General features: G+C 67.0%; 212 protein-coding genes, 3 tRNA genes, 2 pseudogenes and 1 riboswitch (2 of these 218 cut by a window edge). Of the genes and pseudogenes, 131 read left to right on the top strand and 86 right to left on the bottom strand.

The annotated features are described in order from the left end of the window. Together ACT9AS_RS02740 and ACT9AS_RS02745 are read left to right on the top strand one after the other, a co-directional pair. Positions 1-219: the final stretch of an SDH family Clp fold serine proteinase gene (locus ACT9AS_RS02740; protein WP_445098583.1), read on the top strand. 696 nt of this gene lie to the left of the window's left edge; only the last 219 of its 915 coding nucleotides appear in the window; its start codon lies off the left edge, out of view; the stop codon is at positions 217-219. A 2,092-nt stretch (positions 220-2,311) separates the two neighbouring features. Further along, positions 2,312-3,169, top strand: coding sequence for a hypothetical protein (locus ACT9AS_RS02745; RefSeq protein ID WP_445098584.1), 858 nt, complete (start codon positions 2,312-2,314; stop codon positions 3,167-3,169). Between the two features lie 61 nt (positions 3,170-3,230). On the opposite strand, the gene ACT9AS_RS02750 is transcribed toward ACT9AS_RS02745, so the two are convergent. Then, positions 3,231-4,133, bottom strand: coding sequence for an SOS response-associated peptidase family protein (locus ACT9AS_RS02750; RefSeq protein ID WP_445098585.1), 903 nt, complete (start codon positions 4,131-4,133; stop codon positions 3,231-3,233). Between the two features lie 30 nt (positions 4,134-4,163). After that, positions 4,164-4,415: a hypothetical protein gene (locus ACT9AS_RS02755; RefSeq protein WP_445098586.1), complete on the bottom strand. Its 252-nt coding sequence runs from the start codon at positions 4,413-4,415 to the stop codon at positions 4,164-4,166. Positions 4,416-4,503: 88 nt separating this feature from the next. Here ACT9AS_RS02755 and ACT9AS_RS02760 point away from each other — a divergent pair, with 88 nt between their 5' ends. The 3 genes from ACT9AS_RS02760 to ACT9AS_RS02770 all read left to right on the top strand — a co-directional run bounded on the left by ACT9AS_RS02760 (position 4,504) and on the right by ACT9AS_RS02770 (position 5,970). Beyond that, the gene (locus ACT9AS_RS02760) at positions 4,504-4,746 is read left to right on the top strand and encodes a hypothetical protein (RefSeq protein WP_445098587.1); all 243 of its coding nucleotides are present in this window, start codon (positions 4,504-4,506) and stop codon (positions 4,744-4,746) included. A gap of 176 nt (positions 4,747-4,922) precedes the next feature. Then, positions 4,923-5,153: a hypothetical protein gene (locus tag ACT9AS_RS02765; RefSeq protein ID WP_445098588.1), complete on the top strand. Its 231-nt coding sequence runs from the start codon at positions 4,923-4,925 to the stop codon at positions 5,151-5,153. A 43-nt stretch (positions 5,154-5,196) separates the two neighbouring features. Further along, entirely contained in the window at positions 5,197-5,970 is a 774-nt protein-coding gene (locus tag ACT9AS_RS02770) for a hypothetical protein (protein ID WP_445098589.1), read from the top strand. A gap of 113 nt (positions 5,971-6,083) precedes the next feature. Here ACT9AS_RS02770 and ACT9AS_RS02775 read toward each other — a convergent pair whose 3' ends face one another. The 6 genes from ACT9AS_RS02775 to ACT9AS_RS02800 all read right to left on the bottom strand — a co-directional run bounded on the left by ACT9AS_RS02775 (position 6,084) and on the right by ACT9AS_RS02800 (position 10,999). Then, positions 6,084-6,857 (bottom strand): abortive infection system antitoxin AbiGi family protein, encoded by a 774-nt coding sequence (locus ACT9AS_RS02775; RefSeq protein ID WP_445098590.1) that lies wholly within the window; start codon positions 6,855-6,857, stop codon positions 6,084-6,086. 5 nt (positions 6,858-6,862) lie between these two features. Next, positions 6,863-7,615 carry a hypothetical protein gene (locus ACT9AS_RS02780; RefSeq protein ID WP_445098591.1) on the bottom strand — a complete coding sequence of 251 codons (753 nt, stop codon included), beginning with the start codon at positions 7,613-7,615 and terminating at the stop codon, positions 6,863-6,865. A gap of 1,129 nt (positions 7,616-8,744) precedes the next feature. Further along, positions 8,745-9,284, bottom strand: a complete 540-nt coding sequence (locus ACT9AS_RS02785) for a beta-lactamase hydrolase domain-containing protein (RefSeq protein ID WP_445098592.1) — start codon at positions 9,282-9,284, stop codon at positions 8,745-8,747. A gap of 10 nt (positions 9,285-9,294) precedes the next feature. Next, a complete protein-coding gene (locus ACT9AS_RS02790; protein WP_036210671.1) occupies positions 9,295-9,711 on the bottom strand; it encodes a DUF6691 family protein in 417 nt (138 codons plus the stop codon). Between the two features lie 2 nt (positions 9,712-9,713). Beyond that, positions 9,714-10,130: a YeeE/YedE thiosulfate transporter family protein gene (locus ACT9AS_RS02795; protein WP_445098593.1), complete on the bottom strand. Its 417-nt coding sequence runs from the start codon at positions 10,128-10,130 to the stop codon at positions 9,714-9,716. Beyond that, on the bottom strand, positions 10,127-10,999 hold the full coding sequence (locus ACT9AS_RS02800; RefSeq protein ID WP_445098594.1) for an MBL fold metallo-hydrolase: 873 nt from the start codon (positions 10,997-10,999) through the stop codon (positions 10,127-10,129). The genes ACT9AS_RS02795 and ACT9AS_RS02800 overlap by 4 nt, the downstream gene beginning before the upstream one ends. Positions 11,000-11,116: 117 nt before the next feature. Here ACT9AS_RS02800 and ACT9AS_RS02805 point away from each other — a divergent pair, with 117 nt between their 5' ends. Genes ACT9AS_RS02805 through ACT9AS_RS02820 form a run of 4 tightly spaced genes read left to right on the top strand, consistent with a single transcriptional unit; the run spans position 11,117 to position 13,451 of the window. Beyond that, entirely contained in the window at positions 11,117-11,431 is a 315-nt protein-coding gene (locus ACT9AS_RS02805; RefSeq protein WP_445098595.1) for a metalloregulator ArsR/SmtB family transcription factor, read from the top strand. Next, positions 11,428-12,213, top strand: coding sequence for a TSUP family transporter (locus tag ACT9AS_RS02810; protein ID WP_445098596.1), 786 nt, complete (start codon positions 11,428-11,430; stop codon positions 12,211-12,213). The genes ACT9AS_RS02805 and ACT9AS_RS02810 overlap by 4 nt, the downstream gene beginning before the upstream one ends. A 36-nt stretch (positions 12,214-12,249) precedes the next feature. Then, positions 12,250-12,690, top strand: a complete 441-nt coding sequence (locus ACT9AS_RS02815; protein ID WP_445098597.1) for a fused DSP-PTPase phosphatase/NAD kinase-like protein — start codon at positions 12,250-12,252, stop codon at positions 12,688-12,690. Beyond that, complete coding sequence (locus ACT9AS_RS02820; protein ID WP_445098598.1) at positions 12,687-13,451, top strand: MBL fold metallo-hydrolase; 765 nt, start codon at positions 12,687-12,689, stop codon at positions 13,449-13,451. Before ACT9AS_RS02815 ends, ACT9AS_RS02820 begins: the two co-directional genes overlap by 4 nt. A gap of 39 nt (positions 13,452-13,490) precedes the next feature. Here ACT9AS_RS02820 and ACT9AS_RS02825 read toward each other — a convergent pair whose 3' ends face one another. Beyond that, positions 13,491-14,819, bottom strand: a complete 1,329-nt coding sequence (locus tag ACT9AS_RS02825; RefSeq protein WP_036210689.1) for an ATP-binding protein — start codon at positions 14,817-14,819, stop codon at positions 13,491-13,493. Further along, on the bottom strand, positions 14,816-15,481 hold the full coding sequence (locus ACT9AS_RS02830; protein ID WP_445098599.1) for a response regulator: 666 nt from the start codon (positions 15,479-15,481) through the stop codon (positions 14,816-14,818). Before ACT9AS_RS02830 ends, ACT9AS_RS02825 begins: the two co-directional genes overlap by 4 nt. A 155-nt stretch (positions 15,482-15,636) precedes the next feature. Here ACT9AS_RS02830 and dsbD point away from each other — a divergent pair, with 155 nt between their 5' ends. The 5 genes from dsbD (at position 15,637) to ACT9AS_RS02855 (ending at position 22,862) form a co-directional block, all read left to right on the top strand. Next, complete coding sequence (gene dsbD / locus ACT9AS_RS02835) at positions 15,637-17,589, top strand: protein-disulfide reductase DsbD (RefSeq protein ID WP_445098600.1); 1,953 nt, start codon at positions 15,637-15,639, stop codon at positions 17,587-17,589. After that, the gene (locus ACT9AS_RS02840; RefSeq protein WP_445098601.1) at positions 17,589-18,440 is read left to right on the top strand and encodes a prolipoprotein diacylglyceryl transferase family protein; all 852 of its coding nucleotides are present in this window, start codon (positions 17,589-17,591) and stop codon (positions 18,438-18,440) included. Before dsbD ends, ACT9AS_RS02840 begins: the two co-directional genes overlap by 1 nt. Further along, on the top strand, positions 18,440-19,270 hold the full coding sequence (gene dsbG / locus ACT9AS_RS02845; RefSeq protein ID WP_036210695.1) for a thiol:disulfide interchange protein DsbG: 831 nt from the start codon (positions 18,440-18,442) through the stop codon (positions 19,268-19,270). Before ACT9AS_RS02840 ends, dsbG begins: the two co-directional genes overlap by 1 nt. After that, on the top strand, positions 19,270-19,818 hold the full coding sequence (locus ACT9AS_RS02850; RefSeq protein WP_052101370.1) for a DsrE family protein: 549 nt from the start codon (positions 19,270-19,272) through the stop codon (positions 19,816-19,818). The genes dsbG and ACT9AS_RS02850 overlap by 1 nt, the downstream gene beginning before the upstream one ends. A 389-nt stretch (positions 19,819-20,207) precedes the next feature. Continuing rightward, positions 20,208-22,862 (top strand): TrlF family AAA-like ATPase, encoded by a 2,655-nt coding sequence (locus tag ACT9AS_RS02855; protein WP_445098602.1) that lies wholly within the window; start codon positions 20,208-20,210, stop codon positions 22,860-22,862. 372 nt (positions 22,863-23,234) lie between these two features. Here ACT9AS_RS02855 and istB read toward each other — a convergent pair whose 3' ends face one another. The 3 genes from istB to ACT9AS_RS02870 all read right to left on the bottom strand — a co-directional run bounded on the left by istB (position 23,235) and on the right by ACT9AS_RS02870 (position 25,972). Further along, entirely contained in the window at positions 23,235-23,984 is a 750-nt protein-coding gene (gene istB, locus ACT9AS_RS02860) for an IS21-like element helper ATPase IstB (RefSeq protein ID WP_445098603.1), read from the bottom strand. Positions 23,985-24,005: 21 nt separating this feature from the next. After that, positions 24,006-25,547 carry an IS21 family transposase gene (gene istA / locus ACT9AS_RS02865; RefSeq protein ID WP_445098604.1) on the bottom strand — a complete coding sequence of 514 codons (1,542 nt, stop codon included), beginning with the start codon at positions 25,545-25,547 and terminating at the stop codon, positions 24,006-24,008. A gap of 230 nt (positions 25,548-25,777) precedes the next feature. Then, positions 25,778-25,972, bottom strand: a complete 195-nt coding sequence (locus tag ACT9AS_RS02870; protein WP_445099017.1) for a helix-turn-helix domain-containing protein — start codon at positions 25,970-25,972, stop codon at positions 25,778-25,780. A gap of 99 nt (positions 25,973-26,071) precedes the next feature. Between ACT9AS_RS02870 and ACT9AS_RS02875 the strand changes: the two genes are divergently transcribed. Genes ACT9AS_RS02875 through ACT9AS_RS02905 form a run of 7 tightly spaced genes read left to right on the top strand, consistent with a single transcriptional unit; the run spans position 26,072 to position 34,238 of the window. After that, complete coding sequence (locus tag ACT9AS_RS02875; protein ID WP_445098605.1) at positions 26,072-27,103, top strand: hypothetical protein; 1,032 nt, start codon at positions 26,072-26,074, stop codon at positions 27,101-27,103. Continuing rightward, complete coding sequence (locus ACT9AS_RS02880; RefSeq protein WP_445098606.1) at positions 27,100-27,360, top strand: hypothetical protein; 261 nt, start codon at positions 27,100-27,102, stop codon at positions 27,358-27,360. Before ACT9AS_RS02875 ends, ACT9AS_RS02880 begins: the two co-directional genes overlap by 4 nt. A 45-nt stretch (positions 27,361-27,405) precedes the next feature. Next, entirely contained in the window at positions 27,406-27,798 is a 393-nt protein-coding gene (locus ACT9AS_RS02885) for a hypothetical protein (RefSeq protein WP_445098607.1), read from the top strand. 56 nt (positions 27,799-27,854) lie between these two features. Continuing rightward, positions 27,855-29,135 carry a TolC family protein gene (locus ACT9AS_RS02890; protein WP_445098608.1) on the top strand — a complete coding sequence of 427 codons (1,281 nt, stop codon included), beginning with the start codon at positions 27,855-27,857 and terminating at the stop codon, positions 29,133-29,135. A 5-nt stretch (positions 29,136-29,140) separates the two neighbouring features. Continuing rightward, positions 29,141-30,409 (top strand): efflux RND transporter periplasmic adaptor subunit, encoded by a 1,269-nt coding sequence (locus tag ACT9AS_RS02895; protein WP_445099018.1) that lies wholly within the window; start codon positions 29,141-29,143, stop codon positions 30,407-30,409. Between the two features lie 22 nt (positions 30,410-30,431). Beyond that, positions 30,432-33,614: a CusA/CzcA family heavy metal efflux RND transporter gene (locus ACT9AS_RS02900; RefSeq protein ID WP_445099019.1), complete on the top strand. Its 3,183-nt coding sequence runs from the start codon at positions 30,432-30,434 to the stop codon at positions 33,612-33,614. Positions 33,615-33,617: 3 nt separating this feature from the next. Next, positions 33,618-34,238: a cation transporter gene (locus ACT9AS_RS02905; RefSeq protein WP_445098609.1), complete on the top strand. Its 621-nt coding sequence runs from the start codon at positions 33,618-33,620 to the stop codon at positions 34,236-34,238. Between the two features lie 496 nt (positions 34,239-34,734). Here the strand turns inward: ACT9AS_RS02905 and ACT9AS_RS02910 are convergent, their stop codons facing one another. The 4 genes from ACT9AS_RS02910 to ACT9AS_RS02925 all read right to left on the bottom strand — a co-directional run bounded on the left by ACT9AS_RS02910 (position 34,735) and on the right by ACT9AS_RS02925 (position 37,477). Next, the gene (locus ACT9AS_RS02910) at positions 34,735-34,962 is read right to left on the bottom strand and encodes a hypothetical protein (RefSeq protein ID WP_445098610.1); all 228 of its coding nucleotides are present in this window, start codon (positions 34,960-34,962) and stop codon (positions 34,735-34,737) included. A gap of 145 nt (positions 34,963-35,107) precedes the next feature. Further along, the gene (locus tag ACT9AS_RS02915; protein WP_445098611.1) at positions 35,108-35,353 is read right to left on the bottom strand and encodes a hypothetical protein; all 246 of its coding nucleotides are present in this window, start codon (positions 35,351-35,353) and stop codon (positions 35,108-35,110) included. A gap of 332 nt (positions 35,354-35,685) precedes the next feature. Next, the gene (locus tag ACT9AS_RS02920) at positions 35,686-36,294 is read right to left on the bottom strand and encodes an HAD-IA family hydrolase (protein WP_445098612.1); all 609 of its coding nucleotides are present in this window, start codon (positions 36,292-36,294) and stop codon (positions 35,686-35,688) included. Positions 36,295-36,406: 112 nt separating this feature from the next. Then, positions 36,407-37,477 (bottom strand): tyrosine-type recombinase/integrase, encoded by a 1,071-nt coding sequence (locus tag ACT9AS_RS02925; RefSeq protein WP_445098613.1) that lies wholly within the window; start codon positions 37,475-37,477, stop codon positions 36,407-36,409. A gap of 93 nt (positions 37,478-37,570) precedes the next feature. On the opposite strand from ACT9AS_RS02925, the gene dusA reads away from it, so the two are divergent. The 4 genes from dusA (at position 37,571) to ACT9AS_RS02945 (ending at position 41,406) form a co-directional block, all read left to right on the top strand. Beyond that, positions 37,571-38,590 carry a tRNA dihydrouridine(20/20a) synthase DusA gene (gene dusA, locus ACT9AS_RS02930; RefSeq protein ID WP_445098614.1) on the top strand — a complete coding sequence of 340 codons (1,020 nt, stop codon included), beginning with the start codon at positions 37,571-37,573 and terminating at the stop codon, positions 38,588-38,590. 216 nt (positions 38,591-38,806) lie between these two features. Further along, complete coding sequence (locus tag ACT9AS_RS02935; RefSeq protein WP_445098615.1) at positions 38,807-39,205, top strand: PepSY domain-containing protein; 399 nt, start codon at positions 38,807-38,809, stop codon at positions 39,203-39,205. Positions 39,206-39,267: 62 nt separating this feature from the next. After that, complete coding sequence (locus ACT9AS_RS02940; protein WP_445098616.1) at positions 39,268-39,951, top strand: response regulator; 684 nt, start codon at positions 39,268-39,270, stop codon at positions 39,949-39,951. A 60-nt stretch (positions 39,952-40,011) separates the two neighbouring features. After that, positions 40,012-41,406 (top strand): ATP-binding protein, encoded by a 1,395-nt coding sequence (locus tag ACT9AS_RS02945; protein WP_445098617.1) that lies wholly within the window; start codon positions 40,012-40,014, stop codon positions 41,404-41,406. Between the two features lie 154 nt (positions 41,407-41,560). On the opposite strand, the gene ACT9AS_RS02950 is transcribed toward ACT9AS_RS02945, so the two are convergent. Both ACT9AS_RS02950 and ACT9AS_RS02955 read right to left on the bottom strand, forming a co-directional pair. Then, complete coding sequence (locus ACT9AS_RS02950) at positions 41,561-42,313, bottom strand: zinc-dependent peptidase (protein WP_445099020.1); 753 nt, start codon at positions 42,311-42,313, stop codon at positions 41,561-41,563. Positions 42,314-42,355: 42 nt separating this feature from the next. Beyond that, complete coding sequence (locus tag ACT9AS_RS02955; protein WP_445098618.1) at positions 42,356-42,613, bottom strand: hypothetical protein; 258 nt, start codon at positions 42,611-42,613, stop codon at positions 42,356-42,358. 204 nt (positions 42,614-42,817) lie between these two features. Between ACT9AS_RS02955 and birA the strand changes: the two genes are divergently transcribed. The 9 genes from birA (at position 42,818) to ACT9AS_RS03000 (ending at position 49,605) form a co-directional block, all read left to right on the top strand. Further along, positions 42,818-43,816, top strand: coding sequence for a bifunctional biotin--[acetyl-CoA-carboxylase] ligase/biotin operon repressor BirA (birA, locus tag ACT9AS_RS02960; protein ID WP_445098619.1), 999 nt, complete (start codon positions 42,818-42,820; stop codon positions 43,814-43,816). Then, positions 43,813-44,553, top strand: coding sequence for a type III pantothenate kinase (locus ACT9AS_RS02965; RefSeq protein ID WP_445098620.1), 741 nt, complete (start codon positions 43,813-43,815; stop codon positions 44,551-44,553). The genes birA and ACT9AS_RS02965 overlap by 4 nt, the downstream gene beginning before the upstream one ends. 29 nt (positions 44,554-44,582) lie before the next feature. After that, on the top strand, positions 44,583-45,263 hold the full coding sequence (locus ACT9AS_RS02970) for an SPOR domain-containing protein (protein ID WP_445098621.1): 681 nt from the start codon (positions 44,583-44,585) through the stop codon (positions 45,261-45,263). A 12-nt stretch (positions 45,264-45,275) separates the two neighbouring features. Beyond that, positions 45,276-45,351: transfer RNA gene (locus ACT9AS_RS02975), tRNA-Thr, on the top strand. 16 nt (positions 45,352-45,367) lie between these two features. After that, positions 45,368-46,291 (top strand): arginase, encoded by a 924-nt coding sequence (gene rocF / locus ACT9AS_RS02980; protein ID WP_445098622.1) that lies wholly within the window; start codon positions 45,368-45,370, stop codon positions 46,289-46,291. Between the two features lie 126 nt (positions 46,292-46,417). Then, on the top strand, positions 46,418-46,582 hold the full coding sequence (locus tag ACT9AS_RS02985) for an entericidin A/B family lipoprotein (protein WP_445098623.1): 165 nt from the start codon (positions 46,418-46,420) through the stop codon (positions 46,580-46,582). 186 nt (positions 46,583-46,768) lie between these two features. Continuing rightward, on the top strand, positions 46,769-46,969 hold the full coding sequence (locus tag ACT9AS_RS02990) for a CsbD family protein (RefSeq protein WP_445098624.1): 201 nt from the start codon (positions 46,769-46,771) through the stop codon (positions 46,967-46,969). Between the two features lie 136 nt (positions 46,970-47,105). After that, entirely contained in the window at positions 47,106-48,422 is a 1,317-nt protein-coding gene (locus ACT9AS_RS02995; protein WP_445098625.1) for a tryptophan--tRNA ligase, read from the top strand. Positions 48,423-48,498: 76 nt separating this feature from the next. Beyond that, positions 48,499-49,605, top strand: a complete 1,107-nt coding sequence (locus ACT9AS_RS03000; RefSeq protein ID WP_445098626.1) for a diguanylate cyclase — start codon at positions 48,499-48,501, stop codon at positions 49,603-49,605. Positions 49,606-49,615: 10 nt separating this feature from the next. Here the strand turns inward: ACT9AS_RS03000 and ACT9AS_RS03005 are convergent, their stop codons facing one another. From ACT9AS_RS03005 to pdhA, 4 genes are all read right to left on the bottom strand, one after another. Beyond that, positions 49,616-49,999: a VOC family protein gene (locus ACT9AS_RS03005; RefSeq protein ID WP_445098627.1), complete on the bottom strand. Its 384-nt coding sequence runs from the start codon at positions 49,997-49,999 to the stop codon at positions 49,616-49,618. A 120-nt stretch (positions 50,000-50,119) separates the two neighbouring features. After that, complete coding sequence (locus tag ACT9AS_RS03010; protein WP_445098628.1) at positions 50,120-51,523, bottom strand: 2-oxo acid dehydrogenase subunit E2; 1,404 nt, start codon at positions 51,521-51,523, stop codon at positions 50,120-50,122. 72 nt (positions 51,524-51,595) lie between these two features. Then, the gene (locus ACT9AS_RS03015) at positions 51,596-52,630 is read right to left on the bottom strand and encodes a transketolase C-terminal domain-containing protein (protein WP_445098629.1); all 1,035 of its coding nucleotides are present in this window, start codon (positions 52,628-52,630) and stop codon (positions 51,596-51,598) included. Beyond that, positions 52,627-53,700 carry a pyruvate dehydrogenase (acetyl-transferring) E1 component subunit alpha gene (gene pdhA, locus ACT9AS_RS03020; RefSeq protein WP_445098630.1) on the bottom strand — a complete coding sequence of 358 codons (1,074 nt, stop codon included), beginning with the start codon at positions 53,698-53,700 and terminating at the stop codon, positions 52,627-52,629. Before pdhA ends, ACT9AS_RS03015 begins: the two co-directional genes overlap by 4 nt. A 171-nt stretch (positions 53,701-53,871) precedes the next feature. On the opposite strand from pdhA, the gene ACT9AS_RS03025 reads away from it, so the two are divergent. Further along, complete coding sequence (locus tag ACT9AS_RS03025; protein WP_445098631.1) at positions 53,872-54,735, top strand: tryptophan 2,3-dioxygenase family protein; 864 nt, start codon at positions 53,872-53,874, stop codon at positions 54,733-54,735. A 194-nt stretch (positions 54,736-54,929) separates the two neighbouring features. Beyond that, positions 54,930-56,525, top strand: a complete 1,596-nt coding sequence (locus ACT9AS_RS03030; protein WP_445098632.1) for an oligopeptide:H+ symporter — start codon at positions 54,930-54,932, stop codon at positions 56,523-56,525. Between the two features lie 55 nt (positions 56,526-56,580). On the opposite strand, the gene ACT9AS_RS03035 is transcribed toward ACT9AS_RS03030, so the two are convergent. Beyond that, positions 56,581-57,081, bottom strand: a complete 501-nt coding sequence (locus tag ACT9AS_RS03035) for a MarR family transcriptional regulator (protein WP_445098633.1) — start codon at positions 57,079-57,081, stop codon at positions 56,581-56,583. Between the two features lie 111 nt (positions 57,082-57,192). Here ACT9AS_RS03035 and hppD point away from each other — a divergent pair, with 111 nt between their 5' ends. The 6 genes from hppD (at position 57,193) to ACT9AS_RS03065 (ending at position 63,553) form a co-directional block, all read left to right on the top strand. Next, a complete protein-coding gene (hppD, locus tag ACT9AS_RS03040; protein WP_445098634.1) occupies positions 57,193-58,287 on the top strand; it encodes a 4-hydroxyphenylpyruvate dioxygenase in 1,095 nt (364 codons plus the stop codon). 15 nt (positions 58,288-58,302) lie between these two features. Next, complete coding sequence (gene hmgA / locus ACT9AS_RS03045; RefSeq protein WP_445098635.1) at positions 58,303-59,601, top strand: homogentisate 1,2-dioxygenase; 1,299 nt, start codon at positions 58,303-58,305, stop codon at positions 59,599-59,601. Positions 59,602-59,694: 93 nt separating this feature from the next. Further along, entirely contained in the window at positions 59,695-60,342 is a 648-nt protein-coding gene (locus ACT9AS_RS03050) for a lectin (protein WP_445098636.1), read from the top strand. A gap of 56 nt (positions 60,343-60,398) precedes the next feature. Then, positions 60,399-61,376, top strand: coding sequence for a calcium/sodium antiporter (locus ACT9AS_RS03055; protein WP_445098637.1), 978 nt, complete (start codon positions 60,399-60,401; stop codon positions 61,374-61,376). Between the two features lie 61 nt (positions 61,377-61,437). Further along, complete coding sequence (gene nhaA / locus ACT9AS_RS03060) at positions 61,438-62,679, top strand: Na+/H+ antiporter NhaA (protein WP_445098638.1); 1,242 nt, start codon at positions 61,438-61,440, stop codon at positions 62,677-62,679. 1 nt (position 62,680) lies between these two features. Then, complete coding sequence (locus tag ACT9AS_RS03065) at positions 62,681-63,553, top strand: NAD-dependent epimerase/dehydratase family protein (RefSeq protein ID WP_445098639.1); 873 nt, start codon at positions 62,681-62,683, stop codon at positions 63,551-63,553. Here the strand turns inward: ACT9AS_RS03065 and ACT9AS_RS03070 are convergent. The 3 genes from ACT9AS_RS03070 to ACT9AS_RS03080 all read right to left on the bottom strand — a co-directional run bounded on the left by ACT9AS_RS03070 (position 63,550) and on the right by ACT9AS_RS03080 (position 65,957). Then, on the bottom strand, positions 63,550-64,437 hold the full coding sequence (locus tag ACT9AS_RS03070) for an EamA family transporter (RefSeq protein ID WP_445098640.1): 888 nt from the start codon (positions 64,435-64,437) through the stop codon (positions 63,550-63,552). The genes ACT9AS_RS03065 and ACT9AS_RS03070 overlap by 4 nt on opposite strands. Then, the gene (locus tag ACT9AS_RS03075) at positions 64,438-64,908 is read right to left on the bottom strand and encodes an Mpo1-like protein (protein WP_445098641.1); all 471 of its coding nucleotides are present in this window, start codon (positions 64,906-64,908) and stop codon (positions 64,438-64,440) included. 137 nt (positions 64,909-65,045) lie between these two features. After that, positions 65,046-65,957: a phosphoribosylaminoimidazolesuccinocarboxamide synthase gene (locus tag ACT9AS_RS03080; RefSeq protein ID WP_445098642.1), complete on the bottom strand. Its 912-nt coding sequence runs from the start codon at positions 65,955-65,957 to the stop codon at positions 65,046-65,048. A 176-nt stretch (positions 65,958-66,133) separates the two neighbouring features. Between ACT9AS_RS03080 and ACT9AS_RS03085 the strand changes: the two genes are divergently transcribed. The 8 genes from ACT9AS_RS03085 (at position 66,134) to ACT9AS_RS03120 (ending at position 73,321) form a co-directional block, all read left to right on the top strand. Continuing rightward, positions 66,134-66,505, top strand: coding sequence for a DnaJ domain-containing protein (locus ACT9AS_RS03085; protein ID WP_445098643.1), 372 nt, complete (start codon positions 66,134-66,136; stop codon positions 66,503-66,505). Positions 66,506-66,612: 107 nt separating this feature from the next. Continuing rightward, the gene (gene rpe, locus ACT9AS_RS03090) at positions 66,613-67,287 is read left to right on the top strand and encodes a ribulose-phosphate 3-epimerase (protein ID WP_445098644.1); all 675 of its coding nucleotides are present in this window, start codon (positions 66,613-66,615) and stop codon (positions 67,285-67,287) included. Positions 67,288-67,492: 205 nt separating this feature from the next. Next, positions 67,493-68,500 carry a lipid kinase YegS gene (gene yegS / locus ACT9AS_RS03095; protein WP_445099021.1) on the top strand — a complete coding sequence of 336 codons (1,008 nt, stop codon included), beginning with the start codon at positions 67,493-67,495 and terminating at the stop codon, positions 68,498-68,500. A 209-nt stretch (positions 68,501-68,709) separates the two neighbouring features. Continuing rightward, positions 68,710-70,131 (top strand): anthranilate synthase component I, encoded by a 1,422-nt coding sequence (gene trpE / locus ACT9AS_RS03100; RefSeq protein WP_445099022.1) that lies wholly within the window; start codon positions 68,710-68,712, stop codon positions 70,129-70,131. A gap of 1 nt (position 70,132) precedes the next feature. Continuing rightward, entirely contained in the window at positions 70,133-70,711 is a 579-nt protein-coding gene (locus ACT9AS_RS03105) for a glutamine amidotransferase-related protein (RefSeq protein ID WP_445098645.1), read from the top strand. Positions 70,712-70,716: 5 nt separating this feature from the next. Further along, positions 70,717-71,772 (top strand): anthranilate phosphoribosyltransferase, encoded by a 1,056-nt coding sequence (trpD, locus tag ACT9AS_RS03110; protein WP_445098646.1) that lies wholly within the window; start codon positions 70,717-70,719, stop codon positions 71,770-71,772. Beyond that, complete coding sequence (gene trpC / locus ACT9AS_RS03115) at positions 71,769-72,560, top strand: indole-3-glycerol phosphate synthase TrpC (protein ID WP_445098647.1); 792 nt, start codon at positions 71,769-71,771, stop codon at positions 72,558-72,560. The genes trpD and trpC overlap by 4 nt, the downstream gene beginning before the upstream one ends. Beyond that, positions 72,557-73,321 carry a haloacid dehalogenase-like hydrolase gene (locus ACT9AS_RS03120; RefSeq protein ID WP_445098648.1) on the top strand — a complete coding sequence of 255 codons (765 nt, stop codon included), beginning with the start codon at positions 72,557-72,559 and terminating at the stop codon, positions 73,319-73,321. The genes trpC and ACT9AS_RS03120 overlap by 4 nt, the downstream gene beginning before the upstream one ends. A gap of 60 nt (positions 73,322-73,381) precedes the next feature. Here ACT9AS_RS03120 and crp read toward each other — a convergent pair whose 3' ends face one another. Beyond that, positions 73,382-74,071, bottom strand: a complete 690-nt coding sequence (crp, locus tag ACT9AS_RS03125) for a cAMP-activated global transcriptional regulator CRP (RefSeq protein ID WP_445098649.1) — start codon at positions 74,069-74,071, stop codon at positions 73,382-73,384. Positions 74,072-74,262: 191 nt separating this feature from the next. On the opposite strand from crp, the gene speD reads away from it, so the two are divergent. Further along, positions 74,263-75,054 (top strand): adenosylmethionine decarboxylase, encoded by a 792-nt coding sequence (gene speD / locus ACT9AS_RS03130; RefSeq protein ID WP_445098650.1) that lies wholly within the window; start codon positions 74,263-74,265, stop codon positions 75,052-75,054. Positions 75,055-75,648: 594 nt separating this feature from the next. On the opposite strand, the gene coq7 is transcribed toward speD, so the two are convergent. Both coq7 and ACT9AS_RS03140 read right to left on the bottom strand, forming a co-directional pair. Beyond that, complete coding sequence (gene coq7, locus ACT9AS_RS03135; RefSeq protein WP_445098651.1) at positions 75,649-76,290, bottom strand: 2-polyprenyl-3-methyl-6-methoxy-1,4-benzoquinone monooxygenase; 642 nt, start codon at positions 76,288-76,290, stop codon at positions 75,649-75,651. Continuing rightward, positions 76,287-77,471 carry a heterodisulfide reductase-related iron-sulfur binding cluster gene (locus ACT9AS_RS03140; protein ID WP_445098652.1) on the bottom strand — a complete coding sequence of 395 codons (1,185 nt, stop codon included), beginning with the start codon at positions 77,469-77,471 and terminating at the stop codon, positions 76,287-76,289. Before ACT9AS_RS03140 ends, coq7 begins: the two co-directional genes overlap by 4 nt. 168 nt (positions 77,472-77,639) lie before the next feature. Here ACT9AS_RS03140 and rplM point away from each other — a divergent pair, with 168 nt between their 5' ends. The 5 genes from rplM to maiA all read left to right on the top strand — a co-directional run bounded on the left by rplM (position 77,640) and on the right by maiA (position 80,440). After that, positions 77,640-78,068 carry a 50S ribosomal protein L13 gene (gene rplM / locus ACT9AS_RS03145; RefSeq protein WP_445098653.1) on the top strand — a complete coding sequence of 143 codons (429 nt, stop codon included), beginning with the start codon at positions 77,640-77,642 and terminating at the stop codon, positions 78,066-78,068. A gap of 13 nt (positions 78,069-78,081) precedes the next feature. Further along, positions 78,082-78,474, top strand: coding sequence for a 30S ribosomal protein S9 (gene rpsI, locus ACT9AS_RS03150; protein ID WP_445098654.1), 393 nt, complete (start codon positions 78,082-78,084; stop codon positions 78,472-78,474). A gap of 27 nt (positions 78,475-78,501) precedes the next feature. Beyond that, a tRNA-Gln gene (locus ACT9AS_RS03155) sits at positions 78,502-78,576 on the top strand. 118 nt (positions 78,577-78,694) lie between these two features. Beyond that, positions 78,695-79,681: a fumarylacetoacetate hydrolase family protein gene (locus ACT9AS_RS03160; RefSeq protein ID WP_445098655.1), complete on the top strand. Its 987-nt coding sequence runs from the start codon at positions 78,695-78,697 to the stop codon at positions 79,679-79,681. Positions 79,682-79,777: 96 nt separating this feature from the next. Beyond that, positions 79,778-80,440, top strand: coding sequence for a maleylacetoacetate isomerase (maiA, locus tag ACT9AS_RS03165; RefSeq protein ID WP_445098656.1), 663 nt, complete (start codon positions 79,778-79,780; stop codon positions 80,438-80,440). A gap of 15 nt (positions 80,441-80,455) precedes the next feature. Here the strand turns inward: maiA and ACT9AS_RS03170 are convergent, their stop codons facing one another. Continuing rightward, positions 80,456-81,565, bottom strand: a complete 1,110-nt coding sequence (locus ACT9AS_RS03170) for a PilT/PilU family type 4a pilus ATPase (RefSeq protein WP_445098657.1) — start codon at positions 81,563-81,565, stop codon at positions 80,456-80,458. Positions 81,566-81,665: 100 nt separating this feature from the next. Here ACT9AS_RS03170 and ACT9AS_RS03175 point away from each other — a divergent pair, with 100 nt between their 5' ends. The 13 genes from ACT9AS_RS03175 to ACT9AS_RS03235 all read left to right on the top strand — a co-directional run bounded on the left by ACT9AS_RS03175 (position 81,666) and on the right by ACT9AS_RS03235 (position 102,236). Next, the gene (locus ACT9AS_RS03175; protein ID WP_445098658.1) at positions 81,666-82,046 is read left to right on the top strand and encodes a DUF4398 domain-containing protein; all 381 of its coding nucleotides are present in this window, start codon (positions 81,666-81,668) and stop codon (positions 82,044-82,046) included. Continuing rightward, positions 82,043-82,651 (top strand): hypothetical protein, encoded by a 609-nt coding sequence (locus tag ACT9AS_RS03180; protein ID WP_445098659.1) that lies wholly within the window; start codon positions 82,043-82,045, stop codon positions 82,649-82,651. Before ACT9AS_RS03175 ends, ACT9AS_RS03180 begins: the two co-directional genes overlap by 4 nt. Before the next feature lie 325 nt (positions 82,652-82,976). After that, the gene (locus ACT9AS_RS03185; RefSeq protein WP_445098660.1) at positions 82,977-83,195 is read left to right on the top strand and encodes a DUF465 domain-containing protein; all 219 of its coding nucleotides are present in this window, start codon (positions 82,977-82,979) and stop codon (positions 83,193-83,195) included. Positions 83,196-83,382: 187 nt separating this feature from the next. Beyond that, entirely contained in the window at positions 83,383-84,759 is a 1,377-nt protein-coding gene (locus ACT9AS_RS03190; RefSeq protein ID WP_445098661.1) for a pyridoxal-phosphate dependent enzyme, read from the top strand. A 109-nt stretch (positions 84,760-84,868) separates the two neighbouring features. Beyond that, on the top strand, positions 84,869-86,062 hold the full coding sequence (locus tag ACT9AS_RS03195; protein WP_445098662.1) for a cystathionine gamma-synthase: 1,194 nt from the start codon (positions 84,869-84,871) through the stop codon (positions 86,060-86,062). Between the two features lie 13 nt (positions 86,063-86,075). Then, the gene (locus ACT9AS_RS03200) at positions 86,076-86,864 is read left to right on the top strand and encodes an ABC transporter permease (protein ID WP_445098663.1); all 789 of its coding nucleotides are present in this window, start codon (positions 86,076-86,078) and stop codon (positions 86,862-86,864) included. 19 nt (positions 86,865-86,883) lie between these two features. Continuing rightward, positions 86,884-87,732 (top strand): ATP-binding cassette domain-containing protein, encoded by an 849-nt coding sequence (locus ACT9AS_RS03205; protein ID WP_445098664.1) that lies wholly within the window; start codon positions 86,884-86,886, stop codon positions 87,730-87,732. 64 nt (positions 87,733-87,796) lie between these two features. Then, a complete protein-coding gene (locus ACT9AS_RS03210; RefSeq protein WP_445098665.1) occupies positions 87,797-89,917 on the top strand; it encodes a hypothetical protein in 2,121 nt (706 codons plus the stop codon). Positions 89,918-89,944: 27 nt separating this feature from the next. Then, positions 89,945-91,522, top strand: coding sequence for a class I SAM-dependent methyltransferase (locus ACT9AS_RS03215; RefSeq protein ID WP_445098666.1), 1,578 nt, complete (start codon positions 89,945-89,947; stop codon positions 91,520-91,522). Next, complete coding sequence (locus ACT9AS_RS03220) at positions 91,519-96,582, top strand: glycosyltransferase (protein ID WP_445098667.1); 5,064 nt, start codon at positions 91,519-91,521, stop codon at positions 96,580-96,582. The genes ACT9AS_RS03215 and ACT9AS_RS03220 overlap by 4 nt, the downstream gene beginning before the upstream one ends. 14 nt (positions 96,583-96,596) lie before the next feature. Beyond that, a complete protein-coding gene (locus tag ACT9AS_RS03225; RefSeq protein ID WP_445098668.1) occupies positions 96,597-99,479 on the top strand; it encodes an SGNH hydrolase domain-containing protein in 2,883 nt (960 codons plus the stop codon). A gap of 17 nt (positions 99,480-99,496) precedes the next feature. Next, entirely contained in the window at positions 99,497-100,774 is a 1,278-nt protein-coding gene (locus tag ACT9AS_RS03230; protein WP_445098669.1) for a nucleotide sugar dehydrogenase, read from the top strand. 7 nt (positions 100,775-100,781) lie between these two features. Continuing rightward, positions 100,782-102,236 (top strand): hypothetical protein, encoded by a 1,455-nt coding sequence (locus tag ACT9AS_RS03235; RefSeq protein ID WP_445098670.1) that lies wholly within the window; start codon positions 100,782-100,784, stop codon positions 102,234-102,236. A 46-nt stretch (positions 102,237-102,282) separates the two neighbouring features. On the opposite strand, the gene ACT9AS_RS03240 is transcribed toward ACT9AS_RS03235, so the two are convergent. The 9 genes from ACT9AS_RS03240 to ACT9AS_RS03280 all read right to left on the bottom strand — a co-directional run bounded on the left by ACT9AS_RS03240 (position 102,283) and on the right by ACT9AS_RS03280 (position 111,452). Continuing rightward, positions 102,283-104,436 carry a hypothetical protein gene (locus ACT9AS_RS03240; RefSeq protein WP_445098671.1) on the bottom strand — a complete coding sequence of 718 codons (2,154 nt, stop codon included), beginning with the start codon at positions 104,434-104,436 and terminating at the stop codon, positions 102,283-102,285. A 66-nt stretch (positions 104,437-104,502) separates the two neighbouring features. Beyond that, positions 104,503-105,627, bottom strand: a complete 1,125-nt coding sequence (gene wecB / locus ACT9AS_RS03245; protein WP_445098672.1) for a non-hydrolyzing UDP-N-acetylglucosamine 2-epimerase — start codon at positions 105,625-105,627, stop codon at positions 104,503-104,505. 64 nt (positions 105,628-105,691) lie between these two features. Then, complete coding sequence (rffA, locus tag ACT9AS_RS03250) at positions 105,692-106,858, bottom strand: dTDP-4-amino-4,6-dideoxygalactose transaminase (protein ID WP_445098673.1); 1,167 nt, start codon at positions 106,856-106,858, stop codon at positions 105,692-105,694. Between the two features lie 50 nt (positions 106,859-106,908). Beyond that, positions 106,909-107,292: an EamA family transporter gene (locus ACT9AS_RS03255; protein ID WP_445098674.1), complete on the bottom strand. Its 384-nt coding sequence runs from the start codon at positions 107,290-107,292 to the stop codon at positions 106,909-106,911. Further along, the gene (locus tag ACT9AS_RS03260; protein ID WP_445098675.1) at positions 107,289-108,068 is read right to left on the bottom strand and encodes a GNAT family N-acetyltransferase; all 780 of its coding nucleotides are present in this window, start codon (positions 108,066-108,068) and stop codon (positions 107,289-107,291) included. Before ACT9AS_RS03260 ends, ACT9AS_RS03255 begins: the two co-directional genes overlap by 4 nt. Continuing rightward, the gene (locus tag ACT9AS_RS03265) at positions 108,065-109,009 is read right to left on the bottom strand and encodes a glycosyltransferase (RefSeq protein WP_445098676.1); all 945 of its coding nucleotides are present in this window, start codon (positions 109,007-109,009) and stop codon (positions 108,065-108,067) included. The genes ACT9AS_RS03260 and ACT9AS_RS03265 overlap by 4 nt, the downstream gene beginning before the upstream one ends. Positions 109,010-109,011: 2 nt before the next feature. Continuing rightward, positions 109,012-109,950: an FAD-binding protein gene (locus tag ACT9AS_RS03270; RefSeq protein ID WP_445098677.1), complete on the bottom strand. Its 939-nt coding sequence runs from the start codon at positions 109,948-109,950 to the stop codon at positions 109,012-109,014. Next, entirely contained in the window at positions 109,950-110,702 is a 753-nt protein-coding gene (locus tag ACT9AS_RS03275; protein ID WP_445098678.1) for an electron transfer flavoprotein subunit beta/FixA family protein, read from the bottom strand. Before ACT9AS_RS03275 ends, ACT9AS_RS03270 begins: the two co-directional genes overlap by 1 nt. A gap of 201 nt (positions 110,703-110,903) precedes the next feature. After that, positions 110,904-111,452: a hypothetical protein gene (locus ACT9AS_RS03280; RefSeq protein ID WP_445098679.1), complete on the bottom strand. Its 549-nt coding sequence runs from the start codon at positions 111,450-111,452 to the stop codon at positions 110,904-110,906. Between the two features lie 150 nt (positions 111,453-111,602). Between ACT9AS_RS03280 and ACT9AS_RS03285 the strand changes: the two genes are divergently transcribed. The 6 genes from ACT9AS_RS03285 to cysN all read left to right on the top strand — a co-directional run bounded on the left by ACT9AS_RS03285 (position 111,603) and on the right by cysN (position 118,781). Continuing rightward, positions 111,603-113,015, top strand: a complete 1,413-nt coding sequence (locus ACT9AS_RS03285) for a mannose-1-phosphate guanylyltransferase/mannose-6-phosphate isomerase (RefSeq protein WP_445098680.1) — start codon at positions 111,603-111,605, stop codon at positions 113,013-113,015. Between the two features lie 129 nt (positions 113,016-113,144). Further along, positions 113,145-113,885, top strand: coding sequence for a 3-oxoacid CoA-transferase subunit A (locus ACT9AS_RS03290; RefSeq protein ID WP_445098681.1), 741 nt, complete (start codon positions 113,145-113,147; stop codon positions 113,883-113,885). After that, the gene (locus ACT9AS_RS03295) at positions 113,885-114,511 is read left to right on the top strand and encodes a 3-oxoacid CoA-transferase subunit B (RefSeq protein WP_445098682.1); all 627 of its coding nucleotides are present in this window, start codon (positions 113,885-113,887) and stop codon (positions 114,509-114,511) included. Before ACT9AS_RS03290 ends, ACT9AS_RS03295 begins: the two co-directional genes overlap by 1 nt. Before the next feature lie 36 nt (positions 114,512-114,547). Further along, a complete protein-coding gene (locus ACT9AS_RS03300) occupies positions 114,548-115,909 on the top strand; it encodes a nucleotide sugar dehydrogenase (RefSeq protein WP_445098683.1) in 1,362 nt (453 codons plus the stop codon). Between the two features lie 65 nt (positions 115,910-115,974). Further along, positions 115,975-116,880, top strand: a complete 906-nt coding sequence (cysD, locus tag ACT9AS_RS03305) for a sulfate adenylyltransferase subunit CysD (protein ID WP_445098684.1) — start codon at positions 115,975-115,977, stop codon at positions 116,878-116,880. Continuing rightward, positions 116,880-118,781, top strand: coding sequence for a sulfate adenylyltransferase subunit CysN (gene cysN, locus ACT9AS_RS03310; RefSeq protein ID WP_445098685.1), 1,902 nt, complete (start codon positions 116,880-116,882; stop codon positions 118,779-118,781). Before cysD ends, cysN begins: the two co-directional genes overlap by 1 nt. A gap of 42 nt (positions 118,782-118,823) precedes the next feature. Here cysN and ACT9AS_RS03315 read toward each other — a convergent pair whose 3' ends face one another. Next, complete coding sequence (locus ACT9AS_RS03315; protein WP_445098686.1) at positions 118,824-119,096, bottom strand: hypothetical protein; 273 nt, start codon at positions 119,094-119,096, stop codon at positions 118,824-118,826. Next, positions 119,065-119,382: pseudogene (locus tag ACT9AS_RS03320) on the bottom strand (class I SAM-dependent methyltransferase); the annotation flags it as partial. The gene ACT9AS_RS03315 and the pseudogene ACT9AS_RS03320, both read right to left, overlap by 32 nt. Positions 119,383-119,411: 29 nt before the next feature. Here ACT9AS_RS03320 and ACT9AS_RS03325 point away from each other — a divergent pair. Then, entirely contained in the window at positions 119,412-119,672 is a 261-nt protein-coding gene (locus ACT9AS_RS03325) for a hypothetical protein (RefSeq protein WP_445098687.1), read from the top strand. 67 nt (positions 119,673-119,739) lie between these two features. Here ACT9AS_RS03325 and ACT9AS_RS03330 read toward each other — a convergent pair whose 3' ends face one another. Further along, positions 119,740-121,368 carry a 4Fe-4S dicluster domain-containing protein gene (locus tag ACT9AS_RS03330; RefSeq protein ID WP_445098688.1) on the bottom strand — a complete coding sequence of 543 codons (1,629 nt, stop codon included), beginning with the start codon at positions 121,366-121,368 and terminating at the stop codon, positions 119,740-119,742. A gap of 146 nt (positions 121,369-121,514) precedes the next feature. Between ACT9AS_RS03330 and ACT9AS_RS03335 the strand changes: the two genes are divergently transcribed. After that, positions 121,515-122,096, top strand: coding sequence for an alpha-ketoglutarate-dependent dioxygenase AlkB (locus ACT9AS_RS03335; RefSeq protein WP_445098689.1), 582 nt, complete (start codon positions 121,515-121,517; stop codon positions 122,094-122,096). A gap of 85 nt (positions 122,097-122,181) precedes the next feature. On the opposite strand, the gene ACT9AS_RS03340 is transcribed toward ACT9AS_RS03335, so the two are convergent. Genes ACT9AS_RS03340 through ACT9AS_RS03355 form a run of 4 tightly spaced genes read right to left on the bottom strand, consistent with a single transcriptional unit; the run spans position 122,182 to position 125,733 of the window. After that, on the bottom strand, positions 122,182-122,868 hold the full coding sequence (locus ACT9AS_RS03340; protein WP_445098690.1) for an ABC-type transport auxiliary lipoprotein family protein: 687 nt from the start codon (positions 122,866-122,868) through the stop codon (positions 122,182-122,184). Continuing rightward, a complete protein-coding gene (locus tag ACT9AS_RS03345) occupies positions 122,865-123,791 on the bottom strand; it encodes an MlaD family protein (protein ID WP_445098691.1) in 927 nt (308 codons plus the stop codon). The genes ACT9AS_RS03340 and ACT9AS_RS03345 overlap by 4 nt, the downstream gene beginning before the upstream one ends. Beyond that, complete coding sequence (locus ACT9AS_RS03350) at positions 123,791-124,615, bottom strand: ATP-binding cassette domain-containing protein (RefSeq protein ID WP_445098692.1); 825 nt, start codon at positions 124,613-124,615, stop codon at positions 123,791-123,793. The genes ACT9AS_RS03345 and ACT9AS_RS03350 overlap by 1 nt, the downstream gene beginning before the upstream one ends. After that, complete coding sequence (locus ACT9AS_RS03355; protein WP_445098693.1) at positions 124,615-125,733, bottom strand: MlaE family lipid ABC transporter permease subunit; 1,119 nt, start codon at positions 125,731-125,733, stop codon at positions 124,615-124,617. The genes ACT9AS_RS03350 and ACT9AS_RS03355 overlap by 1 nt, the downstream gene beginning before the upstream one ends. 91 nt (positions 125,734-125,824) lie before the next feature. On the opposite strand from ACT9AS_RS03355, the gene ACT9AS_RS03360 reads away from it, so the two are divergent. Further along, positions 125,825-127,081: a threonine/serine exporter family protein gene (locus ACT9AS_RS03360; protein ID WP_445099023.1), complete on the top strand. Its 1,257-nt coding sequence runs from the start codon at positions 125,825-125,827 to the stop codon at positions 127,079-127,081. Positions 127,082-127,178: 97 nt separating this feature from the next. Here ACT9AS_RS03360 and ACT9AS_RS03365 read toward each other — a convergent pair whose 3' ends face one another. The 8 genes from ACT9AS_RS03365 to ACT9AS_RS03400 all read right to left on the bottom strand — a co-directional run bounded on the left by ACT9AS_RS03365 (position 127,179) and on the right by ACT9AS_RS03400 (position 135,900). Beyond that, on the bottom strand, positions 127,179-127,544 hold the full coding sequence (locus ACT9AS_RS03365) for an H-NS family nucleoid-associated regulatory protein (protein WP_445098694.1): 366 nt from the start codon (positions 127,542-127,544) through the stop codon (positions 127,179-127,181). Positions 127,545-127,690: 146 nt separating this feature from the next. Further along, the gene (locus ACT9AS_RS03370; protein WP_445098695.1) at positions 127,691-129,388 is read right to left on the bottom strand and encodes a proline--tRNA ligase; all 1,698 of its coding nucleotides are present in this window, start codon (positions 129,386-129,388) and stop codon (positions 127,691-127,693) included. A gap of 55 nt (positions 129,389-129,443) precedes the next feature. Then, positions 129,444-130,688, bottom strand: coding sequence for a c-type cytochrome (locus tag ACT9AS_RS03375; protein WP_445098696.1), 1,245 nt, complete (start codon positions 130,686-130,688; stop codon positions 129,444-129,446). After that, the gene (locus ACT9AS_RS03380) at positions 130,681-131,382 is read right to left on the bottom strand and encodes a cytochrome c oxidase assembly protein (RefSeq protein ID WP_445098697.1); all 702 of its coding nucleotides are present in this window, start codon (positions 131,380-131,382) and stop codon (positions 130,681-130,683) included. The genes ACT9AS_RS03375 and ACT9AS_RS03380 overlap by 8 nt, the downstream gene beginning before the upstream one ends. Continuing rightward, positions 131,379-131,822: a hypothetical protein gene (locus ACT9AS_RS03385; protein WP_445098698.1), complete on the bottom strand. Its 444-nt coding sequence runs from the start codon at positions 131,820-131,822 to the stop codon at positions 131,379-131,381. The genes ACT9AS_RS03380 and ACT9AS_RS03385 overlap by 4 nt, the downstream gene beginning before the upstream one ends. Positions 131,823-131,830: 8 nt before the next feature. Then, positions 131,831-134,332 (bottom strand): cytochrome c oxidase subunit I, encoded by a 2,502-nt coding sequence (gene ctaD, locus ACT9AS_RS03390; protein WP_445098699.1) that lies wholly within the window; start codon positions 134,330-134,332, stop codon positions 131,831-131,833. Beyond that, complete coding sequence (gene coxB / locus ACT9AS_RS03395) at positions 134,329-135,342, bottom strand: cytochrome c oxidase subunit II (RefSeq protein WP_445098700.1); 1,014 nt, start codon at positions 135,340-135,342, stop codon at positions 134,329-134,331. Before coxB ends, ctaD begins: the two co-directional genes overlap by 4 nt. A 117-nt stretch (positions 135,343-135,459) precedes the next feature. Next, positions 135,460-135,900 carry a DUF4124 domain-containing protein gene (locus ACT9AS_RS03400; RefSeq protein WP_445098701.1) on the bottom strand — a complete coding sequence of 147 codons (441 nt, stop codon included), beginning with the start codon at positions 135,898-135,900 and terminating at the stop codon, positions 135,460-135,462. A 94-nt stretch (positions 135,901-135,994) separates the two neighbouring features. Here ACT9AS_RS03400 and pssA point away from each other — a divergent pair, with 94 nt between their 5' ends. Genes pssA through rimI form a run of 3 tightly spaced genes read left to right on the top strand, consistent with a single transcriptional unit; the run spans position 135,995 to position 137,762 of the window. Further along, the gene (gene pssA / locus ACT9AS_RS03405; RefSeq protein ID WP_445098702.1) at positions 135,995-136,780 is read left to right on the top strand and encodes a CDP-diacylglycerol--serine O-phosphatidyltransferase; all 786 of its coding nucleotides are present in this window, start codon (positions 135,995-135,997) and stop codon (positions 136,778-136,780) included. After that, the gene (locus ACT9AS_RS03410; protein ID WP_445098703.1) at positions 136,777-137,280 is read left to right on the top strand and encodes a hypothetical protein; all 504 of its coding nucleotides are present in this window, start codon (positions 136,777-136,779) and stop codon (positions 137,278-137,280) included. Before pssA ends, ACT9AS_RS03410 begins: the two co-directional genes overlap by 4 nt. After that, positions 137,277-137,762 (top strand): ribosomal protein S18-alanine N-acetyltransferase, encoded by a 486-nt coding sequence (rimI, locus tag ACT9AS_RS03415; RefSeq protein WP_445098704.1) that lies wholly within the window; start codon positions 137,277-137,279, stop codon positions 137,760-137,762. The genes ACT9AS_RS03410 and rimI overlap by 4 nt, the downstream gene beginning before the upstream one ends. Positions 137,763-138,064: 302 nt before the next feature. On the opposite strand, the gene ACT9AS_RS03420 is transcribed toward rimI, so the two are convergent. The 3 genes from ACT9AS_RS03420 to ACT9AS_RS03430 form a co-directional block, all read right to left on the bottom strand. After that, positions 138,065-140,947, bottom strand: a complete 2,883-nt coding sequence (locus ACT9AS_RS03420; protein WP_445098705.1) for a valine--tRNA ligase — start codon at positions 140,945-140,947, stop codon at positions 138,065-138,067. 152 nt (positions 140,948-141,099) lie between these two features. Next, positions 141,100-141,522 (bottom strand): DNA polymerase III subunit chi, encoded by a 423-nt coding sequence (locus ACT9AS_RS03425; protein WP_445098706.1) that lies wholly within the window; start codon positions 141,520-141,522, stop codon positions 141,100-141,102. A 10-nt stretch (positions 141,523-141,532) separates the two neighbouring features. Next, complete coding sequence (locus ACT9AS_RS03430) at positions 141,533-143,017, bottom strand: leucyl aminopeptidase (RefSeq protein WP_445098707.1); 1,485 nt, start codon at positions 143,015-143,017, stop codon at positions 141,533-141,535. A gap of 257 nt (positions 143,018-143,274) precedes the next feature. On the opposite strand from ACT9AS_RS03430, the gene lptF reads away from it, so the two are divergent. Then, positions 143,275-144,384 (top strand): LPS export ABC transporter permease LptF, encoded by a 1,110-nt coding sequence (gene lptF / locus ACT9AS_RS03435; RefSeq protein WP_445098708.1) that lies wholly within the window; start codon positions 143,275-143,277, stop codon positions 144,382-144,384. Beyond that, positions 144,381-145,481 carry an LPS export ABC transporter permease LptG gene (gene lptG, locus ACT9AS_RS03440; protein ID WP_445098709.1) on the top strand — a complete coding sequence of 367 codons (1,101 nt, stop codon included), beginning with the start codon at positions 144,381-144,383 and terminating at the stop codon, positions 145,479-145,481. Before lptF ends, lptG begins: the two co-directional genes overlap by 4 nt. A gap of 773 nt (positions 145,482-146,254) precedes the next feature. On the opposite strand, the gene ACT9AS_RS03445 is transcribed toward lptG, so the two are convergent. Further along, entirely contained in the window at positions 146,255-146,731 is a 477-nt protein-coding gene (locus ACT9AS_RS03445; protein WP_445098710.1) for an RDD family protein, read from the bottom strand. A 172-nt stretch (positions 146,732-146,903) separates the two neighbouring features. On the opposite strand from ACT9AS_RS03445, the gene xerD reads away from it, so the two are divergent. The 16 genes and pseudogenes from xerD to ACT9AS_RS03525 all read left to right on the top strand — a co-directional run bounded on the left by xerD (position 146,904) and on the right by ACT9AS_RS03525 (position 165,649). Further along, complete coding sequence (gene xerD / locus ACT9AS_RS03450) at positions 146,904-147,857, top strand: site-specific tyrosine recombinase XerD (protein ID WP_445098711.1); 954 nt, start codon at positions 146,904-146,906, stop codon at positions 147,855-147,857. Positions 147,858-147,956: 99 nt separating this feature from the next. Beyond that, positions 147,957-148,772 carry a thioredoxin fold domain-containing protein gene (locus ACT9AS_RS03455; RefSeq protein WP_445098712.1) on the top strand — a complete coding sequence of 272 codons (816 nt, stop codon included), beginning with the start codon at positions 147,957-147,959 and terminating at the stop codon, positions 148,770-148,772. Between the two features lie 44 nt (positions 148,773-148,816). Further along, a complete protein-coding gene (gene purL, locus ACT9AS_RS03460; RefSeq protein ID WP_445098713.1) occupies positions 148,817-152,980 on the top strand; it encodes a phosphoribosylformylglycinamidine synthase in 4,164 nt (1,387 codons plus the stop codon). A gap of 80 nt (positions 152,981-153,060) precedes the next feature. Beyond that, positions 153,061-154,794: a type II secretion system ATPase GspE gene (gene gspE, locus ACT9AS_RS03465; RefSeq protein WP_445099024.1), complete on the top strand. Its 1,734-nt coding sequence runs from the start codon at positions 153,061-153,063 to the stop codon at positions 154,792-154,794. Positions 154,795-154,798: 4 nt separating this feature from the next. After that, positions 154,799-156,016, top strand: a complete 1,218-nt coding sequence (gene xpsF, locus ACT9AS_RS03470; protein WP_445098714.1) for a type II secretion system protein XpsF — start codon at positions 154,799-154,801, stop codon at positions 156,014-156,016. Between the two features lie 39 nt (positions 156,017-156,055). Further along, positions 156,056-156,490, top strand: coding sequence for a type II secretion system major pseudopilin GspG (gene gspG, locus ACT9AS_RS03475; RefSeq protein WP_445098715.1), 435 nt, complete (start codon positions 156,056-156,058; stop codon positions 156,488-156,490). Beyond that, the gene (gene xpsH, locus ACT9AS_RS03480) at positions 156,468-156,956 is read left to right on the top strand and encodes a type II secretion system protein XpsH (protein ID WP_445098716.1); all 489 of its coding nucleotides are present in this window, start codon (positions 156,468-156,470) and stop codon (positions 156,954-156,956) included. Before gspG ends, xpsH begins: the two co-directional genes overlap by 23 nt. Then, entirely contained in the window at positions 156,953-157,393 is a 441-nt protein-coding gene (xpsI, locus tag ACT9AS_RS03485; RefSeq protein ID WP_445098717.1) for a type II secretion system protein XpsI, read from the top strand. Before xpsH ends, xpsI begins: the two co-directional genes overlap by 4 nt. Further along, the gene (locus tag ACT9AS_RS03490) at positions 157,393-158,040 is read left to right on the top strand and encodes a prepilin-type N-terminal cleavage/methylation domain-containing protein (RefSeq protein ID WP_445098718.1); all 648 of its coding nucleotides are present in this window, start codon (positions 157,393-157,395) and stop codon (positions 158,038-158,040) included. The genes xpsI and ACT9AS_RS03490 overlap by 1 nt, the downstream gene beginning before the upstream one ends. Beyond that, complete coding sequence (locus tag ACT9AS_RS03495) at positions 158,040-158,903, top strand: general secretion pathway protein GspK (protein WP_445098719.1); 864 nt, start codon at positions 158,040-158,042, stop codon at positions 158,901-158,903. Before ACT9AS_RS03490 ends, ACT9AS_RS03495 begins: the two co-directional genes overlap by 1 nt. After that, on the top strand, positions 158,900-160,084 hold the full coding sequence (locus tag ACT9AS_RS03500; RefSeq protein ID WP_445098720.1) for a PilN domain-containing protein: 1,185 nt from the start codon (positions 158,900-158,902) through the stop codon (positions 160,082-160,084). Before ACT9AS_RS03495 ends, ACT9AS_RS03500 begins: the two co-directional genes overlap by 4 nt. After that, positions 160,059-160,697 carry a type II secretion system protein GspM gene (gene gspM / locus ACT9AS_RS03505; RefSeq protein WP_445098721.1) on the top strand — a complete coding sequence of 213 codons (639 nt, stop codon included), beginning with the start codon at positions 160,059-160,061 and terminating at the stop codon, positions 160,695-160,697. The genes ACT9AS_RS03500 and gspM overlap by 26 nt, the downstream gene beginning before the upstream one ends. Next, a complete protein-coding gene (locus tag ACT9AS_RS03510) occupies positions 160,687-161,400 on the top strand; it encodes a type II secretion system protein XpsN (RefSeq protein ID WP_445098722.1) in 714 nt (237 codons plus the stop codon). The genes gspM and ACT9AS_RS03510 overlap by 11 nt, the downstream gene beginning before the upstream one ends. A gap of 10 nt (positions 161,401-161,410) precedes the next feature. Then, complete coding sequence (gene gspD, locus ACT9AS_RS03515; protein ID WP_445098723.1) at positions 161,411-163,711, top strand: type II secretion system secretin GspD; 2,301 nt, start codon at positions 161,411-161,413, stop codon at positions 163,709-163,711. 43 nt (positions 163,712-163,754) lie between these two features. Beyond that, positions 163,755-164,588: pseudogene (locus tag ACT9AS_RS03520) on the top strand (glycosyltransferase family 2 protein); the annotation flags it as partial. Between the two features lie 95 nt (positions 164,589-164,683). After that, complete coding sequence (locus ACT9AS_RS03525; protein ID WP_445098724.1) at positions 164,684-165,649, top strand: glycosyltransferase; 966 nt, start codon at positions 164,684-164,686, stop codon at positions 165,647-165,649. Between the two features lie 145 nt (positions 165,650-165,794). On the opposite strand, the gene pyrF is transcribed toward ACT9AS_RS03525, so the two are convergent. Next, on the bottom strand, positions 165,795-166,622 hold the full coding sequence (gene pyrF / locus ACT9AS_RS03530) for an orotidine-5'-phosphate decarboxylase (RefSeq protein ID WP_445098725.1): 828 nt from the start codon (positions 166,620-166,622) through the stop codon (positions 165,795-165,797). Between the two features lie 47 nt (positions 166,623-166,669). Further along, on the bottom strand, positions 166,670-167,044 hold the full coding sequence (locus ACT9AS_RS03535; protein WP_445098726.1) for a hypothetical protein: 375 nt from the start codon (positions 167,042-167,044) through the stop codon (positions 166,670-166,672). 335 nt (positions 167,045-167,379) lie between these two features. On the opposite strand from ACT9AS_RS03535, the gene ACT9AS_RS03540 reads away from it, so the two are divergent. The 4 genes from ACT9AS_RS03540 (at position 167,380) to ACT9AS_RS03555 (ending at position 172,376) form a co-directional block, all read left to right on the top strand. Continuing rightward, positions 167,380-167,919 carry a fimbrial protein gene (locus tag ACT9AS_RS03540; RefSeq protein WP_445098727.1) on the top strand — a complete coding sequence of 180 codons (540 nt, stop codon included), beginning with the start codon at positions 167,380-167,382 and terminating at the stop codon, positions 167,917-167,919. Between the two features lie 68 nt (positions 167,920-167,987). After that, positions 167,988-168,707 carry a fimbria/pilus periplasmic chaperone gene (locus ACT9AS_RS03545; protein WP_445098728.1) on the top strand — a complete coding sequence of 240 codons (720 nt, stop codon included), beginning with the start codon at positions 167,988-167,990 and terminating at the stop codon, positions 168,705-168,707. Positions 168,708-168,855: 148 nt separating this feature from the next. Continuing rightward, positions 168,856-171,333: a fimbria/pilus outer membrane usher protein gene (locus ACT9AS_RS03550; protein ID WP_445098729.1), complete on the top strand. Its 2,478-nt coding sequence runs from the start codon at positions 168,856-168,858 to the stop codon at positions 171,331-171,333. Further along, a complete protein-coding gene (locus tag ACT9AS_RS03555; protein ID WP_445098730.1) occupies positions 171,330-172,376 on the top strand; it encodes a fimbrial protein in 1,047 nt (348 codons plus the stop codon). The genes ACT9AS_RS03550 and ACT9AS_RS03555 overlap by 4 nt, the downstream gene beginning before the upstream one ends. A gap of 68 nt (positions 172,377-172,444) precedes the next feature. On the opposite strand, the gene ettA is transcribed toward ACT9AS_RS03555, so the two are convergent. Beyond that, positions 172,445-174,109: an energy-dependent translational throttle protein EttA gene (ettA, locus tag ACT9AS_RS03560; protein WP_445098731.1), complete on the bottom strand. Its 1,665-nt coding sequence runs from the start codon at positions 174,107-174,109 to the stop codon at positions 172,445-172,447. Between the two features lie 732 nt (positions 174,110-174,841). On the opposite strand from ettA, the gene glyA reads away from it, so the two are divergent. The 8 genes from glyA to thiL all read left to right on the top strand — a co-directional run bounded on the left by glyA (position 174,842) and on the right by thiL (position 182,469). Beyond that, positions 174,842-176,095, top strand: coding sequence for a serine hydroxymethyltransferase (gene glyA, locus ACT9AS_RS03565; RefSeq protein ID WP_445098732.1), 1,254 nt, complete (start codon positions 174,842-174,844; stop codon positions 176,093-176,095). A gap of 14 nt (positions 176,096-176,109) precedes the next feature. Beyond that, positions 176,110-176,631 carry a transcriptional regulator NrdR gene (nrdR, locus tag ACT9AS_RS03570; protein ID WP_445098733.1) on the top strand — a complete coding sequence of 174 codons (522 nt, stop codon included), beginning with the start codon at positions 176,110-176,112 and terminating at the stop codon, positions 176,629-176,631. Positions 176,632-176,726: 95 nt separating this feature from the next. Continuing rightward, entirely contained in the window at positions 176,727-177,827 is a 1,101-nt protein-coding gene (gene ribD / locus ACT9AS_RS03575) for a bifunctional diaminohydroxyphosphoribosylaminopyrimidine deaminase/5-amino-6-(5-phosphoribosylamino)uracil reductase RibD (RefSeq protein WP_445098734.1), read from the top strand. A 289-nt stretch (positions 177,828-178,116) separates the two neighbouring features. Beyond that, positions 178,117-178,277, top strand: a riboswitch (FMN riboswitch). 142 nt (positions 178,278-178,419) lie between these two features. Further along, positions 178,420-179,037 carry a riboflavin synthase gene (locus tag ACT9AS_RS03580; protein WP_445098735.1) on the top strand — a complete coding sequence of 206 codons (618 nt, stop codon included), beginning with the start codon at positions 178,420-178,422 and terminating at the stop codon, positions 179,035-179,037. Further along, positions 179,034-180,131, top strand: a complete 1,098-nt coding sequence (gene ribB / locus ACT9AS_RS03585; RefSeq protein WP_445098736.1) for a 3,4-dihydroxy-2-butanone-4-phosphate synthase — start codon at positions 179,034-179,036, stop codon at positions 180,129-180,131. Before ACT9AS_RS03580 ends, ribB begins: the two co-directional genes overlap by 4 nt. 173 nt (positions 180,132-180,304) lie before the next feature. Continuing rightward, positions 180,305-180,772 (top strand): 6,7-dimethyl-8-ribityllumazine synthase, encoded by a 468-nt coding sequence (gene ribH, locus ACT9AS_RS03590; RefSeq protein ID WP_445098737.1) that lies wholly within the window; start codon positions 180,305-180,307, stop codon positions 180,770-180,772. After that, positions 180,769-181,230 (top strand): transcription antitermination factor NusB, encoded by a 462-nt coding sequence (nusB, locus tag ACT9AS_RS03595; protein ID WP_445098738.1) that lies wholly within the window; start codon positions 180,769-180,771, stop codon positions 181,228-181,230. The genes ribH and nusB overlap by 4 nt, the downstream gene beginning before the upstream one ends. 216 nt (positions 181,231-181,446) lie before the next feature. Then, on the top strand, positions 181,447-182,469 hold the full coding sequence (thiL, locus tag ACT9AS_RS03600) for a thiamine-phosphate kinase (RefSeq protein ID WP_445098739.1): 1,023 nt from the start codon (positions 181,447-181,449) through the stop codon (positions 182,467-182,469). Positions 182,470-182,680: 211 nt separating this feature from the next. Here thiL and ACT9AS_RS03605 read toward each other — a convergent pair whose 3' ends face one another. The 4 genes from ACT9AS_RS03605 to ACT9AS_RS03620 form a co-directional block, all read right to left on the bottom strand. After that, the gene (locus ACT9AS_RS03605) at positions 182,681-183,271 is read right to left on the bottom strand and encodes a uracil-DNA glycosylase family protein (RefSeq protein WP_445098740.1); all 591 of its coding nucleotides are present in this window, start codon (positions 183,269-183,271) and stop codon (positions 182,681-182,683) included. A gap of 100 nt (positions 183,272-183,371) precedes the next feature. After that, on the bottom strand, positions 183,372-184,751 hold the full coding sequence (locus tag ACT9AS_RS03610) for an FAD-linked oxidase C-terminal domain-containing protein (protein ID WP_445098741.1): 1,380 nt from the start codon (positions 184,749-184,751) through the stop codon (positions 183,372-183,374). 28 nt (positions 184,752-184,779) lie between these two features. Continuing rightward, positions 184,780-185,175, bottom strand: coding sequence for a YraN family protein (locus ACT9AS_RS03615; protein ID WP_445098742.1), 396 nt, complete (start codon positions 185,173-185,175; stop codon positions 184,780-184,782). Next, complete coding sequence (locus tag ACT9AS_RS03620) at positions 185,159-186,547, bottom strand: penicillin-binding protein activator (protein WP_445098743.1); 1,389 nt, start codon at positions 186,545-186,547, stop codon at positions 185,159-185,161. The genes ACT9AS_RS03615 and ACT9AS_RS03620 overlap by 17 nt, the downstream gene beginning before the upstream one ends. 71 nt (positions 186,548-186,618) lie before the next feature. On the opposite strand from ACT9AS_RS03620, the gene rsmI reads away from it, so the two are divergent. After that, the gene (rsmI, locus tag ACT9AS_RS03625; RefSeq protein ID WP_445098744.1) at positions 186,619-187,446 is read left to right on the top strand and encodes a 16S rRNA (cytidine(1402)-2'-O)-methyltransferase; all 828 of its coding nucleotides are present in this window, start codon (positions 186,619-186,621) and stop codon (positions 187,444-187,446) included. Positions 187,447-188,084: 638 nt separating this feature from the next. On the opposite strand, the gene ACT9AS_RS03630 is transcribed toward rsmI, so the two are convergent. Further along, a complete protein-coding gene (locus ACT9AS_RS03630; RefSeq protein WP_445098745.1) occupies positions 188,085-189,536 on the bottom strand; it encodes an amino acid carrier protein in 1,452 nt (483 codons plus the stop codon). Positions 189,537-189,723: 187 nt separating this feature from the next. On the opposite strand from ACT9AS_RS03630, the gene purD reads away from it, so the two are divergent. Both purD and ACT9AS_RS03640 read left to right on the top strand, forming a co-directional pair. Next, positions 189,724-191,019, top strand: a complete 1,296-nt coding sequence (gene purD, locus ACT9AS_RS03635; RefSeq protein WP_445098746.1) for a phosphoribosylamine--glycine ligase — start codon at positions 189,724-189,726, stop codon at positions 191,017-191,019. Positions 191,020-191,061: 42 nt separating this feature from the next. Further along, positions 191,062-192,960 carry an MFS transporter gene (locus ACT9AS_RS03640; RefSeq protein WP_445098747.1) on the top strand — a complete coding sequence of 633 codons (1,899 nt, stop codon included), beginning with the start codon at positions 191,062-191,064 and terminating at the stop codon, positions 192,958-192,960. Between the two features lie 154 nt (positions 192,961-193,114). Here ACT9AS_RS03640 and ACT9AS_RS03645 read toward each other — a convergent pair whose 3' ends face one another. The 6 genes from ACT9AS_RS03645 to ACT9AS_RS03670 form a co-directional block, all read right to left on the bottom strand. After that, a complete protein-coding gene (locus ACT9AS_RS03645) occupies positions 193,115-194,071 on the bottom strand; it encodes a cobalamin biosynthesis protein (protein ID WP_445098748.1) in 957 nt (318 codons plus the stop codon). A gap of 48 nt (positions 194,072-194,119) precedes the next feature. Continuing rightward, positions 194,120-195,031: an NAD(+) diphosphatase gene (gene nudC, locus ACT9AS_RS03650; RefSeq protein ID WP_445099025.1), complete on the bottom strand. Its 912-nt coding sequence runs from the start codon at positions 195,029-195,031 to the stop codon at positions 194,120-194,122. A gap of 73 nt (positions 195,032-195,104) precedes the next feature. Further along, on the bottom strand, positions 195,105-195,494 hold the full coding sequence (gene erpA / locus ACT9AS_RS03655) for an iron-sulfur cluster insertion protein ErpA (RefSeq protein ID WP_445099026.1): 390 nt from the start codon (positions 195,492-195,494) through the stop codon (positions 195,105-195,107). Positions 195,495-195,522: 28 nt separating this feature from the next. Continuing rightward, positions 195,523-196,266 (bottom strand): DUF6776 family protein, encoded by a 744-nt coding sequence (locus tag ACT9AS_RS03660; RefSeq protein ID WP_445098749.1) that lies wholly within the window; start codon positions 196,264-196,266, stop codon positions 195,523-195,525. 54 nt (positions 196,267-196,320) lie between these two features. After that, the gene (locus ACT9AS_RS03665; RefSeq protein ID WP_445098750.1) at positions 196,321-196,788 is read right to left on the bottom strand and encodes a polymer-forming cytoskeletal protein; all 468 of its coding nucleotides are present in this window, start codon (positions 196,786-196,788) and stop codon (positions 196,321-196,323) included. Further along, the gene (locus tag ACT9AS_RS03670; protein WP_445098751.1) at positions 196,788-197,519 is read right to left on the bottom strand and encodes a DUF6776 family protein; all 732 of its coding nucleotides are present in this window, start codon (positions 197,517-197,519) and stop codon (positions 196,788-196,790) included. The genes ACT9AS_RS03665 and ACT9AS_RS03670 overlap by 1 nt, the downstream gene beginning before the upstream one ends. A 67-nt stretch (positions 197,520-197,586) precedes the next feature. Between ACT9AS_RS03670 and ACT9AS_RS03675 the strand changes: the two genes are divergently transcribed. Next, entirely contained in the window at positions 197,587-198,174 is a 588-nt protein-coding gene (locus ACT9AS_RS03675) for a DUF4126 family protein (RefSeq protein ID WP_445098752.1), read from the top strand. A 10-nt stretch (positions 198,175-198,184) separates the two neighbouring features. Here the strand turns inward: ACT9AS_RS03675 and bfr are convergent, their stop codons facing one another. The 3 genes from bfr to ACT9AS_RS03690 form a co-directional block, all read right to left on the bottom strand. Beyond that, positions 198,185-198,655 (bottom strand): bacterioferritin, encoded by a 471-nt coding sequence (bfr, locus tag ACT9AS_RS03680; RefSeq protein ID WP_445098753.1) that lies wholly within the window; start codon positions 198,653-198,655, stop codon positions 198,185-198,187. 133 nt (positions 198,656-198,788) lie between these two features. Next, on the bottom strand, positions 198,789-199,004 hold the full coding sequence (locus ACT9AS_RS03685) for a (2Fe-2S)-binding protein (protein ID WP_445099027.1): 216 nt from the start codon (positions 199,002-199,004) through the stop codon (positions 198,789-198,791). A 71-nt stretch (positions 199,005-199,075) separates the two neighbouring features. Further along, on the bottom strand, positions 199,076-199,675 hold the full coding sequence (locus ACT9AS_RS03690; RefSeq protein WP_445098754.1) for an RNA pyrophosphohydrolase: 600 nt from the start codon (positions 199,673-199,675) through the stop codon (positions 199,076-199,078). 156 nt (positions 199,676-199,831) lie between these two features. Between ACT9AS_RS03690 and ACT9AS_RS03695 the strand changes: the two genes are divergently transcribed. Then, positions 199,832-199,908, top strand: a tRNA-Met gene (locus ACT9AS_RS03695). Between the two features lie 78 nt (positions 199,909-199,986). Here the strand turns inward: ACT9AS_RS03695 and ACT9AS_RS03700 are convergent. Both ACT9AS_RS03700 and fdxA read right to left on the bottom strand, forming a co-directional pair. After that, positions 199,987-200,223: a hypothetical protein gene (locus ACT9AS_RS03700; protein WP_445098755.1), complete on the bottom strand. Its 237-nt coding sequence runs from the start codon at positions 200,221-200,223 to the stop codon at positions 199,987-199,989. Positions 200,224-200,233: 10 nt separating this feature from the next. Then, complete coding sequence (gene fdxA, locus ACT9AS_RS03705; RefSeq protein WP_445098756.1) at positions 200,234-200,587, bottom strand: ferredoxin FdxA; 354 nt, start codon at positions 200,585-200,587, stop codon at positions 200,234-200,236. A 141-nt stretch (positions 200,588-200,728) separates the two neighbouring features. Here fdxA and azu point away from each other — a divergent pair, with 141 nt between their 5' ends. The 12 genes from azu (at position 200,729) to ACT9AS_RS03765 (ending at position 215,866) form a co-directional block, all read left to right on the top strand. Then, positions 200,729-201,199 carry an azurin gene (gene azu, locus ACT9AS_RS03710; protein WP_445098757.1) on the top strand — a complete coding sequence of 157 codons (471 nt, stop codon included), beginning with the start codon at positions 200,729-200,731 and terminating at the stop codon, positions 201,197-201,199. A gap of 152 nt (positions 201,200-201,351) precedes the next feature. Continuing rightward, positions 201,352-202,764: an oxygen-independent coproporphyrinogen III oxidase gene (gene hemN, locus ACT9AS_RS03715; protein WP_445098758.1), complete on the top strand. Its 1,413-nt coding sequence runs from the start codon at positions 201,352-201,354 to the stop codon at positions 202,762-202,764. 19 nt (positions 202,765-202,783) lie between these two features. Next, the gene (locus ACT9AS_RS03720) at positions 202,784-203,536 is read left to right on the top strand and encodes a helix-turn-helix domain-containing protein (protein ID WP_445098759.1); all 753 of its coding nucleotides are present in this window, start codon (positions 202,784-202,786) and stop codon (positions 203,534-203,536) included. Positions 203,537-203,708: 172 nt separating this feature from the next. Then, on the top strand, positions 203,709-206,015 hold the full coding sequence (locus ACT9AS_RS03725) for a cbb3-type cytochrome c oxidase subunit I (protein WP_445098760.1): 2,307 nt from the start codon (positions 203,709-203,711) through the stop codon (positions 206,013-206,015). A 112-nt stretch (positions 206,016-206,127) separates the two neighbouring features. Continuing rightward, entirely contained in the window at positions 206,128-207,348 is a 1,221-nt protein-coding gene (locus ACT9AS_RS03730) for an NnrS family protein (protein WP_445098761.1), read from the top strand. A 91-nt stretch (positions 207,349-207,439) separates the two neighbouring features. After that, positions 207,440-207,841, top strand: coding sequence for a SirB2 family protein (locus ACT9AS_RS03735; protein WP_445098762.1), 402 nt, complete (start codon positions 207,440-207,442; stop codon positions 207,839-207,841). Continuing rightward, positions 207,825-209,798 carry a pyridoxal-dependent decarboxylase gene (locus ACT9AS_RS03740; protein ID WP_445098763.1) on the top strand — a complete coding sequence of 658 codons (1,974 nt, stop codon included), beginning with the start codon at positions 207,825-207,827 and terminating at the stop codon, positions 209,796-209,798. The genes ACT9AS_RS03735 and ACT9AS_RS03740 overlap by 17 nt, the downstream gene beginning before the upstream one ends. Further along, entirely contained in the window at positions 209,795-210,883 is a 1,089-nt protein-coding gene (locus ACT9AS_RS03745) for a pyridoxal-phosphate dependent enzyme (RefSeq protein WP_445098764.1), read from the top strand. Before ACT9AS_RS03740 ends, ACT9AS_RS03745 begins: the two co-directional genes overlap by 4 nt. A gap of 76 nt (positions 210,884-210,959) precedes the next feature. Next, positions 210,960-212,450, top strand: a complete 1,491-nt coding sequence (locus ACT9AS_RS03750; RefSeq protein ID WP_445098765.1) for a UbiD family decarboxylase — start codon at positions 210,960-210,962, stop codon at positions 212,448-212,450. 142 nt (positions 212,451-212,592) lie between these two features. Beyond that, complete coding sequence (locus ACT9AS_RS03755; protein ID WP_445098766.1) at positions 212,593-213,837, top strand: alginate export family protein; 1,245 nt, start codon at positions 212,593-212,595, stop codon at positions 213,835-213,837. A 120-nt stretch (positions 213,838-213,957) separates the two neighbouring features. Next, complete coding sequence (gene ubiU, locus ACT9AS_RS03760) at positions 213,958-214,956, top strand: ubiquinone anaerobic biosynthesis protein UbiU (RefSeq protein WP_445098767.1); 999 nt, start codon at positions 213,958-213,960, stop codon at positions 214,954-214,956. 10 nt (positions 214,957-214,966) lie between these two features. After that, the gene (locus ACT9AS_RS03765; RefSeq protein ID WP_445098768.1) at positions 214,967-215,866 is read left to right on the top strand and encodes a U32 family peptidase; all 900 of its coding nucleotides are present in this window, start codon (positions 214,967-214,969) and stop codon (positions 215,864-215,866) included. A 66-nt stretch (positions 215,867-215,932) separates the two neighbouring features. Here the strand turns inward: ACT9AS_RS03765 and ACT9AS_RS03770 are convergent, their stop codons facing one another. The 8 genes from ACT9AS_RS03770 to ACT9AS_RS03805 form a co-directional block, all read right to left on the bottom strand. Then, complete coding sequence (locus tag ACT9AS_RS03770) at positions 215,933-216,217, bottom strand: DUF2249 domain-containing protein (protein ID WP_445098769.1); 285 nt, start codon at positions 216,215-216,217, stop codon at positions 215,933-215,935. A gap of 93 nt (positions 216,218-216,310) precedes the next feature. Then, entirely contained in the window at positions 216,311-216,760 is a 450-nt protein-coding gene (locus tag ACT9AS_RS03775; protein ID WP_445098770.1) for a CopD family copper resistance protein, read from the bottom strand. Positions 216,761-216,823: 63 nt separating this feature from the next. Beyond that, the gene (gene fabB, locus ACT9AS_RS03780; protein WP_445098771.1) at positions 216,824-218,074 is read right to left on the bottom strand and encodes a beta-ketoacyl-ACP synthase I; all 1,251 of its coding nucleotides are present in this window, start codon (positions 218,072-218,074) and stop codon (positions 216,824-216,826) included. Positions 218,075-218,076: 2 nt separating this feature from the next. Continuing rightward, positions 218,077-218,592, bottom strand: a complete 516-nt coding sequence (gene fabA / locus ACT9AS_RS03785; RefSeq protein WP_445098772.1) for a 3-hydroxyacyl-[acyl-carrier-protein] dehydratase FabA — start codon at positions 218,590-218,592, stop codon at positions 218,077-218,079. Positions 218,593-218,701: 109 nt separating this feature from the next. After that, positions 218,702-220,165, bottom strand: a complete 1,464-nt coding sequence (locus ACT9AS_RS03790; RefSeq protein ID WP_445098773.1) for an FAD-binding protein — start codon at positions 220,163-220,165, stop codon at positions 218,702-218,704. Then, entirely contained in the window at positions 220,165-221,199 is a 1,035-nt protein-coding gene (gene nadA, locus ACT9AS_RS03795; RefSeq protein WP_445098774.1) for a quinolinate synthase NadA, read from the bottom strand. Before nadA ends, ACT9AS_RS03790 begins: the two co-directional genes overlap by 1 nt. A 34-nt stretch (positions 221,200-221,233) precedes the next feature. Next, a complete protein-coding gene (gene ubiT / locus ACT9AS_RS03800) occupies positions 221,234-222,127 on the bottom strand; it encodes a ubiquinone anaerobic biosynthesis accessory factor UbiT (RefSeq protein ID WP_445098775.1) in 894 nt (297 codons plus the stop codon). After that, on the bottom strand, positions 222,124-222,336 hold the full coding sequence (locus tag ACT9AS_RS03805) for a hypothetical protein (protein WP_445098776.1): 213 nt from the start codon (positions 222,334-222,336) through the stop codon (positions 222,124-222,126). The genes ubiT and ACT9AS_RS03805 overlap by 4 nt, the downstream gene beginning before the upstream one ends. A 241-nt stretch (positions 222,337-222,577) precedes the next feature. On the opposite strand from ACT9AS_RS03805, the gene nirK reads away from it, so the two are divergent. The 3 genes in view from nirK to ACT9AS_RS03820 are tightly spaced (at most 31 nt apart) and all read left to right on the top strand, a layout consistent with a single transcriptional unit that may run on beyond the window. Then, positions 222,578-224,101, top strand: coding sequence for a copper-containing nitrite reductase (gene nirK, locus ACT9AS_RS03810; protein WP_445098777.1), 1,524 nt, complete (start codon positions 222,578-222,580; stop codon positions 224,099-224,101). A gap of 31 nt (positions 224,102-224,132) precedes the next feature. Beyond that, on the top strand, positions 224,133-224,891 hold the full coding sequence (locus ACT9AS_RS03815) for an SUMF1/EgtB/PvdO family nonheme iron enzyme (protein WP_445098778.1): 759 nt from the start codon (positions 224,133-224,135) through the stop codon (positions 224,889-224,891). Next, positions 224,888-225,015, top strand: partial view of an SCO family protein gene (locus ACT9AS_RS03820; RefSeq protein WP_445098779.1) — the 5' portion only. Its footprint extends 439 nt past the window's final position; the window shows 128 of its 567 coding nt (coding positions 1-128); the start codon lies at positions 224,888-224,890; the stop codon falls past the right edge of the window. The genes ACT9AS_RS03815 and ACT9AS_RS03820 overlap by 4 nt, the downstream gene beginning before the upstream one ends.

The raw sequence follows: 225,015 nt of genomic DNA on the forward strand, positions 1-225,015 counted from the left end.
ACGTCTAAGAGTCACAATCGCCATATAAATCCTCAGCGCGCCCGCGAGCTCGGCCTCAACATCAGGAATCTTGAGGATGACCATCGTTTACAGGACCTGGTGCTGACTCTGCATCACGCCCTGATCTTGACCTTTTCGCAGACCGCGGCAGTGAAAATCATTGAAAACCACAAGGGGATCGCACACGTAACCGCTGCCCAAGCGGTGCAATCTGTGTAGCTTCCAATCCTTAGAGTAGAAATCAGCCAAATCTGGGAGACGGCAAGCGTGCTCCTAGGCTGCCTTGCCTGCCCGCAGTTCATCCCACCAATCTGCAACATCTCTGGTGTCGAACACCTCAGACGTTCGCGCTGGGAGTTGCCGCGCGGCCAGCTTGTTACGCATCGTTTTTATCGTTGTACTTGGGAAGAAGTCTTGTCGAACTTCGTCCAACGTCATGGTGGCCCCATGGCGACCAAACAACATCCAGAACGTGGATAGATCTTTTGCACTCATTGCACACACTCACATCAATTATGTGCAAAAGATATGTCCTGTCTCACGTCGTTTACGGCTCGATTCGGGACACTTTGGGCTTTAGCAGGCTGAGCCGGGACAACCAAGTGGGCGAGACCGTTGCTACGCGGAGTACGGGGCTAGGCGCACCATTGAGTTCGCTGGCGACTTCGATCGTGTGGAAAGCTCCTGATGGAGCGATCCGACGAACATTGCGGTGGGCCGGTCCGACTCGAGGCACTGTCACGCCTCGGCCGAATGCATCCACCGCCGGATGACAGATGGACATTTCCGCAACCGGAAGCTCAGCGAAGGGTGATGAAGGGTCGGGATTCGGGTCCGGCGCCGTAATCCACGCTTCGCCAGCGCCTGGGAAGAGGAAATCCAAAAAGGCGTCTTCGCAATGCGCAAACGCGAGACGCCACGCCCGCAACTCGGCGTCACTTGATGTCTCATACACCTCTTCGGTGCGGTCGAACCTAGTTCGAAGCAGGTAGCCGTCGGCTGATACTGCTATTTCACATAGACCGTCGTCCATCTGGAGTAGATCGCGGGGAATCGCTAGGGATCCGAACAGCCTTCCTAGTAGGTCTGTAGTTCGATCCTTAGTGTGTGCATAGCCAGCCCGAAGTCGCGGCAGCTCGATCCTTTTTAATGCGCGTGATGACATGACCACCGCGACGTACTGCTGCAGCCTTTCGGCGTGTGGACGGTATAGACCTGCACCTTTGAGCATGGCCCCGTACCAGTACAGGAAGGTCCTCGCGCGATCTCGGCTCCTAGCGCCCGATTTGGCCCAAGGATTTGAGCCTCCTCCCACGTGGGAACTGCAAAACTCGGCGCTCAGTCCGGCGCGAATCGAACTCCCTTGGCTCGGTGCGCTAGATCCGTGAGGACCGGCCACGCAGAGCAGGCCATCTCGGGTCCGGGTATGGATCCAGGAGTAAATCTCGGACGGCTGATGGCAGTAGGCGCAATAATCATTGCCAGTCATTGTGGTGCGGGTTCTGGCAACCTCCGATTCTGTCTTCTCGTTGTTCAGACCTCTTGCGGACCTTCTAACTTGAGGGACGCGCTTTAAGAAGAACAACAATGCCATCAGCACGTTGCATGCAGCGTCCAAAGCATTCGGAGCGTTGATGTCTTCGACAGCGAGATCGCGAGTCATCCGGACCTGCTTTCTCAGAGAGAATATTGCTTCACTCTCCAATGCTGCGCACCTGGAGATCAACGCAGGATCGGCGGCGCCGGCCAGCGTTTCAAGAAGACTCGGCGCCAGCAAAAGGGATGCCCGCAGTTTGATCGCATCACGGCGGACCCCATGGAGGTTCGCATGGACCCAGACCGTAAGTGAGTCAACCGCAATCCGGAGTGATGAAGGAATGTGCCCGCCGATCTGCAGCTCATGCTGGAGATCTCCCAACGCAATGCCTATTGCGCGAGTTCGCTTTGACTGTGTCCCGTTTTGAGCCATAGCTGATGCGGCGATCCACCTAACGTCGCTGACATGAAGGCAAACGAAGGTAGACATTCATGACACGAGTTGCAACGGCGGCTTCCCACCGTAGCGAGCTGACAGACGAGTGGAAAAGGGATCTCGAACAGCTCCCGGTGATCCTCACGTACAGCCACCTAAGCGACCTACTCGGGCGGTCGGTCGGCGCATTGCGACATGCGGTGTGCGCTCCAAAAACACCAGCCGACGAGTTACTTAGGCGCGCTCGCGTGCCGATGGGGCGACGTACCTACTTCAAACGCTCCATGGTGGCTCAGATGCTGGCCGAGGCTGAGGCCGCTGGTCGAGATGGAGCCTGAGATGACAACGGAGAACCATGACCCGTCAGAGATTGTGATCGAGCACAATGTCCCCGACATCGCCACGGTCAACCTGCAGTTGCTTCGCAGAAACGACGTATCGTATCGAGCCAAAGGCTTCATTGCGGTGCTGATGTCCCACTCGAGTGGGTACAAGATCAGTATGCGCAACTTAGTTCACCAGTCGAGCGATGGTCGGGATGCCACCTACGCCGCTCTGAAAGAAGCAAAACGTCTCGGCTATGTGGACGTGCGTCGGGTGCGCGACAACAAGGGACGGTTCACCCGGGTCGTGTGGACTGTCCATTGGCACCCTGTCGTAGCCGACCGTGCGTTGCAGTCGCGCTCGCAATCCGCTCCTTGCAATGGTGCGGCGCTCCAAGGGCAAGGGGATAGGGCCCACATCCTGAAATCCCGGAGTACGGTAGTGCCGGAGCGAATACAGCAAGCTGTAGAAGTTAAAGAAGTACTACAGGGTGGCACTCCGCTCGAGTGGGACAGCAGCATTCCTGTAGCCGCCAGAGAAGCCTTGGAGCCGCTCCTCCAACAACTTCCCGGCCCACAGGCTCAACAGGTCGCCGACGAAGTGGCAGGGCGTTTGCAGACACACGCCGTTCGTGGCTCTGTGACACGGTACGCACGCAGTATCGTCCAACGAGCACTCGCGGGGCAGTTCGTACCAAGCGCCGGCGTGGGTATCGCTGAACTTAGGGCGCGTCGGGTTCAAGAAGCCGCCGCAGCACGGGAGCGGCAACAATCAACGCAAGAGCACCGACGGCGCGTCGCCAAGCAGCGCGCCGATCCTGAAACGCAGCGGCGAGTTAGCGAAATGATCGAGAGCTTGAAGGTGACGATGTAGATGGGATCGAGCGTGCAGCCCCCGCCGGAAGCGGTCGGTCCTTTTGATCTCTGGGTTAGGATCAGGCGGCCTTGCGATGCTCGTAGTACGGGTGCTGCTTATCGTCGAAGATCGCGTACAGCGCTTCCAGCTCACCCGCCTTGGGGTTCAGCCAAGCGTCGACGTGCTCGGGCTTGATGTTGATGATGGTCCGGTCGTGCCCGGCCGCGGCCACCTCCGGTTCGGGGTCGTCGGTGATCGCAGCGAATGACAGCAGTTCGTCGTTACCGGCAGACCAACGCGACCAAAGGCAGGCGATCAGCATTGGTTCGCCAGATCGGGGAGCGAACTCCAGCACGGCATTGCCCTCCGGCGTCTCGACGTTCTCGTAGAAACGGTCCGCAATCATCACCGCGTGGGAGTGGCTGAAGAGCGGCTTCCAGAAGCCTTCGAGGCTATCGCGCCGAGCGTTGTAGGTGCCGGGGAACTTGCGGTCGTAGAACTCCGGCTTGCCCGCCGGCCGGCATTGGTAGCGCATGGGCTTGATCACGCGCCCGCCATCCTCCCAGACCATCACCGGGGCATACATGCCCGGGTAGATTCGCGAATCGCGCGGCTGGTCATCGGTACGCTTCAGGTTGGTCAGGCGTTCCTTGATCTGCTCGATCTTGTTGCCGGCGATGCGCTGGTCGTTCTCCGCCTTTTTCGTGACCTTGGTTTGAAGCGTGCGTTCGGCGTCGGCCAGTCGCTTCTTTTGTTTGAACAGTTCCTGCTCAAGGCCCGCGACCTCGGCGCCGTGGATCTCGCGCACGAGGTCCGCGATCTCGCCGGCCTTGAATGCCACGTCCATGGCCTTGGGGGTCTTGAGCTTGTCGCCCTGGCGTTTGCGCACGTAGAGGTCGTGGAAGGTACGGATGTCGATGTTGGCACCGTAGTGGCGAACGTACTTTTCGTAGTCCGCCCAGACCTGAGCCGAGTAACACATGGAAACCTCCTGCAGGCTGCTGGCCCGAGTCTACGTCTGGCGCTCCGAGGCATCCATGTAGCCCAGCTCGATCAGGATCTCGTCGATCGCCTGATGTGCGCCTTCGACCGCGTCGTCGCTGATCGCCGCAGCGGCATCGACGATGTCGTCCGCTTCGCCGCAGAACGCGGGCATGAAGTCGGCCGGATCCGGATTCGCGGTCCTCAGCTCCACGGCGTGGTGACGGAGCGTGTCGATCTGCTGGCGGACGCCAGCCCAACTGGTTGATGGGGTGTCGGTCATGGTGAGCGGCCGCGCGGTTTCTGAGGTAGGGAGCATGCTCCACCGCGGCGTTCTCAGCCCGTGAGATTCCCGGCGCTACCGTGTAGCCATGCTCCCCGAAGGCTTCGACTGGCGGCCCTACATCGACGGTCCTGCGCTCTATGCAGGCGACCGGATGTTGGCCGTACTGTCCCGCCTCACCGGCGGTTGGCGCATCGACTTCGTGCTTGACCGTCGCAGCGAGTTTTTCGCCAGCAAGGCTTCAGCGATTCGCTATGTCACCGCTTGGGCGTGCAAGTGGGAGACCCAGATTCGAAAGGAAGTCGCCGCACCGATAGTTCGGGGTTGGTAGGAAAACCCTGACCCTGCGGCGCGGCCTCGACCGACTGCTCCAACATGGCGCCGCCGGCAAGCTATGCCTGCCCCGGCGCTAGGCCACCACTAAAACTGCAGGTAACGCAGCGGAGTCCGGTCGAACGGAATCGAAAGACTGCGCCGGGGCGTCCCTCAAATCCGAAGGTCGCCGGCATGAAGTATCGCGTCGAGTTGCGAGAGAAGGACCAGTGCGGCGACCTGATCGCCAGTCCGGCCGTGAACACGCGCCACCCAACGCTCTACCGCGCTTGGACCGCCGCGATGGTGGACGCTAAGGACAGCTCAACCACGCTGGGCGTGTTGGTCTGCATCCGAGTCTTCGACCAGTTCGAACAGCTCGCCGTCACAGGACGAGCGGCACCGCGCCTAAGATCGTCTTCCTAGGAAGCACAACATCCGGCACCAATGCCCTGCTTTAGAGGTTCAGATGCCCATTCCAGACAACTTGATTCGCCTCGGCGATGGCGAACGCCAGCTTCAATCGAAGGCTTACGAGTGGGCGACCAACAACTCGGACCTGTCGGCCCACTTAGACATCACCGAGCGGGCTATGGACCTTTTGGATGTCCTGGCGCGAGGACAGGTGGAAGTAGACGACGATGGTCGCGCCATCCAACACATCGGCATCCGGGCGTTCAATGGGTTCGCGACTGCTTGGCAGCTGATGTCGACCGGCTACTTCCAGGTCGCCGCGATGGTGCAACGAGACCTAATTGAGACCATCTCGCTCGCGAACTATTTTCATCACTTCCCTGAGCAACTGAAGATCTGGCGAAGTGCGGACCGCAAGCAGCTAGTCCGGGACTTCGGCCCGGCGCAGGTGCGCAAAGCTCTGGACGCCCAGGCCGCCATCGGGAAGTCGCGGCGCGAGGCTATCTACTTCAAATTTTGTTCCCTCGCAGCCCACGCCTGCGTCGAAGGTTTCGCTATGCTCCGCCCAGCAGGAATGGACAGCCATGTCGGCCCGTTCATGGACCACCCTGCGTTGAGGGCGCTTCTGGAAGAGCAAGGTCAGCTCGCCGCCCAAGCCGGCTTAGCATTCGCTGGCTACCTTGACCAGTCAACGCCACTCGCAAATGGCGTCACCCATCGCTTCATGGCGGGGGTCATGAGCTACGGTAACCAATTCCTAGGCATGACCTACACCCCGGAAGATTTCGCGGACATTGACCGCATTTATGGCGCGCTGGTTAGCTCCTAGTCACTAGCTCAGCATCCCGTGCCCATGGGCTCCTGTTTGGTTGAACGGGGCTTTCCGGCGCAGGAGAATCTATTGAAGATCTCTCGCTGCTGTGAGCCAAAGCGGAGACTTCTTTAAGGTTGCACGGCCGCGGTGTGCTGCGCTTGTCGCTTGATGCTGGCGATTCGGACTTGGCCGAGTGAGTAGCGTCCCCCGTCCCGAACACCTTTGATGATTTCCACTAGTTCGTCGTGGTATTTCGGTGGCGCAACGATCTCTTCAAGGCATAGAGCAAGCTGCAGGTTTCCGAACTTGCGCCACTCTCGCTCCATATAGAAGTTCTCCGGATGCCCATCCGGAAGATCGACATTCCAGAACTTCAGGAAGGCTTGCAGGTCGCGTGCGATCAAATGAGCAGCTTCGTCCGCGGCGTCTTGCGCGTCCACCGCAGGGGAGCCCACCACTCGGGTCTTCGGCGACAAACTGCTGGGAAAGAAGCTATCCAGCCCGCTAAGCACTGTTTTCACGTTGTTTCCGAACCGTTTGCCCCAATTTCCATGGGCCCGGTCCGAGACCGGAATGTAGATCACCGGACGAGCGCCCCATTGGGCGACTACAGATCGACGTAAACCCAAGCCAAACTTGCCATAACGCCTGGCATGAAACCAAAGCTGATCGCGTGGAATGTCACAGAAGCAGACGACGGACTGCTCCGCTGGCTCGCCATCGATGATTGGCCGATCGGGGTCACGACTTATCCTTGCCCCACCTCTAGCGCCAGCTACCTCGCAGGTGCGCAGTTCCATCGATCTGAGGATTGCGCAGAGTGTCTCGAAGTTGTCATGGTCTGCTTCCGGTCGACCCCGCCCTACGAGATGGTAAAGGGTGTTGCTGACGAAGTTCTGCATTTGAATCAAGAGCCCGTGTGAGAGTGCGCAAGCCGCTTACGCTGCAACTCCACCACGGCAGAAGCCATTCCAAACACAGTCCAAACGGCGCGGGAGTAGGAAGCCACAACCCCGGCGAGTAGTAACGCCACCAAAGCGAACGCTACAGCCATTGTTACGCTTGGGGAGGGTGCCGAAAACGCGAGCTGGAACAAAAGGAGCGCAACGCCCCAACAGCTTGCTGGGAGAAACCACAGTACCGTAAGTCTCCGACCGCATATCTTCTCCGAAGAGGTCAGGATCCGATCGCAGGCATCAAGATCGCCAAGGCCGGCCGAAGCTAGCAGTTCGCACCTGTGGGCAACTGCGCGAACTGAGGCGGGCTTGATGTGTAGAAATGCCAGTCGGCTGGGGTGCGTCAGGGTAAACAGCCCTGTTAACGCGGTGAGTGTCAGGAAGTAGTGGCGCGACTGCTCCGCTCCGTCCGCGCTGCTGACTTCAAGGCCAAAGATAAATACCGCCACCACAACCGCGAGCACGATCCATATCACTGTCGCCTGCATTACTCCATCTGCACCGGCGGCCACGAAGAACGGGCGCCGCAGCCACTCGCCCAGCCCCGATGAGCCATCGGGGATCGGGATCCGGACGTAGTGCTTCTCGGCTACAGCTAGCAACTCTTGGGCAATCTCCGTGGGGAGGATCTCGTCGTAACCGTAAGGCGGTCCCTCAGTAGGCGCCCCGGCGACAGCATCTGCGGGTGGAATTGATCGGCTCATGGGGAGTGAGCATAGCCGTGATGCCTTCGGAACTCCCTCGGGTAGCTCCAGCTCGGAAGAAAAACACGACGTCCTTTAGCCGCCACTAGCTGACACTCCCCTATGCTTCCCGAAGGCAGAGCAGGCGGAACCCGCACTCAGCACGGTCTGAACGCTTGCCCTGATTAGCCTAGGGCTTGGGGGGAAGCGGGCACCGGCTAGCCAGCGGACTGATCAGTCGCGACCCAAACAGTGACGCACTGGCGTGGGCGCCTCACGCGGCCTCGGTTTCGCACTAATTCGCACGAATTCGCACGAATTCGCAGTGTAAGAAGACGCCAAGAAGCGAATTCGCGCGAATTCGCGCGGAATCGTGCGATCAGACAGGCTTGGAAGTGCGCTGAACGTCCGACCGGCAGCGAGTTGCATCTTTTCGCCCAAAGAGAGAGGGCAAGATGTGCATTGTAGGCCCACACGTTGTGTGCCCCCATTGCCAAGCCTTACTCGCACTTCGTGCTCAACTGATCTTGCTCTGCGAGGCTTACACCGCTCCGCTGGCCCAATCTTGACAGCGGTAGTCGAAGAGGGGCCAGCAGTAGCCGCTCGTTACGCAATATCTTGACTACGTCCGCTTTCGGCCATAAGCGGACCTCGCCGTCGCCAGGGGTGCGGAGCATCTGATACCTGCGCAACGAGTTCAGAACGCGCGCAGAATTCGTGGACGCAGCGGAAACAGGCACGTGATTGCCGCCAGCCTTCTGCGGCACCGTGGCGTCGTGCGCCGGCACGCCGATCAGGAGTGCGGGATGATCGACACGGCCTATCGCCTGGAAGCCGCTACATCCGCAGACGAATGATCGGATCGCCCAGCGAGCCCTGAGTCACGTTGCCGCTTGCGCGCAAGGTGAGCGCGCCGACGTCGACCGCCGCCTCGACTCACTCGACCGGGAGTGGGACGTCGAGCGTGTAATCGAACTGGAGGCGGCGATGACCATCGGTGGCGCCGCTTTCGGACCCGCCGTCAAATCGATGAAGAGCGTTTCGCACTGCAGGCGCTGCGTGGCGACTTCGATAGGCCTGCAGACAGCGCGATCGCTTACCGGATCATGGACGCAGTGCGGCACTGACCGGGCGCGGCACGCAGCGGTCGTTAGCCCGGGACTTTGCTCCTGTCCCGGGAAGCGCCCGCCTCGATCCTGCGGCGCACCTCTTCCTCAAGACCCTTGAGCCCCCAGGCCTTCCCGGTTGCGATAGCCTCATCGATCTTCTTCCCATCCACCCATGCGGCCCGAAGCGCCGCCATCGCGCCGACACGGTTGCCGCTTGCACAGTGCACGAGCACCGGTCGCTCCGCGTCGCGGACAAGGGCGTCGAACGACATCACGTTCTCACGGGTGAGATCCAATGCGCCGCGTAGCGGCAGGTTGGAGTACAGAAGGCCGGCCGCACGGACGGCTGCCGCCTCGTCGAAATCCGGCGTCTCCGCATCCGGAGTGAGGTCGATCACGTGGCGGATGCCGGCCTCGCGCACACGTGCGATGTCGTCGGCAGCCAGCCGACCCGCCGACACGATGCCCGGCGCCGGCGACACCGCATCCGCCACGGCCGGCAGTGCAGTCGGATGGGTGGCGAAGGCGCAACCGGGGCCTGCGAGCGCAACGACAAGGCAGAACAATGGAATGGACTTCATGGCGTAACCCTCAGGCGCGATTGACGAGACGGTGCAACAGGATGCCCGCCAACATGGCCGGGATGAACCACAGTGCTTCGATTGAGCCGATGCCGAGGCCGGCAAGCGCGGGGCCGGGGCAGTAGCCGGCAATGCCCCAGCCGATCCCGAACAATGCCGCACCGCCGAGCAGCCTGCGGTCGACGTGCTTCAGGTTCGACAGCTGGAACGTATCGGCGAGCACCGGGCTGCCGCGGCGCAGCACAAAGCGGAACAGCAGCGTGGTGGTGGCGACGGCGCCGCCGAGCACGAACATCAGCGTCGGGTCGAAATCGCCGAATACGTCGAGGAAGCCGAGCACGATGCGGGGGTCAGTCATGCCCGACATCGCCAATCCCAGACCAAACAGGGCCCCCGACAGCAGCGCGGCGAGTAAAAACTTCTTCATCATCAACTCCAGACGTGGCGCACAAGGAAGGTGGTGACGATGGCCGTGGCCATGAAGGTCAGGACGGCCGCAAGCGAGCGCATGGACAGTCGGCCGAGCCCACACACGCCGTGGCCGCTCGTGCAGCCGTTGCCCATGCGCGTGCCGAAGCCCACCAGCAGCCCAGCGACTACCAGCCCGACGCGCGAATAGTCCGTCCGCGGCAGTGGTGCACCGGGCACGAGTGCCATGTACAGGCCCGCGGCGACGATCAAGCCCAGGAAAAACATGGCGCGCCACGACACATCACCTGCCTTCGGGAACAGAACGCCGTTGAGGATGCCGCTGACGCCCGCGACCCGTCCGTTGAGCCACAGCAACAAGGTCGCGGACAGGCCGATCAACACTCCGCCTGCCAGGGCGATCATCCACGTGGTCATGCCTCACCTCCCAATTGGTTCAGGGGCAGCCGCAGGTAGCGGATGCCGTTCGCGTCCGTCGGCGGCAGCTCGCCCGCGCGAATGTTCACCTGCAACGCCGGCAGAATCAGCTTGGGCGCCGCCAGTCTGGCATCACGTTCGGTCCTCATCTGCACGAACGTCTCCTCATCCGCCCCGCCGCCAACGTGCACATTGCGCTGCTTCTGCTCGTCGAGCGAGCTCTGCGCATGCGCCTCGCGCCCGGCCGGCGGGTAGTCGTGGCACAGGAACAGGCGGGTGTCGGCTGGCAGATCGAACAAGGTGCGGATCGACCGGTAGAGTTTGCGCGCGTCGCCTCCTGGGAAGTCCACTCTCGCGGTTCCCGTTTCAGGGGCAAACACCGTATCTCCCACGAACGCGGCGTCACCAACGAGATAGGTAAGACTGTCGTCGGTGTGACCGGGTGTCGCGATCGCACGCGTTTTGAGCTCCCCGATGGCGAACATGTCTCCATCGGCGAACAGCTGATCGAACTGACGGCCGTCGGTGGCGAACTCCGGCTCCAGGCCGTACAGCGCCTTGAAGCGCTCCTGCACCTGGGTGATACCGCGACCAATCGCGACCTTCGCGCCGGTTTCGCGCTTGAGGTATGCCGCGGACGTCAGGTGATCGGCATGCGCATGGGTTTCAAGGATCCAGTCCACGATCAGCGCATGGTCGCGCACGAACGCGAGCACGCGGTCGGCCGCGGCCGTCGAGGTGCGGGCACTCGCGGGATCGTAGTCGAGCACCGGGTCGACGATGGCGGCATGGCCGCCGTCACGATCGTAGACCACGTAGGTGAAGGTGAACGTGGCCGGGTCGTAAAAGCTCTGGACCTGCGGATTCATCTTACAGCTCCTTGCTCTGTAATTTAGGTACTGCTAAATTAGATTCGTCACCTATCCTTGTCAAGAACTTACTAAACTACATCCGCCATGGCCCGTTCATCAAAGAAGATACGTCCGATGCCCTCGCCCGAGCAGATGGCGCAGCATGCCAATGAAGCGGCCGCACTGTTGAAGGCACTGGCCCATCCGGCACGCCTGCTCGTGCTGTGCCAGCTGGTCGAGGGCGAGGCTTCGGTAGGAGAGTTGCAGCCGATTACCGGGCTCAGCATGTCCGCCCTGTCGCAGCACCTGGCCGTACTGCGCGAGATGGAGCTCGTCACGACGCGTCGCGAGGCGCAGACCATCTACTACGCGCTAGCCGAGGGCCCTGCTGCAAGCGTGCTCGATACGCTATACGCCGCCTACTGTGGCAGCCAGGAGGCTGTCCAATGACCACGTTCCAGTTAGTGATGGGGGTCCTTTCCGGCGGCGTCGTCGGCTTCACGCTCGGGCTGGTCGGTGGCGGCGGCTCCATTCTCGCGGTGCCGCTCATGGTCTACCTCGTCGGGGTGCGCGACCCGCATGTGGCGATCGGCACCAGCGCGCTTGCGGTTGCGGCCAACGCACTTATCGGCCTGACCAACCATGCCCGCAAGCGCAACGTGAAGTGGCGTTGCGCCGCGGCGTTCGCTATCGCTGGCGTGCTGGGCGCGTGGTTCGGGGCGATGCTCGGCAAGACCATTGACGGGCAAAAGCTGCTCTCATTGTTCGCGCTGCTGATGCTCGTGGTCGCCGGCATGATGTTCCGCTCGCGCGGAAGCGAGGGGGATCCGGCGGTGGTGCTCAATCGCGGCAACGCGCCGAAGCTGCTGGGTTCGGGCGCGGTCACTGGGCTTCTGTCGGGTTTCTTCGGTATCGGCGGGGGCTTTCTGGTGGTACCGGGCCTGATCGCCTCGACCGGCATGCCGATCCTGTTCGCTGTCGGTTCATCTCTGCTCGCCGTTACCGCCTTCGGACTGACCACCGCATTGAGCTACGCGAGCTCCGGGCTGGTCGCCTGGTCGCTCGCGGTGGCGTTCGTCGGCGGCGGCGCGGTGGGTAGTCTGTTTGGCGCCCGCCTCGCCACACGCCTGGGCGACCGCAAGGGCGTGCTCAACACGGTGCTCGCCGGCCTGATCGTCATCGTCGCGGTGTACATGCTGTACCGCACCGCGAGTGAACTCGGCTGGATCTGAATTTCGTTCTTCCCCGCAAACGTTCCGGAGGCTCCCATGAACACATCCTGGCGCTTCGCTGAAGATCACTACGCCGGTGGGCAGCCCACGCCTGCGCATCTGGCCGAACTCGTGCGCGAGGGCGTGCGCACGGTTATCAACCTGCGGGCCCCGGACGAGCCCGCGGAATATGACGAAGCCGCCGAGGCCGCCCGGCTCGGCCTGAACTACGTGTCGCTGCCGATCGCCGGCGCCGCCGATCTCGACCGAGCCCGGGTGCGCGAGTTCGGCCAGACGCTGGACGATGCGCGCCGCGAAGGCGGGGTCCTGATCCATTGCGGGAGTTCCAACCGCGTGGGCGCGATGATCGCGCTTGACGCGACACTCAATCGCGGCTGCTCGCTGGAAGCGGCGCTCAAACGCGGCCGTGAGGCCGGTCTGGCGACGCTGGAGCCGGCCGTAGTGGCGCTCGCGGAAAAAGAAGGAGCCCGGTCATGATCGGTCCCGCCACCATCTTCCGCCAGCTATTCGAGCCGGTGTCTTCGACCTACACCTATCTGATCGCCTGCCCCGAAACGCGCGAAGCCGCCCTTGTGGATCCGGTGATGCCCGCTTGGCAGCGCGACCTGCAGGTAGTCAACGAGCTCGGTCTGAAGCTCGTCATGACGATTGACACGCACATTCATGCGGATCACATCACGTCGGCGTCGATGCTCCGGCGGGAGGTAGGCAGCCGCATCGCTAATCCCGCGCTCGATGCACTGTCCTGTACCGACGTGCCGATGGAAGACGGCGTCCCCCTGCAGGTCGGCGGCGTGCGCATAGACCCGATGCATACGCCCGGCCACACCGACAACCACTTCGCGTTGGTGATGAATGACCGCGTGTTCACCGGCGACGCGCTGCTGATCGACGGCTGCGGCCGTACGGACTTTCAGAGCGGCGACGCGCGTGCGCTGTACGAGAGCGTGCGCGGTCGGCTGTTCGGCCTGCCGGGCGAGACGCTCGTGTACCCGGCGCATGACTACCAGGGGCGGTGGGTATCGAGCATCGCGCAGGAGAAGCAGCGCAACCCGCGGGTCGGCGCCGAACGCACGCTCGAGGATTTCGTCGAGCTGATGGAAAACTTGAACCTGCCATACCCGAAGTTCATCGACTATGCCGTGCCGGGTAACAAGGCGTGCGGGCAGTGTCCTCCGGACCTGCCGGAGCACCTTCGCCAGTACTGTCAGGAAATGGCGGAAAGCCCCCAAGGTTAGCGAGGGTCGGGGGTTGGAGGCATTCCACGGCCGCCGAATCTAACCGTCCTGCCTCGGCAGGACGAGCTCCGCGACCGTCCCACCTCCGTCGCCGGGACGCAAGACCACGTACCCGCCATGACGCTCGGCGATTGCCTCGACGATCGTCAACCCCAACCCGCTGCCTCCTGCGCTGCCGGTCGCGCGTCCTCGCCAGAACCGTTGCGTCGCCTGCCGGTACTCGTCAGGTTCGAGACCAGCGCCACGATCGGTCAGACGGAACCGTACCGTGGTGGCATCGGCATCAGCAACAAGGTCTACGGCACTTCCCGGAGGCGAATAGCGCAACGCGTTGTCGACGAGGTTGCGCAACGCCGCCACGGACAGCGCGGGAGGCACCGCCGGCACCGCCTGACTACCGCTTCCAGCCACGACAACGACCCGGCCATTGGCCGCCGGACTGCTGGCCGCCACCGCCTGCTCCACCACCTGCGCGGCGGTGATCCACTGTCCGTCGTCGAACGGCAGCCGTCCTTCGACCCGCGCCAGCATCAGCAACTGGTCCAGCGTCGCACGCATACGCTGCACGCCTTCACCGGCATCGGCCAGCGCACGTCGTGAGTCCTCGCCACCAGTCAGCCGCGCAACCTGCAGGTGAGTGTCAATCGCAGTCAAGGGTGTGCGCAGTTCGTGCGCAGCATGGTTGGTGAAGCTGCGCTCGCGTGACACCGCGTCGGAAACGCGCTGCAGCAGGTGGTTGAGGGATTCGACCAACGGCCGGAGTTCGCCCGGCATTGGTTGCGCGTCGAGGGGCTCGTCGGCATCGGGTTGGCGCTGCGCTAGCGTGCGACGCAGCCGATCGAGCGGCGCGAGCGCACGGCCCGCGCCCAGCCACAACGCAAGCAAGCCACCCACCGCGGCAATCAGGAACGGCAGCCCGGCCGCCAGCGCGATCTGGCGGCTCAGTTCGGCACGCTCACCGAGACTGTCGGCAGTGGTAATGCTGTAACCATTCGCCTCCAGCGTGTAGGTACGCCACGCCGTACCCTCGATCTCACGCGTGCGATAGCCCGGCGCGTCGGTCGCCATCAGTGCGCTGGATGCGCCCTGGGTGGTGGCGATCACCTCCCCACGCAGCGAGCGTATCTGGCACGCCATCCCGCGACTGCCGGCAACGGTCACCGCATCAGCCGCCGCTACCGGCGAGGCGCCCACCAACGCGCCCTGCGCCAGCAGTCCGGACACCATGCGTGCCGACATCGCCAGCCGGTCGTCGAGGGTATGCTGCAGGTTGCGATCGAGGTCACGCAGCATCCACGCCGCCGCCACGCTCCACAGCACCGCCAAGGCGATGCCGATTGTCAGCACCAGGCGGAGTCGCAGGCTCATGGCTCGGCCCGGCCGAACCGATATCCGAGTCCGCGCACGGTTTGGATGACATCGGCACCGAGTTTCCGGCGCAGGTGATGGATGTGCACGTTGATCGCGTTGCTGCCGACCTCCTGTTCGAAACCGTACAGGCTGTCCTTGAGTTGTTCGCCGGACAGGCAACGCCCGCCCGCCTGCATCAGGCTGGCGAGCAGTGCGGTCTCGCGACGCGACAGATCGACGGGTTCGCCGTCGAGCCACGCTTGGCCACTGGCGGGATCCAGCGCCAGTGAACCGGCTTCGATCAGGTTCACGCTGCGGCCAGCGGCACGCCTCGACAAGGCGTGCAGCCGTGCCACTAGCTCGCCGAGATCGAACGGTTTGACCAGATAATCGTCGGCGCCGCCTTGCAGGCCGGCGATGCGATCTTCCACCGCATCGCGCGCGGTCAGCAGCAGTACCGGCAATTCATCACCGCTCTGGCGCATGCGCACCAGCAGCTGCATACCGTCCTCGTCGGGCAGCCCAAGGTCCAGCACCATCGCGTCGCAATGGGTCGTCTGTCGCGCGAGTTCGGCGTGCGCGACGCTCTCCACGCGATCGGCTGTGATGCCAAAAGCACGAAGACCGGAGACTATGCCCCGGGCGATCAATTCGTCGTCCTCAACGACCAGGATCCTCATTGATGCCAACCCCGGGAAACCAGATGCGCGCTGCACGCTAGCGCAGGGTACCCGGCGCCGCCACCGCCGGGTCATTGTTCAGCCTGGAGGGGGCCTTTAATCGTGACTTAATCGCGCACCTTCATCGTGACGGGCCTAGGTCTCCGGAGTACTGAATGATGCGGTTGCTGCGCCGGTTGTTGCTAAGCCTGTTGATGTTGCCGATGTTGGCCGTTCCCGTGGCCGCAATGGCGCAAGACTGGCTCGCGTCACCGAACGGGCAGCAGCCCGAGTTCCTCGAGGCCAGCGAGGTGTTCAGGGTCGAGGCAACGGCCGTGAAAGATGGCGCGACCCGGCTGAGAGGCACGATCGCGCCCGGCTATTACCTCTATCGACACCGCCTGAGCGTTGTTGTCGACGGCGGCAAGGCGTTGCCGCTGCAGTTGTCGAACGGCAAGGCGAAAACCGACGAGTTCTTCGGCCGCACCGAGGTCTATTACGACACCGTCGAAATCGTAGTCAATGGTGGCAACGCGCGCTCGGCGACGCTGCATTGGCAGGGCTGCGCCGATGCCGGCATCTGCTATCCGCCGCAGACCATGCGGGTCGATCTGCCATCGGTCGAGACGCCACCGGCAACCAAGGCCGCGCTGGACACCGCAGCGACGACACCGCCCTCGGAAAAGGTGACAGGCGACAGCGCCCCGCAGCCGCCCACCGCCCCCTCTGCGGCCTCCGTCGCACAAAACTCGGCCGACGTCGGCACATCATCCGTCACGGGCGCGATGGGGGAGGCCGTCCCCGCGCCTTCAGTTGCCGGCGAGGACCAGCGCTTCGCCAGCCGCCTCGCCGACGCCAGCCTGTTCGCGTCGGTCGCGGTGTTCTTCGGGATGGGGCTGCTGCTCGCGTTCACGCCGTGCACGCTACCTATGATCCCGATTGTGTCCAGCCTGATCGTTGGCGGACAGCCGACCACGCGGCGTGCGCTCGCCTTGTCGGTGGCCTACGTTCTGCCGATGGCGTTGACGTACGCCGCGCTCGGCGTGGCCGCCGGGATCGCCGGTGCCAACCTGCAGGCGGCCTTGCAGAACCCGTGGCTGTTGGGCGCGTTCGCGGCGGTGTTCGTGGTGCTTGCGCTGTCGATGTTCGGTGCATTCGAGCTGCAGTTGCCGGCGTGGCTCGGCAACCGCCTGGATCGCGCCGGTCGCCAGCAGCGCGGCGGCACGCTCGCTGGTGCCGCCGCGCTCGGGTTCCTGTCCGCGCTGCTGGTGGGACCGTGCATGACTGCGCCACTTGCCGGCGCGCTGCTCTACATCAGCCAGTCCGGCAGCGCGCTGACCGGCGGCTTGGCGCTGTTCGCGCTTGGGCTGGGCATGGGATTGCCCCTGCTCGCGATTGCGGTGTTCGGCGCACGCATCCTGCCGCGCCCCGGCGCGTGGATGAATCGCGTCAAGGCGGTCTTCGGCTACGTTCTGCTGGCGTTGGCGATATCGATGCTGGCGCGGGTGCTGGCATCGGCGACGGCGCTGGTGCTATGGGGCGCCTGGCTGCTCGGCGTGGCGGCGGGTTTCCTGGCCCTCGTCGCACCGCCCGGCAGCGGCCCGCTGCGCCTGTGGCTGCCGCGCTATTTTGCAGCCGCGTCGGCGGTCTGGGCACTGGCACTCATGATCGGCGGTGCCAGCGGCTCCGGCGACCCGTGGCGCCCCCTGGAACAACTCGGTGCCGGCGGTGCGAGTGCGCAGACAGCCGCGCCGACGGTCGCCTTCGTCGAAGCCAAGACGGCCGACGACCTGTCACGTCGCATCGCCGAAGCCGGTGCGCGAGGCCAATGGACGCTGGTCGATTTCTACGCCGACTGGTGCGTTTCCTGCCATGTCATCGAACGGGAAGTGTTCGGTGATCCGCAGGTGGCATCGATGCTCGCCGGCATGCAGGTCGTGAGGCCCGACGTCACCGCCAACGATGCAGCCGATCGGGCATTGATGAGGGCATGGCAGGTGGCCGGTCCGCCGACGTTGCTGCTCATCGGACCCGACGGCCAAGAACACCGCGCCGAGCGCACGGTGGGGGAAATCACCCCCGAAGCATTCCTGGCCCGCCTGCAGCGCGTCCAGCAAGGAGCGCAATGATGGTCAGTCTTGGCCCGTTTCCCATGTCCCTGGTGGTGCTGCTGGTCGCACTCGCGATTGCCGCACTGGTCGCCCGGCAGTTCGTTGTGCCCTTGCCCGGGCATCCCGCGATCAAGCCGCTTTCGACGTTCCTCGACATGCTGATGGTCGGCGTGCTCGCGGCGCGGCTAGCCTTCGTGCTCGCATGGTGGCCGCAGTACCTCGCGGATCCGTGGTCAATTGTCCGCATCGGCGACGGCGGCTTCTCGATCTGGGCGGGCGTGCTCGCGGGCCTCGCATTCGGCGCATGGCGAGCGCGAAACGCTCCCGCGCTGCGACGTCCGCTGCTGTTCGGTGCGATCGCAGGGCTGGCTTCCTGGGCCGTTCTCGGTGGCGCGCTGCTGTTGATGCAGCAGTCGGTGGTGAAACTGCCGGCGACCGAACTGAGCACGCTCGACGGCGGCAGCACGAAGCTTTCGGCGATGACCGGCGAGCCGATGGTCGTGAACCTGTGGGCGACGTGGTGCCCGCCGTGTCGCCGCGAAATGCCGGTCCTGGCCAAGGCGCAGGAAGAACGCGGCGACGTGACGTTCGTCTTCGTCAATCAGGGGGAATCCGAATCGGAGATCCGTGACTACCTGCGCGAGAGTCACCTGCAACTGAGCAATGTGCTGCTCGATCCCTTCTCTTCCGTAATGCAGGAGTCCGGCTCGCGCGGCCTGCCAACGACGCTGTTCTTCGATGCCGACGGCCGGCTTGTGGACACCCACATGGGCGAACTCTCGAATGCGAGCCTTGCCGTAAAGCTGCGGCGCTTCGGTGCTGCACCCTCATCGAGTCCCCCAACCCTTCCAACCAAGGAGGTGCCGTGATGGCACGAGTGAACCCCACTGCAATACTGCTTTCGTCTGCCCTGCTGCTCGCCACCGGTTGCAGTCAGGCCGCCGAGGAAAAGTCGGTTTCGACCGCACCGGCTGTCCCAACGAACGCCACCAGCAACCCGGCGGCTGAAAAGCCCGCGGTGATCGAAGCCATTGAAGCCCAGGGTTTCGAAGTGCTCGGCGAGTTCGACGCCCCATCGGGTCTTCGCGGCTTTGCAGGCGTCGCAGGCCATCAGCCCGTGGCGGTATACGCGACCAACGACGGCGAACATGCCGTCGTTGGCACGCTGATCAATGCACAAGGCGAGGACATCGGCGCCGAGGCGCTGCAGCGACTTGTCGCCGGTCCGATGTCGGCCCGCACCTGGGCACAGCTGGAGGCGAGCGAGTGGATCGCTGACGGCAAGGCCGATGCGCCCCGCGTGATCTACACGTTCAGCGATCCGAACTGCCCGTTCTGCAACAAGTTCTGGAGTGCGGCGCGGCCGTGGGTGGATTCGGGCAAGGTGCAACTGCGGCACATCATGGTCGGTGTGATCCGTCCCGACAGCGCCAACAAGGTTGCCACGATCATGACCGCCAGCTCGCCGTCGGAGGCGCTCCGTCGCAATGAAACCAGCTACAGCTCAGGCGGCATCAAGCCGGCGGCCTCCGTGCCCGCCAATGTGCGCGCCACCCTCGATGCGAACGAAAGACTGATGGTCCAGCTAGGGTTCCAAGGCACGCCGGGCATCCTGTTCCGCGACGACAACGGCACGGTCCAGCGCCGAGCTGGCATGCCGGCACCGGATGACCTGGCCACCGTGCTCGGACCGCGCTGATGCGGGGCGCATCGTTGCTGTTGGGCCTGGCGCTGGCGGGCATGACCCACTTCGCGCAGGCGGCGACGCCCGCGACGTCTCCCGCCCGCACCATCGCCATGCATGGCAAAGCGATCGTCCTGCCGGACGCCGCTCACCAACCGGACCCGAACATGCGCCAGCGGGCGGTGTTCAGCCTGACCGTGGCGCCGGCTTCACCCGCTGCGACGGATCCGGGCTTGGAGCGGGTCGCGCGCGCCGTCAACCTGCTCACGGCAAGCGGAGTGCCGAAGAAGCAGTTGGACTTCGTCGTGCTGCTCAGCGAAGGAGCAACGGATTCAGCGCTGACTGATCCCGCGTACCGCGCCCGCCACGGGGTCGCTAACCCGAACCTTGGGCTGATCGCGCAACTGTCGGCGGCCGGAGTGCAAATGTTCGTGTGCGGCCAGGCCTTGCACGCCCGGCAGCTGGACAGCAACTCGCTGGCACCTGGCATCGCGGTATCGCTTTCGGCGTTGACCAGCATCATCACGCTGCAACAGCAAGGTTTTGCGCTGGTTCCGCTGTGAGCCAGCAGCAGACACCGCTGGCTGCATCGGCTGTGCCCGGCGATGGTCTCCGGCCACCGATCGCGGTGCCGTCCGCAATAGGAGTTCGTCGGCAGTCACTCAGGGGGGCGTCGCCGGCTAGTTGCTCCAGGGTCGGCTCCTGGACCGCTTCTCGGAATGCGATCGGAGCGATGATCACGAGACCAGTCGGCCCCGAGGGAGACTTGAAGCTATCGATGTCCGCTTTGGGTCGATAGCTCTCGGCGCTGACCGGCCACAAGCGGGCGTTGCCGGTACCCAAGACCGCGCCAAATGCCGACCAAGAGGTCTCAGGCGCCTTATTCTATTCGCATGCACAATGTGAGGGCTGACAAAGCGCATAAAGCTGGGCGAGCGAGGGATACGAAGCAATGACCAATAACCTCACGTATGCGCGGTTCTGGCGCTGCGCTCTTCAGGTGAATCCTGTCGGCTACAACGGTACCTACAGAGGCGCCGATCACGGGCTGGATGAGGGCGGCTACAACCAAGCTCTGCTTCAAAAGTGCCTTGAGTTGGGTATCACGGTTGTCGGGTTGGCCGACCACGGCAGCGTGGCCAGCGTCGATGCCTTGCGTCAGGTGCTACAGCCGCACGGGATTGTGGTTTTTCCCGGCTTCGAGATCGCCTCGAATGACAAGACCCACTACGTCTGCCTGTTTTCCGAGGAAACGACCGGACAGCAACTCGAACGCTACCTGGGCAATCTAGACCTTCTTGACCCAACAGACGGTGTTCGTCCATCTCGATTGAGTTCCGAGCAGTTGATCGAGAAAGTCGATCAACTCGGAGGCTTCATCTACGCTGCGCACTGTACGTCGGACAGCGGCCTCCTGAAGAACCGGCTCAACCATGTGTGGAAGCTCCCCAAGCTGCGCGCGGCCCAAATACCGGGACCGATAGATGACTTGGCGGGGGTGGAAGGTGATTTCTACCGCAAGGCGCTGCTTAACAAGGATGACGCCTACCGGCGCGAGCGGCCCGTAGCAGTCATCAATGCCAAAGATGTTGCCAAACCGGAGGACCTGGAGCAGCCGGGGGCCACTTGTCTCATCAAGATGACACGGCCCAATTTCGCTGCATTCAAGGTCGCCTTCCTTGACCCAGGATCGCGCATCCGCCTGAACTCCCAGCAGGCCGAAAGTCCGATTGGCAAGGTGGTCCGCATGACTGTCACGGGCGGCTACCTTGATGGCGTCCGGGTCGATTTTTCCGACCATCTCAACACGGTGATCGGCGGCCGTGGAACGGGTAAGTCAACCTTGCTCGAATGCCTGCGCTTCGCCTTGGACTTGCCACCCAAAGGCAAACAGGCTCAGAAGCTCCACCAAGAGATCATCAAGGAGAACCTTGGTCGCTCGGCCGGTCGGGTTGAGCTGACAGTGGTGTCCTCTGACCAGAACGGCAAGCAGTACACCATCTCGCGCCGTCATGGCGAGCCGCCGATGGTGCGTGACATGGATGGCAATGTCTCCACCCTGCTTCCGCGCGACCTGCTGCCGGGCATCGACATTTATGGGCAGAACGAGATTTACGAGTTGGCCCAAGATGAAGCCAGCCGGGTGCAGTTGCTGGATCGCTTTCTTCCCCAAGACGGGGATTACGAGGCGAAGAGCGCCGACGTGCATAGGCGCTTGAACGACAACCAGCAGAAGCTCACGAAGTCCCTGACCGATCTTGATGAGCTGAATGCACAGGTTGAGCGCTTGCCTAAGCTGGAAGAGCAGCTTCGCGGTTTTGATGAGCTGGGGATCAAGGAGAAGCTGGCCAAGACCTCATTGCTTGCGCGCGAGCGAGAGATTGCCAAGACCGCGACCGAAGGCGTACAGAGTTTTCGCGACGCGCTTACAGACCTGCGTGACAGCTTTCCTGACCTTGATTTCATCAATGATGAGGCGCTTGAGGGCTTGCCTGACGCTGCCCAGTTGCTCGCCATGCGCACGACGCTGGATGGACTCAAGCAGGGGTTCTCCGGCCATCTGACCGCGATGCAGGTCTTGCTTGATGACAAGGCAGGACAGTTCACCACCCAGCATGATGCATGGCAGCAGGCGATTCAGGCGCACGATGTCGAGTTGGAGAAGGCGCTGCGCACGTTACCCGCCACTGCTGGAAAGAGCGGGCAGGAGGTCGGTGTTGCCTATCAGAAGTTGTTGGGGGAGATCGAGCGCATCAAGCCCATGAAGTCGCGGGCGACTACGCACGAGTCCCAGCGCGATACCTTGCGTCAGGAACGGCGCAACCTGTTGGCCGAGCTGTCTGATTTGCGTGCGCAACGCATACAGGCGTTGCAGAAGGCCGCGAAGAAGCTGAACAGACGACTTGAGGGCAAGCTCAAGGTGGAGATCGTGCCGGAGGCTGACCGCACGCCCTTGATGACCTTCCTGCTGGGTTGCAAGCTGGACGGTGTTGGCGAAAAGCGGCTTGCGTTCATTGAGGATGCTGAGACGATCAGTCCGCTGTCGCTGGCCCAGTCGATTCAGAAGGGGTCTGCCGACGTGCAACTCGATTGGGGCGTCACGCAGATGGTGGCCGACGCACTCACCAAGCTCCAGTCGTCTCAGCTCATGGAGTTGGAGGCCTTGGAGCTGGAGCATCGCGTGGACATCTTCTTGAATGTCGCGCACGGCCAAACCGATGCGGTATTCCGGCCGCTCAACAAGCTATCTACGGGTCAGCAGTGCACTGCAATCCTGCACATGCTGCTGCTTGAGAACGTTGATCCCCTTCTCATGGATCAGCCGGAGGACAACCTTGACAATGCCTTCATCGCAGATCGGATCGTCGCCGAGTTGAGGGAGGCAAAGACCAGTCGGCAGTTCTTGTTCGCCACACACAACGCGAACATTCCGGTGTTCGGTGATGCCGAGTGGATTGGCGTGTTCACGGCCGGTGAAAACCAAGGGCGTCTCGGGCTGGAAGCGCAAGGCTCGATTGACGTTCCCGTGATTCGGGATCAGGTGGCCAGCATTCTGGAAGGCGGGCGCGATGCCTTCATTCAGCGCAAAGAGAAGTACGAGTTTTGAGTGCTTGGCCCTGATCTCCCGTAATTTCGAGGCCACTGTGCAGCCCCATGCTGGCGGACCGTCTGCTTTGGGTCGGAAGCGGACGTCGACTGATGAGTGTCAGCGGACTCTTCACGGGCATCGCGGCCTACATTGCCCTGATTTCGCGTAACTTCGCAAAGATTCGCAGCACAACAGTGTGCTGTGAGGCAGCTATGTGCGAATTCGCGCAAATTCGCGCGAGATCCCTGTACTCAGCAGTACTGCCAAACGGCAATCACCTGATCACCCAGTGCCAAACTATCTGGTCACTGCCGCCGCACAAGCTGGACGGCGCCGCCACATCATCTGGTCAGCGGCGCCGAACAACTGGTCAGTAAGCCGAGCCAGTGATCAGCTAATTTGATCGTTAGTGCTTGTCTTGCGCTTTCGCATCGACTCGCCCTTGAGCACCAGCTTATGACTGCTGTGAATTAGCCGATCCAGGATTGCATCGGCTAACGCCGGATCGTTGATGAAGCCGTGCCAGTCCTTGACCGGCAGCTGACCCGCGACAAGAGTGGCGCCGGTTCCGACACGATCGTCCAGCACTTCGAGCAGATCGGCACGGCCGCGGTTGGTTAGCTGAGTCAGGCCGAAGTCGTCCAGGATCAGCAACTGCACCTTGGCCAGTTGGTTACGCAGCTTCATCAGCGAGCCGTCGACGTGGGCGATTTCCATTTCCTCGAGCAAACGTCCAACCCGCTTGTAGGCGACGGTAAGACCCATGCGCGCCGCCTGCACGCCCAGACTGCAGGCGAGCCAAGTCTTGCCGGTACCAGTGTGGCCCGTGACCAGTACGTTCTGTTGGCGCTCGATCCACCCGCAGGTCAGTAGATCGCCCATCACCGAGCGATCCAGGCCACGACCCGGGCGATAGTCGATAGCTTCGGGTTCGGCGTTGACCTTGAGGCGGGCATTCTTGAGCAGACGCCGCAGCCGTTTGCCGTCTCGGTGGCTGCTTTCGGCATCGACAAGGTGTCCCAGCCTCTGTTCGAATGCCAACTCGGTATAGGTCGTTTGGTTGAGTTGTTGTTCCAGCCCTTCCAGCATTCCGCTTAGGCGCAGGTCGCGCAGTCCGTCCATCGTGTTTTGCAGGGTCATGGCTAAGGTCCTCGTGGTGGATTAGGTGTAGTAAGGCGCGCCGCGGACGTTCTCGTGAGCGGGCATGGGGTCGTCATTGGCGGCGGGTACATCCACGAGCGGTGTGTGCTCTATGCCCCGCTGGAGCATCGACTTCACCGAGCTGATGCTGTTGGCATGGGCGCGCAGCGCTCGGTCGCAAGCGGCCTGCACCCGTTCGGGGCCGTAGTCACGAACCAGTTTCTGCAGACCGCGACAGGCCTGCAGGGATTGGGCCGGCCGTCGATGGAACTCGATGTGGTGCAGAACGAAACGGTGCACGGCGCCGCCCAGCTGCTCGGCCCACGCGATCAACGCGCCCGATTGGTCCTGCGAGTAAGCGCGGTGCGCCTTGGGCTGGTGCTCGGGGAAGGTGCTACAGCCACCTGGGTCCTCGTTCCGGCGCACATGGAGTGCTACGCGCCGCTCGCGGTGAAACACCATCACCGCGTCGCGGGTGACCTTGATATTGACCTTGGCGCCGACCAAGGAATACGGCACCGAGTAATAGCGCCCTACGCACGGGACGTGATAGTCCTGCCCAACTGTAACCTTGAGTTTCCAGTCGGCGAATTCGTACGGAGTCACAGGCAAGGGAGCCAAAGCGGGCGCATCGAGTTCGTCGAACAGCTGCTGGCGGCTCTTGCCGCCGCATGTGCGCATCGGACGGTTATTCAGCCGCTCGGTCAGCTCTGCAATTGCAGCATTCAACTCACCGAGCGAATAGAAAACGCGGTTGCGCAGGCGCGCCAGGATCCAGCGCTGGGCGATCTGTACCCCGACCTCGACAGCCGCCTTGTCCTTGGGCCTGCGTGGACGCGTGGGCAGAACCACAGTGTCGTAGTGCGCTGCGAACTCGGCGTAGGTCATGTTCAGCAATGCCCCTTCCTCGCGCGAGATGGACGTGACAGCCGCCTTGAGGTTGTCGGGCACTAGGAACGTCGGCACACCCCTGAGGAACGCCAGTGCTTTGGCGTTGCAGGCGATCCAATCCGGCAATCGCTGGGTGTGCACCGCGTAAACGAAGGTCTTGCGACTGGCGCCCATGACGGCCACGAACAACTCGACCGGCGTCTTCTTGCCGGTGGCGCGATCGGTCAGGGATGGCCGGACACCGGAGTAGTCCAGGAACAGTTTCTGGCCTGGCAAGTGGATCTGGCGCATCACTAAGCCACGCGCACGCGCATAGCGGCGGTAGCGGCGCCGAAACTCGGTCTCCGACATTGCGCCGGATTCGAGGCCCAGTGCGTACTCCTCGTGCAGCAGCACGAGGGTGACGCCGCGACGCTGCAGTTCCTTGTGCACATCAGCCCAGTTGGGCTCGACAAACAACTTTCTATGGCGGCTGCGGTTGGGGTTGAGCTTGCGGTCGAGTGCCAGCTCCTCCAGCGGGTCGATCTGCTCCCATGACACCAGTGCTTCTTCGGCCAGTCGCTGCCGATAGCGGCCCACAGTGGTGGGCGAACAAGTCAGCTTCTCGCCAATCTGTCGGTTCGACAGGTCGGTGCGCAGCAGTAGCCGGCACACCTCCTTCAATGAACTCATCGTGCATCCTCGCGGGCACGGCAGCCTGTGCCGATACGCCACATGCGACTGATCGCACGAGACAGGGCACAGATCGCCATCGCCGACCCGATTAGGCCGACGGTGCTTGACGTAAGAAGGGAAGATGCAGAGAATGCAGTCGTCAACTTGCTGCTGCATCCCGAGCCCCCGAGCGCGTCAACGCCGGGGGCTTTTGCATGTCCCGCGTATCCGATTGCGTGCGGGCTAGGTCATAGGGGTAGCTCCGAGGGGCGATCGGTCCCTGAAGCCGCTTGCCGGGCCAGCCACTGTTCGACCTCGGCAGTGAGGAACAGACGCCGACGGCCCACCCGAAACGAGGGCGGCATCGGAAAGCCGCGGCTCAATCGGTTGCGAGCTGTGTGCTCGGATATCTTGAGAATCCGGCTCACATCCAGAAGCGTCATGGTGTCCACGGCTTGGCTCCGAAGGCATCCGCAATATCGCGTGACCTCATCCTAGAGCCCTGTGGCAGACTCGATCTACTGCGAAATCTGGACACTTGATTGCCACTCCATGTCAGCGATGCGCAGATTGACGCCCGCTTCGGCTCCGACGTGGCCCGTGCGCTTCGCGCCATCAAAGGAGCGATGGAAGGGCGGGCCGTGACTCCGGCCGTCGCGATGGGATTGGTCAAGGCGCACCTGCTTCCCCTGGTGCCCGAGGCCCACCACGGAATCTTTCACAAGCGCAGAGCTGCCTCTTGGGATGGCCTCTTCTTCATCTACGCCGACCTAGGGTTCTGTTGCGGATCATCCGAGCATCCATTGGTCGATGTGATGGCCGCGGTCGGGCTGATTCACGGTCAAACAAAGGTGCCTCCACGCGAGTTCCAGTTTCCGACATCCGTCGAAGTGACCTACTTTTTTCATGTGTGCGGATATCTGAAAGTGCCCACGGAGCGCTGGCGACGCATTGCAGGGCATCCGTACATTGACCCGTTCCGGTTCTGCACCTTCTGCTGGCGACAGCCGCTGCCGAGGCGAAACTTGTGTGCCATCCATGCCAGTTCCGGGCAACTGGAAGTGTTGCCGGAGCATTCGATTGAAACCGTACACCGCTCCCCGGCCGCCCGATACCGAGCCGGCGCTCGGGAACGGATGCTGTTCGATACGATCGCTAACCGTCTTCTGACCCGCGAGGTCACCGAATTTCATCAAAGTGGGTTCGAGGCCCCCTTCCTGATCCCTGCCACGCAGGTGGGCGACTGGTTGGCCGAGCGGCGGCCAGCGGTATGGCAAGCGTTGTCCGACTGGCAGAGCACCCTCGCCGACGACACTGTCACGGCCACGTTGCTCAACTTGCTCCAGGATCCCCGTGTGTTTCCGCTACCCGTCCGGCGACACTATGAGATCGTGAACCGCCATTATTTGCAGCACCCAGCGATCATCTGGCCCATGCTTCTACGCGCCGAAGCTCTGTTGCGCGCCCGGGCCGAACGGAAACAGCGCTGGGGAGGCCAGCGTTCTGGCGCAGGACGTCGAGGTCGGGAGGCTGGAACAGGGGCCAATTCAATGGCGAAGGTGCATTCCGAATGAACGCTTTTTCTTGGATGTTCACCGTCTGCAATCGTCGGCACGTGCTGGATGCCGTGGTATCGCTGCTGGCCGCGATCACCCAGCTTCGCCAGTCCACCGCGACCGCCAACCAAGCACTCGATCAGGCGTTGACGCAGTTGGCTGGAGCTCGGGCGCAGCAAGCCGAACGCGATGCGCTCGCTTGCACGAGGGCGAGGGCCGAATTCGCTGATGGGCCTCAGGCATTCGCTGCGCTCCTGGGAACGACCTCGGCATAGAGTGAAATTGTGTAACCCCGCGTCCCACAGGTACCCTGCGCGACCATGACCCGTTTTCGTCCCCGCCGCTGGTTGCCGCTCCTGCGCGTTCTCGTGCTGGGGCTCTTTGCGCTGGGGTTGGTGCTGCAGCCGGTAATGGCGGCCGTCGGCGAGATGCACGAACTTGCACACGATCCCTCGGGCACGCACAGCCACGACCTGCACGCCGACGAGTTGGGTGCGGAACTGGCCGCGGCCGGCGAGCAGGACCAGGGCGGAGCCAAGACCCTGCACGTGCTGCTGCATTTTTCGCACTGCTGCGGTGCGACCGCGGCCCTGCTGCCCGTGTTGAAGCCGCTCCCGGTCATGCCGTTGAGCGGCCGCCTGGCGATCGCGAAGACGCCGATCCCGCTGCAGGCGCGCCTGACTTCACCGTTCAAGCCTCCGATTTTCGTGTGACCGCGCCGCCGGCATGACGCCGGCACCTGTCATCTCGAATAATCGGAGCAATCCCCATGCGTTTGCGACTCGCGGCCTTCGCCGCGCTCTTCGTCGTGTGTGCCGTGGCCTTTCCCACGCACGCCGCCGACCCTTTGACCCTAGACGACGCTTTTCAACGCGTCGCCAACACCCATCCCAACTTACGGCTGTTCGGCACCCGTCGTGACGTGCTGGAAGCCGAACTGGATCGGGCGTCGTTGCACCCGGCCTTGGTCGCCGGCGCCAGCGTCGAGAACGCGTTCGGCACCGGCGAGGCCAGTGGCCTGCAGGGCGCCGAGATCACCCTGAGCCTGGCGTCGGTGCTGGAGCGTGGTGGCAAGCTCGATGCGCGCCGAACCTTGGTGCAGAGTCGGATCGATGCGTTGGCCGTCGAGCGTGCGACCCAGCGGCTCGACCTGCTGGCCGAGGTGGCGCGTCGATATCTGGCGATCGTAGCCGCGCAGCAGCAAACCGCGATCGCGCGGTTTGATATCAAGCAGCGCGAGTGCACGGTCACCGAAGCCCGCAAGCGGCTGCAAGCCGGCGCCTCGCCCGAATCGGTGGTGCTCACCGCGCAGGCGGCATTAGCCCGGGCCGAACTCGATCGTGCGCGGGCGCAGCAACGCGAGACGGCCGCACGCCAACATCTGGCGGCGCTGTGGGGCGAACGTGCCCCCACGTTTGAGGTGGCCGGCGGTGATCCGCTGGCGCTGCCCGAGGTGGCCGACTTTGCGGTGCGCGCCGATTGGCTGGCGCGGACGCCGGAGCTGGCACAGTTCGTTGGCGAGGCGCGCATCCGTGAGGCGCGCCTGCAACTCGCCCGCAGCGAAGCGACGCCGAACCTGGACTGGCAGGTCGGCGTGCGCCGGCTGCAGGGCAGCGATGACTTCGGCCTGATTGGCAGCGTCTCGATCCCGCTGGGCAGCGCGAGCCGGGCCCAGCCTGGCATTCGCGCCGCGCGGGCCGAACTGGCCGGGCTGGAGATCGAGCGCGAAGCCAAGGGCCTGTCGCTGTACTCGACCTTGGCCGAGGCTCACGGCCGTTATCGCGTCGCCGAGGTCGAGGTCGAGCGCCTGCAGGACGATGTGCTGCCCCGGCTGGCCAAGGCCGAAGCCGCCACACGTGCGGCCTACCGCGCGGGCGCCACCAGCTATCTGGAATGGGCGACGTTGCAGGCCGAGCGCACCGCCGCGCGCAAGCAACAACTGGAGGCCGCGCTGGATGCCCAGCGTGCCTTGATCGAAATCCAGCGACTCACTGGCCAGGCGTTCGTTGCCGGCGCCGGGTCCAACACCGAACAAGGAGTTTCACCGTGAAGCCTATCCACCTGATCAGCGCGCTGGCGCTGGCACTGTCATTGGCCGCCTGCGGCGGAGAGTCCGGCGGCGATGACCACGCCAACGAGGCTGCTGGCGATCATGCCGCGGAAGAATCCGGCGAACACGCTAAAGCGGAGGCCGAAACTGGCGAGCACGGCGGTCGCTTGCTCGAACAAGACGGCTACACGGTCGAGCTGACGATGGCCGAGGACGGCAAGCCGCCGCGCTTCCAGGGCTGGCTGTACGAAGACGGCGAGCCGCTGCCGGCGACGGCTGGAAAGGTCGAGGTGCGGGTGACTCGCCTGGGCGGCCAGACCGCGAGCTACACCCTCACTCCGCAGGAGGACGGCAGCCTGGCCGCGGCCGACACCGTCGGGGAGCCCCATTCGTTCGAGGTCGAGGTGCGGGCCAGCATAGGCGATGAGATGCTGCGCTGGGAGTATCCAAGCTACGAGGGCCGCACGGTAATCGCCGCGGCAACCGCCGAAAAATCCGGCATCGAGGTGCAACCCGCCGGTCCCGGCGTGATTGCCGACGAACATGAGGTCCAAGGCCTGCTGACGCCAATCGAGGGTCGGGTCGCCGAGGCCACCGCGCGTTTTCCCGGCCCTATTCGCTCGCTGCGCGCCAATGTCGGCGATCGAGTGCGCGCCGGGCAGACCCTGGCGACGATCGAAAGCAACCTCAGCCTGAGCAACTACAGCGTCGCCGCGCCGATCTCCGGCGTGGTCACCGCGCGTAGCGCTTCGGTCGGCGGGCTGGCCGGCGAAGGGATGCCGCTGTTCGAGATCGCCGACCTGTCGCAACTGTGGGTCGACTTGCACATCTTCGGCGCCGACGCCCAGCACATCCAGCCGGGCGTGCCGGTGGCGGTCACGCGCATGAGTGACGGCAAGACGGTCGAGACCGTGCTTGAACGCGTGCTGCCGGGGATGGCGACCGCCAGCCAGAGCACCGTCGCCCGCGCCACGATCGACAACGCCGACGGCCTGTGGCGGCCCGGCTCGGCGGTCAAGGCGCGGATCACCGTCGAACAGCAGCCGGTCGAGCTGATGGTGCCGCTGTCGGCGCTGCAGACCATGAATGGCGAGGAGGTGGTTTTCGTGCGCGTCGGCGACGCCTATCAGGCGCAGCCAGTCGAGGTTGGCCAACGCGACGGCCGACGGGTGGAAATCCTGTCGGGCCTCAGCAAGGGCGATCAGGTCGTAGTCGAGGAGAGCTACCTGATCAAGGCCGACATCGAAAAGGAAGGGGCTTCGCATGAGCACTGAGCCCCGTTCTAGCGAGGGCGGTCTGCTGGAAAAAATCGTCCGATTCTCCATTCACCACCGCTGGATGATGCTGGTGTTGACCTTGGGGTTGATCGGCGTGGGCATCTGGAGCTTCACCAAGCTGCCGATCGACGCCACCCCCGACATCACCAACGTCCAGGTGCAGATCAACACCGAGGCGCCGGGCTACTCGCCGCTGGAGTCCGAGCAGCGCGTCACCTATCCGATCGAGACCGCGCTGGCCGGCCTGCCACGACTGGACTACACCCGATCTCTGTCGCGCTATGGGTTGTCGCAGGTAACCGTGGTATTCGAGGACGGCACCGACCTGTACTTCGCCCGGCAGCAGGTGGCCCAACGGCTGCAGCAGGTCCAGTCGCAGATCCCGGAAGGGCTGGAGCCGCAGATGGGGCCGATCTCGACCGGCTTGGGCGAGATCTTCATGTACACCGTCGACGCCGCGCCGGAGGCGCGCAAGCCCGACGGCACGCGATGGACTGCGACGGACCTCCGCACGCTGCAGGACTGGGTGATCCGGCCGCAGATGCGCAACACGCCCGGCGTCACCGAGGTCAACACCATCGGCGGCTACGAGCGCCAGATCCATATCACCCCGGACCCGTCCAAGCTGGTCGCGCTCGGTTTCACGCTGCAGGACATCGTCGATGCAGTGGCCGCCAACAACCAAAACATGGGCGCGGGTTATATCGAGCGCAACGGCCAGCAGTACCTGGTGCGCGTGCCCGGCCAGGTCGGCGGGCTGGATGAGATCCGCAACATCGTGCTCGACCGGCGCGAAGGCCTGTCGATCCGGGTGAGCGACGTGGCCCAGGTCGGCGAAGGCCCGGAGCTGCGCACCGGTGCGGCCACCCAGAACGGCGAGGAAGTGGTGCTCGGCACGGTCGCCATGCTGGTGGGCGCCAACAGCCGCGAGGTCGCCCAAGCCGCGGCGGCCAAGCTGGAAGACGCCAACGCCAGCCTGCCGGCCGGGGTCCAGGCGACTGCCGTGTACGACCGCACCGAGCTGGTCGACCGCACCATGGAGACCATCTCCAAGAATCTGGTCGAGGGCGCGCTACTGGTGATCGTGGTGCTGTTCCTGCTGCTCGGCAACTTCCGCGCGGCGCTGATCACGGCCGCAGTGATCCCGTTGGCGATGCTGTTCACCATCTTCGGCATGGTCAAGGGCGGCGTGTCGGGCAACCTGATGAGCCTGGGCGCGCTCGACTTCGGTCTGATCGTCGATGGCGCGGTGATCATCATCGAGAACTGCCTTCGCCGCTTCGGCGAGATGCAGCAACGGCTCGGCCGAGTCATGACCGACGAGGAGCGCACGGACCTGACCGCCACGGCGACCGTCGAGGTGATCCGGCCGAGCCTGTTCGGGCTCTTCATCATCGCAGCGGTGTACCTGCCGATTTTCGCGTTGACCGGGATCGAAGGGAAGATGTTCCACCCGATGGCGATCACCGTGGTGCTGGCGCTGACCGGTGCGATGGTGCTGTCGCTGACCTTCGTGCCGGCGTCGGTCGCGATCTTCCTGAGTGGCCGAGTCGAGGAGAAGGAGAACCGGGTGATGCAGTGGACCAAGCGCCGCTACGCGCCACTCCTGGCTTGGTCCTTGCGCCGCCGCAGCTGGGTGCTCGGCGGCGCGTTGGCGCTGGTTGTGGTCTCCGGCCTGCTGGCAACGAGACTGGGCAGCGAGTTCATCCCAAACTTGGATGAGGGCGACATCACCATGCATGCGATTCGCGTCCCCGGCACGGGAATCGAGCAGGCGGTGAAGATGCAGATCGCGGTCGAGGAAGGGGTTATGGAAATCCCCGAGGTCGAACGGGTGTTCAGCAAAATCGGCACCGCCGAAGTTGCCACCGATCCGATGCCGCCGAACGTGGCCGACACCTTCCTGATGATGAAACCGCGTGACGCGTGGCCCGATCCGCGCAAGCCCAAGGAGGTCCTGGTCGCGGAGATCGAGGAAGCAGTGTCGGAAATCCCCGGCAACAACTACGAGTTCACCCAGCCAATCGAAATGCGTTTCAACGAGCTGATCTCGGGCGTTCGCGCGGATGTCGCGATCAAGGTGTTCGGTGATGACCTGGATACGCTGGTCGAGGTGGCCGAGCAGATCGAGGCGATGACCAAACAGGTCAGCGGTGCCGCCGATGTCAAGACAGAACAGGCCACCGGCCTGCCGCTGCTGACGGTGGTGCCGGATCGGGAGGCGCTGGCGCGCTACGGCCTGAACCCGAGCGTGGTGCAGCAGACCGTCGCCACCGCCGTGGGTGGCCAGGTCGCCAGCGAGTTGTACGACGGCGATCGGCGCTTTGACATCGTGGTGCGATTGCCCGAACAGATGCGGGCGGATCCGACGGCGCTGGAAGACCTGCCCATTCCCCTGGGCGGGAACATCAACGCCGACGAGTCCAGCCGTGATCCCGCGTGGTCGGACGACACCCCGCAGACCATCCCGCTGCGCGAGGTGGCGACGATCGAGAAGATTCTCGGACCGAACCAGATCAACCGCGAGAACGGCAAGCGCCGCGTGGTGGTCACCGCCAACGTGCGCGACCGCGACCTGGGCAGCTTTGTGGCCGAGCTGCAGCAACGCGTCGAGCAGCAGGTCGACATTCCGGAAGGCTACTGGGTCGACTATGGCGGCACGTTCGAGCAGTTGATCTCGGCCAGCCGGCGACTCGCGGTTGTGGTGCCGGTGACGCTGGTGCTCATCTTCGGCCTGCTGTTTATGGCCTTCGGCTCGGCCAAGGACGCGGCGATCGTGTTCAGTGGCGTGCCGCTGGCGCTGACCGGCGGCGTGTTCGCGCTGGCGCTGCGAGGGATCCCGTTGTCGATCACCGCCGGCGTCGGCTTCATCGCACTCTCGGGTGTGGCGGTGCTCAACGGCCTGGTCATGATCGCCTTCATCCGCAAGCTGCGCGAACAGGGCGACCCGCTGGAGAACGCGATCGTCGATGGCGCGCTCGGACGCCTTCGCCCGGTGTTGATGACGGCGCTCGTGGCCTCGCTGGGCTTCCTGCCGATGGCCTTCAACGTCGGCACCGGATCGGAGGTGCAGCGACCGCTCGCGACGGTGGTGATCGGCGGCATCGTGTCCTCGACCCTGCTCACGCTGCTGGTTCTGCCGGCGCTCTACCGTTGGCTGCACCGCGACACCGAGTCCCGTCAGAAAGTCCTGGAGGGCTGACCCATGGGTGATTCATGCTGCAGCGGCACCGTCGATATCCGCGCCATGGAGGCGCGGCAGCGGAGGGTGCTGATGATCGTGCTGGCGATCAACATCGCAACGTTCGTAATGATGCTCTCGGCGGCCATCTACAGCGGATCGTCGTCGCTGCTATCGGGCAGCCTCGACAACCTGGGCGATGCGCTCACCTACCTGCTGAGCATCGCTGTGATCGGCGCCAGCACACGGGCCAAGGCCAAGGTTGCGCTGCTCAAGGGATTGCTGATCCTGGGGGCCGCAATGGCGGTGGCGGTCCAAGTCGGCTGGCGCCTCGCGCACCCCGAAGTGCCGATCTTCGAAGCCATCGGCATCGCGGCGCTGCTTAACCTGGCCTTCAATGGCATCTGCCTATGGCTGCTGACGCCCTACCGCCATGGCGACGTGAACATGGCCTCGGCATGGGAGTGCTCGCGCAACGACGTGTTCGAAGGCTTCGCGGTTCTGTTCGCAGCCGTGGGCGTCTGGCTGTTCGATGCTGGCTGGCCCGATCTGCTCATCGCCGCGGCGTTGCTGGTGATGTTCCTGCGCTCGGCGTGGCGGGTGCTTGGTTCCGCGTGGCGTAGCTATCGTACCGAGTCGGAATAGCGAGTTGCGGTCCTTTGCTAACCCTGCTCTAAGGACCGCCAGAAGAAGAAATGCCCCGCTTGCGACGGGGCATTTCGTTCGCTGGCTTGCTGATCAGCAACAACCCAGCGGGCATCCTGCCGCGGCCCAAGCCGCGAACGTGGTGGCGAACAGTGCGATACCCACCAAAATTTTCGTCTTCATCGAAAGATCCTCCAGTTGAAGCCCATTGGCACTAGTTAGGATGGACCTGGCCGTGAGGTCAGTCAAACGCGGCAAATTTGGATTGCTATGCTGCCCCTGAAGCTAGGAGTGAGCGATGCGCGACCGCTATACCCCCCTGCTGAGTGCGAGCGATGGCTTCGCACCGATGTCGCTGCCGCTTATGACAGGTTCAAACCCGACCCATCGCGTGCCTTGACCATCAACGAGGTGCGGTCTCATCTCGCCAAAGCCCGCGATGAGCGTGAAGTGGCAGCGCCGTCGCACGAAGGCTAGCCCTCGAGGCGCGTTGGCCTCAGCGTTTGCCGAGCGAGGACCGGATCTCTTTCAGGATGGTCTGGAAGTCGTCGACGGCAATTCGTACATCGTCAGATCTGACACTTACCTGCGGACCGTGATATCCGCCCCTTTTCGCGTCTTCCTCATGGACATCTGCCCCGTACATGGCTGTAACGAGACGATCGAGCCGTTCTTGAAGCGCGTTGTGGAGCTTCTCGGCCTTCGCTTTTGAGTGGTAGGGCATAGGTTCAACCTTCAGTTTGATGATGCGTAGCGCGTTGATTGGCCAGCAGCTCTATCGCGCGAACTTCGACATGCTCGTACACGCTGTCTTTGATGCCGTCGGCCGAAGCGTTTTTGCCACTGTCTCAATAACCCGGCAGTCGCCGTTATTCCAATGCGTCGTCGTCATTCCAGCGCGGCCGGCCCCACGCGATCGCATGGAACCATTGGGCAGCTCTGCCTCGGTCTAGGCTCGTTCCGCTTTCGACAGTCGGCGCCAAATCGGCCATGAACGCCTGCAGGACCTCGGTCGGCGAGACACCGTGGCCTTCGCAGTACTCGGCGAAGTCAGGGGGCACGGAGATGGTGAGAGGCGGGTAGCGGTCGCGCTCCATATCGCGGTCCTTGAACATAGGCCTGGATTGAGCATATCAGCGGCTACGATTTCGACCGAAGCCCGATGTGGTCAGCCGCTTGGCGCCGCTGACCAGGTCATGTGGCGGCGCCGTCCAGTTTTCGCGGTGGCGGTGTCCAGTTCGTTTGGCGGCAGTGTCCAGAAGTCAGGCGGTATGTAAGTACAACGCATCTTTCCGCACGAGGAGAGAGGGCAAGATGTGTGTTGTACCGGTACACGGCTTCCCCAAGTACCGTTCCATCACCGGCTTTACTAGCACCTCGTGCTCGACTCGATCTTGCTCTGCGAGGCTCACCACCGCTCCGCGGCCATCCTGGGCCCATCAGAATCTCAGGGCAGAGGGGGCAGGCGAGGCAGTAGCTCAGAAAGGCTCGTGAGATCTCCGCGGCTCCGACGGCGGCGGTCGAGATGTAGTGCTTTGCACCCAGCCCGTCGCGCCCCTGCCACGTCCGCTCGATAGCTGTCGCCGACCATCAACATGGTGGTCGGGTCAACCTCCAAAGCTTCGGCAGCAAGCTCGTAAATCCGCGGCGACGGCTTCATGACGCAGACTTCGCAGCTCCAAATGGCGCTATCAACCGCCGAGCCGATCAATCGAATGGCGGGGCCGATGTATGGAATTGCGAGGTTTGAGCAGAGCCCAATTCGGTAGCCGCGGATGCGCAAGGTCGTGAGAACACTTAGCACTTCAGGGTAGAGACGGGCGCTGGCTATCTCCTCGCGTAGGTGCTGCTCTAGTGTCGTGAGCTCCGATTGCGACATTTGCACGTTGAAAAGTTCAGCAGCTTCAGCAAGGTCGATTGGGCTACACATAACTTCGCGTGCGAACGCCGCCGGACTGACGCTGCCCCTACGGATCAAGTCTTTGTACGCACCCGTCTGCCGCTGCAGTTCTATGAGCGTTCCGTAGACATCGAAGAGCACCGCACGCGTTTTCACTTTCGAATTGTGCTCCGAAGGTAATCATCCATCGCAGATTCTCCCTGCGGGCTATTCTTCCCGCGGCGACGATCACCGCACACCTAAGCCTCAAGCTGAGCGATTAGGTGTCTCAGTCGGGACGGGCAATGAAGCCGTCGCGGTGTAGAGATTCTGGGCGAAGTTGGGTGTAGCGCTTCAGTTCCTGCCAGCTTTCATGGAGCGTCACCGTCGCAACCTGCTCAATGCTGTAGCCCTGTTCGAAGAGGCGCGATGTCGCTTCGTGTCGAAGATCGTGGAAGCGCAGGTCGTGAATGCCCAAGGCGACACAACCTCGTCGAAAGGCGGTACCGATCGAATCCGGTTCGTAGGGAAAGATGCGCTCGCCGTCCCGCGGCTGACGCTGCACCAGGTCCCACATCCCCGCTAGGAGAGGGAAGCGCCGGTGGTTCCCCTCTTTCGAACGCGGGTGCTTCGCATCGCGCAGCAGTGCCGTACGCGTCTCTGCGTCTAGATCGGCCCAGAGAAGGCGGGTGATTTCACCTTCCCGCTTCGCGGACCCAACCGCGAAGTCGATGATGTCCTCCATGGGAACCTTCATGCGCCAGCGGCTCTCAGCGAAGTGCGCCTTTAGTCGGTTGAGCTCGTCTTGTGTGGGGCGCCGCGTTCGTTTCGCGGGACGAGACACAAGCTTCATGAGGCGAAGCGTGGGGCGGGCCTCAGCTACGGGATCATGGGCGAGCCGCAACTGCCCCACTGCCTTAGAGACCTTGAGCATTTCGGAGAGGTAGCCGAGCTCCACATTCATCGTTGCGCCGCCACAAGGCGGCACCCGGTGGCCCGCGCCGTTGACATGTTCGCCCTGCCGGCGTCGGCGAACATGTTCAATGATGTCCCCAGGGGTCAGCCGTCTCGCCACGATGGAGCCGAGGCCCTCCTTGACCCTGGTGAGGTTGCCCTTCTGGGTGAGGCTGATGCCCTTCATCCGGCGTACATACCCGGAGTACCAATCGACGAGCTCGCCGATGGTGGGGTCTTCGTTTTCGCTGTGCCCCCGGGCCTCCTGGTCGGCCAGCTCACGCTCGATGCGTTCCGCCCAGATGCGTGCAGCGGTCTTGGTCGGGAACGTGCGTGATTTGGCCTTGAACCCCTTTCGACGGACAATGGCCCGCCAGCGGTCTCCCCGCGCCTGATAGGTTGCCATGTGTACCACCTCTTTCTGGTACACCAATGGTACACATGACTCGGGAATTCGCGGGAAAAGCCGGGAATGAGCGGGACACCGGAGCGCCGCTAAATGATTGAACAATCGAACAGTACGTTGAATAAGAAGGTCATCAGGTTGTCCGTTGCACCCATGATGGACTGGACCGATTCGCACTGCCGCGTGTTCCACCGCTTGCTCGCGCCGCACGCGCGGCTCTACACCGAGATGGTCCATGCCAATGCGGTGATCCATGGTGATCGCGCGCGCTTGCTGGCGATGGATCCGGTCGAGCATCCGGTTGCCTTGCAACTGGGCGGCAGCGAGCCGGAGTTGCTGGCACAGGCCGCACGGATCGGCGCCGACACCGGCTTCGACGAGATCAACCTCAATTGCGGCTGCCCGTCCGACCGGGTCCAGGCCGGTCGCTTCGGCGCCTGCCTGATGCGCGAGCCGGCGCTGGTCGCCGCATCGGTCGCGGCGATGGTCGAGGCCTGCGACGTGCCGGTCACGGTCAAGTGCCGGCTGGGAGTGGACAACGACCACGACTACGACCGTTTCCGCGACTTCATCGACGAGGTCGCCGATGCCGGTTGCGCGATGTTCGTGGTCCATGCGCGCAACGCGTGGCTGCAGGGACTGTCGCCGAAGGAGAACCGCGAGGTGCCGCCGCTGCGCTACGAATGGGCGTACCGGCTCAAGCGCGAGCGGCCGGACCTGCAGGTGATCGTCAACGGTGGCATCCGCGACGAGGCCGAAGCGGGCGCGCACCTGGACCACGTCGACGGCGCGATGCTCGGGCGCGCGGCGTACCACGACCCCTACCTGCTGCACCGGCTCGATATCGAATGGTTCGGCGGCGTCCAGCGCACGCGCTCCGATCTGCTGCGCGCGTTGCGTCCGTATGTCGAAGCGCAGCTGGAGCGTGGCGTGTTCCTCAAGCACATCACCCGGCACCTGCTTGGCCTGTTCGCCAACCAGCGCGGTGGCCGCGCGTTCCGCCAGGTGCTCAGCGAGGGCGCGCACCTGCCCGGCGCCGACTGGAGCCTGGTCGAACGCGCGCTGGTGGTCACCGAATCGTTCCAGGCCGACGTCGCCACCGCGACGCCCTGAACCTCCATCCCGCTCGTACCCGCGACGACGGTCCGGACGGATCGACGCCTTCCCGCGAGCGGGGGCTTGCCAAGGCGACGCGATCCCGGCTGAATGGAGGCCATGATGTGAAGAAAAAGTTCAGATCGGATTCACCGCCTCGTTCCGACAATGCAGCATCGCCGCTGCGGACGCGTTCCAGCACCGCGTGGCGACTTCTTTCGTCTTGTGAGCGTCATGCAGACCCGTCCAGCCGCCGTCGCCATTTCGCTTGTGCTGTTCTCCACCGTTACGGTGGTGGCCGGCGATGCGATGGCGCAGCGCACCCGGGCCGCGTCGCGTGAGTCCGATCGCAGCCTGGTCGAGCGCCGCACCGACCGCGGCCACGCCGGTCACCGCGACGAACGCAGCGACGATCACAGCGCGCTGTCCGCCGCGGTCCGCCGCATCGAGCGTCGCACCGGTGGACAGGTGCTGAGCGCCGAGCGCGTGCCGTACGATGGCCGCGACATCAACCGGGTCAAGGTGGTCGATGCCAGCGGCCGCGTCCGCGTGTACGTTGAAGACCCGCGCAGCCGTGCCGTGCGCAATGCGACACCTTCGCGTCCGAGCCGTACACGCGACGACGACAACTGAACCGCCACTCTTCACTCGAAAGTCCCCTGTTCAGGGCCGATCGGGCCGCACAAGGAGTACCCATGCGAATCCTGCTGGTGGAAGACGAAGCGCCCTTGCGCGAAACCCTTGCTGCGCGCCTGAAGCGTGAAGGCTTCGCCGTCGATGCCGCGCAGGACGGCGAGGAGGGCCTGTACATGGGCCGCGAGGTGCCGTTCGACCTCGGCATCATCGACCTCGGCCTGCCGAAGATGTCCGGCATGGAGCTGATCAAGGCACTGCGCGAGGAAGGCAAGAAATTCCCGGTGCTGATCCTGACCGCGCGCTCGAGCTGGCAGGACAAGGTCGAGGGCCTCAAGCAGGGCGCCGACGATTACCTGGTCAAGCCTTTCCACGTCGAGGAACTGCTGGCCCGGCTCAACGCGCTGGTCCGCCGCGCCGCCGGCTGGAGCAAGCCGACCCTGGAATGCGGCCCGGTGATGCTCGACCTCGCCGCGCAGACGGTCAGCGTCAACGGCAGCAACGTCGACCTGACCAGCTACGAGTACAAGGTGCTCGAGTACCTGATGATGCATGCCGGCGAACTGGTCTCGAAGGCCGACCTGACCGAGCACATCTACCAGCAGGACTTCGATCGCGACTCCAACGTGCTGGAGGTCTTCATCGGCCGCCTGCGCAAGAAGCTCGATCCCGAAGGCATGCTCAAGCCGATCGAGACCGTGCGTGGCCGAGGCTACCGGTTTGCCATCCCGCGCAGCGGGGACTGAGCACGGCTGCCGCGGCGCCCGGACCACTGACGGTGGCGGCGCCCCGGCCGGTCGCGGCGCATGAGCTGGGGTCAGCCGCGTTCGTTGCAGGCGCGCCAGTTGCTGGCCGCCAGCATCGGCCTGGTCGCGTTCCTGGCGTTGGCCGGCTACGCGCTTGACCGCGCCTTCCTCGAAACCGCCGAGAGCAACCTCTACCAGCGCATGAGCAGCTATGCGGCGGCCTATGCCGACAGCGAGTTCGCCCGCGACGGCACCTTCGTGCCGCCCTACATGCCGCCGGACCCGCGTTTCGACCGGCCCGGCAGCGGGCTCTATGCTGAAATCGTGTTGCCCAACGGGCACTGGGATTCCACCTCGTCGATCGGCCCGGTCCTGCCCGACGGGAAACTGCTCGAAGCCCCGATGGAAACCTTCGAGGGGCCGCTGGAGATCACCGAGATCAACGGCCAGGTCGGCCAGGCCTACCGCTACGGCCGCGGCCTGATCTATGTCGGCGGCGACGATCCGGATTCGGAGTTCCCGTACACGATCTACATCCTCGAAGACACCACCGCGCTGAGCCGGCAGGTCGAAGTGTTCCGCGAGGCGTTGTGGCGCTACCTCGGCGGCGCCGGCCTGATCCTGCTGCTGCTGCAGGGCCTGATCCTGCGCTGGAGCCTGCGCCCGCTGCGCCGGGTGATCGAGGAGCTCAAGCGTGTCCAGCGCGGCGTCACCTCGCGCATGAGCGAGCGCCACCCGCGCGAGCTGGAACCGCTGGCCGAGAGCATCAACGCCTTCATCGAGATCGAGCGCGAAAACCTCGACCAGCAACGCAACACCCTGGCCGACCTCGCGCACAGCCTGAAGACGCCGCTGGCGGTGCTGCGCGCGCGGCTCGACGACAACGTGCCGGAGGCCGAACTGCGCGAGGACGTGGACCTGCAACTGCGCCGCATGAACGACCTGGTGTCGTACCAGCTGGCGCGAGCCGCCTCCAGCGGCCACGCGTTGTTCTCGGCGCCGATCGACATCGAACCGCACGCCGAACAGCTGGTTCGCAGTCTCGAGAAGGTCTACGCCGGCAAGGGCGTGCTGTGCGAATTCGACATCACCGAGGGAGTGCAATTCCTCGGTGAGCCCGGCGACCTGCAGGAGTTGCTCGGCAACCTGCTGGAGAACGCCTTCAAGTGGGCGAACTCGCGCGTGTTGCTGACCGCCCGTCCCGGCGAGACCGCACCGAACCGGCGCCCGGGGCTGCTGATCGCGGTCGACGACGACGGCCCCGGGATTCCGCCGGAAAAGGTCGCGCTGGTGCTGCAACGCGGCGTGCGCGGCGACGAGCGCGTGCAGGGCCACGGCATCGGCCTGTCGATCGTGCAGGACCTGGTCCGCGCCTACCGCGGCGTGCTGGACGTGCGCGCGTCGGAAGAACTGGGCGGCGCGCGCTTCGAAGTGCAGCTTCCCCCGCGGCTCTAGCCCCGCCGTTTTTTGTAGGAGCGACGTAAGTCGCGAACGCCACCGAAATCGGTTGTCGAAGCTGGCGGGCTGGTTCGGAATCCCGAGCTCGCACCGGGGCGCCGCGCGCAGCACGACGACCGGTGCATCGGTGAAATCGCGACTTACGTCGCTCCTACAAAGGCGTATCCGCGAAGGGCGACGGTCCGTAGAAGCGCACCAGCTGCGCCGCGACCGCCGGCATCGCGGCCCGCAGCGTCGCGGGGTCGCTGAAGTGGTACTCGGTCACCACCGCAAAGAACTCCTCCGGCGCCTCCGCCGCATACGGGTCGATCGCGGTCGGCTCGCCGCGATCGACCTGTGCCACCAGCGCGTCGAACGCCTGCTGGAAATCACGTACCCACTCGCGCTGCCATGCCCGCGGCAGCGGCGGGGTGCCGTCGAGCACGCCATCGAGTACGTCGAGCTTGTGCGCGATTTCGTGCGCGGCCACGCAGAATCCCTCGCGCGGATTGGCGCAATCGGATTGCACGTCCGCCCACGACAGGATCACCGGGCCTGCGTCCCAAGCCTCGCCAATCAGTTCGTCGTCCCATTCGTGCAGCACGCCGGCAGCATCGACGTGGCTGCGCTGGACCCGGAACGCGTCGGGATAGACGATCAGTTGCGACCAGCCGTGCAGACCCTGTTCGCCGAATTCCAGCAACGGCAGGCAGCACGCCGCTGCCAGCAGGGTGCGCTGGTGCGGATCGAGTTGCAGGCCGCCGACCGGGGTGATGGCCTTGCGTTGCAGGAACAGCGCGGTGAGCGTGCGCAGCCGCGCGTCGCGTCCGGGGTCAAGCGATGCCAGCCAGGGCAGCGCACGCCGGGTATCGGTCCAGAGATCCTGGTCGATCGCGTCGGGAGCGGGTCGCCGGCGGCGAAACAGGCCGAACAAGACGGGTCGGTGGGTGCGCCGGCCGATGCCGGGTCAGCGGAACATGCCTGGCAGGAAGCTGTGCCAGCGCGGTGAACTCAGGCGGCTCGGCGCATCGCTGTGGACGCTCGGCTTGACCTCGGTCGCACGCGAAGGGGTCGCGGCGGGAGTGCGCTCGATCGCGTCGCTCTTGGCCGTGGCGGGCTTTGCGTCGGGACATGCGCCGCTGTTGGGCGAGCTCAGCTTGACCTCGCGCGCAACCGCGGTCGCGCTCGATACGGCGATCAGCAGGCACAGGCAGAGTCGCAGCATGGGAGTTCTCGCCTGCCGGGACGGCGCCCCGGCCAGCTCTTGACTATAGCGCAAACCCGGGCGGTGGGGATGGACAAGGGATGTTGCAGTGCGGTAAGGGCCGGCCAGGCGTGCGTTCACGCATAATCGGGCCATGCCAGATCCTCGCTGCACACCGGCCGCCCGCGGCCAGTCAAACCCCGGGCAATCCCCGAGCGCCCGCTGATGGACGATCGCGCGCTGCTGATGCGCTTGGCCCGTGGGCCGGCAACCGGAGAGGCCCTGGCCGAGGCCGCCGGCCAGTCCCGCGCGGCCATCTGGAAACGGATCGAGGCCTTGCGCGAAGCCGGCGTCGTGATCGAGGCCAAGCCCGGCCGAGGCTATGCGCTGGCGCAACCGGTGGAACTGCTCGACAGCGATGCGATCGCGGCCGCGCTGCCGCCGCCCGTGCGTGCGCGTACCGCCACGGTGGAAGTCGCCTGGACCGTGGATTCGACCAACAGCGAACTGCTGCGCCGGCCCAGTGCGGCCGACGGTGCCGCGACCATCCTGCTGGCCGAGCGCCAGACCGGTGGTCGTGGGCGACGCGGGCGCGAATGGGCCTCGCCGCTGGCGGCGCATGTGTACCTCTCGGTGTCGCGCAGCTTCGACGGCGGGCTCGCGCGGCTTGGCGGGCTCAGCCTGGTCGCGGGCATCGCCAGCGTCGAGGCTCTGCACGCGGCGGGCTTCACTTCGGTGCGGCTGAAGTGGCCCAACGACCTGGTCGTGCCGGGCGCGGACGGTGGCCTGCGCAAGCTTGGCGGGCTGCTGGTCGAGGGCGGCGGCGAGCACGCCGGACCGGTGCGCGCGGTGATCGGGCTCGGTCTCAACGTAGGGATGCCGGCGGCGTTCGCGGCGCGGATCGACCAGCCTTGGTGCGATCTTGCCGGCCTCGCCGATGCGCCGCCGTCGCGCAACGCAGTGGTCGCGACCCTGCTGTCGCGCTGGCTGCCGGCACTCGACGAGTTCGATGCGGACGGGCTGGCGCCGTTCCTGCCGCGCTACGCCACGCTCGATGCGCTTGCCGGGCAGGCGGTCGTCCTCCGCGGCGACCATGAGGTGCTGGCCGGCACCGCGCTTGGGCTGGCTCCGGACGGTGCGCTGCAGGTGCGCCTGGACGGAGGCGGGGAGCGCAGCTTCCATTCCGGTGAAGCCAGCGTGCGGCGCGCCGGTGCAACGGCATGAACCGCTGGGTATTCGACCTCGGCAACACCCGGCTCAAGGCCGCACCGCTGGATGCCCGCGGCCGGGTCGGCGAGGTCGTGGCGATCGCCCACGGTGCCGCCGGTTTCGAGGCGGATCTCGCGCGTTGGCTGCCGCGGTCGTTCGACGTCGCCTACCTCGCCAGCGTGGCGGCGGAGGAGGTCCGGGTGGCCGTCCTGCAGGCGCTTTCGACCCGCTGCCGGCGCATCGCCATCGCACGCACGACCCGGCGCTGGAACGGGCTGCGGATCGCCTATGCGGAGCCATCGCGCCTCGGTGTCGACCGCTTCCTCGCGATGCTCGCCATCCACAACGCGAATACCGGCCCGGCGTTGGTGTGCGGGGTCGGCACCGCGCTGACGATCGACCTGCTCGACGCCGACGGCCAACACCGCGGTGGCCGCATCGCACCATCGCCTGCGCTGATGCGCGAGGCCCTGCACCGGCGCGCGGCGCATCTGTCGATCGACGGGGGCCGCTACAGCGAGTTCGCCGACGACACCATCGATGCGCTGGCATCAGGCTGCGACGGCGCGGCGCTCGCACTGATCGAGCGCAGCCTGGCCGAGGCCGCGCGCGAACCGGGCCGGGCGCCGACACTGGTCCTGCATGGCGGCGGTGCGCCGGGCCTGGTCGATCGCGTGCCGTCGGCGCGTCTGCTGCCGACGCTGGTGCTCGATGGCCTTGCCGACTGGGCTGCCCTCGACGGGCATGGGTGATCGCGGCACGCTGCCCTACAATCGCCGCCATGCTGATCCGCGCCCTCATCGTGTTGCTGCTGGTGATCAACCTCGGCGTGGCCCTGTGGTGGGGGCTGCGACCGGTCCCACCGGCGCCGTCATTGCCCGCGCCGCCCCCCGGCGTCGCGACCCTGCAACTCGTGACGGAAAGCAAATCCGCGCCCGGCAACATCGCGGCACCGATGGTCCCGGCCAAGCCGGAGATCAGCCAGTGCGCCAGCTTCGGCCCCTTCAGTACCGCTCCGTCCCTCGAACAGGCGCGGGTCGCCCTGGAACCGCTGGTACTGCAGTCGCGGGCGCGGCGCGAGTACAGCGGCACGCCGCGTAACTGGAAGGTGTTCCTGCCGCCGTTCGACAGCATGGAGCAGACGGAGGCCGCCGCCGAACGGGTGGCCGCGGCCGGGTTCAAGGACTATTTCGTGGTCCGGGATGGTGATGACGCCCGTTCACTGGCGCTGGGCCTGTACGGCAACGAGGCGTCCGCCAACGAGCGGTTGGCGGCGCTGTCGGCGGCCGGATTCGAGGCGGAAGTGGCGCCCGTGGGGGCCGGCCCGGCCACGCACTGGCTCGATGTCGGGGCGGCCGCGGGGTTCGATATCGACGCCGCCCGCGATCGCGCCGGTACCGAGCGCGCCGAAACCATCGACTGCGATCGCCTCGCGCCGGCCGCCACCGCCGACGCACGTTAGAATGGGCGTTTCGCCGGCTTAGCTCAGTTGGTAGAGCAACCGCCTTGTAAGCGGTAGGTCGTCAGTTCGACTCTGACAGCCGGCACCACGTCAAGGAGACGCCCATGAGCCGCACGTACCCACCTGTCTCGATCATCGGCGCACCGACCGACATCGGTGCCGGGGACCGCGGGGCGCGGCTCGGGCCGGAAGCGCTGCGCATCGCCGGACTCGGCGAAGCCCTTGCCGCCCGCGGCGTCGACGTACTCGACCGCGGCAACCTCGACGGCCCGCGCAATCCCTGGCAAGGCCCGGTCGACGGCTTCCGCCACCTGCCCGAGGTCACCGAGTGGAACCGCGTGGTGATGGAGGCAATGCACGCCGAACTCAGCGGCGGCCGCATGCCGATCCTGCTCGGCGGCGACCATTGCCTCGGGCTGGGCTCGATCACCGGCGTCGCCCGCTACTGCCGCGAGGCCGGCAAGTCCCTGCGCGTGCTGTGGCTCGACGCCCACGCCGACTTCAACACCAGCGACGTGACCCCGTCGGGCAACATCCACGGCATGCCGGTGGCCTGCCTGTGCGGCCTCGGCCCGCGCGAGCTGACCCACCTCGGCGGCGACGCCCCGGCGATCAGGCCCGAGGTGGTCCGCCAGATCGGCATCCGCTCGGTCGACGAGGGCGAGAAGCGGCTGGTCAAGCAGCATGGCCTCGACGTCTACGACATGCGCTACATCGACGAGGTCGGAATGAAGCGGGTAATGGAGGAGGCGTTGGAGGGCATGGACGACAACACCCATCTGCACGTCAGCTTCGACGTCGACTTCCTCGACCCATCCGTCGCCCCGGGCGTCGGCACCACCGTGCCGGGCGGCCCGAACTACCGCGAAGCGCAGCTGTGCATGGAGATGATCGCCGACAGCGGCCGCATGGCCTCGCTCGACATCATGGAGCTCAACCCGATCCTCGACCGCGACAACGCCACCGCGCTGGTCGCGATCGACCTGGTCGAGAGCCTGTTCGGCAAGTCGACCCTGATGCGCGACTGAGCCGGACGCTGAACGGGTCTGCGGTGGATGCACATCGGCTTCACGCCGCTTCACGCGATGATGCAGCCACGGTCATGCAACCGCTGCACGGCCAGTATCCGCAAGCCCATGTTCGAGGAGAAACCCATGAAGCGTCTGGTCTTTTTGATGTTGCTGTCCCTGTTTTCCGCGAGCACCCTGACCGCCTGCAACACCATGGCCGGTGTCGGTGAAGACGTCGAAGCCGCTGGCGACAAGATTGAATCCGAGGCCGAAGGCCACCTGGATTGCGATACCTCGGACGAGTGCTGATCCACGCCAGCAGTCGCTGAAGAAAAGGGCCGGAGCAATCCGGCCTTTTTTGTTGCCGGACGCCGGTATTGCAACGGCCTCGTTTGCGGCTAACGCAATCGTGACCCGCTTTGAATGTCGTGCCTGCGAAGCTGGACGCGTGATGCAGCTGCATCGCGACTCCCCCGCAACGAAGAGGACACGCAAATGAACAACGACATCATTGCCGGCAAGTGGAGCCAGCTGAAGGGCAAGGCGCAGGCCAAGTGGGGCGACCTGACGGACGACGACTTCGACATCGCCGAAGGCAATACCGAGTACCTCTCCGGCAAGCTCCAGGAACGTTACGGCTGGAACCGCGAACGGGCCGACCAGGAAGTGCGTGACTTCAGCCAGACCCTGACCTGACGCCCCGTCCGCAGCGCCTTCCCCGGCGCACGGTATCCAGCGGGCCGGCCATGCCGGCCCGTTTTTCATGCCCGGCGGTGTGGGAGGTCGCAACGCGAGAGGTAGACTGGCCGGCCTATCCGCAAGAATCCGCGTCATGCAATCCACCCGTATCCTCACCGGCATCACCACGTCGGGCACGCCGCACCTGGGCAACTATGTCGGTGCGATCCGTCCGGCCGTGGCGGCCAGTCGCGCCGATGGCGTCGAGAGCTTCTACTTCCTCGCCGACTACCACGCCCTGATCAAGGTGCAGGATCCGGCGCGGGTGCAGCGTTCGACCCTGGAGATCGCCGCGACCTGGCTGGCCTGCGGGCTGGAGCCCGACAAGGTGCGGTTCTACCGCCAGTCCGACATCCCGGAAACCACCGAGTTGACCTGGCTGCTGACCTGCGTGGCCGGCAAGGGCATCCTCAACCGAGCGCATGCCTACAAGGCGGCGGTCGACAGGAACCGCGAAGCGGGCGAGGACGACGATGCCGGCATCACCGCCGGCCTGTTCATGTATCCGGTGCTGATGGCGGCCGACATCCTGCTGTTCAACGCCCACAAGGTGCCGGTGGGGCGCGACCAGATCCAGCACATCGAGATGGCGCGCGACTTCGGCCAGCGCTTCAACCATCTCTATGGCGAGCACTTCACGTTGCCCGAGGCGGTGATCGAGCAGAGCGTGGCGACGCTGCCCGGACTCGACGGCCGCAAGATGAGCAAGAGCTACGACAACACCATCCCGCTGTTCGCACCGCGCGGGCAGCTGAAGAAGCTGATCTATTCGATCGTCACCGACTCGCGTGCGCCGGGTGAGCCGAAGGATGCCGACGCCTCCCACGTGTTCCAGCTGTACCAGGCATTCGCCTCGGATGAGGAGGCCGGCGCGATGCGCGAAGCCTTCCAGGAGGGCATCGCCTGGGGCGACGCCAAGCAGGCGTTGTTCGAGCGCATCGATTCCGAGGTCGCGCCGCTGCGCGAGCGATACGAGGCGCTGATGGCCGATCCGGCGGCGATCGAGGCGATCCTGCGCGATGGCGCCGCCCGGTTGCGGCAGGAGCACGCGGTTCCGGCGTTGCGTGCATTGCGCGACGCGGTCGGCCTGCGCGACCTGTCGGCAGTGGCGACCGGCACGCGCGGCGACATGGCGGCGCGGCCCGGCCTGCCGGTGTTCAAGCAGTATCGCGAGGCCGACGGCCGCTTCCATTTCAAGCTGGTCGAAGGTGACCGCGTGCTCCTGCAGGGCGGTGGCTTCGATTCGCCGAAGGACGCCGGGCAGCGCATCGGCGCGCTCAAGCGCGACGGGTTCGACGGGGTCGGCCCGGGACTGGCGCTCGGGGACGGCGTGGCTGCGGCCGATGTGCAGACCGCCCTCGATCGGCTGGCGGCGGCCGAGCGCGAGAAGGTCGCGGCCAGGGGCGGGTGAATGCGGTGGGAGCGGCGTGACGGCCGCATTCAGCGACGCCCGATAGGCTTGGCGGGTGACTGCCGATCCCGCCCCCATGCCGCGATCCACGACCCCGCCTCCTGTCGACGAATCCCGGCGCCAGTCCGCGCTGGACGCCTACGCGATCCTCGACACCGGGCCGGAACAGGCGTTCGACGACATCGTGCGCCTGGCGGCGATGATCTGCGATGTGCCGGCGGCGACCATCTCGCTGATCGACCGTGACCGCCAATGGTTCAAGGCCCGGGTCGGCGACCTGCCGCCGCAGACGCCGCGTCGCGAGGCGATCTGCGATTACGCGATCGCCAACCAGGGCCAACTGCTGCTGATCGAGGACATCGAGGCCGATCCCAGGTTCGCGGGTCATCCTGCGCGGATCGACGGGCGCCCGCTGCGGTTCTACGCGGGCGCGCCGATGCTCAGCCCCGACGGCCATGCGATCGGTACCGTGTGCGTGCTCGACGTGGTCCCGCGCACGCTCGACGCGCGCCAACGCGACGGCCTGGAAGTGCTGGCGCGGCAGACCCAGAGCCTGCTGGAACTGCGCCGCTACGCGCTGGAGCAGCGGTGCCTGCTGGCCGAGCGCGAGGCGTTTGCGCAACAACTTGAAGCCGCCCGGCTCGACCTGCAGCGACGCCACGACCGGCTCGCACACACCGCCATCCACGACCCGCTGACCGGCCTGCTCAACCGCGCGGGACTGTCGCAGCTGCGCGCCAGCGAGGCCGACATGGCGCGGCTGGACGCCGGCCCCTATGCGCTGATGCTGCTGGACATCGACCACTTCAAGCAGGTCAACGACCGCCATGGCCACCTGCTGGGTGACCGCGCGCTGCGGGCCGTGGCCGATGCGGTGGCCGCGTCGGTGCGGACCGGCGATGTCGCCGTGCGCTACGGCGGCGAGGAGTTCCTGGTGGTGCTGCCGGCGGCGCGGCTGGACGGCGCCGCCGAGGTCGCCGGGCGCATCCGCCAGGCCGTCGAGGAGGCGAGCCGGATCTCGTTGCCGTTCAGGCTGACGGTCTCGGTCGGCATCGCTTCGGGCGATCCGGCGCGCGACCGCCCGGAACAGGTGTTCGACCGCGCCGACCAGGCGCTGTACCGGGCCAAGGCCGGCGGGCGCGACCGCGTGGTGGCCGACGATACGTTGCGGTTCGGGGACTAGGCCGGGTCGGTCAGTCCCAGCGGTTCGGGGTGGCGCGATGGTTGTCCTCGCGCATCCTCACCACGCAGAAACGTTGTCCGTCGGGCGCCTGCATCACCCACCAGCGCTTGACGAAGGCGACCCGGGTCGCGCCGAGCGCCTCCAGCCGGGCGACCTCGGCGTCGATGTCGTCGGTCTCGATGTCGAGGTGCACGCGCGACGGATGCTCGACCTTCTGCACCTCGACATGCAGGTCGCCGGGCGCACCGCCGAACTCGGCGTACTGGCCGGTGCCGCCGGAGTCGGGATCGACGACCTCGATGCCGAGCGCGGCGCTCCAGAAGCGGGCGGAAGTGTCGAGATCATCGGTGCGGCTGTCGATGATGAAACCGGCGAGTCGGCTGCGATGGGCCATGGGGGGTTCTCCGGTGCAAGGTGGGCCCAACTCTAGCGCGGTGCGGATACGACAGGTGCGGATACGACAAGGGCGGCACGCGGCCGCCCTTGTCGTTGCTTTCGATGTCGCCATGCTTCTCTACTGCGGCGCCGACAGGTCGTCCAGCAGCGCCTTGAGGAAGCGCGCCGCCTCGCCGCCGGTGCAGGCGCGGTGGTCGAAGGTCAGCGAGATCGGCATGCGCCGGTGCACCTCGATGCCACCCATCACCGCCACGACGTCGTGGCTCAGCTTGCCGGCGCCGATGATCGCGACGGTCGGCGGCACCACCACCGGGGTCGCGTAGCGGCCGGCGAACATGCCGAAGTTGGACAGGCTGATGGTGTAACCCGACAGCTCGCTGGCCGGGATCGAACGGTCGCCGACCTGCGCGCGCAGGCGCTGGATCGCGGTGCGGGTGCCGGCGGCGTCGAGCATGTCGGCGTTGCGCAGGGCCGGCACGAACAGGCCGTCGTCGGTGTCGACCGCGATGCCGATGTCGACGTGCGGGTGCATCGTGCGGACCAGCTTGTCGCCGTCGAACCAGGCGTTGAGCGCGGGGACTTCCTTGCAGGCCGCGCAGATCGCGCGGATCAGGCGCGCGGTGATGTCCTGCTTGCCGATCCAGCCGTGCAGGTCGGCGTCGTCGACGAGCGTGGTCGGCACCACCTTGGCGTGTGCATCGGCCATGACCCGCGCCATGTTGCGACGCACGCCCTTGAGCTGTTCCGGCTGGCCGCTGGCAACCACGCCCGGCGGCTGCGTGCGCATCGGCTTGCCGCCCTGCGACAACGTACTGCGCGCCGGCTCCTCCCTTCTCCCGCTCGCGGGAGAAGGTGCCCGAAGGGCGGATGAGGGCGCTTTTGGCGTCGCACCAGCCTGCGCCGACCCGTCCGCCGCCGCCTTCTTCACATCAGCCATAGTCACCACGCCATCGGCACCCGTGGCATTGACCCGCGTCAGATCAACCTTGAGCTTGCGCGCCAGCGCACGCACCGCCGGCATCGCCTTGACCCCGCCGACGCTGCTGGCCTGCTCGCTGCGCACGGTGTCGGACGACTGCATCGCCCCGACCACGGTGCCGCTGTCCTTGCGCGGCGCGCCCTTGGCGGCCTCGCCGTCTTCCTCGATCGCGCCGCCGTCGTCGGAGGCGACCACGCGGTCATCCGGCGCCGGATCCTCGCTGCCCACGCCCTTCGCCGGCTGGCCGCCACCGTGGTGGTGGCCGGTGTCCTGGCCCTCGGCGCGCTGCGGCATCGACGGGTCGACCTCGAACTCGGCCAGCATCGCGCCGGTGGTGATCACGTCGCCGGCCGCGCCGGCCAGCTTCAGCACCTTGCCGGAGACCGGCGAGGGCACCTCGACCACCGCCTTGGCGGTCTCCATCGAGACCAGCGCGTCGTCGAGCTTGATGGTGTCGCCGACCTTTACGTTCCACTCGACGATGGTGGCGTCGGGCAGGCCTTCGCCGAGGTCGGGCAGGAAGAAACTCTTGTTGTTGCTCATGGCAGTCCTTCGTTTGCGGGGGCGCCAAGGCGCCCGGGCAGTGCTTCGGATGTCGCGGTCGTGGCGGCGGGCTCAGCCGGCCGCCATCGCGCGCTTGGCCGCGGCGACCACGCGGTCGACGCTCGGCAGGTACTTCATCTCCAGCCGGAACAGCGGGATGTGGGTGTCGTAGCCGGTGACGCGCTCGACCGGGGCGAGCAGGTCGTACATCGACTCCTCGGCCAGCCGCGCGGCGATCTCGGCGCCGAAACCGGCGGTCTTGGGCGCCTCGTGGACGATCACGCAACGGCCGGTCTTCGACACCGATTCGGCGATGGTCGCAAAGTCCAGCGGACGCAACGTCGCCACGTCGATGACCTCGGCGCTGATGCCTTCCTCGGCCAGCTTGTCGGCGGCTTCCAGCGCCTCCTTCACCTGCGCGCCCCAGGTCACCAGGGTCACGTCGTCGCCGTCGCGCAGCACGTAGCAGACATCCAGCGGCAACGCCTCGCCGTCGTCGGGCACCAGCTCCTTGTACTGCCGGTAGATGCGCTTGGGTTCGAAGAAGATCACCGGGTCCGGCTCGCGGATCGCCGCCAGCAGCATGCCGTAGGCGCGTTGTGGCGAGGACGGCATGACCACGCGCAGGCCGGGCACGTTGGTGAAGATCGCCTCGTTGGCCTCGCTGTGGTGCTCGGGCGCGCGGATGCCGCCGCCCCACGGCACGCGCAGCACCATCGGGCAATGCAGGCGGCCGCGGGTGCGGTAGCGCATGCGCGCGGCGTGGCAGACGATGAAATCGACCATCGGGTACATGAAACCGTCGAACTGCGCCTCGGCGACCGGCTTCATGCCCTGCGAGGCCATGCCGACGGTGAGGCCGGCGATGGTGGTCTCGTCGAGCGGGGTGTCGATCACGCGGTCCGAGCCGAACTGCGCGTGCAGGCCGGCGGTGGCGCGGAACACGCCGCCGTTGACGCCGACGTCCTCGCCGAGCACGACCACGCTGTCGTCGACGCGCATCTCGTGCGCCATCGCCTGGGTGATCGCTTCGATCAGGGTGATCGCCGCAGGCGCCTTGGCCTCGTTGGCGGCGGCGGTCTGCTGCTTGCTGGCGGCCTTGTTCATGCGCGGCCCTCCCGTTCGATCGCCTGTTGGCGCTGGGCCTGCAGGTCGGCGGGCATGTCGGCATACAGGTGGTCGAACATCGCTTCCACGGGCTGCACCGGGGTCTCCAGGTAGGCGTTGATCTCGACGTCGACGCGTTTGCCGCACTCCTCGATCCAGGCGGTCTCCTCGTCCTCGCTCCAGACGCCGGCGTCGGTCAGGTAGGTGCGCAGGCGGGTCATCGGCTCGCGGGTCCAGGCGTCCTTGACCTCGGCGTCGTCGCGGTAACGGGTCGCGTCGTCGGCGGTGGTGTGGTCGTGCAGGCGGTAGGTCATGAACTCGATCACGCTGCCGCCTTCGCCGTTGCGTGCGCGCTCGGTGGCGCGGCGCATCGCCTCGAGCACCGCGACCAGATCATTGCCGTCGACCTGCAGGCAATGCAGGCCACCGGCGAGGCCCTTCTGCGCCAGCGTCTTGGCGCCGGTCTGCGAGTTGCGCGGCACCGAGATCGCCCAGCCGTTGTTGATCACGCACAGCACCAGCGGCGAGGTGAACGCGCCGGCCGAGTTGAGCGCGGCGTAGAAGTCGGTTTTCGACGAACCGCCGTCGCCGCAGCAGGCCACCGCGATGCGCGGCTGCTTGCGCAGCTTGAACGACAGCGCCGCGCCGGCGGCCATCAGGCACTGGGTCGAGATCGGCACGCACCACGGGTAATCGTTCTTCGCGTCGGCGAAGTCGTTGCCGCGCTCGTCGCCGCCCCAGTACAGCAGCACCTCGCGCGGCTTCACCCCGCGCATGAACTGCGCGCCGTACTCGCGGTAGCTCGGTGCGAACACGTCGTCGGGCTGCATCGAGGCGCCGATGCCGACGTGCGCGGCCTCGTGGCCGAGGCTGGCGGCGTAGGTGCCCAGCTTGCCGGTGCGCTGCAGCTTGATCGCCTTGCTGTCGAAGGTGCGCACGAACAGCATCTGCTTGAACAGCGGCAGCAGCGCCTTGGGATCACGGAAGGCCTTGGGCAGCTCGCCGACAGGCTTGCCGTCGGGGCCGAGGTACTGGAGATATTCGATTTCGAACGATGCGGCGACCGTCATTGCACGCGTTCCTCGGTCATGCGGGGGACCCCCGATCATACCGGGGGTCCCGCAAAAAGCCGTTGCGCGATGCGGCATGAGGCGGTGCCGGCCCGGCCACGATCGGGGGGAGCGCCAAGCCGGGCGGGCGTGCCGATGCGCTACCCTTTGCGCCCCTGCATGGAGCAAGTGATGAGCGTCGACAACAACGAGCGCAAGCTGGAAACCGGCATCCATACCGACCTGTCCGGACGCATGAGCTACGCCGGCTACCTGCACCTGGACCGGCTGCTCGACGCCCAGCATCCGCTGTCGAACCCGGCCGAGCACGACGAACTGCTGTTCATCGTCCAGCACCAGGTGTCCGAGTTGTGGATGAAGCTGATGATCCACGAACTCCGGGCCGCCATCGTCCATCTGCGCGAAGACCAGCTCGGCAGCTGCCAGAAGAGCTTCGCGCGCTGCAAGCAGGTGCTGCGCCAGCTGACCGAGATGTGGTCGGTGCTGGAGACGTTGACGCCGTCGGACTACATGCGCTTCCGCGACATCCTCGGGCCGTCGTCGGGCTTCCAGTCGCTGCAGTACCGCACCATCGAGTTCCTGCTGGGCAACAAGAACGCCTCGATGCTCAAGGTGTTCGCGCACGATCCGGCCGCCGAGGCCTCGCTGCGCGAGGTGCTGGAATCACCCAGCCTGTACGACGAGGCGCTGCGCTACCTGGCCCGCCACGGCCACGCGGTGCCGGCGCACCTGGTCGAGCGCGACTGGTCGAAGGCGCGCGGCTCGGACCCGGCATTGTTGCCGGTGTTCGGACGCATCTACGAGGACACCGAGGCGCACTGGCAGGCCTACCACCTGCTGGAGGACCTGGTGGACCTCGAAAGCCAGTTCCAGCTGTGGCGCTTCCGCCACATGCGCACGGTGATGCGGATCATCGGCTTCAAGCGCGGCACCGGCGGCTCGTCGGGGGTCGGCTTCCTCAAGCAGGCGCTGGAGCTGACGTTCTTCCCGGAACTGTTCGAGGTGCGGACCTCGGTCGGTCTGGAGACGCGTTGACGGCCGGCACAGTCATGGTGCGACGCACCATCGCCCTGTTCATTTGACGCACGCGTTACGCACCAGTTAAACCTACTGCGTTTTCGTCCAGCCCACGGGTTGACGATTCGCCGTACGGCGTGACTGCGCCAGTCCGATATCCAACCAGGCGGCCCCAGGGGGCAGTCGATCACCGTTTGGGAGTAGCGAAACCAGTGGCCACCAATCCAGCCAACGTCGTCGAAGGCAAGACCTTCCTCGGCCATCCGCGCGGCCTGTTCGTGCTGTTCTTCGCCGAGATGTGGGAGCGCTTCTCCTACTACGGCATGCGCGCGATCCTGATCTTCTACCTGCTGCAGCACTGGCTGTTCGCGGAGGAGAAGGCCTACGTCATCTATGGTGCGTACACCGCGCTGGTCTACATCACCCCGGTGGTGGGCGGCCTGCTTGCGGACCGCTACCTCGGGCAGCGCAAGGCGGTGCTGTTCGGCGCGATCCTGCTGGTGATCGGCCACGGCCTGATGGCGTTCGAGGGCACCGGCGGGCAGGACTCGCCGATGCTCAACGTGTTCTGGCTGGCGCTGGCGTTCATCATCATGGGCGTCGGCTTCCTCAAGGCCAACATCTCGGTGATCGTCGGCCAGCTGTACGGCCAGGGCGATGCGCGCCGCGACCCGGCGTTCACGATCTTCTACATGGGCATCAACCTGGGCGCGTTCCTGGGGTCGCTGATCGTCGGCTACCTCGGGCAGACCTGGGGCTGGGGCTGGGGCTTCGGCGCCGCCGGCGTCGGCATGCTGCTGGGCCTGATCGTGTTCGTCTGGGGCAAGCCGCTGTTGCTGGGCCGCGGCGAGGCGCCGGACCCGGCCGCGCTCAAGCGCCCGGTGATGGGCGTGCCGCTGGAATGGATGATCTACCTGGCCGCGCTGGTCGGGGTGGGCGTGGTCTGGTGGCTGGTGCAGTACCAGTCGATCGTCGGCGGCCTGCTGGGCCTGACCGGCGCGGCGGTGGTCGCGTATTTCCTGTACACGGCGGTGTTCCGGCTGGACCGCGTCGACCGTGACCGCATCCTCGCGGCGCTGTTCCTGATCGCGCTGCAGCCGCTGTTCTGGGCGCTGTTCGAGCAGGCCGGTTCGTCGCTCAACGTCTATACCGACGAGCAGGTCAACCGCAACATCTTCGGCTGGGAAGTCCCGGCGTCGATGTTCCAGTCGCTCAACGCGGCCTACATCATCCTGCTGGCGCCGGTGTTCGCGTGGTTGTGGTTGTGGCTGGCCAAGCGCGGCTGGGAACCGTCGACCCCGGCCAAGTTCGGCCTCGGCCTGATCCAGCTCGGCGCGGGCTTCCTGGTGCTGGTGGCGGGCGTGCTGGCGACCGGCACCGAGAACCTCACGCCGGTCATCTTCATCTTCCTGATCTACCTGCTGCACACCATGGGCGAGCTGTGCCTGTCGCCGGTCGGCCTGTCGGCGATGACCAAGCTGGCGCCGGCCAAGCTGATGAGCCTGATGATGGGCACCTGGTTCCTGTCGACCGCGGCGGGCAATTTCATCGGCGGGCTGATCGCCAGCGCGACCGGTGGCCATGGTGCCGAAATGGCCGAGGGCGCTGCGCCGGTCATGGACGTCTACAGCAAGATCGGCTGGATCGCGGTCGGCGTCGGTGCCGCGGTGATCCTGGTGTCGCCGTTCATCAAAAAGCTGATGCACGAGGACGTCGACAACGCGCACCACGACCGCGCGCTGGCCGGCCAGGGCGAGATCGGCGAGCCGGGCGCGGCGGGGACTCGCACGGACCAGGAACTGCGGTGACCTGAGGGTTGCTGCAGGACGACGGCAGAACGGCGACCCACGGGTCGCCGTTCTGCTATCCGGCCTGCGTATCCCGCGCCGGTTCCGCCTCGGCGCGGATCTCCAGTTCGTCGAGGCGGTCGAGCAGGCGGAACAGCAATTCGCGCTCGGCCGCATCCATGCCGTCGAGCAGGCGGCGTTCGAAGCCGAGCGCGAGCGGCGCGACCTCGTCGTAGATCAGCTGGCCGGCCTCGCTCAGGCGCAACACCGAGCGCCGGCGATCGTCGTCGTGCATCTCGCGGTCCAGCCGGCCGGCCTCTATCAGCCGCGCGACCGCCCGGCTGACCGCGACCTTGTCCATCGCGGTGCGCTGGGCCACTTCGTTGGCCGAGAGGTCGGGATAGCGCCCGAGAACCGCCATCACCCGCCATTCGGTCACGCCGAGGGCGAAACGTTCGACATAGACCCGCGCGATCGCGCTGCTGACCCGGTTCGACAACACCGAGAGCCGGTAGGGCAGGAAGTGTTCGAGGTCCAGTTGCGCGTGCGCCGCGGGCGCTGGCCTGGATGCATTCATGCTGCGCCGTGCCTTGTGTATGGTTTCATGTGAAACTATAACCCCTGTAGCGAGCGGCCCCTCGGCTGCCCGCCCGTTATCCAGCCAGTCCAGTCCAGTCCGGAGTCTCCCATGAGCGCCCAGCCCAATCTCGGCATGCAGGTCACCACTTTCGAAAACCCGCTCGGCATCGACGGTTTCGAGTTCGTCGAATTCGCCGCGCCGCAGGGCCAGGGCGAGATGCTGCACGACTACTTCCGCAAGATGGGCTTCAGCGCCGTGCTGCAGCACAAGACCCGGCCGATCACGGTCTATCGCCAGGGCGGCGTCAACTTCCTGGTCAACGAGGATCCGGACAGCTTCGCCGCCGACTTCGCCAAGGCCCACGGCCCGTGCGCGACCGGCTTCGCGATCCGCTTCAAGGAGCCGGCCGACAAGGTCTGCCAGACCGTGCTCGGCAACGGTGGCGAGGCCATCGACCACAAGGCCGACACCAAGGCGGTCGACGCGCCGGTGGTCAAGGGCATCGGCGACTGCATGCTGTACCTGGTCGACCGCTACGGCGACAAGGGCAGCGTCTACGGCGACGACTTCCTGCCGGTGCAGGGTGCCGACCAGGACCCGAAGGGGTTCGGCCTGACCTTCATCGACCACCTGACCCACAACCTCTACTTCGGCAACATGGCCAAGTGGTCGGAGTACTACGAGAAGCTGTTCAACTTCCGCGAGATCAAGTACTTCGACATCAAGGGCGCCAAGACCGGGCTGGTGTCGAAGGCGATGACCGCACCGGACGGCATCGTGCGCATCCCGCTCAACGAGTCGAACGATCCGAAGTCGCAGATCAACGAATACCTCGACGCCTACAAGGGCGAGGGCATCCAGCACATCGCCTGCTTCACCGACGACATCTACAGCACGGTCGAGGCGATGCGCGAGGCCGGCATCGAGTTCCTCGACACGCCCGACACCTATTTCGAGGTGATCGACCAGCGCGTGCCGAACCACGGCGAGGACGTGCCGCGCCTGCAGAAGAACAAGATCCTGCTCGACGCCGACATGGAGACCAAGAAGCGCCTGCTGCTGCAGATCTTCACCCAGAACGCGATCGGCCCGATCTTCTTCGAGATCATCCAGCGCAAGGGCAACGAGGGCTTCGGCGAGGGCAACTTCCAGGCGCTGTTCGAGAGCATCGAGCGCGACCAGATCAAGCGCGGCGTGCTGTAAGCGGGAGCGCCGGCGATGGAATCGAACGGCTACCAGTCGGGTTTCGGCAACGAGTTCGCCAGCGAGGCGATCGCCGGCACGCTGCCGGTGGGGCGCAACTCGCCGCAGCGGGTCGCGCACGGGTTGTACGCGGAGCAGCTGACCGGCTCCGCGTTCACCGCGCCGCGCGGCGCCAACCGCCGCAGCTGGCTGTACCGGATCCGTCCGGCGGCGATGCACGGGGCGTTCCAGCCCTACGCGCAGCCGCGGTTGCACAACGATTTCGACGCCGGTCCGGTCAGCCCGGACCAGATGCGCTGGGACCCGCTGCCGATGCCGGGCGTCGACACGCCGACCGATTTCGTCGACGGCCTGTTCACCATGGCCGGCAACGGCGGCCCGGCGGCCATGACCGGGGTCGGCGTGCACCTGTACGCCGCCAACGCGTCGATGCGGGGCCGGTTCTTCTACGACGCCGATGCCGAGTTGCTGGTCGTGCCGCAGCAGGGCCGGCTGCACATCGCCACCGAACTGGGCGTGCTCGATGTCGAGCCGCAGGAGATCGCGGTGATCCCGCGCGGCGTGCGCTTCCGGGTCGAGTTGCCCGACGGTGCGGCGCGCGGTTATGTCTGCGAGAATTTCGGTGCGCTGCTGCGGCTGCCCGACCTCGGCCCGATCGGCAGCAACGGGCTGGCCAATCCGCGCGATTTCCTGACCCCGCAGGCGGCGTTCGAGGACGTTGAAGGCGACTTCGAACTGGTCGCCAAGTTCCAGGGCCACCTGTGGCGCGCCGACATCGGCCACAGCCCGCTCGACGTGGCCGGCTGGCACGGCAACTACGCGCCGTACAAGTACGACCTGCGCCGCTTCAACGCGATCGGCTCGATCAGCTTCGACCACCCGGACCCGTCGATCTTCCTGGTGCTGCATTCGCCCAGCGACACCGTGGGCACCAGCAACATGGATTTCGCGATCTTCCCGCCGCGCTGGCTGGTGGCGCAGGACACGTTCCGGCCGCCGTGGTTCCACCGCAACATCGCCAGCGAGTTCATGGGCCTGATCCACGGCGCCTACGACGCCAAGGCCGAGGGCTTCGTGCCGGGCGGCGCGAGCCTGCACAACTGCATGACCGGCCACGGCCCGGACGCGGCGACGTTCGACAAGGCCAGCGCGGCCGACCTGTCGAAGCCCGACGTGGTGCGCGACACCATGGCCTTCATGTTCGAGACCCGCGCGGTGATCCGCCCGACCGCGCAGGCGGTCGATGCCGCGCACCGGCAGCGCGATTACCAGGCCTGCTGGGCCGGGCTGCGCAAGCACTTCGATACCCCGTGACGGGGCCGGGGTGACGGTGGCCGGGCGCCGTTTCGCGTCGCATTCACGCCATCCCGGTAGCCTGCCGGCGTCTATCCGCAGCAGGAAGTCCCGATGAAGCTTGCGTTGCCCGCACTGACCCTCCTGGTCCTGGCCATGGCCGCCTGTGCCGACCGCGGTGCCGGCGATGCCGCCACGGCCGCCTCCGCCCCGCCGGCGGTCGACCAGCCGAGCGAGGATGTTCCGCCGGCCACCGCGCCCCCGGGCACCCGGATGCCGGGCGACGTGGCCGGGTCGGACGCGAGCGACAGCAACGCCGGCGAAGCCCGCTTCGACGGCTACGGCCCGGCCCGTTTCGGCATGAGCGCCGACGAGGTCATCGCGGCCTGGGACGGCGAACTCAACGGCGAGCCCGCCGCGGACGGGTCGTCCTGTTTCCACCTCAACCCCGTTGGCCAGCCGGACATCGCGTACTTCGCGCTGATGTTCGAGGGCGGAAAGTTCGTGCGCTACAGCGTGTCCAACGAAACCATGAGCGCGCCCGGCGGCGGCCAGGTCGGCATGGATTCCGCGCAGATCGAAGCGTTGTACCCCGGTATCGAGCAGCAGAACCACAAGTACGTCGAGGGTGGCCATTACCTGCGTGCCGGCGGCGATGGCGGCGAAGGCGTCGTGGTGTTCGAGACCGGTGCCGACGACGTGGTCACCGAATGGCGGGTGGGACTGCCGCCGCAGGTGGACTACGTCGAAGGCTGCAGCTGATCGGCATAGGCTGATCGGCATAGAATCCGCACGATCAACCACGGGGAGCCAGGATCATGTTCGAAGCCGTCGGCCTGTTCGTGCTGGGACTGGTGTTGCTGGGGCTGGGTGGCGATTCGATCGTCAAGGGGTCGGCCGGGCTGGCCCAGCGTTTCGGCGCCTCGCCGTTCGTGGCCGGGCTGGTGCTGGTCGCGTTCGGCACCTCGCTGCCGGAGATCGCGGTCAACGTGCATGCGATCGCGCTCGGCCAACCGGACCTCGCCCTCGGCAATGCCGTGGGCAGCAACGTGGCCAACTTCGGACTGACGTTGGGCGCGGCGGCGCTGGCGGCGCCGCTGCTGGTGCGCTGGCGCAGCCTCGGGCCGTTGCTGCTGGTACTGGTGGTGGGCACGCTGGCGGTCATCGTGCTCGGCCTCGATGGCCGGCTCGGACGGATCGAGGGTTTCGGCCTGCTGCTCGCGTTCGTGGCGGTGGTCGCCTTCGCGTCCGCGCGCAGCCGTCGCGAGGCACCGGAACTGCAGGCCGAGATGGCCGCGTTCGCACGCACAAGCAACGACCTCGGGCTCAACCTCATCCGCTTCGCGATCGCCGCGGCGCTGCTGTACTTCGGCTCGCGGCTGGTGGTCACCCATGCGCTGTCGCTTGGCGACGGACTCGGGCTGTCGCCGTTGCTGACCGGCCTGATCCCGGTGGCGATTGGCACTGCATTGCCGGAAGTCGCCGCCGCGGTGGTCGCCGCGCGCCGCGGACAGGGCGACCTGGTGGTCGGCCACGTGGTCGGTTCCAGCGTGTTCAACCTGCTGGTGATCCTGGGCGCGATGGCGGCGTGGCAACCGCTGGTGCTGCCCGGCCTGCTGGTGCGCTACGCGTTGCCTGCGGCGCTCGCGTTTGCGCTGGTGATCTATCCGATGCTGCGCGGCGACCTGCAGGTGAGCCGGCGCGAAGGCGCGATCCTGCTGGTGGGCTTCGTCGCCTGGCTGGCGTTCGAACTGGTGCTGGTCGGCAGCGCGGGCAGCGTGGCGGCGCAGGGTTGAACGGACAATGTCGGCACGGCGAAGCATCGGGTTGCTGAGCCGTGGTTGATACACTGGGTCGATGACTGAAAATATCCCGGAAACGCCCTCCCGCCGCCCATTGTCGCTGCGCGCGCTGCACGCGATGGCCGAGTTCCTGCGGCTGGAAGCCGCTGGCGGCATTCTGCTGATCGGCGCCGCGGTATTGGCGATGATCGCCGCCAACTCCCCGCTTGAAGAGTTCTACGACAGCTTCCTGGAAATGCCGGTGCAGGTCCGGGTCGGTGACCTCGACATCGCCAAGCCCGCATTGCTGTGGATCAACGACGGCTTGATGGCGATCTTCTTCCTGCTGGTCGCGCTGGAGATCAAGCGCGAAGCGCTCACCGGACAGCTGGCAGGTCGCTCGCGCCTGATCCTGCCGCTGATCTGCGCCGGCGCGGGCGTGGTGGTTCCGGCGCTGATTTTCTACTCGCTCAACCATGCCGATGCCGAGGCGATGCGTGGCTGGGCGGTGCCGACGGCGACCGATATCGCGTTCGCGCTCGGGGTGCTGGCATTGCTCGGCTCGCGCGTGCCGGTCGGGATGAAGCTGCTGCTGTCGACGATTGCCGTTGTCGACGACCTCATCGCGATCGTGATCATCGCGTTGTTCTATTCGCACGGCATGTCGGTGACCGCGCTGGCCTGGGCGGGCGCGGCACTGGCGTTGATGTGGTTGCTGAACCGTCGCGGAGTCACCGCGTTGACGCCGTATCTCCTGCTCGGCGTGTTCCTGTGGGTGTGCGTGCTGAAGTCGGGCGTGCACGCGACCCTCGCCGGCGTTGCCACCGGCCTCATGATCCCGCACGTCGACAAGGGCAACAAGATCAATGACGAGGTCGAGCATTCGCCGCTGGAACACCTCGAGCACGCGCTGCATCCGTGGGTGGCCTACGCGATCCTGCCGGTGTTCGCGTTCGCCAACGCAGGTCTCGCACTGGGCGACCTGAGCCCGTCTTCCGCGCTGGCCGCGGTACCGCTGGGTATCGCACTGGGCTTGGTGGTCGGTAAGCCGATCGGCATCGTCGGTGCGGCCGTCGGCATGCGCGCGCTGGGCTGGGCGCGGTTCCCGGAAGGCATGGACTTGCGCTCGATGATCGGCCTGGGTCTGCTGTGTGGCATCGGCTTCACCATGAGCCTGTTCATCGCTTCGCTGGGCTACCGCGACCCGGTCAACTACGACGGTGCGGTGCTCGGCGTGCTGTGTGCGTCGGTGATCGCCGCGACGCTGGGCTACGGCTGGCTGCGCATGGTGCTGCCGGCGCGCGACCGGGTCGGCTGACATGCGCGAGGCGCTGGTGTTCGGCGGGTCGGGCCAGGTCGGCCGCCCCGTGATCGGGCGCCTGCGCGCGGCCGGCTGGCAGGTCACGGCGCTGTCGCGGCGTGATCAGCCCGGCGCCGACGGACTGCGCTGGCGGGTTGGCGATTTCGATGCGATGCCAACCTTGCCGAAGGCGTTCGAAGCGATCATCAGTTGCGGGCCACTGGACCGGTTCGGACGCTGGTACGCGGGGGCGGACGTTGTCGCACCGCGGGTGGTCGCGTTCGGTTCGACCAGCATCGAGACCAAGCAGGTGTCGGCCGACGCGTCCGAGCGGGACCTGGTGCGGCGCCTGGGCGAAGGCGAGCGCAACGTGTTCGAGACCGCACGCTCGCGCGACGCCGCCGCCACCCTGCTGCGACCGACCCTGGTCTACGGCAGCGGCCGCGATGCCAGCCTGACCCGGATCGCGCAACTGGCCCACCGCTGGCATCGCTTCCCGTTGCCGCGCGGTGCCACCGGCCTGCGCCAGCCGGTGCATGTCGACGACCTCGCCGATGCGGCGATGCGCTGCCTCGACCAGCCTGCCAGCTTCGGCCACGCCTACGCGGTGCCTGGCGGCGAGACGTTGCCGTATCGCGAGATGGTCGCGCGCGTACTGGCTGCGCTGCAGCCGCCGGCGCAGTTGATCGAGTTGCCGCCGGCATTGTTCGGACTGGTCCTGCGCGTCGCCCAGGCCACGGGTCGCGCGCGCGGACTCGGCGGCGCCGCGGTGGCGCGCATGCAGGACGACCTGGTGTTCGATGCCACGCCCGCGCGCGATGATTTCGGCTACGCGCCGCGGCGGTTCCAGCCCACTGCGGAGATGTTCGATCCCGCCCGCGCCGGCGCCTAGATTTCCTTCGCCAGCGGCATCGTCCGCGATTTCTTCAACGCCCGCAGGGCCACGCCGAGCACGCCGCCGAGCACCATCGCGCCACCGATATACAGGCGCGGGCCGGGCCGGTCGCCCCAGAACGCGATGCCCAGTCCGACCGCCATCACCGGTACCAGCAGCAGCCACGGCGTGACCTGCGCGACCGGATGCTTCTGCACCAGCACGTAGTACAGCCCGTGCCCGAGCAGCGAGGAAATGAATGCCGCATAGGCCACGCCGACCCAGGCCACCCAACTGGCCGAGGCCAGCGCGGGGATCGCCCCCGGCTCCAACGCGATGCTGATCGCCAGCAGCGGTAGCACCGCGATCAGTGCCGTCCAGCCCTGCATGCTGTAGGCGTCCAGTCCGCGCAGGCCCTTCATGAGCACCGTGCCGATCGCCAGGAACAGCGCCGACACCAGCATCAGCCCCAATGCCAGCGGATCATCCAGCACCAGCGGGTCGAACCCCAGCACCATCACCCCGCCGAAGCTGATCGCGATCGCGAGCCCGGTGCGCCATGCGAACTTCTCGCCGAGCACCACCCACGCCAGCAACGTGGTCATCGGGATGTAACTCTGGATCACGATCGCCGGGGAGGACAGGTCGCCGGCCATCTTCAGCGCGACGAAGCTCAGGCCGAAATGCAGCACGCCGACGCACAGGCACACCGACAGCAGCCGCGGCCACTGGCCCGGCGCCGGCCGCTTGATCCAGAACACGAGTGGCAAGCCGAGCGCGATGAAGCGCAGCGCGGTGAACAGGAACGGCGGCACCTCGCGCAGCGCGTAGGCCGAGGTCAGGAAGTTGCCGGCCCAGGCGACGCAGACCAGCAGGACCAGGGCGATGTCGCGCGATGACATCTACCAGGTCCAGCCGAGCTTGCGGTAGAGCTTCGCCAGCACCCAGGCCGGCCCGATCAGCAGGTAGGTCAGGTCGGTCAGGAAGCTCGGCTTGCGGCCTTCGATCTTGTGGCCGACGAACTGTCCGATCCACGCCACCACGAACACCGCGACCGCCAGCCACAGCAGGTTCGTCGTGCCCACGCCGTCATGCAGCCAGCGCGTCAGCCAGCCGAGCGCGACGAACACCACGAGCATGCCGACGCCGAGTTTGCGCGAGGCGCGGTAATAGAACATCCACGCCGCGAACATCGCGATCCCGGCCCAGAACCCGGCGCGGAACCACGTCCCGGGCGACGGTATGCACCATAGCAGCGCGATCACGCTCCACAGGATCGCGGGCACGCAGAGCACGTGGATCCACTGGTTGGTCGCGTTGCGGTGGTCGCCGGAGTAGCTGGCGAACCAGCGGTCGATCGGGCGTTGGGCCATGGCCATGATCCGTGGATCCCGTGTAAGGAGCGACGTGGGTCGCGACCTGTACATCGTATCGCGGCTTCGGCGGGTCGCGACTTGCGTCGCTCCTGCAAAAGCCGGTGTCCGGCGCGTCGCACGGGCGCCGGCATCGTTCAGTCGATATCTATTCCCGCCAGCCGCTGCAGCGCCTCGGCGTAGCGCGCGCGGGTCCGTTCGATCACGTCTTCCGGCAGCTTCGGTCCGGGCGCGGTCTTGTTCCAGTCCAGCGTTTCCAGGTAGTCGCGGACGATCTGCTTGTCATAGCTCGGCGGGCTGCTGCCGACCTGGTATTCGTCGGCGGGCCAGTAGCGCGAGGAATCCGGCGTCAGCATCTCGTCCATCACGTACAGCCGGCCATCGGCGTCGGTGCCGAACTCGAACTTGGTGTCGGCCAGCAGGATCCCGCGCTCGGCGGCGTAGTCGGCGGCGAAGCGATACAGCCTGAGCGTCGCGTCGCGTACCGCCTCGGCCAGCTCGGCGCCGCACAGGCGCACGGCGGTGTCGAAGTCGATGTTCTCGTCGTGGTCGCCGACCGCGGCCTTGGTCGACGGGGTGAAGATCGGTTCGGCCAGCTTTTCGGCCTGGCGCAGGCCGTCGGGCAGGGCGATGCCGCTGATGCGGCCGGTGCGCTGGTAGTCCTTCCAGCCGCTGCCGATCACGTAGCCGCGGGCGATGCACTCGATCGGCACCGGCTTGAGCCTCCGGGCCACCACCGAGCGCTTCTCGTACGACGCGGGATCGACGCCCGCGGGCAGCACGTCGGCGACGTCGATCCCGGTCAGGTGGTTGGCGACGATGTGGCCGGTCTTGCCGAACCAGAAATTGCTGATCTGGCACAGCATCTCGCCCTTGCCCGGGATCGGGTCGGGCAGCACCACGTCGAACGCGCTGAGGCGGTCGGTCGCAACCATGAGCAGGTTGTCGCCGGGCAGGTCGAACACGTCGCGGACCTTGCCGCGGTGGCGCAACGGCAGGCCGGGCAGGTCGGATTCGGAAAGCGCGGGTCGCAGCAGGGTGTTGGACAACGTCGGATCCCTTGGTGGCACGTGGTCCCCGCCTGCGCCGGGGCGGCTGTCGGGCCGCCGGTTCCACGCGCGCGTGCGCGACGGGGCCGGGCAGTGTACGACGGTCCGCGCCCGGCTGCAGGTAAACTGCCGGCCTTGGCACCGGGCGAACCGGGGAGCGCGATGGTGCGGCACCGATGACCCGCTGGTACGGCAAGTTGCTCGGGGTGGTGCTCGGCATGGCGCTGCTGCGGTTCAACCCGCTGTTCGGGGCGCTGGCCGGGCTGCTGGTCGGCCACGCCTTCGACAGTGGCTGGTTCCGGCGGGAGGGCTCGAAGGGCCGTTCCGCCCCGGGACCGTCCGGCGACGACCCGTATGCCGTGCTCGGTGTCAGCGAACAGGCCAGCGACGCCGAGATCGAGCGCGCCTATCGCCGGCTGATATCGCGCCACCACCCGGACCGGGTGGGCGGCGACGCCGGTGAGCCGCACCGCCAGGCCGTCGCCCGCGCGGGTGAGATCAACCGCGCCTACAAGCGGATAAAGACCATGAGGAAACCGCCTGGATGATCAGGCCCACAACACCCATGTAGGAGCGACGTAAGTCGCGATCCCCGAACTCCGACCGCCTGCGCGGTCGCGACTTACGTCGCTCCTACAAGAACCGAGGCCCGCCCATGCAACCGACCGTCATCGCCCCGTCCATCCTTTCCGCCGACTTCGCCCGCCTTGGCGAGGAGGTCGACAACGTCATCAAGGCCGGCGCCGACTGGGTCCACTTCGATGTCATGGACAACCACTACGTGCCCAACCTGACCATCGGCCCGCTGGTCTGCGAGGCGCTGCGCAAGCATGGCGTGACCGCACCGATCGACGTGCACCTGATGGTCGAGCCGGTCGACCGCATCGTCCCGGACTTCGCCAAGGCCGGCGCCTCGCTGATCAGCTTCCACCCCGAGGCCAGCCGCCACGTCCACCGCACCGTGCAGCTGATCAAGTCGCATGGCTGCCAGGCCGGGCTGGTGCTCAACCCCGGCACCCCGGTGGAGGTGCTCGACTACGTACTCGACGAACTCGACATGGTGCTGCTGATGTCGGTCAACCCCGGCTTCGGCGGGCAGGCGTTCATCCCGTCCACGCTCGACAAGCTGCGCCGCGTGCGCGAGCGGATCGACAACAGCGGCCGTGCGATCCGACTGGAGATCGACGGCGGGGTCAAGGTCGACAACATCGCCGAAATCGCGGCCGCCGGCGCCGACACCTTCGTCGCCGGTTCGGCGATCTTCAACGCTCCCGACTACGCCGACGTGGTCGGCCGGATGAAGGCGGCGGTGGCCGGCGTGCGCGGCTGAGGCCGGCGCAAAAAGAAGACCGATGTCCGGGGCGGCCATCGGTCTCCAGCAATGATTGGAGGCAATCCCGCCTCCGCCAGTCGTCCCTGTTATGGCCTTCCATGCTCCGGGCATTGCATTACGTGGCGATGACAGCGGAGGCAGGTCGCCGCCGCTTTCACGACGGTATTGCTAGCCTGCCGCGATGACCGAATCCCGTATCGCCCTGGCTTCGCCGCGCTGGCGCCTGATCCTCAACGGCAAGTCCGCCGGCGACGAGCCGCTGCGCGCGGCGGTCGCGGCGATGCGCGAACAGGGCATCGCATTGAGCGTGCGGGTGACCTGGGAGGAGGGCGACGCCGAGCGCTACGTCGCCGAAGCGATCGCCGACGGCGTCGACACCGTGGTCGCGGCCGGCGGCGACGGCACCCTGAGCGAAGTGGCGACCACCCTCGCGCACCGCGATAAGGACGCCGACGCATTGCCGAGCTTGGCGCTGGTGCCGATGGGCACGGCCAACGACTTCGCCAGCGCCGCGGAAATCCCGCTGGAGCCGGAGGCGGCGCTGGAACTGGTGCGCAGCACGACCGCGCAGCCGATCGACCTGCTGCGCATCGACAGCAACGACCGCGTCCACTGGTGCGCCAACCTCGCCAGCGGTGGCTTCGGCACCCAGGTCACGGTCGAGACCGACGAGGGCCTGAAGAAGATGCTCGGCGGGCTGGCCTACATGATCACCGGCATCGCCAAACTCGGCCGGATCGACCCGGTCCAGGCCCGGATCAGCGCGACCACGACCGCCGGCGAGGCGTTCGAATGGCAGGGCGGTTTCATCGCCCTTGGCATCGGCAACGGCCGCCAGGCCGGCGGTGGCCAGGCGCTGTGTCCGGATGCGGTGATCGATGACGACCTGCTCGACCTGACCATCGTCCCCGAACTCGAAGGCGAGGTCGCGGCCACCCTCGGCGCGCTGATGGCGGAGGGCAAGGACGCCGCGCTCGAACGCCTGGCGGTGCGCCGGCAACTGCCGTGGGTCGAGATCGAGGCCGACGCGCCGCTCACCCTCAACCTCGACGGCGAGCCGGTCGAGTCGACCCGCTTCCATGTCGACTGCGTGGCCCGGCGCGTGCGCATGCACTTGCCGCCGGGTTGCCCGTTGCTGCGTCCGCCCGGCAATCCGCTGCCGGCCACGGACGAATCGCCGGACTCCCCGCCGGGGCTTGTCATGGCGTAGACTGCGCCGAATGAATTTCCGGGCGAACCAGTTTCTCTGCGATACCGGCTCCTGCAATGCCGGTACGGGTTGGCGATGGTGGCTTGCCGCCGTCGTCCCCGATCCGTCGCATCCAGAGGAAATGCCGAGTGTCCACGCCCGACAGCCAGTTCGAACGCTTCAACCAGCAGGCCGCTGACGGCCATACCCGCATCCCGGTGGTGCGCGAGGTGTTTTCCGACCTCGACACGCCACTGTCGGTCTACCTGAAACTCGCCGACGGTCCGCACACCTACCTGTTCGAATCGGTCGAGGGCGGCGAGCGCTTCGGCCGCTACTCGATCATCGGCCTGCCTGCGCGTCGGGTGTACGCGTTCGCCGGCCACACCCTGTACGTCACCGAGCACGGCGAGCTGGTCGAGGCGCGCGAAGTCGCCGACCCGTTCGCCGAGGTCGAGCGCCTGCGCACGCAGTTCTCGGTGCCGCGGATCGACGGCCTGCCGGGCTTTACCGGCGGCCTGGTCGGCTGGTTCGGCTTCGAGTGCATCCAGTACATCGAGTCGCGGCTGGCCGGTGGCGACAAGCCCGACGAACTCGGCACCCCCGACATCCTGCTGATGCTCAGCGAGGAGGTCGCGGTGTTCGACAACCTCAAGGGCCGGTTGTACCTGGTCGTGCACGCCGACCCGGCCGAGCCGCAGGCGTACGCGCGCGCCAACCGCCGGCTCGACCAGCTGGTGCACCGCCTGCGCAACAGTGGCGCGAGCTACCCCGAGACGCTCGATCCCAATGGCCTGGACGAAGCCGATTTCGTCTCCGGGTTCACCCGCGAAGCCTTCATCGAGGCGGTCGAGCAGTCGAAGGAATACATCCGCGCCGGCGATATCTTCCAGGTCGTGCTGAGCCAGCGCCTGAGCGTGCCGTTCAGGGCGCGTCCGGTCGACGTCTACCGCGCCTTGCGCGCGCTGAACCCGTCGCCGTACATGTACTTCCTCGACGTCGGCGAGATGCAGGTGGTCGGCTCATCGCCGGAGATCCTGGTCCGGCTCGAGCACGACGAGGCCGGGCGCGGCACCGTCACCGTGCGGCCGATCGCCGGCACCCGCCCGCGCGGCGCGACCCCGGCCGAAGATTCCGCACTCGAAGCCGAACTGCTCGCCGACCCGAAGGAACGCGCCGAGCACCTGATGCTGATCGACCTCGGCCGCAACGACGTCGGCCGGGTCAGCGAGGCGGGCACGGTCGAGGTCGGCGAGCAGTTCGTGATCGAACGCTACAGCCACGTCATGCACATCGTCAGCGAGGTCACCGGCACGCTGAAGCCGGGCCTGGGCTATGCCGACGTGCTGCGCGCGACGTTCCCGGCCGGCACCGTCAGCGGCGCGCCGAAGATCCGCGCGCTGGAGGTGATCCGCGAACTCGAGCCGATCAAGCGCAACGTCTACGCCGGCAGCATCGGCTACCTCGGCTGGCACGGCGACGCCGACACCGCGATCGCGATCCGCACCGCGGTGATCCAGGACGGCCGCCTGCACGTGCAGGCCGGCGCCGGCATCGTGTACGACTCCGACCCGGAAAAGGAATGGGACGAGACCATGAACAAGGGACGCGCGCTGTTCCGCGCGGTTGCCGAAGCGGCGCGGGGGCTCTGACGTGCTGCTGATGATCGACAACTACGACAGCTTCACCTGGAACCTCGTGCAGTACCTGCAGGTACTCGGGGCCGAGGTGAAGGTGGTGCGCAACGACGAGCTGGACATCGCGCGGATCGAGGCGCTGGCGCCGGAGCGCATCGTGATCTCGCCGGGGCCGTGCACGCCGAACGAGGCGGGCGTATCGCTGCAGCTGATCGAACGGCTCGGCGCGCGCGTGCCGATCCTCGGCGTCTGCCTGGGCCACCAGGCGATCGGGCAGGTCTACGGCGGCGAGGTGGTGCGGGCCAAACGGATCATGCATGGCAAGACCTCGCCAATCCGGCACCAGGGCCGCGGCGTGTTCGCCGGCCTGCCGGACGGTTACGAGGCGACGCGCTACCACTCGCTGGTGGTCGCCCGCGACAGCGTGCCCGACTGCCTGGAAATCACCGCGTGGACCGAGGACGAGGCGGGCGGGTTCGATGAAGTCATGGGCCTGCGTCATCGCGAACATCCGGTCGAGGGCGTGCAGTTCCATCCCGAGTCGATCCTGACCGAGCACGGCCACGCGATGCTGAAGAACTTCCTGGAGCGTTGAACGAGATGCCGATCACCCCGCAAGAAGCCCTGCAGCGCACCATCGAGCACCGCGAGATCTTCTTTGATGAGATGGTCGAGCTGATGCGCATGATCATGCGCGGCGAGGTCTCGCCGTTGATGACCGCGGCGATCATCACCGGCCTGCGGGTCAAGAAGGAAACGGTCGGCGAGATCGCCGGTGCGGCGCGGGTGATGCGCGAGTTCGCGCGGCCGGTCGAGGTCGCCGACCGCACCCACCTGGTCGACATCGTCGGCACCGGTGGCGATGGCGCGCACACCTTCAACATCTCCACCGCGAGCAGCATCGTGATCGCGGCGGCCGGCGGCCGGGTGGCCAAGCACGGCGGCCGCAGCGTGTCGTCGAAGTCCGGCAGCGCCGATGCGTTCGAGGCGCTGGGCGCGGCGATCGAGCTGCAGCCCGAACAGGTCGCGCGCTGCATCGAGCGCACCGGCATCGGCTTCATGTACGCGCCGCTGCACCACCCGGCGATGAAGATGGTGGCACCGGTGCGCAAGGAGATGGGCGTGCGCACGCTGTTCAACATCCTCGGTCCGCTGACCAACCCGGCCAACGCGCCGAGCATCCTGATGGGCGTGTTCCATCCCGACCTGGTCGGCATCCAGGTCCGCGTGCTGCAGGAGATGGGCGCGCAGCGCGCGCTGGTGGTGTGGGGGCGCGACGGCATGGACGAGCTGTCGCTCGGCGCCGGCTCACTGGTCGGCGAGCTGCGCGACGGCGAAGTGCGCGAGTACGAGGTGCACCCGGAGGACTACGGCATTGCGATGGCGGCCAGCCGTAACCTACAGGTCGCCAACCCCGACGAGTCGATCGCGATGCTGCGCGAGGCGCTGGACGGTGTCGACGGGCTGCCGCGCGAGATCGTGGTGTTCAATGCCGGCGCGGCGCTGTACGTGGCCGGGGTGGCCGAAGACATCGGTGACGGCATCGATCGCGCACGCAAGGCGATCGCATCGGGCGCGGCGCGCGCCAAGCTCGACGAGTTCGTGGCGGTGACCCGGGAACTGGCGGGGCATGGCGTGGCGGGCGCGGGACAATGAGCAACATCCTCGACACCATCCTCGCGCGCAAGCATGAGGAAGTGCGCCAGCGCAGCCAGATCCGCACGCTCGACAGCGTCCGCGCACGCGCCGCCAACCAGCCGCCGCCACGCGGTTTCGTCGAAGCGATCCGGCGCAAGCACGCGGCCGGCGAGGCCGCGGTGATCGCCGAGGTCAAGAAAGCCAGCCCGTCGAAGGGCCTGATCCGCAAGGACTTCGACCCCGCCGCGATTGCCCGCAGCTACGAGGCCGGCGGCGCGGCGTGCCTGTCCGTCCTCACTGATGTCGACTTCTTCCAGGGCAGCAACCGCTACCTCGGCGAGGCGCGCGACGCCTGCCGCCTGCCGGTGCTGCGCAAGGATTTCATCGTCGACCCCTACCAGGTTTTTGAAGCGCGCATGATCGGCGCCGACTGCATCTTGCTTATCGTCGCCGCGCTGGAGGACGGGCCGCTGGTGGAGATGGCCAACCTCGCGCACGAGCTCGGCATGGACGTGCTGGTCGAGGTGCACGACATCGACGAACTGGAGCGCGCGCTGCAGGCCGACTGCGAGCTCATCGGCGTCAACAACCGCGACCTGCGCAGCTTCGAAGTGTCGCTCGACACGTCGCTGGATCTCAAGGGCGCGGTGCCGCCGGACCGCACGATGGTCACCGAGAGCGGCATTGTCAGCCGCGACGACGTCGCCCGGTTGCGCGGCGCCGGCATCCACACGTTCCTGATCGGTGAATCGTTCATGCGCGAGTCCGACCCGGGGGTGGCGCTGCAGCGGATGTTCGCGCCATGAGCACCGCCGGCGCGGAGCCCCGCAAGGACTATCCGGCCTCGCGCGATGGCGCGCCACTGGTGGTGTTCGATTTCGACCACACCCTGTACGACGGCGACTCCGGTGGCCACCTGTTCCGCTGGCTGATCCTGCGCGATTGGCGACGGATCGTCCTGGCGCTGCTGATCGCGCCGCTGTTCGGACCGATGGTGGCGTTCCTGCCGACCCGCCGCGTCGGCATCTCCGGCTTCGTCTGGGCCGGGACGATCGGCTTCCATCGGCGTCGCGACCTCGACACGCTGATCGACCGGTATGTCGCGCGGCACACCGATGAACTCCGGCCCCGCCTGTTGCCGGTCGCGCTGGACGTGCTTCACCGGCATCGCCAGGCCGGCGATCGGGTGGTGGTCGCGACGGGGGCCCCGCCGGAACTGGCGCGCGCGATCCTGGCCTTCGTCGCCCACGAAGACCTGCCGGTGGTCGGCACCGAGGTCGGCCCGCGGTTCGGCGCGGTGGTCGCAACCCGCCACTGCCACAACGAAATGAAGATGACGATGCTGCGCGAAGCCGGCTACACGGCGCCGGTGGCGGTCGCCTATTCCGACAGCAGCGCCGACCTGCCGCTGCTGCTGGCGGCCGACAGGCCCGTGGTGGTGAACCCGAAGGCGAACCGGGTGGAGTGGTTCCGCGAGGCTCTTCCGCCCGCCACACCGATCCTCAACTGGGGCTGCCCGGGGCGGGCTGGCGAGCCGGTGCCCGCCGCCGTGCCGTCCTCGTCGTAGGAACGACGCAAACGAAACGGGCGACCCGAAGGCCGCCCGTTCGAGTCAAGCATTGCCGACTCAGCGGGTGCCGTACAGCACCACGGTCTTGCCGCGGGCATGCAGCTTGCCGTCGGCCTGCAGCTTCTTGAGCACGCGGCCGGCCATCTCTCGCGAGCAGCCGACCAGGCGCGACAGCTCCTGGCGGGACACGCGCAACTGGGTGCCGTCGGGATGGCTCATCGCCTCCGGCTCCTTGGCCAGGTCGTGCAGGGCGCGGACGATGCGGTCGGTGACGTCGAGGAATGCCAGGCGGCCGGCTTTCCTGCTGGTATCGAGCAACCGGCGGGAGATCTGCGCGCCGATCGAATACAGCAGCTTCGGCGCATCGGTGGCCAGCCGCGACAGCAGCAGGTCGTAGAAGCGCTCGTGGCCGATCTCGGCCAGTTCGCATGGCGTGCGGGTGCGCAGGATCACTTCGCGCTGGTCGTTCTCGATGAACAGGCCCAGCTCGCCGACGAACTCGCCGGGACCGAAGTAGCCCAGGACCAGCTCGCGGCCGTCGTCCTCCTCGGTGATGATGCTGACCGAGCCGGACACCACGTAGTACAGGGTGCTGGCCGGGTCGCCCGGGCGGAACACGTCGGTGCGCGACGGGTACCGCCGACGGTGGCAGTGGGCAAGGAATCGTTCGATGACCGCGCCGTCGGGCATCAGCGGGCTGTTGGTTCTACGCAGAGCAGTCAATGGGGCTACCAGGTTGGCGGACATAGGCTAAGTGCTCGAGGCATCCGGCGAGCTTAGGTCGAACTGGCGGCGCGTGGCAAATCCCGCCGCTGAGCGGCAGCCGGACCGGGGCGCGGTCGCGCGAGGCCGCGCACGCGGGGTCGCGGCCGCGCATTTTCCCCGCGCCGGCAATTGCCCCATAATCCCCGCCCTGTCCGACGTACCGGGAAACCACCGTGGTCAAGCCGTTGCCGCGCCTGAGGTTGCAGGGTTTCAACAACCTCACCAAGGCACTCTCGTTCAACATCTACGATGTCAGCTTCGCCGCCTCCGAAGAGGAGCGGCAGCGCTATATCGAGTACATCGACGAGGCCTACAACGCCGACCGGCTGACCCAGATCCTGACGGACGTGGCGGACATCATCGGCGCCAACATCCTCAACATCGCGCGCCAGGACTACGACCCGCAGGGCGCGTCGGTCACCATCCTCATCTCCGAGGAGCCGGTGATCGACAAGAAGGATGCCAAGGGCGTGATTTCCGATGCCGTGGTCGCGCACATGGACAAGTCGCACATCACGGTGCACACGTATCCGGAGACCCATCCGGACAACGGCATCGCGACGTTCCGTGCCGACATCGACGTGGCGACCTGCGGGGTGATCTCGCCGCTGAAGGCGCTGAACTACCTGATCGAGTCGCTGGAGTCCGACATCGTGATCATGGACTACCGGGTCCGTGGCTTCACCCGCGACGTCAAGGGCAAGAAGCATTACATCGACCACAAGATCAATTCGATCCAGGACTACCTGCACAAGAACATCCGTTCGCGCTACGAGATGCTCGACGTCAATGTCTACCAGGAAAACATCTTCCACACGAAGATGCACCTGAAGGATTTCGACCTCGACCAGTACCTGTTCGAGGAGAAGGCGCGCAATCTGTCGTTCAAGGAGCGGATGAAGATCGAGGCGCGGCTGAAGCGCGAGATCGAGGAGCTGTACCACGGGCGCAACCTGGTCGATTGACCGGCGGCGTGGTGGGATGCGGAAGGCCGGCGTTGGTGCCGGCTTTTCTGTTTCCGGGTATCGGTGTCGGTGTCGAGGTTGAGGTCAACATCGGCAGTCGGGGGTGCTCAAAATCAACAGCAGGGCGGCTCGGCTTCGGCGAGGGGCGCCGCCCTGCCGGGGTATTGTCTCCGCCCCTCCGTCGGGCCGTCCATCGCCCGAGTCGGGGACGCGCGCCCGCTCCGCGGTCCGGCCCGGCGCAGCGCGCCGGGCGTTCGCCCAGACCGCGCGGCATGCCGCGCAAACGGTCTGGACTCACCCATGGCGCGCTCTCCGCAATACCCCGACAGGACGCCGCTTCGCGGCTTGGGGCTGTGGCGCTGGTTGGTTGAAGGAATGTTTCGTCGACGGCGCGGAACGAGCCGGCTGGCGTCGCCTGCGCCAAAGCGACTCCCTCCGCTGTAGGAGCGACGTAAGTCGCGACGCTCTGACCCCCCGAGGCGGCAAGGCATTCGCGACTTACGCCGCTCCTACAAAAGGCGCCCTGCTCTTCCCCCTCCGGCCGCCTCCTGCGCGTACAGCCGAAGACGCCATGTCCCTGACTTTACAGACCCTTCAGACCCGATACGCCACGGTCTTCATCAGCTTCGACGCAGCCGCCATCAAGGTCGGAACCGGCGGCGGCAAGACCCGCGCGCCGGCCGCTTCGGCGTTGGCGGCATGGCGGGCCTCGTCGGCCTTCATCACCCCGAGGATCGCCCGGCTGCGTGCGTCGGCCGGCGGCAACGATTCCAGGTGCTCGTCGATGTGCGCCTCGACCTGACGCTCGGTCTCGACCACGAAGCCGAGATTCCAGCCGTCGCCGCGCAGGCCGGCGAGGGCACCGATGGCGTAGCTGCCGGCGTACCACAACGGGTTGAGCAGGCTGGGGCGGCTGTCGAGTTCGCGCAGGCGCTGGTGGCACCAGGCCAGGTGGTCGGTCTCCTCCTGCGCGGCGTCGAGCAGGTGGGCGCGGGTCGCCTCGTCGCGGGCCACCGCGGCCTGGCCGCAATACAGGGCCTGGGCGCAGACCTCGCCGACATGGTTGATCCGCATCAGGCCGGCCGAGTGGCGGCGCTCGTCATCCTCCAGCACGATCTCGGCCTGGTCGGCGGCGGGATTCGGGCGCAGTGCGGGCGGCGCGCCGAGCACGGTTTCGAGGGCGCGCTGGGCATCGCCGAGCAGGCGGTCGAGCGGAGACAGGGTGCGAACGTTCATGGCGTCGATTCTACGGCCGGGCGGTGAGAGGGCGGTGCAGGAGCGAGCGCGTCGGCGAGGAACTCCAGCGGGTGTCGCACCGGCAGGTCGGTGCCGCCGGCCAGATGCAGGCGGCAGCCGATATTGGCGCTGAGCAGGGCGGTCGCGCCGCTGGCGGCGAACTGGTCGAGCAGGGGCTGGCGATAGTCGGTGGCGCGGCCGGGGTCGGTCAGCATCTGCAGGCCGGCCGCGCCGCAGCAGCCGAAGCCGGCATCGAGTTCGACCACGGTCAGCCCGGGTACCTGCGCCAGCAGCCGGCGCAGCGCGGGAGCCGAGCGCACCACGTTGCGCTGGGTGCAGGGCAGGTGCAGGGCGACGCGCTCGCGGCGTTCGGCGAAGTGCAGCTGCGCGCGGCGACTGTCAAGGAACGCCAGTGCGTCGATGGCCGCCGGCCCGAGCGCGGTGGCGACGGCCTCGTGGCAGCCACTGGCCAGCGTCAGCACGCGCTCCTGGCCGGCGAATGCGACGCGGTTCGCCGCTGCCAGCCGCTCGGCGGCGGCGGTGTCGCCGGCATGTGCGTGCAGGCTGCCGCAGCAGGTCTGCGCCGCCGGCATCCGCAGCTCGATCGACAGCGCCGCGCACAGCCGCGCCAGCGCGTCGCGGGTGGCGGATTCATAGGGCTGGGCGATGCAGCCGATGAACAGCGCGGCCGATTCCGTCGCCACGGGGCTGGCGATGACCGGTTCCACGGGCTGCGCGGGGGCGGGGGGCGGTGGCAGCAGGCGCCATCGCCGTGGCAACAGGGGGTGGCCGAGGCGGTACAACGCCAGCAGCCGGGCGAGCAGCCGCGGGCGGGCGACGAGCGCGGTGGCGAGGTGTCGCCGCAGCCCCGGCCGGCGCCGGCTGCGCTGCCGGCGCCGGGTCTCGACCAGCAATGCGCCATACTCCACGCCGGCCGGGCACACGGCTTCGCAACTGCGACAGCCCAGGCAGTGGTCGAGGTGGCTGTCGCCAATGGCGGTCGGCTCGATGGTGTCCAGTGCCCAGGCCCGTGCCAGCGCGATCCGGCCGCGCGGCGACTCGGCCTCGAGCTGGTCGTGCCGGTAGGTCGGGCAGGCCGGAAGGCACAGCCCGCATTGCACGCAGCGGTCGGCCAGCGCCACCAGCGGGTCGGCGGGTGGCGGGCGCGTGGCAAAGGGCATGCGGCGATGCTAGCATGGGCGGCTCGGTGGACTTGCGGCGCGTCGTCTGGCCCGCTATCATTCCGCCTCTTTCGTTTCCCGAATACCTAAAACGCGTGGCGAAATTCCGGCGTGGCCCAGCGGCCCGCTACGGAATCAGCCCGGCCAGGTACCCAAAGAAGAGCAGTCATGAAGACATTCACCGCCAAGAACGAGACCGTCCAGCGTGACTGGTACCTGGTCGACGCCTCCGGCAAGACCTTGGGCCGCCTGGCCGCCGAGCTTGCCCACCGCCTGCGTGGCAAGCACAAGCCGGTGTTCACCCCGCACGTCGATACCGGCGATTACCTGGTGGTGATCAACGCCGAGAAGATCGTGGTCACCGGCAACAAGCTGGCCGACAAGAAGTACCACCGGTTCACCGGCTACGTCGGCAACCTGAAGACCGAGACCCTGGCCCAGGCGCTTGAGCGCCACCCCGAGCGCGTCATCGAGACCGCCGTCAAGGGCATGTTGCCGAAGAACCCGCTCGGCCGCGCGATGTACCGCAAGCTCAAGGTCTACGCCGGCGCCGAGCATCCGCACGCCGCCCAGCAGCCGCAGCCGCTCGATATCTAAGGTCACTACGCATATGGCAATCCAGCAGAACTACGGCACCGGCCGCCGCAAGTCCTCCACCGCTCGCGTGTACCTGCGCAAGGGCGAGGGCAACATCACCATCAACAAGCGCTCGATCGAGGAGTTCTTCGGCCGCGAGACCGCGCGCATGATCGTGCGCCAGCCGCTCGAGCTGACCAAGAACACCGACAAGTTCGACGTCAACGTCACCGTCGCCGGCGGCGGCACCACCGGCCAGGCCGGTGCGATCCGCCTGGGCATCGCCCGCGCGCTGGTCGAGTACGACGAGTCGCTGAAGGGCGAACTGCGCAAGGCCGGCTTCGTCACCCGCGACGCCCGCGAGGTCGAGCGCAAGAAGGTCGGCCTGCACAAGGCGCGTCGTGCAACCCAGTTCTCGAAGCGCTAAAATACGCTCCGACGACACCAGTTCCACAGCCCCGTCGCCAAGCGGTAAGGCACCTGACTCTGACTCAGGCATTCGGTGGTTCGAATCCATCCGGGGCTGCCAGTTCCAAACGAAGAAGCCCGCCTCACGGCGGGCTTTTTCGTGTCCGCTGGTCGCGGATCGGGGCTAACCGTTACAATTGAAACCATCGCGTCTCGATGTCGCAACCCGGAGATTTTCAATGAAGCTTGGTTCCCTCAAGGAAGGCGGCCGCGACGGCACGCTGATCGTGGTGTCGCGCGACCTCGCCCGCGCGGTTCGCGCGACCGGCATCGCCAACACCCTGCAGCGCGCCCTGGAGGACTGGTCCAACATCGCGCCGCGGCTCAACGCGCTGTCCGGCGCCCTCAACGAAGGCAAGGCCGACGGCGCGTTCGACCTAGACGTGGCCGCGCTGGCGGCGCCGTTGCCGCGCGCCTACGAGTTCGTCGACGGCAGCGCCTACCTGCCGCATGTCGAGCGCGTGCGCCGCGCCCGCGGCGCGCAGGTGCCGGAAAGCTTCTACACCGATCCGTTGATGTACCAGGCGGTCAGCGCCGGCTTCCTCGGCCCGCGCGACCCGGTGCGGGTGCCGAGCGAGGAGTACGGCATCGACCTGGAGGCCGAGCTGGTGGTCATCACCGACGACGTGCCGATGGCGATCACCCCGGAGCAGGCCGCCCGCCACATCCAGCTGATCGGACTGGTCAACGACGTGTCGCTGCGCAACCTGATCCCGGGCGAGCTGGCCAAGGGCTTCGGCTTCGTCCAGTCCAAGCCGCGCTCCGGCCTGAGCCCGGTGTTCGTCACGCCCGACGAGCTCGGCGATGTCTGGCGCGACAGCAAGGTCCACCTGCCGCTGCTGACCCATGTCAACGGCAAGTGGTTCGGCGCACCGGAGGCCGGGGTCGACATGCAGTTCAACTTCGCCCAGCTGGTCGCGCACGTGACCCGGACCCGGCCGCTGTCGGCCGGCACCATCGTCGGTTCCGGCACCATCGCCAACGAGGACACCAGCCTCGGCGCCTCGTGCTTCGCCGAGCAGCGCACGGTCGAGACCCTGCGCGACGGCAAGCCGTCGACGCCGTTCATGAGCTATGGCGACGTGGTCCGCATCGAGATGCTCGACAAGGCCGGCAACAGCATCTTCGGCGCGATCGAGCAGCGCATCGAGCGCCACGACGCCTGACCGGCGGCGGCACGCGCCGGCGGATGGTCGTCCGCCGGCGCCCGCATCGGATACCGTGCTCAGGGGGGAGCGCAGATGACAGAAGGAAGGTCGCGGGTGGACCAATTGCAGCTGTATTCGTACTGGCGATCGAGCGCCGCGTACCGCGTGCGGATCGGGCTGAACCTCAAGGGCCTGGGCTACGAGACGATCCCGGTGCACCTGGTCCGCGACGGTGGCGAGCAGCATGCCGAAAGCTACCGCGGGATCAACCCGCAGGAGCTGGTGCCGGTGCTCAAGCACGGCGACCGGATCCTGCGCCAGTCGGTCGCGATCCTCGAATACCTGGACGAGACCTGGCCCGAGCCGGCGCTGCTGCCGGTGACCAGCCGCGACCGCCAGCGCGCGCGCGCGATCGCCCAGGCGGTGGCCTGCGACATCCACCCGCTCAACAACCTGCGGGTGCTGCAGTACTTCGACAACACCTGGAACGTGCCGCAGCCCGAGCGCGACGAATGGGTGCGGCACTGGATCGTCGGCGGGTTCGCCGCGGTCGAGGCCATGCTCAACGACCATCCTTCGACCGGCGAGTTCTGCGAAGGCAACATCCCGGGCCTGGCGGACTGCTGCCTCATCCCGCAGGTCTACAACGCGCGGCGGTTCGGGGTCGACCTCGCCGCGTTCCCGACGATCGAGCGGATCGACAGGGCCTGCCTCGCGTTGCCGGCGTTCGATGCGGCGCGGCCGGAAAACCAGCCCGACGCGCCCCAGCCCAACTGAGGCGCGCGTTGCCGGTTACGTGTCCGCGTTGAACACGTCCGCGTAGGGGTCGTGCTCGGCGTCGGAGCCTTCCGACAACCGGAACTTCAACGCCAGGCCGTCGCGCGAGTCGGCCGCCTGCAGCGCCTCCTCCATGCCGATCCGGCCTTCCTTCTGCAGCCGGAACAGGCACTGGTCGAAGGTCTCCATGCCTTCCTCCAGCGTCTCCTCCATCGCGTGCTTGATCTCGTGGACCTGGCCGCGGCGCATCAGGTCGCGGATGTGCGGGGTGTTGATCAGCACCTCGGCGGCCGGCAGGCGGCGACCGTCGGTGCCGATCACCAGCCGTTGCGAGATCACCGCCTTCAGGTTCAACGCCAGGTTCATCAGCACGTTCTTGTGCGCGGCCTCGGGGAAGAAGTTGAGGATGCGCTCCAGGGTCTGGTCGGCGTTGTTGGAGTGCAGCGTGGCCAGGCAGAGGTGGCCGGTCTCGGCGAACGCGATCGCCGCCTCCATCGTGGTCTGGTCGAGGATCTCGCCGATCAGGATCACGTCCGGCGCTTCGCGCATCGCGTTCTTCAGCGCGTTGTGGAAGGTGTGGGTGTCGAGCCCGACCTCGCGCTGGTTGACGATCGAGCGCTTGTGCCGGTGCAGGTATTCGATCGGGTCCTCGATGGTGAGGATGTGGCCGGCGATGTGGCTGTTGCGGTGGTCGATCATCGACGCCAGCGTGGTCGACTTGCCCGAGCCGGTGGAACCGACGATCAGCACCAGCCCGCGCGGCGCCATGATGATGTTCTTGAGTACCGGCGGAAGTTGCAGTTCCTCGATCGACGGGATCACGCTGCGGATCGCGCGGATCACCATGCCGATCTCGCCGCGCTGCTTGAACACGTTGATGCGGAAACGCCCGGCGTCGGGCAGCGCATAGGCTATGTTCAGTTCCAGGTCGCGCTCGAACTGCGGCACCTGGCCCTCGTCCATCAGCGAGTAGGCGATCTTCTTGACCATGCCCGGCGGCAAGCCGGTGTTGCCCAGCGGATGCAGCCGGCCCTCGATCTTGATGTAGACCGGCGCGCCAGTGGACAGGAACATGTCCGACGCGTTCTTCTCCGTCATCAGCTTCAGGAAATAGCCGATGTCCATGCACACACCCCTAAATGAATCCGGCGTACGGTTGCCATTGCAAGCGCGGCGCCAGCTTGATCACAATGGCCGCGCGAAAAACTTCCGACACGGCTCCCCTATGCATCGCAGCTTCGCACAATTTCGTTACCTGCTACTGGGCGCAGTTCTCGCTTGCACGATCAGTGCCTGCGCGACCCTGCCGCCGCCGACCGCCGAGCTCAACAGCGCCCAGCAGGCGGTGGTACGCGCCACCGGTGCCGACGCCGACCAGTATGCGCCCGACCCGCTGGCAACCGCCCGCACCGGCCTGACCCGGGCCCAGGCGGCGATGGCCGAGGGTCGCAACGACGATGCCCGCAAACTCGCGCTGGCGGCGTGGTCGGATGCCGACCTGGCCTACGCATTGAGCCGGGAGGCGCTGGCCACCTCCGAACTGGCCCAGCGCCGGTCCGAGGTCGAACAGCTGCAGCAACGCCTGCAAGGGGAGGGTGGCCGATGAAGATCCAGACGACCGTGCTGGCGATCGCGCTGGCCACGTCATTGCTCGCGGCAGTGCCTGCGTACGCGGCCGAAGACGCCGCCGCCATCGAGCTGTCGCAACAGCTGAACGCGCTCGACGCCGACAGCGAAACCGCGAATCTGGCGGCCTACGAGCGACTGCAGGCCCGGCAGGCTGTCGCGGCCATGGCCACCGCCCGCAGCAGCCAGTACGACGCCGCCTATTACGTGGCCCAGCGGCGGGTGCGGATCGCCGAGGTCGCCGCCCGTACCGAGGCGATGCAGCGCCAGGTCGACCGTCTGGAACGCGAGCGCAGCGAGCTGATCCTCGAGGCCAGCCGCCGCGACGCCGCCCAGGCGCGCGCCGAGGCCGAACGCCTGCGGATCCAGACCCGGATCCAGGCCGAAGAGGCCGCCCGCCTGCGCGCGCAGGCCACCAGCAGCACCGAGGCGATGCAGGACATCGAGTCGGCCCTGCAGAACGTCGCCGGCGATCAGGCCGCCAAGCTCAGGGCCGCCCGTGAGCGCGAGGCCGAACTGGCCCGCCAGGAAGCGGAATTGCTGCGCGAAGTGGAAGCCGGGTCCGACGCTTCCGACGACGATTGATAGATAAAAAAATCGTTATTCATCAACCGTTTGCAAGTCCCGGCCATGCCTGCCGGGGCTTGCCGGGCCATTCCGGGGCGGCGCTCCCACGAACCGCCGGCCGGGTCCCTTGCCGCCCCCCATCGGCAGGAGTAGGGTCGGATATCCAGGCGACCCGTTTTTTCGCTTGGCGAAGACCCAGGCCGACCATGCAGACCGACGCGTCAGTGGACATCCCGGAGCAGTATCCCGCCGTCGTGCAACTGGTGGCGGCCGGCCTTTACACCACCCCCGCAACGCCTCGACCGCCGGTCGGGGCGTTTTTGCATTCGTGAAGGAGGCTTTCATGTTCGACGAACAATCGCAGCCGGAAATCGACGCGCTGATCAAGGCCAACCCCGAGTTCAAGCAGCTCTACCAGCACCACAAGAAGCTCGACAAGAAGGTGATGGACGCGGAACTCGGTGTGTTGCCGATCGACGACACCACCCTGGCCCAGATGAAGCGCGAAAAGCTGGCTGCGAAGGATCGCCTGACCCGGATGTACGACGCACAGCCCCAGTAGGATCGATGGTCTGAAGAAAAAGTCCGCCGCGGGCGGTGGTGGTTATCCTCGTCGGTCCGCCATCGCCCGCTCCGCGGCACCGGTCGCGGCCGGACCCAACGGTCCCGCCACGCCTTCCCCCCGCATCATCCCTTAGACTTGCACGGGTCCGCCGCACCCCGCCGGCGCCAGGATCCCGCGCAATCGCATGGCCATTTCCCAGTCCGTACTCGACCTGATCGGCAACACCCCGATCGTCAAGGCCCAGCACCTCGACACCGGTGTCTGCGAGCTGTATTTCAAGCTCGAATCGCAGAACCCGGGCGGCTCGATCAAGGACCGCATCGGCCTGAAGATGATCGAAGCGGCCGAGGCCCGCGGGGACATCAAGCCCGGCGACACCCTGGTCGAGGGCACCGCCGGCAACACCGGCCTCGGCCTGGCCCTGGTCGCCCAGCAGAAGGGCTACAAGCTGGTGCTGGTGGTCCCGGACAAGATGAGCCGGGAGAAGATCTTCAACCTCAAGGCGATGGGCGCGCAGGTCGTGCTGACCCGCTCCGACGTCGCCAAGGGCCACCCGGACTACTACCAGGACCTCGCCGAGCGGCTCGCCCGCGAGACCCCGGGCGCCTACTTCATCAACCAGTTCGGCAACCCCGACAACCCGGCCGCGCACGAGCACGGCACCGGCCCGGAGATCCTCGCGCAGATGGCCGAGGTCGGCGGGCTGGACGCGATCGTGTTCGGTTGCGGCAGTTCCGGCACCATGACCGGCCTGTCGCGCTGCTTCGCCAAGCAGTCCCCGCACACCGAGCTGATCCTGGCCGACCCGGTCGGCTCGATCCTCACCGAGTACATCAACGAAGGCACCCTCAGCGACAAGTCGGCCAGCTGGATGGTCGAGGGCATCGGCGAGGACTTCCTGCCGGGGATCTCCGACTTCACCCGGGTGAAAAAGGCCTATGCCATCCCCGACAAGGAAAGCTTCCTGACCGCGCGCATGCTGCTGGAGAAGGAGGGCATCCTCGGTGGCTCGTCCACCGGCACCCTGCTGGCGGCCGCGCTGCGCTATTGCCGCGAGCAGACCACGCCGAAGAAGGTGCTGGTATTCGTCTGCGACACCGGCAACAAGTACCTGTCGAAGATGTACAACGACTACTGGATGGTCGACAACGGCTTCCTCGAGCGCGAGCAGGCCGGCAACCTCGGCGACCTGATCCTGCGCCCGTTCTCGCTGCGCGACACCGTCGTGGTCGGCCAGGGCGACCTGCTGGTGACCGCCTACCAGCGCATGAAGCTGTACGACGTCAGCCAGTTGCCGGTGATGCAGGACGACGAACTGGTCGGCATCGTCGACGAATCCGACATCCTGATGCACGTCTACGGCGACGAGGGCCGCTTCCGGGACCCGGTGGCGACGGCGATGGTCAGCAAGCTGGACAAGATCGATGTCAGCGCCCCGATCGAGGCGTTGCTGCCGGTGTTCGACCGTGGGCACGTCGCGATCATTGTTGATGGGGACAAATTCCTCGGGCTGATCACGCGGATCGACCTGCTGAACTATCTGCGTCGGCGGGTTGAGTGACGCGGTCGCGGGCGTGGGCTCCCGTTGCCGGTTCAGATATTGATCCGTTGTCCACACCCGCAACTGTTAAACTTCGCGGTTCGCCTTACCGTGGTAATGGAAAGCCAATATGAGCAGTAACCCCCGCGGCGACGCCGGCGCCAGGCCCGGCCTCGGCACCCTCGCCATCCACGCCGGCCAGTCCCCCGACCCCAGCACCGGCGCGGTGATGACGCCGATCTACCAGACCTCGACCTACGTCCAGTCGAGCCCGGGCGTGCACCAGGGGTTCGAGTACACCCGCAGCCACAACCCGACCCGGTTCGCCTACGAGCGCTGCGTCGCCGCGCTGGAAGGCGGTAGCCGGGGGTTCGCGTTCGCCTCGGGCATGGCCGCCACCTCGACGATCCTGGAACTGCTGGACTCCGGCAGCCACGTGATCGCGATGGACGACGTCTACGGCGGCACCTACCGCCTCTTCGAGCGCGTCCGCCGCCGCACCGCCGGCCTGGATTTCAGCTGGGTCGACCTCAGCGATGCCGCCGCCTTCGAGGCCGCGATCCGGCCCGAAACCAGGATGGTCTGGATCGAGACCCCGACCAACCCGCTGCTGAAGCTGGTCGACATCGCGCAGATCGCCGCGATCGCCCGCAAACGCGGCCTGATCGTGGTGGTCGATAACACGTTCAGCTCGCCGATCCTGCAGCGCCCGGTCGAACACGGCGCGCACATCGTCATGCACTCGGCGACCAAATACCTCAACGGCCATTCCGACATGGTCGGCGGCATGGCGGTGGTCGGTGATGACGCCGAACTGGCCGAGCAGATGGCGTTCCTGCAGAACTCGATTGGCGGGGTGCAGGGGCCGTTCGACAGCTTCCTGGCGTTGCGCGGGCTGAAAACATTGCATTTGCGGATGAAGGCGCACTGCGAGAACGCGCAGGCGCTGGCGGAATGGCTGGAAGCGCATCCCGCGATCGAGAAAGTGCTGTATCCGGGTCTGAAGTCGCACCCGCAGCATGAGCTGGCCAAGCGGCAGATGGATGGCTTCGGCGGAATGGTGTCGATCTACCTCAAGGGCGGAGTCGAGGCGGCGAAGCGGTTCTGCGAGCGGACCGAACTGTTCGCGCTGGCCGAGTCGCTGGGTGGCGTCGAAAGCCTAGTGAACCATCCGGCGATCATGACGCATGCGAGTGTGCCGGTGGAGCGTCGGGCGGAATTGGGAGTGGACGACAACCTGGTTCGACTGAGCGTGGGAGTGGAAAACGTATCCGATCTCCGAAATGATCTCGAGCGCTCGATCGAATCGAGCATCGGTACTTGAGGTCGGAACCTTGATGCCATCCTTCCTTGCCCATCTCAGGGACAGCGCCCGCTACCCCGAATTCTGGTCTTATTCCAGCTGGCTCGATATCGCAACCAAGTACCGACGCACGCGGCTGGGCCTGGCTTGGGTGTTCCTGCCCGTGGCCATCTTTGTCGGTGCGATTGGAAGCATTTATTCGCGATTGATGGGGCACGACCCTGCCTTTTTCATCGCCTACCTCGCCACGGGCTACGTGGTCTGGCGCTTCATGGTCCAGTGCACCAATGATGCCGCCTCGATCTTGCGTGGCCACAAGTCATTCATAATGGATGGACGGACGCGCCTGACCGATTTCGTGCTGCGCTCGCTTTCAAAGGCATTCTTCTATTTTGCCTGCTCCTCTCTGGTGCTGTTGGGCGTGCTGATATGGTCGCCGAACATGCATTGGACAAATATATTCACCATGGCTCTCACCTTTCCGTTGGTGATCGCCAATATGGTGTGGTGGTCAACCTGCATGTCGTTGATAGGTGCCCGCCATCCCGATGCTGGAGAGGCTGCAAACACCATGCTGCGCTTCGGGATGCTCCTTACTCCGATTCTCTGGGTGGGGGAGCGCTTCCCTCCAGGGCATATTGGCTGGTGGGCCGTACACCTCAATCCTGCGTATCACCTGATAACCGTAGTCCGCGCCCCAGTGCTGGGCGAAGCGATTCCATCTTCCAGCTTGATGTTTGTTGGAGCCCTAACGGTCGCGGGTTGGGGTCTCGCCAGTTTCCTGTACCGGCGATATGCGAGATTCGTCCCGTTGTGGATATGAGTGTGAGGATTTTGAATCAATGAGCACTTATATCCGTGCAGATGGCATCGGTCTCGATGTCCCATATTACGTGCAGCCGAAGCAAGACGATGCGTCGTGGTTCAAGACCTTACTTGGCGCTGCGACCTCGCTGCCCAAGCGCCATTTCGCGACACTGTTGGACAACGTTTCGTTCAATATCGAGGAAGGTGATCGAGTCGCCCTGATCGGTAGCAACGGAGCTGGAAAGACCACGTTGTTGCGAGTTTTGACAGGGGCTTTTCAGCCTACCCGTGGCCGCCTGCTGATGCAGGGCTCACGCCAAGCCTTGTTGAATCTGAGTCTGGGGTTCAACCAGGAAGGGACGTTGGTCGAGAACATTTTCCTGCGGGCGACGGCCATGGGAATGCGTGCCAACCAGGTGCGTGGCATGGTCGACTCGATCCTGGAGTTTTCCGAGTTGGCCGACCTGGCCAATCGTCGGCTGCTCACGCTCTCGTCGGGGCAGCGCATGCGATTGGGCTTCGCGATCTCCACGGCGATGCAACACGACATCATGCTACTGGACGAGTGGTTCGGTGCCGGCGACGCCCAGTTCGTCAAGAAAGCGAGGGGGCGTCTGATGGATCGCGTGGAGGGCAGCAAGATCGTCGTTGTCGCGAGTCACAACACGGACCTTGCAAAGAAGCTGTGCAACAAGGGTATGTTGATCCAGAAGGGCAGGGTCGCCTACTTCGGGGAAATTGACGAGGCCCTTGCCCGCTACCGGAAAGCAGTCCAGCGTGCGAAGGCCGAACGTGAAGCTGCCGCTGCCGGAGCTGCCGCCGCAACTCAAGCGCCACCCCCTATCAATCACCCAAGCAAAGCGAATTCGGCTGGCTCGCAATGAGTATCTGTAGCGAATGCGGCGTCATCGGCACGTACGGATGGTTCCGAAGTGAGAGGCCGACCGCATGAAGGATGGGCTGAAAAGCGGAACGCAGGGTGTGGAGGGCAGCAAGGGCCATGCCGCCGTCGAGAATGGTGTGGATCGCTGCGCGGCGCTCGAGCGTGAAGTGCAGGACCTCCGCATCGCACTGGGCAGGGAAGAGTCGAGACGTCTGGAACTGTTGTCCAGCACTTCTTGGAGGATTACCGCGCCGTTGCGAGCGGTGAAAACCAAAGGCTGGAAAAATGCGTTGCGCGGATTCGTCTCCCGGCCGTTGGATCTGGTGCGCCAACCAGTCGCTTCCCGGCCTGTTATCCCGCCGCCGTTGCGTGCGCTCCAAGAGCGGGACACGGAGAACAGCAACGAAACCTACCGGTTGGTTGATGCAACGGCCGCGCTGTCTCGAGTGATGGATGCCGCCGCGTCTGGGCGGGAGAAAGACGACTCGCTCCGCGTCTTCTTTCTGGGCAGCGATGAGCTGGCGCATGAACTATCGTTCGATGCTGCGGTTACCCGGGCGGAGGAAGCCGACTGGTCATCCCAGCTCGACAGTGGCCGGTTCGACTTCCTCCTTGTGGAGGCCGTCTGGCACGCAGGTAGCCGGGACTGGCGCCACAGCCTCGTTGCCGAGGCCGGGCAACGCGGGAAGGTCGAGGCCCTCATGAAAAGGTGCCACGAGATATCACTGCCAGTGGTGCTCTGGTTCCGGGAAGACCTGCGCAACTATGACCGCTTCTCCTGGCTGGCCCGACATGTCGATTTTCTGTATGCGGTCGATGATGCCATCCGTGGCAGGCTTGCATCCGATTACCCGGACAAGCACGTCCAGATACTGCCTGTAGCCATACAGCCCGCACTCCACAATCCGGTGCAGTCCTACGCCTTGAGGGAATCCCGGGACGCATTCAACGATCAGGTGTTGTTCGATGGTTGGTGGGAATTGTCCGCGGGCGCATCCGAGGATGTGCTGATCCAGGAGCTGCACGGTGCCGGACTGCGCATCTGCGAAAGCGAGTGGGAGTTCAGTGGCGTTCGGCTTGCTGATTGCGATGAATTCTCAGCGGAAGTCGTCGGTTGCGTTGATCCGGTTGCGAAGGCGGCATTGAACAAGATGGTTCCGCTGGAGCTTTTTCGCCATGAAGCTTTCCGGGTGTCTTGGCGGCAACATCAGGCAATGCTCCGGGCAGCTGCTTGTGGCAGCCTGGTCGTTCATTCCGAATTGCTGGACCGCGGAGTGCTGCTCCCGGGCATCGAGGTTCGCACTGACATCGGCTCCGCTTCGGATTTCATTTCCCGCGCCCGCAAGGATCGGCTCTGGCGCGACTCTCTCTCGCACAGGGTTTGGCGCGAGATCATGAGAGAACACTGCGTCGCCGACCGTTTGAACAAGATCGCCGGTGATCTGGGTATCGAGCAGCCTCCCGAAAGCCCGCCCAGGGTCGCCATGATTCTGGTCACGATGCGGCCCCATCTGCTGGCCGGTTGCCTCGACCGGTTCAGGGCTGATGTATACCCGCACAAGGAACTCGTCGTCGTACTGCACGGGCCGCAGGACGTAAGTGCCGCGATGAACCTTGTCCAGCCCGACGAGCCCATTCGGATCGTGTGCCTGGGACGCGAACGCAGCCTTGGTGCGTGCCTCAACTACGCCATCGGCCTCACGGATGCCGAGTACTGGAGCAAGGTCGACGACGACGACCTCTACGGGCCGAATTACCTCTCGGACTTGATGCTATGGAGACGAGTTGTCGACTTCGACGTCGCCGGCAAGCCTCCCACGTTTGCGTTGCTGGAAGAACAGGACGCCCTGTACTGGGATCCGGTCTGGGCAAACCACGCGCATCTGCTCCACGACAGCAGGGACGCACGGAGCGCATTGATTGCAGGCGGCACCATCACGGCCCGGCGCGAGATCATTGACGAAGTGCCATTTTCCGAGACACGGCGCGGGGGGTCGGATTCCGATTTCATCCGGCGCTGTTATGAATCGGGCCATGATGTACTGGCGGTCGACGGCTTTAATTTCGCCAGATATCGCAGTGGTCAGGCGGGTTTTCACACCTGGAAGCACGACAACAGCGACCTTCTGGAACGCGCGGAACGGATAGGTACTGCTGCTGATGTTGTCGGCCGGGTTTTTCTGTAGATATCCAGTCCATGCAAGAGCGCTCCAATGCAGTATTTTCGGGCGCTGCTCGATTTCAAGCCATTCAATGAATTTAGTATCGAGGCCGCTATGCCTGTTCTGACACCAAAGCGAGTTGCCTTCATCTTCGGCTTCGCGGTTGCCGCCACGATTGTTATCGTTGGTTGTATCCAGCGCGACATATTTGTTGCCCTTGTGGGGATGTGCGTCGGCGCTGCAGGTCTGGGACTGTTGGGGATCGGGATCTACCGGCGTGCAGGGTATCTGATAGTTCTTGCGAATCAGGGGAGCGCGCACGCGGGAGTGAAGTTCGACTCGATGTTGAAGAATCTAGGCGCGCTGGACAAGCAAGTACGTAGTGCGGAGGCGGGAGAGCTGCGCTCTCTCGTCTTGAATTCGTTCAGGGAAACGGCGAGCCGGTGCGACGAGATCGTCGAAAAGTCCTCCCACATCCTTGAGCAGCAACGCCATGCCATGAATGGTCACGAGTACCTGAAGAACGCCATCAACGTGCTTGGTAATCGATTGGATCGCGAACTGGATGTCCTGAAGAAGAGCATTGGTGACACCGCGCAGGAAACGTCCGGCCAACTGGAAACTTTGCGATCTGAATTGTCGAAGGCGGGGGAGCATGCATCTGGCGAGTTGGAAGCCCTGAAGAAGGACTTTGAGAGGGCTCGGTACGAGACCCGCAATGAAATCGACACCGCAGGGCAGGAGGCGCGCCGCGAATTGGAAGGCTTGCGGTTGCAAATGGCAACCGGTGGGAAACTGGCATCTCGGGAAATGGCCCGGGTCAAGCAAGCCATGGTCTCGGTCCGCGATGTAATGGAGCAGGCGTCGATCCGCGTGTCGGATAACGCGGTCATCTCCGAGGAGCTGAAATCCATCATTGCGGCAGAGAGGGGGTCGCTGATCAAGGAGCTTGCACGCCCCTTCGATCGCGTCGAAAAAGACATCGCGAACCTCCGGTATTCCGTGGTCAATGATAGTTCTTCTCTGTCGGCATTGTTGCAGCGCTGCCCTCCGCGTGCCATTGCGCCTGAGTTTTCGGGCTGGGCATTGGAGCCGACATCGATCGCGAAACTGGTCGATCTCGTCCTGCAGCGTCAGCCGCGACTGGTAGTCGAGTGTGGAAGTGGCGTGTCCACGGTCTGGCTTGCCTACGCGCTGGAAAAGACCGGTGGGAAGTTGATTGCGCTTGAGCATCTTGAAAAGTTCGCCGAAGTGACCCGGGCCGAACTCGAGCAACACGGCCTGACGCACGTCGCGGAAGTTCGGTCCGCCGAACTGGAAGATTTCGATATCGCTGGAGACACGTACAAGTGGTACGCCAGTGACGGATGGGCGGGCCTGAAGGATGTCGATCTTCTATTGGTGGATGGCCCGCCCAAGGCAACGGGGTCGTTCGCTCGCTATCCAGCGGTTCCGCTGCTTCGGTCCAGCTTTGCCGCGAAAATGCTGGTCGTACTCGATGACGTGCATCGCGAAGAGGAAAGGGAGATTCTGACGCGCTGGCAGGAGGAGTTTCCGTTGTCGCACACGGAGCAGTCGATCGGGCCCCGCACGGTGGCAATAGAGTGGCAAGCGACGGATCCGCAGTGAGTACCGATACTCAGATGACTTCTTTGCGGCAGGAACCGAAAGCGCTGAAGCGTCGTCGGGGCATCTATGCCGACGCGCTCAAGACATACCTGCGGGTTGTCAGGCGGCTACCTGACGATCGGGTCCTGGATCGGCTCATCCTGCGGACAGACTCCAGGCGAGCTCTTGACCTGCTTGCGTTGCATGCGAGCGGCGGACGCATGCGCTCCTCTGACATCATCGAGCATGTCCTGGAGGCTGACAGCACCTTGGATTCTTTGGCTGTCTTGGCCGGCGTTCCGGTGGATCCGGTTCTTGTAGTGCGGCTCGCGCGGATACTCGCGTTACAGGATCACCAGGAGCGCGACAAGCCTGACGCCCTTCATGCAATGAAATGGATTTACGGCCAGAACGGGTGCGTGCCATTCCGGTCCGACCATGCCCGGCTCTTCCAGAATCTGGCGTTTGAGTCCGGAGATTTCGATCTTGCGGCAACGCTCGCCGCCCAGATTCGGGTCTCGCGCCTGGACAGGTTGATCATGGAGGCGGATCTCGCCAATCCGCAAGGCCCGTCTCCGTTCGCCGGTGGGGATGAGTGGGCGCAAAAGTTTGCCCGTCTCTTTGCGCGCGATGGTATCGAGGCGCCTTCGCTTCTTCAGGTGGAGTCGAGCGAACCCTTCGACCGCCTGGCATGTGTCTCTGACGTCGAGGTCACGGATGGACCTCTGGTGTCCGTCATTGTTACGTCCTGGCGGCCAGGGCCAGGGTTGGGGACAGCCGTTCGATCGCTGTTGAACCAGAGCTGGCGGAATCTCGAGATCCTGTTGATCGACGACGCTTCTCCGGAAAGCTACGTGCCGCTGCTGCAACAGGTTGCTGCCCTGGATCCCCGCATTCGGCTGGTCCGGCTCGACCAGAACGGTGGTACTTATGAGGCCAGGAATGTCGGCCTCCGGCTGGCGCGTGGAGAGTTGGTTACCGGGCAGGATTCGGACGACTGGAGTCACCCGCGCCGCATCGAGAAGCAGGCCAAGGCGATTCTCAGGAACAAGCAGTGTGTTTCGACTACGAGCCACGCGTTCCGCTGTGACCCGACGCTGGTGTTCAACGCGCCTGGCACCCAGGCGCGACGGGAAAACGCGTCATCCTTGATGTTCCGTCGAACGGAAGTTCTTGATCGCGTCGGCTTTTACGACAGTACGAGAAAGGGCGGTGACACCGAGTACATGCTGCGCATCCGGGAGGCGTTTGGCGACCGGAGCCACCGCGCTCTTGATCAGAACCTGGCAATGATCCGGCAATCGCGGGGCTCGCTGTCCACGGCGGAGTTTCGACCCGGTTGGCGGCACCCGAGCCGCTCGGCGTACAGGCGTAGTTACGAATTCTGGCACGCTACCTGCCGCTCGAGCGCCATTCGACTCGAGCCCGATAGCGAGCGATCTGGGCGATTCCCCCTTCCGGATCGGTTCAGGGTCAAGGCCCGGCCGGAGTTGGAGCTGGACCTGGTCTTCGCGGATGACTTGCGTGGGGTGAGAGATCCGCTGCACCTTCGGACTGTTCTGGACGAGATCAACATCGCTCTACGCGCCGGCCTCAAGGTGGGCGTAATGCACCTTCGCTCGCTGCGCGACATGAGCGTGGAGCGTATCGACACGTTCTGGGCTCCGGTCTCGCGCCTGCTGCAAGAGGGCAAGGTGAGGGAAGTCCTCACGACCGATGCGGGGGCTCCGGGGGCACTGGTGATACGGCGGCCCGAAGTGGCCATGTTTCTGTCGACGTCTCGCGTTGCCTTGCGGCCCCGCCGCCTCCTCGTGGCCGCGTGCGAGCCATTTGTCGGCGTTGCGGGTGAGGTCTGGTACGACCCGACTGCATGCGACAAGAATCTCCGCGAGGCTTTTGGATGTCGGCCCGTCTGGCAGGCCGAAGCGGGCCTTGCTGAAACGCTTCGGGGAATCCTCCACCCGGATGCTCTTATCGGTCCGGCGTATCCGGTCGCCGTCGACCTCGGCAACTGGCGGACGCCACGTCGTGACTTCAGCGGACGTCGACCGGTAATCGGATGCATTGCCCGGGATGCAGTCGAAAACTTTCCCGGTCAGCGGGAGACGCTACTGACCGCCTATCCGCCGAGTGGCAAAGCGCCTTCCAGGTTCCTCGGAGGCGAGTCGGAGCTGCTGGGAATTCTCGGCGACCGGACCGTTCCCGCGAGCTGGAGGATTTTTGCCGAAGGCACGATCGAGGTGGACGTCTTCCTGGCCGGATGCGATTTTTTCGTCTACTTCGGGCGTGGATCCGGCAGGGGAGCGCGCGCCCGCCTCTTTGCCCAGGCGATGGCAAGCGGATGCGTGGTGATTACCTCGGACAAGCACGCCGCATCCTTTGACGGTGCGGTTGTTTCCGCTACGCCCGACCAGGTGTTTTCAATCGTTGCTTCAATGTCGGACAGCCCCGGGGCGTTCGCTGATCAGGTCCTCCTGGGCAGGAAGTATCTGGAGAGGTTCGATAGAACTTCATTTGCGCCGGCTTTGGGTTTTCCGAACTCCTTGCCCGAGAGGACGCCGGTTGCTGGGCGAGAGGTCGATCCCGGCCTGACCCCGGACACTCCCGAAGTAATCCGTGATTACGTCAGGATCGCGGGGAGGACCAACGACTCGTTACGGCTTGATGCGACGATTCTCCGGACGGGTTCCGAAAACGCCCGTGAGCTTCTCGCTCATATGGCATCCGGCGGGCGGCATTCTTTCCTCGATATCATTCGACATACGGAGGCTGCCCGGGCGCCCGGGCGGCGCCCGGGCGCACTGCGGGCCCTCTCCGAGCTGGATCCGGCCCTGGCCGTTCGTTTGGCGAGGATCCTGGTGCTGCAGGGATTGCAACGGGATGACCGGTTGAATGGTTTGACGCTCTGCGAGGCGATGGTGGCTTCCCACGGGTCGGACGCGGTTCCAAGGAACTGGTCGGTCATCTTCATTGACGCGGCGCTCCGCCTCGGTTTCCACACGACTGCCCTTGCGCTGGGAAAGGTGCTCAAGCTCAACAAGCGGGACCGTCAGTTGGTGGAGATCGATCTCCACCACCCGATGTGGTCAAACCAGGATGCCGCGTGGCTCCACATGTTCAATTCGATCTTCCGCACATGGGGGCTGAACGAACTGCGGCTCCTCGATTCGAAAAGCGGGCTTTCGTTGTTCGACCGTATCGATTTTGACGTAGCCCGGGAAGAACTGATCGATAGCGACGTAAAGGTCACCGTGATCATTACGGCCTGGCGCCCCACGGTGGCGCTGCTATCGTCGCTGCGGTCGGTACTGGCGCAAACCTGGAGGAATCTGGAAGTACTTGTTGTCGACGATTGCTCACCCGCCGAGTATGGCTCGCTCTTCGAAGCCTGCACGGCGATGGATCCAAGAGTCCAGGTGCTCAGACAAACGGTCAACCAAGGGACCTACATGGCACGCAACCGGGGCCTGTCGGTTGCAACGGGGGAGTTCGTCACATTTCAGGATGCGGACGACTACAGTCATCCCAAACGTATTGAACTCCAGCTTCGTCCACTGATTGAAGATGCCGAGGTGATGGCGTGCAGAAGTGCGAGCGTGCGTGTCGATCGGAATCTTCTGTTGGCGAATCCAGGCAGCCCGCCTGTACAGAGTAATGCATCGTCCCTGATGATTCGCCGGGTCGAGGTACTGGAACGCATTGGCTATTTTGATGGGGTGCGGAAAAGTGCCGATACTGAGTACGCGCTTCGCATTGCTGCAGCCTTCAATAGCGCTCCGGTCGAATTGGACCATAAAATGCCACTGTCGCTCGTCCGGCTGGAGCCAAACTCCCTGTCGCGAGCCGAATTCAAACCAGGCTGGCGGCATCCCGCGCGTTCCGCTTATCGTGAGGCGTATGACCTCTGGCACCAGCGGATCAGATCGGGAGAGGCTTCGCCCTTCCTTGAACCGGAGGCCAAGGTACGGAGTTTCCCCGCTCCACAGCGTTTCCAGATAGATCGCGACAACCCTTCGGCCGAATATGATGTGGTTTTCATTGGCGACTGGCGGCAGTTCGGTGGGCCGCAGAAGTCGATGATCGAGGAGATTCGAGCCCTCCACAAGGACGGACTCCGGCTGGCGATTTGCCAGATGGAAGCGTTCCGCTTCATGACAAAAGAAAGAAAGCCTCTCTGCGCCGCGGTACGCCTACTGGTCCACGATGGCATAGTCGACCAGATCACCACGTCAGACACTGTCTCCGTCCGGTTGGCCGTGCTGCGTTATCCGCCTATCCTCCAGTATCTGCAAGCCGATACCATCGCCTGGCACCTTTCTTCCGCCATCATCGTTGCCAATCAGGCGCCCAGCGAACATGACGGCAGTGACGTTCGTTACTGCGTCTCCGATTGCATCCGCAATGCACGCACCCTGTTCGGGCTTGACCCGGTCTGGGCCCCACAAGGGCCGTTGGTGCGTGACGCACTTCTGCCACTGATTCCACACGAACTTCTGGATCCGGAGGACATGCCGGGCATACTCGACGTGTCGGAATGGCACCTGGACGAGAGGCCGGCCGACGCACGCGTTCCAGTAATCGGGCGATATTCGCGCGACAACCCCTTGAAGTTCCCCGCCACCGCGGATGAGTTGATCCAGGCTTACCCTGTTTGTGACGATATCAACGTGCGGATCATGGGTGGTGCCCGAACCTGCAGCACGCTGTTGGGAGATGCAGGGCTTCCATCGAACTGGGAGGTCATCCCTTACGGCCAGATGGACGTCAGGGACTTTCTGGCGGAGATCGACTATTTCGTGTACTTCGACAATGCCCAGATCGTCGAGGCGTTTGGGCGCTCCATCCTCGAAGCGATTGCCAGCGGACGTATCGTCATACTTCCCGAAAAGTTCCGGCCGGTGTTCGGCGAAGCCGCGCTGTATTGCGAACCTAGCGAGGTGCCGGGACTGGTCCGAAGCCTCCATCTGGATCCTGCGGCCAGAGCCGCGGTTGGTGCGCGGGTGGACACGGAACTGCGGCGGCGCTTCAGCCATGAAGCCTATGCCAAGCGCATTGCCGGAATTTTCTCGGAATTGAAATGACCAGAGCAACTTCAATGAGCAATCCTCCTCCTGCTTCCGCTGGTGTGTCCGGTTTTGCCGGAGGCGGATTCCGGTTTGAAATCCAGGCGCTTCGTGCCATTGCGGTGTTGGCGGTGCTCGTATTTCACATCTGGCCGGGGGCTCTTTCGGGTGGTTATGTAGGCGTCGATGTCTTTTTCGTCATCTCCGGCTATCTGATTACCGGCATTCTTTTCAGGCAGTTCAGCAGCACAGGCCGCATCTCGGTCCGAGAGTTCTATGTGCGGCGAATTCGGAGGCTTTTGCCAGCAGCGGCCGTCGTGCTCGTCGCGGTTGCGTTTCTGCTTCCGCTACTGCCTCGTACCCAATGGGATGACACGGTAACCGGCATAGGGACCAGCGCCCTGTATGTCCAGAACTGGTGGTTGGCCGGACAGGCGGTCGATTACCTGGCAGCGGAGTCGGCGCCCAGCGCGGTCATGCACTTCTGGTCGCTGTCTGTAGAGGAGCAGTACTACATCGCATGGCCGCTGCTGTTGATGCTGGTCGGCCTGGCGCCGATCGGTTGGCGGAAGGAGCCGGGGCGGGTGTTCGCCGGCCTCGTGGCACTGGTGGTCGTTTTGTCATTGGCCTACTCGGTCTGGCTGACCAGCACCAATCCCTCGCTTGCATACTTCTCCACGCTCACCCGCGCGTGGGAGCTGGGCATCGGCGGGCTGCTTGCAGTGACCTCCCGGTGGCGCAAGCTCCCGCTAGGTGTGCGCGAATCCGCGACCTGGCTTGGTCTGGCGATGATCGCGGTTGCCGTGGTCACGTTCGACAAGGCGACGGCATTTCCGGGCTATGCGGCAGCTCTCCCGGTGTTTGGTACTGCACTGGTGCTACTGGGCGGGGAGTCGCCCCGGTGGTTCAGTGCCTACAACATCCTGCGTCGTAAACCCTTTCAGTATTTTGGCGGCATTTCCTACTCCCTGTACCTGTGGCATTGGCCGGTCATTATTTTTTACGCCGCGGTGGTGGGACGAGCGCCGCAGTTCATTGATGGCGTCGCTGTTTTCGTCATTTCGTGCGCGTTGGCGCATCAGTCAAAGGTTTTTGTCGAAGACCGTTTCCGGCATGGACCAACTGATCGTCAAGGCCACGTACGTGCATTCGCCCTTGCCGTTGGGTGTATCGCCGTCAGCCTGGCTGCCGCGTGGGCTGCGCCGCGGCCGTGGTTGCAGAATCAGGCCGGCGGTGGTGTAACCTCCGCTCCCGGTACCGAGGCCCCGCCGAACCCGAACCCGGGCGCGGCGGCGTTGACGAGCGATGCGGTGGTTCCCGCGGGGTCTATCTTGCCGAGCCCGTCCGCTGCGCGCAGAGACGTGCCGGCTCCGTACCGCGACAAGTGCATGTCCCGGGGGAACAGCACCTCGGTGAAGACCTGCCGTTACGGAAATCGAGAAGGCGACTACCGTGTCGTGCTCATCGGGGACACTTACGCAGCCCAATGGCAACCAGCGCTTGCGGAGGTCGCACGGCTCAACGGCTGGGCGCTCGACGTGGTGGTCAAAACCGGATGCGCTCTCGGAGATGTCCCGCCGCGCGACAATGACGACACGCTGTTCACGGCGTGCGAGAATTGGAGGGACAAGTTGCCTGCACAGATCAGGAAGCTGTCTCCCGACATGCTGGTTATTGCGCAGTCGCCCTCTGCCCGGGTTATGGGCGCGGACGGTGGAACCAAGCGGGCCCAACTTCTGACCGAGGGTCTTGTTGAAGCAGCCACCGAATTCAAAAGCCTGGCCGATCAGGTGGTTTTCGTGCGTAGCACTCCTTCCATGGGAAGCGACTGCCGAAAACCCGAGGCGCTGGAAACCTGTGGACGCCCTCGCAAAAAGGCCGTACGAACCTTGGACCCGGTGGTCGCCGCCGCCCAGAAGGTCGAGAACGCGCGGCTTGTGGACCTGACGGATGCGATCTGCGCAGAAAGCACATGTGACGCAGTGGTCGGCAACGTTGCTGTGTACAGAGGGGCGGCTCACCTGACTGCCACGTATTCCCGATCCCTCGCGCCGGCGTTCGCGAACGCGCTCGCGAACGTTGCAGGTCAGGGGGTCAAGGTGCCGGAGCTTGAGGCCCTGCCGATACCTAGCGATCTGCCCCAACGAGCAGTGGCAGCCAAACGCGACAACCCCGACCTCTATGCGGATGGTTGCCATGCAAACCACGCGTCAACTGAACCTTCCTACTGTGTCTACGGTGATCGGAATTCAAGCACGCGCATAGTCTTGACGGGCGATTCCCACGCCGCCCAGTGGCTTCCTCCTCTACAGGAGTTGGCCGACAAGAATGGCTGGGCGCTTTACTCCTTTACCAAATCGGCTTGCGCGTTCTCGGACGCAGCGGTCGAAAGCGGCGGGAAGAAGTATGAGGCGTGCACTGTGTGGAACTCGAAGCTGATGAGGAAGCTCGAGACACTGGACCCGACACTCGTAATAATGAGCCAGTCCCGTGGTCACCGTGCTCTGGGGAAGGACAATGACGATGAAAGTGAGAAGGTGTTGGCGAAGGGGTTGCTCACTCGCTGGGGCGAGCTGAGGTCACGTGGCGTGCCGGTGCTGGTGATTGCCGATACGCCATGGATGTCCAAGGATATTCCGGATTGTCTAAGTGCTCCGCGCTTTGTTCCGGGTGCCTGCGATACGCCAATAGCGAGGGCGTTGAGGCACTCTGACTCCATTCTCCTCGCGATGGAGTCGAACCCGGACGTCGCCTTCATAAATTTCAACGACCAGATCTGTGAGGACGGCAACTGCCCAGCAATCCGGGATGATGTGATTCTCTGGCGTGACCGTCATCATCTGACGGCGACCTATGCGAGGTCCCTTGCACCACTTCTTGAGCCAGTGATAAAGAAGTCATTGGCGGATAATTGAGTTTATAGGAATAAAACATGAATATTGCCGACACCCGCTTGGCTATTGTAGGACTTGGTTACGTTGGACTGCCTTTGGCGGTTGCTTTTGGCCGGCGCTTTCCGGTCATTGGCTTCGATATCAGCGCGCCCCGAGTCCTCGAGTTGAGGGACGGTATCGACCGCACCCTTGAGATGTCTTCCGAGGACCTCACCAGTGCCGGGCAGTTGACATACACCGATCAACTGGCGGGACTCCGCGATTGCAACGTCTTTGTGATCACCGTGCCCACTCCGGTTGACGCGGCGCGCCAGCCGGATTTTGATCCTCTGCTCAAGTCCAGTGCGGCGATTGGCAGCATCCTTAAAAAGGGTGACGTGGTTATTTACGAATCCACTGTCTACCCGGGTGTGACTGAGGAGGTCTGCGTTCCTGTTCTGGAGCAGGCGTCCGGCCTGAAGTTCAACCAGGACTTCTTCTGCGGTTACAGTCCGGAACGAATCAACCCCGGGGACAAGGAACGTACCGTCACAAAAATCACCAAGGTCACTTCGGGTTCGACTCCGGAAATCGCCGATTTCGTTGATGATCTGTATGCATCGATCATCGAGGCAGGTACCCACAAGGCCAGTTCGATCCGTGTCGCGGAGGCATCCAAGGTTATTGAAAATACCCAGCGCGACGTGAACATCGCCCTGATGAACGAACTGGCAGGCATCTTCAACCGAGTGGGTATCGACACCCACGAGGTGCTTGCGGCAGCAAGGACGAAATGGAACTTCATGCCATTCTCGCCTGGTCTGGTAGGGGGGCACTGCATTGGTGTCGATCCTTATTATCTTGCGCATAAGGCGGCCATGCTCGGCTACAACCCCGAGCTGATCCTTTCCGCGCGGCGGATCAACGACGAGATGGGCCCGTACGTGGCCGGCCGCGTGATCCGTCTGATGGCGGAGTCCCGGATCAACGTAGTAGGCTCGCGCATTCTGGTGCTGGGTGTCGCGTTCAAGGAAAACTGTCCGGATGTCCGAAACACCAAAGTGGTCGATGTCATTTCGGAACTCTCCGGCATCCACGCCGAAGTTGACATCCATGATCCCTGGGTCAACGCCGACGAGGTCAAGCACGAGTATGGAATCGATCTGACCGCAGACCTCTTGAAAGAGAGCTATGACGCGGTCGTGCTCGCGGTGGCGCACTCGGAATTCGTAGCTGACGATGCCGAGATCAAGGTCGATCGGCTGCTCAAGCCTGGCGGAATCATCTTCGATGTAAAAGGAGTCCTGCCCCGGGCCGAGAACGTCTTCCGCCTGTGAGGATTCGATGATCCGCGAGGTCGCTGCGTGGAAGACAGCAGGACATTTTATGCACCCAAGTGGGCTTGCCTATCGTTTCGGGTTTCTGGCCTATCACGGTTCGGATTCGGTTGACACTGCCGCCGTAGCCGGCTGGATTGTAATCCAGCTGGGCGGGTTTACGGTTCACATCCATCCGGAAGCTTCATTCCGGACGGTTGCGACCGGCGCCATGACCGCACTTCTCATCGGGGACGTATTTGTTGCCAGTGGAAAGTCGACGGTCGATGCAACGTTGACGCGGATGGCAGTGTCAGGCAACTGGGAAGCATTCGATGACATTTCCGGCCGTTTTGCCCTTCTTCTGATCGAGAACGACGCGTGTCGGGTCGTTAACGACCCGTTCGGATCACGTTCCGTCTACTACCGTAGCCAGGGCGGGTTCGGAGTCGCCTCACACGCTTCGTTGTTGGCCGGCGCATTCTCCGAGGATATCAGCAAGGCAGCATCGGAGTTCACGCAAATGCCGGAATACAAGGCGCGTGGTACCAGCTACCTTCCCGGCGACCTGACGATGTACGAGTCGATCAAGGCGCTGATACCTAATAATTACTACGACTCGGTGCAGGGGCGGTGCTTCAGGTATTGGCCCCGCCGGTCGATACCTGGAACGTCGATTGGCGAATTTCTGGCCGAGTGTCGTGGTTATTTTTCCAGGTTTTCAGCGCACCTTGCGGGACGCTATCGGCCCGTGCTGGGCGTAACGGGGGGGGTAGACACCCGTGCGGTGATCGCCGGTCTCGTCGGGAACGGACTGGATGTCCAGCTCGTTACGTGGACGGCGGGACGGCTGCCCGAGGAGGAGGTGGGCGTTGTCGCGAAAATGGTAGAGCACCTTCGGCAGCCCCATGTCTACATGGATCCGAGGACCAGGCCGGATAGCGAGAAATTTCGTGAAATCAAGGCCGCGACTAAACCTGCTACCGGCTTTACTCGTTCCGAGTCCTCGTTGTCCGCGAATATGGGTGAGCTGACGCGTAGAGGAGATGTTTTTGTCCGCGGATACGGCGGAGAGATCATCCGTGGTTTCTATAACCGTCACAGGAAGGCGCTTTCCGGCAACATGGCAGCCGACTTCTTCGACATGTACAAGACAGGACGGATAGCGAAGCCCCCCGCGGGGTTCCAGAAATTCTCAATGGAGGCCATAGAAGGCTTCATTGAGCGAGCCAACTACGATGCGGAACTCTTCAATCTTGATCTGCGAGACCTCTATTACTGGGAACAGAGAATGGGAACCTGGGGTGCGAACATGCACAACGAGATGGATCCTGCGGTCTATTCGATAACGGGCCTGAACAGCAGGCCGCTGTACGCTGCGGCTTTTGGGCTTGCGCCGAACGGACGCCTGGGCGAGGAAATCATGCTCGAAATCACCGCGATGTACGACCGTAGATTCGCGGAAATGTCAGTGCGATCGTAATGTTCCATGCGGATATCTTGCGCGAGCCATGGAACCACTGTCGCGTCTAGTGGATCAGTCGCGGCAGCCAGATCTCGACGAATGGAACCTCCCGATTTCCAGTGGCAGTTGCCCTGAGGCGGAATGCGACTTTGTGGCAGGAGTTGTCAGCCAGCCCCTTCGTGACCACGAAGCGCCGGAAATCTTTCCCCTGTAACGGGATATCGATGTCCTCGGATACTCGGTTGTCTACCAGTACCTGTAACTGGAAGTCCTGGTCATCAGTGTTGCCGCTGATGCTCGGGGAGTAGAGAAAGAATTCCAGCTGGTTTCTTCCCGTCGCGGCGATGCATGCCTCGGTCTCCAGCGAGATGGTGGAATTACCAGTTGGCGGGGCGGGAAATTCTAGCCGCGCGTAGTTCTGGGGTGCGTACTTCTGGATTCGCGCCCCGTCCTCCGGCGCATTCCGTAGGTAGAGTTCTTTCATTCCCGCATTCTCGAGGGGCGTTCGATCAAAAGCTTCTGGTCGGGCCGACAACATTCTATTGAGCCACCCATCCGGGACGTCGATATTCTTGCTCCGCAGTGTCCAGTCCGACAGCAATCGCCCATTGGACTCTTCGAATATAGCGCGGATGGCCAGCGGCGCGAGAAGCACGATGAGAGCTATGAATATCGATCCCCCTATTGCCGGGTTTCGCCACCACTGGGATGTGTTGGCTTGGACGACGGGCCTGAGTTGACTGGCTGTCAATAACGCTCCAACCAGCCAGATGGGAAAAACATTGTAGGGCTTGTTCTCAAATATCAGCACGAGTGGCAAGGCCACGGCCACTACGAATATTATCGATGCTGTCACAGTGGGGTGCGGGAGGCGCCACGTAGCAGCTGTTTTCAGGATAGAGATCAGCAAGGCAAGGCCGAACAGGAACCCGTAGACGTCGGCATAGAACAACATCGCCTCGCGAGCACCCTTGGACAGTCCAGCGGGCTTTCGTAGCAACCAGTCCCAGTCACGGGTATACGTCAGCGAAAACAGCCGTTCCGAGTACTTCGCCACCCGGGCACCGCTGTCGCGGGGAGCCAGGGCCCAACTGGAAAGGGCAAGTGAGTGGAAAAGATCCTCGGCACGTTCCGGAGTGCCGTGCCCGCTGGAGAATCGTTTACTGAAACGGGCGGCCCAATCGCTTTTTCCGTTGCCCATGCCAGAGGCATTTGCGGCGAACTTGATATTCATCAGCTTCGGGCGGTCGTCGGACCGCAGCTTGATGTGTTCGTCCGCGATGCTGGAGGCACAGTAAACGAGCGCAAACAGGGCGGCCATTGCGAGGTGGCGACTTCGCACTGTGCGCCACCATGGTGCCTGCTCCATACGCGACCCGGCGAATGCCAGCGCAGCGGTCAGGAGCAGTGCCGCGCAGAGCAACAGGCCGGTGCCCCTCTGGACCTGCGCCAAATATGTCAGCGCGCCGGTGGCTACGGCCGCCAGTATAGCGACAGTCAATCCGGCGGGCCCCGTTCGCTTCGCCGCATCGTAGGAAAAGGTGGCCGTCCATAGCGCTGCGGAAACGAACAACAATCCCCAGAGGTCATGACTGGGAATCATCATTGTGAATGCGGGGATGGGAGCCGCGAGGAACAACAGTGAACCGGCCTGCGCGACCTGATGACCACGAATCCTCCTCATAAGGTCGTACCCGGCGAGTTGGATGCAGGCCATCACGCCAACGTTAGCCAGCTTGAGCATGAAGATGGCGTCGGGGCCGAATATCCGCACGATGGGATATGGGACAAACAGGCTGCGTGAATAGTACGGTCGCGTCAGGCCCCCGTACTCCCCCTGCTCAACCAGGCGTTGAGCGTATTCCCAGTAAAGTCGATAGTCGCTACCCCATACCGGCTTGACGATCGCCACAAGTATCACGTGTGCGATGGCACCGCCCGCGATCAAAGCCACCAGGAACCATTTTGGATCGAGCGGGCGAGGGCGGCGGGCGAGATGTACCACCGTTCCGAACAATGCCAAGCTGAAGGCGACGATGAACCAGGCAGCGACTATCCCCTCAAGCCCATGATCCCGCACCAGTACAAATTCCCGGGCAGAGCTATAGGTGCCCAGAATGCCCAGCGCCACCCCACCGCCCAGGAGGAGGAATGCCGCTGCAATCGAAGAGCGTGAAGTCCATCGGACAAACGGGGCGATCAGGGCTGTTGGATGCATTCTAGGCACCATGGAGGCTTGAATCCACGCTGGTAAGCGCCGCAAGCAGCGAAAACGCATGTATCGTTATGGCAGGTAACGCTCAGCAAGTGACTGCACGATGCGAGCTGCGGAGCGTCCGTCGCCATAGGGATTTTCAGCACGGGACATCGATTCGTGGGCGATTGGCGAGTCGAGCAGGTCGGCGACCGCTTCGACAATCACGCTGGTGTTGGTGCCTACCAGGCGCGCGGCACCTGCCGCGATTACCTCGGGTCGTTCGGTGGTATCGCGCATTACCAGGACCGGCGTATCGAGCGACGGTGCTTCTTCCTGGAGGCCACCGGAATCAGTGAGAATCAAATGCGCGCGCTGCATCAGGTATACAAAAGGCAGGTAATCCTGCGGCGGGACAAGAACGACATTGGCGAGGTCTCCGAGAGCCTCTCGCGCAGGATCCGATACATTGGGATTGGGGTGGACGGGATACACGATCTGCACGTCGTCGCGGCCCGCAATGGACCGAAGGGCACGGAGGATTGCCTCGAACCGAGGACCGAAATTTTCCCGACGGTGAGCTGTTACCAGCAACAACCGCTTGGTCGTCTGCAGCTGTGGAAACCGTTGCCCCATGGACATCTGCAGCGATGGATCGTGCCGCAGCATACCATCCGCCATTAAAAGAGCATCAACAGCAGTGTTCCCGGTGACTTCGATGGCTGAGTCCGGAACCCCGTCGGCGAGTAGATTCTCGCGGGCCCGTTCAGTGGGGGCGAAATGCAATGCCGAAAGTGTAGTGCAAACGCGACGGTTCATCTCCTCCGGCCAGGGTTCCTGGAGGTTCCCGCTTCTAAGGCCAGCTTCGATGTGGGCAACCGGCACCTTTGAGTAAAAACCCGCCAATGCCGCTGCAAGCGTCGTGGTTGTATCTCCATGCACAAGGAGAAGCGCAGGCTTGTGCTGGCGAATCGCATCATCCATTGCGGCGACGGCCGACGACGTTAAAGACGAGAGATGTTGATCCGGACGCATCAGGTCGAGGTCGAGGTCCGGAACAATATCGAATACACGTAAAGCCTGCCGCAGCATTTCGCGATGTTGACCGGTGACCACCACGGTGGTTATGAAGCCGGGGTGCGACTGCAATGCTTTCACTACGGGTGCCATCTTGATGGCTTCGGGGCGCGTTCCGAAAGCGACCATCACCCGCATACCCGCAGCCCCCGATTGTGGGTCACCCGTACCGGGCGCGTAGCCCAATGGCTTCTCGATGAAGTCAAGTTGCCGAACTCCAATGCATGCGGCTCGCTGCTTCCGCGTGTTCCAGCGCGGTTTCGCACGCCGCTAGCACCCGGTCCATATGAGGCTCGATTCCAATCCACATCGGGAGCCGTACGAGTCGTTCGCTGCAGGAATCTGTGACGTCCATCTGGCCGGATACCCGTCCGGAACGTCGCCCCTGGGGGGTGGAATGCAGAGGTACGTAGTGGAAGACCGCGCCGACCTCCTGTGATTTGAGTGATGCGATGAAATGTTCCCTGTGGGCCAGCGACGGCAAGAGCAAATAGTACATGTGCGCGTTATGCTGGCATTCCGCGGGCACCACTGGGCGACGCAGCCGATCATCAACCTCGAGGCGCTCGGCCCAGCAGTGATACGTATCCCAGATTTTCAGTCGCTGCTGGGTAATCGATTCGGCCTCTTCAAGTTGGGCGAAAAGGAAAGCGGCAACTACTTCACCCGGTAAATAAGAGGACCCGACGTCGATCCAAGTATACTTGTCCACTTGCCCACGAAAGAATCTACTACGATCAGTCCCTTTTTCACGGATGATCTCCGCGCGCTCGATATACCGGGCGTCGTTTATGAGCAAGGCGCCACCTTCGCCCGAAATCACGTTTTTTGTCTCGTGGAAACTGAACGCGCCGAGCTGTCCAATGGCTCCCAAGGGCCTGCCTTTGTAGGAAGACATGACTCCTTGCGCCGCGTCCTCCACCACCGGCAGGCCATGCCGACGCGCGATCGTCATTATCTCGTCCATCTCGCACGCCACGCCCGCATAGTGCACTACGCAGATCGCCTTTGTTCTGGGGCCTATGGCCGCCTCGAGCAATCGTTCGTCAATATTGAGCGTGTCTGCGCGGATGTCCACGAAAACCGGGACGGCACCGCGCAAAACGAAGGCATTCGCGGTCGAGACGAAGGTGAAAGACGGCATGATCACCTCGTCGCCAGGACGCAGATCAAGCAACAGGGCGGCTATCTCGAGCGCCGCCGTGCAACTGTGGGTGAGCAGGCTTTTGGCGGAACCGGTGTGGGATTCCAGCCAGGAGTGGCAACGCTTCGTAAACATCCCATCCCCGGAGAGATGGCCCTGCGCGTAAGCTTCTTTGATCAGGTCGAGTTCGCGGCCCGACATATAGGGCTTATTAAAGGGGAGCATGGCGAGGCCCTAGATGGAGCGCAAAGCAGCAAATCGGGGAGTAGAGCCAATCATCCTCTACTGAGGACCACTAAGCCAGTCACCACCAGCAGTAGCCCGACCAGCTTGGGACGGGTAAGCGCTTCGCCGAAAAAAGGAACCGCCAGCAGGCCGACCAGCACGAAGTTCAATGCCATGAATGGATAGGCCCGGCTGAGCTCAAGGCGCGACATGGCCATCATCCAGCAGACCGCAGCGAGGAAGGCGGCCAATAGCGCAGATATCACCCAGGGTCGCAGCAGCATCAGCATAATGGGTGGCCAATGCTCCATTGCTTTGAACGGGATTGGGGCTGGGGTAGTCACCTGCCATTTCAGGACAATTTGACCGTAGGTGGTGAGAAGAATGGTGGCAGCGACCATCAGCCAGGGAAAAGAGGTCGAAAGTATTTTCATGTATTGCCCCGACACAGGTGCCGTGAGTTCACGTGGTAGGTGTCAAAGGCATGGGACATGAGCAGGCCACATCGCATCCAGACCCGCTGCACTTTGTAATTCCATACCTGTGTGGAGATGGCGAGGGTATCGAACCCGCTGCATGCATAGTGGTTGAGCAGCGAGTGCAACAGCAGTGAGTAGAGGCCTTTCCCGTTATGGGTCGGGTCCACGGCATTCAGCACTATCTCGACTTCCCGCTGGCCACTGTATTCCCCGCACGTCGCGAAACCGACGACGCCGCGCTCGGTTTCAACCACCCATGTGCATTTTCCGGTCTGTGGACGAGTATAGGACCGAGCCCATTCAATATATCCTTCGATAATATCCTGCTCTCTGAGCAGGGGGTTTGCGTGGTAGTGATTTCGGTACCCATCGAACCCACTGCGCACGATGCCGGCGATTGCCACACCATCGTCCAGTGTTGCGCGTCGCACGCTGGCTGGAACGTCTGGTGCCGGACCGCGGAGCCCGGTATCGAGACGGGCCGGCAGATCGCATCGGTAATACACCAGGGTGTCGGCATGGATGGGCGGGAGGCCTGACTCGACGAGGCTGCGTACCTGACGCAGACATCCGGCGGGACATCGAAAGATGGCGATGTCCGCCCGCAGCTTTTCAATGTCGGCCAGCACCTCCTCGCCTGCGACTGTTTCATCGACCTGTCCGCGCACAATCCTGTAACCAAAGCGCGTCGAATCGGGTACAGACAAATGAAGGTGGCCGCCGTCGATCATGTGCCGGACCGCTCGGCAATGATGAAGTGCGGTCGAAGTTTCGTCTGGTTGTACAGGCGGCCCACGTAAAGCCCGACTACCCCGACGCTGGATAGAATGACGCTTCCGATGAGCCAGATTGACGCCACAATGCTGGTAAACCCTGCAACTTCAACGTCGCCGGCCAAGTATCGGTAGACGCTGTAGAGCACTATCAATGCTGCCAGGCCGGCAACGAACAGGCCCATTTTCACTACAAGTCGCAATGGCTTGTCGGAGAAAGACAAGGCCACGTTCGTGGCCAGGCGTATCAACTGGCGGAGGGTATAACCGCTGCGCCCATGCTCGCGGCGGCCATGGGTCACCGTTACGAGCACGGCTCGAAAGCCGGTCCATCTGACGAGAAGGGGGAAGAAACGGTCGGATTCGGGCATGCTCAAAACAGTATCGATGACTTTTCGCGAATAAGCGCCGAAGTTCGCCGTTGTCGAATCGTATTCACTGTCGGTCAACCAGCCGAGCAGTCGGTAGAAGGCGCGGGACGCTGACTTCTTGAAGAGTGTGTCCTGCCGGTCAACTCGACTGGCGAGGGCGATCTGCACATCATCATTCAGGACTTCGAGAAGCCGCGGAATTTCTTCAGGTCTGTCCTGAAGATCGCAATCCATGACCACGATCTTCTGGCCTCTGGCAGCGAACAGGCCGGCGTTGATCGCTGCGTGCTGTCCGAAGTTTCGAGAGAGCCGGATGCCGCGTACGTGTGCGTGGATTCTGGAGAGCTCCGCGATACGCGACCACGCCTCATCGGGACTGGCATCATCCACGAGTACGATTTCATGGATGCAGCCAAGCGGCCGAATCGCCTGATCAATCCGGTCCACCAAGTCCTCGATGCACTCCCGGCATCCGTAAACGGGGGAGACTACCGAGACCTGCGGCGAGGGAGGCGTGGACAAGGGCAAGACTACAGCGCCGCTTCCAGCTCCGGCAGCACCGTGAACAGGTCGCCCACGAGCCCGATATCCGCAATCTCGAAAATCGCCGCATCCGCATCCTTGTTGATCGCCACGATCGTCCCGGCGTCCTTGATGCCGGTCAGGTGCTGAATCGCGCCGCTGATGCCGATGGCGACATACAGCTCCGGCGCGATGATCTTGCCGGTCTGGCCCACCTGCATTTCGTTGGGGCAATAACCGGCGTCGACCGCCGCGCGCGAGGCGCCGACCGCCGCGCCGAGCTTGTCGGCGAAGTCGTAGATGATCTTGAAATTCTCTTCCGAGCCCACGCCGCGGCCACCCGAGACGACACGCTTGGCGCTTTGCAGGTCTGGCCGGTCGGACTCGCCGGCGGCCAGACCCACGTAGCGGGTGTGGGTGGGCAACTCCGCATCGACGCTGACGGCCTCGACGGCGGCATTGCCGCCCTTTGCCGCTTCCGACCACGACGCCGTGCGCACGGTGGCGACCACGGTCTGCTCCGCCGGTGCCTCGACCGTGATGATCGCGTTGCCCGCATAGATCGGGCGCTTGAACACGTGGCTGGATTCGACCGCCATCACGTCCGACACCTGCGCCACGCCGAGCAGGGCGGCGACGCACGGCATCAGGTCCTTGCCGAACGTGGTCGACGGGCCGAACACATGGCTGTAACCCTCGGCCAGCTTGGCAACCTGCGGCGCCAGCACCTGCGCAATCGCCTGCGCGTTGGCGGCATTGGCGACGCTCAACACCTTGGCGACACCGTCGATCTGCGCGGCTTCGGCGGCGACCACGGACGGATCGGCGGCGAACACGGCAACGTCGATGGAGTCCGGCGACAGCGCCTGCGCGGCGGTCACGCACTTGGAGGTGGAGGCGTTGAGCTTGCCGTCGAGGTGCTCGGCGATGATCAGTACCTTGCCCATTAGAGGAGCCCCTTCTGCTTGAGTGCGGCGACCAGTTCGGCCGCGTCCTTGACCATCACGCCCTTGCTGCGCTTCGGCGGCGGCGCGTAGCCGGTGGTCTTCAGGCCGTCGCCGGCTTCCACGCCGAGGTCGGCGAACGGAATCGACTCCATTGGCTTGCTCTTGGCCTTCATGATGTCGGGCAGCTTGATGAAGCGCGGCTCGTTGAGGCGCAGGTCGGTGGTCACCACGGCCGGCAGGTCGACTTCCAGCGTCTCCAGGCCGGCGTCGACCTCGCGGGTCACGGTGGCCTTGCCGCCGGCCACTTCCAGCTTGGAGGCGAACGTCGCCTGCGGCCGGCCCCAGATCGTCGCCAGCATCTGGCCGGTCTGGTTGGCGTCGTCGTCGATTGCCTGCTTGCCGAGGATCACCAGGTCCGGCTGCTCCTTCTCGACCAGCTTCAGGAAGGTGCGCGCGGCGGTCAGCGGCTGCACGTCCTGGCCGGCGTCGGTGACGACGTGGATGGCGCGGTTGGCACCCATCGCCAGGCCGTTGCGCAGGTGCGCCTGGGCGTCGGCCGGGGCGATCGTGGCGACCACGACCTCGGTGGCGATGCCCTTGTCGCGCAGGCGCAGGGCTTCTTCGAGGGCGATTTCATCGAACGGGTTGGCCGACAGCTTGACGCCGTCGGTGACCACGCCGGAGCCGTCCGGCTTGACCTGGATGCGGACATTGAAGTCCACCACGCGCTTGTAGCCGACGAGGATCTTCATCGTTTGCGGGGTCCTTTGGGTAGGTGCGCGGCCGTGGGGCCGATGACCGGCCATTCTAGCGGAGCCGAGGCCCGGCCGCCGCTGTCAGTGGGAGTGGGCTGCCGCCTCATGGAGCGCGAGCAACTCAGATCAGGGAGGCGGTCAACTGTGGCATCGCCGCGAGCTAGAGCGCCCCACCACTAGTGTCGCAGAGCGGGGAGTTCATGCGCTGCGATTGTATTGCTTTGTCCACTCGGCCATTGACTGTTCAAGGTTGCCCCTGGCCGAAATGCGATCGATAAATTCGGGGAATTTTGATTGATAGTCAGCGATATCAAAATGCAGTACTTGGGTTTTGTCACGAAGAAACGCTGATATATTTGATTCGACCGTGTCGATATAGTCGTAACAGGCGGCCAGAGGGTCTTTTACTGAAGCCGAAAGAATGTGGTCGCAATAACCGCGAACAATGGAACCCCGCATGTGCCATCGGCGGTTAAAGCTGTTTGCCACCTCATCCCGGTTGCGCGTCAGGTGAACATACAGCGCCGAGTCGCCGTAGCGAGCCTCAAGCATTCCGAGAAACCACGTCAGTCTGTTGTCTATCTCGATGTGAGCCTGCGGATACTGAGTTCGTGCGGCTCCGCCAATCTTTGACCGGCTTTCGTGACCCACCGTGAAATTCGAGAAATGTCCGCACGCCTTGGAAAAGGTGACGGAACCACATCGGCCGGTGCATAGGACGAAAACGTTGTTGACGGGTTTGCTCATGGGTCTGGCTCTTCTGGATTCGAGCGAGTGCTCGATTTGAGGGATGGGGCATCACTTCCGTCGATGGCGTTCACATCCTAGCGGGGAGGCGCACTCCGGAGTGTTCAGGGTCGGCTATCCTTTGCGCCAAACGTGTTGCGAGGATGGGTCATGTTGCATCCGGTAGTGCTTAGCGGTGGGAGCGGAACACGCTTATGGCCGTTGTCCCGCCAGAACCAGCCGAAGCAGTTCCTGGCGCTGGTCGGCGAGCGGTCGCTGTACCAGGAAACCATCCTCCGGGCCAACGCGCTGCCGGGCGTGCAGCCGCCTGTGACGGTCTGCAGCGACGACCACCGGTTCATGGTCGGCGAGCAGTTGCAGGCGATCGACGTGGGCAGCGGCGGCATCGTGCTCGAGCCGATGGCGCGCAACACCGCACCGGCGATCGCGCTGGCGGCGCTGCACGTGCTGGAGTCCGACCCCGAGGCGACGATGCTGGTGATGCCGGCCGATCACCTGATCGAGGACGAGGCGGCATTTCAGGCGGCGGTGGCGACCGCCCGCGGCCTCGGAAGCGAAGATTGGCTGGTGGCCTTCGGGATCAAACCCGATTACGCGGAGACCGGCTACGGCTACATCCTGCGTGGCGAGGCGCTGGGTGAGGGCGGCTACCGTATCGGGCGTTTCGTCGAGAAGCCCGACCTCGCCACCGCCGAAAAATACCTGGCCGAGGGCAACTATGCCTGGAACTCGGGCATGTTCCTGTTCGGCGCACGGAAATACCTGGAGGAACTGGGTCGCCACGCCCCGGAAATCCTGGCGGCTACGCGCGCGGCGCATGCAGCGGCTTCGTCGGACCTCGACTTCATCCGGGTCGATGCCGATGCCTTCGCGGCCAACCCCAGTGATTCCATCGATTACGCGGTGATGGAGAAGACCGACCGCGCGGCGGTGGTGCCGGTCAGCTGCGGTTGGAGCGACATCGGTTCGTGGAGCTCGCTGTGGGCGGTCGCCGAACACGACGCCGATGGCAACCGCAACGAAGGCGACGTGATTTCGATCGATACCCGTGACAGCCTGATCAAGGCCTCCGAGCGGCGCATGATCGCCACCATCGGTGTTGACGACCTGGTCATCATCGACACCCCGGACGCGACCCTGGTGGCGCGCAAGGACCGGGTACAGGACGTCAAGGCGGTGGTGGATGCGCTGAAGGCTGCTGGCCGCAACGAACATCTGTTCCATCGCAAGGTCTACCGGCCATGGGGCAGCTACGACTCCATCGGCGTCGGCGAGCGTTTCCAGGTCAAGCGCATCGTGGTCAAGCCCGGCGCGGCCCTGAGCCTGCAGAAGCATGCGCACCGCGCCGAACACTGGGTGGTGGTGTCGGGTGTGGCCGAAGTCACCTGCGATGACAGGGTCTTCAACCTGCACGAGAACGAGAGCACCTTCATCCCGCTGGGCAGCGTCCATCGCCTGCGCAACCATGGCACCGAGCCGGTGGAACTGATCGAGGTGCAATCGGGCAGCTATCTGGGCGAGGACGACATCGTGCGCCTCGAAGACGTCTACGGCCGCTCCTGAACTGCCCCCTCTCCCGCTTGCGGGAGAGGGCCGGGGTGAGGGCCCACGCACCGCCCATTGCCCGAACGTACGGTTCGGCTCCATACATCACCGCGATACACTGGCCGCATCCCGCAAAGGAGTTGTCCCATGGCCCAGGCCAGTGCCGCCGCGCCCCGTGCCGGCGAAGCGAAAAGCAAGCTCTATCCCGACGCGAAGACGGCGCTTGAGGGCGTCGTTGCCGACAACCAGACCCTCGCGGTCGGTGGCTTCGGCCTCTGCGGCATCCCCGAGGCGCTGATCGCCGCGCTGCGCGATTCCGGGGTCAAGGGCCTGACCGCGATTTCCAACAACGCCGGCGTCGACGGCTTCGGCCTTGGCCAGCTGCTCGGCACCCGCCAGATCCGCAAGATGATTTCGTCCTACGTCGGCGAGAACAAGGAGTTCGAACGCCAGTTCCTGGCCGGTGAGCTGGAGCTGGAGTTCAACCCGCAGGGCACCCTGGCCGAGCGCCTGCGCGCCGGTGGCGCCGGCATCCCGGCGTTCTTCACCGCGACCGGTTACGGCACCGTGGTCGCCGAAGGCAAGGAAACCCGCGAGATCGACGGTCGCCACTACGTGCTGGAAACCGCGCTGGTCGCCGACGTCTCGCTGGTCAAGGCGTGGAAGGCCGACAAGGCCGGCAACCTGCTGTTCCGCAAGACAGCGCGCAACTTCAATCCGGCATGTGCGATGGCCGGCAAAGTCTGCATCGTAGAGGTCGAGGAGATTGTCGAGGTTGGCGCGATCGACCCCGACCACGTGCACCTGCCCGGCATCTACGTCGACCGCATCGTCCACAACCCGACCCCCGAGAAGCGCATCGAGCAGCGCACCGTGAGGAGCAAGTAATGGCCTGGACCCGCGAGCAGATGGCGCAGCGCGCCGCGCAGGAACTCACCGACGGTGCCTACGTCAACCTCGGCATCGGCCTGCCGACGCTGGTGGCCAACTACATTCCCGATGGCGTCGACGTATGGCTGCAGTCCGAGAACGGCCTGCTCGGCATCGGCCCGTTCCCGACCGAGGACGAGATCGACGCCGACCTGATCAACGCCGGCAAGCAGACCGTCACCGCGCGCGAGGGCGCCAGCTACTTCGGCAGCCACGATTCCTTCGCGATGATCCGCGGCGGTCACATCGACCTGGCGATCCTCGGCGGCATGGAGGTTACCGACAAGGGTGACCTCGCCAACTGGATGGTGCCGGGCAAGATGGTCAAGGGCATGGGCGGCGCGATGGACCTGGTCGCCGGCGTAAAGCGGGTGGTGGTGCTGATGGAGCACACCACCAAGCATGGCGAGCCGAAGATCCTGCCGGAGTGCACGTTGCCGTTGACGGGTGTTGGGGTTGTCAGCCGGATCATTACCGACCTTGCGGTAATGGATGTGACACCCGAGGGCCTGAAACTGATCGATCTGGCGCCGGGTGTCGGGAAGCAGGAACTCCAAGAGAAAACCGGCTGCCCGATCGTTTAAGCCGTCAGTAGTCTCAAACATCCCTGAAGGATCCCAATGAAGGTAACGATTTTTGGTACGGGTTATGTCGGTCTGGTAACCGGCACTTGCCTGGCTGAAGTCGGTCACGGCGTGACTTGTGTCGATGTCGACGCCGGCAAGATTGCGGGTCTACAGCAGGGCCGGATACCCATCTACGAGCCCGGTCTGGAGCCGTTGGTTCTGGCCAACCATGGGGCCGGCCGTCTGCATTTCACCGTCGACGCAGCCAATGCCAGCGCGACCGCCGAGATCATCTTCATTGCGGTGGGTACTCCACCCGACGAGGACGGCAGCGCCGATCTGAAGTACGTGGTGGAGGTGGCGCGAACCATCGGCCGACACCTTGTGTCGCCCGCGGTGATCGTCAATAAATCCACGGTCCCGGTGGGAACCGCCGTCAAGGTCCGGGAAGCGATTGCGAAGGAACTGATGGTCCGCGGGATCGAAATCGATTTCCACGTGGCATCCAATCCCGAATTCCTGAAAGAAGGCGACGCGGTCAACGATTGCATGCGTCCCGATCGGATCGTCATCGGTGCAGATGGCGCCGAACCGGTGGAAAAATTGCGCCAGCTCTATGCGCCCTTCGTGCGCAACCACGACCGGTTCGTGGTGATGGACGTGGCGTCGGCCGAACTGACCAAGTACGCGGCAAATGCCATGCTGGCTACCAAGATCAGTTTCATGAACGAGATTGCCAACATCGCTGAGAAGGTGGGCGCCGACGTGGAGATGGTGCGCCAGGGAATCGGTTCCGATCCCAGGATTGGCTGGCACTTCATCTATCCTGGAGCGGGTTACGGCGGGTCGTGTTTTCCCAAGGACGTGCGAGCCCTGGCAAGGACAGCAGGCAGTCACGGATACCACCCGGAGTTGCTGAACGCGGTCGAGTCCGTCAACGAGCGCCAGAAGGAGCATCTCTTCGAGCTGATGCGGAAGCACTATCAGGGCGAGCAATTGACCGGCAAGACGTTCGCCGTATGGGGGCTGGCTTTCAAGCCCAACACCGACGACATGCGGGCCGCATCGAGTCGGCGATTGCTGGAACAGCTGTGGGGCGCCGGTGCACGCGTCCGTGCCTACGATCCCGAAGCCAACCATGAAGCACAACGGATTTTTGGCGATCGCGACGACCTGGTGCTTTGCGGATCGGCCGATGACGCTATCGACGGCGCCGACGGGTTGGTCGTGGTCACCGAATGGAGGGAGTTTCGAAGTCCCGAATTTTCGACACTGGCCACTTCTCTGCGGGACGCCGTACTCTTCGACGGGCGCAACCTGTACGACCCTGCGGTGGTTGAAAGGGCAGGTATCGCCTACTTTGGTGTTGGCCGGGGACGCTCGATCCTACGCGACATGGGCGAGGTGGTTAGCTGACCCGACGGATTGCCGCAGAGCTGTCGTGCGGTCTACACAGGCGTCTTGAGAGGCCGGTTTCAGCCATGACATCTTCTCTCTCACATCTCGACCGGCTCGAAGCGGAAAGCATCCACATCCTGCGCGAGGTGGCCGCGGAATTCCGCAACCCGGTGTTGCTGTATTCGGTCGGCAAGGACAGCTCGGTCCTCCTGCATCTGCTGGGCAAGGCGTTCCACCCGGGCAAGCCGCCCATGCCGTTGTTGCATGTGGACACCGGCTGGAAGTTTCGCGAAATGATCGCGTTCCGCGACCGGCGCGCGGCCGAGACCGGGATGGAGCTGCGCACTCACACCAATCCCGATGGACTTGTGCGCGGCATCGGTCCGATCACCCACGGTGCGACCGTCCATACCGACGTGATGAAGACCCAGGCGCTGAAGCAGGCCTTGGACAAGTGGGGCTTCGATGCGGCTATCGGTGGCGCACGGCGGGACGAGGAAGCCTCTCGCGCCAAGGAGCGGGTTTTCTCGTTCCGCACCGCCCAGCATCGCTGGGACCCGAAGCAGCAACGCCCGGAACTCTGGAACCTATACAACACCTGCATCCACAAGGGTGAATCCGTTCGCGTGTTCCCGCTCTCCAACTGGACCGAGCTGGACGTCTGGCTGTACATCTTCCGCGAGAACATCCGGGTGCCGTCGCTGTACTTCGCCCGTGAGCGGCCGGTTGTCGAGCGCGATGGCGCGCTGGTGCTCGTGGATGACGGCAGGCTGCCCCTGAATCCGGGCGAGACCCCGATGCTGAAGACAGTCCGGTTCCGCACACTCGGCTGCTATCCGCTGACGGGTGCGATCGAATCCAGTGCGGAAACCGTGGAGGAGGTCATTGCCGAGATGCTGGTATCCACTACGTCGGAGCGCCAAGGCCGGGCAATCGACCGGGATCCGGCCGCATCCATGGAAAGGAAGAAGCAGGAGGGTTACTTCTGATGGCGGTCCCAGGCGGTGCGCGAGCGGATGCCGCGGCTGCGGTGGCCGCCTATCTGAGGCAGCATGAGAGCAAAGACCTGCTTCGATTCATCACCTGCGGCAGCGTCGACGACGGCAAGAGCACGCTTATTGGCCGTCTGTTGCACGACACCCAACGGTTGCTCGACGATCAACTGGCCGCGCTCGAGCTCGACAGCCAACGCCATGGCACCCAGGGCGACACCATCGATTACGCCCTGCTGCTGGACGGCCTCGCCGCCGAACGCGAACAGGGCATCACGATCGATGTCGCCTACCGCTTTTTCGACACCGACAAGCGCAAGTTCATCGTGGCTGACTGTCCGGGCCACGAACAGTACACCCGCAACATGGCTACCGGGGCATCCACCGCCGACCTCGCGGTCGTGCTGGTCGATGCCCGCAAGGGGCTTCTGACCCAGACCCGTCGGCACACCTACATCGTGTCGCTGCTGGGCATTCGCCACGTGGTGCTGGCGGTCAACAAAATGGACCTGGTCGAGTACAACGCTGACACCTTTGAAAGTATCGCCTCGGAGTACCGGCATTTAGCGCTTCGCCTGGGTATCCCCGAGGTGGCTTGCATACCGCTGTCGGCGCTGAAGGGCGACAACGTGTTGCAGCGCTCGGCCGCGACTCCTTGGTACCGGGGGCGAACTCTGCTGGAGCGTCTGGAAACCGTCGGCACCTCCCGGGAAGTACCCGGGCGTGGCTTTCGCCTGCCAGTACAGTGGGTGTGCCGACAGGATCAGGAGTTCCGCGGTTTCGCCGGACCGGTGATCTCAGACCCGGTTTCAACGGGCGACGAAGTTGTCGTGCTACCGTCCGGGCGTCGTTCGAAAGTAGCTCGCATCGTCACGGCCGACGGCGATCTTGAGTCTGCCCTGCCGGGCCAGGCCGTGACCGTGGCGCTGGTCGACGAGATAGACGTCAGTCGTGGTGACGTGATTGCCGCGGCGTCCCATCCACCCGAAGTGGCTGATCAGTTTGCAGCCCATCTGCTGTGGCTGGGGGAATCCCCGCTGCTGCCGGGGCGGCCCTTCCGGCTCAAGATCGGGCCGCGCACGGTGGGCGCCACGATCACCGACATCAAGCACAAGGTCGACGTAAATACGCAAGAGCAGTTGGCGGCCAAACGCCTTGAGCTGAATGAGGTCGCCTATTGCAACATTCATCTGGACCAGCCCGTTGCGTTCGAGCCCTATGCAGATAACCGGGACATGGGCGCCTTCATACTGATCGACCGTCAGACCAACGCCACCGTTGCGGCCGGCACCCTCGCTTTCGCGTTGCGCCGCGCCGCCAACATCCACTGGCAGCACGTGGATGTCGATAAAGACGCACGCGCCCGCATCAAGCACCAGCAACCCAGGTGTTTATGGTTCACGGGGCTGTCTGGCTCGGGAAAGTCCACCATTGCCAACCTGGTCGAGAAGCGCCTGTTGGCGAATGGCTATCACACCTACATTCTTGACGGTGACAATGTTCGCCATGGTCTCAACAAGGATCTGGGCTTCACGGACGAAGACCGCGTGGAGAACATCCGTCGTGTGGCGGAGACCGCGAGGCTTATGGTGGACGCGGGCCTGATAGTCCTGGTGAGCTTCATCTCGCCGTTCCGGGCGGAAAGACGAATGGCACGCGAGATGTTCGCGAAGGGGGAGTTCATAGAGGCCTACGTCAACACCTCGCTGGAGGCGGCGGAGCAAAGAGACGTCAAGGGGTTGTACGCAAAGGCGCGCGCTGGCCACCTGCGCAACTTCACGGGCATCGACTCGCCTTACGAGATACCGGCGCAGCCTGACATTGTGTTGGATACCTCAGCAAACACGCTCGAAGAACTGGTCGAGGAGCTGGTCGAAATCCTGTCGCCGCCGGGCTAGCCGCGCAATCTTTTTCGACCATTCGTGAGAATGGCCGACGGATTACAACCGGTGGGCGGCCACTATGCAGCTGGAACCCCATCCAAGTGACTCTCCGTCGGCAATGACTTTCGCCTCGCTTTCAAGCAGCCTGGAAATCGCGCGCACTACCACGCCGTTATCGGAGCCGTGCTCGGCCTCCGCCGACAGGAGATTTTTGTTGCGCCCTATGCCCAATCGATAGGGTAGGGCGCGAAACAGGAATTGCGGGGCGATCAGCGGGCGAAAAAAGTGGCTCAGATAGTCAATTTCGAAGAACCCATCGAGCAACGCCATCAATGAGCGGGTTGTGTGTCGGCGGAAATGACCGGCATGGACGTCGGCCTGGGACCACAGCCATTGATGGCCACAGCCATTGATGGCAAGGCACTGTGAGATAGAGTCGCCCGCCGGGTGCGAGCAATGGGGCGATCGACGCCAGAAAATTCCGATCGTCGTCGATGTGCTCTATCACGTCGAACATGCCGATCGCCCCGAAGCTGCCTGGCTGGAATCCGGCGTCCTCGACCGTGGCGCATGCCACGTGCTCCAGTCCCCGGTTGACCCGGGCATTGTGCGCACCGGTGGGCCGGGTTCGAGCAGCACAACGTCGTGCCCCTCGTTGCTCAGTCGCTGCGCGACGTAACCGTTGCCGCCCCCGATATCAAGCATGGCGCCTCGGAACGGCTGATTAGCAACCATGTTGGCGATGCAGTTGTTGCGATGCCGGAACCAGAACGAGGCATCCTCGACCTGGAAACAGCCGGCATGCCCTTCGGCTGCGTAGGACACAGGGCTGGAACCTGGCCCAACGTAGACTCCTTCGTCATTGCGAATGAGCTGTTGAGTAAAGTCCTCGATCCGCATATGTGACGCCTGTCCAAATTGGGCCCTGTATAGCAAAGACCTGCGGTTTCGCCATGGCGGGGTCGGCTGCGGACTAAAGATTCTGGTAATTCGGCCCCGACCCACCCTCCGGCGTCACCCAGTTGATGATCTCGTACGGGTCCTTGATGTCGCAGGTCTTGCAGTGCACGCAGTTGGCGGCGTTGATCTGCAGGCGCCGACCGGCGGCTTCGTCCTCGACGATCTCGTAGACCCCGGCCGGGCAGAAGCGGGTGCAGGGGTTGTCGTATTCGACGGTGCAGCGGTCGATGCAGATGCTGGTGTCGGCGACCTGCAGGTGCACCGGCTGGTCTTCGTCGTGCTGGGTGGCGGCGAAGTAGACGCCGGCGAGGCGGTCGCGCGGGGCGAGGGTGCGGTCGACGTAGTCGCGCCTGGGTTCCTCGAACTCGCCGACCTTGTGCAGCGACGACCAGTCGGCCTTGTTCTTCAGCGTCCACGGCGAGCGGCCACCGGTGACGGTTTCCCAGGCGGCGTTGAGCATCCCCCACCACAGTCCGCGCTTGAAGCCGGGCTTGATGTTGCGGACCTGCTTCAATTCGACCATCGCGGCCGAATCGCGCAGCGCGGCATCGAAGCCTTCCGGCGCCAATGCATTGGCGGCCAGGTGCTCGGCGGCGAGCATGCCGGAGCGGATCGCCTGGTGGGTGCCCTTGACCTTCGGCACGTTGAGCAGGCCGGCGGTGTCGCCGATCAGCAGTGCGCCGGGCATCTCGACCTTCGGCAGTGACTGGTAGCCGCCGGTCACGATCGCGCGGGCGCCGGCGGAGATGATCTCGCCGCCTTCCAGCAACGGCTTGACCATCGGATGGTGCTTGAACTGCTGGAACGCTTCCCACGGCTTGTACTGCGGATCGCTGTAGTCCAGCCCGCTGACGTAACCGATCGCGATCCGGCCCTTGTCGAGGTGGTAGATGAAGCTGCCGCCGTAGGTCGAGGTGTCGGCGGGCCAGCCGAAGCTGTGGACGATCTTGCCGGGTGTTACGCGCTCCTCGGGAACCTGCCACAGCTCTTTGATGCCGATCGAGTAGCCTTGCGGGTCGCTGCCGGCATCGAGCTGGAAGCGTTTGACCAGCCGCTTGGTCAGGTGGCCGCGGGCGCCCTCCGCCAATACGGTGACCTTCGCGCGGATGTCGATGCCCTGGGTGTAGCCGGGCTTGTGCGAGCCGTCCTTCGCCACCCCCATGTCGCCGATACGGACGCCGATGACCTTGCCGGCCTCGTCATGCAGGGTCTCGTCGGCGGCGAAGCCGGGGTAGATCTCGACCCCCAGCGCCTCGGCCTGCGGCGCCAGCCACGCGCACATCGCGCCGAGGCTGACGATCACGTTGCCCTTGTTGTGCATGCCCGGCGGCACCGGCAGCTTGCGCCCGCCGTCCTTGTTCAGCAGCCAGAACTCGTCTTCGGTCGCCGCCACGCAGATCGGCGGCGGGTTGTCGCGCCAGTCCGGCAGCAGGGCGTCGAGCGGGCCGGTCTCGATCACCGCGCCGGACAGGATGTGGGCGCCGATGGTCGAGGATTTCTCGATCACGCAGACCGTGGTTTCGGCATTGAGCTGCTTGAGCCGGATGGCGGCCGACAGCCCGGCCGGGCCGGCGCCGACGATGACGACGTCGTACTCCATCACGTCGCGTTCGGCTTCGGGGGCGGTGGTCGGGTCGGTCATGGCGGGCTCCTGCTTGCTAGGCCTGAATTGTCGCGGGTTTGGGACGCGTCGCCAAATGCGGTGGCTCGGGGCCGCCCGGCCGGCGACGGTCGCCGGTGCGACCATGACAAACTCGACGTGCAGCTTCCGTCCCGGTCATCCCCCCGATGCAATCACTGGCACTGCCACAGGCCGAACTGGCGCTCGACCCCCACTGGCTGGCGGCGGACGAGGCCGACCGGTTGTTCGCCTGCCTGCGTGGCGACGTCGCGTGGGAGGTGCATCGCATCCGCCTGTTCGGCCGCGAGGTCGACAGCCCGCGCCTGAGTTGCTGGATTGGCGACCCGGACGTGGCTTATCGCTACTCGGGCACGCGGTTCGAACCGCATCCGTGGCCGCCGGCGCTGCGCCCGGTCCGCGACCGGTTGACCGGTGAGCTGGGCACGGACTTCAACAGCGTGCTTGCCAACCTGTACCGCGACGGCCGCGACGCGATGGGGTGGCACAGCGACGACGAACCGGAGCTGGGGCCGGCGCCGGTGATCGCCTCGATCAGCCTCGGGGCGACCCGGCGGTTCGTGTTGAAGCACCGGCGCGAGCCGGAGCGCAAACTGGCGCTGCAACTCGGCCACGGCGGCCTGCTGGTGATGTCGGGCGAGACCCAGCGCAACTACCGGCATGCCTTGCCGAGGACGGCCAGGCCGGTCGGTGAACGGATCAACCTGACATTCCGGGGGGTTTTTTTGTAGGAGCGACGTAAGTCGCGATTGGAGGATCGGTCGCCAAGCGGGTTCCCGATCGCGACTTACGTCGCTCCTACAGGGGCTTCGCGGGTCAATCGTGCGCGGTTTGCTCGTGCGCATCGCCGCTGGCCAGCACCCAGCCGGCCAGTTCGCCGGTCAGGGTCTCCAGGCTCTGTTCGAACGCAGCGACCACGTCGGGTACGGCGGTGCTGGCCGCGGCGGGTGCCTGCAGGAACGTGCGCGCGGCGATGACGGCCTGGTCGGGGACGTGCAGCAGCTTGGCGTTGACCTCGATCGTCGCGGTCGGGGTGCTGCCGCCGGTGACGTAGTCGGCCTCGAAACGGCGCAGGTCGAGCACCAGCTTGTAGTCGGCGCTGATGCCGGCACCCTGGCGCGCGACGGCCGGGATCCGGTTGGAATCCTCCAGCGCGCGCAGCAGGGCGTCCTCGACCATGCTGGTCGGCGTCTTGGCCCAGCTGGCGCCCTTGTAGACCTGCAACTCGTTCGGCGACGGCCGCACGGTGATGCGCAGGCTGTCGGTCATCGACCCCGCGGTCGCGCGCGACAGCGACATCTGCCAGTCCACCGTCGGCCATGCCGGATCGACCTGGACCCGCGGGTCGGGCGCATAGATGGTGCCGGGCTCGGGCCTGGGGCCGAGGATCGAGCAGCCGGCCACGAGCAGGAATACGGCGGCCGCGACGGCCACACGCAGCGGGCGTTGCGAGCGCGGGGCGCGGCCGGGGCGGGACGCGAGGGTCAAGGACTGGAGGCTCATTCGGGCTCGAACTCCTTCGGGGCGTCGCGGCCGAGCAGGTAGCCGGTCGGATTGTTGTCGAGGCGGTCGCTGATCCGGCGCAGGTCGCGCACCAGTGCGCGCAGCTCGCCGAGGGTCGGGCCGAGCTGGGCGAGGCCGTCGTTGGCGAAGCTGCCGATCGCGGCGCGGTTGTCGTTGATGATGCCGCTGGCGCCGGCCGCGGCCGAGTCCAGGTCGGTCAGGGTGCTGTCGAGCTTGGCGACCAGGCCCGGCAGCTTCTGCACCAGCTCGCGGTCGAAGTCGGTCATCGCCCGGTTGGTGGTGGCCAGGGTCTGTTCCAGTTGTTCGCTGGATTCGCGCGCGTTGACGATCAGCGCGCGCAGGTCCTCGCGCTGGTCGGCGATCGAACCGGTCAGCGTCTCGATGTTTTCCAGCGTGCTGGCGACGCGTTCGACGTTCTCCTCGCTGAGCAGCTGGTCCATCCGCGCCACCAGCCGGTTGGCGGTGTCGGCGATGTTCTGCAGCGCCGAGGGCTCGGTCTGGATCAGCGGGATCTCGCGCTGGTCGACATCGGCCAGCCTCGGGCTGCCCGGGCTGCCACCGGTCAGCTGGATGATCGGCGAGCCGGTGATGCCGGTCATCGACATCTTGGCGCGGGTGTCGGTCTTGACCGGCGCCTTGGCCTGGATGCGCAGCAGCGCGCGGACCCGGCGTGGGTCGTCCGGGGCCAGGCTCAGGCGTTCCACCGTGCCGACCGAGATGCCGTTGTACTGCACGCTGCTGCCTTCGCTGAGCCCGGTGACCGGCTCGTTGAAGATCACCAGGTATTCCTGCCAGCTTTTCTCCGACGAGTACTTGGCCGCCCACAGCGCGAAAAGCAGCAGGAACAGCGAGATGATGATCGTGAACGCACCGATCAACACGTAATTGGCCTTGGTTTCCATCAGTCGGCTGCCTTCATGTCGCGGGCCCGGGTGTTGTCGTCGCGCGCGGTCTGCGCCGCCCGGGCGCGGGGGCCGTGGAAGTATTCCTGCACCCACGGGTGGTCCAGTTGCTCGACCTCGGCGATCGGCGCGCAGGCGATGACTTTTTTATCCGCCAGCACCGCGATCCGGTCACAGATAGCGTAAAGGGTGTCGAGGTCGTGTGTGATCAGGAACACGGTCAGGCCCAGCGCCTGTTGCAGCGTCCGGATCAGGTTGTCGAACGCGGCCGCGCCGATCGGGTCGAGCCCGGCGGTCGGTTCGTCGAGGAACAGCAGCGGCGGGTCCAGCGCCAGCGCCCGCGCCACGCCGGCGCGCTTGCGCATGCCGCCGGAGAGTTGCGACGGCAGCTTGTCGAGCGCGTCGGCCGGCAAGCCGGCGAGTTTGATCTTGAGCAGCGCCAGCTCGTAGCGCAGCGAGTCGGGCAGGTCGCGGTGGTATTCCTTCAGCGGCACCTGCACGTTCTCGCCGACGGTCAGCGACGAGAACAGCGCGCCGTCCTGGAACAGCACGCCGGTGCGGCGCTCGATCCGCCGGCGCACCTCGTCGTCCTCGCTGCGCGCATCGATGCCGAGCACTTCGATCTCGCCTTCGTCGGGGCGGCGCAGGCCGAGGATCGAACGCATCAGCACCGACTTGCCGCTGCCCGAGCCGCCGACCACGCCGATGATCTCGCCCGGCATCACGTCGAGGTCGACGCCATCGTGCACGACCTGCTCGCCGAAGCGGTTGACCAGCCCGCGCACGCGGATGATCGGTTGCGGAGTGTCGGTGGCGGCCGCCATCAGATGCCCACCTCCATGAACCAGATCGCCGCGAACGCATCCAGGATGATCACCAGCGAGATCGCCTGGACCACGCTGGAGGTGGTGCGCTCGCCGACCGACTGCGCCGTGCCCTTGACCTGCAGGCCTTCCAGGCAGCCGATCAGGGAAATCACCAGGGCGAACAGCGGCGCCTTGACCAGCCCAGCCCAGAAATGGCGCAGTTCGATGGTGTCCTGCATCCGCGCCAGGTACTGCTGCGGCGGGATGTCCAGGCTGTAGGCGCCGACGGTGAGGCCGCCGAGCAGGCCGAAGATGTCGGCGATGAAGGTCAGCAGCGGCAGCATCAGCAGCAGCGCCAGCACCCGCGGGATCACCAGCAGGTCGACCGGGTCGAGCCCGAGGGTGCGCATCGCGTCGACCTCCTCGCGGCTGACCATCGCACCGATCTGCGCGGTGAACGCGCTCGCGGTCCGGCCGGCAAGGATGATCGCGGTCAGCAGCACGCCGAACTCGCGCAGGAAGGCGATGCTGACCAGCTCGACCACGAAGATGGTCGCGCCGAAGTCGCGCAGCACGTTGGCGCCGAGGAACGCGACCACCGCGCCGACCAGGAAGCACAGCAGCGCGACCAGCGGCACCGCGTCCAGCCCGACCTGCTCCATGTGGAAGACGGTGGCGGTGGGGCGGAACCGCGACGGCTGGCGCACCAGCCGCAGCAGCTTGACCAGCACCTCGCCGAGGAAACCGACCAGCGCGAGGGTTTCCTTCCAGTTGTCGGTGACCGCGAAACCGAGCCGGGCCAGCGCCGCGTAGACACCGAACTCGCGCTTGCCGCGCGGACGCTCGTCGGAGACGTCGTGGATCGCCCCGACCAGTGCCCGGTGGTCCTCGCGGAAGCTGAAATCCTCGATCGTGAGCTTGCGCCGCTGGGCGAAGCGCTTCAGTTCCAGCACGCCCAGCGAGTCGAGCCGGTCGACGTCGCCGGCATCGATCGAGGTGATGCCATCGGGCACCTGCGCCAGGCACTTGCCCACTTCGGTCGCGTGTTCCAGCGTCCACTGGCCGGCCAGCCGCAGGCGCGCGGGGTCGCGGTCGTCGGTCTGGATCCGTGGCGGTGGCGCGGCGGGTGCGGTCATGGGTTCTCGTCGTCGCAGGATACAGACTGCATCCGTGCATGGCATTGCATCGACTTTTGCATGCGATGCTACGCGGATGAACAGCCCGGCACTGACGATGTCCAGCCCGATCCCGTTGAGCAATGCCAGCTATGCCGACCGTATCCGCTTCATGGTCGAGCTGGCCGAACGGCTGCACCTGTACGGCACCACCGCGCAGCGGCTGGAGGCGGCGCTGCTGCTCGTCGCCGAGCGCCTGCGGCTGGAGTGCGAACCGTGGTCGAGCCCGACCGCGCTGATCCTGACCTTCAGCGACCCGCAGCACCTGCCCGGCGCCAGCGACACCACCCGCGTGATCCGCCTGCCGCCCGGTGACAACGACCTGTACAAGCTGGCCGAGACCGACCGCATCGCCGAGGCGCTGATCGCCGGCGAGATGGACCTGGCGACGGCGTTCGAGGCGATGGACGCGCTCGACAGGCCGACCCCCCGGACCGCGCAGGCGTTGCGGGTGCTCGGCTACGGGCTGGTCGCGGCCGCGGTCGGTGGGCTGCTGCGGCTGCCCTGGCTGGATATCGCGGTGGCGGCCTTCAACGGCCTGACGATCGGCGTGTTCATGCAACTGGCCGAAACCCGGCCGCGCACGCGCGAGGCGGTCGACGCACTGGTGGCGATGTTCGCCACGGCGGTGACGATCCTGGTCGCCAGTTTCGTCGCACCGTTGAACCAGAACACCGTGATCATCGCCTCGCTGATCGTGCTGCTGCCGGGCCTGTCACTGACCAATGCGATGAACGAGCTGGCCAGCGACCACCTGGTATCGGGAACGGCGCGTTTTGCCGGGGCGATCACCACGGTGATGAAACTCGCGGTGGGCGTGATCATTTCGCTGTACATTGCCAACCTCGCCGGGTTGCAGCCGGCGGTGCGCGCGCTGCGTCCGCAACCGGAATGGGTGGAGTGGGGCGCGCTGGTCGCGGCGTCGCTGGCGTTCGCGGTGCTGTTCCGCTGCGAGCGCCGCGATTATCCGGCGGTGATGCTGGCCGCGGCGTCGGGGTATCTGATTTCGCGGCTGGCCGGACTGGCCTGGGGCAGCGGCGCGGGAATTTTCCTCGCTGCGCTGGTCATGACCGCGTCCGGCAACGCCTACGCGCGCTGGCGCCAGCGGCCGGGCGCGATCGTGCGGGTGCCGGGGATCATCCTGCTGGTGCCCGGCAGCGCCAGCCTGCGCGGGCTGCTCGACCTGATCCAGCAGCAGGACGTCAATGCCGGCCAGGTCGCCGCGCTGGGCGTGGTCAATATCCTGCTGGCGCTGATCGCCGGTTTGCTGTTCGGAAACCTGCTGCTGCCGTCGCGGCGGAATCTGTAGGCGCGGCTTCGGGCGGCCTGCAACGACGCTCGATACCGCACCAACAAAAACGCCGGCATCGAGCCGGCGTTTCTGCTTGGGTCGTCGTCGTCCCGATTTACTTGATCAGGAACTCGTCCACGTTGCGGCCGTTGCCGGTATACGCGGCCAGCCAGCGCGGCTGCTTGCCCCGGCCGGTCCAGGTGTTGTCCGGGTTGGACGGGTCGCGATACTTCGGTGCGACCTTGCCGAGCGGCTTGCGGGCCTTCTTCGCGGCGCCGCGCGGCGCGCGGGCGGCGGGTGCGGCGCCACCAGTGCCGAACAGCTCGGCGATGGTGTAGCCCTCGTTCTTGGCCAGCTGGTTGATTTTCTTGCGCACCTGGGTAATCGGCTTGCGCTTGTTCAGCGTGGTCTTGCGCTTCTTCGCCTTGCTGATGAGCGATTCGAGCTCTTTCGCGGACAGCGTGTTGATGTCGATCGACATGGGGGGTCTCCGGGGTGGTGAGTGAAAACCCGGGTCGGAACCCGGCCTGCCGCCGGATGATAATCAAGCCGATGTTCGGAGTAAATGAAGAAATATGCACTTCCGGCCATTCGTAATGGCCGGTTCAGGCGGCCGGAAACTCCGGCTCAGGCGTGCAGCCGCGCCAGCAAGGCCGTGCGGTCGAGGTTTTCCGCGGCATCGGCCTGGCGCGCCCGGTATTCGAACGTCCCGGCCGCCAGCCCGCGCTCCGATACAACCACCCGATGCGGTATGCCGATCAACTCGATATCGGCAAACATCGCGCCCGGGCGCAGGCCGCGGTCATCCAGCACGGTGTCGATGCCGGCGTCGGAAAGTTCGCGATACAGCGCGTCGGCCGCCTCGACCACCGCGGGGTCCTTTTTCGGGTTGATCACGCACACCGCCACGCGCCAGGGCGCCATCGCCTCCGGCCAGACGATGCCGTTGGCGTCGTGGTTCTGCTCGATCGCGGCGGCGACGATCCGCGATACCCCGATGCCATAACAGCCCATGGTCGGCGTGGCGGCCTTGCCGCCATCGTCCAGCACGGTGCATCCCATTGCCTGTGCGTAGTTGCGGCCGAGCTGGAATATATGGCCGACCTCGATGCCGCGGGCGATGCCGAGATTGCCCTGGCCGTCGGGCGAGGGGTCGCCGGCCACCACGTTGCGGATATCGGCAACGATCGCGGGTTCGGGCAGGTCACGGCCCCAGTTCACCCCGGCCAGGTGGAAACCCGCTTCATTGGCGCCGGTCACGAAGTCGGCCATCGCCGCGACGCTGCGGTCGGCGATTACCCGGATATCGCGTCGTGCCCCGATCGGGCCGAGGAAACCGGGCTCGCTGCCGAGGTGGTCGAGGATCTCGGCCTCGGTCGCCATCCGGTATCCGTCCAGACCGTCGACCTTGGCCAGCTTGATTTCATTGACCGCATGGTCGCCACGCACCAGGGCAAGGGTGAAACCCTTCCGGTCGACGATCGCGATCGACTTGACCGTGCGCTCCAGCGGAATCCCGAGCAGGGCGGCGACGTCCTCGCAGGTTTTCTGGGTCGGGGTCTCGACCTTGTGCAGGGTTTCGCCGGCCGCGGCCCGTTCGCCGGGCGCCATCGCTTCGGCCAGTTCGGTATTGGCGGCGTAATCGGAGCCGTCGGAGAACGCGATCGCGTCCTCGCCGGAATCGGCCAGCACGTGGAATTCGTGCGAGGCGCTGCCGCCGATCGCGCCGGTATCGGCGAATACCGCGCGGAACCCCAGCCCAAGCCGGGTGAAAATACGGCTGTAGGCGTCGTACATGACGCGGTACTGGCGATCGAGGTCGGCGTCGTCGAGATGGAAGGAGTAGGCGTCCTTCATCAGGAACTCGCGCGCGCGCATGACGCCGAAACGCGGGCGGATCTCGTCGCGGAACTTGTTCTGCACCTGGTAGAAACACACCGGCAGCTGCTTGTAACTGGCCAGCTCGTTGCGCGCGAAGTCGGTGATGACCTCCTCGTGGGTGGGGCCGTAGCAATACCAGGCCTGCTTGCGGTCCTGCATCTTGAGCAGCTGGCCGCCGAACTTCTCCCAGCGGCCGGTTTCCTCCCACAGTTCCTTCGGCTGCACAGCCGGCATCAGCAGTTCGATCGCGCCGGCGGCGTCCATCTCCTCGCGCACCGTGCGCTCGACCTTGCGCAGCACGCGCAGGCCCAGCGGGGTCCAGGTGTAGAGGCCGGAGGCCAGCTTGCGGATCATCCCGGCCTTGAGCATCAGCTTGTGGCTGACGATTTCGGCATCGGCGGGGACTTCCTTGCTGGTGTGGAGATGGAATTGCGACAGGCGCATCGGTCTGGCTTCACGCGGAGGAGCGCGCATTCTGGCATGCGCCGTCCGGCGAAGCTCAGCGTTCCGGCGTTTTCGGGGCCGTCGGCCGGGAGGCGAAGAACGCCGAGAGGTCGCGGATGTCCCCGGGCTCCAGCGATCCGGCGACGGTGTGCATGATCGGGGCATAGGCGCTGCCGCCGCGGGTGCCGCTGTTGAACAGGGTGAGCTGCAGCCGCAGGTAGTCGGGGTGCTGGCCGGCGAGCAGCGGGTAATGCGGGTTGCGATCGGCCGTGCCGGGGCCGGTTCCGGTGTCGTGGCAGGCGACGCAGGCGGGTACGCGGCCGGCGGCGTCGCCACGGGTGGCGAGCCGCGCGCCGCGCTCGATGGCGGCGGCATCGGGGTGCGCGTCGACTGGCGCGGCCGGGCGGATGTCCAGGCCGGCGTAGTGGCGGGCCAGCGCGGCCATTGCGGCATCGTCCAGCGCCGCTGCCACCGGCTGCATGATCCCGCTGTGGCGGTCGCCGCGTGCATACGCCCGCAGGCTTTCGAGCAGGTAGGCCTCGCGCTGGCCGGCCAGTCGCGGCACCGCGCCGCCGCGGCCCTCGCCATCGACGCCATGGCACCGGGCGCAGTCGGCCAGGGTCGATGGCGCGGGGGTGGCCCGGGTCGACGGGATGGCGCCGGCCACGCGCGATCCATCGACGCCAGGGGTGGCCCCGCCGTAGGCCAGCTGCCGGAACCGCGCAGGCGTCATTCCAGGTAGCCGCCGCAGGAACGCGACCATCGCCCGGACCTCGTCGTCGCGCTGCTGTGTCGGCCAGGCCGGCATCGCGGTGTACTTGATGCCGTGCCTGACGATCCAGAACAGCTCGCGGTCGTTCCATTCGGCGATCTTCGGCGGCAGGTACGGCGGCTGCGGCACGCTGTGCAGCATCACTTCGGCGCGTGGATGGCCGGGCGCGCCGTGGCAGGCAAGACACCCCCCGGCGTAGTGGCCGGCGCCCTTGAGCACCATCGCCTCCGTATCCAGCAACTGGTCTTCGGCGGGCGGCGGCTTCACCGCCAACGCGTGGGTCCGCACCGAGCGGCGCATCGCGAAATGCAGCAGCACGCGGGTGATCGGCCAATGACCCTGGCTCGCGGCCACCGGGACCAGCCCGGCCGAGACGAACAGCAGCGCCCCCAGTCCGAATACCGCGGCCGCCAGCAGCAGCCGGCCCAGCGCCAGCTTCCACGAGCCCCCGGCGAGGCATGACCACAGCCAGCGCGGCAGTTTCGCGATCGCGCCGGACCATCCGCCAGTGCGCTGCCGGTCAGCCATCGGCCACCGTCGCGTGCCGCTCGCGCAGCAACCCGGCCAACAGCACGAGTGCGCCGGCCATGTAGGCGACGCCGCCGAACAGCAGCATCAGCACGCCGCCAAGATGCTGGTCCTGCAGCGCGGTCAGGCCGGACCCGACCGTGGCGCCGTGGCCGTACAGCGGCCGCGTCGCCAGCGCCAGCAGCACGCCGAGCAGGGTCATGTGCATCGAGGTCAGCAGCAGCCCGAAGATGCCGGTTGCGGCGCGCAGGTGCCGTTGCGCCGCGCTGCCGCCGAACGCGGCCAGCCACACCAGCAGCCCGACCGCGAGAAAGCTGCCCTGCTCGAGCACCAGCAATCCCGTCGAATGGCGCGCGGCGTGGTGCAGCGCCGGCGCATGCCAGGCCCAGACAATGACGAACTCGATGACCGAGGCGACCACCGGCGACAGCAGCACCGCCGGCACCAGCAGCCCCATCGAACCGCCGCGGCCCGGCGATGCGCGCGTCGCCAGCCAGCGCACCGGATCGAGACGACCACCGGCCACGCCGGCCGCGAGCAGCGGCGCGGCGATCGCGACCACCGACATGTGCATCGCCATATGCGCGGCGAACGAGTGACGCGACCACTCCGGCAGCGGCCCGATCCACACCCCGGCCAGCACCGCCAGCCCGCAGGCCAGCGGCCATGTCCCGTGGCGGCCGGTGAAGCTCATCGGCATGTCCCGATCAGGCCGATCGCGAGCGCGGAATAGACCACCGCGACGAAGCCCAGCCCGCACAGCAGCAACGTCGCGAAGCCGAGGAAGCGGTGGCGGTCTCCGGCGCTGGCGGCATCGTGCGGCAACTCCGCGTCACCCCACTGGTGCTGGCGCCAACTGCGCCATCCCACTACGACGATCACCGCCAGCGCGGCCACCGTGTACACGACCAGCGCGACCCGCGCCGTGCCCAGCGGAGCCGCCACCGTCGCCGCCCTGGCGCACCAGATCGCCGCGGTGACGTACGACAGCAGGAAGTGCACCGCCCAGGTCGCCGGCCCGGCGGTCAGCAGCCACAGGCTGGCGCGGCTTTCCGGCAACACCGTGTCCTCGACCGAGCGCCGCGGCGGCGCCGGGTTCGGTGGGCGTGCATGTTGTCCGGGGCGCGTCGTCATCGTCGACCTCAGGTCGCCAGCGGGAAACCGGCGATCGTCGCCACCGTCACCAGCACGGTGATCGCGACGAAGTGCCAGTACAGGGTGACGTTGTGGATGTCGATGTCGTGTTCGGCGGTCATCCGGCCGGCTGCGCGGCGGGCGATACAGTACAGCTGCATGACCACGCCGGCCGCGATATGCACCGTGGTCCAGCCGACCAGCAGCCACACCGTGGCCTGGTACGCGTGCGCGGTCGGGTCCATGCCGGTCAGCCACGGCCCGGCCAGCAGCGCCGCGCCCGCCGCGAGCGCCAACACGACCGCGCCCGCGGCGGCGAGGTGGAAGCCGACACCCGAAACGCGGCGGTTGAGTCCGCGCGCCAGCACCGTCGCGACCCATGCGGCAATCGCCAGTACCAGCGCCAATACCGGCCACAGCAGCCCCGGCCCGGCACTCGGATCCGCCGGGAAGTCCTCGTGCACGGTCCAGAAGAAGAAGTAACCGAACACGAGGCTGGCGAACGCGGTCATGTCGCCGATCATGGTGATGAACATCGCCCACCAGCCGACCGACGCCTGGCCCGACGCATACAGCGGCAGGCGCAGATCGAGGCCGACGTCCTTGGCCGGCTTCTCTGGCACCTCCGCGGTGCCGGTCCACAGCCACACCAGGATCGTGACCAGGGCCAGCACTGCGCTGATGCCGGCCGCGACGTATTGGCTGAACACCGGGAAGATGAAGGCGCCGCCAGTGAACACCGCCGCCCAGAACGTCACGAAGGTCGGGCCCGGTACGCGCAGGCATTGCTCCGGCATTGCGTCGACCGGCGAGGTGATCAGCGTTTCACGCCGGCCCTCCGGTGCGTCGGCGAGGTAGAAGCGCCCTTCGTCGACATCGCGCATCAGCCCGGGCTGGTCCCACAGCGGGTAGCGGCTGTGCACCACCGGGATCGAGCGCAGCCCCCACGGTCGCGACGGCATGTGCGACAGCCATTCAAGTGTTCCCGCGCGCCACGGGTCACGGTTGGAGTGGGCGCCGCGGAACGCGGTCCGCAACGCGTCGAAAAGCAGCACCGCGAACCCCGCGGCCAGCACGAACGCACCCACCGTCGAGATCATGTTGAGCAGGTCGAAGCCCTGCCCGCCGCGATAGGTGAACACCCGCCGCGGCATCCCGCCCAGGCCGCTGACATGCATCGGCAGGAACGCGACGTTGAAGCCCGCGAACATCAGCCAGAACGCCACCCGGCCGAGCCGTTCCGACAGCTGCTTGCCGACCACCAGCGGGTAGAAGTAGTAGGTGCCGGCGACCACCGGGAACACCATCCCGCCGATCAGCACGTAATGCAGGTGGGCGACGATGAAGTAGGTGTCGTGGGCCTGGAAGTCGAACGGCGCCAGCGCGATCATCACCCCGGTCAGCCCGCCGAGGACGAAGATCACCAGCGCGCCGAGCACGAACAGCATCGGCACCGAACGCACCACGCGGCCGGCCAGCACCGTCGCCAGCAGCGCGAAGATCTGCACCCCGGTCGGCAGCGCGACCGCCTGCGACGCCGCCGAGAAGAACGCCAGCGAGATGTTCGGCAGCCCGGTGGTGAACATGTGGTGGACCCAAAGCCCGAAACTCAGGAAGCCGGTGCCGACCGCGGCCAGCACGATCCAGCTGTAGCCGACGATCGGACGTCGCGCGAAGGTCGGCACGATCATCGCGACCAGCGCGATCGCCGGCAGGAAGATGATGTAGACCTCCGGGTGGCCGAAGATCCAGAACAGGTGCTGCCACAGCAACGGGTCGCCGCCGCGCGCGGGGTCGAAGAACGGCCAGTCGAGCAAGCGCTGCGCCTCGAACATCAGGTCGCCGGCGATCAGCGGCGGGAACGCGAACAGGATCATCGCGCCGACCACCAGGATGTACCAGGCGTAGAGCGGCATCAGGTTGATCCGCATGCCCGGCGGCCGGGTCTTGAGTACGCCGACGATCAGTTCGACCGCGGCCGCTATGGACGCGATCTCGATGAAGCTCAAGCCGAGCAGCCAGATGTCGGCGCCGAGGCCGTCCTGGTACTCGGTGGTCAGCGGCGGATACATGAACCAGCCGCCCTGCGGCGCGGCGTCGAAGAAGATCGAGCCGCACACGAACACGCCGCCGATCAGGAAGCACCAGAAGCCGAAGGCGGACAGCCGCGGGAACGGCAGGTCGCGCGCACCCAGCAGCGACGGCAGCACCAGGATCGAGAACGCCTCGAAGATCGGCACCGCGAACAGGAACATCATCACCGAGCCGTGCAGCGAGAACATCTGGTTGTAGGTGGTGGCGCTGACGAAGTCGTTGTCGGGCAGCGCCAGTTGCACCCGCATCAGCAGCGCCAGCACCCCGGCGAACAGGAAGAAGGTGATGGCGGTGGCCGTGTACCACGCGCCGACCTGGCTGTTGTTGACCGACGACCAGTAGCGCCAGCCGGTCGGGGTCTTCCATGTCGCCCGCAGCCGTTCGGCCTGGTCGTTGTTGTCGTCGACGGCGTTCATTGCAGTCCTTCCAGATAGACCGCCATGGACTGCACGTCCGCCCCGGGCAGCATGCCGAACGGCGGCATCAGCGCCTCGGGCTTGATCGCGTGGGTATCGGTGATCCAGCGCCGGAACGCCTCGGCATCATTCGGCAGGGTGCCTGCGGCCAGGCTCAGGCGGCTGCCGACGTGGGTCAGGTCCGGTCCGGCCACGCCGGTCGCCGCGGTGCCGCGGACGGCGTGGCAGGCGCTGCAGCCGTTGCTGTGGAACGCTTGCTCGCCCTGGCGCGCCAGCGCGGAGGCCGGAGTGGGGGCCGGTCGGGCCTGCTGCCGCAGCCAGGCGTCGAATGCTTCGGGTTCCATCACCACCACGGGCAACTGCATGAACGCATGCGAGGTGCCGCAGTACTCCGCGCAGGCCCCTCGGAACACGCCGGTCCGCGTCGGCTGCAGTACCAGCGTGGTGGTCCGGCCGGGGATCATGTCGACCTTGCCGCCAAGCGACGGGATCCAGAACGAGTGGATCACGTCCGGGCTGGTCAGTACGAACTCCACCCGCTTGCCGACCGGCAACCGGATCTCGTTGGCGAGGACGATGCCATTGGTGCCGGTGTCCGCCTCCGCCCCGGGCAGGTAGCGCACCCGCCACCACCACTGTTCGCCCGACACCGCGATGCGCAGCCCGTCGTGCGCCACCGGCCGGCGCAGCTGCGGCATCAAAACCAGCCCGTAGACCAGCAGTGCGCCGAGCACGACCGTCGGTATCGCGACCCCGCCCCCGAAGATCAGCCAGCGGCTGGTGGCGCGGCCATGTGGCCGTGGGCGCAGTAGCCCGGCGTACAGGGCGATGCCGACCACGGCGGCCCACACCACGAGGGCGCCGATCGCCATGATCCAGAACAGTTGAGCGATCGTCGCCGCCTCGACCCCGGCCGGATGAAGACTGGACTGCGCGCCACTGCAACTGCACCCCGCGAGTGCGGCGGCGCACAGGGCCAAGCGGGCCGGAACGGCATAGGTGGATCCCAAGGAGCACTCCCGGTCACGTCGCGTGGAACGCAGCGCGGCAGGGCGCTACGTCAGACGCGCGAACAACGAGACTGGCGGCTTGGCTCTAAAAGATTCGTGAAGGCGCGAACGCCGGGCTCAGTTGGCCCCGGTCGGCTCGGCGGGTGCGCTGCAATGCACCTTGATCGCGGCCTCGGCGAACTGGGTCTGGGCCGCGCGCTCCTCGGCGCTGAACTCGGTGTCGGGCTTGCCGTCCTTGTCGGCATCGGTGCCGACCGGACCTTCGCCCTGCAACAGCTCCAGGTTGGCGCGCGCGGTGGTACATTGCGCGTTTTCGGCCGGTGCCTCGGTGGTGTCGGCCTTGATCGACGCGGTGCCGCTGTTGCGGATGGTGCGGTTCTGGTAGTCGGCGCCGGCCGGCGGCGGCGCGTCGGAATAATGGGTGACGCCATTGGCGTCCTTCCACTGGTACAGCTCGCCGGCCGATGCGACCGACAGGGTCGCCACGGCGAGGCCCAGGCCCACGGCACCCAGCCACGGCAACCGTCGGGTGACGGACGAAGGATTCGGACTGGACATGTGGACTCCCCGGTGACGCATGGCGTTGAAAAGTGACCCCTGATGCGCGATTGCAGCATCCCGCCGCCCCGCGGGCAAGCGCTAAACTGCCGAAATGGAACCGACGCACCCAAGCACGCCCCCCGATCGACCCCGCGGGCGCGGCATTTACCTGCTGCCCAACCTGTTCACCACGGGCGGACTGTTCGCCGGGTATTTCGCGATCATCGCCGCCACCCAGGGCCGGTTCGACGACGCCTGCATCGCGATCTTCGTGGCCGCGATCCTCGATGGCATCGACGGCCGGGTCGCGCGGCTGACCAATACCCAGAGCGAGTTCGGGGTGCAGTACGACTCGCTGGCCGACCTGATCAGCTTCGGCCTGGCGCCGTCGCTGGTGCTCTACCACTGGGCGCTGGCGTCGATGCGGCTGGACGGGGCCACGGCGGGCAAGGTCGGCTGGGTGGTCGCGTTCCTTTACGCGGCCTGCGCGGCGTTGCGGCTGGCGCGCTTCAATTCGCAGGTGAACCAGGTCGACAAGCGCTGGTTCATCGGCCTGGCGAGCCCGGCGGCGGCCGGCTTGCTGGCCAGTTTCGTCTGGGTCTGCTTCGCGCTGGGTTACGAAGGGTCGCAGTTGCGCTACCTGGCGCTGGCGATGACTGCCGCGGCGGCGTTGCTGATGGTCAGCCGGGTGCGCTATTTCAGCTTCAAGGGCAGCGGACCGCGCCACGACAAGCTGCCGTTCCTGTCGGTGGTGGTGGTGCTGGCGGTGCTGGCGGCGATCGCGATCAATCCGCCGATGGTGCTGCTGGCGATCCTCGGCCTGTATGCGCTGAGCGGCCCGTTGCACGCAGGTTACCGCCGGCTGCGGCGGCTGCCGGCGGCGGAGCCGGCACCGTGAGCCTGTGGGATCCGCAACAACGCGAGTGGTTGCAGGCGCTTGGCCATCCGCTGTGGGGGCTGGCCGGCGACGACGTTGAAGTCGACGCCGCTGCGCCTGCGGCAGCACCTTCCACGGACACGCGCGAGACCGGGGCGGTCGTGCTGGATCCGAATACGGCGATCCGGTCGCCCGGGCCGCCTGCGGCCCGTCCGCGTCCTCCGGCCCCGCCGGCCCCGGAAACCATGGCTGCGGACGCCGTGGCCCGGCGCGTGCCGGACCGGCCCCGCACCGATCTGGCAACCAAGATGGCCGCGCTCGAGGCTGCACGCGCGGGCGCGACGCGCGAAGTCGATGGCCCCCTGCGCGAGGCCCTGCTGCGCGCCACCGGGCAGTTGCCGGCGGTGGCCGCGCGGACCCTGCGCGAGCTCGGCGTGGACCCGGATGCGTTGCGCGGCGACCCGGCTGCAAAGCGCGCGCTGTGGCGTCGCCTGCGGCCGTTGCGGAAAACGGGCAGATGAGCGCGGTCGCCTGCGACCCGGCCCCGGTCACCGCGCTGCGCCCGATGCGCGACGACGACCTGGTCGCGGTGCATGCGCTCGAGGTCCGCGCCTACGAGTTCCCGTGGACGATGGGGATCTTCCGCGACTGCCTGCGCGCGGACTATCCGGCGTGGGTGTTGCAGATGGACGATCGCATTGCCGGCTATTGCCTGATGAGCATCGCCGCCGGCGAGGCGCACGTGCTCAACGTCTGCATCGCCCCCGAACTGCACGGCCGCGGGCTTGGCCGGCAACTGCTGCACGCGCTGCTCCGGCTCGCGCGCGCGCGCCGCGTCGAAAGGGTGTTCCTCGAAGTACGGCCGAGCAACGCCGCCGCCATCCGCCTGTACGACAGCGAAGGCTTCAACGAGATCGGCCGCCGCCCGCGCTATTACCCCGCCCGCGGCGGCCGCGAGGACGCGCTGGTAATGGCGCTGGAACTGCTCCCGCCGCAAATGTAGGAGCGACGTAAGTCGCGAATGCACGACGCACCGCGCAAGCGTGATCGGACGCCAGGCGGGGCATCACCGGTCGAGGTTTTGAAACCGCTTGGCAAACGGATGCAAACGCCCCGGCCGGGCTGTGGACTTCGCGACTCACGTCGCTCCTACATATCCGGTTGTAGGAGCGACGTAAGTCGCGAACGCACGATGCGCCGCGCAAACGTGACCGGGCGCCAGGCGCAGCATCACGGGTCGAGGTTTTGAAGCCGTGCGTCCAGAGCGGGGACGCTTTGGACACACGGCGCAAACGCGACTCCGGCTCAGCCCAGTTTCGCGCGCTGCGTCGCCAATGCCTCGCGCTGCACGTTCCAGTCGACCAGGCGCGTACGCTCCTGCTCGACCACCGCCGGCGGGGCGTTGTTGACGAAGGTCTCGCTGGCGAGCTTGCCGTTGCACTTGGCGATCTCGGTTTCGACCCGTTTGATTTCCTTGTCGAGGCGGGCGCGCTCGGCACCCAGGTCGACCAGGCCCTCCAGCGGCACCAGCAGCTTCAGCTCCCCGACCACGGCGGTGGCCGCGGCGGGCGCGCTGGCTGCGTCGTCGATGAATTCGATCCGGTCCAGCCGCACCAGGAAACGCAGCGAGCTGTCGAAGCGCGACGTGCGCGTGCGATCGTTGTCGTCGCTCCCGGCCAACAGCAGGGTGACCTGCTTGGATGGCGCGACGTTGAGTTCGCTGCGCACCCGGCGCAGTGCCGACACCATCGACTTGAGCCATTCGACATCAGCCTCGGCCCCGGCGTAGCCGTCGACCGCGAAGTCGGCGGCGCGCGGGTAGGGCTGCAGCATGATGGTGTCGCCCTCGATGCCCAGGCGCGGCGCGACCTGCTGCCACAGCTCCTCGGTCACGAACGGCACCAGCGGGTGCAGCAGGCTCAGCAGGCGTTCGAGTACGTACAGCAGGGTGTGGCGGGTGCTGTCGACGGCCGTGGTGTCATCGCCGTTGAGCGCAGGCTTGGCCAGTTCGACGAACCAGTCGCAGAAGTCGTTCCAGGCGAACTCGTAGAGCGACTGCGCTAGCAGGTCGAAGCGGTAGGCGGCGAATTGCCGCTCGGCTTCGGCGGCGGTCTTCGCGAGTTGCGCGAGGATCCAGCGCTCGGCGTCGGTGTTCGGCTGCGGGGCGCCCTCGAAATGCGCGCCCTCGGTGTTCATCAGCACGAAGCGGGTCGCGTTCCACAGCTTGTTGCAGAAATTCTTGTAGCCCTCGGCGCGGCCGAGGTCGAACTTGATGTCGCGGCCGGGGCCGGCCAGCGCGGCCATGGTGAAGCGCAGCGCGTCGGCGCCAAACGCCGGGATGCCTTCCGGGAACTCCTTGCGCGTGGCCTTCTCGATCTTCGGCGCGGTCTTCGGGTTCATCAGCCCGGTGGTGCGCTTGGCGACCAGCGCGTCGGCGCTGATGCCGTCGATCAGGTCCAGTGGGTCGAGCACGTTGCCCTTGGACTTGGACATCTTCTGGCCGTGCGAGTCGCGCACCAGCCCGGTCATGTAGACGTCCTTGAACGGCACCTGCCCGGTGAAGTGGTCGGTCATCATGATCATCCGGGCGACCCAGAAGAAGATGATGTCGAAGCCGGTCACCAGCACCGACGAGGGCACGAAGCGGTCGAAGCCGCGCTCGCCCATCCGCTGCTTGTCCGGCCAGCCCATCGTGCTGAACGGCCACAGCGCGGAGGAGAACCAGGTCTCCAGCACGTCACTGTCCTGCGACAGCGCGATGTCGTCGCCGAGCGAATGCTTCGCGCGGACCTCGGCCTCGTCGCGGCCGACGTAGATGGTGCCGGCGTCGTCGTACCACGCCGGGATGCGGTGGCCCCACCACAGCTGGCGGCTGATGCACCAGTCCTGGATGTTCTCCATCCAGTGGCGGTAAGTGTTGATCCAGTTCGGCGGGACGAACTTCACGTCACCGCTCTCGACCAGCTCCATGCCGCGGCTCGCCAGCCCGTCCATCTTCACGAACCACTGGTCGGTCAGGTACGGCTCGATCGCCTGGCCGCTGCGGTCGCCGCGCGGGACCTGCAGCTTGTGCGGCTTGGTCTCGACCAGCAAGCCGGCGGCTTCGAGGTCGGCGAGCACCGCCTTGCGCGCCTCGTAGCGATCGAGGCCTTGGTATTTCTGCGGGATGCATTCGATGGTGGGGCTGGTGGCTAACGCCGCATCAGCTGGCTGCGTTCCGGGCGCAGTAGCCGCCCTGTGGCCCCTGAAGCTGAAGTCGTCCAACTCTGAAGACTTAATTCTGGCTTCCGGCGTGAAGATGTTTATCAGCGGCAGCGAATGCCGCTGGCCCACCTGGTAGTCATTGAAGTCATGCGCCGGGGTCACCTTGACCACGCCGGTGCCGAACTCGCGGTCGACGTACGCATCGGCGATCACCGGAATCTCGCGGCCGGTCAGCGGCAGGGTCACCGTTTTGCCGACCAGCGCGCTGTAACGCTCGTCATCCGGGTGCACCATCACCGCGCTGTCGCCGAGCATGGTTTCCGGGCGGGTGGTGGCGACCACCAGCGAACCGCTGCCGTCGGACAACGGGTAGGAGATCGACCACAGGAAGCCGTCCTCCTCCTCGTTGACCACTTCGAGGTCGGAGATCGCAGTCTTCAGCACCGGGTCCCAGTTGACCAGACGTTGGCCGCGATAGATCAGCCCCTGCTCGTGCAGCCGCACGAACGCCTCGACCACCGCCTCGGCCGCCATCGGGTCCATCGTGAACACGCTGCGCGACCAGTCGCCGGACGCGCCGAGCCGGCGCATCTGCCTCTCGATGGTGTCGCCGGAGGTGCCCTTCCACTGCCAGACCTTCTCGATGAAGCCGTCGCGGCCGAGCGAATCACGGGTCTCGCCATTGCCTTCCAGCGCGAGGTTGCGCGCCACCACCATTTCGGTGGCGATGCCGGCGTGGTCGCTGCCCATCTGCCATAGGGTGTCGTAGCCGCGCATGCGGTGGTAGCGCACCAGCGCGTCCATCAGCGTGTGCTGGAACGCGTGGCCCATGTGCAGGGTGCCGGTGACGTTCGGCGGCGGCAGCAGGATCGAATAGGACTCGCCCTTGCCGGTCGGCTGGAACACGCCGCTGGATTCCCACTGCTGGTACAGCCGGGATTCGAACTGGGTGGGGTCGTAGCTGGAGGCGAGGGTGTCGGTCATGGGCGTCGAGGTGGTTGGCTCCCTCTCCCGCGTGCGGGAGAGGGCTGGGGTGAGGGCGCGCGAAACGGGCTTGCGTCGGGTGTTGCGGTGTCGCTTGCCCTCATCCGCCCTTCGGGCACCTTCTCCCGCAAGCGGGAGAAGGAAAATCGGCGTTACATGTCGTGCTTGCTGACGTCCAGGCCGCGGGCTGCGTATTGCTTCCAGCGCACGCGTGACGGGGCGCGGGCGGATTCGTCGGCGGGCACCACTTCCAGCACCCGGTCGAACTGGCCCTCGACCGCGGCATCGCGCAGGTTGATCACCAGCGGCCGCAGCGCGACGTCGGTGTCGGGCGCGGCGATCAGCACCGTCGCTTCCTCCTCGTCGTCCTCCGCGCCGGCGATCTGGTGCGGGACGTAGGCGTCGGGTTCGAACGACCACAGCAGGTCGTCGAGCTGCTCGGCCTGGGCGTTGTCCCGCGCCAGCACCAGCGTCGCCATGCCGGCGTCGCTGGCCTTCTTCGCGAGTTCGCAGACCAGCAGCAGCGGCTGTTCGCGGAAGCGCGGCTTGTCGATCAGGTAGAAGGTCGCGCGCACGGGGCGGGAGTTACTTCGCGGCCTGGTCGAGCAGCCACTGGCTCAGCAGGCCGACCGGGCGGCCGGTCGCCATGCCGCGCTTGCCGTCGTCGCTGCCGCTGCCGGCGATGTCCAGGTGCGCCCAGCGCTGGCCTTCGGTGAAGCGCGACAGGAAGCAGCCGGCGGTGATCGCGCCGGCCCAGCGGCCGCCGATGTTGTAGACGTCGGCGTAGGTCGAGTCGAGCATGCCCTGGTACTCGTCCCACAGCGGCAGGCGCCAGGCGCGGTCGAACACGTTCTCGCCGGCGGCGAGCAGTTCGTTGGCGAGGTCGTCGTCCTTGCTCATCAGGCCCGAGGCGTACTTGCCCAGCGCGACCATGCAGGCGCCGGTCAGGGTGGCGACGTCGACCAGTGCCTGCGGCTGGTACTTCTGCGCGTAGGTCAGCGCGTCGCACAGGATCAGCCGGCCCTCGGCGTCGGTGTTGCCGACCTCGATCGTCTTGCCGGACATGCTGGTCAGCACGTCGGACGGGCGGTAGGCGTCGGCGTCGGGCATGTTCTCGACCGCCGGCACGATCACGACGAGATTGACCGGCAGCCGCATCCCGACCGCGGACACGAAGGTGCCCATCACGGTCGCGCCGCCGCACATGTCGAACTTCATCTCCTCGATCCCGCCCTGGGTCTTGAGGTTGATGCCGCCGGTGTCGAAGGTGATGCCCTTGCCGACCAGCACGTAGGGTTTGGCGTCGCCGCCGCCGTCGTACTTCAGCGCGATGAGCTTGGGCGGGTTGGCCGAGCCGCGGCCGACCGCGAGCAGCGAACCCATGCCGAGCTTCTCCATCGCGGCGACGTCGAGCACCTCGCAACTGGTGTTGTCGAAGCGGCCGGCGAATTCCTGCGCCTGCTGCGCGAGGTAGGCGGGGTTGCAGACGTTCGGCGGCAGGTTGCCGAGTTCGCGGGCGAAGGCGACGCCGGCGGCGATCGCCTGGCCGTGGGCGAGGGCGGTCTTGTCGTCGCCGCTGATCGACAGTTTGCGCAGCCCGGGCTCGCCGTCCTTCTTCTTGTTCTTCGCGCCGAGGGTGGCGCTGTAGCGGTAGCAGGCGTGGTCGGCGGCGATCGCGGCCTGGCGGATCGCCCAGGCGCCGTCGCGGCCGGCGACCGGCACCTCGCTGAGGGTGAACAGCGCATGCGCGACCGGACCGGTCTTGAGTGCGCGGGCGGCGTCGCCAACCGCCTTGAGGTACTGCGGCACGCCGAACTTGGCGGCATCGCCCAGGCCGATCACCAGCACCCGCGGCGCGGTGACGCCGTCGAGGTCGTGCAGCAGCGCGGTCTTGCCGGTCTTGCCGCCGACATCGCCACGGGCCAGCAATTTGCCGATGCGGCCGCCGCTGGCGTCGTCGAGCGCCTGTCCGGCGGCGGTCAGGGTGTTGTCAGCGAACGCGCCGACGACAACGCAATCCACCTGGGCGGTGGTCGCAGCGTCGCGGTTCAGGTCGAATTCGAGGGCCATGCAACAGATTCCGGGGGGTTGTGAAAGGATGGTTCGAACCCGTGGCCGGTGGCGCCGGTGCGGCGAAAACCTCCGATCCGGGTGACAATGCGGGTCGGATCGCGCCGGGCGCGGTCGCCGCCCGGTACACGGGTCGGGCTCGAACGAACCAGTGAGTCTAAAGCAAGCCCCTGCGGTTTCCGAACGCCCGCGCCGCGCCCCACCTGCCAAGTCCAGCCCCGCAGCCCCGTCCGCACACTCCCGGAATCCGCACCTCGATGCCCAAGCTCGACCGCTACCTGCTCAGCGAATTCACCCAGTCGACCTTCGCCGCCCTGGTGATCCTGCTGATCGTCAGCGTCGGCGGGGTGATCACCGACGTGCTCAAGGACATCGCCTCCGGCCGCCTGCCGGCGGGGCTGATGCTGGCCCAGCTTGGCCTGGTGCTGCTCAACTGGCTGCCGTTGATCCTGCCGCTGGCGCTGATGCTGGGGCTGATGCTCGGCGTCGGCCGGCTCTATCGCGACTCCGAGATGCCGGTGATCGCCTCGATCGGCGTCGGCCCGCGGCGACTGCTCAAGCCGGTGCTGCTGCTGGTGGTGCCGGTGGTGCTGGTGGTCGGGCTGTGCTCGCTGTGGCTGGGACCGATGGCGGAGCGGATCTCGCGGCAGATGATCCACGAGGCCAACCGCAACCTGGTGGTGTCGGGGCTGGAGCCGGGCAGCTTCACCGAAATCCCGGGCGGCGGCGGGGTGGTCTACGTCGGCGCGATGTCGACCGATGGCAGCCAGTTCCGGCGGATCTTCATCTATCGGCAGTCCGAGGACCGGCTCGACGTCACCACATCGAATACCGGCTCGCTCGCGGTCGACGACAGCGGCGAGCGTTACCTGACCCTGGATGAGGGCTTCCAGGTCGAGGGGCCGCGTGACGGCGGGCTGGATTACCGGCTGATGCGCTACGCCAGCAACGAGGTGCGCCTGCCGGCCGGCGATTCGCGCTACGACCCGGAAGACCCCGAGATCCTGCCGACCCGGCAGTTGCTCGGCGACGAGCGCCCGGCCGCCCATGCCCAGTTGCACGCCCGGATCGCGCCGCCGCTGCTGACCCTGGCGTTCGCGCTGATGGCGATCCCGCTGGCCCGCAGCACCCCGCGCCAGGCCCGCTACGGCCGGGTGATGATGGGCTTCCTGGCCTATCTGGTCGGGATGGACATGATGCTGATGGGCACCGACTGGCTCGAGAGTGGCCGGATCCCGGTGGCGCTGGGCCTGTGGTGGCTGGTGCTGCCGCTGCTGGCGCTGGCGTTGTGGCTGTATTTCACCGACGGGCGGATGCGTCGTTCGCGCCAGCCCCGCCAGGCCGGGCCGCAGGGGGCGACGCCATGATGCCGTTCCCGAAGATCCACGATGTCTACCTCGGCAAGGTCGTCATCGGCACCGTGTTGCTGACCTGGGCGGTGCTGCTCGGGCTCGACGTGATGTTGAACCTGTTCACCGAGTTCGGCGACGTCGGCGAGGGCAACTACGGGGTCACCGAGGCGATCGTGTACATGCTCTACACGGTGCCGCGGCGGGCCTACACGCTGTTCCCGACCGCCGCGGTGATCGGTTCGCTGATGGCGCTGGGCCAGTTGGCGGCGACTTCGGAACTCACCGCGTTCCGCGCGATCGGGCTGTCGCGCCGGCGCCTCAGCGTCACCGTCGCGGTGGCGCTGGCGGTCCTGACGCTGCTGATGGTGGTCAGTGGCGAGACGTTGGGGCCGTGGGGCCAGCGGCGGGCCGATGCGCTGAAGGCGTCGTCGCGTTCCGACAACCTGATCGTCGCGCAGTATTCGGGCGTGTGGGCGCGCGAGGGCGACATCATCCTCAATGCCGAGGGCGGCGAGGAGCACGACAACGGCACCGACAAGTGGCTGGAGTTGCGTGACGTGCGGCTGTACGAGTTCGACGACGACGGCCGGCTGGAGTCGCTGGCGCTGGCGAAGGTGGCCGAGCATCGCCCGGGTGGCTGGCTGCTGCGCGACGTCACGCGGACGACGTTCGGGCCCGATTCGGTGAGCCAGTCGAAGGTGGCCGAGGAGCGCTGGGAGTCGCAACTGGATGCGACGGCGTTGAGTGCGGACATCGATCGTCCGCGTTATCTCAGTGCGGCGGAGCTGCGTGATGCGATCCAGTACCGGGTGCGCAACGCGCTGGATGCGAGCGAGTACGAGGAGCACTACTGGGGGCGGTGGTTCTATCCGCTCAACGTGCTGGCGCTGTGCCTGGCGGCAATCCCGTTCGCGTTCGGCAGCCTGCGCAGTGGCGGGCTGGGCAAGCGGCTGTTCATCGGCATCGTGTTCGCGCTGGGGTTCTGGCTGCTGCAGACGCAGTTCGTGAAGATGGCCAGTGCGTTCAAGTTCGACTTCCGCGTCGCGTACGCGCTGCCGACGCTGATCATGATTGCGGTGTCGGTGTTCCTGTTCAAGAAGCGGTCGGGTTGAGTTGGCTGGGCCGCGACGGCGACGCCGACGGTCAGGGCAACCGCAATAGCAACAGCAAGAACGACTGCAGCAACACGAACAACCGCAACGGCAATAGCAAGAGCAAGAGCAACGGTGCGGGGTTCGCGGCTTTGGGAGAGAGGCGCCGCCCTGCCGGGGTGTTGTCTCCGCCCCTCCGTCGGGCCATCCATGGCCCGAGTCGGGGCCGTGCGCCATCCATGGCGCACTCGCCGCAACACCCCGACAGGACGCCGCGTCGCGATTTGTGAGTTTGCGGTTTCGGGCTTGGTTTGCGGGCTCGCGACTTGCCATTCGCGGAGCGAAACATTGCTGTTGCGAATATCGCTGACATCTCCCAGTCGCGAGCAAACACGCCTTTTGTAGGAGCGACGTAAGTCGCGAACGCACGGCAACCACGGATAGCAGAGAAATCGCGACTTACGTCGCTCCTACAACGGAGCTGCTCTCCTTGCACTACCGCAGGGCAGCTGGTCAGGAGGTGGCCGGTGGTGGGATTGCGGAAAAGCGGGCCATGGATGGCCCGCGGCCCGCCTCAGGGCAGGGTGAGCGCAGGCGGTTTGCGCGGCACTGCCGCGCGCCTGCGCGAACGCCCGGCGCGTTGCGCCGGGCCGGACCGCGGAGCGGCCCTGATGAAGGGCTGGAGCAATGCCACCGCCGGCCGCCTCCTGCGCGACAGACTCCATCGCGTAAGGTGGTTTTTTGTATCTCGCGTACTCGTCGCGACCGACCCCCCAACAGCGATGATGTTCCTTCTAGCCGGCTTTCGGCTCCCGACGAATCCGCGTCCCGCTCACACGGTCATGCCAGGTCAACCGGTCGCGATCGAACCACGCCCACCAGAAGCCCAGCCCGGCCAGCAGCAGCGACACCGTGCCAACCGCATAGCGCAAGCCCAGCTCCCGGTAGCCGGCCGGCGTGCCGTCGATGCCGACCACCCGCAACCGCCACGGGCGCATGCCGAGGGTCTGGCCGCCGCGGCGCCAGCTGAGCAGCGCGTAGCCCCCCGCCAGCAGCCAGCACACTGCCCACAACGCCAGTTGCAACGGGCTGAACGGCGCGATGTTCTGGTGCCGGTCGTGCCCGGCGAGCGTGTAGCCGACCGCGAAAACGGTGCCGGCGACCATCCACAAGGCGAGCACCGGCCAGAGGTCGTAGAACAGCGCGAGCAGGCGCCAGCCGATCAGTGCGGCAGGGCGGGTCGAGGTCTCGGATGGGGTGGGATCGCTCATCTGGGCCGGAAGTGGAGGCAGCGGCGGGCAGTTTAGAGCAGCCGTTCGATACGGCCGGCGCGGCGGGCCGTTGCCGGTGCATTGCGTACTGCCGTTCCCGGCTTCCAACAGGATTCAATCACGCGCAACTCCGCAGTCCAGGCCGCCCCGACCATTCGACTAAGCTTTCCGGATGAGTTCCCGCACGCCCGCCGACCGCCGCCAGGCCGCCATGGCGCTTCCGTCCGTTCCGGAGGCCGACAGCCGCGTCATCGATGCCTTCCTTGATGCGATCTGGGCCGAGAACGGCCTCGCCCAGCCGACCCTCGACAGCTACCGGCGCGACCTCGCGGGTTTCGCGCGCTGGCGCGATGGCGATGGGGGCGGCCTGGCTGGCGCCGACCGCGCGGCGCTGTTCGCCTACCTGGCCTGGCGGATGCGCGAGGGCTATTCGCCGCGCAGCAATGCGCGTTTGCTGTCGGCGTTGCGGGCGTTCTTTGGCTGGCAGGTGCGCCGTGGTGGGCGTGATGACGATCCGACCGCGCTGCTGGACCCGCCCCGGCTGCCGCGCTCGCTGCCCAAGGCGCTGGCCGAGAGCCAGGTCGAGGCGTTGCTGGCCGCTCCCGACGTCGACACCCCGCTGGGCCTGCGCGACCGCGCCATGCTGGAACTGATGTATGCCTGCGGCCTGCGCGTCAGCGAGCTGGCCAACCTGCCGGCGACCGCGATCAACCTGCGCCAGGGCGTGCTGCGGGTGATGGGCAAGGGCAGCAAGGAGCGGCTGGTGCCGCTGGGCGAGGAGGCCCAGCACTGGGTCGAGCGCTACCTCGCGCAGGCGCGGCCGCAACTGGCCGGCAAGCGCGCGTTGGCGCCGCTGTTCATCGGTGCCGATGGCGAGGCGCCCAGCCGCCAGCAGCTGTGGCAACTGGTCAAGCGCCACGCGGCGGTGGCCGGGATCGACCCGGCGCGGATCAGCCCGCACGGCCTGCGCCACAGCTTCGCCACCCATCTGCTCAACCACGGTGCCGACCTGCGTGCGCTGCAGATGCTGCTCGGTCACAGCTCGCTGTCGACCACCCAGATCTACACCCTGGTGGCGCGCGAGCAGCTCAAGCAACTGCACGCGAAACACCACCCGCGCGGCTAGCAATTCCGGCCGGGGCCGGGCGTACAGCCGGCGCATGCAACAATCGCGGCTTCCCCCTACCGGGACGGTCGAACACCGCCCCCGCCTCCAGGACACCCGATGAAGCGCATCCTCCTCGTCGCCGCGCTCGGCGCGATCAGCCTCTCCGCCTGTGCCAAGACCCCGCAGGCCGACCAGGCCACGCCGGCTGCCGCCGCCGCGCCGGCCGCGGCCAAGCCCGCGGCCGGCACCGCCGACGCCCGCGCGGTGGATGCGATCGCCCAGCTCAACCCGAACGTCGAGGTCGAAAGCGTCACCGCCGCCCCACTGCCGGGCTTCCGCGAGGCGATCGTCGGCGGCCAGGTGGTGTACGTCAGCGACGACGGCCGCTACCTGTTTCTGCCCGGCGCCGGCGGCGCGCTGTTCGACACGCAGGCGAAGAAGAACCTCAGCGAGGCCGCGCTGGCCGGCATGCGCACCAAGCTGCTGGCGACGATCCCGCAGAGCGAGCGGATCGTGTTCGCGCCGCCCAACCCGGTGCATACCGTCACCGTGTTCACCGACGTGGAGTGCGGCTACTGCCGCAAGCTGCACAGCGAGATCGCCGAGTACAACGCGCAGGGCATCGCGGTCGAGTACCTCGCGTTCCCGCGGATGGGCATCGGCAGCGAGGACTTCGAGAAGATGGTCTCGGTCTGGTGCGCCAGCGACCGCAAAAAGGCGCTGACCGAGGCCAAGACCAGCGGCAAGGTCATCGACAAGGACTGCAAGAATACCGTGACCATGCAGTACAACGTCGGCCAGCGCGCGGGCCTGACCGGCACCCCGATGATCCTGGCCGAGGACGGCACCCAGCTCGGTGGCTACGTGCCGCCGAAGGCCCTGCGCGAGGCGCTGGACAAGCTGGCGGCGGACAACAGGGCCGCCGGCGCCTGACTGCCCTACAATAGCCGGCCCCGTCGACTAACGGTTCCCCGGACATGATCGTCCTCGAGGGCGCTTCCGCCCTGTCCGCGTTCCGCCGCGAACGCCTGCAAGCCCGCCTCCAGTCCGTCCATCCGCACATCCGCCTGCTCGACGCATGGCCGGTCTACTGGGTCGAACCCGACGCCGGCGCCACCCCGGACGAGGCCGCACTGCGGCGGATCCTGCAGGCCGAGCCCGATGCCGCGCCGCGCGCCGACGGCGCGGTCTCGCGCTACGTCACCCCGCGGCTTGGCACGCTGTCGCCATGGGCCAGCAAGGCCACCGAGCTGCTGCACGGCGCGACCCTGCCGGTGCAGCGGGTCGAACGCGGCACCCGCTACGACCTGGCCGGCTGGCCGGCCGATGCCGCCACCCAGGGCGAGCTGGCGAAGGTCCTGCATGACCCGATGACACAGTCGCTGCTGGCGTCGTGCGACGACGCGGCCGCGCTGTTCCAGGTACCGGCACGCGGCGAGCTCGAGCGGATCGCGCTGGACGATCTGGAAACCGCCAACGGCCGCCTCGGCCTGGCCCTGGCCGACGACGAGATCGCCTACCTGCGCGAGCGCTACGCCGCGCTCGGCCGCGAGCCGTCCGACGTCGAGCTGATGATGTTCGCGCAGGCCAATTCCGAACATTGCCGGCACAAGATCTTCAACGCCAGCTGGACCATCGACGGCCGCGAGCAGACCACCTCGCTGTTCAAGATGATCAAGCACACCCACGCGCAGACGCCGGAGAACACCCTGTCGGCGTACAGCGACAACGCCGCGGTGGTCGCCGGCTACCCGTCGCAGCGCTTCCGCCCCGACCCCGCGACCGGCGGCTATCGCGCCGAAGCAGTGGTCGACTCGGCGTTCTGCATCAAGGTCGAGACCCACAACCATCCGACCGCGATCTCGCCGTTCGCCGGCGCCTCCACCGGCAATGGTGGCGAGATCCGCGACGAGGGCGCGACCGGCCGCGGCGGCAAGCCCAAGGCCGGCCTGTGCGGGTTCTCGGTGTCGCACCTGCGCATCCCGACCCTGCCGCAGCCGTGGGAGGCGCCGCGCGCGCTGAACCCGCGGATGGCGCCGGCGCTGGAAATCATGCTCGACGGCCCGATCGGCGCGGCCGCGTTCAACAACGAGTTCGGCCGGCCGAATTTGACCGGCTACTTCCGCAGCTTCGAGCTCGACGAGGGCGGCCATGCGCGCGCCTACGACAAGCCGATCATGCTCGCCGGCGGGCTCGGCGCGATCGACCGCAGCCAGGTCGAGAAGCTCGGCCTCAAGCCCGGCCATGCCGTGATCGTTCTCGGCGGGCCGTCGATGCTGATCGGCCTCGGCGGCGGCGCGGCCAGCTCGGTCGCCTCCGGCGACAGCCACGAGGCGCTCGACTTCGCCAGCGTCCAGCGCGACAACCCGGAAATGGAGCGGCGCTGCCAGGAAGTGATCGACCGCTGCGTCGCGCTCGGCGAAGCCAACCCGATCGCCAGCGCCCACGACGTCGGCGCCGGCGGCCTGTCCAACGCGATCCCGGAGCTGCTGCACGACTCCGCCCTCGGCGGCGTGATCGACCTGGGCAAGGTGCCGACCGACGACCCGTCGCTGTCGCCGATGCAACTGTGGTGCAACGAGTCGCAGGAGCGCTACGTGCTCGGCATGCCGGTCGAGCGCGTCGCCGAGTTCACCGCGATCTGCGAACGCGAGCGCTGCCCGTTCGCGGTGGTCGGCCATGCCACCGCCGAGGAGCGGCTGGTGGTCGGCTACGGCGCCACCATAAAAACCGTCTACGGCGAAGCCGCAGCCGATTCCCTTCTCCCGCCTGCGGGGCGAAGAGGAGCGCTTGCGAGCCATGGCTCGCGCGACGATGAGCGCCTGAGCGCTATGTGCGAAGGCGGGGGCGCGGAGCGAGGTGCCCGCAGGGCGGATGAGGGCCCGCGAAACGCCGCCCAAGACGCCACCGGCCACTCCGCGCGCCCTCACCCCAGCCCTCTCCCGCAAGCGGGAGAGGGAGCCAACAGCAACTGGCCGATCGACCTCCCGATGGACCTGCTGTTCGGCAAGGCGCCGAAGATGCAGCGCGACACCCGCCGTCCCGACGACGCGCCGTGGCCGTCGCTGGACTGGAGCGGGCTCGACCTGCACGATGCCGCGCTGCGGGTGATGGCGCACCCGACCGTCGGCTCCAAGCAGTTCCTCATCACCATTGGCGACCGCAGCGTCGGCGGCCTGACCGCGCGCGACCAGATGGTCGGGCCGTGGCAGGTGCCAGTGGCCGATTGCGCGATCACCTTCGCCGGTTTCGACGGTTTCACCGGCGAGGCGATGGCGATCGGCGAGCGCACCCCGCTGGCCCTGCTCGACGCCGCCGCCGCCGCGCGGATGGCGGTCGGCGAGGCGATCACCAACCTGTGCGCGGCGCCGGTGGCGTCGCTCGACCGGATCAAGCTGTCGGCCAACTGGATGGCCGCGGCCGGCCACGATGGCGAGGACGCGCTGCTGTTCGATGCGGTCCGTGCGGTCGGGCTGGAGCTGTGCCCGCAGATCGACCTCAGCATCCCGGTCGGCAAGGATTCGCTGTCGATGCAGGCGCAGTGGCAGTCGGATGGGCAGCCAGAGAAATCCGTGTCGCCGGTGTCGCTGATCGTCAGCGCGTTCGCGCCGGTGCTCGACGTACGCCAGCAGCTGACCCCGCTGCTGAACCGCGAAGAGGATTCCGAGTTGTGGCTGATCGGCCTGGGTGCCGGCAAGCAGCGCCTCGGCGGCTCGGTGCTGGCGCAGGTGCATCCCGACGCGGTCGGCCGCAATGGCGATCCGCAGACTTCGCTGCCGGTGTTCGCCGGGCAGCCCTCCGAGGACGGCCGCCGCAACGCCGGCGTGCCCGACCTCGACAACCCGCAGCGCCTGCGCGACTTCTTCGAACTGATCCGCGAGGCGCGTGAGGCCAACCTGCTGCAGGCCTACCACGACCGTTCCGACGGCGGCGCGTTCGCGGCGCTGTGCGAAATGGCGTTCTGCTCGCACCTCGGGCTGGAGATCAACCTCGACGGCTGGGGCGAGGACCCGTTCCGCACCCTGTTCAACGAGGAGCTTGGCGCGATCGTGCAGATCAGCGCCGAGGACCGCGCCGGCTTCGCCGACCTGGTCGCGCGCCATGGCCTGATCGACTGCGCCCAGCGCATCGCCAGGCCGACCACCGCCGCCACCATCCGCATCCGCGAGGACGGCGACACCCTGGCCGAGTGGCGCTGGGACGAGTTGTTCGACGCCTGGTGGTCGACCAGCCACGCGATGCAGAAGCTGCGCGACAACCCCGAGTGCGCCGACGAGGAGCGCCTCGCCGCGCGCGACTTCAACGCGCCGGGGCTGGTGCCGAAACTCGGTTTCGACCCGGCCGAGGACATCGCCGCGCCGTTCATCGCCACCGGCGTCCGGCCGAAGGTCGCGATCCTGCGCGAGCAGGGCGTCAACGGCCAGATCGAGATGGCCGCGGCGTTCGACCGCGCCGGCTTCGAGGCGTTCGACGTGCACATGAGCGACCTGATCGCCGGCCGCGTGCAACTGGCCGACTTCAAGGGCTTCGCCGCCTGCGGTGGCTTCAGCTACGGCGACGTGCTCGGCGCGGGCCGCGGCTGGGCGACCAGCATTCTCGAACGCAGCGCGTTGCGCGACCAGTTCGCGACGTTCTTCGCCCGCGACGACAGTTTCGCGCTCGGCGTATGCAACGGCTGCCAGATGCTCAGCCAGCTCAAGCCGATCATCCCCGGCGCCGAGCACTGGCCGGTGTTCCTGCGCAACCGCAGCGAGCAGTTCGAGGCGCGTCTTAGCCTGCTCGAAGTGGTCGAGTCGCCGTCCGTGTTCCTGCGCGGCATGGCCGGCTCGCGGATTCCGGTGGTGGTCTCGCACGGCGAAGGCCGGGCGAGCTTCGACAGCAACCTCGACCGGACCGCCGCGCGCACCGCGCTGCGCTACATCGACGGTGACGGCTCGCCCGCCCGCCAGTACCCGGGCAACCCCAACGGTTCCGCCGACGCCATCGCCGGCCTGAGCAGCGCCGACGGCCGCACCACCATCCTCATGCCGCACCCGGAACGCACCCTGCGCAGCGCCAACCTGAGCTGGGCGCCGCGCGAGTGGGGCGACGATTCGCCGTGGCTGCGGATGTTCCGCAACGCCCGGATATTCGCCGGCTGACGGGGAAATCAGCGTCGGACAGCTGCTAAAGTCGGGCGTTCACGGCTTTGGAGGGCGGTGTGGACGCAGCAGCAGATGCCATCGCGGGCGGCACGGATGACGGCCGGAGAGACGGTCGTGCGGGCGACGCCAACCCGGTCGAGGACCGGATCGTCGACGCGTTGCTCGCCAGGGGCCGGCTGAAAGAGGCCGACCTCGGTCGCGCGCGCCGGCTGCAGGCCGAAACCGGCGGCAGCCTGCTGGCGTTGCTGACGCGGCTCGGGCTGGTGTCCGAGCGCGACCATGCCGAGACCGTCGCCGAGGTGCTCGACCTGCCGCTGGTCAGTGCCAAGACCATGCCGGAGCTGCCGCCCGAGGGCGTGGCGCTCTCGACCCGGTTCATGAAGCAGTTCGCGGTCTGCCCCGTCGCCGAGACCGCGAGCAGCGTCGCGATCCTCGCCGCCGATCCGCAGGACACCTACACCCTCGACGCCGTGGGCCTCGCGACCGGCCGCGAGGTCCATGCCAGCGTCGCCCTGCGCTCGGAGATCGACGAGCTGATCGAGCGCTGGCACGGCCAGGGCCGCAGCGCGATGGGGGCGATTGTCGAAACCGCCGAAGGCGAGGGCAGCGACCTCGACGACGTCGAGCACCTGCGCGATCTCGCCTCCGAGGCCCCGGTGATCCGGCTGGTCAATCTCGTCATCCAGCGTGCGGTCGAGTTGCGCGCGTCCGACATCCACATCGAGCCGTTCGAGAACCGCCTGAAGGTGCGCTACCGCGTCGACGGCGTGCTGATCGACGGCGAGAGCCCGCCGGTCAACCTGACCGCGGCGGTGATCAGCCGCATCAAGATCATGGCCCGGCTCAACATCGCAGAGCGCCGGCTGCCGCAGGACGGCCGGATCATGTTGCGGGTGCAGGGCCGGGAGCTCGACCTGCGCGTCAGCACGGTGCCGACCGCGCACGGCGAGAGCGTGGTGATGCGCCTGCTCGACCGCGAATCGGTGGTGCTCGACTTCGAGAAGCTGGGCTTCACCGACGAGTTCCTGCCGCAGTTCGAGCACGTGCTGCAGCAGCCGCACGGCATCCTGCTGGTCACCGGCCCGACCGGCTCGGGCAAGACCACCACGCTGTACACCGCGCTGAGCAAGCTCAACACGCCGGACGTCAAGATCATCACGGTCGAGGACCCGGTCGAGTACCAGATCGAGGGCATCAACCAGATCCAGGCCAAGCCGCAGATCGGCCTCGACTTCTCGCAGGCGTTGCGTTCGATCGTGCGACAGGACCCGGACATCATCATGATCGGCGAGATGCGCGACCTCGAGACCGCGCGCATCGCGATCCAGTCGGCGCTGACCGGCCACCTCGTGCTGTCGACACTGCACACCAACAATGCCGCCGGCGGCATCACCCGGCTGCTCGACATGGGGGTCGAGGACTACCTGCTGACCTCGACCGTCAACGGCATCCTCGCCCAGCGGCTGGTGCGCAAGCTGGAGCCGACCCACGCCGAGAAATACCCCGCATCGCCGGAAGAGATCGAAAAGTTCGGCCTGCGCCGCTACCAGCCCGAAGGCGACATCCACCTGTATCGGCCGCGTGCTTCGGCGCTGGCGCCGACCGGCTACAAGGGGCGTTCGACGATCATGGAATTCATGGTCATGAACGACGAACTGCGTCGCGCGGTGATGCGCCACGCCGGCATGGGCGAGATCGAGCGGATCGCCCGCGACGCCGGCATGCGCACGATGTACGAGGACGGCATCGTCAAGGCGCTGGCCGGCCTGACCACGATCGAGGAAGTCCTGCGCGTGACCGAGGACGCCTGATCGCATGGCGCTCTACACCTACAAGGCGCTCAACGCGCGCGGCGAAATGCTCGACGGCCAGATGGAGGCCGCCAGCAACGCCGAGGTCGCGGCGCGCCTGCAGGAGCAGGGCCACCTGCCGGTCGAGGCGCGACTGGCCAGCGAGGGCGGCGGCGCGTCGGTGTGGAAAGGCCTTTTCAAGCCCAAGCCGTTCGCGGGCGAGCGGCTGGTGCAGTTCACCCAGCAACTGGCGACGCTGCTCGGCGCGGGGCAACCGCTCGACCGCGCGCTGACGATCCTGCTGGAACTGCCCGAGGACGAAGCGGCGCGACGCGTGATCAGCGACGTGCGCGACGCGGTGCGCGGCGGCACCTCGCTGTCGACCGCGCTGGAGCGGCAGCACGGCACGTTCTCGCGGCTCTACGTCAACATGGTCCGCGCCGGTGAGGCCGGTGGCAGCCTGCACGAGACGCTCGCCAGGCTGGCCGATTACCTGGAGCGTTCGCGCGTGCTGCAGGGCCGCGTGATCAACGCGTTGATCTACCCGGCGATCCTGCTGGTGATGGTCGGACTGAGCCTGCTGTTCCTGCTCGGCTACGTGGTGCCGCAGTTCGCCCAGATGTACGAAAGCCTCGACGCCGAGCTGCCGATGTTCACCCGGATCGTGCTCGGCGTCGGCCTGTTCGTGCGCGACTGGTGGATCGTGCTGGTGGTGGTGCCGGCGCTGTTGCTGTTGTGGATCGACCGCAAGCGTCGCGACCCGGTGTTCCGCGAGGCGCTCGACGGCTGGCTGCTGCGGCGGCGCTTCTTCGGCGGGCTGTTCGCCAAGGTCGAGACCGCGCGACTCGCGCGCACGCTCGGCACCCTGGTGCGCAACGGAGTGCCGCTGATGGCCGCGCTCGGCATCGCCCAGAAGGTGATGGACAACCGCGTGCTCGCCGCCGATGTCACCGCCGCCGCCGACGAGGTCAAGAATGGCGTCGCGCTGTCGACCGCGCTCGGCCGCGGCAAGCGCTTTCCGCGCCTGGCGTTGCAGATGATCCAGGTCGGCGAGGAGTCCGGCGAACTCGACGCGATGCTGGTCAAGACCGCCGAGACCTTCGAGCACCAGACCTCGCTGGCGCTGGACCGGATGCTGGCGGCGCTGGTGCCGGTCGTCACCGTGGTGCTGGCCGGCGTGGTCGGCGTGGTGGTGATGGCCGTGCTGACGCCGCTGTACGACCTGACCAATCAGATAGGCTGAACCCGGTATTCCCCCGACTTCCAACTACGGACGACTGCGATGCGAAACAAGCGCTCCCTGACCCGCTCCCCCTCCGCCGCGAAGCAGGCCGGCATGAGCCTGATCGAGATCATCATCGTGATCGTGCTGATCGGCGCGGTGCTGACCTTCGTCGGCTCGCGCGTGCTCGGCGGCGCCGACCGCGCCAAGGCCAACCTCGCCAAGTCGCAGGTGACCACGATGGCGCAGAAGGTGGAGGCGTTCCAGATGGATACCGGCCGCCTGCCGACCACGCTCGACGAGCTGGTGACCGAGCCGTCCAACGCGCCCGGCTGGCTCGGGCCGTATGCGAAGGCGGCCGAACTCAACGATCCTTGGGGCCACCCGATCGAGTACCGCACCCCGGGCGAGGCCGGTGCGTTCGACCTGGTGATCCTCGGCAAGGACGGCAAGGTCGGCGGCAGCAGCGTCGATGGCGACATCCGCTACGAGTGACCGCGCCGCGCGCAGGCGCGGGCAGGGCGGCGTCTCGCTGCTGGAGATGCTGCTGGTGGTCAGCCTGATCGCGATCGCCAGCCTGTTGGCGGCCGCCGCGTTCAGTGGCGGGATCAAGGGCATGGAACTGCGCTCGGCCGCCAAGGAGATCGCCGCGGAACTGCGCTTCACCCGCACGCGGGCGATCGCGACCGGGCAGCCGCAACGTTTCGTGATCGACCCCGCTGCGCGGACTTGGCAGGCGCCCGATGGCCATGACGGCGAAATTCCCGGCGCGCTACAGGTGCGTTTCACCGGTGCGCGCGAGGTCCAACCCAGCGAGGGCCAAGGCGCGGTGATGTTCTTCAACGACGGTGCCGCGACCGGCGGGCGGATCCAGCTCTCGCGCGAGCGTGCGGCCTGGAACATCGACGTGGCGTGGCTTACCGGCGAAGTGACCCTGGCGCGCGCGGAAGCGGCGCCGTGAGGATCCGCTCGCCCCGGTCGCGGCATGGACAGGCGGGTTACTCGCTGATCGAGGTCATCGTCGCGTTCGCGCTGCTCGCGCTGGCCCTGAGCCTGCTGCTCGGCACGCTGTCGGGCGCGACCCGGCAGGTGCGCTGGTCCGGCGATGCCGGTCGCGCCGCGCTGCACGCGCAATCGCTGCTGGATACCGTCGGCGACGGCGAACCGCTGCGGCCGGGACAGCGCAACGGCGAGTTCGACGACGGTCGTTACCGCTGGTCGTTGCAGGTCGCTCCGTGGACCGACGGGCTGCCGGTCACCGGTCCGGTCGCACCGGGCGGCAATCGACTGTACGAACTGGTGCTGACCGTGCAGTGGGGCGACGCCGGCCCGCGCGAGCGCCTGCAGTTGCGCAGCTTGCGGCTGGCCCCGCCCGGCCCGCAGGTGGCGTCGCGGTGATGCGCCCTGTCGCCAGGGCCGCCGGCTTCACCCTGATCGAGGTGTTGCTGGCGACGGTGCTGCTGGCGGCCGGATTGGCGGTCGCGTTCTCGACATTGACCGCGGCGACCCGCACAGCCAGTGCCGGCGAGGCCATGGCCGCGCGTGGCGAGCGCATGCGGGCGGTCGAGGGGTTCCTGCGCAAGCGCCTGGTCGCGGCGCGGCCGATCGCGTTCGGCACCGACGAGGCCAGCCTGATGCCGCAACGTTTCATCGGCGAATCCGGGCGGATGCGCTTCGTCGCCGACCTGCCGGACTACCTCGGTCGCGGCGGGCCCTACCTGCACGATTTCCGCATCGAGGACGACGGCGACGGCGTCCGCATCGAACTGGTGCTCCAGCTGGTGCTCGCCGGCGAGACCATAGAAGACCCGGACCCGCGTCCGCCGGAACCGCTGGTCGATGGGCTGGAATCCGCGCGCTTCCGTTACCGCGGCCCCGACCCCGACGGCGGACTGTCCGACTGGCAGGACGACTGGACGGCCGCGGAGCAGTTGCCGTTGATGGTCGAAGTCACCCTGACCGACGCCGACGGCCGCGAATGGCCGCCGCTGGTGGTCGCGCCGCCGCTCGCGCGCGATACCGCGAGTGGCATGGGAGGGTTCTGATGCGCGCCGCATCCCGCCCGCGCGTCGACGGTGCCGCGTTGCTGCTGGTGCTGTGGCTGATCGTGCTGCTGACAGCGCTGGTCGGCGGGTTCGCGATGGTGGCCCGGGTCGAACGGCTGCAGGGGCATGTGCTGGTGCGAGGGCTTGTCGCCCAGGGCGCCGCCCGCGCCGGGGTCGAGTACGCCCTGACACGGGTGGAACTGGCCAATCCGCGCCTGCAGTGGCAGCCCAACGGCCAGCCGTACCGGTGGCGTTACGGTGGCGCCGAGGTCGAGGTCCGGATCGTCGACGAGAACGGCAAGATCGACCTCAACCAGGCCGACGCCACCGTGCTGGCCAACCTGCTGCTCGCGCTTGGCCTCGACCAGGTCGAGGCGGGGCGGCTGGCGGCCGCGGTCATCGACTGGCGCGACCCCGACCAGCTGACCCAGGCCGCCGGCGGCGCCGAGGACCGCGACTACGCATCGGCCGGGCGTGGCTACGGCGCCAAGGACGCCGCGTTCGAAAGCATCGCCGAGTTGCAGCAGGTACTCGGCTTCAGCCCGGAGGTCTACGCGCAGGTCGAACCCAACGTCACCGTCTACAGCGGCCTGCCGCGGCCGGACCCGGAATTCGCGCCGGGCCCGGTGCTCACCGCGATCGGGCTGGACGGCGAGGCGCTGGTCGCGGCGCGCGGGCAGTTGGACCCGGCAGCCGGCTTTCCCGGCGCAACCGGCAGCGGTACGTATAGTATCGACAGCCTTGCGCGGCTCGCCGATGGGCGCCAGTCGCTGCTGAGGGTCGTAGTGCGCGCGGGAGACGGTGGCGTCACCGGGATGGCGTATACGGCGTTGCGTTGGGAGGAGGGAGCTTCACCACGATGAGCCTGTTCGGAAGCAGCCTGGGCGGTCGCCTGGGTCACATCGGTGCACGACTCGGACCCGGCGCGGGTGGCTTCCTGCGCTGGTGGGGCGGTGCGCTGGCATCGTGGCTGCCGCTGCGCTGGCGGCGCGTGCTCGGTTTCGACCGGGGCCGCCTGCTGCTGCAACGCGATGGCGACGAGCTGCAGTTGCGCCTGAACAGTGCGGGCGAGTTGCGCGATCTCGGCCGGTTGCCGCTGCTGCCACCGCTTCCCGAGGGCGCGCCGACGACCGACGATCCGCTGGCGCGCCTGCTCGACGCCCGCATCGCCGACCTGCCGCGCTGGCTGCTGCTCGCCCCGGCACAGGGGCTGCGTCGCCGGATCAGCCTGCCGGCCGCCGCCGCCGACCGCCTGCGCGACGTGGTCGGCTTCGAGATCGACCGGCAGACCCCGTTCACCGCCGACGCGGTGGCCTACGACGCCCGCGTGCTGGGCCGTCGCGACGGCGATGGCCAGGTCGATGCCGAACTGGTCGCGGTGCCGCGCGCCGTGCTCGACCCGCAGCTTGCCGCGCTGGGACCGCTGACGCCGACCCTCGCCGGGGTCGACCTGGCCGCCGCCGACGGCCTGCCGCTCGGGATCAACCTGCTGCCGCCGTCGCAGCGCCGCCGCCACCGCGATCCGTGGGCCGGCTGGAACCTCGCGCTGGCCGCGGTCGCCGTCGTCGCGATCGCCGCGCTGCTGTGGCAGTTGCTGGACAACCGCCGCGACGCCGCCGAGGCGTTCGAACAGGAGATCGCGCGCAGCGCCGACGCCGGCCGGCAGGCCGCGGCGCAACGTGGCGAACTGATGGAGCTCATCGAAGGCCAGGCCTTCCTCGACCGCGCCCGCGCGCAGCGTCCGACCAGCATCGAGGTGATCGATGAGCTGACCCGGCGCCTGCCCGATGGCACCTACCTCGAAAAACTCTCGATCGACGACCAGCAGATGTTGTTGATCGGTCTCAGTGGCGAGGCGGCCGCGCTGATCGGCCAGCTGCAGGGCACCGGCCTGTGGCAGTCGCCGGCGCTCGCGGGCGCATTGCAGCCCGACCCCGACAGCGGTCGCGACCGTTTCACCCTGGTCGCCAAACTGGCCAAGCCGACGCCCGCGGCGACCAAACCCCCGGAGGCCGGCGATGACGCCACCGATCCGGCCGGTTGACGCGTTCAGCCGGCGCGACCGCTGGCTTGCCCTGGGCCTGCTGCTGGCGGCACTGGCGCTGGCCTATGCGGTGCTGGTGCACCCCTGGTTCAGCGTGCCGATGCGCGAGGCGGGCGAACGCATCGAGGCGCTGCAGCAGCGCGAGCTGCGGCTGCGGATGCAACTGCAGCAGGCGCCGGAAATCGAGCAACGCCTGCAGCAGCTGCGGGCGCAGCAGGGCGACCGCCCCGGGTTCCTGCCCGAGTCGAATCCCGAACTGGCCACCGCCAGCCTGATCCAGCGGCTGGAAACCGTGGTCCAGCAGGCCAGCCCGGGCAATCGCAGCTGCGCGATCAGCAACCGCTCGCCGCTCGATGCCAATACCCGAGAGCGTTACGCCCGGGTGGTCGTCCAGGTGCGGCTGCGCTGCGGCAACCCGGAGCTGGCCGCGGTGCTGCACTCGCTCGAAAGCGGTGCGCCGCGGCTGTTCATCGGCAACCTCAACATCCTCGCCCAGCGCATGTACGCCGGCCCCGGACGCGGTGCGCAGCCGGACGGCACCGGCGGGCTGGACGTCTCGTTCGACCTGTACGGCTACCTCGCGCCGCCGCTGGAGGCTGCCCGTGCGCCTTGACGATGCGGGTCCGCGCAGCTGGCTGCTTGCCGGCGTTGCAGGCTGGGCGCTGGCGGTCTGGCTGCTTGCGGTCGCGGGCATGGGCGGGCGGGTCGAGCCGCTGCCCGATGACCCCTCGCTGCTGAAGCCGTTGCCGCCGGCGCGGACGCCGCCACCGCTGCGGCTGGGACCACTCGGCCAGTACGGGAGCATCGTCGCCCGCCCCCTGCTTTCCGCCGACCGCAAGCCGCACCCGTTTTTCCTGCAGGGCGAAGGCGACGCCGAGGAGCAGGACGGGTTCAATTACGTGCTGACCAGCGTGCTGATCACGCCGCGGCTGAAGCTGGCGATCCTGCAGCCGGCCGATGGCGGGATGCCGGCGCGGGTCAAGCTGGACCAGACGCCGGAATCGCATCCGGCCTGGCGGCTGGTCGGCCTGTCGGAGCGCAGCGCGGTGTTCGAGGGCCCCGAGGGCCAGCGGACGCTGGAACTGCGGGTGTACGACGGCATCGGCGGCGAGCGGCCGACCCAGCTCGACGCCCCCGACGACCGCGTCCCGGTCGAGCCCCCGCCATCCGCGCCAACCCCGGCCAGGGTCGATGATGCCGCGCCCGCCCCGGCCGCCGACCAGGCCCAGATGGAGGCGATCCGCAACCGCATCGAGCAACGTCGCGCACGGTTGCGCAACGAGTCGAAGTCGCAACCGCCGGCCAACAGCCCCTAGAGTGCATGGAATGAAGCCACCATCCCCCGTCCGTTCTTTGCCGTCCCCGCAGCGTGCCGCCCCCGCGGCATCGTGGCGGCGGGTGGTCCTGCGCCAGCTCGTGCCAGGTTTCGTCCTTGTCACCCTGCTGGCCGCCTGTACGAGTACCCCGGTGGCGAGCGTGCGCCGCGACGGACCCGATGATCGCGGTGCCGCCGCGGTACAGATCCGCACCGCCGGCACCGATGCGATGGCCGATGCCGTGCCGGTCGGCGACGGGGTGCAGGCGCAGCCGCTCGTTGGCGATGACGTCGGCCCGCAGGCGCAGATCCGTCGCGGCACCGGCCAGGTCATCAACCGCGCCGCGGCCGCCGCGCCGCTGCCCAACCTCGGCGGTACCAGCGGCGCGGCGACGTTCAATTTCGAGGGCGAATCGCTGCACGCGGTGGTCAAGGCGATCCTCGGCGACATGCTCGGCCAGAACTACGTGATCGCGCCGGGCGTACAGGGCACCGTCACCCTGGCCACGCCCAAGCCGGTCAGCCCGGCCGAGGCGATCAGCCTGCTCGACCAGGTGCTGGGCTGGAACAACGCGCGCATGGTTTACAGCGGCGGTCGCTACAACATCGTCGCCGCCGACCAGGCGCTGGCCGGCAACGTCGCCGCGCGCACCGGCAGCGCCGCCAACGCGCGCGGATTCGAGGTGCGCACGGTGCCGTTGCGCTACGTCTCGGCGACCGAGATGGAGAAGATCCTCGAGCCCTACGCGCGCCCCAACGCGATCGTAGGGGTCGATGCGGCGCGCAACGTCATCAGCGTCGCCGGCACCCGCGCCGAGCTGCAGAACTACCTGCGCACGATCGAGGTGTTCGACGTCGACTGGCTGTCGGGGATGTCGGTCGGGGTGTTTCCGCTGCATGCCGGCAAGGCGACCCGCGTGGTCGCCGACCTGGAGAAGGTCTTCGGCGAGGCCAGCAACTCGCCGGTCGCCGGGATGTTCCGCTTCATGCCGCTGGAAGGCGCCAACGCGGTGATGGTGATCACCTCGCAGCCGGACTACCTGGACGACATCCAGCAGTGGCTAGACCGGATCGACAGCGCCGGCGACGGCGTGCGGCTCTACACGTACCAGCTGAAGTACATCAAGGCACGCGACCTTGCCGACCGGCTGGCCGAAGTCTTCGGCGGCGCTTCCAGCGGCGGTGGTGGCGACACCGTTGCCGCGCCCACGTTGATGCCGGGGCTGGAATCGGTCGATATCGAATCCGGCCGTGACGGCAACAGCTCGGTCAGCATCGGCGGAAAGGGCGGCGCCGGCGGTAGCGGCGGCAGCAGTGGCGGAGGCGGCGAGATGTCGCTGGGCGCGGCCGAGGACGGCAATGCCAGCGTCAGCCTGGAAGTCGACGGCGATGAGGTCGGTGTCTCCGCGGTGGAGGAAACCAACGCCCTGCTGGTGCGTTCCAGCGCGCGCGCCTGGCAGTCGATCACCGACGTGATCGAGCAGCTCGACGTGATGCCGATGCAGGTGCATATCGAGGCCCAGGTGGTCGAGGTGCAACTGAGCGGCGACCTGGAGTACGGCGTCAACTGGTTCTTCGAGCGCGCGGTGACCGACAACGGCCTGCCCAACTCGGTCAATCGCGACACCTGGAGCACCCTGGCGGGCAGCGTGCAGGGCGTCGAGAGCAGCGGCAGTCCCGCCGGTCTGGCCTGGACGTTCCTCGGCCGCAATGCGGCGGCTGTGATCACCGCGCTCGACTCGGTCACCGACGTCAACATGCTGCAGACTCCCTCGGTGGTGGTGCGCAACAACGCCGAGGCGACCTTCAACGTCGGCAGCCGGATCCCGGTGTCGTCGGTGACGGTCAATCCCGGCATCGGCAACGACACCAGCTACAGCCAGGTGCAGTACCTCGACACCGGCGTGATCCTCAAGGTGCGCCCGCGGGTCACCCAGGACGGCATGGTGTTCCTCGACATCGTGCAGGAGGTCAGCGCGCCCGGGGGCGAGGCCGACCGCTTCGGCAACGTCCGGATCGACACCCGCAAGCTCAAGACCGAGGCGGCGATCCAGAGTGGCGACACGGTGATGCTGGCCGGCCTGATCCGCGACAGCGTCAACCGCGGCTCGTCGGGCTTCCCGGGCCTGAGCCGGATCCCGGTGATCGGCGGCCTGTTCGGCACCCAGTCGTCGGCGACCAGTCGCGAGGAAACCATCGTGCTGCTGACCCCGACCATCATCCGCAACCCGCAGGAAGCGCGCGATTTGACCGACGAGTACGGCCGTCGCTTCCGCGCGCTGGAGCCGCTGCATCGCCAGCCGGAACCGTAATCCGGCATGGTCGCGAGCCTGATCCGCACGGGGGCGCCGGCGCATGGCTGAACTGCCCATCGTCGTCGTGCCCGTGGGCAGCGACGACGACGCGCTCGACGCCTGCCTGGCGGCTCTGGAAACCGGCACCCCGGCCGGCACCCGGGTCTGGCTGGCCGATGACGCCCAGGCCGGCCCGCGCGGCTACGCGATCATCGAACGCTGGCTGGCGCGCACCGCGCTGAGGGCCGACTACACCCGGCGCCAGCGCGCGATCGGCGAGGTCGCCCATCTCGATGAAATCCTCGCCGCCTGTGGCAGCGCCGATGTCGCCGTGCTGGCCACCGATGCCAGGCCATTGCCGGGCTGGCTGGAACAACTGGCCGGTTGCCTCGCCAGTGACGGCGCCATCGCCACCGCGACCCCGTGGTGCAACGCCGGCGAGGCCGCGGCATGGCCGCGCATCGGCGAGATCGATCCGATGCCCGCCGACCCGGCGCGTCTGGCCCGCGCGTTGGCGGGCATGCCCCGCGTCCACCCCGAACTGCCGGCCGCGGTCAGCCATGCGGTGCTGTTGCGCGGCAATGCGCGCGAGAAGGCACGGGGACTCGACACCGCCAGCTACGGCTCCTGGTATGCCGGCCTGATCGACCTGTCGCTGCGACTGTCTGGATTGGGCTGGCGCAACGTGCTTTGCGAATCCGCCTACGTCGCCCGGGCCGCCGAGGGGAGGGCATACGAGGGCGACATGGACCGCATCGCCGCGCGCTGGCCGGACTGGCATGCGCGCATCGCCGGCTTCCTGATGCGCGACCCGTTGCGCGACCCGCGGCAACGACTCGCGGGGCTGCTCGAAAACATCGGTCCGCCGGAGCCGCAGTCCGACCTGTTCGCAGCCGCGGATGCCGCGGGCGATGAAGCTGCGACGTCGCCGGCCCCGACCGCCGCGACCGACGTCGCCTCCGGTATCCGTTCCCCCGACGCCCCCGAGTCATGACCGAAACCACACCCTCGCCACCTTCCCCGGCCCCAGCCACGGCCGACGACATCGCGGTCGTCGTCGTCACCCACCAGAGCGCGTCGACGATCGACGACTGCCTCGCGCGCCTGCGCACGTCGGACGGCGTCGGCGTGATCCGGGTGGTCGACAACCAGTCCGTCGACGGCACCCTGGAGATCGCGCAGCGCCACGCCACCGCCGACGCGCGCGTGCGCTTCATCGCCAATCCCGACAACCCGGGCTTCGCTGTCGCCTGCAACCAGGGCGCCGCCGACGCGCTGGCCGCGATGCCGGCCGCGCGCTGGGTGGCGCTGGTCAATCCCGACGCGATGGTCGAGGCCGACACCTTCGCCGCGCTGCGCGCGCTGGCCCTGCCGCGTGGCGAGGTCCTGCTGGGCGCGGACCTGGTCGACGAGGACGGCGTGCGCGACCCCGCCGCGCGCCGTCGCGACCCGGACTTCGGCGCGATGCTGGGCGCCTTGCTGCCCGGCCGGCTGGTATCGGAACGGTCCGGTGCCGGAAAGTTGCGCGCCGCGACCGCGGGTGGCACGACGATGGCGGTCGCGCCCGATGACAGCCAGGAACTGCAGCAGGTCGCGGCGATCTCGGGCGCGTTGATGTACATCTCGCGCGGACTGTTCGAGCGCCTGGGCGGATTCGACCCGGACTACCGGCTGCATGCCGAGGACCTCGACCTGTGCCGTCGCGCGTTCGACGCCGGTGCGTTCATCGCCGTCGCCAACCGCGTACGCGTCATGCACGTGCGCGGCGTGTCCAGCCGGTCGCGGCCGCTGTTCGTGGAGTGGCACAAGCACCGCGGACTGTGGCGTTACTTCGAAAAATTCGAGGCCGGCCAGCGCGGACCGCTGCTGCGCGCCGGCGTATTCGCCGCGATCTGGTTGCGCTTTCCGCTGGCGGCCGCGCGGGCATGGCTGCGGAGTCGGCAGTGGCGCGGGTGATTAGCTGTCTGGCTGGCGCCAGTTCTAGAGATCATCCCCGGCCGCAGGTCAGGCCTGATGTAGGAGCGACGTGAGTCGCGATTTCACTGGTCTGCGGGGTCGCCGTGCGATCGCGACTTACGTCGCTCCTACACAAAGCGCGCTTCTAGCGGTAGTGGTTGATCTGGTCGCGCAGCGCCCTGGCCGCATCGGCGGCGGCTTCGGCAAAATCCTCGCCGGACGACGCATACAGCACCGCACGCGACGAACTCACCACCAGCCCCGTGCCGTCGGCGGTCTTCGCGTTGCTGACCACCGCCTCGACATCACCGCCCTGGGCACCGACGCCGGGCACCAGGAACGGCACGTCGCCGACGATCTCCCGTACCTCGCGCAACTGCGCCGGCCAGGTCGCGCCGACCACCAGCATGCAGTTGCCGTGCGTGTTCCATTCGCGTGCGACCTTGCCGGCGACGTGCTGGTACAGCGGCCTCGCCACGCCGTCGCCGTCCTGCGCGACCAGGTCCTGCAGGTCGCCCGCGCCGGGGTTGGAGGTGCGGCACAGTATCACCACGCCGCGGTCGGCGCGGTCGAGGAACGGCTGCACCGAGTCGCGCCCGAGGTACGGGTTGGCGGTGACCGCATCGGCGCCATAGCGGTCGAAGGCTTCGCTGGCATAGTGCTGCGCGGTGCTGCCGATGTCGCCGCGCTTGGAGTCCAGGATCACCGGGATGCCGGGGTGCGCAGCATGGATGTGCGCGACCAGTCGCGCCAGCGCATCCTCGGCGCCGAGCGCGGCGAAGTGGGCGATCTGCGGCTTGAATGCGCAGACATACGGCGCCGTCGCATCGACGATCCCGCGACAGAAGGAGAAGACCGCATCTTCGTCGCCCGGGAACCGCGCCGGGAACCTGCCCGGTTCCGGATCCAGCCCGACACAGACCAGCGTATCCGCCGCTTTCCAGCGCGCCCTGAGCGCTTGCATGAACTCCATGGACCACCTCTACCGTCGCGTCCGCCCATTATCGCGGCGCGCAGCGGTCAGAGGTAGTCGATGCTGACCAGGTAGGTGGCGGTGCCCGGGCTGTCGCTGTCCGGCTGGATGCGATAGCGGGACGAGAAGCTGCTCCGGTCGTCGGTCACCGCGGCCGCGGTCACCGGGAGTTCGCCGGCGCGTGTTCCCGCCGACATGTCGACCAGTTGCGCGCCGGCCACGCGGCCGAGGGGCTCGATCCTGAGGCGGGCGCCCTGGGCCGCCATCGGGCATCGGCTGAGCACCACTTCGCCGGGTGACGGTGCGCTGGCGGCGCAAGGGGCTTCGGCGATCCTGCCACTGAACCGGATCGTGCCGCCGCTCGCCAGCGCAGGCGCTGCGAAGGCGGCACACAGGCAGGCAAGGAAGGCAGTGCGTCGCATCGCGTCTCTCCGTGGTTGTCCGGATTGACGGCCGGCCGGGTGCGCCCTGCAGGGTGCGATTGCCGATTTGTGACCGGTCGCTCAGCTCGTTCGTGATTGCGACGAGGTAGACGCATCGCGTCACACGATCGGGTCAGGTTATGCCCCAGCCGGGCGCAAGGGCGCGTGACGGATCATTGGCGCCCCTGATGACGTGGAATTGGCACTTGGCACGGTTTGTGTGTGACAATTTCCCGATTGAAATGTGACCAACAACACTTTTCGTCTGCCGGCACCCCACGATGGATTGCCGGGACACCTCTTCTTCCAGACCAGATCCATACAGGGGAATCCAGATGCGCAAGTCCATTGCCTTGGCCGCCGTGCTCACCGCGGCGAGCGTCGCTCCGTTGTCGGCCAGTGCCGCCGACGGCACCATCACCTTCAACGGCCAGGTCACCGCCCAGACCTGCTCGATCGCCACCCCGGGTGGTGCCGACTTCTCGGTGAACCTGCCGACCGTCATCAGCAACTCGCTGTCGGCCGCGGGCGAGACCGCCGGCCGCACCGCGTTCTCGATCCAGCTCGCCGAGTGCGATGCCGGCCAGGTCGCGACCTATTTCGAGCCCGGCGCCACCGTCGACTTCACCACCGGCCGCCTGAACAACCAGGCCGCGCAGAACGCCGCGCAGAACGTGCAGATCCAGCTGCTGGGCGGCAACGGCCAGTTCATCCCGGTGGTCGCTTCGGGCACCGCGCAGGCCAACTCGCAGTGGGTGCAGGTCGACGCCAACGGCGACGCGAGCCTGGACTACTTCGCCGAGTACTACGCCACCGGCAACGCCGGCGCGGGCGACGTCAGCACCAGCATCAAGTACACCATCATCTATAACTGATGCCGCAGCATCCGCCGGCGCGACCTCCCGGGTCGCGCCGGCGGATCGCCGTGCCCGGGCCACCACCGATGAATACCTTCCTGTTCCGCACGTTGCTCGTGGCCGCGTGGGCCCTGGCGTGCAGCCTGCCTGCCGCCGCCGGCGTGATCATCAACGGAACGCGGGTGATATACCCGGCGCAGGCGCGCGAGGTCACCGTGCAACTGGTCAACACCGGGGACAACCCGGCGCTGGTGCAGGCCTGGGTCGACAGCGGCAACCCCGACCAGACGCCCGAGACCAGCACCGCGCCGTTCGTGCTGACCCCGCCGATCAGCCGGCTGGAACCGGGACGCGGCCAGGCGATCCGGGTCATCTTCTCGGGGACCGAGCTGCCGACCGCGCGCGAGTCGGTGTTCTGGCTCAACGTGCTGGAAGTGCCGCCGGCGCCGGAGGCCGATGCCGCGCAGAACTACATGCAGGTGGCGTTCCGGTCGCGCATCAAGATTTTCTTCCGGCCCGAGGGGCTGGAGGGCACCGCCAACGAGGCGCCGTCCGCGCTGCAGTGGACCGTTGCGGGAGGACGGTTGGGGGTTGCCAACCCGACGCCCTTCCACGTGACCCTGGTCGGGCTGGCCGCGCTGTCCGGGGACGGCAGCGAAGTGGCGACGCTGGAGCAGCAGGGCCGGATGCTGGCGCCGGGCGAGTCGGTGGACTGGCCGGTGCCGGGGTCGATCGCCAAGGTCGCCTTCACCACCATCAACGACTACGGCGGCCGGGTCGAGCACCGGGCTGCGGTGAATCCGTGATCTGACCACGTTGTCCGGGGGCGGCTTGGCATCTTCAACGCAACGTGGCCTGCCAGTACGGGCAGGAACGCAGGCGCCGCCGGCCGGGTCGCGGGCGGGCCGGCTTGCGTTTGCCTGCGCGGTTGCCTTGTGGATTTCCGCACCGGCGGTGGCCGGTGGCCCGAATGGCGAGGCGGAAGGGGCCGACGTCGATGCGGCGCGGTTCAACTCCGCCTTCCTCGCCGGCGCCGCGGGGCAGCAGCTGGACCTCTCGGTCTTCAGCCGCGGCAACCCGGTCATCGCCGGGAACTACCGCGTCGACGTCTACGTCAACGACAGTTGGAAGGGGCGCCGCGACCTGGATTTCCAGGCCGACGGGGACGGCCAGGCCCACGCGTGCCTGTCGCTGCCGGTGCTGGAGGAACTCGGGGTCGATACGGCCGCCGTGCTGGAGTCGGTCCCGGCCGAAGGCGAATCCTGCCGGGTGATCGACGACTGGATCGAGGGCGCCCGGGCGCGGTTCGACTCCGCGCAGCTGCGCTACGAGTTGAGCGTCCCGCAGGCCTTCCTGCGCCATGCGCCGCGCGGCTACGTCAGCCCGGCGCTGTGGGACACCGGCATCAATGCCGCTTACGTCGGTTACCACTTCAATGCGATCGACAGCCGCAACCGCATGGGCGGCGGCTGGTCGAACAACCGCACCGCCTACCTGGGGCTCAACAGCGGCCTGAACATCGGTGGATGGCAACTGCGGCACGACGCCAGCCTGTCGTGGTCCGAGGATGGCGGCAGCGACTGGGACAGCATCGCGACCTACGTCCAGCGCCCGCTGGCCGCGGTGCGCGGGGTGCTGACCGTGGGCGATGCCCACACCAGCGGCGAGCTGTTCGATTCGATCGCCTACCGCGGCATCAGTCTGGTCAGCGACGACCGCATGCTGCCCGACTCCCTGCGCGGCTATGCGCCGGTGGTGCGCGGCATCGCCGAAACCAGCGCCGTGGTGGAAATCCGGCAGAACAGCCAGCTGATCCATTCCGTGACCGTGGCGCCAGGCAGTTTCGTCATCGACGACCTCTACCCGACGGGCTACGGCGGCGACCTGCAAGTCACGGTGCTGGAGGCCGACGGCCGCCGCCGCAGCTTCAACGTGCCCTACGGCTCGGTCGCGCAGATGCTGCGGCCGGGCAGTTCGCGCTACGCGCTCACCGCCGGCCGGGTGCGCAACCCGTCCCTGCTGGATGAGCCGGCGATGGTGCAGGCGACCTACCAGCGCGGCCTCACCAACCACGTCACCCTGTATGGCGGCACGGCGGCGACCGAAGACTACGCCTCGGTGCTGTACGGCGCCGGCCTGTCCACCCCGCTGGGCGCCTTCGCCGTGGACGCGACCCACGCGCGCGCCGAACTGGCGGACGGAAACCGGCGCACCGGCAGCAGCGTCCGGCTGGGCTACAGCAACCTGATCGGCGCCACCGGGACCAATGTCACCGTGGCGGCCTACCGCTACTCGACCCGCGAATTCCTCGGCCTGCAGGACGCGATCCGGGTGCGGGACCTCATCGGGCGCGGCACCGACCCGGCGCAACTGGCGCGCCAGCGCAGCCAGTTGCAGCTGACCCTGAACCAGCCGCTCGGCGAAGGGCGGGGCGCCATGTACCTCACCGGCTCGCTGCGCGAGTTCTGGGGCGGGCACGGCAGCGCGCGGGACTTCCAGTTCGGCTACAACAACGCATGGCGCCGGGTGAATTACGGCATCTCGGCGGTGCGCACGTTCGACCCGGCGGGCGGCGCCGATACCCGCTACCTGCTGAGCTTCAGCGTGCCGCTGGGACGTTCCGGCAATCCGGTCTCGCTCAACAGCGACGTGGGACTGGGCCGCGACGGCTACGAAAACAGTCGCGTCGGCATCACCGGGTCGCTGGGGCAGGACCATGTGCTCAGCTATGGGCTGGCGGTATCGGATTCCGATGACGCCGGCACCGGCGTCGTCGCCACCGCCGATTACCGCAGCCCGGTCGCGGCCATCAACGGCGCCTACAGCCACGCCGACGACTACCGGCAGGCGAGCGTCGGCGCTTCGGGCACGGTGGTGCTCCATGCCGGCGGCGCCACGTTCGCGCCCCGGCGCGGTGACACGATGGTGCTGGTGGAGGCGCCGGGCGCGCTCGGCGCACAGGTCCAGAACGCGCCGGGCGTGCGGGTGGACGACCGCGGCTATGCGCTGGTGCCGTACGTCTCGCCCTACCGGCTCAACACCGTGACCCTCGATCCGCAGGGCATGGCCCGCGATGTCGAGCTGCAGAGCACCAGCGCCACGATCGCGCCGTACGCGGGCGCGATCAGCCGGCTGCGGTTCGACACGCGCCACGGCCGCGCGTTGCTGATCCGCGCGTCGCGCGCCTCGGGTGAACCGTTGCCGTTCGGCGCTCAGGTGCTCGACGGGGCGGGCCAGGTGGTCGGCATGGTCGGGCAGGGCGGGTTGGCCTACCTGCGCACCGAAGCCGAAGCCGCCACCCTGGCCGTGCGTTGGGGCGATGCGGCCGACCAGCAATGCCTTGTCGATTACCGGGTGCCGGCGCCGGCCGGTCCGGAAGCCGCGGGTTCGGAGCCCGGTCTGTTCACCCGCGTGGAGGCGGCGTGCCGATGAAATCCAATCGCTCCAGCCGACGCGCGCGCGCGGTCATCGCGTCCTGCCTGCTGCTTGCCGCCCTGCTGCTGGCGCCGACAGCCTCGGCGGCCTGCCGGGTCGCCCGCGGCTTCAACGCCCAGGACGTGACGATGGACATGGGCCAGGTGGTGATTCCGCCCGGACTGCCCGTGGGCGCGGTGATCAAGGAAATCCAGGTCCCCATCACCGCGCGGAACCAGGCGATCTACTGCGAGGGCTGGTTCAGCACCGATGTCGCCAGAGGGCGGTACGTACAGGCCGAACAGTTGCTCGGGTCGACCGGCGACAACGTGTACCCCACCCAGGTGACGGGGGTCGGGATCCGGGTCTGGCGGGAGGGCGGAAGCGTACGGACCTACTACCCGCACGATCTGTTGCTGTCGGGCGGCTGGTACGGACAGTGGTACGACCTCGAGGGCGGCCGCTTCATCGTCGAACTGGTCAAGACCGCGCCGACGACCGGCTCCGGGCCGATCGCCAACAACGGGCGGTTCACCACCTACTACGTTGCGGGCGATCCGGGCCGTCCCATCCTCACCTCGACCTTCAAGGGCTCCGGCACGACCATCGTCCCGCCCACCTGCGAGGTGGACGCCGGCACCCGCAACATCGCGGTCGAGTTCGGCCAGGTCCCCAGGTCGCGTTTCACCGGGGTCGGTTCACGCGCGGACAACCGCGACTTCGCCATCCGCCTGAGTTGCCAGGGCAGCAACGTGTCGGGGCACCAGAGCGACATCTCCGTGCGGCTGGACAGCAGCAGCGCGCTGCCGTCGATGCCGGGGGTGATCGCGGTCGCGCCGGGGGCCGATGCGGCGACCGCGATCGGGGTGGAAGTGGTGCGGGTCGGCAATGCGGCGGAAACGCCGGTGCAGTTCGGCCAGGGGCTGCCGCTCGGCCGCACCCGGCCCGGCAGCCAGACCTTCGAACTGCCGCTGCGCGCGCGCTACATCCAGACCGGGGCCGGCCCGGTCCGGCCGGGGGTGGCCCGGGCCACGGCCACGTTCACCATCGAGTACGACTGACCACGGAGTACGACCGACGGGCGCGCCGCCGAAGCGGCGTCCCGGCTGTCGTCCTGCCTGGCGCCGTCCTACTTCAGCGCCTTGAAGCGCAGCCGGTGCGGACGCGCGCCTTCCTCGCCGAGGCGACGCTTCTTGTCTTCCTCGTACTCGCGGTAGTTGCCCTGGAAGAACTCGACGTGCGAATCACCCTCGAACGCGAGGATGTGGGTCGCGATGCGGTCCAGGAACCAGCGGTCATGGCTGATCACCACCGCGCAGCCGGGGAACTCCAGCAGCGCGTCTTCGAGCGCGCGCAGGGTCTCGACGTCGAGGTCGTTGGACGGTTCGTCGAGCAGCAGCACGTTGCCGCCCTGCAGCAGGGTCTTGGCCAGGTGCAGGCGACCGCGCTCACCGCCCGACAGCGTGCCGACCAGCTTCTGCTGGTCCTGCCCCTTGAAGTTGAAGCGGCCGATGTAGGCGCGCGACTGGATCTCGATGCCGTTGATGTTGAGGATGTCGGCGCCGCCGGAGACTTCCTGGAAGACGTTGTGGTTGCCCTCCAGCTTGTCGCGGCTCTGGTCGACGTAGGCGACCTTGGTCGACGGGCCGGTCACGATTTCGCCCTTGTCCGGCGTTTCCTGCCCGGTGATCATCTTGAACAGGGTCGACTTGCCGGCGCCGTTGGGGCCGATGATGCCGACGATCGCGCCCGGCGGGATGATGAAGCTGAGGTCGTCGATCAGCAGGCGGTCGCCGAACGACTTGGACACGTTCTTGAACTCGATCACCGAGTTGCCCAGGCGCTCGCCCGGCGGGATGAAGATCTCGTTGGTCTCGTTGCGCTTCTGGTACTCGACCGAGTTGAGCTCCTCGAACCGCGCCAGTCGCGCCTTGCCCTTGCTGCGGCCGCCCTTGGCGTTGCTGCGGACCCACTCCAGCTCCTTCGCCAGCGCCTTCTGCCGCGCCTTCTCGCCGGCCTCTTCCTGCTTCAGGCGCTCGGACTTCTGCTCCAGCCACTGGGTGTAGTTGCCCTTCCACGGGATGCCGCGGCCGCGATCCAGTTCGAGGATCCACTCGGCGGCGTTTTCGAGGAAGTAGCGGTCATGGGTGACGGCCACGACGGTGCCGGTGTAGCGCTGCAGGAACTGCTCCAGCCATTCGACCGACTCGGCGTCGAGGTGGTTGGTCGGCTCGTCGAGCAGCAGCATGTCGGGCTTCTGCAGCAGCAGCTGGCACAGCGCGACGCGGCGCTTCTCGCCGCCCGACAGGTTGCCGATCACGGCGTCCCACGGCGGCAGGCGCAGCGCGTCGGCGGCGATTTCCAGCTGGGTTTCCAGGGTGTGGGCGTCGCCGCTGGCGAGGATCGCTTCCAGCCGCTGCTGTTCGGCGGCGAGCTTGTCGAAATCGGCACCTTCCTCGGCATAGGCCTCGTAGACCCTATCGAGCGCGGCTTGGGCGCTGAGCACGTCGCCGACACCGACCTCGACCGCCTCACGCACGGTGTGCTCGGGGTCGAGCTGCGGCTCCTGCGCGAGGTAGCCGACCTTGATGTCCTTGGCCGGGCGCGCCTCGCCGGTGAAGTCCTGGTCGACGCCGGCCATGATCTTCAGCACGGTCGACTTGCCGGCGCCGTTGAGGCCGAGCAGGCCGATCTTGGCGCCGGGGAAGAACGACAGCGAGATGTCCTTGATGATCTGGCGCTTCGGCGGCACCGTCTTGGACACGCCGTTCATGGTGTAGATGTATTGCGACATGGGGGCTCCGTGGAGCGGCGTTCGAGGCGCCGCAAAGGCGTACGGCGGCGACCTGCGGATGGGGCAGGGGCCGGAGGTGTTCGGGAATTGCCCATTATCGCGGATGCGCGGGCCGGGTGCCATGTGGCGGGGATGCCGTTTAAGAGCAAGGCTGGGGTTCGTTGGCTTCGGGAGGGGCGGCGGGGTGGCCGGGGGCTGTTCCTCCCCTCGGTCAGGGCTTCCTGCCCTGACTCGGGGCCGCAGGCCATCCATGGCCTGCTTTCCACATCCCCCGGCCACCCCGCCGCGTCGCGGCTTGGGGCTTAAGGGGTTGGGTGGAAGAAGAGACTCCTTGTTTGCGATGGGGATGGTCGCCATCCACCGCGAAACCCGCTTCCGTTGTAGGAGCGACGTAAGTCGCGACCCGCCGCAACCGGCGAGACGTTGTACAGGTCGCGACTCACGTCGCTCCTACACGAAGTCCGCCCCACGAAGCCACGAAACCCGGGCAGGAGGTGGACGGTGGGGGTGTTGCGCAGAAGCGGGCCATGGATGGCCCGCGGCCCGCCTCAGGGCAGGAGCCCTGATGAAGGGCCGGAGCAACACCCCCACCGGCCGCCTCCTGCGCGACGCACCCAGCCGGAGCCTATCGCTCGAGATACGCGCCGAGCCGTCTCGCCCGAACGGCTCCCTCGAACCCCCAGTCGACGCTAAACTCGGAGTTCCTCCCAACCCCCCACCCCCGGAGTAGCAATGTTCCCGCGCGACGCACGTATCGAAGGTTATGACCCCGAACTCGCCCAGGCGATTGCCGACGAGGCGCGCCGGCAGGAGGACCACGTCGAGCTGATCGCGTCGGAGAACTACGCCAGCCCGCGGGTGATGGAGGCGCAGGGCAGCCAGCTGACCAACAAGTACGCCGAGGGCTACCCGGGCAAGCGCTATTACGGCGGCTGCGAGTACGTCGATGTCGCCGAGAAGCTCGCGATCGACCGGCTCAAGGAACTGTTCGGCGCCGACTACGCCAACGTCCAGCCGCACTCGGGTTCGCAGGCCAACCAGGCCGTGTACCTGTCGCTGCTGCAGCCGGGCGACACCATCCTCGGCATGTCGCTCGCCCACGGCGGCCACCTGACCCACGGCGCCAAGGTCAACATCTCCGGCAAGCTGTTCAACGCCGTGCAGTACGGCGTCGATGCGGACGGCCTGATCGACTACGACGAGATCCAGCGCCTCGCCACCGAGCACAAACCGAAGATGCTGGTCGGCGGTTTCAGCGCCTATTCGCAGAAGATCGACTGGGCGCGCATGCGCCAGATCGCCGATTCGGTCGACGCGATCTTCTTTGTCGACATGGCCCACGTCGCCGGCCTCGTCGCCTCCGGGGTCTACCCGAATCCGCTGCCGCATGCGCACGTGGTCACCTCGACCACCCACAAGACCCTGCGCGGCCCGCGCGGCGGCATCATCGTGGCGAAGGACCCGTCCGACGAGCTGGTCAAGAAGCTGCAGAGCATCGTCTTCCCCGGCATCCAGGGCGGCCCGCTGATGCACGTCATCGCGGCCAAGGCGGTGGCGTTCAAGGAAGCGCTGGACCCCGAGTTCAAGGCCTACCAGCAGCAGGTGGTGAAGAACGCGCAGGCGATGGCCGAAACCATCATCAAGCGCGGCTACAAGATCGTTTCCGGTGGCACCGAGAACCATCTGATGCTGGTCGACATGATCGGCAAGGGTATCACCGGAAAGGATGCGGAGGCGGCGCTCGGCAAGGCCCACATCACCGTCAACAAGAACGCGGTGCCGAACGATCCGCAAAAGCCGTTCGTCACCTCCGGCCTGCGCATCGGCACCCCGGCTGTCACCACCCGCGGCTACAAGGAAGCCGACTGCGTCGCGCTGGCCAACTGGATGTGCGACGTGCTCGATGCGCCGAACGACGACAAGGTCATCGCCGGCGTGCGCGAGAACGTTACGAAGCAGTGCGCGCAGTTCCCGGTCTACGGCTGAGCGACGACTAGACCTTGCACTGCCCCTTCTGCCAGCACGGCGACACCCGCGTAATCGACTCGCGGGTGTCCGACGACGGCGCCACGATCCGCCGGCGCCGCGTCTGCGAGGCCTGCGGCGAACGCTTCAGCACGCTTGAGACGATCGAGCTCAAGCTGCCGGTGATCATCAAGTCCGATGGTCGTCGCGAGGCGTTCGACGCGCGCAAGTTGCGCTCGGGTTTCGACCGCGCGCTGCAGAAGCGGCCGGTCGCCGACGAGCAGATCGAGGCGGCGGTGCGCGCGGTGGTGCACCAGCTGCGCATGACCGCCGAGCGCGAGCTGGCGTCGCTGCGGGTCGGCGAATTCGTGATGGCCGAGCTGCGCAAGCTCGACCACGTCGGCTACGTCCGCTTCGCCTCGGTCTACCGCGCGTTCGAGGACGTCGCCGATTTCCGCGAGGAGCTCGACCGGCTGGAAAGCGACAACTCCGGCGAAGGCCAGTTGCCGCTGCTCGACGGTGAGCCGGCGGCGCCGACCCGGGGCCGCAAACGCTAGCGACCCATCGCACCGACCGGTCCCGGCTGCCGCGCGGGCGCCGATTGGTTAGGCTGGCCGGCGACCCAGCGATCCACACGAGGAACTGCCGACCGATGTCCGACTTCACCGCCACCGACCACCTGATGATGGCCCGCGCGCTGCGCCTGGCCGAGCGCGGCGCCTATACGACCCGGCCCAACCCGATGGTCGGCTGCGTGGTGGTGCAGGGTGACGAGGTCGTGGGCGAGGGCTTCCACCAGCGCGCCGGCGAGCCGCATGCGGAGGTCATCGCGCTGCAGGCGGCCGGCAGGAAGGCCAAGGGCGCGACCGTCTACGTGACGCTGGAGCCCTGCGCGCACACCGGTCGCACCGGGCCGTGCGCGGACGCGCTGGTCAAGGCGAAGGTCGGCCGGGTGGTGGCGGCGATGCGCGACCCGTTCCCGCAGGTCGACGGCGCCGGTTTCGACAAGCTGAAGGACGCCGGCATCGAGGTCGCCAGCGGTCTGATGGAGGCGCAGGCGCGCGAGCTCAACCGAGGCTTCCTGTCGCGGATCGTGCGCGGCCGGCCGTGGGTGCGGGTCAAGCTGGCGACCAGCCTCGACGGCCGCAGCGCGCTGGCCAACGGCGATTCCAAGTGGATCAGCGGCGAGGCCTCGCGCGCCGACGTGCAGCGCTGGCGCGCCCGCGCCGGCGCGATCGTGACCGGCGCCGGCACCGTGCTGGCCGACGACCCGTCGCTGACCGTGCGGCTGGGCGACGACACCCCGTTCGAACCGCCGCTGCGGGTGGTGCTGGACCCCGGGCTGGCGACGGTCTCGCGCGGCAAGGTCCGCGAGGGCGACGCGCCGACGCTGTACGTGCACGCGCCCAACACCAAGCTCAGCCGCGGGATCGACGCGCAACTGGCGATCGCCGATGTCGAGCACGGCGAGTTCGACCTGCACGCGGTGCTCAGGCTGCTGGCCGACCGCGGGATCAACGAAGTCCACGTCGAGGCCGGCGCGACCCTGGCCGCGTCGTTCCTGGAGGCCGGGCTGGTCGACGAGCTGCTGCTGTACGTCGCCCCGGTGATCCTGGGCTCGAAGGCGCGGCCGCTGTTCGACGGCCTCAATATCGAATCGATGGCCGACCGGTTGGAACTCGACGTGGTCGAGTCGCGGCATTTCGGGCGGGATATCCGGGTGCTGCTGCGGCCGCGGCAGGCCTCGGAGTGAGAGGGTAGGCCCGCTCGTAGCCCCGGGGGCGATCGTGGCCGGACGGACAAGTCCCGCTTTTTTGTAGGAGCGACGTAAGTCGCGACCGCACGGCGATCCCGGCTATCAGTGAAATCGCGACTCACGTCGCTCCTACAACGTAGCGAGCCTTGTCGCGTTCCACCCGTTCAGCGCGCCCCATCGCATTCCCCGACGCAGCAGCCCCATCACCCCAACGCACCGTTCCACCCGCGCGCCGGCCCACCCCGGCCCGGATGCTAGAATCCCCCCGCCGCCCACGCGGCATACGTAACGTCTTCAGGGCGGGGCGAAACTCCCCACCGGCGGTAGGTCGCCCGGTTCAGCGAACCGCACGACAAGCCCGCGAGCGCCTCCGGCCACGCCGGAGGGTCAGCAGATCCGGTCCGATACCGGAGCCGACGGTCATAGTCCGGATGAAAGAAGACGGCAAGTCCATGGCCCCCCGGCCATGCGCATGCCATTGCCTTGTGACGTTTTTCGCCAGCCTTCCATGCGGGAAACGTTCCATGTCCAGCTCGATCCAGTTACCCCTGTATTCCTCTTCCGGCCAACGCCGGACGGAGGCGCGCTGATGTTCACCGGCATCATCGAAGGCGTCGGCCGTCTGGCCGCGCGCGACGCCGTCGGCGGCGACGCCCGGCTGCGGATCGAGGTCGGCTCGCTGCCGTTCGAGCGGGTCGCGCTCGGCGAGAGCATCGCGGTCAACGGCACCTGCCTGACCGTGGTCGAGTTCGACGCAAACTCGTTCGCGGCCGACGCGTCCAACGAAACCCTCGCCCTGACCACCCTCGGCCGGCTGCCACTCGGCGCCGCGCTCAACCTCGAACGCGCGATGCGCCCCCACGACCGCCTTGGCGGCCACCTGGTCAGCGGCCACGTCGACGGCGTGGGCGCGGTCGCTTCGATCACCGACGACGCCCGCGCCCAGCGCTGGCGCTTCGGCGCGCCGGACACGGTGCTGCGCTACATCGCCAAGAAAGGCTCGATCTGCGTCGACGGCGTCAGCCTCACCGTCAACGAGGTCGACGCGACCGGCTTCGAAGTCGCCCTGGTCCCGCACACCGTCGCCCACACCGCGTTCGCGCAGACCGCCGTCGGCGATGCAGTCAACCTCGAGGTCGACCTGGTCGCCCGCTACGTCGAGCGCCTGCTCGGCCCCTCCGCATCGCAACCGGGAGCCACCCGATGAGCTTCGCCACCGTCCCCGAACTGCTGGAAGAAATCCGCGCCGGCCGCATGGTCGTGATCGTCGATGACGAGGACCGCGAGAACGAGGGCGACCTGATCATGGCCGCCGAGCTGGTCAAGCCGACCGACATCAACTTCATGGTCACCCACGCGCGCGGCCTGGTGTGCCTGTCGCTGACCCGCGAGCGCTGCGCCCAGCTCGGCCTGCCGCCGATGGTGCGCGACAACACCTCGGCCCACCACACCAACTTCACCGTCAGCATCGAGGCCGCCGAGGGTGTCACCACCGGCATCAGCGCCTACGACCGCGCCCACACCATCCGCACCGCGGTGCGGCCGGATGCCGCGCCTTCCGACCTCAGCCAGCCGGGCCACATCTTCCCGCTGCAGGCCCAGCCCGGCGGCGTGCTCAACCGCGCCGGCCACACCGAGGCCGCGGCCGACCTGGCGCTGATGGCGGGGATGGAGCCGGCCGGCGTGCTGGTCGAGATCCTCAACGCCGACGGCACCATGGCGCGGCGGCCGGAGCTGGAGAAGTTCGCCGCCGAGCACGGCCTCAAGATCGGCTCGATCGAGGAGCTGATCCGCTACCGGCTCGACACCGAGCACACGGTCGAGCGCATCGATGCGCGCGAGATCGAGACCGAACACGGTCCGTTCCAACTGGTCACCTATCGCGACCGCCTCAGCCACGGCCTGCATTTCGCCCTGCAGCGCGGCGAGCCCGACCGCGAGACGCCGACGCTGGTGCGCGTGCACGTGCAGAACCTGCTGGCCGATGCGCTGCACTGGCGCCGGCCGGACTTCGGCCCGGCGGTCGGCGACGTACTCGCCGCGATCGCCGCCGAAGGTCGGGGCGCGCTGGTGTTGCTGGGCGACCATGCCGACGCCGACACCTTGCTGGCGCGGATCCGGCAGCAGCCCGGTGGCGCCGCCAAGCCGTCGCGCGGCCATGCGCTCAGCGAGTGGCGCCGCAACGGCGCCGGCGGCCAGATCCTGGCCGACCTCGGCCTCGGCAAGCTGCGCGTGCTCGGCACCCCGCGCAAGCAGATCGGCCTGGCAGGCTTCGGCCTGGAAGTGGTCGAGTACGTGTAACCCCCAGGCGCCCCGGAGCCTTCGGGGTTTTCTGTAGGAGCGACGTAAGTCGCGATCACCAATCGTTCGCACCCGCGGGTCCCGATCGCGACTTACGTCGCTCCTACAGGTCCGCGGGCCGGCAGGGTCCCCAAGCCGGCTAAACTACCCATCCAATCGTCACAGACCCGCCCATGCCCCATTTAGAAGGCGACCTGCGCAGCCCCGCCGCCGCGCGTTTCGCGATCATCGCCAGCCGCTGGAACCCGCGCATCACCGACACCCTCGTCGCCGGCGCGCGCAAGTGCTTCGCCGACCACGGCGTGGCCGAGGACGCGATCGACGTGGTCCGGGTGCCGGGCGCGTGGGAACTGCCGCTGGCCGCCGCGCGCCTCGCCGGTGCCGGCCGGCATGCCGCGATCGTCGCGCTGGGCTGCGTCGTCCGCGGCGACACCCGCCACTACGAACAGGTCGCCGACGGCTGCTCCGACGGCCTGATGCGGGTCCAGCTCGACCACAAGCTGCCGGTCTGTAACGGCGTGCTGGCGGTCGAGAAGTTCGAGGACGCCCAGGCCCGCGCCGGTGGCAACCACGGCAACAAGGGCGAAGAGGCCGCACTGGTCGCGATCGAGATGGTCGACCTGCTGGAGAAACTGCAATGAACCGTCGTCGTCCCGATGGCATCGACCCGGTCGCGCGTTCGCGCGCACGCCGCCGCGCGTTGCAGGCCGTCTACGCCTGGCAGATGTCGGGTTCCGACGCCCGCCAGGTGGTCGCCCAGTTCGCCCACGAGCAGGCCCGGGAAGTCGCCGACCTGGCGTACTTCGAGGACCTGGTCCACGGCGTCGACAAGCACCGCGACGAACTCGACCGCGCGCTCAAGCCATTCCTCGACCGCGAGATCGACCAGGTCGACGCGATCGAACTGGCGGCCCTGCGCATCGCCGCCTACGAGCTGCGCCACCGCCTCGACGTGCCGTACCGGGTGGTGATCAACGAGGCGATCGAGACGGTCAAGCGTTTCGGCGCCGAGCACGGTCACACCTACGTCAACGGCGTGCTCGACCACGCCGCCGCCGAGTGGCGCGCGACCGAGGTCGGCGCCGCGCGCGGTCGGTAGCCTCCTCCACAAACGGGAGGCATTTCGTTCCCTGCCCCGCTTGCGGAAGGACGTGCCTTTTCCTTCTCCCGCTTGCGGGAGAAGGTGCCCGAAGGGCGGATGAGGGCACGCACCACCGCAACAACCGACGCAAGCCGGTCCCGCTTGCCCTCACCCCAACCCTCTCCCGCAAGCGGGAGAGGGAGCAAAACCGCAAGGGCCGACAGGAGGTGCGCCATGGAATTCGACCTCATCGACCGCATCCGCGCCCGCGTGGCCTCGCGACCCGACGTCGTCCTCGGCATCGGCGACGACGCCGCGATCCTGCAGGTGCCCGCGGGCCGGCAACTGGTCGTCGCCACCGACATCCTCAACGCCGGCGTGCATTTCCCGCTCGACACCGCGTCGGCCGACATCGGCTGGAAGGTGCTCGCGGTCAACCTGTCCGACCTCGCCGCGATGGCCGCCGAACCGGCGTGGTGCACGCTCTCGCTGTCGTTGCCCGACAGCGATGCCGACTGGCTCGACGGCTTCCTCGATGGCTTCCTCGACCTGGCGGCCCGCCATCACGTCGCGCTGGTCGGCGGCGACACCACCCGTGGGCCGCTGTCGATCGGCGTGACCGTGCACGGGCTGGTCGAGCCGGACCGCGCGCTGCGTCGCGACGGCGCGCGGATCGGCGACGACGTCTGGGTCACCGGCACCCTCGGCGACGCCGCCGGTGCGCTGGCGCTGCTGCAACGTGCGTCGGAACCGGTACTGGCGTCGGCCTGCGAGGCCGGGCCGATCCTGCCTGCGGACGACGCCGTGGACCCGCACATCCCCGAAGCCTTGTCGGACCTGCGTTTGCGACTGGACCGGCCGACGCCGCGGGTCGCCATCGGCCTCGCCCTCGCGGGCGTCGCCCGCAGTGGCATCGACATCTCCGACGGGCTGCTGGCCGACCTCGGCCACGTCTGCACCGGCAGCCGGATCGCCGCCGAAATAGGAATCGACCGGTTGCCGTGTTCGCAGGCGTTGGCCGCCCGCTTCGGCGATGACAGGCGCCGCGAACTGCAGTCCGCCGGCGGCGACGATTACGAGCTGTGCTTCACCGCCGATCCGTCGATGCGTGGACGCATCGAGGCGATTGCGGCGGAGACAGCGACGCCGATCACCCGCATCGGTCGCATGGTCGAAGGCGAGGGCGTGCGCGCCGTCGGTCGCGACGGTGTGCTCTGGCAGCCGCGGCAAAGCGGGTACGTGCATTTCGGCGACTGACCGCGGACCGATTCGCGGATGCCGTTGCTGTTGCTGTTGTAGGAGCGACGTAAGTCGCGATCTCACTGATCTTTCGCACGGCGCATTGCGCGCGTGATCCCGTCGACGCGGGCTCCTGGCCCTCGTGGCGAACTTGGATACCCGACCCCGCCGTGCGGTCGCGACTTACGTCGCTCCTACATCATCGCGGTCGCCTCAACGCGGCCATGCCTCAGCGTGAGCGCAACAGCCCGTCCACCCGCTCCCGCAGCGTCGGCAACACCTCGCCCTCGAACCACGGGTTCGCCTTGAACCAGGCGACATTGCGCGGGCTCGGATGCGGCAGCGGCAACTGCGACGGCAGGTACTCGCGCCACGCGCGCATGGTCGCGGTCAGGCTGCCCTTGCGCCGCGCGCCGAGGAAATACGCTTGCGCGTACTGGCCGATCAGCAGGGTCAGTTCGACCTTCGGCAGCAGCGGCAGCAACCGCGGATGCCAGGTCGCGCGGCATTCCGGCCGCGGCGGCGCGTCGCCCGAACCGGCCTTGCCGGGATAGCAGAACCCCATCGGCACGATCGCGACCCGCGATTCGTCGTAGAAGGTGTCGGCATCGATCCCGAGCCATTCGCGCAGGCGCCGGCCGCTGGCGTCGTCCCACGGCACGCCGCTGGCGTGGACCTTCGCGCCCGGGGCCTGGCCGACGATCATCAGCCGTGCCCCGGCGCCCGCGCGCACGACCGGCCGCGGGCCGTGTGGCAGGTGCGCCTCGCAGAGTCGGCAGGCGCGGATGTCGCGCAGAAGATGGTCGAGTTCGGCAGTCATGCGGGTGATCCCATGCCAGTCCCGGCGCCGCCAGTGCGGCTGTCGGCGTGGCCACGGTATGGCGTGCGCGCCGTGGCGTTGCCGTCGTGCACGAACAGCTTCACGGCGGCAGCAGCTTGCCGGGATTGAGGATGCCGTCGGGATCGAACGCGGCCTTGACCTGCCGCATCAGCGCCAGCGTCGGCGCGGTGATCGCCTGCGGCATGAAGTTGCGCTTGGCCAGGCCGATGCCGTGCTCGCCCGACAGTGTGCCGCCCAGCGAGATGGCCAGTTCGAACACCCGCGCCATCGCCGCCTGCGCGCGGGCGCTCTGAACTGCGTCGGCGGGGTCGTACATCAGGTTGACGTGCAGGTTGCCGTTGCCGGCATGGCCGAAGCAGACGATCGGCAGGTCGAACTCCGCGGCCAGCACCTGCACGCCGTCGACCAGTTGCGGGATCCGCGACACCGGCACCACCACGTCCTCGTTGATCTTGCCCGGCGCCAGCGTGCGCAAGGCCGGCGACAACGCCTTGCGCGCGGCCCACAGCTGCGTGCGTGCGGCTTCGTCGGCGGCGTCGTCGAGCGAGACCAGGCCGTCGCCGCCGGCCGCGCGCATCAAGGCCTCGATGTCGTGCGGCAGGGTCTCGGTGTCGCCATCGGCCTCGATCATCAGCAGCGCGCCGGCATCGGGCGGCAGGTCGGCACCGCCGACGTCGCGCGCGAGTCGCACCGCCTGCGCGTCCATGAACTCCAGCATCGAAGGCGTCACCGGTTGCGCCATCAGCCGCGCGACCGCCTGCGCCGCGCTCGACACGTCGCGGTAGATCGCGCGGATCGCACGTCGCGCGGTCGGCGCCGGGGTCAGCCGCAACGTCGCCTCGACGATCAGCGCGAGGGTGCCTTCGCTGCCGACCAGCAGCCGCTGCAGGTCGTAACCGGTCGAGCCCTTGGTGGTCGCGGTGCCGCATTCGATCAGTTCGCCGGTGCCGGTGACCGCGGTCAGCGCCAGTACGTTGTCGCGGCTGGCGCCGTACTTCACCGCGCGCGGGCCGCCGGCGTTGCAGGCGAGATTGCCGCCGATGGTGCTGAAGGCCGCGCTGGTCGGATCGGGCGGCCAAAACAGGTCCAGCGGCGCGAGCGCGGCCTGCAGGTCGCCGTTGAGCACGCCCGGTTCGACCACCGCGCATCGATCGCCGGGACGCAGTTCGATGATCCTGTCCATGCGTTCGAACGACACCACCACTCCGGCCGCGACCGGTACCGCCGCGCCGGTGGTGTTGGTGCCGCGGCCCCGCGCGACCAGCGGCACGCGGTGCGCGCGGCAGGCCTTCACCAGCGCGACCACCTGCTCGCGCGTGGTCGGCAGCGCCACCGCATCGGGCAGCGACTGGCGCCGCGAGTTGTCGTAGGCGTAGGTCAGTCGTTCCGCGGGGTCGACCAGCCAGCCGCTGCCGAGCAGGGCGGCCATCCGGTCATGCAGGGAAGCGGGCAGGGACATGTGTCTGGTGCTGGCGACGTCGTTGCCGTCAGCAATCGTCCGCGCGGAACGCATCGCGCAGCCAGTTCAGTCGCGGCGCTTCGGGATCGCCATCGGCTTCCACCACGTCGAAGCGGCACGGCGAATCGGCGAAGCGCCGGTTGCGCAACAGGAACATCTGCGCGGCGCGCACCAGCTTGCGCTGCTTGCGCCAGTCGACCGAGGCGGCGCCGCCGCCGAAGCGTTCGTCGCCGCGGTAGCGGACCTCGATGAACACCACGGCCGGCCCATCGCGGACGCTGTCGTCGAGCATCACCAGATCGATCTCGCCACAGCGATAGTTGGCGTTGGCCGCGAGCGGGCGCAGGCCGGCCTGGAGCAGGTAATCGCGGGCGGCGGCCTCGACCGCCGCGCCGCGTCCGCGCCGGTCAATAACGGCCGGCATTGCCCAGCGACACCGGCACGCCGCCGCTGAAGGTCGCCCACGCCGGCGTGCGCTGGATGTTGCCGAAACCATCGATGCGCAGGGTGCCGGTGGCGCCCTCGACATGACCGTCGGACGACCGCGCCAGCTTTTCCAGGTAGGCGGTCAGCAGCCAGGCGTCGTAGCCGAACGCGAACAGCCGGCCCGCGCCGCCGCGCGCCGTCGGCAGGGTCTCGGCGACGGTGGCTTCCGGCGCCAGCCCGGTGACGTAACCGCCGTTGGTCCACGGCTCGGTGGGGAAGGCGATGCCGTCGAGCACGCGATCCTCCTCGGCCTTGCCGGTGCCCGACAGCAGTTGCGAGGTGGCGACGCGCGGCTTGCCTGCCAGTCCGGCGAGCGCCAGTTTCGGCATGAACTCGCGCGCCGCGCTGCCGCGCACGGCCATGAACACCGCGTCGATGCCGCCTTCCTTCTGCGCCAGCGGGGCCAGGTCGACGATGCCGACGTTCACCACGTCGGTGACCACCGCACCACGCTCGCCGAGCCGCTCGCGCAGCGCGTCGACCGAGCGCTGCTGGCTGGCGTCGTTGCCGGCGACCACCAGCACCCGGCGCGCGCCGCGCTCGATCAGCAGCTCGGCCGCGGCGACACCCTCGTCCTCCGGCGACAGCGAGAAGCTGGCGTTGCCGGCCGGGGGCGCCTCGGTACCGCGGTTGAGCGCGAGCAGCGGCACCGGCAGCGCGGCCCGGCCGAACATCGCATCGACCTGCTCGCGGCCGAGCGGGCCGACCACGAAATCGCTGCCGGCCGCGACGGCCTGGTCGTAGGCCGACAGGCTGCCGCCGACGGTGCCGTGGGTGTCGTAGAACTGGATATCCGGCCGACGACGGTTTTCGCCGTAATAACCGGCGAGGAAGCCGTCGCGTACCGGTGCGGCGGCCTGCGACATTTCGCCCGAAAGCGGCAGCAGCACAGCCAGCTTCACCGGCGGCCGATAGCCGTCGGAGGCGGCCGGTGGGCGGCTGCTGGCATCGAATTGCCATGCGGTGCGGTCGAACGGGCGCGGCAACGGCAGGCCGCGACGCAGCAGGGCGCGGCCCGCGTAGGTGTAGAGCGGATCGCCGATCGCCAGCGCGGCGGCCTCGGAGGCGAGGGTGGCATCGTCGAGTTGCGACAGCAACGCGTCGATCTGGCTGGCGTTGCCACCCGCCTGCGCCAATACGCTGGCCTGGGCGATCAGCGGGTGCTGCACGTGCCGGGTCGACGTGTCGGTCGTGGTGCGACTCGGCATCGCCACGCAACCGCCAAGCAGGACGGTGGCGACCACCAGCCCCGTCAACCAGCGGGCGGCGGAGTGGCGGGGGCTCGTGGAGCGTACGGTCCTGGGACTCATCGGCATGCGCGCGCCGCGGGCGGCGTGTGTGTGGGGACGGATCGATTCTAACCGGCTGTACCATCGCGATCATGCATAGCCCCGGCACCCTCCATATCGTCGCCACCCCGATCGGCAACCTGGGCGACCTGTCGCCACGCGCGCTGGAAATACTGGGGGCGGTCGACGCGATCTGCGCCGAGGACACCCGGCATACGCGCCAGTTGCTGTCGCACTTCGGCCTGGAGCGGCCGTTGCTGGCGCTGCACCAGCACAACGAGGATGCGCAGGCGGAGCAACTGGTCGCGCGGTTGCGGGCCGGCGAGTCGCTGGCGCTGGTGTCGGATGCGGGCACGCCGCTGGTCAGTGATCCGGGCTTTCGGCTGGTTCGCGCGGCGCGCGTGGCGGGGGTGCGGGTGTCGCCGGTGCCGGGCGCCTGCGCGGCGATCGCGGCCTTGAGCGTGGCGGGGATCGCGTCGGACCGGTTCGTGTTCGAGGGGTTCCTGCCGGCCAAGAGCGGAGCGCGGCGCGAGCGGTTGACACGGTTGGCGGCGGAGTCGCGCACGTTGATCTTCTACGAGTCGGCGCATCGGATCGAGGAGTCGCTGGGCGACCTGGTTGTCGCGTTTGGCGCGGATCGTCCGGCGGTGCTGGCGCGGGAACTGACCAAGTTGTTCGAGACGGTGCTGGATGGGGGGCTGGGGCAGTTGCTGGAACGGGTGGCGGCGGATCCGAACCAGCGCAAGGGCGAGTTCGTGCTGGTTGTCGAGGGCGCGGGCGAGGATGCCGATGCGAGGCTGATCGAGGGTCAGCGGTTGTACCTGAAGCTCTCCGGGCATCTGCCTCCTTCGACGGCGGCCAAGCTCGCCGCGGAACTGAGCGGGGCGCCGCGCAAGGCGCTGTATGGCGGGGGGAGTTGAGGGCGGTAGCGACAGAGCAACAACAGCAGCGACAGAAAACATCGCAGCTGTAGCCGTAGTCGCAAGAGCAAGAGCAAGAGCAAGAGCAAGAGCAAGAGCAAGAGCGGTGCGGGTGGTCGTCTCCGGAGGGGAGCGCCGACCTGTCCGGGTGCTGCTGCGCCCGCTCCGTCGGGCCATCCATGGCCCGAGTCGGGGCCGTGCGCCATCCATGGCGCACTCTCCGCAGCACCCGGACAGGACGCCGCGTCGCGCTTGGAGGGGGTGGTGTTGTGTCTCCTTTGCTTGGCAGTGCCTTCCCGCGCGGATACACGCACCTGTAGGAGCGACGTAAGTCGCGATTTCACTGATGCCCGTAGTCGCCGTGAAATCGCGACTTACGTCGCTCCTACACGAAGCCGTCCCCGAAGCCGCAAACACTCGGGCAGGAGGTGGACGGTGGGGGTGTTGCGGAAAAGCGGGCCATGGATGGCCCGCGGCCCGCCTCAGGGCAGGACTGCCCTGACGAAGGGCTGGAGCAACACCCCCGCCGGCCGCCTCCTGCGCACCGACCTCGCCGAAGCGCTGTTGCCGTTGCCGTTGCCGTTGCCGTAGCGATTGGGATGGCGATGGCCGTGGCCGTGCCCCAGCAACCCCACCGCTCAGCCCGACTCCCGCTCCCGCCAGATCTCGTGATCCACGCCACTACCCAACTCCGGGTAATCGGCGATATGGAACACCGGCGACCGGCCCGCATCCAGTTGCCGGTCGTAATCGCGGGTCAACTTCACCACCACCCCCGACAACCCCAGCAACGCCGCCAGGTTGAGCGTCGCCATCATCGCCATCGCCGCGTCGGCCGCGCTCCATACCAGCGGCACCTGCGCGTACACACCCCAGACGATCACCGCCAGCGCCGCCGCCCGCAGCAGGAACAGGCCGACATCACCGCCGCCCAGGTACAGCAAGCCGCTCTCGGCATACGAGTAGTTGCCCAGAATCGTGGTGAACGCGAAGAAGAACAGCGCGATCGCCGCGAACCAGCTACCCCACTGGCCGAAGAACACCACCAGCGCGTTCTGGGTGATCACCACCCCGTCGCCGCCGTCGGCGAGCACGCCCGACAGCAGGATCATCAGCCCGGTCGCTGTGCAGATCAGCAAGGTGTCGATGAACACCCCCAGCGACTGCACCAGCCCCTGGCTGGACGGATGGTGCGGCACCGGCGTCGCCGCCGCGGCGATGTTGGGCGCGCTGCCCATGCCCGCCTCGTTGGAGTACAGCCCGCGCTTGACCCCGTTGAGCATCGCCGCCGCCAGCCCGCCCATCAGGCCACCGGCCGCCGGCTCCAGCCCGAACGCGCTGCGCACCACCAGCGCCAGCACCGCCGGCACCTCTGCAATGTTGGTCGCCACCACCCACAGCGCCAAGCCGAGGTAGCCCACCGCCATGAACGGCACCACCCACTCGGCCACCCGCGCGACCGAGCGCACGCCGCCGAAGATGATGACCGCCGTCAACAGCACCAGTCCGGTCGCGATCTGCGCCTGGCTGAGGCCGAACGCGAGGTTCAACGACTGCGCCATCGCGTTGGCGTGCACGCTGCTGAAGATCAGCCCGTAGGAGAACACCAGGCACACCGAGAACGCCACGCCGAGCCACGGCAGCTTGAGTCCGCGCGACATGTAGTAGCCCGGACCGCCGCGGTACTGGCCGTCCTCGTCGCGGACCTTGTACAGCTGCGCCAGCGCGCTCTCGGCGTAGGCCGTCGCCATGCCGAGCGCGGCCACCACCCACATCCAGAACAGCGCGCCCGGCCCGCCCAGGCTCAGCGCGATCGCGACCCCGGCGAGGTTGCCGGTGCCGACCCGCGACGCCAGGCTGGTGCACAGCGCCTGGAACGGCGAGATGCCGGCGCTGTCGCCATCGGTGCCCCGGCCGATCACCTGCAACATGTGGCCGAAACGGCGCACCTGCACGAACTTCAGCCGCACGGTGAAGAACACCCCGACCGCGATCAGTCCGTAGATCAGCACGTAGTTCCACAACACCGTGTTGACCAGGCCGATCACCGGCGTCAGCAGCGCCTCGATGCCGTTGAGGACGAACTCCATCGCGATTCCCGTTGTTGTCACCGAAGCGGGCGATCGTAACAGCCGGCGGCCGGCCGGCTCCGGTAAAATCGACCGCCTCCGTTTCCGTGTAGGAGCGACGTAAGTCGCGACGCCCTGAACGTCCGGGCTGCAAGGAAATCGCGACTGACGTCGCTCCTACAAGACTGCTTTCCAACAAGGACTTGCCATGAAAATCCTCGTCATCGGCTCCGGCGGCCGCGAACATGCGCTGGCATGGAAGCTCGCCCAGTCCCCGCGCGTCACCGAGGTGCTGGTCGCGCCCGGCAACGCCGGCACCGCGCACGAGGACAAGTGCCGCAACGTCGCGGTCAAGGCCGACGATCTCGATGGCCTGTTGCAGCTCGCGCGCGACGAGGCAGTCGCCGTGACCGTGGTCGGTCCGGAGGCGCCCCTGGTGGCCGGTGTGGTCGATCGCTTCCGCGCCGCCGGCCTGCGCGTGTTCGGCCCGACCGCGGCCGCCGCGCAACTGGAAGGCAGCAAGGCGTTCGCCAAGGATTTCCTCGCCCGCCACGGCATCCCGACCGCGTTCTACGCGGTGCACACCGAGGTCGATGCGGCCTTGGCCTACGTGCACGACAAGGGTGCCCCGATCGTGATCAAGGCCGACGGCCTCGCCGCCGGCAAGGGCGTGATCGTGGCGATGACGCTGGCCGAAGCCGAGGCCGCGGTACGCGACATGCTCGCCGGCAATGCGTTCGGCGCGGCCGGCGCGCGGGTGGTGATAGAGGAGTTCCTCGACGGCGAGGAAGCCAGCTTCATCTCCATTGTCGATGGACACACCGCGCTGCCGATGGCGACCAGCCAGGACCACAAGCGCGTCTCCGATGGCGACACCGGCCCCAACACCGGCGGCATGGGCGCCTACTCGCCGGCGCCGGTGGTGACCCCGGAGATCCACGCGCGGGTGATGCGCGAGGTGGTCGAGCCGACCGTGCGCGGGATGGCCGCCGACGGCGTGCCGTTCACCGGCTTCCTCTACGCCGGCCTGATGATCGACGCCAGCGGCGCGCCGAAGGTGATCGAGTTCAACGTGCGCTTCGGCGACCCCGAAACCCAGCCGGTGATGATGCGGCTGCAGTCGGACCTGCTCGAGCTGGTCGAGGCCGCGATCGACGCGCGCCTGGCCGGGGTCGAGGCGCAATGGGATCCGCGTCCGGCGCTCGGCGTGGTGATGGCGGCCGAGAACTACCCAGGCACCCCGCGCAGCGGCGACCCGATCGGCAGCTGGGACGTGCCCGAGGTCGGCGACAGCAAGGTCTTCCATGCCGGCACCCGGCTGGTCGACGGCCAGGTCGTCACCGCCGGCGGCCGCGTGCTGTGCGTGTGCGCGCTCGGCGACACCGTGGCCGAGGCGCAGCACCACGCCTACGAAGCCGTCGCCGGCATCTCCTGGCATGGCGAGTTCCACCGCCACGACATCGGCTGGCGCGCGATCGAGCGGGAGCGCGCCGCGCGAAGGTGATCGCGGGCGTCTGCTAGGCTCCCCGCAGACCCCGGGGGCCGCATGTCGACCAACCAGTACGCATTGCTGCGGCAACGCCGCTTCCTGCCGTTCTTCCTGACCCAGTCGCTGGGCGCGTTCAACGACAACGTCTACCGCCAGGCGATCATCGGCCTGCTGTTCTGGCTTGGCGTCAGCGCCGAGCAGAAGACGCTGTACACCAACCTCGCGCCGGCGTTGTTCATCCTGCCGTACTTTTTGTTCTCGGCGCTGGCCGGGCAGATCGCCGAGCGCACCGAGAAGTCGACGCTGATCCGGATCACCACGGCGATGGAGATCGCGATCATGTCGCTGGCGGCGGTCGGCTTCGTCACCACCAACCTGGTGGTGCTGCTGGTGGCGCTGTTCCTGACCGGCGTGCAGTCGACCCTGTTCGGGCCGGTCAAATATTCGATCCTGCCGGCGGTGCTGCAGCCGCGCGAGCTGACCGGCGGCAACGGCCTGGTCGAGATGGGCACGTCGATCTCGATCCTGCTGGGGATGATCCTCGGCGGCTCGATCTTCGCGATGGCCGGCGCCAGCGGGCCGTGGGTGGCCGGCGGCGCGATCATCGCGCTGGCGATCACCGGGCACCTGGTCAGCCGGGCGATCCCGAAAGCCGGGGCCGGGGCGCCGGACCTCGAGGTCAACTGGAACCCGATTCCCGAATCGATCGCGGTGTTGAAGCTGGCGCGCAGGCAGCTGGCGGTGCGCAACGCGATCCTCGGGGTGTCGTGGTTCTGGTTCGTCGGCACGGTGCTGACCGGCCAGTTGCCGACCTATGCCGAGGTCTACCTGGGCGGCTCGGCGACGCTGTACATCCTCGCGCTGGCGTTGTTCTCGGTCGGCACCGGCGCCGGCTCGATGCTGTGCGAGCGCCTGTCGGCGCGCACGGTCGAGATCGGGCTGGTGCCGCTGGGCGCGTTCGGCATGACCGCGTTCCTGCTCGACCTGGCGTTGGCGCGGCCGGACGCGGCGACGGTGGCGGGGCTGGACGTGGCCGGCTTCCTGCAGCAGCCCGGGGCGTGGCGCACGGTCGTCGACCTGCTCGGGATCGGCCTGTTCACCGGTTTCTTCGTGGTGCCGCTGTTCGCGCTGACCCAGTCGCGCACGCCGAAGTCGGAGATGTCGCGGGTGTTCGCCGGGCTCAACATCCAGAACTCCGGCTTCATCGTGCTGGCGGCGTTGTCGGCGCTGGCGGTGCAGCGCTGGCTCGGCTGGACGATCCCGCAGGTGTTCCTCGCGCTGGCGGTGGCCAATGCGCTGGTCGCGATCTGGATCTTCACGATCGTGCCCGAGTTCCTGATGCGCTTCCTCAGCTGGGTGCTGGTGCGCGCGCTGTACCGGCTGCGCGCGCGTGGCATCGACCACGTGCCCGACGAGGGCGCGGCGCTGGTGGTGTGCAACCACGTCAGCTACATGGACGCGTTGATACTGGCCGCGAGCGTTCCGCGGCCGGTGCGCTTCGTCATGTACTACCGGATCTTCAACGTGCCGGTCATGCGCTGGATCTTCCGCACCGCCAAGGCGATTCCGATCGCGGGTGCGCGCGAGGATCCCGCGCTGATGCAGCGCGCGTTCGACGAGATCGATGCGGCGCTGGCCGATGGACAGGTCGTCGGGATCTTCCCCGAGGGCCGGCTGACGTCCGATGGCGAGATCGGGGCGTTCAAGTCCGGCGTCGAAAAGATCCTCGAACGCGCGGCGCAGGCCGGACGGCCGGTGCCGGTGGTGCCGATGGCGTTGCGCGGGATGTGGGCGAGCATGTGGAGCCGGCGCGATGGGCGGCTCGCGCGGATGCGGGTGCCGCGACGGTTCCGCGCGCACGTGGAGGTGGTGGCGGGGGCGCCGGTGGAAGGTTGTGGAGCCAGCGCGGCCGGGCTTGAGGCGCAGGTACGCGAGTTGCGGGGAGGCGTGGCGTAGGTGGTTCGGTCCATGCGACGCAGGCGCCTGGACCGGGTCGAGGAAGCGTGGGCTACGTTGTAGGAGCGACGTAAGTCGCGATTTCACTGGTGTCCGGGTTCGCCGTGCGGTCGCGACTTACGTCGCTCCTACAGGGTGCGCTTCGCGGGCCCCGTCAGCTCACGAAGCCGGCGATCACGAACAGCGCCAGCACCGCCAGCCACACCAGCAGGCAGCGCCAGACCAGGCTCATGGCGTCGCGCAGTTCGGGAAGTTCGGACATGCCGGAACCGGTGGCCACCGCCGCGCCGGACGCGGTGACCCCGCTTTCGCCGGCGCCATCGTCGGCCTGGCTGGCGGCGTAATCGGCGGCCTCCTCGGCGAGTTCGCTGCGCACGCTGGCCCGGGCGACCGCACCGAGGAAGCGCTTGTCCAGCCGCAGCGAAGCGCCGCCGCTGGCGCGCCAGGCGCCGAGCACCGCATCGAAGTTTCCGACCAGCGCCAGCGACAGCGTCATCAGTTGCGCGACCGGCCATTCCAGCAACGCCAGCAGGAAGCGGGCGCCGCGCGCGGTGCCGCCAGGCAGGTTGCGCGACGGTTCGGCGGCCGCCGGTGCGGTGACCGACACCACCAGCAGCCGGTACAGGACCGCGCCGACCGGGCCGAGCAGCAGGAACCAGAACAGCACCGCGAACCAGCGACGCATCGCGTTGCGGAACACCGACTCGACCAGGTTGCCCGGGGCCAGTGACGGGTTGCCGTCGTTCGACAGCCAGGCCGCGGCCTCGGCGCGCGCCAGCGGGTCGGGCGCATCGAGCACCGCGTTGACGTCGCGGTCGAGGTCGCGCGGTCCCCAGGCGTAGAACAGCACCGCGACGCCGAACAGCAGTTCGGCCACGCCCAGCAACTGCGCATCCAGCGCAATCTGGAAAAACCCCACCACCAGCAGCGGCGGCACCAGCGCCAGCGCGATGCCCCATTGCCCACGCCAGAAGCCGTCATCCGGGAACTGCCGGTTGAGCCAGCCGATCCAGTCGCGATACCACCCGTACTGCCGCACCGTGGCCGCCAGTGACGGGGCCAGGTGGCCGAGCACGAGCGCGACGACGGCGGCGATCAGGGTGACTGACATGCGGGCTTCCTCCGGTGTCGCGCGCGGCTGCGCGACCACGGCTCGATTCTAGCGCGAGGCGTCGCCTTCGATCTCGCGCAGCCACTGCTCGATCAGCCAGCGCGAGATCGACAGCGGCGCCGACAGCCGCACGCCGTCATCATCCTCGTCACCATCGCGTGCACGGGCCGCGCGGATCTCGTCGGCGTCGAACCAGCGCGCGTCTTCCAGTTCATCGTCGACCCGCGGCTCGTCGGGCTCGGCACTCGCGATGAAACCCAGCATCAACTGGCCCGGGAACGGCCACGGCTGCGAGCCGAGGTAACGACAGCCGCGCACGCGCACGCCGGTTTCCTCCAGCACCTCGCGGGCGACGGTCTGCTCCAGCGTTTCACCGGGTTCGACAAAGCCTGCCAGCACCGAGTAACGCTGCGCCGCCCAGCCGCGCTGGCGGCCAAGCAGGATGCGCGCGCCGTCGGTGACCGCCACGATGATCGCCGGGTCGGTGCGCGGATAGTGTTCGATCCCGCAGCCATCGCAGCGGCCGAGCCAGCCACCGCGCGAGAATCCGAGGGTGCCGCCGCACACGCCGCAGTGGCGATGCCGGCGACGCCAGTGCTGCAATGCGCGGGCCTGAGCGAACACGCCGGCGTCGAATGCCGGCCAATGCCCCGCGGCGCTGCGCAGGTCGATCCGGCCGGGTGCCTCCAACGCGGTCAATGCGGCATCGAGCGCGAACCAGCCGCACCCGTCCCCATCGCGTCCCAGGAAGATCGACGCGCCGGTGCCGCCGGGTCCTTCGCTGACCTGCGCGCCGGTCGGGGCGAACAGCGCGCCGTCGCCGTCGGTCAGCGCCTGGCCGTCATCGTCCAGCAGCACCACCCGCGCGGTCGGCCACAACGCCGCCAGCGCTTCCGGGTCGCCACGCAGGGCGTCGGCGCGGTCGAGCACGCCGTGGCAGGCCGGGTCGGCGGCGGGAATCCGCGTGTCGGCGCCTGCGAAGGCGCCGGGGCCGACAAAGGCGAAGGGCGCGATGCCGCTCACGCCCGTGTACTCACGCCGAGAACGACGACCCGCAACCGCAGGTGGTCTTGGCGTTGGGATTGCGGATCACGAATTGCGCGCCGTGCAGGCTCTCGGTGTAGTCGACCTCGGCGCCCATCAGGTATTGCAGGCTCAACGGGTCGACCAGCAGGGTGACGCCGTCGGTCTGCACCGCCAGGTCGTCCTCGCCCTGCTCCTCGTCGAACTCGAAGCCGTACTGGAAGCCCGAGCAGCCGCCGCCCTGGATGTAGACCCGCAGCTTGAGCGCGTCGTTGCCTTCCTCGCGGACCAGCTCGCGGACCTTCGCCGCGGCCGCCGAAGTGAACTGCAGTGGGCGGTCGAGCGACTGGTAGCCCGGTTCGGCGGGCAATCCGGGTAGCGGGGTGATCACGTCCTTCATGCGCTCAAGGATGGGGGGCACCATCGCGTCATTCAAGCTCGGTCGCCGCGCTGCCGGCCGCCCCTGTCGCCTCGGCCCAGGTGAACGAATGCTCGATCGCCGCACCCGAGCGCGGTTCCAGATGCACGGTCACCCGCACCGGGCTGAAGCCTTCGGGCAGGAACACGTCGCCCTCGACCTGCTGGAAATACTTGAACGAATACGCCACGCCGTCCGAATCCGGCTGCTGCCGCAGCGCGTCCCAGTCCAGCGTCTGCAGTTTGCCGCCGTTGGTGCCCTCGACCTCCAGGGTCAGCTGGCCGGCACTGACCGCGCCGCGGTTGAGGTTCTGGGTCAGCGTCGTCTTGAAATGCCAGGCGGTGCCGTCGCGCGCCTGCACGCTCTGCGACTGCATCGCCAGCGCGTGCACGCTGAGCCCGTGGCGCTGCGCGGTGGCGCCGACCAGGCGTTCGTAGAAGGCGACGTCGGCGCGCAGGCCGGCGATTTCCTCGTCGCGTTCGGCCAGGGTGCCCTGCAACTCGCGGTTGGCCTCGCGGCTGATCTGGTCGGACCGGCCCAGGGTGGCGACGCGCTGCTGCAGCTCCTCATGCTCGGACTGCAGCTGCTCGCGCGCGGCCTCGCTGTCGGCCAACTGCGCGCGGATGTCGGTCGAGGCCGGTGAAAGTACCCGCCACAAACCCCAGCCACCGAACGCGAGCGCCAGCGCGATCGCGACAACCAGCGCGATCCGCCAATTGCGGGCCGGGTGGGAGGGGGTGGGCGTACTGGCCATCGATGCCGCCATTCGGGGAGCGGTGGCCAGACTACAACGCCGGTGGCGCGGGGGTCAGCCGGTGACGGCGCTGACGTCCACCATCCCTTCAGTTTCGGGCAGCTCGGCCGCACGGCCGGGGAACTGCGCGACCTCGCCATGGCCGGCCGCGGCCTGCTCCGCCTCCACGTGCAGCAGTCGGCCGGTCAGGGTCGAACCGGCGGCCATCTCGACCACCTTGTAATGCGCGTTGCCCTGCACCCGCGCGCGCGAGGCCAGCTCCAGCCGCTCGCTGCAATGGATGTCGCCGTCGACGCGGCCGTTGATCACCACCACCGGCGAATGGATCTCGCCTTCGATGCTGCCGCTTTCGGCCAGGGTCAGCACCGCCTTCTCGCCTTCGGCGGCGACCAGCTTGCCGATCACCCGGCCCTCGATGTGCAGCCCGCCGCTGAACTGCAGGTCGCCGCGGATCACCACCTGCGGACCGATCAGGGTGTCGATCTGGCCCTCGGGCAGCTTGCTGGTCTTGTTCTTCAACATCAGGTATCCCCGGTTCCGGAAGGTTGGACCCAGGCCACGGCCTGGTCGAGCGACGCGTTCTCGCCGCGCAATGACACCCGCACCCGCTGCGGGACGAAGCCCTCGGGCAGCATCACGCTGCCCTTGAGCTGCTGGAAATAGCGAAACGAATAGGCCTGCGCGGGCGCGTCGTCGCGCTGGTGCAGGCGGTTCCAGTCGACCGTGGCGAGCTTGCCGTCCTTGACTCCCTCGACCACGAAGCGCAACTGGCCGGTGCTGACCGCGCCGCGGTTGAGGCTCTGGGTCAGCATCAGCTCGTAGTGCCAGGTGCCGCCGGCCTCCGGCAGGAATTCGGCCGAGTGGACGCTCAGGCCCTTGGGCTTGCGGGTCGCGCCGGCCAGGCGCTCGTAGAACGCGAGGTTGGCCTTGAGATCGGCGATCTGCTGGTCGCGCGCGGCCAGCTCCTGCTGGACCTGGTGGTTGGCGGCGCGGCTGATCTGGTCGGATCGCTCGAGCGTGGCCTGGCGCTGGTCCAGCGCGCGTACCCGGGCCCGGGCCTGCTGCAACTGGGCACGGGTGGTCTGCAGCGATGCGCTGATGCCGGGCAGTTGCGGGGCGACGTACCAGCTGGCAGCCATCCACGCGAGCACCAGCGAAAGCGCCCAGCCCAGCGTCATCGCCACCCGGAATACCGGCCGGCGATCGGGCGCGCGCGGCACGATCACATAGCTTGAAGGTGTTGTCCGACCCATTGTCCCCGGACGGCGGCGACCGCCGTCACTCCCCTATACTCGCCCCAAGTCTAGCGGGGATGCCCCGATGTCGGATGCGCACCTGTTCGCAATTGGCGTAGTCCTGGCCTGGCTGGCCGGGGTGCGGGTCTACCTGACGGTGTTCGGGGTCGGCCTTGCCGGGTTCTTCGGCTGGCTGGACCTGCCCCAGGCGCTGGAGGTGACGGCCTCGCCGTGGGTGATCGGCGTCTCCGGTGTCCTCGCGATCGCCGAGTTCTTCGCCGACAAGATCCCGGGGGTCGATTCGGGCTGGGACCTGGCGCATACCCTGCTGCGGGTGCCGGCGGGCGCATTCCTCGCGGCGGCGACGATGTCGCCCGACGGCGACCTCGGCATCGGCACGCTGGCGGCCGGCGCAGGGGTCGCGCTGACCAGCCACCTGATCAAGAGCGGTTCGCGCGCCCTGCTCAACACCTCGCCGGAACCGGTCAGCAACTGGACCGCCTCGATCGGCGAGGACGTCGCCACCGTCGGCGGCCTGGCGCTGGTGTTCAACTACCCGTGGATCGCGCTGGCGCTGGTGGTGCTGGCCAGCCTGACGATCGGTGCGCTGGTGTGGTGGCTGTGGCGGAAGATCTTCCGCCGCCAGCCGCGACCGACGATCGACCGGACCTGAATCCGGCCGGTCAGTCCTCGATCTTGCGCGCGAGGTAGTTCTGCTCGCCGATGCGCTCGATCAGGTCGAGCTGGGTCTCGATCCAGTCGATGTGCTCCTCCTCCGAATCGAGGATGTCGGCGAACAGCTGGCGGCTGGTGAAGTCTCCGACCTGCTCGCAATGGGCGATGCCCTCGCGCAGTGTCGGCAGCGCGTCCAGCTCCAGCGCCAGGTCGCAGGCCAGCACCTCGCGCGGGCCCTCGCCGATGCGCAGCTTGCCCAGCGACTGGAAGTTCGGCAGCCCCTCGAGGAACAGGATGCGTTCCGACAGCTTGTCGGCGTGCTTCATCTCGTCGATCGACTCGTGGTACTCGTGGTCGGCCAGTTCCTTCAGGCCCCAGTTCTTCAGCATCTTGGCGTGCAGGAAGTACTGGTTGATCGCGATGAGTTCGTTGTAGAGCGCCTTGTTGAGCAGCTCGATGACCTTGGCGTCGCCTTTCATGGCCATGCTCCGGATGCGGGGAATGGCGCCACTCTAATGCGTCGGAACGGGGCGTGACGGAACACGAATCGAGTGCATCCGCAGTCGCGAATCAGTGGCTTTTACGGGAGTGCGGCCAGCAGGCCGCGAGCCGTCAGGCGGCGTGTTGCAGGCCGGGCTGCAACAACGGCAGCGGCAGTGCCTGGACCGCGCGTGACTGCGCCAGCAACTGGCTGGCCATCTCGACGCAACTGCCGCAACTGGAGCCGGCGCCGGTCCGCATGGTCAACTCGGCCATCGTCCTGCAACCGGCTTCCGCGGCGTGGCGGATGTCGTGGTCGGTGACTCCGTTGCAGATGCAGACGTACATGCGCGGCGGCGGGGCTGGCAGCCGGACTGGCTGCAGCCGCATTCAACTACGAATGAGAATGATTGTCAATTCTATGACTGGCGACCGCCGCCATCGCCTCGCGCCGGCGCCGGGCCCGGTCGCGTGCGCGGCCGCTGACGGTTCCAGCCATGGCCACGCACCTCCGGCCCGGGCAGCGGCACCGCCTGCGCCCCGACCAGCCGCTGCGCCACCGGCGCCAGGTGGCGCAGGGCGCTGGTATAGACGCCGCGCTTGAAGACCACCACGTGCTCCAGCGGGTACCAGAAGTCGACCCAGCGCCAGTGGTCGAACTCGGGCTTGTCGGTCAGGTCCAGCCGCAGGTCCGACTCCTGGCCGGTCAGCCGCAGCAGGAACCAGACCTGTTTCTGGCCGATGCAGACCAGCCGGTCGTTGCGGCGGATCGCACGTTGCGGGAGGCGGTAGCGCAACCAGCCGGGGGTCGCGCCGAGCACTTCGACGTGCTCGGGCAGCAGCCCGGTTTCCTCACGCAGTTCGCGGAACATCGCCTCCTGCGGGGTCTCGTCGGTGTTCATCCCGCCCTGCGGGAACTGCCAGCCATCACGCCGGATGCGGCGTGCCCAGAAAAGCCGGCCATCGGGATGCATCAGAACGATGCCGACGTTGGGTCTGAAACCGTCCGGATCGATCACGATGCGGACTCCTGATTCATTTGACTTGCGTCACTGCCATCGACTCTGCCACGTGGAGGCGGGGACAACAAGGCGCACAACCCGCAGGCGCGGCGGGCGGTTGGTCCCGACCGTTGACAGCCCGGCCGTGGACCGGGAAAATTGCCGGTTCCCCGTGGCTATGTAGCTCAGCCGGTTAGAGCACAGCACTCATAATGCTGGGGTCGGTGGTTCGAGTCCACCCATAGCCACCATCTGGGAACACACGCAAGCCCGCGATTTCGCGGGTTTTTTTGTGGGCGGCTGCCTGCGATACGCCCCGCGCGGCGATGCTATCCGCTACACCCGCCGCAGCAGATCGAAGGCAACACCTCGACCTGCCCGCGCCCCACCTCGCAGCCGAGTCCATGCAGCAGCGCGCGCAGTTCATCGACGCCGAGCGAGGTGGCGATGCGCAGGCCGCCGGCCGGATCGACGTCGAACACGGCGGCGGGGTCGGCGTCCAGCAGCGCGCCCTCGATCAGTTCCGGCTGCGGCAGCGGTGCGTCGGGGGTGAGTCGGCATTCCACGGTTCGGTCCTCAGGTGTTTTCCGGTTCCGGCACGACGGCCTGGCGGATCAGCAGCGCGAGCTTGTCCGGCACGCCGTCCCATTTGGCCGCGTCCGGCATTGCCGGGATGCGCTTGTCGATCACCGGCCACGTCGGCGCCAGTTCGGCGTTGATCGCGATGAACGGTTCCTGCCCGGCGGGGACATCGTCCTCGGCGTAGATCGCGCCGACCGGGCACTCGTCGACGCACAGGGTGCAGTCGATGCATTCGACCGGGTCGATGACGAGGAAGTTGGGGCCTTCGTGGAAGCAGTCGACCGGGCACACCTCGACGCAATCGGTGTGCTTGCAGTTGATGCAGTTCTCGGTGACGACGTGGGTCATGTGCCGTCCTCCTGGCGCTTCGGGTACGGCGGAATGTTCGGTCCAACGATGTGCCGTCGCCCTGATCTGGATCAATTCGCCCGGGCCGGTCCCGCGCGAGACTGCACCCGTCGAAAAGAACAACCCCACTGGAGCAAACCGATGATCCGCAAGCTTTCCCTCGCTGCCGTGCTTGGTGCCGTGGCCCTGCCGGCGATGTTCATGGCCAGTCCGGCCAATGCCGCCACCTGCAGTGCGACGGTCGAGAGCACCGACGCGATGAAGTTCACCACCAGCGAGCTGGTCGTACCGGCGTCGTGCAAGGACTTCACCGTCACCCTCAAGCACATCGGCCAGTTGCCCAAGACCGTGATGGGCCACAACTTCGTGGTCGGCAAGAGCGCCGACATCGCCGGCATCAACGCCGACGGCATGAAGGCCGGCGGTGCCGCCAACTACGTCAAGGCCGGCGACAGCCGCGTGATCGCCGCCAGCAAGGTCATCGGCGGCGGCGAGTCGACCACGGTCAAGATCCCGGTCGCCAAGCTCAAGGCCGGCGAGCAGTACAACTTCGTCTGCACCTTCCCGGGGCATTCCGCGATCATGAAGGGCACGCTGAAGCTCGGCAGCTGACCGCCCACGCGCCGGCCTGCCGGCAACCGCAAACGGCGGCGACCGATGGAGAATCGGCCGCCGCTTTTTCTTTATCCCCCGGCCTTTGCTGAATGCGGCGCGGTTGACGGCAGTCAAGGCGGGGCTCCCGGCCCGCACCTAGCCTGTACCGCATGACGACCACCCCCGCCTTCGATACCGAGCTGCTGCGCCGCTACGACCGGCCCGGCCCGCGCTACACGTCCTACCCGACCGCGCCGCAGTTCAGCAGTGCGTTCGGCGAGGCGCAGCTGCGCGAGGCGGCGACGGCCAGCAACGGCGACCCGATCCCGCGCCGATTGTCGCTGTACGTGCACGTGCCGTTCTGCATGAGCCCGTGCTTCTACTGCGGCTGCAACCGCATCATCACCCGCGATCTCGCCCGCGGCGAAACCTACCTGGTGCGTCTGTACCGCGAGATCGCGATGATGGCGGAGCTGTTCGACCGCGACCGCGAGGTGATCCAGTTGCACTTCGGCGGCGGCACGCCCAACTTCCTGTCGCCGGCGCAGTTGGCCGACGTGGTCGACAGCCTGCGCAGCCACTTCCGCTTCTCCGACTCGCGCAAGCGCGACCTGTCGATCGAACTCGACCCGCGTTTCGTCAAGCCGGCCGACGTCGCCGAACTGGCGGCGATCGGCTTCAACCGCGCCAGCCTCGGGGTGCAGGATTTCGACCCCGCGGTGCAGCAGGCGGTCAACCGCATCCAGTCGGTCGAGGAGACCGTCGCGATCATCGACGCCTGCCGCGACAACGGCATGCGCTCGGTCAACGTCGACCTGATCTACGGCTTGCCGAAACAATCCCACATCGGCTTCGCACGCACGCTCGACACCGTGGTCGCGGCCCGGCCGGACCGGCTGGCGGTCTACAGCTACGCGCACCTGCCGGAGCTGTTCAAGGCGCAGGGCCGGATCAATGCCGAAGACCTGCCGTCGGCCAGCGAAAAGCTCGGCCTGCTGCAGCTGGCGATCGAGAAGCTCACCGTCGCCGGCTATGTCTACATCGGCATGGACCACTTCGCCCTGCCCGACGACGACCTCGCCACCGCCCAGCAGCGCGGCGGCCTGCACCGCAACTTCATGGGCTACACCACCCATGCCGACACCGACCTGGTCGGGCTCGGCGTCAGTGCGATAAGCCACATCGGCGACAGCTTCAGCCAGAACCCGCGCGACCTGCCGAGCTGGCAGATCGCGCTCGACGAAGGCCGGCTGCCGGTGTTCCGTGGCATGCGCCTGAACGAGGACGACCAGCTGCGCGCCGACCTGATCCAGCGCCTGATGTGCCAGGGCGAGATCCCGATCGGCGCGCTGGAGCGGCGCTACCTGATCGATTTCCGCGACTATTTCGCCGACGCGCTGGAGCGCCTGCAGCCGCTGATCGACGACGGCCTGGCGCGGATCGAGCCGGACCGGATCATCGCGACCTCGCGCGGGCGCCTGCTGCTGCGTAACATGGCGATGTGCTTCGACCATTACCTACACACGCCGGGCCCCGCCCGACCCGCCGACACCACCACGCCGCGCTTCTCCCGCGCGATCTGAGGGTTGCATGGAAGCCGGCATGAAGCCGACCGTGTTCCCGCGGCAGGACGAGCGCACGCTCGCCGACGACGGTGACCGGCTGAATTTCTGCTCGACCTGCGCGTTCTCGCAGGCGTGCCTCGACGAAGGCATGGACAAGGGCGGCCTGCACGACCTGCACATGCTGGTCGAGCACGTCGGCCCGTTCCACGCCGGCGAGCACATCTTCCGCGAAGGCGACCCGTTCGAGGCGATCGCCGCGGTCCGCGCCGGCACGGTCAAGACCTACGTGATCGACCGCGACGGCCGCGAGCACGTGCTCGGCTTCCACCTGCCCGGCGAGGTGATCGGCCTGGACGGCATCGACGGCGACCGCTACCCGTGCAACGCGGTCGCGCTCGACACCGCGATGCTGTGCCGGTTCTCGTTCCCGAAGATCTCGGTGCTGGCTGCGCAGTTGCCCGGCCTGCAGCGCCACCTGTTCCGCCTGCTCAGCCGCGACATCGGTCGCGCCGCGTTGCTGGCCGGCGACTGGACCGCCGACCAGCGCATGGCGGCGTTCCTGGTCGGGCTGTCGCGGCGGCTGGCTGCGCGCGGTTTCTCGCCCAACCGCTTCCAGCTGACGATGGCGCGAACCGACATCGCCAACTACCTGCGCCTTGCGCCGGAAACCGTCAGCCGCGTGCTGCGGCGGTTCCAGCAGGACGGCCTGCTGCAGGTCGACCGCCGCGAGCTCGAGCTGGTCGGTCGCGAGCGCCTGGAAGCGCTCGCCGAGCCCGTCCTGCGGGTCTAGTCCCGCTATCCGCGTTCACGCGTCCATAACATCCGGCAACGCAGATTCGGGCCAGGGCGAAAGCTGAACCCTGGCAATACCGGACCTGAACCATCGGGGACTTGACTCATGTCAGGTCGCTTCGGCGCGCCTCCGCACAGACTGCGCGCACCTTCATGGGAGACCCGGATACATGGATACGACGAGGCGGTTATGGCTGGGGCTGGGTGCCCTGCTGATCGTGAGCTTCGGCATCATGCTGTGGATCGGTCGCGATCTTTACCAGACCGCGCCGCCGATCCCGCAGCAGGTGGTCAGCGAAAGCGGCCAGGTGCTGTACACCCGCGACGACATCGACACCGGCCGGCAGGTCTGGCAGAGCATCGGCGGCCACCAGAACGGCTCGATCTGGGGCCACGGCGCCCTGCTCGCCCCGGACTGGTCGGCCGAATGGCTGCACCGCGAGGCGGTGGCGATGCTCGACGCACGCGCCCGCGCGGAGTTCGGCAGCACCTACGAGGAACTGGAAGCACCCGAGCAGGCGCGGCTGGAGCAGCAGATCCGGCCGCAGCTGCGCAGCAACACCTACGACCCGCAGACCGGCACGATCACCGTCTCCGACGAGCGCGCGCAGGCGATCTCGCAGGTGGCCGCGCACTACATGAGCGTGTTCTCCAACGACCCGGCCACCACGGACCTGCGCGAGGCCTACGCCCTGCGCGAGAACCCGGTGCCGGACATGGAGCACCGCCGGCAGATGACCGCGTTCTTCTTCTGGGCCGCGTGGGCGACGGTCACCGAACGGCTGGATGACGACACCGGCCTGTCGTACACCCACAACTTCCCGCACGAGCCGCTGGTGGGCAACAAGCCCAGCGCCAGCAGCTTCATGTGGTCGATGTTCTCGATCCTGTTCATGATCGCCGGCATCGCCCTGCTCGCCTGGCACTACGCGGTCTGGCATGCGAAGGAGCCGAAGATCGAGCCGCCGCTGAAGGACCCGTCGCTGAGCATCGTGGTGACGCCGTCGATGCGCGCGGTCGGCAAGTATTTCTGGCTGGTGATGGCGCTGTTCCTGACCCAGATCCTGCTCGGCGCGACCACCGCGCACTACCAGGTCGAAGGCCAGGAGGCCTACGGCCTGGCGCTGGCCGACTTCCTGCCTTACGCGCTCACGCGCACGTGGCATACACAGCTGGCGATCCTGTGGATCGCGACCGCGTGGCTGGCCACCGGCCTTTATCTCGCCCCGGCGATGTCCGGGCATGAACCGAAGTTCCAGCGCCTCGGCGTCAACTTCCTGTTCGTGTGCCTGATCGTGATCGTGGTCGGCGCGTTCGCCGGCCAGTGGTTCGCGGTGATGCAGACGCTCGGGCTGGAGCACAACTTCTGGTTCGGCCACCAGGGCTGGGAATACACCGACATCGGCCGCTTCTGGCAGATCTTCCTGTTCATCGGCCTGCTGCTGTGGCTGCTGCTGATGGGCCGGGCGCTGTGGCCGGCGCTGCGTGCGAAGACCGAGACCACCTCGATCTCCGGCTTGTTCTTCCTGTCCACCGTGGCCATCGCGCTGCTGTACGCGGCAGGCCTGATGTGGCGCGAGGACACCCACATCTCGATCATCACCTACTGGCGCTTCTGGATCGTGCACCTGTGGGTGGAAGGCTTCTTCGAGGTGTTCGCGGTCGCGGTGATCAGCTTCATCTTCGTCAAGCTGGGGCTGGTGCGCGGCAAGTCGGCGACCATCAACGTGCTGTTCGCCACCATCGTGTTCATGGCCGGTGGCGTGCTCGGCATGTTCCACCACCTGTACTTCGCGGGTGTCACCACCGGCATCATCGCGCTGGGTGCGAGTATCTCCGCGCTTGAAGTGGTGCCGCTGGCGCTGATCGGCCTGGAGGCCTACGACACCTGGAAGAACGGCCGCGCCACGCCATGGATGCAACGCTACAAGTGGCCGATCCTGTTCTTCATCGCGGTCAGCTTCTGGAACCTGGTGGGCGCCGGCCTGCTCGGCTTCCTGATCAACACCCCGCTGGCGCTCTACTACATGCAGGGCACCAACCTGACCGCGGCCCACGGCCACACCGCGCTGTTCGGCGTCTACGGCATGCTCGGCATCGGCCTGATGCTGTACTGCCTGCGCGGCATGCGGCCGGAGCGTCGCTGGATCAACGGCCTGCTCAGCGGCGCGTTCTGGAGCTTCAACATCGGCCTGGCGCTGATGACGGTGCTGACCCTGCTGCCGATGGGCGTGCTGCAGCTCGAAGCCAACCTGACCCACGGCTACTGGTATGCACGCTCGGCGGAGTTCATGAACCGCGCGATCATCGACGTGCTGGTATGGCTGCGCGTGCCGGGCGACACCATCCTCGCGGTGGGCGCGTTCCTGGTGGCGCTGTTCGTGATGTCGCTGTGGTTGGGCCCGCGCCCGGTCAGCGAGCCGTCGCGGACGCAGGCGCGACTGGCACGCGAGCAGGGACTCGGCGAGGAAGGTTGATCGCGTCGCGTTCGATGCAAACAGGGGGCGGCTTCGGCCGCCCCTTTTTTTCGCCACGGGCGGATGACCTGGATCAATGCCGCGTCACGCCCGCGCCGCCACACTGACCGCCATGGACATCCAGACCCCGCAAAGTTCACCCCGCCTGCTGGCCGCCGCGCCGCACCGGCTGATGTTCTTCATCGGCTCGACCAACCTGCTGCTGGCGATGGCGTGGTGGGCGGGCTGGCTGGCGTCGACGCGCTGGCCGGCGCTGGCGATGCCGCAGCCGGATGCGTACGCCGGCTGGCTGCATGCGTTCGTCATGCAGTACCAGATGCTGCCGAGCTTCTTCTTCGGTTTCCTGCTGACCACGTTTCCGAAATGGATGGGACAGCCGGACGTCGACCGCTGGCTTTACGCACCGGTCGGCGCGGGCCTGTTCGGCGGCCAGTTGGCGACCCTGCTCGGCGCGGTCGGCTGGGACGCCGGCATCATGGTCGGCCTGCTGATGACGCTCGCCGGATGGCTGGCCGGGCTGCTGATCCTCGGTTCGCTGGTCTGGCGCGACCAGACCCGCAACTGGCACGCGCGCTCGTGCTTCGCGGCGCTGGTGCTGGGCCTGGCCGGCATGCTGTGCTGGGCCGGGTACGTGCTCGGCGCATCGCCGTTGTGGGTATTCGCCAGCATCAAGATCGGCAGCTTCGGGTTGCTGTTGCCGGTGTACCTGACGGTCGCGCACAGGATGTTCCCGTTCTTCGCCAGCCGCGTGGTGCCGGGCTACCAGCAGTGGAAGCCGCTGTGGTTGCTGGCGGCGTTCTGGCCGCTCGCGCTGGTCCACCTGGTGCTTGAACTGTTCCATGCCTACGGCTGGCTGTGGCTGGTCGACGCGCCGTTGCTGGCGCTCACCGCGCTGATGTTGTGGCGCTGGTGGCCGCGTGGCGACAAGCCGGGAATCCTGTCGGTGCTGTTCATCGGCATGGCATGGCTGCCGCTGGCGTTCGCGCTGTACCTCGGGCAGAGCATCGCGTACGACATGACCGGGGTGTACTGGCTCGGCCGCGGCCCGGCGCACGCGCTGTTCGTCGGCTTCTTCGGCAGCGTGCTGGTGGCGATGGTCACCCGCGTGACCCAGGGCCATTCGGGCCGGCCGCTGGTGATGCCGGCGGCGGCGTGGTTCGCGTTCATCGCGATCCAGGTGGTCGCGGCGATCCGGGTCGGTGCCGAGGTGCTGCCCGATTCGATGGCATGGCACGCGGTCGCGGCGATCGGCTGGCTGGTCGCGTTCGCGCCGTGGGTGGTACGGATCGGAAGGATCTACCTGGCGCCACGCGCGGACGGCAAGCCAGGATGACTGCCGGGATCGAAAGCAGCGCACCATCGCGCAACGGCTCGCGACAACAAATGACGGCGCAACGAGAACAGACATCGAGGCAGGCGAACCCATGATCGAGTTCTACCCGCAGATCAAGATGGTCCACATCTTCCTCGCCCTGGGCAGCGGCGCGATCTTCGCCCTGCGCGGCGCCGGCGTGCTGGCCAACATGCGCTGGCCGCACTGGCTGGTGGTGCGCTGGACCAGCTACGCGGTCGACACGTCGCTGCTGACCGCGGCGCTGATGCTGCTGACCATCCTGCCCGGCGCGATGTTTTCCAACGGCTGGCTGACGGCGAAGCTGGTGCTGCTGGTGGTCTACATCGTGCTTGGCGTGTTCGCGATCAAGCGCGCGCGCACCCGGGCAGCGAAGGCGGTCTGCTACGTCGCCGCGCTGGCGACCTTCGGCATGGTCTACAGCATCGCCCGCGCGCATCATCCGTTGGGGTTCCTGCATGGCCTGCTCGGCTGACGCACTGCTGCCGGCGGCCACCGGGACCGACCGGCCCTGGCTGGACGCGCTGTTCCTCGGTCCGTACGGCGAGAACGATGCGTTGCTGGAGAGGCTCGTCGTCGAGTTCCTGCGCGACCACGTCTACTGGCGCCGCAACTTCCACCCCGAAGACCCGCCGGCGATCCCGACCCACGCCGCGCGCCTGCCCGAATACCAGGCGTTCGAGGCGCGGCTGCGGCGCGAGCTGCACCAGCTGTCGGCCTCGCTCAAGCGCTCGGTACCGTTCCACAGCCCGCGCTACATCGGCCACATGGCCTCCGACCTGCTGCTGCCGGGGCTGGCCGCGCAGATCCTGACCCTGCCCTACAACCCCAACAACGTCAGCGAGGACGCCGCGCCGGTCACGATCGACCTGGAGGTGCAGGTCGGACTGCAGCTGGCGCGGATGCTCGGCTATCCCGACAACACCGCGCGGCCGGATTGCGCGTTCGGCCACCTGACTTCCGGCGGCACCGTCGCCAACTACCAGGCGTTGCGCCTGGCGCTGGCGCTGAAGGCGTTCCCGGTCGCGTTGCGCGCCGCCGGTGTGCCCGGCATCGGCGTGCCCGACGACGACTGGACCGCGTTCAACCTCGGCCCCGACGCCGGCATCGCCCTGCTCGATCGGGCCAACACTTGGCTTGCCGCGCAGCCGGTGCGCGAACAGCGCCGCTGGGTCCGGGCGGTGCAGGCGCAGCGGCTCGAAACCCTCGGCATGGTCGACTTCTTCGCCCGCCATCCCGGGCTGAAGGTCCCGAAGGTGCTCGCGCCGATCACCGCGCACTACTCGTGGAGCAAGGGTCTTAAGCTGCTCGGCCTCGGGCGCGCGCAACTGGAGCTGCTGCCCGAGCGCGGCATGCGGCTGGACGCGGATGCGCTGGAGGCCACGCTGGAGCGCTGCGAACGCGAGCGCCAGCCGGTGCTGATGGCGGTCGCGGTGCTCGGCACTACCGAATACGGCACGGTCGACCCGGTCGATGCGGTGGTCGATGCGCGCGACCGCTGGACCGCGCGCGGACTCGGCTTCAGCGTGCATGTCGACGGCGCCTGGGGCGGCTACCTGGCGACACTTTTCCGCAACCCCGATGGCAGCCTGCGCCCGATCGAAGAAGTCGGCGAAGGCTTTGAACGCTTCCCGCTGCCGGAAGTGCATGCCGCGTTCGCCGCGCTCGGGCGCACCGATTCGGTCACGGTCGACCCGCACAAGCTCGGCTACCTGCCGTACGGCTCCGGCGCCTTCATCTGTCGCGACCACCGCGCCACCGCGCTACTGGCGGAGGCGGCGGACTACGTGTTCCACGACAGCGTGCCGGGACAGAGCAGGGACGACAACTACCTCGCGCGCTACCGCCGGCTCGGCCAGTTCGTGCCCGAGGGTTCCAAGTCCGGCGCCGCCGCGGCTGCGGTGTATGTCACCCACAAGGTGCTGCCGCTCGACCACCAGCACTTCGGCCGGCTGCCGCGGCAGACCGTGCTCGCCGCCGAGGCGTTCCACGCGGGCAGCGCGCGCCTGGCCGCCGCGGTCGAAAGCGTGGCGCGGGTCGCGGTGCCGTTCGCGCCCGACAGCAACCTGGTGTGCCTGGCGATCAACCCGGCGGGCAACACCGACCTCGCGGTCGCCAACGCGTTCGTGCGCACGCTCCACGACGAGCTGCGCAGCGACCCGCGCCAGCCGCTGCAGCTCAAACAGTTCTTCGGCTCGATGACCACGCTGCGACCGGAAGCGGTCGGCGAGGTCGAGATGGCGCGCATCCTGTCGATGATCGGGATCGACCCGCTGACGCTCGATCCCGACGGTGATGGCAACGACAAGCTCGTGATCCTGCGCCACACCCTGATGAACCCGTACCTGATCGACCACACCAACAACATCAGCTACATCGATCTCTACCTCGACCATCTCGGCCGGCGCATCCGCGCGCTGCTTGCGCCATGAGTGCCGCGGCCGACGGCGCGCCGCGCGACTGGACCATCGATGCGCTCGCAACGCTGCGCCGCGAAGCCGCGCGCTCGGCCGACACCCACCTGCTGCGACTGGCGTTCCCGGGTTTTCCCGGGATCGACTTCTACTTCAAGGACGAGGCCGCGCATCCGACCGGCAGTCTCAAGCACCGCCTCGCGCGCTCGCTGTACCTGTACGCGCTGTGCAACGGCCGGCTGCGCCCGGGCCAGCGGGTGGTCGATGCGTCGTCGGGCAGCACCGCGATCTCCGAGGCCTGGTTCGCGCGCCTGCTCGGACTGGAGTTCACCGCGGTCATGCCCACCTGCACCGCGCCGCGCAAGATCGCCGACGTGCAGGCGCTCGGCGGCCACTGCGACCTCGTCGACGACGCGTCGCAGGTGTACGAACGCGCCGCGTGGCATGCCGCCGACGGTGCCTGCCACCTCGACCAGTTCGGCCTGGCCGAGCGCGCGACCGACTGGCGCGGCAACAACAACATCGCCGAGTCGATCATCGGCCAGCTGGCCGACGAGCCGCACCCGCATCCGGCGTGGATCGTCTGCGGCGCCGGCACCGGCGGCACCTCGGCGACGATCGGCCGCTACCTGCGCTATCGCGGGCTGCATACGCGGCTGTGCGTGGCCGAACCGACCGGGGCAGCGTTTGCCCGCGGGTGGCGTTCGCGCGATCGCGATGCGGTTGCGAGCCAGGCCACCGTGATCGAAGGCATCGGGCGACCGCGGGTCGAACCGGGCTTCCTGTTCGATATCGTCGACGAGGTGGTCGAAGTGCCCGACACCGCCTCGATCGCCGCGATGCGCCTGCTGGAGCAACACCTCGGCCGCCGCTACGGCGGCTCGTCCGGCACCAACCTGGTCGCCTGCCTGCAACTGGCCGCGCGCATGCGCGAGCGCGGCGAGACCGGCAGCATCGTCAGCCTGCTGTGCGATCCCGGCGAACGCTACGACCGCACGCTGTACGACCCGCAATGGCTGGCACGCAACGGGCTGGATCCCGCGCTGGCGGAGGTGGCGTTGCGCGGGGTCATTGCCAGCGGCGACTGGCGGCAGATGTCCTGACGCGCTTGACCGACGTCAACGCCACATCGCCGACCCGCGACGATGCTGTCGCGTCCCTCCAGCCGCGACTCATCCGATGGCCGACCACGACCTCCGCTCGTTCCTCACCCGCCTTGAACGCAGCGGTCAACTGCAACGTGTCACGGCCCCGGTCGACCCCGAACTCGAATCCACGGCGCTGTGCCTGCGCGCCCTGCGCGAGGGCGGCCCGGCGCTGCTGATGGAACAGCCGATCGGCAGCAATCATGCGTTGCTCGGCAACCTGTTCGGCCACCGCGACCGGATCGAAGCGGCACTCGCCGGACGACCGCTGGCGAGCCTGCGCGAACTCGGTGAACTGCTCGCGGCGATCCGCGAGCCGCGCTGGCCATCCAGCTTGCGCCAGGCGCTGTCGAGCTGGCCCGAACTGGCGCAACTCGCCCACGTCGCCCCGCGCCGCGTGCATGAAACCGCATTCAACGACGAGGTGCTCGGCCCCGGCGAGATCGACCTGGCGCGCCTGCCGATCCAGCGCTGCTGGCCGGGCGATGCCGGCCGCCTTATCACGCTCGGCCTGGTGATCACCCGCGGCACGCGCAAGCCGCGGCAGAACATCGGCATCTATCGCATGCAGGTGATCGGCCCGGACCGGGTGATCATGCGCTGGTTGCCGCACCGCGGCGGCGCGCTCGACTACGCCGACTTCCGTGCGTCGTGCCCCGACAAGCCGTTCCCGGTGCTGGTCGCGATCGGCGTCGACCCGTGCACCACCCTCGCCGCGGTCGCGCCGGTGCCCGACACGTTGTCGGAATTCGAGTTCGCCGGCCTGCTGCGCGGCGAGCGCACCCGCGTCTGGCACAGCGAGCGCACCGGGCTGGACGCGCCGGCCGGTGCCGAGATCCTGATCGAGGGCGTGATCCACCCCGGCGATACCGCGCTGGAAGGTCCGTTCGGCGACCACACCGGCTACTACAACGCGGCCGACCACTTCCCGGTACTGACGATCGAACGCCTGCACCTGCGCCGCGGCGCGATCTACCAGGGCAGCTACATGGGACGCGCGCCGCATGACGAACCCTCGATACTGGCGATGGCACTCAACGAGGTGTTCGTGCCGTTGCTGCGGAAAGTCTTTCCGGAAATCGTCGACTTCTTCCTGCCGCCGGAGGCCTGTTCCTACCGCATCGCGGTGGTGTCTATCCGCAAGCAGTACGCCGGCCACGCGCGGCGGATGATGATGGGCGTGTGGTCGTACCTGCGGCAGTTCACTTACACCAAGTTCGTGATCGTGGTCGACGACGACATCGACGCGCGCGACTGGTCGCAGGTGCTGTGGGCGATCTCGACCCGCGTGGACCCGGCGCGCGACACGATGCTGGTCGAGAACACCCCGATCGACTACCTCGACTTCGCCAGCCCGGTCGCCGGCATCGGCTCCAAGCTCGGCATCGACGCCACCGGCAAGTGGCCCGGCGAGACCACGCGCGCATGGAGCCAGCCGATCGTGTCCGATCCCGCGGTGGAGGATCGTGTGGATGCGTTGTGGGCCACGCTGCGGGGCAGGACGCCCACCGGCGTGCCGGACTGACCCGGACTGGCCGAACGCAGCTGCCTTTCGTCCGAATCCGCTCCGCACCGCATCCGTTTCACGCGCAGGCTTGACTCCCGTCAATCAGCGCGCGTGGGCGCGCTCCTATCGTCCGCACAACTTTTACGACGGGAACACACCCATGCAAACCCACCGTACGCGCTGGCTCGCCCTGCCCCTGCTGATGCTCTCCATGCAGGTCCTGGCAGACTCCGGCCCCGGCGCCCCGTCCGGCGATGGCGAACCCATCCTCGACCTGCGCTACCGCTACGAGAACATCGATTCCGGCAGCACACCGCACGGTGCCGAAGCCCATACCCTGCGCACCCGCCTGGGCTACCGGACCGGCGAGTGGAACGGCTGGTCGGCGCTGGTCGAGATCGACGACGTCGCCCGCCTGGGCGGGCGCTACAACGACACCCGCAACGGTCGCACCGATCACGCGGTAGTGGCCGACCCCGATGGCGCCGGCGTCAACCAGGCGCTGCTGCGCTACGGCGCCGACCACGGCGAAGTGACCCTCGGTCGCCAACGGATCAACCTGGACAACCAGCGCTTCATCGGAGGCTCGGGCTGGCGCCAGAACGAACAGACCTACGACGGCGCGATGCTGCGGTTCACGCCCACCGGCAAGCTCACCCTGGGCTACGCCTGGATCGCGCAGGTCAACACCGTCTTCGGACCCGACGACGGCCCCTACGCGACAGCGGCCAACCGCGCCGACAGCGGCGGCGACAGCCACCTGCTTCACCTGCGCTACGCGCTTGCACCGTGGCTGGCGGCAACCGCCTACCAGTACCGGCTGGACCTGGAGGATCTGGCCGTCAGCGCCACCGCCCCGGCCGGCTCGCTTTCAGGCAATACCACCGGCCTGCGGGTGGATGGCGCGCTCGACCGCTTCGACTACGTGCTGGAGTACGCCCGGCAGGACGAACGCGGCAGGACCCCGTGGACGCTGGACGGCCGCTACCACCTGGTCGAACTGGGCTACCGGCTTGGCCCGGTGCAATTCAAGGCCGGGCAGGAGGTGCTTGGCGGCGCCGACGGCCCGGGCAACCGCGCGTTCCAGGCCCCGCTGGCCACCAAGCACCAATTCCAGGGCTGGGCCGACATGTTCGGCACCACGCCTGCCGACGGTATCGATGACCGCTACCTCGGGGCAGTCGCCGCGCTCGCCGGTGGTACGTTGCAGGCCTGGTACCACGACTTTCGGGCCGAGCGCGGCGGCGCCTCCTACGGCACCGAGCTCGATCTGTCCTACGCCCACGCGGTCCCGGGAGTGGACGGACTGGGCGGGCTGCTCAAGTACGCGCACTACGACAGCGACAACCCCGCGTTGACGGCGGACACCCGGAAGGTCTGGCTGCAACTGCAATACATCTACTGAGCCATCCGTCGTGGGATCGAGCCGCCGCCGGCCGGTGCATCCGGCGTCGGCCTGACCCAGGTCAACGACGACGCCGGCGGCCGGGAGCGAGGATGCGGCCTCGTTCCATTGGGGAAGTCCATGCAACTGGTATGTCCCGCCGGCAACCTGCCGGCCCTGCAGGCGGCGGTCGATGCCGGCGCCAACGCGGTCTACGCCGGCTTCCGCGACCAGACCAACGCGCGCGCCTTCCCCGGCCTCAACTTCAGCGACGACGAGCTGCGCGCCGGCATCCGCTACGCACACGCGAAGAACGCGAAGGTCTACCTCGCACTCAACACCTATCCCGACAGCATCCGGCTTGCGCAATGGCATGCCGCGGTCGACAAGGCCGCCGAACTCGGTTGCGACGCGATCATCGCCGCCGAAATGGCGGTGCTCGACTACGCCGCACGGACCCACCCGGCGTTGCCGCGGCATCTGTCGGTGCAGGGCTCGGCCACCACCGGGCCGGCGCTGCAGTACGCCCATGAGCGCTTCGGCGTGGCTCGCGCGGTGCTGCCGCGGGTGCTGTCGATCCAGCAGGTCGAACGGCTGTGCGAAAAGTCGCCGGTGGCGATCGAAGTGTTCGCGTTCGGCAGCCTGTGCATCATGGTCGAGGGCCGCTGCCAGCTGTCGAGCTACGTCACGGGCGCCTCTCCGAACCGCCATGGCGTGTGCTCGCCGGCGAAGTTCGTGCGCTGGGACGAGCTCGACGACGGCAGCCGCACCGCCCGCCTCAACGAGGTGCTGATCGACCGCTTCGAACCCGAGGAACCGGCCGGCTATCCGACCGTGTGCAAGGGACGCTTCGATGTCGGCGGCGAGATCTTCCACGCGCTGGAGGAACCGACCAGCCTCAACACGCTGGAGCTGCTGCCGCGACTGGCGAAGGCCGGCGTCGTGGCGCTGAAGATCGAGGGTCGCCAGCGCGGCGTCGCCTACGTGTCGTCGGTCACCCGCACCTGGCGCGCGGCGATCGACCGGCTCCACGCCGACCCAGCGCACTGGGCGCTGCGCGATGACTGGCAACGCGAGCTGTCGGCCCACGCCGAGGGCCACCAGACCACGCTCGGCCCCTATCACCGCGCATGGCACTGAGGACACGTCGATGAAACTCAGCCTCGGACCCCTGCAGTACTTCTGGCCGCGCGAGCGCACGCTCGCCTTCTACCGCGAGGCCGCCGACTGGCCCCTGGACGTGATCTACCTCGGCGAGACGGTGTGCAGCAAGCGCCGTGAACTGGGCACGAAGGACTGGATCGAACTCGCCACCGAGCTCGCCGGCAGCGGCAAGCAGGTGGTGCTGTCGAGCCTGTCGCTGATCGAGGCCGAATCGGAACTCGGCGTGCTCGCGCGGCTGGTCGAGGAAGGCGGCTGCTGGCTGGAGGCCAACGACCTCTCGGCGGTACAGCTGTGCCGCAGGGCCGGGCTGCCCTTCGTCGCCGGCCCGACCCTCAACGTCTACAACCACCACGCGCTGGCGATGCTGGTCGAGGACGGCCTGCAACGCTGGGTGCCGGGCGTGGAACAGGGCGAGCAGCTGATCCGCGAACTGCGCGACGCGATGCTCGCCGACGGCCGCGCGATGCCGGAACTGGAGGTGATCGCCTGGGGCCGGCTGCCGCTGTCGTTCTCGGCACGCTGCTTCACCGCCCGCGCGCTCGACGTGCCCAAGGACCAGTGCGGCTTCCGCTGCATCGACTACCCCGACGGCATGCCGCTGGCGACCCGCGAAGGCCGGTCGTTCCTGCGCATCAACGGCATCCAGGTGCAGGGCGAGGAAGTCACCGACCTCGGTCCCGAGCTGCCGGCGCTGCGTGCGCTCGGCGTCGACCTGTTGCGCATCTACCCGCAGGCACGGGGCTGCCGCGAGGTGGTCGAACACTTCGACCTGGCCCGTGGCTCGCTGACCGCGCCGCCACGGCTCGGCGCACGCAACGGCTACTGGCACGGCGAGCCGGGCATGCGCCGCGAACACACCGACGCCGCGGAGTCCGCGGCCGGCTGAACCGTGCGCTCGCTGCAATCCGTGGATGGCGCCGGGTCGACGCCATCCACGGTTGCATCCGGACCACTACCGCTCGGCGATTCCGCCGACCACCGCGAAGTCGATCACGATCGCACCGGGCTCGCGCTGGCGGTATTCGATCGACAGCATGTCGCCGTAGCGCTCGCGCAGCTGTGCCAGCAGCGGCAGCGGATCGTGGTCGTTGACGAAGCGCATCGCCTCGCCCGGACGCAGCGCATCGAGCGCGCCGAAGATCGCCGCATGGCGGAACCGCTTGCCGATGCCGCGTGCATCGAACGGATGGAACTGGACGGACAACGGCTGGAACGACGACGGCTGGATGGCGCTCATGGCAAAACCCTGCGTGCTGTGGGACCGACAGCATGCAGCCCCGCGCACGAGCCGCCATTGACCTGGATCAGCCGATCGACACTGCGGCCCGCGTCACCACTGCAGGAAGAACATCGCCTTCGCCAGCACCACGATTGCGACCACGTGCCAGAACACGCTCAGGTGGATGTTGCGGAACGCGTTCGACACCAGTCGCCCACGCCGGCGCAGCGCCATTGCCGTGAGGAAGTGTCCGAACACGCTCAACGCCAGGGTGATCTTGATCGCCAGCAACAACGCGAAGCTGCTCGCCAGCGGATCAGCGAGCGCGGTACGGTGCTGCCACGCCATCGCCAACCCGCTGCCGTAGAGCAGCAGCAATACCCACGGGATCACCTGCCGCGCGCGCGTGCCGATGCCGCCCTCGACCAGGGTCATCACCCGCGCCGGCACGTGCCGGCGCACCCCTTCCAGGATCAACACCTCGAAGAACACCGTGCCGCCGAACGCGACCGCGCCCATCAGGTGCAGCAGTTGCAGGTACGGATAGCTGTGGGCGGGCATGCCTGCATCATCGCGCGCCACGGGCGTGGCGCCGTTGATGCAGGTCAATTGCGCGGCGGTGCGTTAGACCCCCGCAAACACCAGCGTGCCGTTGGTGCCACCGAAGCCGAAGCTGTTCGACATCACCGTCTTCAACTTCGCCTCGCGGCTTTCGCGCAGGACCGGGAAGCCCTCGGCCTTGGGGTCGAGGTTCTCGATGTTGGCGGAGCCGGCCATGAAGCCGCCGCGCATCATCAGCAGGCAATAGATCGCCTCGTGCACGCTGGCCGCGCCGAGCGAGTGGCCGGTCAGCGCCTTGGTCGATGACAGCGGCGGGACGTTGTCGCCGAACACCTCGCGCACCGCGCCCAGTTCGACCACGTCGCCGACCGGGGTCGAGGTGCCGTGGGTGTTGAGGTAGTCGATCGCGCCGACGCCCTGCCCGTCCAGCCCGGCCATCGCCATCTTCATGCAGCGCACCGCGCCCTCGCCGGACGGCGCGACCATGTCGACGCCGTCGGAGGTCACGCCGTAACCCACCAGCTCGGCGATGATGTCGGCGCCGCGCGCCTTGGCGTGCTCGTATTCCTCCAGCGCCAGCATGCCGCCGCCGCCGGCGATGACGAAGCCGTCGCGGTCGACGTCGTACGGACGCGAGGCCGACTCCGGGGTGTCGTTGTGCTTGGTCGACAACGCGCCCATCGCGTCGAACTGCGAGGTCATGCCCCAGTGCAGCTCCTCGCCGCCGCCGGCGAACATCACGTCCTTGACGCCGTGGCGGATCAGGTCCGCGGCCGCGCCGATGCAGTGCGCCGAGGTCGCGCAGGCGGCGGAGATCGAATAGCTCAGCCCGCGGATGCCGAACGCGGTCGACAGCGCCGCCGACACCGTCGAGCCCATCGTGCGCGGCACCATGTACGGGCCGACCTTGCGCACGCCCTTCTCGCGCATCAGGTCGCCGGTGGCGATCTGCCATTCCGGCGAGCCGCCGCCGGAACCGGCGATCAGTCCGCTGCGCTCGCTGCGCACCTGCTCGTCGCTGAGGCCCGCCTGCGCGATCGCGTCGCGCATCGACACATACGCGTAGGCCGCGGCGTCGCCCATGAAGCGCTTGAGCTTGCGGTCGATCTGCTCGACCAGGTCGATCTGCGGCGCGCCGGCGACATGGCTGCGCAGGCCCATCTGCGCGTACTCGGGGATGAAACGGATGCCCGACTTCAGCGCGCGCAGCGAGTCGGTGACGCTCGCCGCGGCATTGCCGATGCACGACACCAGGCCCATGCCGGTAACGACGACGCGGCGCGAGCCGGAACCCGCAGTATTGGTGGCGGCCATGTTCAGAAGCCCTCCGTCGAGGTGAACAAGCCCACTCTAAGGTCGGAGGCCGTGTAGATCTCGCGACCGTCGACCAGCGTGCGGCCGTCGCCGATCACCAGCGCCAGCTTGCCGCGCATTACTCGGCGGATGTCGATCTCGTAGGACACCACCTTGGCGTCCGGCAACACCTGGCCGCTGAACTTGACCTGGCCCACGCCGAGCGCGCGGCCACGACCCGGCTCGCCCAGCCACGGCAGGTAGAACCCGCACAGTTGCCACATCGCGTCGACGCCGAGGCAGCCGGGCATCACCGGGTCGCCTTCGAAGTGGCACTCGAAGAACCACAGGTCGGGACGGATATCCATTTCGGCACGGATCACACCCTTGCCGTACTTGCCGCCTTCGGTGGAGATCTCGGTGATGCGGTCGAACATCAGCATCGGCGGCGCCGGCAGGCGTGCGTTGCCCGGGCCGAACATCTCGCCGCGGGCGCAGGCCAGCAACTGGTCACGGTCGAAGGAAGAGGGTCGATTCATCTGGTCAGGCACAGGCAGTCCGCAGTTTCGCAAAACCCGATTCTGCCGGTTTGCCGGGAAACTTGCGTTGACGCGCGTCAACGCCCCCATCCGTACGCATACGAATGGACTACGCGACACCGGATTCCAGTTGGGCCTTGGGGACTGCATCGTCGCGCCAGTGCGCGCCGACGCTGATCCGGCGACGGGCGGCGGCTTCCATCAGATCCCGCGCCAGCCGGCCCTGCCAACCCGCCTCCGCCAGCGGCGTGACGGCAGCCAGCGCGGACCGCAGGCCATGACCACTGCGCACCGGCCCGACCGCGCGCCACAGCAGGTCATGCACGGCGCCGAGGCCAGCGCCGGACAGTCCCCGCCCCCGCTCGACCAGCACGGTTCCACCTCCCCGGCGGAACGCGCACGCGGACCGGGCCAACCGCGCCCCCAGCCGGCGCCCGGACACCACGCCCTCCAGCAGCGAGTTGCTGGCCAGCCGGTTGGCGCCGTGGACACCGTTGCAGGCGACCTCGCCGACCGCGTACAGGCCTGGCAGCGAGGTGTTGCCGGCGGCGTCGGTGGCAAGCCCGCCCATGTGGAAGTGCGCCGCCGCGGTGACCGGCACCAGAACCGCCGCGGGGTCGATGCCATGCGCCGTGCAGGCCGCCAGCGCGGTCGGGAACTCGCGCTGCCAGTCGATCCCCAGCCCGGTCGAATCCAGCCACGCACCGCCGTTGCAGCCGGCCTGCCAGACCCGGCGCGCGACGACATCGCGCGGCGCGAGGTCGCCCTGCGGATGCAGCCCGGCCATCAGCGGACGGCCGTCCGCGTCCACCAGCCGCGCCCCGCGGCCGCGCAGCGCTTCGGTCAGCAGTGGCAGCGAATGCGTCGGCAGGTCGAGCGCGGTGGGATGGAACTGCACGAACTCGAGGTCGCGCGACCGTGCGCCGGCCGCCAGTGCCAGCGCCAGCCCCGAACCGTCGGCGCCGGCCGGGTTGGTGGTGCGCGCGAACAGCGCGCCGATGCCGCCGGTGGCGAATACCACCGCGTCGGTCACCACCACCTCACCCGCGCCGGCACCGCCAAGCCGCACCCCGACGACCGCGCCGCCGCGCACCAGCAGCCCGTCGACATCGATGCCGCCGCGCCAGCGCACGTGCGGCGCTGTCGCGACCGCATGCGACAACGCCGCGACCACCCGCGCACCGGTCGCATCGCCGCCGGCATGGACGATGCGCGCGAACTGGTGACCGCCCTCGCGTCCCAGTTGCAGCGAACCGCCGTCACCGTCGCGATCGAAGTCGACCCCATGGCCGCGCAACCACTCGATCGCCGCGGGCGCCGCCGCGGCCAGCGCGCGCACCAGCGCGCCGTCGTTGCGGAAGGCACCGGCGAGCAGGGTATCGGCGACATGCGCGCCGATGCTGTCGGCCGGGCCCAGCGCCGCGGCGATGCCGCCCTGCGCCATCGTGCTGGCGGTGTCCTCGCTGCGTTCGCCGCGCCCCAGCAACAGCACCGGTCGCGGCGCGGTGGCGAGCGCGGTGCACAGCCCGGCGATGCCACCACCGACCACTACCAGCGGCGCCGCATGGGTCATCAAACGCGCTCGCGACGGCCGATCGCCAGCATCCGGTCAAGCGCGGCACGCGCACGCACGCGCACCTCCGGTGCGACGAGCACCTCGTGGCGAAGGTCGCGCAAACAGGCGTGGATGTTGGGCAGGGTGATCCGCTTCATGTGCGGGCACAGGTTGCAGGGCTTGATGAACTGCACGTCGGGGAACTGGTTGCGCAGGTTGTCCGCCATCGAGCACTCGGTGATCATCGCCACCCGCGCCGGCTTCTCCTTCGCCAGCCAGCGCCCCATCGCGCTGGTGGAACCGACGAAGTCCGCCTCCGCCAGCACCTCCGGCGAGCACTCCGGATGCGCCACCACCCTGGCGTCGAACTGCTCGCGGGTGTGCCGCACCTGCTGCGCGGTGAACGTCTCATGGACCTCGCAGGTGCCGTTCCACAGCACCAGCTCGACATCGGTCTGTTGCGCGACCCAGCTGCCGAGGTAGCGGTCTGGCAGGAAGATCACCTTGCCCGCGCCAGACTCGGCGGCGATCGCCTCGACCACCTGCACCGCGTTGGCCGACGTGCAGCACGCGTCGGACTCGGCCTTCACCTCGGCCGAGGTGTTGGCGTAGCTGACCACCGGCACGCCGGGGTGCCTGCGCCGCAGCGCACGCACGTCGGCGGCGTTGATCGAGGAGGCCAGCGAGCAGCCGGCTTCCAGGTCGGGGATCAGCACGGTTTTTTCCGGCGCCAGGATCTTCGCGCTCTCGGCCATGAAGTGGACGCCGCACAGCACGATCAGGTCGCTGTCGCAGTCGGCCGCGGCCTGGGCAAGTGCCAGCGAATCACCGGTGATGTCGGCCACGCCGTGGAAGATCTCCGGCGACTGGTAGCTGTGCGCCATGATCACCGCGCCACGCCGCTTCTTGAGCGCGTTGATCGCGTCGATCCACGGCAGGTGCAGCGGCACTTCCAGGCAGGGAATCAGCTGGTCGAGGGTCTGGCGGAGGACGGCGTACTCGTCCTCGAGCCCGTCGCGCCAGCGCGGCGTGGCAAAGGTGTCGGTTGTCATCAGGTTGGAATCCCGTTGCTCTTGCAGGTCGGCGTCAGCCGCGATCGAATCCCCGGGGGCCGGCACCCTCGCGATGTGCCTCGCGCGCCGCGCGGGCCAGCCGCGCGCCACGGTTCAGCCCGATCCGCACGCCCAGCGGCACCGACTCCCACGGCAGCCGTTCAAGCAGGTTGCGCACGGTCAGGCCGAGCTCGACGTCGCCGGTCAGCACCAGCCGGCGCTGGAAGAACAGGGTGTCCGCATCCTCCAGCCGCGCGGCAAGCAGCAACAGGTCGGTCGCGGTGCCGCGCACGCTGGCTTCCGCGGAGTCGTCGCCGACACGCAGGCGGTCGCCATCGCGTTCGACCGTCCAGCGCAGGCCGAGGTCGGTCACCTCGATGCCGAGCCGTCGGCCCTGCATGAAGTCGAGGTCGCCGCTGGCCAGTGATGGCGCCAGCACCTTGCTGCAGGCCCGTTCGATGGCGCGGTGCCGCGACGCGGCCGGCAGCGCGCGCAGGGCCGGTGCGAGCCGGCGCGGAGGTGGCAGTAAACGCAGCAGCCAGCGTGCGGGCGCTGCGCCCGGCGCTGCGGATGGAGTGTCGGAAGGGTTCGGCATGATGGCGGGCATGGTGCGCGCCGACGACCGGTCACGGCCTTGACCCAGGTCATCCGCGCGACGTTGCCGGCGCCGGGCATCGGCAATGGCGAGCGTGATCGCTGCGCGGGCGGTGTCGGCCGGCACGCCGACACGGGCAGCCAGCCGCTGCGCGCGTACATGCACCCGAGCCTCGCGCTGGAGGTCATGCACCGGCCGACGCTGCGCGCGCTTGCATCGACCGGCCGCCACGGCAAGCCGACCGCGCACGGCCAGCAACAGCAGCGAGGCGTCGTCGACGACATCGATCGCGCGGCGCACTTCGGCCAGCGCGAGTCGCGCCGCTGTACTCACCGGCCGGGTCGCCCCAGGGTCCAGGCGGGCGGATCGCTGGCCGGGAAGCTGTCCTCCAGCGCATTGTCGATGGCCTGCTCCCGTGCGACGGCCACGGGGTCGTTGCGCGCCACGCGTGCGGAAAGGCCGGCGGCAAATATCATCTCGATCACGCTGCCACCCAGGGCCAGTTCGAACTCGCCCAGGTCGCCCACCTCGAAGTCGCTCATGTCGCTCTCCCGCTATCCGGGGTTGTCCCCGCAGGTACAGCAGACTCCTGCCACGCAGCGACCGCGCTGATCTGGATCAAGCCGGCGCCAGCGTCCAGCGCGTCCGGATCCGCCGGTCCTCCCTGCCAACTGGACAGGCCTTCGCACCGGGTTGATCCGGGTCAACACAAGCTGAACGGAAACCGTCATGCTTTTGCCCAGGCGGCAGTCCCGCAACGCCCAACCATCGAGGGGATCCCACATGAAGCCCATTACCCGCATCGTGTTCGCCGCGGTCTTTGCGCTGGCGCTGGCCGCCTGCGACGGCGGCGACGCACCGCCGGACACGTCCAGGCCGACCGCCGGCGCCGACGAGGGCGGGACCGGCGGTTCGCGCAAGGGCGACTTCGGTCCGCCGCGCGGAAAGCCCGTCGAGGCGGTGCTGACCAGCCCGCCGCACGTGCCGCCGCCGACCGGCCGCGACTACCCGGCCAAGGTCGTGGTCGAGCTGGAGGTCATCGAGAAGGTCATGCCGATTTCCGAGGGCGTGGACTACACGTTCTGGACCTTCGGCGGCACCGTGCCGGGCAGCTTCATCCGCGTGCGCCAGGGCGACACCGTGGAGTTCCACCTGCGCAACATGCCCGACAGCAAGATGCCCCACAACATCGACCTGCACGGCGTCACCGGCCCCGGTGGCGGCGCGACGTCGAGCTTCACCGCCCCCGGCCACGTCACCCGCTTCAGCTTCAAGGCGCTCAACGCCGGGCTGTACGTCTACCACTGCGCCACCGCGCCGGTCGGCATGCACGTGGCCAACGGCATGTACGGGCTGATCCTGGTCGAGCCGCCGGAGGGCCTGCCGCCGGTCGACAAGGAGTACTACGTGATGCAGGGCGACTTCTACACGACGGGCAAGTACCGCGAGAAGGGCCTGCAGGGCTTCGACATGGAGAAGGCGATCGACGAGAACCCGACCTACGTGCTGTTCAACGGCAGCGAAGGCTCGCTGACCGGTGACAAGGTGCTGACCGCCAACACCGGCGAGAACGTGCGCCTGTACGTCGGCAACGGCGGCCCCAACCTGGTATCGAGTTTCCACGTGATCGGCGAGATCTTCGACAAGGTCTGGTACGAGGGCGGCACCAAGTACCAGGAAAACGTGCAGACCACGCTGATCCCGTCCGGCGGCGCGGCGATGATGGAGTTCCACATGGAGGTGCCGGGCAGCTACGTGCTGGTCGACCACAGCCTGTTCCGCGCCTTCAACAAGGGCGCGCTCGGCATCCTCCAGGCCAGCGGCCCGGAGGACAAGTCGATCTACTCCGGCCTGGAGGTCGACGCGGTCTACATCGGCGACCGCGCGCAGGCCAACATGCAGGCGGTGACGGTGGCGGCCGAAGCGGCCAGCACCGGTGATCTGACGATCGAGGATCAGATCAAGGCCGGCGAGGCGCTGTTCCTGGGCACCTGCTCGACCTGCCACCAGGCCAACGGCACCGGCATGGCGGGCGTGTTCCCGCCGCTGGCGAACTCCGACTACATCGCGGCCGACCCCAAGGCCCTGCCGCGGGTGATCCTGCACGGCCTGGAAGGCCCGGTCACGGTCAACGGCACCGACTACAACTCGATCATGCCGCCGATGAGCCAGCTGACCGACGACGAGGTCGCCAACATCTCCACCTACGTGCTCAACAGCTGGGGCAACCCGGGCGGGCACGTGACCAAGGCCGAGGCAGCGGAAATCCGCAAGGTGAAACCGGCCAACGCCTCGGCGGGCCACTGACGTGATCCGCCGGGCAGCCACCATCGCACTGTTGCTCGCGCTTCCCGTCGCCGGCGTGGTTGCCGGCAACGGGGCTGGCGGGGACTACGCGACACTGCCCGGCGGCAGCTTCCGCAGTGCGCTCGACTACGAGGACATCCCGGGCAACGTCAGGGTCGCGCCGTTCGCGATGATGAAGCGGCCGGTGACCAACGGCGAGTTCCTTGCTTTCGTGCAGGCCAACCCGCAATGGCGGCGCGACCGCGTCCCCAGCGTCATGGCCGAGCAGCGCTACCTGTCGCACTGGGCCGGCCCGCTCGAGCTGGGCACAGATGCGACCGCCGCGCAGCCGGTGGTTCAGGTCAGCTGGTTCGCCGCCGCCGCCTATTGCGAGGCACGCGGTGCGCGGCTGCCGAGCTGGAACGAGTGGGAGTACGCCGCGGCGGCCGACGAGACCCGTCGCGACGCCCGCAAGGACCCGGTCTGGCGCGAGCGCATCCTGGCCTGGTACTCGCGCCCGTCCAGCAGCGCATTGCCGCGCGCCGGCCTGCAGACGCCCAACGCCTACGGCGTGCAGGACCTGCATGGACTGGTCTGGGAATGGACCGACGATTACTCGTCGCTGCTGGTCGCGGTCGACAGCCGCAAGCAGGGCGACCCCGACAACGCCCGCTTCTGCGGAGCCGGGGCGCTGTCGATGGACGACCGCGACAACTACGCGGTGCTGATGCGGGTGGCGATGCTGTCCTCGCTCGACGCCCCCGACACCACCGCCAACCTCGGCTTCCGCTGCGTCAAGGACCTGCCATGAACCTGTTACGTGCGTTTGCCCTCGCCGCCCTGATGGTGGCGCTGCCGGCCACCGCCGCCGACGCGCCGCTGCCGCGCGACTCGGTCTACCAGCTGCCGGTGCAGCTGACCGACCACGCCGGCAC

Source organism: Lysobacter sp. F60174L2, from assembly GCF_052547135.1.

Excerpts from the sequence above, each read along its gene's own strand:
- ACT9AS_RS02745 (WP_445098584.1), top strand. The coding sequence starts at position 2,312 with ATGACAACGGAGAACCATGACCCGTCAGAGATTGTGATCGAGCACAAT.
- ACT9AS_RS02750 (WP_445098585.1), bottom strand. The coding sequence starts at position 4,133 with ATGTGTTACTCGGCTCAGGTCTGGGCGGACTACGAAAAGTACGTTCGC.
- ACT9AS_RS02755 (WP_445098586.1), bottom strand. The coding sequence starts at position 4,415 with ATGACCGACACCCCATCAACCAGTTGGGCTGGCGTCCGCCAGCAGATC.
- ACT9AS_RS02760 (WP_445098587.1), top strand. The coding sequence starts at position 4,504 with ATGCTCCCCGAAGGCTTCGACTGGCGGCCCTACATCGACGGTCCTGCG.
- ACT9AS_RS02765 (WP_445098588.1), top strand. The coding sequence starts at position 4,923 with ATGAAGTATCGCGTCGAGTTGCGAGAGAAGGACCAGTGCGGCGACCTG.
- ACT9AS_RS02770 (WP_445098589.1), top strand. The coding sequence starts at position 5,197 with ATGCCCATTCCAGACAACTTGATTCGCCTCGGCGATGGCGAACGCCAG.
- ACT9AS_RS02775 (WP_445098590.1), bottom strand. The coding sequence starts at position 6,857 with ATGCAGAACTTCGTCAGCAACACCCTTTACCATCTCGTAGGGCGGGGT.
- ACT9AS_RS02780 (WP_445098591.1), bottom strand. The coding sequence starts at position 7,615 with ATGAGCCGATCAATTCCACCCGCAGATGCTGTCGCCGGGGCGCCTACT.
- ACT9AS_RS02785 (WP_445098592.1), bottom strand. The coding sequence starts at position 9,284 with ATGAAGTCCATTCCATTGTTCTGCCTTGTCGTTGCGCTCGCAGGCCCC.
- ACT9AS_RS02790 (WP_036210671.1), bottom strand. The coding sequence starts at position 9,711 with ATGAAGAAGTTTTTACTCGCCGCGCTGCTGTCGGGGGCCCTGTTTGGT.
- ACT9AS_RS02795 (WP_445098593.1), bottom strand. The coding sequence starts at position 10,130 with ATGACCACGTGGATGATCGCCCTGGCAGGCGGAGTGTTGATCGGCCTG.
- ACT9AS_RS02800 (WP_445098594.1), bottom strand. The coding sequence starts at position 10,999 with ATGAATCCGCAGGTCCAGAGCTTTTACGACCCGGCCACGTTCACCTTC.
- ACT9AS_RS02805 (WP_445098595.1), top strand. The coding sequence starts at position 11,117 with ATGCCCTCGCCCGAGCAGATGGCGCAGCATGCCAATGAAGCGGCCGCA.
- ACT9AS_RS02810 (WP_445098596.1), top strand. The coding sequence starts at position 11,428 with ATGACCACGTTCCAGTTAGTGATGGGGGTCCTTTCCGGCGGCGTCGTC.
- ACT9AS_RS02815 (WP_445098597.1), top strand. The coding sequence starts at position 12,250 with ATGAACACATCCTGGCGCTTCGCTGAAGATCACTACGCCGGTGGGCAG.
- ACT9AS_RS02820 (WP_445098598.1), top strand. The coding sequence starts at position 12,687 with ATGATCGGTCCCGCCACCATCTTCCGCCAGCTATTCGAGCCGGTGTCT.
- ACT9AS_RS02825 (WP_036210689.1), bottom strand. The coding sequence starts at position 14,819 with ATGAGCCTGCGACTCCGCCTGGTGCTGACAATCGGCATCGCCTTGGCG.
- ACT9AS_RS02830 (WP_445098599.1), bottom strand. The coding sequence starts at position 15,481 with ATGAGGATCCTGGTCGTTGAGGACGACGAATTGATCGCCCGGGGCATA.
- dsbD (WP_445098600.1), top strand. The coding sequence starts at position 15,637 with ATGATGCGGTTGCTGCGCCGGTTGTTGCTAAGCCTGTTGATGTTGCCG.
- ACT9AS_RS02840 (WP_445098601.1), top strand. The coding sequence starts at position 17,589 with ATGGTCAGTCTTGGCCCGTTTCCCATGTCCCTGGTGGTGCTGCTGGTC.
- dsbG (WP_036210695.1), top strand. The coding sequence starts at position 18,440 with ATGGCACGAGTGAACCCCACTGCAATACTGCTTTCGTCTGCCCTGCTG.
- ACT9AS_RS02850 (WP_052101370.1), top strand. The coding sequence starts at position 19,270 with ATGCGGGGCGCATCGTTGCTGTTGGGCCTGGCGCTGGCGGGCATGACC.
- ACT9AS_RS02855 (WP_445098602.1), top strand. The coding sequence starts at position 20,208 with ATGACCAATAACCTCACGTATGCGCGGTTCTGGCGCTGCGCTCTTCAG.
- istB (WP_445098603.1), bottom strand. The coding sequence starts at position 23,984 with ATGACCCTGCAAAACACGATGGACGGACTGCGCGACCTGCGCCTAAGC.
- istA (WP_445098604.1), bottom strand. The coding sequence starts at position 25,547 with ATGAGTTCATTGAAGGAGGTGTGCCGGCTACTGCTGCGCACCGACCTG.
- ACT9AS_RS02870 (WP_445099017.1), bottom strand. The coding sequence starts at position 25,972 with ATGACGCTTCTGGATGTGAGCCGGATTCTCAAGATATCCGAGCACACA.
- ACT9AS_RS02880 (WP_445098606.1), top strand. The coding sequence starts at position 27,100 with ATGAACGCTTTTTCTTGGATGTTCACCGTCTGCAATCGTCGGCACGTG.
- ACT9AS_RS02885 (WP_445098607.1), top strand. The coding sequence starts at position 27,406 with ATGACCCGTTTTCGTCCCCGCCGCTGGTTGCCGCTCCTGCGCGTTCTC.
- ACT9AS_RS02890 (WP_445098608.1), top strand. The coding sequence starts at position 27,855 with ATGCGTTTGCGACTCGCGGCCTTCGCCGCGCTCTTCGTCGTGTGTGCC.
- ACT9AS_RS02905 (WP_445098609.1), top strand. The coding sequence starts at position 33,618 with ATGGGTGATTCATGCTGCAGCGGCACCGTCGATATCCGCGCCATGGAG.
- ACT9AS_RS02910 (WP_445098610.1), bottom strand. The coding sequence starts at position 34,962 with ATGCCCTACCACTCAAAAGCGAAGGCCGAGAAGCTCCACAACGCGCTT.
- ACT9AS_RS02915 (WP_445098611.1), bottom strand. The coding sequence starts at position 35,353 with ATGTTCAAGGACCGCGATATGGAGCGCGACCGCTACCCGCCTCTCACC.
- ACT9AS_RS02925 (WP_445098613.1), bottom strand. The coding sequence starts at position 37,477 with ATGGCAACCTATCAGGCGCGGGGAGACCGCTGGCGGGCCATTGTCCGT.
- dusA (WP_445098614.1), top strand. The coding sequence starts at position 37,571 with ATGATTGAACAATCGAACAGTACGTTGAATAAGAAGGTCATCAGGTTG.
- ACT9AS_RS02935 (WP_445098615.1), top strand. The coding sequence starts at position 38,807 with ATGCAGACCCGTCCAGCCGCCGTCGCCATTTCGCTTGTGCTGTTCTCC.
- ACT9AS_RS02940 (WP_445098616.1), top strand. The coding sequence starts at position 39,268 with ATGCGAATCCTGCTGGTGGAAGACGAAGCGCCCTTGCGCGAAACCCTT.
- ACT9AS_RS02945 (WP_445098617.1), top strand. The coding sequence starts at position 40,012 with ATGAGCTGGGGTCAGCCGCGTTCGTTGCAGGCGCGCCAGTTGCTGGCC.
- ACT9AS_RS02955 (WP_445098618.1), bottom strand. The coding sequence starts at position 42,613 with ATGCTGCGACTCTGCCTGTGCCTGCTGATCGCCGTATCGAGCGCGACC.
- birA (WP_445098619.1), top strand. The coding sequence starts at position 42,818 with ATGGACGATCGCGCGCTGCTGATGCGCTTGGCCCGTGGGCCGGCAACC.
- ACT9AS_RS02965 (WP_445098620.1), top strand. The coding sequence starts at position 43,813 with ATGAACCGCTGGGTATTCGACCTCGGCAACACCCGGCTCAAGGCCGCA.
- ACT9AS_RS02970 (WP_445098621.1), top strand. The coding sequence starts at position 44,583 with ATGCTGATCCGCGCCCTCATCGTGTTGCTGCTGGTGATCAACCTCGGC.
- rocF (WP_445098622.1), top strand. The coding sequence starts at position 45,368 with ATGAGCCGCACGTACCCACCTGTCTCGATCATCGGCGCACCGACCGAC.
- ACT9AS_RS02985 (WP_445098623.1), top strand. The coding sequence starts at position 46,418 with ATGAAGCGTCTGGTCTTTTTGATGTTGCTGTCCCTGTTTTCCGCGAGC.
- ACT9AS_RS02990 (WP_445098624.1), top strand. The coding sequence starts at position 46,769 with ATGAACAACGACATCATTGCCGGCAAGTGGAGCCAGCTGAAGGGCAAG.
- ACT9AS_RS02995 (WP_445098625.1), top strand. The coding sequence starts at position 47,106 with ATGCAATCCACCCGTATCCTCACCGGCATCACCACGTCGGGCACGCCG.
- ACT9AS_RS03000 (WP_445098626.1), top strand. The coding sequence starts at position 48,499 with ATGCCGCGATCCACGACCCCGCCTCCTGTCGACGAATCCCGGCGCCAG.
- ACT9AS_RS03005 (WP_445098627.1), bottom strand. The coding sequence starts at position 49,999 with ATGGCCCATCGCAGCCGACTCGCCGGTTTCATCATCGACAGCCGCACC.
- ACT9AS_RS03010 (WP_445098628.1), bottom strand. The coding sequence starts at position 51,523 with ATGAGCAACAACAAGAGTTTCTTCCTGCCCGACCTCGGCGAAGGCCTG.
- ACT9AS_RS03015 (WP_445098629.1), bottom strand. The coding sequence starts at position 52,630 with ATGAACAAGGCCGCCAGCAAGCAGCAGACCGCCGCCGCCAACGAGGCC.
- pdhA (WP_445098630.1), bottom strand. The coding sequence starts at position 53,700 with ATGACGGTCGCCGCATCGTTCGAAATCGAATATCTCCAGTACCTCGGC.
- ACT9AS_RS03025 (WP_445098631.1), top strand. The coding sequence starts at position 53,872 with ATGAGCGTCGACAACAACGAGCGCAAGCTGGAAACCGGCATCCATACC.
- ACT9AS_RS03035 (WP_445098633.1), bottom strand. The coding sequence starts at position 57,081 with ATGAATGCATCCAGGCCAGCGCCCGCGGCGCACGCGCAACTGGACCTC.
- hppD (WP_445098634.1), top strand. The coding sequence starts at position 57,193 with ATGAGCGCCCAGCCCAATCTCGGCATGCAGGTCACCACTTTCGAAAAC.
- hmgA (WP_445098635.1), top strand. The coding sequence starts at position 58,303 with ATGGAATCGAACGGCTACCAGTCGGGTTTCGGCAACGAGTTCGCCAGC.
- ACT9AS_RS03050 (WP_445098636.1), top strand. The coding sequence starts at position 59,695 with ATGAAGCTTGCGTTGCCCGCACTGACCCTCCTGGTCCTGGCCATGGCC.
- ACT9AS_RS03055 (WP_445098637.1), top strand. The coding sequence starts at position 60,399 with ATGTTCGAAGCCGTCGGCCTGTTCGTGCTGGGACTGGTGTTGCTGGGG.
- nhaA (WP_445098638.1), top strand. The coding sequence starts at position 61,438 with ATGACTGAAAATATCCCGGAAACGCCCTCCCGCCGCCCATTGTCGCTG.
- ACT9AS_RS03065 (WP_445098639.1), top strand. The coding sequence starts at position 62,681 with ATGCGCGAGGCGCTGGTGTTCGGCGGGTCGGGCCAGGTCGGCCGCCCC.
- ACT9AS_RS03070 (WP_445098640.1), bottom strand. The coding sequence starts at position 64,437 with ATGTCATCGCGCGACATCGCCCTGGTCCTGCTGGTCTGCGTCGCCTGG.
- ACT9AS_RS03075 (WP_445098641.1), bottom strand. The coding sequence starts at position 64,908 with ATGGCCCAACGCCCGATCGACCGCTGGTTCGCCAGCTACTCCGGCGAC.
- ACT9AS_RS03085 (WP_445098643.1), top strand. The coding sequence starts at position 66,134 with ATGACCCGCTGGTACGGCAAGTTGCTCGGGGTGGTGCTCGGCATGGCG.
- rpe (WP_445098644.1), top strand. The coding sequence starts at position 66,613 with ATGCAACCGACCGTCATCGCCCCGTCCATCCTTTCCGCCGACTTCGCC.
- trpD (WP_445098646.1), top strand. The coding sequence starts at position 70,717 with ATGCCGATCACCCCGCAAGAAGCCCTGCAGCGCACCATCGAGCACCGC.
- trpC (WP_445098647.1), top strand. The coding sequence starts at position 71,769 with ATGAGCAACATCCTCGACACCATCCTCGCGCGCAAGCATGAGGAAGTG.
- ACT9AS_RS03120 (WP_445098648.1), top strand. The coding sequence starts at position 72,557 with ATGAGCACCGCCGGCGCGGAGCCCCGCAAGGACTATCCGGCCTCGCGC.
- crp (WP_445098649.1), bottom strand. The coding sequence starts at position 74,071 with ATGTCCGCCAACCTGGTAGCCCCATTGACTGCTCTGCGTAGAACCAAC.
- coq7 (WP_445098651.1), bottom strand. The coding sequence starts at position 76,290 with ATGAACGTTCGCACCCTGTCTCCGCTCGACCGCCTGCTCGGCGATGCC.
- ACT9AS_RS03140 (WP_445098652.1), bottom strand. The coding sequence starts at position 77,471 with ATGCCCTTTGCCACGCGCCCGCCACCCGCCGACCCGCTGGTGGCGCTG.
- rplM (WP_445098653.1), top strand. The coding sequence starts at position 77,640 with ATGAAGACATTCACCGCCAAGAACGAGACCGTCCAGCGTGACTGGTAC.
- rpsI (WP_445098654.1), top strand. The coding sequence starts at position 78,082 with ATGGCAATCCAGCAGAACTACGGCACCGGCCGCCGCAAGTCCTCCACC.
- ACT9AS_RS03160 (WP_445098655.1), top strand. The coding sequence starts at position 78,695 with ATGAAGCTTGGTTCCCTCAAGGAAGGCGGCCGCGACGGCACGCTGATC.
- ACT9AS_RS03170 (WP_445098657.1), bottom strand. The coding sequence starts at position 81,565 with ATGGACATCGGCTATTTCCTGAAGCTGATGACGGAGAAGAACGCGTCG.
- ACT9AS_RS03175 (WP_445098658.1), top strand. The coding sequence starts at position 81,666 with ATGCATCGCAGCTTCGCACAATTTCGTTACCTGCTACTGGGCGCAGTT.
- ACT9AS_RS03180 (WP_445098659.1), top strand. The coding sequence starts at position 82,043 with ATGAAGATCCAGACGACCGTGCTGGCGATCGCGCTGGCCACGTCATTG.
- ACT9AS_RS03185 (WP_445098660.1), top strand. The coding sequence starts at position 82,977 with ATGTTCGACGAACAATCGCAGCCGGAAATCGACGCGCTGATCAAGGCC.
- ACT9AS_RS03190 (WP_445098661.1), top strand. The coding sequence starts at position 83,383 with ATGGCCATTTCCCAGTCCGTACTCGACCTGATCGGCAACACCCCGATC.
- ACT9AS_RS03195 (WP_445098662.1), top strand. The coding sequence starts at position 84,869 with ATGAGCAGTAACCCCCGCGGCGACGCCGGCGCCAGGCCCGGCCTCGGC.
- ACT9AS_RS03200 (WP_445098663.1), top strand. The coding sequence starts at position 86,076 with ATGCCATCCTTCCTTGCCCATCTCAGGGACAGCGCCCGCTACCCCGAA.
- ACT9AS_RS03205 (WP_445098664.1), top strand. The coding sequence starts at position 86,884 with ATGAGCACTTATATCCGTGCAGATGGCATCGGTCTCGATGTCCCATAT.
- ACT9AS_RS03210 (WP_445098665.1), top strand. The coding sequence starts at position 87,797 with ATGAAGGATGGGCTGAAAAGCGGAACGCAGGGTGTGGAGGGCAGCAAG.
- ACT9AS_RS03215 (WP_445098666.1), top strand. The coding sequence starts at position 89,945 with ATGCAGTATTTTCGGGCGCTGCTCGATTTCAAGCCATTCAATGAATTT.
- ACT9AS_RS03225 (WP_445098668.1), top strand. The coding sequence starts at position 96,597 with ATGAGCAATCCTCCTCCTGCTTCCGCTGGTGTGTCCGGTTTTGCCGGA.
- ACT9AS_RS03230 (WP_445098669.1), top strand. The coding sequence starts at position 99,497 with ATGAATATTGCCGACACCCGCTTGGCTATTGTAGGACTTGGTTACGTT.
- ACT9AS_RS03235 (WP_445098670.1), top strand. The coding sequence starts at position 100,782 with ATGATCCGCGAGGTCGCTGCGTGGAAGACAGCAGGACATTTTATGCAC.
- ACT9AS_RS03240 (WP_445098671.1), bottom strand. The coding sequence starts at position 104,436 with ATGCATCCAACAGCCCTGATCGCCCCGTTTGTCCGATGGACTTCACGC.
- wecB (WP_445098672.1), bottom strand. The coding sequence starts at position 105,627 with ATGCGGGTGATGGTCGCTTTCGGAACGCGCCCCGAAGCCATCAAGATG.
- rffA (WP_445098673.1), bottom strand. The coding sequence starts at position 106,858 with ATGCTCCCCTTTAATAAGCCCTATATGTCGGGCCGCGAACTCGACCTG.
- ACT9AS_RS03255 (WP_445098674.1), bottom strand. The coding sequence starts at position 107,292 with ATGAAAATACTTTCGACCTCTTTTCCCTGGCTGATGGTCGCTGCCACC.
- ACT9AS_RS03260 (WP_445098675.1), bottom strand. The coding sequence starts at position 108,068 with ATGATCGACGGCGGCCACCTTCATTTGTCTGTACCCGATTCGACGCGC.
- ACT9AS_RS03270 (WP_445098677.1), bottom strand. The coding sequence starts at position 109,950 with ATGGGCAAGGTACTGATCATCGCCGAGCACCTCGACGGCAAGCTCAAC.
- ACT9AS_RS03275 (WP_445098678.1), bottom strand. The coding sequence starts at position 110,702 with ATGAAGATCCTCGTCGGCTACAAGCGCGTGGTGGACTTCAATGTCCGC.
- ACT9AS_RS03280 (WP_445098679.1), bottom strand. The coding sequence starts at position 111,452 with ATGAGCAAACCCGTCAACAACGTTTTCGTCCTATGCACCGGCCGATGT.
- ACT9AS_RS03285 (WP_445098680.1), top strand. The coding sequence starts at position 111,603 with ATGTTGCATCCGGTAGTGCTTAGCGGTGGGAGCGGAACACGCTTATGG.
- ACT9AS_RS03290 (WP_445098681.1), top strand. The coding sequence starts at position 113,145 with ATGGCCCAGGCCAGTGCCGCCGCGCCCCGTGCCGGCGAAGCGAAAAGC.
- ACT9AS_RS03295 (WP_445098682.1), top strand. The coding sequence starts at position 113,885 with ATGGCCTGGACCCGCGAGCAGATGGCGCAGCGCGCCGCGCAGGAACTC.
- ACT9AS_RS03300 (WP_445098683.1), top strand. The coding sequence starts at position 114,548 with ATGAAGGTAACGATTTTTGGTACGGGTTATGTCGGTCTGGTAACCGGC.
- cysD (WP_445098684.1), top strand. The coding sequence starts at position 115,975 with ATGACATCTTCTCTCTCACATCTCGACCGGCTCGAAGCGGAAAGCATC.
- cysN (WP_445098685.1), top strand. The coding sequence starts at position 116,880 with ATGGCGGTCCCAGGCGGTGCGCGAGCGGATGCCGCGGCTGCGGTGGCC.
- ACT9AS_RS03315 (WP_445098686.1), bottom strand. The coding sequence starts at position 119,096 with ATGGCGTTGCTCGATGGGTTCTTCGAAATTGACTATCTGAGCCACTTT.
- ACT9AS_RS03330 (WP_445098688.1), bottom strand. The coding sequence starts at position 121,368 with ATGACCGACCCGACCACCGCCCCCGAAGCCGAACGCGACGTGATGGAG.
- ACT9AS_RS03335 (WP_445098689.1), top strand. The coding sequence starts at position 121,515 with ATGCAATCACTGGCACTGCCACAGGCCGAACTGGCGCTCGACCCCCAC.
- ACT9AS_RS03340 (WP_445098690.1), bottom strand. The coding sequence starts at position 122,868 with ATGAGCCTCCAGTCCTTGACCCTCGCGTCCCGCCCCGGCCGCGCCCCG.
- ACT9AS_RS03345 (WP_445098691.1), bottom strand. The coding sequence starts at position 123,791 with ATGGAAACCAAGGCCAATTACGTGTTGATCGGTGCGTTCACGATCATC.
- ACT9AS_RS03350 (WP_445098692.1), bottom strand. The coding sequence starts at position 124,615 with ATGGCGGCCGCCACCGACACTCCGCAACCGATCATCCGCGTGCGCGGG.
- ACT9AS_RS03355 (WP_445098693.1), bottom strand. The coding sequence starts at position 125,733 with ATGACCGCACCCGCCGCGCCACCGCCACGGATCCAGACCGACGACCGC.
- ACT9AS_RS03365 (WP_445098694.1), bottom strand. The coding sequence starts at position 127,544 with ATGTCGATCGACATCAACACGCTGTCCGCGAAAGAGCTCGAATCGCTC.
- ACT9AS_RS03370 (WP_445098695.1), bottom strand. The coding sequence starts at position 129,388 with ATGCGCCTGTCGCAATTCCATCTCCACACCAGCAAGGAAGTCCCCGCC.
- ACT9AS_RS03375 (WP_445098696.1), bottom strand. The coding sequence starts at position 130,688 with ATGGCTGACCGGCAGCGCACTGGCGGATGGTCCGGCGCGATCGCGAAA.
- ACT9AS_RS03380 (WP_445098697.1), bottom strand. The coding sequence starts at position 131,382 with ATGAGCTTCACCGGCCGCCACGGGACATGGCCGCTGGCCTGCGGGCTG.
- ACT9AS_RS03385 (WP_445098698.1), bottom strand. The coding sequence starts at position 131,822 with ATGACGACGCGCCCCGGACAACATGCACGCCCACCGAACCCGGCGCCG.
- ctaD (WP_445098699.1), bottom strand. The coding sequence starts at position 134,332 with ATGAACGCCGTCGACGACAACAACGACCAGGCCGAACGGCTGCGGGCG.
- ACT9AS_RS03400 (WP_445098701.1), bottom strand. The coding sequence starts at position 135,900 with ATGTCCAGTCCGAATCCTTCGTCCGTCACCCGACGGTTGCCGTGGCTG.
- pssA (WP_445098702.1), top strand. The coding sequence starts at position 135,995 with ATGGAACCGACGCACCCAAGCACGCCCCCCGATCGACCCCGCGGGCGC.
- rimI (WP_445098704.1), top strand. The coding sequence starts at position 137,277 with ATGAGCGCGGTCGCCTGCGACCCGGCCCCGGTCACCGCGCTGCGCCCG.
- ACT9AS_RS03420 (WP_445098705.1), bottom strand. The coding sequence starts at position 140,947 with ATGACCGACACCCTCGCCTCCAGCTACGACCCCACCCAGTTCGAATCC.
- ACT9AS_RS03430 (WP_445098707.1), bottom strand. The coding sequence starts at position 143,017 with ATGGCCCTCGAATTCGACCTGAACCGCGACGCTGCGACCACCGCCCAG.
- lptF (WP_445098708.1), top strand. The coding sequence starts at position 143,275 with ATGCCCAAGCTCGACCGCTACCTGCTCAGCGAATTCACCCAGTCGACC.
- lptG (WP_445098709.1), top strand. The coding sequence starts at position 144,381 with ATGATGCCGTTCCCGAAGATCCACGATGTCTACCTCGGCAAGGTCGTC.
- ACT9AS_RS03445 (WP_445098710.1), bottom strand. The coding sequence starts at position 146,731 with ATGAGCGATCCCACCCCATCCGAGACCTCGACCCGCCCTGCCGCACTG.
- xerD (WP_445098711.1), top strand. The coding sequence starts at position 146,904 with ATGAGTTCCCGCACGCCCGCCGACCGCCGCCAGGCCGCCATGGCGCTT.
- ACT9AS_RS03455 (WP_445098712.1), top strand. The coding sequence starts at position 147,957 with ATGAAGCGCATCCTCCTCGTCGCCGCGCTCGGCGCGATCAGCCTCTCC.
- purL (WP_445098713.1), top strand. The coding sequence starts at position 148,817 with ATGATCGTCCTCGAGGGCGCTTCCGCCCTGTCCGCGTTCCGCCGCGAA.
- xpsF (WP_445098714.1), top strand. The coding sequence starts at position 154,799 with ATGGCGCTCTACACCTACAAGGCGCTCAACGCGCGCGGCGAAATGCTC.
- gspG (WP_445098715.1), top strand. The coding sequence starts at position 156,056 with ATGCGAAACAAGCGCTCCCTGACCCGCTCCCCCTCCGCCGCGAAGCAG.
- xpsH (WP_445098716.1), top strand. The coding sequence starts at position 156,468 with ATGGCGACATCCGCTACGAGTGACCGCGCCGCGCGCAGGCGCGGGCAG.
- ACT9AS_RS03490 (WP_445098718.1), top strand. The coding sequence starts at position 157,393 with ATGCGCCCTGTCGCCAGGGCCGCCGGCTTCACCCTGATCGAGGTGTTG.
- ACT9AS_RS03495 (WP_445098719.1), top strand. The coding sequence starts at position 158,040 with ATGCGCGCCGCATCCCGCCCGCGCGTCGACGGTGCCGCGTTGCTGCTG.
- ACT9AS_RS03500 (WP_445098720.1), top strand. The coding sequence starts at position 158,900 with ATGAGCCTGTTCGGAAGCAGCCTGGGCGGTCGCCTGGGTCACATCGGT.
- gspM (WP_445098721.1), top strand. The coding sequence starts at position 160,059 with ATGACGCCACCGATCCGGCCGGTTGACGCGTTCAGCCGGCGCGACCGC.
- gspD (WP_445098723.1), top strand. The coding sequence starts at position 161,411 with ATGAAGCCACCATCCCCCGTCCGTTCTTTGCCGTCCCCGCAGCGTGCC.
- ACT9AS_RS03525 (WP_445098724.1), top strand. The coding sequence starts at position 164,684 with ATGACCGAAACCACACCCTCGCCACCTTCCCCGGCCCCAGCCACGGCC.
- pyrF (WP_445098725.1), bottom strand. The coding sequence starts at position 166,622 with ATGGAGTTCATGCAAGCGCTCAGGGCGCGCTGGAAAGCGGCGGATACG.
- ACT9AS_RS03535 (WP_445098726.1), bottom strand. The coding sequence starts at position 167,044 with ATGCGACGCACTGCCTTCCTTGCCTGCCTGTGTGCCGCCTTCGCAGCG.
- ACT9AS_RS03540 (WP_445098727.1), top strand. The coding sequence starts at position 167,380 with ATGCGCAAGTCCATTGCCTTGGCCGCCGTGCTCACCGCGGCGAGCGTC.
- ACT9AS_RS03545 (WP_445098728.1), top strand. The coding sequence starts at position 167,988 with ATGAATACCTTCCTGTTCCGCACGTTGCTCGTGGCCGCGTGGGCCCTG.
- ACT9AS_RS03555 (WP_445098730.1), top strand. The coding sequence starts at position 171,330 with ATGAAATCCAATCGCTCCAGCCGACGCGCGCGCGCGGTCATCGCGTCC.
- ettA (WP_445098731.1), bottom strand. The coding sequence starts at position 174,109 with ATGTCGCAATACATCTACACCATGAACGGCGTGTCCAAGACGGTGCCG.
- glyA (WP_445098732.1), top strand. The coding sequence starts at position 174,842 with ATGTTCCCGCGCGACGCACGTATCGAAGGTTATGACCCCGAACTCGCC.
- ribD (WP_445098734.1), top strand. The coding sequence starts at position 176,727 with ATGTCCGACTTCACCGCCACCGACCACCTGATGATGGCCCGCGCGCTG.
- ACT9AS_RS03580 (WP_445098735.1), top strand. The coding sequence starts at position 178,420 with ATGTTCACCGGCATCATCGAAGGCGTCGGCCGTCTGGCCGCGCGCGAC.
- ribB (WP_445098736.1), top strand. The coding sequence starts at position 179,034 with ATGAGCTTCGCCACCGTCCCCGAACTGCTGGAAGAAATCCGCGCCGGC.
- ribH (WP_445098737.1), top strand. The coding sequence starts at position 180,305 with ATGCCCCATTTAGAAGGCGACCTGCGCAGCCCCGCCGCCGCGCGTTTC.
- nusB (WP_445098738.1), top strand. The coding sequence starts at position 180,769 with ATGAACCGTCGTCGTCCCGATGGCATCGACCCGGTCGCGCGTTCGCGC.
- thiL (WP_445098739.1), top strand. The coding sequence starts at position 181,447 with ATGGAATTCGACCTCATCGACCGCATCCGCGCCCGCGTGGCCTCGCGA.
- ACT9AS_RS03605 (WP_445098740.1), bottom strand. The coding sequence starts at position 183,271 with ATGACTGCCGAACTCGACCATCTTCTGCGCGACATCCGCGCCTGCCGA.
- ACT9AS_RS03610 (WP_445098741.1), bottom strand. The coding sequence starts at position 184,751 with ATGTCCCTGCCCGCTTCCCTGCATGACCGGATGGCCGCCCTGCTCGGC.
- ACT9AS_RS03615 (WP_445098742.1), bottom strand. The coding sequence starts at position 185,175 with ATGCCGGCCGTTATTGACCGGCGCGGACGCGGCGCGGCGGTCGAGGCC.
- ACT9AS_RS03620 (WP_445098743.1), bottom strand. The coding sequence starts at position 186,547 with ATGAGTCCCAGGACCGTACGCTCCACGAGCCCCCGCCACTCCGCCGCC.
- rsmI (WP_445098744.1), top strand. The coding sequence starts at position 186,619 with ATGCATAGCCCCGGCACCCTCCATATCGTCGCCACCCCGATCGGCAAC.
- ACT9AS_RS03630 (WP_445098745.1), bottom strand. The coding sequence starts at position 189,536 with ATGGAGTTCGTCCTCAACGGCATCGAGGCGCTGCTGACGCCGGTGATC.
- purD (WP_445098746.1), top strand. The coding sequence starts at position 189,724 with ATGAAAATCCTCGTCATCGGCTCCGGCGGCCGCGAACATGCGCTGGCA.
- ACT9AS_RS03640 (WP_445098747.1), top strand. The coding sequence starts at position 191,062 with ATGTCGACCAACCAGTACGCATTGCTGCGGCAACGCCGCTTCCTGCCG.
- ACT9AS_RS03645 (WP_445098748.1), bottom strand. The coding sequence starts at position 194,071 with ATGTCAGTCACCCTGATCGCCGCCGTCGTCGCGCTCGTGCTCGGCCAC.
- erpA (WP_445099026.1), bottom strand. The coding sequence starts at position 195,494 with ATGAAGGACGTGATCACCCCGCTACCCGGATTGCCCGCCGAACCGGGC.
- ACT9AS_RS03660 (WP_445098749.1), bottom strand. The coding sequence starts at position 196,266 with ATGGCCAGTACGCCCACCCCCTCCCACCCGGCCCGCAATTGGCGGATC.
- ACT9AS_RS03665 (WP_445098750.1), bottom strand. The coding sequence starts at position 196,788 with ATGTTGAAGAACAAGACCAGCAAGCTGCCCGAGGGCCAGATCGACACC.
- ACT9AS_RS03670 (WP_445098751.1), bottom strand. The coding sequence starts at position 197,519 with ATGGGTCGGACAACACCTTCAAGCTATGTGATCGTGCCGCGCGCGCCC.
- ACT9AS_RS03675 (WP_445098752.1), top strand. The coding sequence starts at position 197,587 with ATGTCGGATGCGCACCTGTTCGCAATTGGCGTAGTCCTGGCCTGGCTG.
- bfr (WP_445098753.1), bottom strand. The coding sequence starts at position 198,655 with ATGAAAGGCGACGCCAAGGTCATCGAGCTGCTCAACAAGGCGCTCTAC.
- ACT9AS_RS03685 (WP_445099027.1), bottom strand. The coding sequence starts at position 199,004 with ATGTACGTCTGCATCTGCAACGGAGTCACCGACCACGACATCCGCCAC.
- fdxA (WP_445098756.1), bottom strand. The coding sequence starts at position 200,587 with ATGACCCACGTCGTCACCGAGAACTGCATCAACTGCAAGCACACCGAT.
- azu (WP_445098757.1), top strand. The coding sequence starts at position 200,729 with ATGATCCGCAAGCTTTCCCTCGCTGCCGTGCTTGGTGCCGTGGCCCTG.
- hemN (WP_445098758.1), top strand. The coding sequence starts at position 201,352 with ATGACGACCACCCCCGCCTTCGATACCGAGCTGCTGCGCCGCTACGAC.
- ACT9AS_RS03720 (WP_445098759.1), top strand. The coding sequence starts at position 202,784 with ATGAAGCCGACCGTGTTCCCGCGGCAGGACGAGCGCACGCTCGCCGAC.
- ACT9AS_RS03725 (WP_445098760.1), top strand. The coding sequence starts at position 203,709 with ATGGATACGACGAGGCGGTTATGGCTGGGGCTGGGTGCCCTGCTGATC.
- ACT9AS_RS03730 (WP_445098761.1), top strand. The coding sequence starts at position 206,128 with ATGGACATCCAGACCCCGCAAAGTTCACCCCGCCTGCTGGCCGCCGCG.
- ACT9AS_RS03735 (WP_445098762.1), top strand. The coding sequence starts at position 207,440 with ATGATCGAGTTCTACCCGCAGATCAAGATGGTCCACATCTTCCTCGCC.
- ACT9AS_RS03740 (WP_445098763.1), top strand. The coding sequence starts at position 207,825 with ATGGCCTGCTCGGCTGACGCACTGCTGCCGGCGGCCACCGGGACCGAC.
- ACT9AS_RS03745 (WP_445098764.1), top strand. The coding sequence starts at position 209,795 with ATGAGTGCCGCGGCCGACGGCGCGCCGCGCGACTGGACCATCGATGCG.
- ACT9AS_RS03750 (WP_445098765.1), top strand. The coding sequence starts at position 210,960 with ATGGCCGACCACGACCTCCGCTCGTTCCTCACCCGCCTTGAACGCAGC.
- ACT9AS_RS03755 (WP_445098766.1), top strand. The coding sequence starts at position 212,593 with ATGCAAACCCACCGTACGCGCTGGCTCGCCCTGCCCCTGCTGATGCTC.
- ubiU (WP_445098767.1), top strand. The coding sequence starts at position 213,958 with ATGCAACTGGTATGTCCCGCCGGCAACCTGCCGGCCCTGCAGGCGGCG.
- ACT9AS_RS03765 (WP_445098768.1), top strand. The coding sequence starts at position 214,967 with ATGAAACTCAGCCTCGGACCCCTGCAGTACTTCTGGCCGCGCGAGCGC.
- ACT9AS_RS03770 (WP_445098769.1), bottom strand. The coding sequence starts at position 216,217 with ATGAGCGCCATCCAGCCGTCGTCGTTCCAGCCGTTGTCCGTCCAGTTC.
- ACT9AS_RS03775 (WP_445098770.1), bottom strand. The coding sequence starts at position 216,760 with ATGCCCGCCCACAGCTATCCGTACCTGCAACTGCTGCACCTGATGGGC.
- fabB (WP_445098771.1), bottom strand. The coding sequence starts at position 218,074 with ATGGCCGCCACCAATACTGCGGGTTCCGGCTCGCGCCGCGTCGTCGTT.
- fabA (WP_445098772.1), bottom strand. The coding sequence starts at position 218,592 with ATGAATCGACCCTCTTCCTTCGACCGTGACCAGTTGCTGGCCTGCGCC.
- ACT9AS_RS03790 (WP_445098773.1), bottom strand. The coding sequence starts at position 220,165 with ATGACCCATGCGGCGCCGCTGGTAGTGGTCGGTGGTGGCATCGCCGGG.
- nadA (WP_445098774.1), bottom strand. The coding sequence starts at position 221,199 with ATGACAACCGACACCTTTGCCACGCCGCGCTGGCGCGACGGGCTCGAG.
- ACT9AS_RS03805 (WP_445098776.1), bottom strand. The coding sequence starts at position 222,336 with ATGAGCGACTTCGAGGTGGGCGACCTGGGCGAGTTCGAACTGGCCCTG.
- nirK (WP_445098777.1), top strand. The coding sequence starts at position 222,578 with ATGAAGCCCATTACCCGCATCGTGTTCGCCGCGGTCTTTGCGCTGGCG.